Below are 230,686 nucleotides of genomic sequence, written 5' to 3' on the forward strand. Positions count from 1 at the left end.
CAAGGGGGTGACCGTTGAGCATACGGCGCTGGCGAACCTGCTCGTCTCCCTGGGCGAACGATGCGCCCTGACCCCGGGGGAGCGGCTGCTCGCGGTGACCACCGTCGGCTTTGACATCGCGGCGCTGGAGCTGTACGTGCCGTTGCTGGCGGGCGCGACCGTGGAGCTGGCCGACCGGGACACAGTGCGCGACCCGCGGGCCGTACTCGACCTGATCGTCCGGAGCGGCGCGTCGGTGATGCAGGCGACGCCCAGCCTGTGGCATGCGGTCATCGACGGCGCGGAGACGGCGGACGAGGCCGCATCGGTGCTGTCCGGCATGCGGGTCCTCGTCGGTGGCGAGGCGCTGCCCGCCGAACTGGCCGCTTCCCTGACCGCGTACGCGGCATCGGTCACCAATGTCTACGGGCCGACCGAGACGACCATCTGGTCGACGGCCGGCGCAGTCGACGGGGACCGAGCACGGCGTGGTGCGATCGGGCGGCCGATCGCCAACACGCGGGTGTACGTGCTGGACGCCTGGCTGCGGCCGGTGCCCGCCGGGGTCGCCGGTGAGCTGTACATCGCGGGGGCGGGCCTGGCCCGCGGCTATCTGCACCGTGCCGGGCTGACCGCGGAACGCCTCGTGGCTTGCCCGTACGGAGCGCCCGGCGAGCGCATGTACCGCACGGGCGACCTGGTGCGCTGGTCGGCCGACGGGGAGCTGGAGTATGTGGGCCGGACCGACCACCAGGTGAAGGTGCGGGGGCATCGCATCGAGCCCGGCGAGATCGAGGCCGTGCTGACCACCCATGACGCGGTCGCGCGGGCGGCCGTTGTGGTACGGGAGGACCGGCCGGGCGACCGGCGGCTGGTCGCCTACGTGGTCGGCGCGGCAGACGCGGCCGGCCTGCGGGAACACGTGGCGCGCTCGCTGCCGGAGTACATGGTGCCGTCGGCGTTCGTCACCCTGGATGCCCTGCCGCTGACCCCCAACGGCAAGCTCGACCGCAAGGCACTGCCCGCGCCCGACGCCGCGGCGCACCCGGAGGGCGGCAGGGGCCCGCGCTCGCCGCGCGAGGAGATCCTGTGCGGCCTGTTCGCCGAGGTCCTGGGCGTGGAGCGAGTGGGCATTGACGACGGCTTCTTCGACCTGGGCGGCCACTCGCTGCTCGCCACCCGCCTCGCAGCCCGTATCCGCGCCACGCTCGATGCCGAGCTGTCCGTGCGTCAGGTGTTCGAGCACCCGACGGTGGAACGGCTCGGTGCGGTCCTCGACCGGACAGCCGGCCGGTCCCGTGCGGCACTGACGAGAGTCGCCGCCCGCCCCGGGCGCATCCCGCTCTCCTTCGCCCAGCAGCGCCTGTGGTTCCTGCACCGGCTGGAGGGCCCGAGCCCCACATACAACATGCCGGTCGCGCTCCGCCTCACCGGCCCGTTCGACCGGGCGGCCCTGACGGCGGCGCTGGGCGACGTCGTGGCGCGGCACGAGTCGCTGCGCACGATCTTCGCCGAGGACGCACAGGGCGCCCACCAGGTCATCCTGCCGCCCGAAGCGGCCCACCCGGAGCTGCCGGTCGTCCGCACGGACGAGACCCGGCTGGCAGAGGAGCTGGCAGCGGCGGCGCGCTACGCCTTTGACCTGTCCGCCGAACCGCCGCTGCGCGCCTGCCTGCTGGAGCTCGACCCGCAGGACTGCGTGCTGCTGATCCTGGTGCACCACATCGCCGGTGACGGCTGGTCGACGGGCCTGCTGGCGCGCGACCTGTCGGCGGCGTACGCGGCGCGGTGCGCGGGGGACGCCCCGGCGTGGCCGCACGGACGACTGCCCATACAGTACGCGGACTACACGCTCTGGCAGCGCGAGGTGCTCGGCTCCGAGGACGACCCGGACAGCGTCATCGCCTGCCAACTCGCCTTCTGGCGGGAGGCGCTGGCCGGAGCCCCGGAGGAGCTGGAACTCCCGGTGGACCGGCGTCGCCCCGCCGTCGCCTCGCAGGTCGGAGGTCGCGTCGCCTTCACGGTTCCCGCGGAGCTCCACGAACGGGTGGTCGTGCTCGCACGGGAGAACCGGGCGAGCGTGTTCATGGTCGTTCAGGCGGCGCTGTCGGTGCTGCTGTCGCGGCTCGGAGCCGGCGACGACGTGCCGATCGGTACCCCCATAGCGGGCCGTACGGACGACGCGGTCGAGGACCTGGTCGGGTTCTTCGTGAACACACTCGTGCTGCGCACGGACCTGTCGGGCGACCCGAGCTTCGGCGAACTCCTCGGCCGCGTCCGGCAGTTCGACCTCGCGGCGTACGCGCACCAGGACGTGCCGTTCGAGCGCCTGGTCGAAGCGCTCAACCCCGAGCGCTCGATGGCCCGGCACCCGCTGTTCCAGACCATGCTCACCTGGAACAACGTCGACCACGAACGGGCCGCTGCGGCGGCCCAAGGGCTGCCGGGTATCACCGTGCGACCACAGCCCCTGCCGGTGGGCGCGGCCAAATTCGATCTGCTCTTCCGCATGGTGGAGCGAGTGAGTACGGAGCGCGCTCAGCCGGACGGGATCTCGGGCGTTCTGGACTACCGGACGGACCTGTTTGATCGGGTGTCTGCGGAGGCGTTGGTGGGTCGGTTGGTGCGGGTGTTGGAGGCGGTGGTTGCTGATCCGGGGGTGCGGGTCGGTGCGGTGGATGTGCTCTCCGAGGCCGAGCGTGGGTTGGTGTTGGGGGAGTGGATTGCTACGGCGCGGGATGTGCCGGTGGTGGCGTTGCCGCAGTTGGTCGAGGCGCAGGCGGCCCGGTCGCCGCGTGCTACGGCGGTGGTGTGCGGGGAGACGGTGCTGTCGTATGCGGAGCTGAATGCGCGGGCGAATCGTTTGGCCCGGCTGCTGGTGGCGCGGGGGGTGGGGCCGGAGGTGCGGGTGGCGGTGCTGTTGCCGCGCTCCGCAGACCTGATCGTCGTCCTGCTGGCGGTGGTGAAGGCGGGGGCGGCGTATGTGCCGGTGGATCCGGGGTATCCGGCGGAGCGGATCGCGTATGTGCTGGAGGATGCGGCGCCGGCGTTGGTGGTTGATGAGGCGTGGCTGGCCGGTGTGGGGATGGAGGCGGAGGCCTTCTCGGTGGATGATCTGAAGCCGGTGGGGCTGTCGTGGCCGGCGTATGTGATTTTCACGTCGGGGTCGACGGGGCGGCCGAAGAGTGTGGTGGTGGAGCACCGGTCGCTGGGGGCGTATCTGGTGCGGGCGCGTGAGGTGTATGGGGATGCGGCGGGGGTGTCGTTGCTGCATTCTTCGGTGTCGTTTGATTTGACGGTGACGGCGTTGTGGGGGCCGTTGGTCTCCGGTGGTGCGGTGCGGGTGGCGGATTTGGAGGAGGGGGTGGCGGAGTCGGGTCCGGTGGCGTCGCTGGTGAAGGTCACGCCGTCGCATTTGGGGTTGTTGGAGGCGTTGCCGGGGGCGGTGTCGTCGTCGGGGACGTTGTTGGTGGCGGGTGAGGCGTTGCGGGGGGAGGTGCTGCGGGATTGGCGGTCGGCGCATCCGGGGGTGCGGGTGATCAATGCGTATGGGCCGACGGAGACGACGGTGACGTGTGTGGAGCATCATTTGGAGCCGGGGGTGGCGGTGCCGTCGGGTGTGGTGCCGATCGGGCGGCCGTTTTGGAATACCCGGACCTATGTGCTGGATGGGGCGTTGCGGCCGGTGCCGCCGGGGGTGCCGGGGGAGTTGTATGTGGCGGGGGTGGTGTTGGCCCGGGGGTATCTGGATCGTCCGGGGCTGACCGCGGAGCGCTTTGTGGCCGATCCCTATGGGGCGTCGGGGAGTCGGATGTATCGCACCGGGGACCTTGTGCGCTGGACCGGTGCGGGGTTGTTGGAGTATGTGGGCCGGGCCGATGACCAGGTCAAGGTGCGGGGGTATCGCATCGAGCTGGGCGAGGTGGAGGCGGCGCTGCTGGCTGCCGGTGGGGTGTCGCGGACGGCGGTGGTGGTGCGGGAGGACCGCCCCGGTGATCGGCGTCTGGTGGGGTATGTGGTGGGCACGGCCGATACCGCCGGGCTGCGGGAGCGGCTGGCGCGGGTGCTGCCGGAGTACATGGTGCCCTCGGCGGTTGTGGCCCTGGAGGCGCTGCCGCTGACCCCCAACGGCAAACTCGACCGCGCCGCCCTCCCCGCCCCCACCTACACCCAGGAGCATGCCCAGGCGGATACTCCTGACATCGCCACCGTCCCGCTCCCCGCGCAGGACCCACGGGAGGAGATCCTGCGCGGGCTCTTCGCCGAACTGCTCGGCGTGCCTCATGTCACGGCGGACGACGACTTCTTCGATAGGGGTGGGCATTCCCTGCTCGCCATCCGCCTCGTCAGCCGGGTGCAGAGCGTGTTCCGGGCCAAGCTCACCATCCGACAGATGTTCGAGGCCCGTACGGTGTCGGGACTGTTGAAGGTGCTGGACGGAGCGGAGGAGGCGCGGCCGGGGGTGACACCGGTGCCCCGCCCCGAGCGCCCACCGCTGTCCTTCGCACAGCAGCGGCTGTGGTTCCTCAACCGGCTCGAAGGGAGAAGCCCGGCGTACAACATCTCCGTGGCCCGGCGCTTCCACGGCACCTTGGACCGCGACGCACTGCGGGCGGCGCTGGACGATGTCGTGGCGCGGCACGAGAGCCTGCGTACGGTGTTCGCCGAGGACGCCGACGGCCCGTACCAGCGGATCCTGCCCGCCGACCGGGCGCGGGCCGAGCTGCAGATCGTGGCTGCGGACGAAGCGGGGCTCGACGAGCGGTTGCGGGCCGCGGCCGCCCACCGGTTCGACCTGAGCAGTGACCTCCCGATCCGGGCCTGGCTCTTCACGCTCGGGCCGCAGGAGCACGTCCTGCTGCTCCTGGTCCACCACATCAGCGCCGACGGCTGGTCCATGGGGCCGCTTGCGCGGGACTTCGCCGTCGCCTACTCCGCGCGGTGCGCTGGCCGAGCCCCCGAGTGGCCGCAGCTGCCGGTCCAGTACACTGACTACACCCTCTGGCAGCGCGACCAGCTCGGTTCCGAGAACGACCCGGACAGCCAGATAAGCCGCCAACTCGCCTACTGGACGCGCACGTTGGACGGGCTGCCAGCCGAACTGCGGCTGCCGGCCGACCGGCCGCGTCCCTCGGCCACCTCGTACACCGGAGGGCGCGTCGCCTTCGAGGTCCCCCCGGAGCTGTACGCACGGCTGGTGACGGTGGCACGGGAGAACCAGGCCAGCGTCTTCATGGTGGTGCAGGCGGCACTGGCCACGCTGCTGTCCCGGCTGGGGGCGGGGGTGGACATCCCCATCGGCACCCCGATCGCCGGCCGCACCGGCGAGGAGGTGGCGGACCTGGTCGGATTCTTCGTCAACACGCTCGTGCTGCGGACGGACCTCTCCGGCGACCCCACCTTCAAGGAACTGATCGGTAAGGTGCGGGAAACCGCCCTGGACGCCTACGCGCACCAGGACGTTCCCTTCGAGCGCCTGGTCGAGGTCATCAACCCGGAACGCTCGATGGCCCGGCACCCGCTCTTCCAGGTGATGCTCGCCTTCAACAACACCGACCAGCAGGTCGCCCGCGCGTCCGTCCAGCGGCTCCCCGGAGTGACGGTCACCGGCCAGGGCGTGGGTTCGGCCATCGCCAAGTTCGACCTGATGTTCGCCTTCGCCGATGCGTACGGCGACGAGGGCACGGTCACCGGGCTGAACGCGGTCCTGGAATACAGCGCGGACCTGTTCGACCGGAGCACCGCGGAATCCCTCACCGAGCGCTTCCTGCGGGTGCTGCGCACCTTGGCGGACGCGCCCGGCACCCCGGTCGGACGGGTCGACGTACTGGACGGCGCCGAGCGGGGCCGGATGCTGGACCAGTGGAACGACACCGCGTGCGAGGTCCCTGCCGCCACCGTGCCGGAGCTGTTCCAGGCGCAGGCGGCACGGACGCCGGATGCCGTCGCGGTGGAATTCGAGGACACCCGACTGACGTACGCCGAGCTCGACGAGAGGTCCAACCGGCTGGCCCATCTGCTGCACGACCAGGGGGTCGGGCCGGAGAGCCTGGTGGGGGTCTGCCTGCCGCGCTCGGCGGAGATGGTCGCCGCACTGCTGGCGATCCTCAAGGCGGGCGGCGCCTATGTACCGCTCGACCCCGACTACCCGCTGGACCGCATCCGTTACATGGTCCAGGAGTCGCGGGCAACGGCCCTGCTGGCCACTGCCGCCTCGGCTGACCTGGCGGCGGAGGCGGGGGGCGCACTGGGGCTGGAGCCGCTCGTGCTCGACGCGCCGGACCTGGCGCCGGCCCTCGCTCACTGCCCGGGAGGTCGGCCGCCTGCGGCCGGGGTACACGGCGCGCCGGCCGCGGAGAACACCGCCTACGTCATCTTCACCTCCGGCTCCACCGGACGCCCCAAGGGCGTCGTGGTGACCCACAGGAACGTCGTCAACCTGCTGCAGGCGATGCAGAGCCGGCTGCACCTCGGCACGGCCGACCGCCTGCTCGCCGTGACCACCATCGGCTTCGACATCTCCAACCTCGAGCTCTACGCGCCGCTGCTCAGCGGCGCGCGGGTGGTCCTGGCCGGTCAGCAGGCGGCCAAGGACCCGGCGGCACTGGCCCGGCTGATCGAGCAGCGCCGGATCACCGTCATGCAGGCCACCCCCACGGCTTGGCAGATGCTGGCCGCTGACCATGCCCCGTCGCTCGCCGCGGTGCGCAAGCTCGTCGGCGGCGAGGCCCTGACCGGCGCGCTGGCACGGCAGTTGTACGCCACGGGCAGCGAAGTGACCAATGTGTACGGCCCTACGGAGACCACGATCTGGTCGACGGCCGCACTGCTGGACGGGGCGCCCCAAGACGCGGCGGCCGGGGAGGTGCCCGGCAGCCAGGCACCTCCCATCGGCCGGCCTCTGGACAACACCCGCGTCTATGTGCTGGACCGGTCGCTGCGCCCGGTGCCCGCCGGTGTCGCCGGCGAGCTGTACATCGCAGGATCCGGTGTGGCCCGGGGATACCTCAACCGCCCCGGCCTGACCGCCGAACGATTCGCGGCCGACCCGTTCGGCGCCCCGGGCACCCGCATGTACCGCACGGGCGACCTCGTACGGTGGCGGGCGGACGGCGAGCTTGAGTTCGTCGGCCGGGTGGACCACCAGGTGAAGATGCGCGGTCACCGTATCGAACTCGGTGAGGTGGAAGAGGCGTTCTCGTCCCACCGGGCCGTCCGCCAGGCCGCCGTGGTACTCCGCGAGGACCGCCCCGGCGACCACCGGCTGGTGGGCTACGTGGTGCCCGACACCCACGCGCTGGAGCCGGCCGGTGCAGAGGAAGAGCAGGTCGCAGCTTGGGAGGCGACGTACGAGTCCTTCTACCGGGAACCCGGATCCGCCGTCTTCGGCGAGGACTTCGGCATCTGGCGGAGCAGCTACACCGGCGAGCCCATTTCCCTCGCGGAGATGGCGGAGTGGCGGTCGGACGCCGTCGAGGACATCCTGGCACTACGCCCGCGCCGGGTCCTGGAGATCGGTGTCGGCACCGGATTGATCCTTTCCAAGGTCGCACCGTATTGCCAGTCGTACTGGGGGACGGACGTCTCGTCGTCGGTGATCGGGAGATTGCACGGCCAGGTGACGCAGGTCCCGGAACTCGCCGGCCGGGTGCAGCTGCGGACCCGGGCGGCGCACGTCGTCGACGGGCTCCCGGCCGGCTTCGACACCATCGTGCTCAACTCGGTCGTCCAGTACTTCCCGAGCGCGGACTACCTCTCCGACGTGCTGCGCAAGGCCGTCGGCCTGCTCGCCCCTGGTGGCCGGATCTACGTCGGTGACGTGCGCAATCTGCATCTGCTGCGCTGCTTCCGCGGTTCGGTGGAACTGTCCCGGGGCGGCGCGCGGCCCGACCCGGAGGAGCTGGAACGAGCCATCGACCGCAGCGTCGCGCAGGAGGAAGAGCTCCTGATCGCCCCGGAGTTCTTCACCGCCCTACACACCGCTGGCATCCCCGCGTACTGCTCGGACATGCAGGTCAAGCGCGGCCGGTACGACAACGAACTGTCCCGCTACCGTTACGACGTGGTGCTGTCCATGTCCCCGGCCGAGCCGTACTCACTGCGGACGGCACCGCGGCTGAACTGGGACCGGGAGATCGCCGGCCTGGACGAGCTGACGACGCACCTGAGGGAGCGGTGCCCCGCCGCGCTGAGGGTCGTCGGTGTGCCCAATGGCCGGGTGGCCGGACAGTTGGCCGAGCTGGCAGCGGCACTGGCCGGGCAGGATGGTACCGGGACGCACCGGTCCGGCGGCGGTGGGGGCCCGACGGACGCACCGTCCCCGGCGGCCTTCCGCGAGGCCGGCCGCGCCCTCGGCTACCGGACCTTCGTGACCTGGTCGGGCACCGGCGGCGAGGGCGACCTGGACGTCGTCCTCGTCGAGGAGAGCCGGCTCACCGCGGAAGCGCTGACCGGCATCTACGCACCGGCCGACGCGCCCGGTCCCGCGCCGGAGCAGGCCCGGAACCACTCGCTGCGCCGCTGGACCAACGAACCGGGCCGCCGGCGCGCGGGCCACGCCCTCGGCACCGCGCTCCGTACCCACCTCCAGGAGACCCTGCCCGACTACATGGTGCCGTCGGCGTTCGTGACCCTGGACACGCTGCCGCTCACCCCGAACGGCAAGCTCGACCGCAAGGCCCTGCCGGCACCGGAGTACGCGGCCACGGCGGGCCGGGAGCCGCGCGGCCCGCGCGAAGAGATCCTGCAACGGCTCTTCAGTGAGGTCCTGGACGTCGCCCACGTGGGGGTCGACGACGACTTCTTCGCACTGGGCGGCCACTCGATGCTGGCCGCCCGGCTGCTGTCCCGGATCGGCGCCGTGCTCGGGGTGGAGCTCAGCGTGCGGAACCTGTTCGAGGCACCGACGGTCGCCTCGCTGGCGGCGGACATCGACCGGAGGAACGAGGACCGCGACGCGTTCACCGGCCTGCTGCCGCTGCGGCGACGCGGTGGCAGGGCCCCGCTGTTCTGTGTGCATCCGGCGGCCGGACTCGGCTGGTGCTACGCGGCTCTGCTCACGCACATCGATCCGGACGTGCCCGTGTACGCGCTCCAGGCGCCGGGGGTACGCCGGGGCAGCGGCATTGTGCTGCCGTCGGTGGACGCGATGGCCGACGAGTACGTACGCCGTATCCAGGAAGCGCAGCCGGAGGGGCCGTATCGGCTCCTGGGCTGGTCGTTCGGCGGTCATATCGCCCACGCCATGGCCGTACGGCTGCAGCGGTCCGGCGTGAAGGTGGAGCTCCTCGCGCTGCTCGACGCCTTCCCGCCCGCCCGGCAGCCGGGTGTCGGACAGGGTGGCGCCGAGGAGAGCGAAGTGGAGATCGTGGCCAGGAATCTCCGGGCCATAGGCTTCGAGTTCAGCATGGCGGAGCTGACCGAGGGAGATTTCCCGATCGAGCGCTACCGGGAATTCCTGCGTCATGAGAACAGGTCCCTGGCGCAGCTTGAAGCGGACGAGATCCTTGCCGTGAAGGACGTTTACGTGAATAACGTCCGGGTCATGCGCCGGTACGTCCCCGGACGCTTCGACGGCGACGTGCTGTTCTTTTCCGCGCGTGCTTCGGAGGAGGCCCGCCGGCGGCGGGGCGCGAGTCCCTGGAAGCCCTATACAGCGGGAGAGTTCGAAAACTATTATGTCGACGTCGAGCACGAGGAAATGCTGACAGATCCCTCCTCGGTTGCCCGCATCGGCAGGATCCTCGGCGAACGACTGTGAGCGCCGAACAACTGTGAAGTGTGTCTGTCCATCTCGGTCAGTAAGGCAAGTAAGGGAGTTGTAGGGTGACGAACCCGTTTGAGGACGCCGACGGCACGTACCTGGTTCTCGTCAACGACGAAGGTCAGTACTCGCTTTGGCCGTCGTTCGCCGAGGTGCCGGCCGGCTGGCAGGTCAAGGTCCAGGAAACCGACCGCCAGACCTGCATGGACTACATCAACGAGCACTGGACCGATATGCGTCCGAACAGCCTGATTGCCGCAATGGACGGGAAGGCCTCCTAGTCCGGCACGTCGGCCGCTCCTGGTGTGCCGATTCACCCTGACTTTCGTCAGGGTGAATCGGACACTTTCGTCCGATGCCCTTGCCGCCGATTTCCCTTAGATTTCCTCCGACTACCGGGAGAGATCGACAGGCGTGGCGGCGCCGTTTGCGCGGCGGCCGTGCGCCCAGAGGGGGTTGAAGCGCAGCGTGAAGACATGGTCTGTGCGGATCGTTGTCGGCGGACTGGTTCTGCTGACGGTCGGCTGGCTGCTGAGCATGCGGGTGACGCCGGGATCGGGCGAGGAGAATCCCGGCGCCGGCGCGTACCGCGACATCACGTCGTTCGCGGCGGAGTCGCCCGCCTGGCTCCAGAAGCTCGCGGAAATCGGCACCGAGGCAGGCATCCTGGTGTGTCTCGCGCTGGCCGTCATCGCCTGCTGGCGGGCCCGGAGCGAGCACCACCGGAAGATGGCGGCGGCGCTGCTCGTCCCGGTCGCCACCGGGGTCGCCTATGTGCTGAGCGAGCTCGTCAAGAGCGGGATCGAGGAGGAGCGCCCCTGCCGGGCCGTCGCCCGGGCACACCCGATCGCCGAATGCCCGGAGCTGGGCGACTGGTCCTTTCCCAGCAACCACTCGGTGATCGTCGCGGGCCTCATGGCAGCGCTGTTCCTGGTCTGGCGGGCCGGGGCCTGGCTGGCGCTGCCGATCGCCGTCCTGACCGCATTCTCCCGGGTCTACCTGGGAGTGCACTACCTGCACGACGTGGTGGCGGGCTTCCTCGTCGGCGCGGTCGTCGCGCCCGTCGTGCTCCGGCTGCTCATCCGGCCGGGGGAGTTGATTGTCGCGCGGCTGCGGGCCGTCGATGTGCTGCGGCCGGTCCTGACGGCGTCCGGCCCGGCCGGCGCTTCCACGGCGGCGCACGCCGCGGACACGCGCACCGTACGTGCGCCCGCCCACAGCACGCACACGGAAAACACGCACACGGAAGACACGCACACCGGAAACACCCGCGCCGAAGGCACGCGCCCATGAACGTGCCACCTCATTGATCACCATTACGGGAGGGGATGCACCGTGACCGCATCGGCCTGGAAACCGCTGGAAATACGACCCGAGGGCATTGCCCCCAGCGCACAGGGGCTGGTCGAGTACCTGCGGGACCGGACGGACTTCGCCGACGTGCTGACCCGCGAGAAGGCCGTCGTCTTCCGCGGTTTCCACGTGGCCGAGCAGGAGCTGGAAGCGGTGATGGACCTGCTCCTGCCGAACCGCCTCTCGTACCTGCACGGCACCTCTCCGCGTACCAAAGTGGGCGCCAATGTCTACACCTCCACGGAATACCCGCCGGAGGAGACGATCTCCATGCACAACGAGCTGTCGTACAGCCACGAATGGCCGTCCCGGCTGTTCTTCTACTGCGCCACGGCCCCGGCCACGGGCGGCGCCACCCCGGTGGTTGATGGCGGGCTGTGGCTCGACTCGCTCGACCCGGAGGTGCGGGAGGCGTACGCGGGCGGCCTGCGCTACATCCAGAACCTCCACGACGGTCTGGGTCTGGGCCGCAGCTGGAAGGAGGCCTTCGAGACCGAGGACCGGGAGGCCGTGGAGTCCTTCCTCGATGCGGGGCAGGCGGACTGGAAGTGGCTTCCGGACGGAACCCTGCGGATCATCTCGCAGGTACAGCCGGCCACGATCAAGCACCCGGTCACCGGTACGGAAGTCTGGTTCAACCAGTCCGACCAGTTCCACCCCGCGGCCCTCGGGGACGAGGTGGCGGCCGAGCTGGCCCAGATCATGCCGCCCGAGGAACTGCCGCAGTCCGTCTCCTTCGCGGACGGCAGCCCCATCCCCGACGAGTACGTGCTCCAGGTGCGCGACCGCGGCCTGGCTGCGGCCGTGAACGTCGACTGGTACGAAGGCGACCTGATGGTGATCGACAACGTGGCGGTCGGCCACGGGCGTCGGCCCTTCACCGGTGACCGGCGGGTGCTGGTCGCGATGTCCGGCTGACCCGAGGAGACGACCAGCCATGTTCCGCACCATGCTCAAGTCGAAGATCCACCGGGCCACGGTGACCCAGGCGGACCTGCACTACGTCGGTTCGCTCACCCTCGACCCGCTGCTGATGGAAGCCGCTGACCTGCTCCCGAACGAGCTGGTCCACATCGTCGACATCAACAACGGCTCCCGCCTGGAGACCTATGTCATCGAGGGGGAGCGGGGCTCCGGCACCGTGAAGATCAACGGAGCCGCCGCTCGTCTCGTCCACGAGGGCGACCTCGTCATCGTCATCGGGTACGGCCTGGTGGCGGAGGAGCGGGCCCGCGAGGTGAAGCCGCGGGTGGTGTTCGTCGACGAGCACAACCGCATCCTCGAAGAGGGCGACGATCCCGGGTGGCCGGAGCGGCTTTGAGCCCGCTGCACGACGCCCGGTGCCCGCCCCCGTCCGGGGCGGGCACCGGGCGTCGGTGTCACCGCCTGGGCGGTACCTTCCGGAGCCAGCCGTCCGGTGCCGGCGAGCGGCCCGTCTGGACACCGGTCAGCGCGTTGTGCAGGGCGAGCGTCACCGGGCCGGCCCCGCCGTCGCCGATCCGCCACTCGGCGTCGCCGTGCCGTACCGAACCCACCGGCGTGACCGCCGCCGCCGTACCCGAGGCGAAGGTCTCGGTGATGGTCCCCGCGGCGCACTCCGCCCGCCACTGGTCCACCGCAACGCGCTCCTCTCGTGTCTCGTACCCGAGCCGTGTCGCGAGGTGGAGCAGGGAATCGCGGGTGACCCCCGGCAGCAGCGTGCCGCCGAGCGGCGGCGTCACCACCTGGGCGCCGGCGCCGCGGCCCCGTACGAAGAAGAGGTTCATCCCGCCCAGCTCCTCCACCCAGCGCCGTTCCGCCGCGTCCAGCCAGACCACCTGCCGGCAGCCCGCGCGGGCCGCCTCCTCCTGGGCGAGATAGGTGGGGGCGTAGTTGCCCGCGAACTTCACGGCCCCCGTGCCGCCCGGCGCCGCCCGGTGGTGCCGCGTACTGACCCATACGGGCACCGGTTCGGGGCCGTCGGCGAAGAAGCCGCCGGTGACGAAAGCGATGAGCAGGAACGCGTACTCGCGCGCGGGCCGCAGCCCCAGGTGCGCCTCGCTGGCGTAGAGCAGCGGGCGGAGATACAGGCTGAGTGCGGGGGCGTTCGGCCCGACGTGCTGCAGCTCGTCCTGGTCGGCGGCCACCAGGAGGTCGACGGCGTCGAGGAACAGGCGCTCCGGCAGCGGAGGAATGGCCAGCCGGCGGGCCGACTCGGCGAGCCGTGCGGCATGGCGGTCGGGGCGGAAGACGCTCACCGTTCCGTCGGTCCGGCGATGGGCCTTGAGCCCTTCGAAGACGACCTGCCCGTAGTGCAGCCCGACCATGGCGGGCGACATGGGAAGAGGACCGTGCGGCTGCAGTACCAGCGGGGACCACCCGCCGTCGGCGGTCCAGGACGCCGTCACCATGTGCGCGGTGAAGGACGCGCCGAACTCTGGGCTCTTCGGAGCCTGCGCCGCGACCGTGGTACGGGCCGTGCGATCAGTCACGATGTCGGTCATGATGGACACTCCCGAACCCCTCAGACCAGCGGGGCGTAGAAGAAGGTCTGCCGCTTCGCGAAGGTGCCCGACTCGGTCAGCGTGAAGAAGTCGGCGAATTCGAGGGAGGCTTCCCGCCCGTCCCGCAGGATCCCGTGGAACTCGCCGCGCACCGCCACATCCAGGTCCGCAGCGATCAGGGAGCCGATGGTGTGCCGACCGCTTTCTATAATCCGTTCGTCGCGGTAAAAGCGTTCCAGTTCGACGTGCCCGGTCAGCTTCTCATAGCCCGGACGGAGATATTCCGCTGTGGGCTCGAAGAGCTGGATCACACCGGATATGTCGCCGTCGTCGACGAGCTGGTAGTACCGGCGGACGGTATTGGCTGGCGCAATTCCCTGCGGCCTCTGTGCAGTGCTCGAAATCTGAGGCATGAACCCTGTGCCTTCCCCCTGCGTCGAGTGGCGGGACCGGAAGCCCGCCGCGGGTTTCCCGGGACACACTGCAAGAAGTCGTGTGCCGTTGTCGAAGGACAGGGGGAAATTCCTTACTAAAGTAAGGGTCGATTGCTCTCCTTGGTGCACTGCGCCGCACGGTCCCAGCCTCGTACCTTCTTCAGTGACGAAGGACGCCGAAGAGGCCGGGAGCCAAGAATGATCACCCTGCAGGGGCTGACCAAGCGATACGGTGACGTATCCGCGGTGGATGGCCTTTCCCTGACGATTCCTGCGGGGCGCGTCACCGGTTTCCTCGGCCCCAACGGCGCGGGCAAGTCCACCACCATGCGCATGATCACGGGGTTGGACCGCCCTTCCGCCGGTGCTGCGCTCGTCCATGGCCGGCCGTACGCCGAACTCCGCCACCCGTTGCGGGAGATCGGTGCCCTGCTCGACGCCAAGGCGCTGCACCCCGGACGTAGCGCCCGTGCGCACCTGAAGGCACTTGCGCGCAGCAACGGCATCCCCGTACACCGGGTCGACGAGGTCCTCGATGTGGTGGGACTGACCTCGGTCGCGGGGCGCCGGGCGGGGGCCTTCTCGCTGGGGATGGGCCAGCGCCTCGGAATCGCCGGCGCGCTGCTCGGAGACCCCGCCATCGTCATGTTCGACGAACCGGTCAACGGACTCGACCCAGACGGGGTGCGGTGGATCCGAGGACTAATGCAGCAGCTTGCCGCCGAAGGGCGCACGGTCTTCGTCTCGAGCCATCTCATGAGCGAGATGCAGCTCACTGCCGACCGGCTGGTCGTCATTGGCAAGGGACGGCTCATCGCCGAGACAACGGTCCAGGAACTCATCGAGCGCAGCTCTCTCAACGCCGTGCGCGCCCGCGGGCCGGAGACCGCAGCCCTTCAGAGGCTGCAGGCTCGGCTGACGGAACAGCGGGTTCCGGTCCGCTGGGAAGGCACCCACGAGCTGCACATCACCGGCCTGGCGGTCGAGGCGGTCGCCGATCTCGCCTACGAGATGGACGTCAGGTTGCACGAAGTGCGCTCCGTCGAAGCCTCGTTGGAACAGGCCTATATGGAACTCACCGCCGACACTGTCGAATACGGGGCCCCCGCCGTGCAGGCCACGCGAACCACCTACGGAGAATGACACTGCTCATGAACACAGCCCTTGTGCAACTCGCCGAGGCCGGACCCCACTACGGCGTCGGTGTGTACCGGGACATCACCGAGTGGGCCGCAGGTTCGCCGGCGTGGCTACAGAAACTCGGCGAAGTCGGCACTGAAGCCGGCATCCTCGTTTTCGTGGCCCTGTTCGTTCTACAGTGGTGGCGCGCCAGAAGACGGGAGGACCGCTCCATGGCCCTGGCCCTGCTCGGCCCGGTCGCGGTCGCGGTCGCGGTCGCGGTCGCCGCAACCTACATGCTGAGTGAAGGCATCAAGAGCTGGCTGCATGAGGAACGTCCCTGCCGGGCCATTCCCCACGTCACCACGATCGCCGAATGCCCCGAACCGGGCGACTGGGCCTTCCCCAGCAACCACTCGGTCATCGCCGCCGCCTCCGCCGCCGCGCTCGTCATCAGCTGGCGTCTGATCGGCATGCTCGCCCTGCCGCTCGCCGCCCTCGTCGCGCTGTCCCGCGTCTACGTCGGTGTGCACTACCTGCACGATGTCGCGGCGGGTGCCCTGCTCGGCGTGGTCGTGACCCCGGTGATCATGCTCGCCCTGATGATCCCAGGCACCTGGGCCGTCAACAGACTGCGACAGACCCCGCTAGCCTCCGTCCTGGGCACCGCTCCGCAGACGTACGCCGGAGCACGTGCGCAGTACGCTCACGCCTCGCCGAACAGGAACCAGGGATGACGGCCGCGCCGCACGCCGCTCCGGTCCGGGCGTCCCACCGGGCGCGCGGCGCTTCCGGAGGCCTGACCGGCGCCATGGCGGCGGAGTGGACCAAGCTGTGGTCGGTCAGGTCCACCTGGTGGAGCCTGCTCGCCACGGCCGGGCTGATGCTTCTGGCCGCGCCGATCATCGGCTCGACGATGGTGAACAACAGGCGGGGCGGCCCGCTCGTCTCCGCCACGGAGGTCACCATCTCGACCGTGTACATCGCGCAGTTCGGCCTGATCGCGCTGGCCATGCTGGCGATCACCGCCGAGTACACCTCGGGCAGCATCCGCACCACGCTGCAGGCGGTGCCGCGCCGCGGTACCCTGCTGCTCGCCAAGACCCTCGTCGTCGGTGCCGTGTGCCTCGTCGCGGGAACTGCCACCGGCCTCCTCGGCATTGCGGCCGCCTCCCTGATGCTCGGCGACCTGACGACCGTGGACAGCGGCGAGGCGGTGGCCACGGCCTTGCGCATCGGCGTCCACCTCGCGCTGATCAGCGCCCTCACCGTCGGCGTCGCCGTGGCGGTACGCAGTGCCGCGGGCACCCTCACCATCGTCTTCGTAGGGCTGACCATGGTCTCGCTCATCCTGTCCGCCACCGACATGGCGCCGCTGGAGTACGTGGCGGACCGGCTGCCGGACGCGGCCGGCACGCATTTCATGAACGCCGACGGCACCCCGTACGGACCGATGACCGCCCTGCTCTTCGTCGTGGGCTGGGCCGTGCTCGTCCAGGCGGTCGGCTATCTGGTGCTGCGCAAGCGCGATGCGTGAGCGGCACCCCTCGTACGCGTTCCGGTACCGCCGGAATGCGCGGGCGTTGCATGCCGGGAACCCCCGCTCGGCGTGCAACGCCCTTTTGCGCCCCGGGCCGGCTGGCGCTGGCCGGATGCCCGCTTGCACGACCTTCGTCAGTACCCCCGCCCGGGGGCGCTGGCTACTCTGGCCTGTGTGACCTTCAAGACCGCTGACATGGCCCGGATCGTGGGGTGGATTCAACCCTCGGAACGCCATCAATGGCCCCGCCACTGGCCGCTCTTCGCGGTGGGCGCGTGGGTGGCACTCAACGCCCCGGCTCTGCTGATCGTCCCGGAAACCCGAGCGGAGGACTACCGGCCGTGGCAGACAGCGGCCGGCGCCGTCGCCATCGCCGTCGCCGTGGCGCTGTACCGCGCGCTTCCCGCGGTCTCGTGCGCCGTCTGCCTGGCGTTGTGGTGGGCCTCCGGGACCCTGCACAACGATGTCGGCGCCATCCTGGTCTCGCCCTATGTGCCGGCGGTGTTCGTCACGAGCTTCGCGGTGGGTCGGCAGTCGGTGAACCCTCCGACGGTGCTGGGCCTGCTGGGCCTAGTGGTGGTCGGTGGTTCGGCCGCTTCGGTCCTCGGCGGGCTCACCACCCCTATGTGGTTCGTGCTGCTGACTGCGTTGATCTTCGTCTGCTTGCTGCCCTGGCTCATGGGCAGGTACGCAATGCAGCGGCGCGAACTGCAGCACGCGGGCTGGCAGCACGCCCGTCAACTGGAGGCACAGCAGCGTATCAGCGTGGAGCAGGCCAGGCTGCGGGAACGGGCCCGCATTGCCGAGGACATGCACGACTCGCTCGGCCACGAACTAAGCCTGATTGCGTTGCGCGCCGGTGCGCTGCAGGTCGCCCCAGGAGTGGAAGAGCGCTTCCGTCGATCGGCGGGGGAACTGCGCGCCAATGTCGCAGATGTCATGGACCGTCTGCGGGACATCATCGGTGTGCTGCGCGAAGACGATGCTCCACTCCCGATGGACCCTTCACACGCCGACATAGGCCTGCTCATCGACCGAGCGCGCACGTCCGGCGTACTCGTAGAACTGAAGCGCACGGGCGACTTCGGTGAGCTGCCGAGTATGGCGGACAAGGCCCTGTATCGCGTGGTGCAGGAATCGCTGACCAATGCGATGAAACATGCCCCAAAGGCAGAGGTCTCGGTCCATCTCGCCTACACGCCGGCCGACGTCACGGTGATCGTACGCAACTGCCCGCCGACGGAGCCGCCGGGTGACCGACCGCAAGGAGGCCGTGGCCTGGTCGGGTTGGAGGAGCGGACACGGTTAGCCGGCGGTGAGTTCCGCGCCGGGCCGTTGCCCGACGGCGGCTTCGAGGTGACCGCCCGCCTGCCGCGGACCTCCGCTGCGATCCGATCGGCGGGCAGCCCCTGGCACGCGGACCCGAAGACGGACACCCCGCGGGACGACCTGGCGCGTGCGACGACTCGTCTCCGCCGACGCTTCCTCACCGTAGTGTCCGTCCCCATCGCGTTGTCCGCCTGTCTCGTTGCGACCATGCTCGGGTACTACGCCTATCTGTCGGCTTCCTCCACGCTCGCCCCTGTACGCTACGATCGACTCGTGGTCGGCGAGACCGAGGCAAGGGTCAAGGCTCTGCTCCCTGACAACGAGATGAGTGACCCACCGTCCGAGTACCTTCCCGTGCCACCGGGAGCCACCTGCCGCTACTACCGGGCAAGCGAGGCCCTGTTCGTGCGGGTCGACGTGTACCGCCTGTGCTTCGCCGAAGGCCGACTGATGGACAAGCGTGTGATTTCCGCTAAATCCAGGGCGCCTGTGGACCACGACCGGTAGCTCCGCGAACATGGGGAACAAGCCGCCAGTTCCGAACCACCAGAACTCACCACGAGTTCACGACAGAAACGGTGACTGCCATTACCGTCCGACTTCTTCTAGCAGACGACGAGACTATGATCCGTGCCGGCGTGCGAGCGATTCTGGCCGCAGACTCGGAGATCGACGTAATCGCCGAAGCGGAGAACGGGTCCGAAGCTGTTGCTCTCGCCCTGCAGCACCGCCCGGACGTCGTACTGATGGACATCCGGATGCCGGTGATGGACGGTCTCGTCGCCACGGCAGAGATCAAGCGGCAAGCACCAGATGTCTCGGTGCTGATCCTGACGACCTTCTCCGAACACGAATACGTGGCCCAGGCTCTCGGAGATGGAGCCAGCGGCTTCATGCTCAAATCCGGTGACCCGTGCGAACTGCTAAGTGGAGTGCACGCAGCAGCCAGGGGAGCCGCTTACCTCTCTGCCAAGGTCGCGACCCGCATCATCGCTGAGCTAAACCGCGGCTCTTCCGGACAGCGCATGGAGAGGCGTGCGGCCTCACGTGAGCGCGTTGAGGGCCTGACGGAACGGGAACGGCAGGTGCTTGCCTTCGTCGGCAGAGGGATGTCCAATGCCGAAATCGCGAAGCGTCTGTACGTAGTGGAGGGGACCGTGAAGAGCTATGTGAGCTCCATCCTAACCGAGCTGGGCGTACGTAATCGCGTTCAGGCGGCCATCATTGCGTATGAAACCGGCCTCGTGGATGAGGGCCAGTGAATCGTCCCTGTTGGCACCGTAACGCTTCACAATGGCTTCACCCCCGTGAAGGGTGTCTCTATTGCCGTACGGCGACTGACCAGGGGCTTTGGGATCGTTTGAGTATGGGCATGATCAGTAGTTGTGGGCCTGCGACTGCTCTACCTGATCTTCTGCCGCTTACTGAGCTGCTTCCTCCAGCTGTGCCGGTCGCTTGCCGCGAACAACGTCGAGATCCTGGCGCTGCTTCATGAGGTCGCCGTCCTGCGGCGAGAGGTCGAGCGGCCGCGATTGTCGTGGGCCGATCGTGCCGTGCTCTCCGCCCTCGCCAGGCTGTGCCGTTCAGAAATCTGTCGCTGCAGGTCAGGCCGCGTGTCTGTACTCGTTGATCAGGCCGCCGAGGACGCGAGTCTGGAGCAGTCGTCGCGGAGTGCTCGAGTCGGTCAATGGTGCGGTCCGGCTGTCGGTAAGGGGCGGACGTTGCTCTCGAGCCTGATGGGGGCGATGGCCGTTGTAGTGCCGGGCGTAGACATCGAGGACGTGGCGAGCGTGGGTCTCGTTCCAGATCAGCACGTGATCGAGGAGTTCACGCCGCAGTGTCCCGATGACTCTCTCGCAGTGCGCGTTCATCCACGGGGCCCGCGGGGCGATCCTGACGGTTTCGATGCCCTCAGCTTCGAAGACCGCGTCGAAGGATTCTGTGTACTTGCTGTCCCGGTCGCGGATCAAGAAGCGCAACGACTCGAGGCGCACGTCCACCTCAAGAGCAAGGTTGCGGGCCTGCTGGGCCGTCCACTGCGCAGTCGGATGAGCGGTGACGCCGGCGATGTGGAGGCGGCGCGTGCCATGCTCAAGGAAGACCAGCGCGTAGACCCGGCGAAGGCTTGCCAGGTCGATGTGCAGGAAGTCGCAGGCGATGATGGCCTCGGCCTGGGATGTCAGGAACTCGCGCCATGTCGGCCCGCCGCGGCGGGGAGCCGGATCGAAACCAGCTGCCGTCAAGATCTTCCAGACGGTGGAGGCGCCGATCCTGTGGCCCAGCCGGGCGAGTTCCCCCTGGATCCTGCGGCATCCCCAGCGCGGGTTCTCCCGCGCCAGCCGCAGCACCAACTCCTTCACAACTTCCACTGTCGCCGGCCGGCCCGGCCTGGTCCGGCACTCGCTGTAGTCCCACCTGCGTGCAACGAGACGCCGATGCCAACGGAGCAACGTCCCTGGCGTAACAGGGAACACTTGCGCCCAGCGACGCCGGGGTATCAGCGAGGACAATGCCGCGAACCACAACCGGTCCGCCCACTGATACCGCACCGGACTCGCAAGTTGCCTGCGCAGCACCGCGTTCTCGTGCTGGAGCACGAGCAATTCAGCATCTCTGGACGTCCGCCGACGCAGCAACACCGCAGGAACCGAGAGCAGCTTCCGTGTGACCTGATACACCAGTGACACGATCACCTGGACATGGTCCCAGCACGCGCGCTGATCCCGCCAGACCGCCTACGACCTGCAACGACGCATTCCTGAACGGCACAGGCTATGGTGCCGACGGTTTGATTACTGCGTCGTGATGCTCAGGGTCCAGGGGACCATAGGGCCGATCTCCGGTGAGGCAGCGGCAGTGATGACGAAAGGCGTGTTGGAAATGGGAGCGTCGACGATCTGGCTGAGGAGTGCACCAGCTCGATGGGATGGCGGTTCCTTGGACAGCACGATCTGCGGTGCGCGAGATCGGCTGGAGGTGTGGTTTTGGTTGGCTTGGACGAGCGCGGAGTGCAAGGAACGATGTTGGTGAATCTTGGCCGTGATGTTTTGGTCCCGCGCTGGCAGGTCGACTTGGACGAGGTGGAGATGGAGTTCGTCGGCAAAGGGGCTGTGGGCGAGATCACGGGCGAGGTTATGAATTGTGGAACTGCTATGGCCCGCGGGGGATTGGAGGTAGATAAGCCGCATGGCTTCCAGGTTGACCAGCATGCTGCCGCCCTGCGGGGCGTGGCCGAAGGGCACCAGCGCGGGGTAAGGGGAGGGAACCCCTGCTGCTTCGGTGGCTGTGAGCAAGGCGGTGGTCCGGCCTGGGCACTGCCACAAGGCAGATTCGGTGCCCTGAAATGGGGCGATCGGGGCAGCGGAGGCGGCTAGGCGGAGTTCCATGTCTCCGGCCGTGGTGATGAGGGCGGTCACGAGGTCCGGGAGAGGGGTGCCAGCGCGGATGGCGTTGTGGGCCAAGGTCCGCAGGGCCTGATCGAAGCGCCGCAAGGTAGAGATGTTGTGAGGCTCTCCGATGATGCTGTGGAATTCCTCGGGCCCGGTTTCGGCTGACGAGTTGGCCTCAGCCGGTGCCGGGAGCTCCGGAGGTGGCGGAGCCTCCGGAGTGAGTTGGATGCGCTCTACGGCGGCGTCCAATTGCTGGATCTCGGTGGTCAGGCTCCTGGTCTGGGATTGGGCGGTGAGCATGGAACGGATGCCGTTGAGCCAGACCAGGGCGTCGTTTTGGGTCAACGCCTCGGCGGTGCTGATGGCATCGGGCAGCAGCGTCTGGGGAGCTCTCAGGAAGGCTCGTGCTGTGGACGCGACCAGCGTGTGTTGCGTGGCGCTGGCGCGGGCGAGGATGGTCAACCCGTGTCGACGCTGTTCGGGTGAGAGTTTGTCGTTGGGCAGGAGGTGGGCCACCAGTTCGTGGTCCGATTCCTCGTCGGCCTGAGCGATGAGTTCGGCGGCCAGAGTGTCCGGGCTCATCGCACCCCATCGCACGCCGCCGGTCGACGGGTACAGGTCCGCCAGCATTCGTTCGATCCGGGTGCGGGTGTCAGGGGCCAGGGGCTGCGGTTCATCGATGTCGCGGTTGTGAGCCTCGAAGGCAGCCGCGACGGCAGCCAGGGCTTCCCTGCGGCTGGTCGCCCCGACGATTCGTTGAGACGCCACCAGCTGTCGTAGTAGTTCTGGACGTGATTTGAATGTAGCTTCCAGGCCCGCCGCGCGGACGCTGCGGCTCCAGTAGCGATGCTCATGCCCGATCAGCACATCGACGGGTCGGCCCGCCTGAGGGTATTGCCTGTCGTTGTCTGCCAGGACGGCTGCCAGTGCTGTCATGTGTGCCGACACGATGTCGTGCGCAGTGGTCTCTTGCCTTTCGATGGTTTTTCGGGGACGGGCCGCGGTGACGGCGGGGTCGTCATCCGCAGCGGTGGGTACACCGTGTCGCAGGACGTCGATTCGTGAGCGGAAGGCATCCGCGGCGTCCTGAATGGCCTGGTCCGGAAGGAGATTGTGCCAGGCGGCGGTTGGGCTGAGGTGCACAGTGACGCCGTCACCCATCACCTCGGTGTGCTGACGCTCCACGCTTAAGGAGGTCCACCAGCCGCGGATGGAGCGGGCCAGTAGCAGCACCCGTACCCGTTCGGTGTGCCGTGCGTTACCCAGCGCGTCGAGGACCTGCTCGACCTGGCCGATGCGGGTTTCGGCATAGTCGATCGCCAGTAGCAGCGGACGGGTGTTAGCGGTGAGCATTCGGTAGGGGCTGCTGGGCTCGTGGGCTCTGGAATCTACGAGGAAGCCGGTTGTCCAGCTTTGGGTTCCCCGGTGCGCCAGGCGGCGCATGAGTTCTGCGGCTAGCCGGGTCTTGCCGACTCCGCCCGGTCCCGTCACCACGGCGACATCTGCTGGCTGGCCGCTGACGCACCAGGCGAGCAGCTGGTCGATCTCGTAGTGCATGCCTGAAAAGGGGACGACCTCGGCTCGCGGAGACAGCAGATATGAGGGAGATAGCCGCGGGCGGGGCGGGTGCTCGAACAACAGGCCCTGGTCGGCCGATTCCAACCAGGGAGCCGCGCCGACGGCAGCGGTCACCGCTTGGACGAAGCCGTCGCTGGCCAGCAGTCGACGTGCCGGAGTCGCCCACAGCACCCGCGCGCCCCAACCGTCCGGTACAGCATTCACGATGCCGATTAAGAGGTCATGGCAGAACAATCCGGCTCCGGACAGGCCGCTCCACCCTGAAGCCTCCTGGGCCGTAGCGTTGGTCACGTCTAGTTCGTACTTCGCGGCTCGCAGCCCGCTGATCGCACTGACCTGCCCGATCACCTCGCGGCAATCTCGCAGGTCGCCCCTTTTCATAGCTCGTGGGAAGCCCACCGCCCGACACTCCGGCCGGTCCGTCGGGGCTTCACATGTCAGTTCCCCCCAACGCAAGGGTTCCAACTGGCGCCCCAGCAGATCGGGCTCGCCGCGTAGCAGCACGACATCCAGCTCCCGGCCGCCGTCCCATACCACAGCCACCGGCACTGCCCGCCCGCCGCCGTGGCGCAGTAATCGCACCAGCACCTGGCAGCCCTCGGGCAGTGTCCCGGACGAGTCGGCCACGACGTGACGCGCCGTAATCACCAATCCAGGGGCGATGACACTGCCGGATCCGAATCGGCCGTTATCGGGACGCAGCACCTCCGCCGCACGCGCCGACACCGAAGCCACTTGGCTGCCCTCCCGCTACGACGGTAGCTCGGTGCTCGTCGGGCCGAAGCCAGACTGGTAATCGTTGATCAGCGTGTCCTCGCCTCCGTGGACCAGCAGGCTCACTGTCAGCCGATGGGCGCGGCTCGCCGACCGCTCTCCTTTCGTATCGGCGGACACGACGAATGCCTTCACTCCGCCGGCAGCTGACCCGCTGTGCCGAATCTCGATCCCAAAGTCCAATGTGATCTCCTTGACGGAGAACCGGATCGGTAGCCCGTCTCCGGCCTGCTGCGCAGCGGCGAGGCCGACCCGCACGGCTCTAATCGCATCAGAGAGTTCGGTTCCCTCGTCCATGGCCATTGCCTCCCGCACTTCATCCCGAGTCAGCTACTGGTTGGATCATCTCTTCGCCTTGATCCGGCTGGGCGGGGCGGTCGTCGATGAGGATCACCAACCGGCCGGTGATACCAGGCCCTTCCTCATCTATCCCTGTGAGGGGGTTGTGGTGCCGGGGAGACACTCTGTCGATCGCATCTGCAATGCGCTGGTAGAACGTCCCGGCCAATGCCCAGTTGCCGCTGTCCCTACCGCGTTCGCCCTCCCTCGCGGTGTACAGGGCAGTGAGGATGGCGATGAGGCTGCGGCCAGACACCGTCACCCGCACCTGACCGGTCGCGTCGGCCGCCACCTCGCCAGGAACTCTGAAGTGCTCACTGCGTGCGGACTGCTCCACGATGAACGCCCACGTGTCGCGGTGACAGACCAGATCCACGGCACTGACGCCTGCGGCCCGCACCAGCCTTTCCTCGTGTGCGAACTCGTCTTCAGCCGGGGCTTGAGTCGCTGAGTTCGCCTCGACGTCCGCGACGCTTCCGGGACCGGACAGGGGCCGCTCAAAGCTCGGCCGTCGCGTCGGTGCGATGCCGCGCTCAGCCGCTTCCCGACGCGTGGCCGCCACCTCCAGGCGCAGCGCTTCCACCTCTCGGCGGGATTCCGCAATGTCGCTGTGCGCCTCACCCAGAGCACGACGCAAATCCCTTAAGTCGGCCGAAAGTGACTCTAGTCGTTGATTGATGATGTTCGCCGTGTCACGCCGTAGCTGATCCGTAACCTTGCGGTTCTCGGCCAGCCCCTCGTGTAACGTCCGCACCAATTCCTCAAGCAAGCCTGTGACGGCGGTTCGGAACTCCGGTTCATTCCTCTTCGCGCCTAAACCAAACACAGCCCCCTCCTCCCCTCGGCGGCATCCCTGCCCACTGCATTCCTCCCCGAGCGGCAGCCACGTAACGCGTGGCCTTCGTGCCATGGCCGAAAGTTCCCACTCTCGGAGACTCATCGGCCTTATACGACGGAGGGACGGTTGGTCCTGGTGGCCGGTGTCAGCAACTGGCCGGGACCGGAAGCGAATACCAGCCCGGGTCGGCTGTTCTGCCACACATACGGTCGGGGCGGAGGCTCGTAGCTGGGCTGGAGCCAGGGCGGACGTCGGGGACTACCTTGCTGGATGTGCTCCCGCTGTGTCCATGGGCGACGAGATCGTCGTCACAGCCGTCCAGGTCCGGGGAAGTGTTCCAGCGGCTGTATGCGGCGGGCCGGTGACAGATCGGGGCCCCGCCCGCCCTGGTCGTTGTTGATGCCGGCGATGGCGTAACCCGACTGAGCTTCCTGCTTGCGGGCTTGCCCGTTGACCTGCTGGGCCGGATATGTTCGGACCGCGTCCTGTACTTCCCGCCCCCACCCCCGCCGCAGCCAGCCCGGCACGGGCGGAAGCCCAAGCGTGGGGCGGAGCTTAAGTTCGAGGATCCGGCCAGTCTGACCCATCCAATCACTACGACGACCGACACCACCCACTACGGCAAGGCCGCCGCCACCGCCTGGGACCGTCTGCCCGGCTGCTCGTCCGGTGCTCGGCCTGGGCCGACTACCCCGAAGCACCACTGTCGGTTATCGAAGGCACCGTCATCCGACTCCAAGTCGACCATCTCCGTGGCGACCGCGCCCCAGGCGAGTGTGGCTGTGGTGGTCGCTCGCCGGTCCACAGCCGGGGATGTGGACCGTGTGCCGTTCGGAAACTCGTCGTTCCCGGTCAGGCGGCGTATCTGTACTCGTTGATCACGCCGCCGAGTATTCGGGTGCGCAGAACCCGGTGAGCGGAGGGGGCGAGCATGGACGTCGGGTGCTCCTGGAGGAGGGGAGGGAGGTGCCCACGAGCCTGGTGGGGGCGATGACCGTTGTAATGCCGGGCGTAAGCATCGAGGACCTGCCGAGCGTGCGTCTCGTTCCAGATCAAGAGGTGGTCGAGGGCCTCGCGGCGCATGGTGCCGATGACACGTTCGCAGTGCGCGTTCATCCGTGGGGACCGTGGCGCGGTCCTCACGACCTGGGTGTCGTCGGCTTTGAAGACCGCGTCGAAGGACTCGGTGTACTTCGCATCCCGGTCGCGGAGCAGGAAACGCAGCGAGTCCACCCGAATACCCAACTCGACGGCGAGGTTTCTTACCTGCTGCACCGTCCAGGGTCCGGTGAGATGGGCGGTCACTCCCGCGATGTGCAGCCGGCGTGTGCCGTGCTCGAGGAACACCAGCGCGTACACCCGGCGCAGATCGACCAAGTCGATGTGGAAGAAGTCGCAGGCGATGATGGCTTGGGCCTGAGCGGTCAGGATATCGCGCCATGTCGGACGGCTGCGGCGTGGGGCTGGATCGATGCCCGCCGCGGTGAGGATCTCCCAGATCGTCGTCGAGCCGACTGGGTGTCCGAGCCGGACCAGCTCGCCCTGAATTCTTCGACAGCCCCAACGCGGATTCTCCCTGGCGAGCCGCAGCACCAGAGCTTTCACCGCACCCGCCGTCGAAGGTCTCCCGGGCCTGCGTCTGCGCTTGCTGTAGTCCCACTTCCGGGCGATCAGCCTGCGGTGCCACGCCAACAGCGTCGCGGGGCGTCACCGGGAACACCTGCGCCCACCGGCGCCGGGGGATCAGCGAGGACAGCGCTGCGAACCACAGCCGGTCCGCATGCTCGTAGCGCACCGGCCTCGTGAGCTGCCTGCGCAGCACTGCGTTCTCGTGCCGCAGCACGAGCAATTCCGCGTTCTTGGCTGTGTCCCGGCGTAGCAGCACCGTCGGGACTGTGAGCAACTTCCGAGTCGCCTGGTATAGGAGCGAAACGATCACCCGGACAGGGTTCCAGCAGACCGTGATGGCGCGCCAGACCACCCCAGCGGCCGGGTCCGGACGCCGCCCGCGAGCAGGAGAGATGAGTTTCTGAACGGCACAGGCATGGGCACAAGCCGCGGCCGTACCGAAGAACGAAGTGGCGCTGCTCAGCGCACCGGGTGCGCAGCAGAATGCCTTCGCTGTGCGATATGTGCCCAGTACCACGCCGGACACAGATCCGGGCCGATGGCGGATCTCCATGGCGAGTGCCGACGGTAAGGACGCCATTGTCAAGCAGGTGGAGAACGGTCAGTTCTCCAGCTCGGCTGAATGGACACATCTGGCGTTGGTCTACGACGGGTTCGCCAAGCAGCTCAAGCTCTACGTGAATGGTGAGCTCGAAGAGATCGCCTGTGCGGACACCGACGGGGACGGCGTCTCCGATGAGACCTCATGCGCCGACCGGATCGCGCAGGTGGACGACGTGCTGTCGTTCAAGGGAACGCAGCCGCTGCAACTTGGCCGGGCGAAGACCGGAACCACCTGGGGCCAGTACTGGCCGGGCGCGGTCTCCGATGTGTGGGCGTTCCAGGGGACACTGACCGACGCCCAGGTCGCGCGACTCGCGATCGGCATACCCGGCATGGCCACAGACGTACCCAGCGGCGACTGATTCACCGTGGTGAGCCAGGAACTGCCCGGTTCACTACGCCACAGCCCAGTTCAGACAAGCGCGAGCTTTCGTTCCACCGCCGGACGCGTGCGTCCGTGGTGCACACAGTGAGGGATGAGAACAGGGATGAACGGCAGACCTCGGAAGCGGTTACGCTCGCTGCGCCCTCGCGTTGCGATGGCCTCGGCTGTGGTCATGGTCGCCACCTTGCTGCAGGGGATGACGCAGCCTGCTCTCGCCGCCGATGACGGAAAGGGCCGTCCTGACCTTCCGCGCGCCGAGAAGCCCGTCCGCGGCACGGTTGGCAAGGTCAAACCACGCACCATGATGAAGGGACCGCGAACCCCGCAGGCGGCCCCGCGCGTCGCTTGGCCCAAGGCCGCCTCAGCGGTGGTGAAGCTGCCGGGAGCAGGTGCGAAGGCGTCAGCGTCGGCGATACCGGCCCAGGGTCTGCCGCTGGCACTGGATACAGATGGTAAAACGGGCGCGGCACGTGGCGAGGTCGCTGCCCGCGTACTGGACCACAAGGCCGCCGCGAAGTCCGGCGTCGACGGTCTCCTGTTCTCTCTTCAACCCAAAACGGGTGAGAAGGCCACGAAGGACACCGCGTCAGGGCGGGTGCGGGCCAGAGTCGACTACTCGTCCTTCGCGCAAGCCTACGGTGGTGGCTACGCCTCCCGGTTGACGCTGGTCAAGTTACCCGCCTGTGCCCTCACCGCCCCCGACCGACCGGGATGCCGCACGCTCACCCCCCTCGCGGCGATCAACGATGCAGAGAAGCACACCCTCCTCGCGCCGAACGTGGTCTTGCGCGCGGACACGCCGACGGTACTGGCGGCGGTGGCGGAGGAACAGGGCGAGAAGGGGGACTACAAAGCCACTTCTCTCTCCCCCTCAGCCGCATGGAACACCAACCTGAACACCGGGGACTTCACCTGGTCGTACGCCATGCCCGTACCGGACGTACCAGGGGACCTGACACCGACTGTGGGTTTGTCGTACTCCTCGGGCGGGATCGACGGCCGCACCACGAACACCAACAACCAGGCCTCGTGGGTCGGCGACGGCTTCGACCTCTGGCCGGGGTTCATCGAGCGCCGCTACAAGCCGTGTGCGGACGACGGAGTGAAGAACGCAGACGGCAACAAGCCCGGCGACCTGTGCTGGGCCTATGACAACGCGTACATGTCCTTCAACGGCAAGGGCGGGGAACTGGTCCCGAACGGGACGGATTCCTGGAAACTCAAGAGCGACGACGGCACGAAGATCGACCGGCTCTACGGTTCGGACACCAACGTACGCGGCAACGGTGCGCGGAAAGACGAGTACTGGCGAGTCACCACGCCCGACGGCATCCGTTACTACTTCGGCTACAACCGCCTGCCCGGATGGGCCGACGGCAAGGAAACGACCGACTCCACCTGGACAGCCCCGGTGTTCGGGGACGACGCGGACGAGCCCTGCCACGGTGCGGCGTTCGCCGACTCCTGGTGCCAGCAGGCATGGCGGTGGAACCTCGACTACGTCGTGGACCCGCACGGCAACGCCATCGCGTACTACTACGACAAGGAGACGAACTCCTACGGCCGCAACCTGGAGGCCAAGGACAACACCCGCTACGTCCGCGGCGGCAACCTGGACCGAATCGAATACGGGCTGCGATCCTCCTCCATGTACGGCACCAAGCCGCTGGCGAAGGTCGACTTCACCAGCGGCGAGCGCTGCCTGCCCGACACACAGAGCGACTGCGCCTCCATCGACAAGGACGCGTTCGCCTGGTACGACACCCCCTGGGACCTGAACTGCACAGCAGACGAGGACTGCGACGAGGGCCGCTTGGCCCCGGTCTTCTTCACCCGTAAGCGGTTGACAAAGGTCACCACTCAGGTTCTTGAGGGCGGTGCCCCCAAGGCCGTCGACTCATGGAGCCTGGTCCACCGGTGGGGCAAGGCTGACACCGACTACCAGCTGGAACTGGAGTCCATTCAGCACACTGGCCACACGGCTGAGCCGGCCATCACGTTGCCGAAGACGACCTTCGCCTACACCCAGCTGGCCAACCGACTGGACAAGACCGGCGACGGCTACGCGCCCTTCATCAAAGACCGCCTGTCCACGGTCGCCGACGAGTCCGGCGGCCAGATAGACGTCAACTATTCTGCCGAGGCCTGTGACTGGGGCTCTCTGCCGACCCCGCAGACGAACACCACCCGCTGCTTCCCGCAGTACATCGGCGGCAGCACCAGCGATGCCCCTGAACGGCAGTGGTTCAACAAGTACGTGGTCACTTCGACGACCACCACCGACCGTACCGGCGGCGCACCGGACCAGGTCACCGCCTACGACTACAAGGGCGGCGCTGCCTGGCACTTCGACGATGACGACGGGCTGACCAAGGAGAAGTTCAAGACCTGGTCGCAGTGGCGCGGCTACGGACAGGTCCGTGTGCAGACCGGTGGCCAGGGTGGCTCGAAGGCGATGAAGTCGCAGGAAGACACGTACTTCCTGCGTGGCATGGACGGTGACCGCAAGGACACCGGAGGCGGCACGAAGAGCGTGTCGGTCAGCCTGGAAGACGGCGAGGGCGACCCCATCACCGACCACGAGTCGGCCAACGGCTTCGCCTACAAGACCGTCAGCTACTCGGGACCCGACGGAAAGGTCCTGGCCAAGAAGGTCAACCGTCCCTGGCACCACGAGACCGCCAAGAAGACGCGAGACTGGGGCACGGTCACCGCCAACTTCGCCGGAACAGCGCACACCAAGACATTCACCTCCCTGGATGACGGCGCCGGCGCCAAGTGGCGAACGGTCTCGACGGCCACCAGCTACGACACCGTCGCAGGCAGGGTCACCCAGGTTGACGACTTCGGCGACATCACCACCGCTGCTGACAACACATGCACCCGCACCACCTACGCCACCAACACCGACAAGAACATCCTCACCCTTCCCTCCCGGGTCGAGACCGTTGCCAAGGCCTGCGACGCTGCGGTCAGCCGACCCGGTGATGTCAATTCCGACACCCGGACCGCCTACGACGGCGGTGCCTACGACGCGGCACCCACCAAGGGAGACGCCACCGGGGAAGCGGTGCTGAAGGCGTACGACGGATCCACGGCCGTCTACCTGGAATCCGGCTCCACCTACGACTCCTACGGCCGAGCCCTGACCAGCACCGATCTGACCGCCAACGTCACGGTTACCGCGGCAGGCACACTCACCCGGACACCCCGTAGCGACGGCCGCATCACCACCACGGCCTACATCCCTGCGACGGGCATGCCCACCAGCATGGAAGAGACCTCGCCGCCCGCCAAGAGCGGCGACGCGAGTACCGCGCAGACGACCACTACCACCCGCGATGCGCTACGCGGGCTGCCACTGAAGCAAAGCGACACCAACGAGAAGACCACCAGCTACGCGTATGACGCACTGGGCCGCTCCACCAAGGTGTGGCTGGCCGACCGGCTCACAAGCCAGACCCCGACCTACGAGTTCACCTACCACGTCACCGAGAACCAGCCCGTCGTCGTCGGCACGAAGACCCTGGGCAACAACGGCGCGCAGCGCACCTCCTACACCCTCTACGACGGCCTCCTGCGCGAGCGGCAGACACAAGCACCCGGCCCGAAGGGTGGCCGACTGCTCACAGACGTCTTCTATGACGAACGCGGTCTGAAGTCGAAGGACTTCGCCACCTACTACACGGACGGCAAACCGGCCACCACACTCTTCAAGCCCGAGGACGCGCTGAGCGTCGAGACACAGAACCGCTATGCCTACGACGGCCTGGGCCGACAGACCGAGGCACGGCAGATCGCCGGAAACGGCGACGGCGGGACCGTGCTGGGCGTCACCAAGACCATATTCGGCGGCGACCGCACCACGGTCATCCCACCGGTCGGGGGCACCGCGACCACCACCCTCACCGACGCCCGCGGCCGCACCACCGAACTGCGGCAGCACCATCAGCGCAGCGTCGACGCCGCTTACGACACCACCGCCTACACCTATACCTCCCGGGGTGAGCTCCAGGAGGTCTCCGACCCCGCGAAGAACACCTGGCGCTACACCTACGACCTCCTCGGCCACCAGACCCAGGCAAACGACCCGGACAAAGGCACCACCCACAGCACCTACGACGACCGTGGCCAACTGACCTCCACCACCGACGCACGCAACACCACCCTCGCCTATGTCTACGACGGCCTCGGCCGCAAGACCGAATTGCACAAGGACTCACCCAGCGGCGAGCTGAGAGCAAAATGGGTCTACGACACCGTCAAAGACGCGAAGGGATACCTGGCGGAATCCACCCGCTACGACGACGGCCGGGCCTACACCTCCAAGGTCGTGGCCTACGACCGCCTCTACCGAGCGCTGCGCACGTCCGTCACCATCCCCGCCGAAGAGGGCGAGCTCCAGGGCACCTATCTGTCCGCGACCACGTACAAAGCCTCCGGACTCGTGGAAGGAAAGGGCTACCCCAAGGCCGGATCCCATCCGGCAGCCACCGTCGTCTACACCTACGAGGACGAGACCTTGCGTCCCGTCGCCATCGACGGCGGCCAGGGAGTGAAGTCCACCACGCTCTACAGCCTGACCGGGAAGCCCAGCCAGTACGAACTCTCCAGCAGCGGAAGCAAGAAGACCTGGCTCACCAACACCTACGAGTGGGGTACCCAGCGGCTGGCCACCGCTCGTGTGGACCGGCAGGACGTGGCAGGCGTCGACCAGTACAGCACGTACGGCTATGACGAGTCGGGCAATGTGCTGTCAGTGTCGGACGTCTCCCGCTCCGGCACGGACAACCAGTGCTTCACCTACGACTACCTGCGGCGCCTGACCGAGGCATGGACCCAGGACCAGAAAAGCTGCGCCACCACACCGAGCGGCAGCGTCGTGGGTGGTCCGGCGGCGTACTGGAACTCCTACACCTACGACCAGATCGGCAACCGCCGCACCGAAACCCTGCACGACACCAGCGGCGACAGCACCAAGGACACCAAGCGCACCTACACATACCCCGATCCAGGTCCCAGGAGTGCACGGCCGCACGCCATGACCTCCGTCACCGCCACCGGCCCCACCGGCACCGCCAAGGACGACTACGGGTACGACGAAACCGGCAACACCACCACCCGCACGACTGGCGGTGACACCCAGACCCTTCGCTGGGACGCCGAAGGACACCTGGCGAAAGTCACCGAACCGGTCGAGGGCGGAAGTGACAAGGTCACCGAATACCTCTACGACGCCGACGGCAACCGCCTGATCGCACGTACCCCCACCGAGACCACCCTCTACCTCGGCACCACCGAAATCACCCTGCCCAAGGGCTCCACCACCCCCAAGGTCACCCGCTACTTCGACCTCGGCGGCGGCCACCAGGCAGTCGAGGAAGACGACGGCACCGTGTCCTTCACGGTGGCCGACCACCACGGGACCGCCCAACTCGCCATCGATGCCGCCACACAGAAGCTCACGCAGCGCCGCACTCTGCCCTTCGGCGGCGTGCGAGGCCAGCAGCCCACCACCTGGCCCGGCACCAAGGGCTTCGTAGGCGGCACCGACGACACCAAAACCACCGGCCTCACCCACCTTGGCGCCCGCGAATACGACCCCACGACCGGACGCTTCCTCTCCGTCGATCCGGTCATGGACCTGACCGATCCCCAGCAGATCCATGGCTACAGCTACGGCAACAACAACCCTGCGACCTACAGCGACCCCAACGGTTTGCGCCCTGACGGCCCGGCCGGCGGAGCCGGCTACAACGATGACGCGGCAAACCGTGAGCAGGGTAGGCAAGGCAGCGGATGGGTCCTGGACAACTCCGGCGGATGGACCTACCGGCACGAACGGTACTGGCCGAACCCCGGAGGATCACGCAAGAGCGCTCGCACGCTCGACTACACGTGGTCCTGGAGGGCGCAGTCCAAAGGTGCCAAGAGCCGCGGGCCTTGGATCACCGTCCTGGGGGAAGACGAGAAGCCTGGGTTCTTCGAACGGCTCTTCACCTCTGCCGCCACCTTCTACGGCGAGGTCACCAATGTTGCGCCCGCGATCGACTGCGCAACTGGGGACGTGTCGCGGTGCACGGATTTCGGAAGCGGAAAGGTGCAGGCGCTCAAAGCCCTGGGGAGAGCAATCAAGGGCACGAGCAAAGGGCCTGAATGTCACAGCTTCCTGCCCGGGACAGATGTCCTCCTCGCAGACGGATCGACCAAGAATATCGAGGAGGTCAAAACCGGTGACCAGGTGACCGTCACCGACCCCGCCACGGGCCGTACCACTGTACGCAAGGTCGCAGGCACCATCGTCACGGAAGAAGACAAGAAGTTCGTCGATCTCTCAATCACCACTGGTGATGCTGAGAAGAGCGCGGCCCTCATCTCCACAGTTACACATCCCTTCTGGGTAGAGAGCGAGGATCGCTGGGTCGACGCCGGAGACCTGAAGCCCGGCATGACCCTCCGGACCTCGAACGGTGACACCGCAAAGGTTCAGAGTGTTCGCTACTTCGAACGCCGCCAACGCACCCATGACCTCACCATAAGCGGCATCCACACGTACTATGTGCTGGCGGGTGAGGCGTCCGTCCTCGTTCACAACACCGGTCCGGGATGCGGTCCTAATATTTCGACGCGTTACGAGAAAGCTGGTGATCTCGGCAAATACACCGAGGGGCAAAAGACTCGGGACCCGGCATCGCAGTGGTATCACGAGTACCTGAGCGAGGAAGAACTCTTGGACGGGGTCAATAAGGCCCCCAAGGGAGACGGAATTCTTGTGTCACGTGACGGAACAATTCTTGGCGGTCATCATCGCTGGGATGAAATTCAAACGAGGGTCAACGACGGGCGTCTCGACCCCGATAAGCCAATCCGTATCGATGTCTACGGTGGAGAGTAGCGCTCTGATGTCCATGATTTATTCGACCGACCCCGACTTCCGGGTGTGCCGGATCGATTTCAATACGCTACTCGAGATCCAGTTGGAGGCGGAGGACCAAGGCTGGGCTACGCGGTGGAGCTCTGTGGATGCACTCCGCAGTCAAGTCAAGGAAGAGACCGTGTTCCTTCAGTCGCTGATGCGTGAGGAAAGAGCAGGGGCTGTGCGGGCCTACCGGTGTCTCTTGCTGTTCTCGACCGCGGGTGGCGAGAATGCGGGCGGAATTGCCACCATCGATCTTGATCCGGCGAGGTTTGAATCGCTGGAACGTCTCGATCGAGACTCGGATGTCCGGAAGGCGCTTGTCCGGATATTCTCCCTGGCGTTGGGTGGCATTTCGGCAGTCTCAAAGAAATAGCGAGATCTGTCAATGGTCAACCATTGGCGGAGCGGTTGCAGGTCGTGTTGGCGAACTTCCCGTCTCTCCAAGTCGAAAACTGATCTCTGACGCGAAGCTTGGCCGCCCGGCGGGGGATTCCCTGTCGATAACGGCCAGCGATAACCCCAGAGGGCCCACCGGAATGATGTCCCGGTGTGGCCTCTGGGATGTCTGACGGCAGTAGTTGACGGCAACGTCAGCGGACGGGGGTTGCGCAGAGGGGGGTTCGTCGCCGCCGCCGGGCTTGCCGGTGATCTCGGCGGGGTTGCGGAGAGCGTGGCCGAGAAGGTCGATGGCGTCGCGCTGGAGGCGGAGCCGGACGTGGGCGTACACGGTGGCGGTGACGCCGATGTGGGTGTGCCCCAAACAACTCCTTGATCACCACGAGTTCGACCCACTGCTCCAGGAGGAGCGTCGCTGGCGAGTGTCGGAGGTCGTGGAATCGGATGCGGTGGAGCTTGGCCTGACGGAGCAGGGTGTTGAAGTGCCGGGTGAGGGTGGCTCCCTCGATCGGGGCTCAGTCGGATCGGGTGAAGACGTAGCCGCTGTCCTTCCAGCCCGTCCCGGCCGCTTCGCGATCCTGGCGTTGGCGGTTGTGGTGCTGCTCGAGAGAGTGCAGGCATGGCGTCGGCAGGGCGATGCGCTGTTCGGAGCTCTGGGTCTGCCCGGCGACGAGTCCGGCGCCGCCACCTGGGGACGGCTCTCGGCCGCCGGGATACAGCGCGCTCGGCCCCGCCCGACCAACGACATGTGGATCGCCGCCTGCGCTCTCACCTACGACCTGCCGCTGGCCACCCTCAACCTCAAGGACTACGAGGACTTCCGCCTCCACCACGGCCATCCTCGGCGCCGAGTAACGGTCGCGTCTGACGGCAACGCTGACGGCAACAGGACCCGACACCGCCGCACTTCCACGAACCTCAGCGGACAAGCAAACGTTGCCCTACCTGCGAAGACCCAGGTAGGGCGGGGTAGGCCCGCACACGTACTATGTGCTGGCGGGCGAGACGCCGGTACTCATTCACAATTCGAGTGGAATCTGCGGAACCGCGGGGCTGGAGAACAGGGACTGGCAGCATATTCTGGACCGCCACCGGCCCGGTGGTGCGCTGGTGAGCGTGTCTGAAAGATCGTGTAAGTCCGTGATGTGACAGGCTGGCCGAGGCCCGGCCTCGGGCCTTGGCCAGCCGGGACGGACAGAACATGGCGGACAACGACACCTCGACCGCCGTATCGGTCGAGGACAAGCTGGTGAACGAGGTCGTCGAGCGGCTGATGGACCGCGCCGACGCATCAGGAGCTGCGCTGCTGGGTGAGGGCGGGCTTTCGGCCGAGGTCACCCGTGCGGTGCTGGAGCGGGCTCTGGATGCCGAAATGAGCGAGCACCTCGGCTATGAGAAGCACGATCCGGCCGGCCGGGGGTCGGGCAACAGCCGCAGTGGGACCTCGCCGAAGGCCGTGCTGACCGATGCGGGTGCGGTCACGGTGGCCGTTCCGCGGGACCGCAACGGCTCTTTCACGCCGAGGCTGGTGCCCAAGCACGCCAGGCGGCTGGCTGGGTTCAACGAGCAGATCCTGTCGCTGTATGCCCGCGGCATGAGCGTGCGCGACATCCGCTCCCACCTGGCCGCCATGTACGACGTGGAGGTTTTACCGGACCTGATCAGCAAGGTCACCGATGCCGTCGCCGACGAACTGGCCACATGGCAGAACCGGCCGCTGGACGCGATCTGGCCGATCATCTACATCGACGCCCTATGGATCAAGATCCGCTCCGGATCAGTGGTCTCCAAGCCGGTCTACCTCGCCGTCGGCGTCGACATGGACGGCCGCAAAGACGTCCTGGGCCTATGGGCCGGCGACGGAGGTGAAGGCGCTACGACATGGATGACCGTGCTCACCGAACTGCGCAACCGCGGGGTGGAGGACGTGTGCATTGTCGCCTGCGACGGCCTGAAAGGCCTCCCGGAGGCGGTTACCGCGACCTGGCCCAGAACCACGGTGCAAACGTGCGTGATCCATCTGATCCGGGCCTCGCTGCGACTCTCCTCCAGCCGTGACCACCCCAAGCTCGTCCCCGCGCTCAAAGCGATCTACACGGCGCCGACCGAACAGGCCGCCGAACAGGCGCTGGAGGAGTTCACCGCCTCGGAACTGGGCCAACGCTATCCGGCGGTCGTGCGGACCTGGCAGGCCGCCTGGAGCGAGTTCACCCCCTACCTGGCGTTCCCACCGGAGATAAGGAAGGTCGTCTACTCGACGAACCTGATCGAGTCGATCAACGCCCGGTTGCGGAAGACCACCCGCAACCGCGGCCATTTCCCCTCCGAGCAGGCCGCACTGAAGGTGCTCTACCTCGCAGTGCGCGAGCTGATCACCCCCAAGGCCAGCGATATCAACCACGTCGCGGCACACTGGAAGAAGGCGCTGAACCAGTTCTCGCTGTTCTTCGAGGACCGGCTCAACACCACATGAGTTCCAAGGACTTACACAAAGACACTGACACGTCCGCGCTGGTCGACGACGAGGCGGGTATCTCCATCGGCAAGGAGAAGAAGGTCCGTCATGATGCTAGGCAATCATCGGATGGCTGAATTGATCGGTTCCGGCGCTCGATACGCACCTCAAATCCTCGGATATCCGCTGCATCTTGGTGCTGCTGGACCGCAGCAATCGGGCAGTCTGGATGACCTTGGATGTCAGTCCATGGATGGTGCTTGGGCTGCCGAAGTTGCGAGGGCTTGATCTTCCACTTCCCCCGGGGCGTTTCACTCTTTGGGCTGGCTTTCCTGTTGCTGTCGGGTCCGGATACGGACGACCGGGCAGGCTGGTGGTTGTGGCGGACGATCGTGATGCGATGGTGGACCGGGGCGGTTCGGGTGGCGATGCGAGTGGTGCCGGTCGCCGTCGGGCTGTGTGTTTCGAGTTCCGTATCGATACGGTTCAGGGGCCGGGAGCGGAAGCTCTGGCTCGGCAGCAGGTGACCGTATTGCGTGATGTGGTGAGCTGGGTCGCGCAGCAGAGAGAGCAGAGCCGTGCTTCCGCGCCGACCGCGCATGACAGGGGCGGGCCGGTGGGCCAGGAACCGGACCTCACGTCATCGCCATCCGAGGGGTAGTCCCCGGCCCCTTCTGACCTGTGCGCCTTGCGGTGGGTGACCGGCTGCTTGCTGGAGTTACCCCCTCTGGTTCGAACCTGCGACGCCGAGGGCCGATGCTGACGTTCCTCGTCCAGCTTCGTTGACCTGCGGAGACGTGAGGTGAAGACGGGTTGTGCGGCTGGGCCGGGTCTGTGCGCGGCCAGCTGTGTCCTGGTGCCGCAGGTAGCCCCACGGGTAGTCGTGTGACGTCTCTGACCTGCGGCAACGCAGGGTGTAACCAAGTGCCCCCGGCGGGACTCGAACCTGCGGCGCGGCTCGTGGGCTGAGCCGGTGTTGTCCGGGATGACGGTCGGTGGGTCTCAAGATGGTGGGTTGTTCGACTGCGGCGGGATCGACGTCGCTCAGCTTGATTATCAGGCGCGTGTGTGTGGTGTGGACCCGATGGACTCGAAGAGGCTGATCGAATTGGCCTCGGTCGGCGTTGCGGCCCTGGCGTGGCGGGAGGGTCCGGTTGAGGACTGGCACGCGGCCCAGGACGGCATCGGAGAGGCCGAGATGATGCGTTTGAATGCCGCTGCTACTCGTACCGCCCATGATCATTTGAGGGCGGAAGCCCGGGTTGACCTTCCACTGGAAGATGCCCGCTTGCCAAGTGGAGGCGCTGCCTCGATATTCGCCCCACTGCCCCGGGTGCTGGCTGATCCGCAGCGCAGTCTTCCCGATGGCCGTGTGCTGCGTGACCTGGCGCCCGACCCTGGCGCGTGGGAAGAATTCGCAGGGCATGTCTGCGCGCACTGCGGCCGGTGGGCTGGCCTGGAGACCGCATACGGACCTCGGTCTGTGCTGATCCTGCTGGCCTGTCACGCCGTAGGTCGCGTCAGGAAGTGGTGGCTGCTGCCGGACTGGTCGGCCCGCGTACAAGAGTTCCTTCGACGACTGGATGATCCGGAGGCTTGGGACGACAGGCAGGTGGCTCACTATCTGCGGCAGCAGCCGCCCCCACGCACCGCGGATCGGTATGCCTTGAGGCAGCGGTTGCTCGACGGACCGGACCGGTGCACTGCCGCGGCCGCCGACTACTGCCTACGAACCGGTCTTGGGCTGCTCGCGCCTTCGGACTACGGGTGGCCCGGCTACTCCCGACACGCGATGCCAGCGGCCTGCCGCGCCCTCGTCGTTCCTCCAAACCCTCCAGACGTGACACGGCGGTAGAGAATCGCTCACCGCTGTCGGCCAGTACCACGGCCGCCGTCCCGCCCGAGCACATTCCGGCTTGTGAAAACAGATGGTCCGGAAGTCATGTGTCCAAGAATGCGCTGAATCTCGGTCTTTTAGTGTGCAGGAGGAGACCGACTGAGGAGAGCCGATGCAGCTCTTGGATCTGGACAAGATCACATTGGGTATGTCGGGCGCGTGGGCGGGGTTTCTGCGGGATTGGGATCGGACGCTGCGGGCGGGGAACTATCCCGAAACCACCCGCTACAACTACCTGCTGGCCGTAGCCCAGCTGGCCCGATACCTCGGTGGTCGTGGCTCAGGAGGCGAAGAGGGAACGCATGATCCGCTAAACGTCACGAAGCCGCAGATCGAGGCATTCCAGGCGTGGATGATCAGCAGTCGGTCAGCCTCGACCGCAGTGAACAAGCACAAGGCGCTGCAGCAGTTCTTCAAGTGGCTGGCGGTCGACGAGGGGGAGATCGACCGTTCGCCGATGGAGCACGTCAAGCAGCCCAGGACCTCCCAGAAGCTCATCCCGATTGTGCAGGCTGAGGACACCTCCAAGATCCTGGCCGCTTGCCGAGGGAAAACGTTCCTACAGGTCCGTGACGAGGCGATCATCCGGCTGCTGTGCAATACGGGCGCGCGTCTGTCCGAGGTTGGCTTCCTCAAGGTGGAGGACATCGACCTGAACACTGACTCGGTCCACTATCACGGGAAGGGCAGTAAAGACCGCCGCGTACGCTTCGGCCACCGGACCGCCCGGGCACTCAGCCGCTACCTGCGGGCTCGGGCACAGCACAATGGCGCGCCGTTGCCCGACTTGTGGCTTGCCGACCGCGGTGGCCGGCCACTGGCCCCCAACGGCATCAAGATCATGGTCAGGCGACGCGGATTGGCCGCTGGACTGACCGGTATCCATGCTCACCGCTGGCGACACGCCTTTGCCCACGCATGGAAACGTGCTGGTGGAGATAGTGGTGACCTGATGCTGCTCATGGGATGGACTTCCGATGACATGCCCCGCCACTACGGTGCCAGCGCAGCAGCGGAACGTGCCCAGGAGACCCACCTCAGGATGGGAATCGGGGATGATGTCTGAACCCTCTCAAAGGCGAGTTCGCAAGCCGGGTCAGACTGCCCAGCAGCGGAGGTACCGCGCGAGGTTGGCCGCGCACGCGTCCTGGGCGAATACCAGTGACCGGACGGCTCGCACCGCGGCGGGCACGGCGGCGTTCCTCGAGCGGTTCGAACGCCAGGTGGACCCAGAGGGGGCCCTCCCGCCCAATGTCCGCCAGCAGATGGCGGTACACGCCCGAACGGCTTACATGCTGCAACTCGCGAAGCGTTCCGCTGAGGCGCGACGTCGAAAGCGGAGCGAAGGATGATCCTGGGGGCGCATCCTGGGCGGCGCGGGGGCACTGCCCTTGCCGAGAATGTCATCCATGCAGGTCACGCGGCATGTCGGTACTCGTGAAGGATCCCGCCGAGTCGATCGCTTCGTCGTATGTCGAGACGGCTGAGTTGCTCAGGATCGTCGATCGGCGTGGGTAAGGCGTGCAGCGGTCTGGCGTTCGCGATGCCCTGGTGCGGCCGGTGTGCGTTGTAGAACTGCTTGAACTCGCGCAAGATGTGGAGCAGGTGCCGATGGTTCCAAACCAGGGTGCGGTGCGGTCCAGGAGTTCCCGTCTGTAGGTCTGTACCCACCGTTCCATGATCGAGTTCATTCTCGGCATCTGAACGGCGCCGAGCACGACCTCGATCCCTGCATCCGCCAGGATGGCATCGAACAGGTCGGAGAACTTTCCGTCCCGGTCCCTGATCATGTAACGCGCTCGGCAGCCCGCGTCCTCAAGATCCATGGCGAGGGTCTTCGCGGTCTGCGCCACCCATGAAGAGGTTGGGTGCGCGGTGGCACCCAGGACCCGGATCCGTCGGCTGGCATGCTCGATGACGGCAAGCACGTACATCCGAGCCCCGGACAGGGTGACCGTTTCGAAGAAGTCACAGGCCAGTAGGGCGTCGGCCTGGGAGCGCAGGAAGTTCGCCCAGGTGCTGGCGGACCGCTCGGATGCTGGATCGATACCGGCCTCTTGCAGGATCTCCCAGACGGTTGAAGCGGCCACTTTCACGCCCAGGACGAGCAGTTCGCCGTGCAGGCGGCGATATCCCCAGCCGGGGTTCTTCCGCACTAGGCGCAGCACCAGGGCCCGCACGGAGTGCACGGTCCGCGGCCGTCCCGAACGCTTGGGCCGGGAGGCGGGCAGCATGGCGGCGGGTGAGAAGGTCGAGGTGCCGGCGGAGCACTGTGTCCCGACGCACCAGCAGCCGCACTCCGCGGAGCACGTCCATGGGGAGCCGGTGCAGCAGCGCCGCCGGAAATGCTCGGTCGCTCGGAGTGAACCGTGCCCGGTCCTTACCGAGTTGGCGTTCCAGCACCGTGATCTGGTGCGCAAGGCGAGTATCTCAACAGCTTTGTCTCGATCGCCCATCGGTAGCAGGCGCAGCATGGCGAACGCATTCGTCACGCCCAAGTAGGCCAGTCGCAGCAGCACGGTCGATCATCTTGTCGCGGCGAGCACCAACCTCGCGAGAGCGCCCGTTCAGGCGACTTCTCCGGTCGACCTCCCGTACACGGCGCGCACCTCCTCCCACCAGGGCGGATGAGGTTTTCGGCAAGAGCACGCGCCCACTTTCACCCCCAGCACGAGCAACTCGCCGTGCAGGCGCCTGTACCCCCAGCTCGGGTTCTCCTTCGCCAGCCGCAGCACCAGGATGCGGACGGAGCGCGCGGTGCAGGGTCGTCCCGGGCGTTTGGGCCGGCAGGAGGCGGCATGACGGCGTTTGACGAGGGTGCGGTACCAACGCAGCACCGTGTCGGGGCGGACGAGTAGCCGTAGTCTTCGCAGGACGTGAAGTGGCAGCCGGTGCAGCAGCGCCGCCAGGAACGCCCGATTGCCGGGCGTGAACAGGACCTTGCCCTTGTCGAGTTGACGTTCCAAAACGGTGACTTGGTGGCGCAGCGCGAGGATCTCCGCGCACTTGTCCCGGTCGGACATCGGCAGCAGGCGCAGCATCGCGAACGCGTTCGTCACGCCGAGGTAAGCCAGTCGCAGCAGCAGCACGGCCGATCATCTTGCCGCGGTGAGCGTCGGCCTCGCGAGAGCGCCTGTTCTGGCGACTTCGCCGGTCGACCTCCGGTACACCGCGCACACCCCCTTCCACCAGGGCTGACGACATTTTCGGCAAGCGCAATCGCGGTGCTGTTGTAACGATCCCCTTGCTCTGTTATTCCGTAATAACGTAACCTCGACCCATGGCCGATGAGTCCCTCGATGAGCGGGTCGCCGCGCTCGAAGAGCGGGTGACGCGACTGGAGTCCGCGCCGCCGGAGGCAGACCGGGACGAGGTGTTCTGGGCGCTCGAGGGGCTGCGCCGACGGCTCACGGGGCAGGGGCAGGTGCTGTTCACCGGCGCGGTCGACCTGCCCAACGGCGAGCACTACGAATGGCAGCAGGGCGCGGCGGCGCACGGGCTGCTCGACGCGGACTGGTCCCAACACGCCGCGCCGTACGCCGCGCTGGGCCACCCGGTGCGGCTCACCCTGCTGCGGGCGGTGCTGCGCGGCACCCGCTCCGCGGCCGAACTGCAGGAGACCGCCGGGCTGAACACCACCGGCCAGCTCTACCACCACCTCAAGCAGCTCACGGCGGCCGGCTGGCTCCAGGCCGAGGGACGCGGCCACTACCAGGTGCCTCCGGGCAGGGTGGTGCCGCTGCTCGTGCTGCTGTCCACCGTGGTGCCGACAGGAAACCGAACGACGGGGGAGTGACCCATGGACCGACGGAAATTTCTTACCGTGGCGACGGCGGCGACGGGCGTATCGCTGTTGCCCGGGACCGCCGCCGCGGCCGACGGGACCCTGCCCGCGCGGGTACGGCGTCAACTGGACCGGGCGCTCGCCGCCGGCAGTCCGAGCGCGGTCTGCGGGGTTATCCACGGCGGACGTCCCTACGTGGCGGGCGCGGCCAAGGACGGGGAGGCACCGGCACCGGACGGCCGGACCGTGTTCCAGCTCGGCTCGATCGGCAAGACACTCACCGCCACCGCCCTGGCCCGCGCCGTCTGCGCGGGCGAGACCCGCCTCGACGCACCGCTCGTCCTGCCCGCCCGCTTCCCCGTCCCGCGCAAGGGCCCCCGGCGGATCACCCTGGCCGATCTGGCGACCCACACCTCCGGTCTGCCCTCGCTGCCGCCCAACCTCCTCGCCGGAGCGGATCCCCACGATCCGTACGCCCGCTACACGCTGGACGACCTGGCCGCCGGGCTCGGCGAGACAACCCTGAACAGCGAGCCGGGCAGCACATACGCCTACGCGAACCTCGGCTTCGGACTGCTGGGCCAGGCGCTGGCCTTCGACGCCGTGGACGCGATGCTGTGGCGCCGGGTGGCCGCGCCGCTCCGTCTGTCGGACACCACGACGACCCTGCGGCCGGATATGGCCTCCCGCAAGGCCGTCGGGCATCTCGACGGGGAGGCCGTTCCCGACTGGCACGACCGGGTGCTCAGCGCGGCGGGTACCTCGATCTACAGCACCGCCGATGACATGCTGCGCTTCCTGGGCGCCCAACTCCGCCCGGAGCGCTCGCCCTTGCGGGCCGCCATCGAGCTGACCCAGCGGCCTCACTTCACCGTCGACCGCGACCTGCGGCTCGGCCTCGGCTGGCATCTCAGCCCGCTGCCCAGCGGCCGGACCATGACCTGGCACAACGGCGGCACCGGCGGATTCAGCACCTGCACGGCGTTCAGCCGGGAGAGCGGGACGGCGGTGGTGATGATGGTGAACACCTTCAGCCAGGAGACCGGCTCCGGGGCCCGCCCGGTCGACGAGCTCACCATCGCCCTGCTCGGCGAGCTCGACGCGGACTGAGCCGGATCCCCGCCCCCGACGCCGTGACGCCGGGGGCGGTGGATGCGGGAAGGTGGCCCCACTCGCCGAGTGAACACGTCGTACCGCTTCTCGCTCCGCCCCGGGGCCCGGCGCCGTACCTGAAGGGTGTCCTTATTGCCGTACTGTGGTTGACCTGGGGCTTTGCGATTGTCCGAGTATGGGCATGACCAGTGATCGTGGGTCTGCGACTGCTCTACCTGATCTTCTGCCGACTACTTAGCTGCCTCCTCTTGTTGAGCCGATCGACCGTCGCGAACAACGCCGAGATCCTCGTGCTTCGCCATGAAGTCGCCGTGCTTCGCCGACAGGTCGAGCGGCCGCGGTTCTCGTGGGCTGATCGTGCCATGCTCTCCGCTCTCGCCCGGCATCTGCCACCTGTCTTGCGCTGCCATCGGGTGGTCACACCGGGCACATTGCTGACGTGGCACCGTCGTCTGGTGCGCTGGAAATGGCGCCAAACTCCAACCGCGCCCGGTCGGCCACCGCTTGCGGATGAGATTGCGGCGTTCATCCAGCGCCTGGCGCGAGAGAACCCCACCTGGGGATACGTGAGAATCCAAGGTGAGCTTCGACGGCTCGGCTATCGGGTTGCCGCCGCCACGATCCGGCGCGTTCTGCGCCGCTCCGGTCTACCCCCCCCGCACCGCAGCGATCCAACGTCTCTATGTCTTCTTCGTCATGGAGATCGCCACCCGGCGCGTCCATGTCCCGGGCGTCACCGCCCACCCGACCAGCACATGGGTCACCCAACTCGCCGGCAACCTGCTCATGGACCTCGACGACAGAGCGGGGCGCTTCCGGTTCCTCATCCGCGACCGAGACAGCAAGTTCACCGCCCCTCTCGACGCCGTCTTCGTCGGCAACGGCACAGCCGTCATCCCGACTCCACCACAAAGCCCACGGTCCAACGCCTACGCGGAACGATGGATACGCACAACCCACGCCGAGTGCACCGACCGACTCCTCATCACCGGTGAACGACACCTGCGAACGGTCCTCAACCAGTACGCCGAGCACTACAACGCCGGACGAGCCCACCGCGGCCTGGACCTACGTGCCCCAGACGATGCCCCGAACGTCTTCCCCCTGCCGGCAGCCACGGTCAGGCGCCGCCAGGTGCTCGGTGGACTGCTCAACGAGTATTACCCAAGGCCACCCTGGCTGCCTCATCGTTCGCAGGAAACACCCAGCTCAGCAACCTGATCGGAATATTGACACCCTTCAGGCGTAAGACGGGTGGCAGGTGCCGTGCGAGAGCGGAGAGCACGGCACGATCAGCCCATGAGAGCCGCGGGCGCTCGATCTGCCGGCGAAGCACGGCGACCTCATGGCGAAGCGCGAGGATCTTGGCGTTGTTCGCGGCGGTCGAGCAGCCCAGCAAAAGGAAGCAGCCCAACAGACGGCAGAAGATCAGGTAGAGCAGTCGCAGACCCACGATCAGTGATCATGCCCATACTTGGACGATCGCAAAGCCCAGGTCACCCACCATACGGCAATAAAGACACCCTTCAGGTACGTCAGGATTCAAGGTGAGCTGCGGCGGCTCGGCCATCGGGCCGCGGCCGCCACGATCCGGCGAGTCCTGCGCCGGATCGGTCTACCGCCCGCACCGCAGCGAGTCTCCCAGCAGACCTGGCGTTCCTTCCTGCGCTCCCAGGCCCACACGCTGCTCGCCTACGATTTCATGCACGTGGAGACCGTCTTCCTCAAGCGTCTCTATGTCTTTTTCGTCATGGAGATTGCCACTCGGCGCGTCCATGTCCTTGGCGTCACCGCTCACCCGACCGGCACATGGGTCACCCAACTCGCCCGCAACCTGCTCATGGACCTCGACGACAGAGCCGGGCGCTTCCGGTTCCTCATCCGTGACCGAGACAGTAAGTTCACCGCCGCATTCGATGCCGTCTTGGCTGACAACGGCACACCCGTCGTCCTGACTCCGCCGCAAAGTCCCCGGTCAAACGCGTTCGCCGAACGATGGATACGCACAGTCCGTACCGAGTGCACCGACCGACTCCTGAGCACCGGTGAACGGCACCTGCGTACTGTCCTCAACCAGTACGCCGAGCATTACAACGCGGGGCGGGCTCACCGCAGCCTCGGCCTACGTGCCCCTGACGACGACCCGAACGTCATTCCTCTTCCGGCTGCCATGGTCAGGCGCCGCCAGGAACTCGGCGGGCTGCTCAACGAGTACCGCACCATGTCACCCCGGTTGCCTCATCATCCGCAGGGAAAGCCCAGCTCAGCAGCCTGATCGGAACATTGACACCCTTCAGGGGTATTTGACCAGCGGCGATAAATAACAGAGCCCCACACCCACTCCTCTCGGCGGCACGGCACCGTCCGGCACCGCCGCGTCAGCGGCCCTGCCCCTCGGAGCGACCGAGCAACGTACGTCCCCTTCAGGCTCCGATCCGACGTCAGAGCCGTTGTAGCACTGCCGGCGATATTCGGTACGCCACGCGGTGGCGGGAAGGGGCCGCACCGCCTGCCGCACGTTCACGTGCCGGACCCGGCAGTGTCAGGCGTATTCATCCGCGGTGACCAGGCCGTCCCCATCGACGTCGTAGCGGTCGAAGACCTTCCGCGCCGCCGTCTCCACGATGTCCGCCATGTGCTCCGTCCTTCTGCGATCTTCGCTTACGGGCGCCCATGACTCCAAGATCGTCAGCGCGTACCTCTCAGCCCGTCGGGGGACCCCGTCCCGGCCACTTGTCGGCGGGCTGGGGGTGACTGGGCGGTGCCTTTGGCCGCGTCGAGCGCGTAGACGCAGCGGTCCTTGCTGCACGCGTACACCACGCCCCCGGCGGCCACCGGGGATCCGGTGATCTCGCCGCCGGTCGCCAGCTTCCAGCGCAGCTGTCCGCCCGCCGCGTCCACGGTGTAGAGGCAACTGTCGGCTGAGCCGAAGTGGACGCGGCCGTCCGCGACGACGGGCGAGCCGATGACCTCGCCGCCCGCCCTGAAGCGCCACTTGGGCGTGCCGGTGACGGCGTCGAGCGTGTAGAGCGCGGTGCCGCTGCCCAGATGGACCGAGCCGTCGGCCACCAGCACCGGCTCGATGGACTGCCGGGCCTCGGTGGCGATGCGCCAGCGGTCGCGGCCGTTGGCGGCGTCGATCGCGTAGACCGTGCCGAGGCAGTCGGCGATGTAGATACCGCCGCCGGTGACCGCGGGCCCCGGCGCGTACGCGGGGGCGCACAGGAAGACGGCGGGCGCCTCGAAACGCCACCGCACATCCCCGCGGGCGATGTCGAGCGCGAGCACCCGCGTCCCCGCCGAGACGTAGACCACCCCGTCGGGCGCCGCCAGCAGACGCAGCGGCACCCCGCCGCACGACGCCGCGTCGCCCACCGGGTACGACCAGCGCTCCGCGCCGGTGCGCGCCTCGAGGGCGCGCAGCCGCGCGTCCGCCCGCACATAGACCGTGCCGTCGTGGACGGCCGGGCCGGACTCGGGCGTCTCGAAGTCGGTCTGGAGCCCCTGCATCTCCCACAGCAGCTCACCGTTGGCCGCCTCCCACGCCTGGACGCCACCGCCGCGCGTACCGGTGACGACCGTGCCGCGGTCGACCTTCAGGGAGTAGACCCAGCCGTCGGTCGACAGCCGCCAGCGCTCGGCGCCGTCCTCCGCGTCCAGCGCGTACAGAGTCGGGCCGTCGGAGGCGTGGATACGGCCGTCCGCGACCGCCATGGCCCACGCCACGTTACGCGTCTTGAACTGCCGCCGCCCGGTGGCCACATCGAGCGCGTGTACCTCGAACGACGTGACGTAGAGCAGGTTCCCGGCGACCGTCGGCGTGCCCGAGATGTCGTCGGACATACGGAACCGCCACGGCCGTCGGCGGTCCTGGCCGCTTCCCGGCGACGTCCCGGCCTCCGCCATGTCTCCCGGGCCGAGGGTCGTCGGCGGAGGCACGGCCGCTGTCGCCGCATGGATCGGTCCGGCCAGCCGTTCGTCGGCTTGCAGGATGCGTTGCTGGAGTTCGGCGAGGTCCGGACCAGGATCGACGCCCAGTTCGTCCGCGAGAAGGAGCCGGAAGTGGGCGTACACCGCGAGGGCCTCGGCCTGACGCCCGCTGCGGTACAACGCGAGCATGAGCAGCTCGCACAACCGCTCGCGCAAGGGGTGTTCGGCAGTCAGCGCGATCAGTTCGGGGACTGCTTCGGCATGGCGTCCGACCTCCAGTTCCAGGCTGAGACGCTGCTCCAGGAGCTCTAGTCGCCACTCCTGGAGGCGTATGCGCTGGGCAGCGGCGTATGGACCGGGAACGCCGGCCAGCGGCTCGCCGTCCCACATGTCGAGGGCACGGCCGAGGAGGGCGATGGCGTGCGGCAGATTGTCCACTGCCTCGGCAGCCCGCGCCTCCTCCGCCAGCTCGCGTGCCACGGTGAGGTCCAGCTCATGCGGTTTGAGCCGTATCGTGTAGCCCTCTGTATCGCTTGTGGGAAAGTCTTGGAGGGCTTTGCGCAGCCGGGACGCGTACGTCCGAATCGCCGCGTGGGCGGCGTCGGGCGGCTCTGCGCCCCACAGGCCGTCGATCAACTCGGCGGCCGTCACCGAGCGGTCCTCATACAGCAGGAGGGCAGCGAGCACAGCCCGCTGTTGGGGCGAGCCGACACTGCGCTTGCGGCCGTCGTGCTGGGCCCGCACAGGCCCGAGCACGGTGAAATGCCAGCCTTTCGTCTCGCGCCATGCCAGCAATGTCCGTGGTGTCGGCCCTGACTGCTGCGCGGGCGGCGCGGAGAACCGTGGTGTGTCACCCTGGCCCAGCACGAACCGGTGTGCCGCGACGAGTTCGGGACCTGGATCGATCCCCAAGTCCTCGTTGAGCATGCGGCGTGTCTCGTCGTAGACGGCGAGTGCCTCCGCCGGCCGCCCGCTGTGGTGCAGGGCCAGCATGAGCAGAGCTCTGAGGCGCTCACGCAGTGGATGATCCGCGGAGAGGACGCCGAGTTCTTCGAGGACATCCGTGTGCCGCCCCCGTTCCAGCTCAACGGCGAACAGCCTTTCCTGGAGATTGAGCCGCCACTCCATGAATTGGGCGCGCTGTCCCTCCGCGAAGGGCCCCGGTACCCCGGCGAGTGGTTCGCCGCTGAAGTGCGAGAGGGCATCCGCTAGGTGGTCGCGTTCCGCGGTGAGGTCCCCGGCCTGCCGGGCGCGGGATGCCTCGCTTTCCAGCTGCTCGACGGTTGTCAGATCGAGATCGAGTTCGACGGGGTCGCCAGTGGGGTTCCGCAGCCGGTAGCCCTCGAACTCGTGGGATACGAATACGTCAGGGGCGAGCAACTCGCGCAGCTGCGCGATGTAGCCGCGCAGGGTCCGTGGCGCGGACATCGGAGGCTCGTCGCCCCACACACCGTCGATCAGCTCGGCAGCGGTGACAACTCGCCCGGTGCGCAGCAGCAAGGCGGCGAGCACCGCGCGCTGCCGCGAGGGGCCGGCGTCCGCCGCGGTGCTGCCGCGCCACGCCAGCTGTGGGCCGAGAATGGTGAATCGGAGCGGGGCCACGGGCGCGTATGGGGTCACCGTCTCCGCGCGGGGCTCGGCCGGGGGCGCGGAGCGTACCATGGGCGGAGCGGTCTCAGGGGTGGTCGCGGGCTCCTGGACGTGGTACAGCCGCTCCAGGACGGGACCCACCAGCATGGCGAACGCTGATGTCCCCTCCGAGATGGTGCTCTGGCCATGGGGGTCGGCGATCAGTGCCGCGAAGGCGGGGAGCCTGCCGACGTAAGGCTCCAAGGCACGTCCGACGGTCTCGGCGAGATCGATGCACTGTTCGGTGCTGAGACCGGCCGACAGCAGCTCCCTGACACCAGGCTTGAACTCATAACTGGATTCTTCCGCCCACAGGAGCCGCGACACCGGCGGTTGCCACTGTCGGCGCTCTTCCGCTTCCTCTTCCGAGCGCTCTTCTGATTCCTCTTCCGAGGGCATGACCAGACCGCCGAGCAGCAGCTCCGCTACATGGGCCGGTGTGCTCGCCGGCAGTGCGGCGGCCCGTACCAACTGCATGAGAGGCACGTTCAGCGGCCGGATCGCGGACAGGCGCACGGCGAGTTGATATGCCTCGGGTGAGAAGGAGCTGCGGAACCGCCGGATGAGCTGTTCGGCGGAGGCCCCGTCCGCGGGCTCCTCGTTCCCCCATCGGCCTCGCTCGTCGCTGGACTGCCCAGGCCACGCTGTCTCGATGAGCCGAGGCACACCGGGCGCGGCGACGAAGCGGGCCCATGTGGCCAGTGACGAGGCGGAGAGCGTCACCACCGGCAGCGCGGGCGGACCCACGGGCTCCACCGGGACATGGGACAGGGGATCCCGCGCCACCACATCTCCGTTCCCCGGGAATGGGCGAGCGGCCGTGAGCAGATAGGGCTCGGTGGCGAGGCCGGTGCCGCGCCACATGCGGCGGGGCAGGGGAGACAGCGCGACCACCGGTCCGGTCCGGGCCCACGCTGCGATGACGGTGCCGATCGCCGCGTTCCGCCAGGCCGCGTGCACACCGTCGCTGAACACGAAGACCACAGAGCGGTCTGAGTGTGGCGCGGCGACGGAAGGCTCCCGTCCCCCGGGCGTGAACCGGCGCACCCGAACGTTGCGGAAGACGCCGCTGCGCTCGAGAAGACGCTTCACTTCCCGCGCCGTCGCGCGCCAGACCCGCATGGACGGGCTGTCGTCCACGAGCAGTACGGCGGTGTACCGCAGTTCCTGGAGGGGGCGCGGCACCACGTCGAGGACCCCGGACTCCGCTGTCTGCCGTACCGTCGCCTCGATGTCGGTGACGACCCTGTACGGGTGGTCGCTGTGGCCGCGGAGCGGGCGGATCGCTCCTGCCAGGCTGTGCATGCCGGGCAGGGCTCGCGGGCCCGGGACGCGTACGGCGCGTGCGGGCGTGCCGGATGCGCTTTCGGCGCTCCCGGTGCCGAACACTTCCCGGCCGCCTGTGGCGTGGGGGCCGGCGGCCGTTTCGGAGGGGCACGCTGGCCGGGGCGACGCAGGTGGAAGACCCACGAGGTCGGCATCGGCTGCGGTGTGCGGCGCGGCTGGGGGCGGAGCCGCGGTGTGGGTGCCGTCGCCCAGGTCGTGCCCGGCTTTCATGGCCCGCGCCAGCCACAGGACGTCGAGGAGTTCGGTGGCTCCCACGTCATAGCCGACGCCGTCCAGGATGCGTCGCAGCCGTTCGATCATGTCGAGAGCGCTTCGTCCAAGCGGTGCATCACTGCGTTGACGAGCTCCTCGTGGCTCAGATCGGCGCCGGTGAGCCGCAGGTGGATGGCGGCGAGAAGCTGGTCCGTCGCGAGCGTCTGGGTGGCGGTGCGGTGGAGAAAGGTCTCGATGAGGTCATTGGCCTCCGAGAGGGCTGCCTCTCCGAAGTTGTGGCGGACGATGTCCCGAAGCTTGGACTCGTCCGGGTCCGGGAGGTCGAGCCGGACACAGCGACGCAGAAACGCGGGCGGGAAGTCCCGTTCCCCGTTGCTGGTCATGATCACTACCGGGAAGTGTTCGCAGGACACGACTCCCCGCTCGACGTGGGCGCGTTTCCTGCTGCCGGTGGTGAGCACGTCGGCCGATTGCTGGTGCTCGGGCAGCCGCGCCAGTTCGGGGATTTCGAACTCGCCCTCTTCCAGGACCACCAGCAGGTCGTTGGGCAGATCGATATTTGCTTTGTCCAGTTCGTCGACGAGCAGTACGCGCGGAGCGCCCGTGGCCGCGAGGGCGGTGCCCAGTGGGCCGAGCCGCAGGTAGTCGTCGATGTCGGATGCCCGGGAGCCGCGCTGCCGGAGCCTGTGCCGTGCGTGTCCGGCCCTCTCGCGCTCCCGGCGCAGTGACGCCTCGCGGAGTCTGCCCACCGCGTCGTACCGGTAGAGGGCGTCTGCCAGGGTGGAGCGGCTGTTGATCGGCCAGCGCAGCACCTCGCCGAGGCCGAGGTCCTCCGCCACGGCATGTGCCAGAGACGTCTTGCCCGTCCCGGGGCGTCCAGTGACGAGCAAGGGGCGGCGCAGGTGCAAGGCCGCGTTGACCACCGCCACCTGATCGCGGTTGAGCAGATACGTTCGCGGCCGGTCGGAGCGCCGGGACGTCGGCACGCGCCGCCAGGGCGGTGGAGCGGGCAGTTCGGCCGGGCCGCGGAACACCCACCATTCCGCGGGCCGATCGCCGTGGTCGTCCGGCGGTGCGGGCGGTTGCTGCGACACGGTCACGGTCTCCTCGGTGGTCCAGCGGTCACGGTTCTCGTCACGGTCGTGGTTCCGGTGTGTCGTGGTTCCGGTCAGGGTGGGTCAGCGTCCATGCGTCGGGAGCGAGCGGTGGGGGTCTGTGATCCGGCCCGTCGTGGAGGAGCGAGAGCTGTCGGCCGTGGTGAACGGGGGATTCCGGACACGCGAGCGCTTTGGCACGCTCCATGCGCACGGCTTCCGGAAGGCCGTGGTGGTCGACACCTTCGACGAGATTCACCAGCTCGGCCGCGATGTCCTCACCGTCGCCGTGGCGGTGCCAGAGCACCGTGTGCACTCCGGCCTGGATGCATTGCTGGAGGAGGGAACTCTGACGCTGCCGGTCGCAGCACACGATCACGACTCCGGCGTCCGGATTGATCTCCAGTACCGCCTGGGCGACCGCCGGGTCCGCGCTCCGCCCGTCGAGCACCAGGTGGCGTGAGGCGGCGAGCGCCTTCGTGCGCCGCTTCCAGCCGGCGTATGTCTCGCGCGTCCGTTGCGAACTGCGCAGCACGACCCGGCGCGTGATCCCTGGCAGGAAGGCTCCGTCGGGACCGTTTTCGCCGCACTGCCAGGTGTCCACTTCCAGCCGCAGCCACGCCGACGCCACGAAGTACTCCACCAGCGCTGTCTCCGGGTGCTCTTCCACCTCGGTGCGCAGCACATGCCGGATGGACTCCACCACGTGATGGCTGGAGACCTCGGTGTCCTGGGTGAGGACGACGTCGTGTCTGCCCCCGTCGGTCCAGACCCAGATCTGATAGGTGAACCGGTTACCCGGAGCCACCGGAAGAAGCTCAATCTGAACCCGGGGTGCGTGTGGCCCGTGGCCCGCGTCGGCGCGATGGGGCAGCCGTGCCTCGGCGGCTACGTCCGCGCGGAACTGCTCGACCCCCGCGAGCGGGATCCCGAAACGGGCGGCGGCCATGTCCACCCAGGCGTCCAGGTCGTCCGAGGGGTGGGCCCCGCTTTCGCGCTCCTCCAGGCTGACGCGGACGGCACCCTGCAGCAGGGGCGGCATCGGTTGTCCGGCGGGCGCTTCGTATCCCTCGAGGACTTCCATCGCGTGTGCGGGTGAGGACACTGCCGGAAGCCCGTCGGCGTATGGCAGAACCTTTCGCAGCAGAGAGGTGGGGTCGGTCGTGCGGCAGTGAGCGAGCAGTCCGGTGAGATCGCGCTGCTGACGGAGGGTGAGTATTTCGCGGGGGCTCACCACCCGGGCCACCCGGAGCAGATGTGCCCAGCCCGGCGTTCCATACGGGTCGGGGGAGGGGGCGCGTCCGGAAAGGTGGGTGCGGACGACGTCCAGCAGCTCCGGGATGCCGCGCCGTACACCCATGGCCAAGCCGACGAGGCGGGCCGGGTCCGTGACCGCGATGTCACCGGTTGCCCGGCCCAGGCGCGTCGACAGCCATCGAGTGCACTCCGCCAGCGACTGAGGGTTGGGAAGCAACTGCTCCAGCGCGGCGAGCAATTGCTGTCGTCCGCGCGCCGCCATCGGAACCGCGACCGGCGGAAGCTCGGGGAGCTCCGACTCGATGGTGGGCAATCCGATGGCGTACATCGCCTGGAGAACCGCCGACGTGTTCAGGTGGCCATCGTGGTCCGCCCGCGTCGCGCCCGTCGTGCGGGCGTTGCCAACCCCGTGCTCGGCGACCACCACACCCACCACGGCCTGGCGTTCCCGATCCCATAGCGGGCTTCCGCTGAATCCCTTCGCGACCCGGCCTCCGACGACATCCAGGGCGATCCATTGCCCGGAGGAAACGCGGGGCACCGCGCGCACGGTGGGCAATTCATGACCGCTGGTCCAGAGCGCCACGACCTCGCCGCCGTCCCGGTGGGCGAGAAAGGGGGCGGGCTCCGCGCCCGAGGGCGCGGGTATGTCGAGTTCCAGCACTGCCAGATCGCCGTAGTAGGGGAGCATGTCCGGTGCGGGCGGCTGGGCCGGCCCGCTCCGCCTGGCCCTCGGCGGCCGCCACATCTCCGGGACGACGCGACCATGGAACTCCTGTCCGGCCGACACATGCGGCATGCGCAGTCTGACCACCTGGTTCCGGTCGGGCACTGCCTGTGTGAAACGATCTCGGCCCAGTGCGCTGTTGACCACATGCGCACAGGTGAGTACCAGATTCTGGGTGATGAGGACGCCGGCGCCGACGGGCTGAACCTGGCTTCGCACCGATACGAAAGCCTGGTGCAACGCCGCGTCGGATGGTGCCCCGCTCACGCTCGGCCTCCGCCCGTCACGACGTCACGGAACTCGATGCTCCGGTGGAGGAACCGCCGGACTGCGAGGGGGGAGCGGCAGTCGGCTGCTCGGAGAGGTTCCACGTGGCGCTCACCGTGAAGCTCGTCTCGCCTTTGCCCGAGAAGACGCCCAGGCTCAGGTCGCTGCCCAGCGTGGCGCCGAATTCCACGGTGACCTCGTCAGGGCGCACGGGGAACTGGGAGAAGGATTGGTGGATACTGCTGAGGACACCGCCCAGCGGGTTCAAAGCCTGGGTCAGAGCCTCGCCCCCGCGGGTGAGTGCCTGCGCGGCGCGGCTGCCGACGCTCACTGGCTGGGCGCTGCCGAAATCCTCCGGCAGTTCCAGATCAGAGGGCTCGCCTGTCCTGCTCCCGTGCTGCGAACCATCCGCCGGGACCTGAGTGGAACCGGTCCTGGGCGCGAGATGAAGGCGCACGGTGGAGCCGTCGTCGAAAGTCAGATGCACGTCCCCCATGCGGGAGATTTTGCCACGGCGGGCAGCTGCCGTCGCGCGATTGCGCAGATCCAGTGGGCGCGGGGCTGAGCGCCTGGGCCGAAAAGACTCCGTTCCGGGGCCTGTCGTGGGGCTGCTGCCGTAGGAATTCGCGGTAGTACGGCTATCGCTAAACGGTATCGCGCCCTGGAAGGCCGGGGACGTTGGGATGCGCTGCGGGCGGCGGGGCCGCGTACCGGTGTCGTGGGCGGGCCGATGGGGTGAGGTCGGTGACCTGGTTCGCCGATGAGCTGGAAAGAACGGCGAAGGAAGGACCCCTCCGGCATACTTGCGAGCGCGGACCACCCTGCTCGCCAGTGACGGCCATGTGGCAGAGCGGGTGCAGATGACGCTGATGTGTGTTCGGGATGACGCGCAGGACGTGCAGCGGGTCCCCGGTGTCCGTCACCCGGGGAAGGGCCGATGTGCCGTTGGTCCACACGCAGATTGCTTGGAAGACGGCATCGAAGCTGTCGGCGAAGCAGGCGCTGCGATCGCGGATGACGACCTGGCCGACTTGGCATGGTCGCCGAAGTCCATGAGGTAGTGGCCTGCCTGCAGCGGGTGTGGTGGAGAGAGTTTGGGTCTGTGCTGGGCGTGGCTTCGGGCGTATGCTGTACATATGCGACGCCCGGTCACGATGCCAGCTTCCAGGCAACTCGGGACGCAGAAGCCGAAAAGGGTGGACTCCTTTACTCGGCTGATTGTGCGTCAGCACGACCTGGGAGAACGGACCGGAGCACGCCGCTCGGATTCGACGCAACTGGGGGTCAAGGGGTCGCAGGTTCAAATCCTGTCGTCCCGACCAGCGTTTTCGCAGGTCGGAGGCCGTTTCTGCGGGTAGCGGAGGCGGCCTTAACCATTTCCGGGCTGGGAGCAAGTGGGAGCGCTCTGGGAGCCCTCGTGGTCCCAACTCGCAGACGTGTCAACGCCGCCCGGTTTGTCCGTCACCCAATCCGGTAGACGTGCGGTGCCGTACCGCGCCCCTGTGCGCCGTCGTCAACCGCGGGCCCGCGAGGTCACCCCATCGATTCGGATGCTCTGTGCATCGAGAGGCATAAGGACCCTTGTCGGCTCCCGACCCGCTTTCGAGGTGGGAGCACGGAGGCGCGCTCCCCATGCGACAGGGGGAACTGGAGCTACCGACGATCTCGCTGGCTGGTTTCCGCAGGCAGGCTGTGTGCGGGCAACCTGGTCGTCGTGGGCGGCCTGCGCCAAGCGGCGGTAAAGCCTGTGGGTGCCGATTATTACATCCGAGCTGGTCAGGCGGCATGTTCATAGGTGTGGAGAGTGCCGCCGAGTTGGTCCTTCCGCCGGATATCGAGGCGGTTGAGCTGTTCGGGATTGGTGAGGGGACGGGGGAGTGGGCGCAGGGGTGCTGCGGCGCGGAGGGTGCGGTGGGGTCGGTGCTGGTTGTAGAAGGTTTCGTATTCGCGGAGTGCGTGCAGGAGGTGCGCTTGGTTCCAGATGAGGGTGCGGTCGAGTAGTTCGGTTCTGCAGGAGCGGATCCAGCGTTCCATTACTGCGTTCATGCGGGGTACGCGGATACCGGTCTTGATGATGGCGACGCCTTCGTCCTCGAGTACGGCGTCGAAGGCATCCGTGTATCTGCGGTCGCGGTCACGGATCAGATACTTCACCGTCGCGCCGGCCCCGTGGAGGTCCATGGCGAGGTTCCGGGCAAGTTGGGTGGTCCACGCTGCGGTGGGGTGGGCGGTTGCGCCGAGAACGCGTATACGCCGCGTGGCGTGCTCGATGGCGGCGAAGACGTACAGGCGTGCTCCGGTCAGCGTCCGGGTTTCGAAGAAGTCGGCGGCAAGAATTGCGTGTGCTTGGCCGCGGAGGAAGGTGGTCCAGGTCTGGCGGTCGCGCTGGGGTGCGGGATCGATGCCGTTGTGCTGGAGGATCTCCCATACCGTGGAGGGGGCTACCTTGATCTCGAGGGTGGCGAGTTCGCCGTGGATTCTTCTCTATCCCCAGCTCGGGTTTTCTCGGACCATGCGCAGGATGAGGGTTTGGATGCTGCGGTGGGTGGGTGGTCGTCCTGGCCGTTTGCGGCGGGAGGCGTTGGCGTGGCGGCGGTGTAGGAGGTCGCGGTGCCAGCGGAGGACCGTGTCGGGGGAGACGATCAGATGAAGTCGCCGGAGTGTGGTGCGGGGGAGCCGGTGCAGCAGGGCGGCGAGGAATATGCGGTCGGGCGGAGTGAGCCGGGGTTTGGCGACCTGGCGTTGAAGGACGGCCAGTTGTGGCGCAGGGTGAGAATCTCGACGTTCTTGTCGGTGTCGCTCATCGGCAGCAGCCGCAGGAGAGCGAACACGTTGGTAAGCGTGAGGTAGAGGAGTCGCAGCAGCACGATGGATCATCCTGGCGTACCAGCCCGGTGACTCTCAGCCGCATCCTTAATCCTGCAGGTCACAGCCTACGGATGAGGTTTTCGGCACCCACAGCGACGCTGATCGATCCGATCCACATGCTGACCGAGTGGGCGAGGGCGAACGGCGACGCAGTGCTCGATGCGCTCGACGCCGATCCCGAACCGGTTACCCACAGCGACTGAGACCCCCGCTAGGGCACTGAGTATCCTCTCGGCCGCTACTCGGTATCGGCCCGGCCGCGCTCGGTCTACAGGCTCTCGACGCGTTGGACGATCTGCTACATCGGGGTGGTGGTCCTGGCCACGACCACGAGCGTCTCACCGGCCTCACCCCAAGTGCGGTGCACGAGGTCAAGCGCGTGGTCCACGGCGGACGCGACATCCCCGTCGGCGGGGGCCGGTCGTAGGTGCAGCCGAACCCGGCATCCCGTCGAAGCCAGACCTGCCCGATGATCTACGCCATGGTCATCGGCCGATGACCGGCACGAGTACCCAACTCGCCTTTCACACCAGGCCCGTGACCTGCGACTTCACGATGCACACCGCTGATTGGGAAGTCCGGCACGCCCCATGCCACATCAACGACCCAGACACGAGGCAGTCACGTGATCGACCGGACAAGGACTAGTACTGCAACGGTGCTTGTCGTGACTGGTGGGCAGGTCAGGGGCTGTGTCCGCGTCGTTTGTAGTGGCTGGTGCGGGCCTGGTGTTGTCGTCGTCGGCGCCAGGTCGACCAGTGCAGGATGTGCTCGACGGGTGTGGGTCGGCGGTCGGTGAGTCGGGTGATCAGCCGTCGTATCTCGGCGAGGCTGAGGTGGATGAGCTGGGAGGATCCGTTTCTGCTTTCCCGGCATCCAGCTCACGGGCTCGCAGGACGCTCAGGCAGGCATGGGCGGCCATGGCGAGGGTCATGTGGCGGTGCCACCCGGGATAGCGACGCACCTGGTAGTCGTCCAGGCCGCACTCCTGCTTCGCGCTCTGGAAGCATTCCTCGATGGCCCACCGGCTGCCCGCAATGCGGATCAGATCATCGAGCGTGGTCTCGGTGGGGCAGTAGGCGATGTAGTAGGAGATCTCTTGCGGGCGGGCAACGCTGCGGCGGGCGACCACCCAGTGGCGGCGGTCGGGCCGGTGCCAGGGCCGCACCTCGACACGGGCCCAGTCGTAGATCCGCAGGCCGTGGGCCCCGGTGCCGCAGGAACGGCGCTTCCATTTCTGCCGGGCAAGACCGGGAAACAGGTCGTGGACGGGATGGTCGATCGCCCAGCGGGTGACCACGGTGTCGTGCCGGGTGGTGGCCATGACGTGGAAGACGTCCGCCCGCTCCAGCTCCGACCGCCAGCCTTTGCTGAACCCGTAAGCGGCATCCGCGGTCACCCAGCGAAACGGGATCTTGTCCGCGAGCGCGCGGCGGACCATCGCCTTGGCCATGGCCACCTTGGTCTCGAAGGCGACCTCGTCCTCGATGCCGGCCCGGCGGCACCTTTCGCGGTCGTCGGTCCAGGAGGCGGGCAGATACAGACGCCGGTCGATCAGCGTCCGCCCACGGTCGGTGGCATAGGCGAGGAAGACGCCGACCTGGCAATTTTCCGTGCGCCCGGCGGTGCCGGAGTACTGCCGCTGCACCCCGGCCGACCGCGTCCCCTTCTTCAAGAAGCCCGTGTCGTCCACGACCAGGACGGCATCGGGGTCGCCGAGGTTGTCGACCACGTACTGACGCACGTCGTCGAGCACCTCGTCGGCGTCCCACTCGATCCGGTTCAGCATCCGGTGGATACGGTCCGGGCCCGTATGGCCGGCTTCTTCCGCCAGCGTCCAGCCGTTCTTCCGTTGCAGCGGAGCGATCAGGCCCCGCATATAAGCAAGTGCCGACTCCCGGGGCTCCGATCTGCTGAAACGGTGCACGAATCGCTCGTGCACAGCGTCCAGTTCAGCCGCCCACAACCTGACATCAGCGAGGTCCCCACCCATAACCACACCAACGACCGACCTGGTCAGCAGTCACGGCAAGCACCGTTGCAGTACTAGGTCAAGACACTGCACGGCCGCCAGCGGCATGACCAACTCGTGGCCCTGCGCTCGTTGTTCGCCTGGGCCAAGCGGAATGGGTGATCTTCCGCGACCCGACCAGCCGGATCAAGGTCGGACAGTACTAATACTCCGTGCCGCAACCACTGGTCCCCGACCAGGTCGACCGCTCCGTTGACGTGGCCACCACCCCGGCGACGCGGCTCGTCCTCGCCTTCGCGGCGGTCCATGCCGCCCGGGTCGCTCAGCTCCCCGCTCAAGCACAAGAACCTCAACTCCCTGGGCCGCTACAGCTTCACGGCCTCCCAGCCGGTTAAGGGGCTGCGGCCCTTGCGCGACCCGGACGCCGTCGACCTCGACGATGACGACGACGGTCAGGAGGAGTGAGCACCGCATCCGTCGTTCGGGGCGGGTCGTTGTACGCCGGGAAGACCACCGCCGACCGGCGGCTACGGCTGGGCCGCGGATACCGCTGTTGGCGATTCCCCGAGTCAACACAGAGGTGCGGCTCGTCCGGTGCGGCACGCGCCAACGCAGGTTCGAGTCAGCCGATGGAGGAGATGCCGCCCTCGCGGGCGTCGAGCAGCTCGTCCCAGTGCTCGGTCGCCCATCGGCACGCGGCGGCCAGCGGCTCCAGCGTGCTGCGGCCCAGCGGTGTCAGCGCGTATTCCACCCGCAGTTTCGGGTCGGCGTGCACCGTGCGTGACACGAACCCGTTCCGCTCCAAGCCGCGGAGCGACTGGGTGAGCGCCTTCGGGGTGACGCGGCCCAGTGGCACGCGGAGTTCGGAGTATCTGCGCGGGCCGTCTTCCAGGCAGCGGAGGACCAGGGGTGCCCATTTGTCACCGAAGCGGAAGGGCAGCAGCGAGGACGGGCACAGCTCGTCGAACAAGTCGGGTGGCAGCGGTGGCCGTTGCGTCATCGAGGGTCTCCCGTCTCCGGTCTTGGTATCCAGATGGTGACCGACCTTCTGGATATCTTCTGGAGCATCGACTCAACGGGAGATATTCCGACGACGGGCAGGATCGTGGTTTTCGGGGCGGGTGGCCGCCTGCCTGCTCGACAATCTCACCGATCCGCACCCGGCCTCCTCTGGCCGGAAGGCAGCCGGCGTGCCGATTTGCACCTCATCAGAGTAACGGGCGTCGAATGAACACCATCATTTCGACCTATAAAGGTAAGGCAGGATATTATGCGTGCAGCCCGCTTCCATGAATACGGCGGAGCGGAGAGCCTGGTGATCGAGCAGGCCCCCGACCCCCACCCCGGACTTGGTGAGATCCGTGTCCGCGTCGCGGCGGCCAGCGTCAATCCCATCGACTGGAAGCTGCGCGCCGGCGCCCTGCACCAGCTGATTCCCCTGGAGCTGCCCGCCATTCCCGGGCGCGACGCCGCCGGCGTGGTCGACGAAGTCGGTGACGGAGTACAGGGGGTGAGCATCGGCGACCGCGTCTTCGGGCTGGGCGGTGTCACCGGCTCAACCGCAGAGCTGGTCATCCTCTCGGCCTGGGCCCACGCCCCCGCCACGTGGAACGATGAGCAGGCTGCGGGCGTCGGACTCGCGTCCGTGACCGCGATGCGTGGCCTGAACGCGCTCGGCTCCCTCGCGGGGCGCACCCTTCTCGTCGAGGGCGCCGCCGGAGGCGTGGGCAGCGCGGCAGTCGAGATCGCTGTGGCACAAGGCGCCACCGTGATCGGGACAGCCAGCGAACGCAACCACGAGTTCCTCACCTCTCTCGGCGCCGTTCCCACCACCTACGGCCCCGGCCTCGCGCAGCGCCTCTCCGCTCTCGCTCCGCACGGCGTCGACATCGCGCTCGATACCGCGGCCTCCGGATCCCTGGTCGACCTCGTCACTATCACGGGCGACCCGACGCGCGTCGCGACGGTCGCCGACCACGCAGGCGGACAGCGTCTGGGCACACATGTGGTCAACGCGGAGAACGACTCCACCCTCCTGTCCGCGGCCGCGGAACTGGGTCGGCAAGGCCGCTACACACCCCGTATCGAACAGACCTACCCCCTGGAGCGGATCGTCGACGCCCACGCGCACGCCGAGCGCGGACGCACACGCGGAAAGATCGTGATCCGCATCTGAAGCAGGGGCATGGCACAGATGCGCCAACCCGCCAAGCGACGATCTTGGCGGGCTGGCGCTGACTGCTCGGCGCTGGACGTCTGCCACTGACGGATGCGCGGGTCCGACTGGAACGCGACACGGGATGCCCCGGATCAGCAGTCGAGGCCGGGCCCGAAAGCGTCGGCAAACGACGGCGAACTCAAGCGGTCAGCGCATCACCGCTGTTCAGGGGGCCAGCGTAGACCTCTGCCGGAGAGCGATAGTCATGGGTCTTACGCGGGCGATGGTTGAGTTCGTGGGCGATCGCGTCCAGGTCGGCCTGGCTGAACGTGCGGAGGTCCGCGCCCTTGGGTGCCTCTGTGTTTGTCAAGCGGCCTGGTGCGATCGCGTAGGCTCGGGTTTGGCGGGCCCGGGAAGTGACTTGTCCGAAGAGCCGGCTGTCGGGGTTGGGCCGGCCGCGCTGGATGCTGTAGTCGCCCCCAGTTGTCCTCCTGGGCCCGTCGTCCTGGTGCGTCGGCGTTCGTCGCCGATCATCGTGCGCCAGACGTGATCAGCGAGGCGACGTTTCAGGCAACGTTGTGCTTCCCGGGGCGTCTTTCCTTCCGCGAGTTTGGCCTGGTAGTAAATGTGGCCCCGGGTTCCCGGCATGCGGATCTGCGTGATGGCGACGGTGTGAAGTGCCGCGTTGAGCTGGCGGTCGCCGCGCCTGGACAGGCGATGGCGTGCCCGGTCGGCGCTGGCGATCTCGATGGGAGCCGTGCCGGCGTACTGGGCGAAGGCGCTGGCAGTCGCGAAGCGGGTGGGGTTCCCGGTCCGGCCCAGGAGGCGGGCGGCGGTCACGGCTCCGATGCCAGGAGTATCAGTCAGCCGGCTTTCGGACTCTGCGACCAGCGCGGCCATGGCTTTGGTGTTGTCCTTCAGCTTCACATCCCAAGTCCGGATCTCGGCGATCAGGTCAGCGGCGAGGGTGTGGCGGGTGAGCTCGGCCGAACCCGCGGGGACCACCGTGTCCAGCAGCTGTTCGGCCTTGGCCGCGGACAGATCGCGCGGCGCCCCGCCGGGCAGGAGTGCCCGCAGCAGCGCGTGGAGCTGGTTCACCGCGCGGACGGTCTGATCTGGAAGAACGCCGGACGCGAGAAGCGGAGCCCCGGTAGAACTGGCTGGTCCGCCAAGACAAGCCGTTCACAGCACCGGAGGCTCCGCTGTCAGGTCAGTGTGTCATCCCCCGCAAGCTCGCGGTAGCTGACGGTGTTTTCGCTCCGGGGCATCTGGGCGAGTTGACGCAGATCGTGCCGTTCGAGATGGTCGACGAGGTCGTCGCCGAGTGCGGCGCCACCCAGCAGCGGTTGCGGAAACTGCCCGCCCGGGTGGTGGTCTACCTGCTGCTGGCCGCCGCACTGTTCGAGGAGTGCGGCTACCCGGCCGTGTGGTCCAAGCTCACCGGTGCGCTGGGCAGCCTGCCTCTACCGAAGATCACCGCGACCGGACTGTGACACGCCCGGTGCCGGCTGGGCGTGCGCCCGCTGCAGGCCCTGTTCGACCTGCTCCGCGGTCCGGCCAGTGCGATCCGCACCGCCGGCGCCCGCTGGGCCGGACTGCTGGTCGTCGCCATCGACGGCACGCACTTGGACGTGCCAGACGACCCGGACGTGCGGGCTCGGCTGGGCAAAGGAGCCAATCAATACACCGCCGCCTCCGGCTACCCGCAGGTCCTGCTGGTCGCCCTGGTGGCCTGCGGCACCCGCGCGGTCATCGACGCGGTCTTCGGCCCCCGCAAGCCGGGCGAACCCGTCCTCGGACGCCGCCTGCTGCGCTCCCTGCATGCGGGCATGGTCGTGCTGCTGGACCGGGGATTCGCCACCAACGCCTTCCTTCAAGCCGTGGATGGCACCAGTGCCGCCTTCCTGGCCCGGCTCTCGACCGCGCGCAAGCCGCCGGTCCTTGGCCGGTTTGACGACGGCTCTTTCCTGTCCAGGATCGGCACCGTGGAGGTCCGCATCATCGAGTGCGAGATCACCATCACCACCACCGCCGGGCGGCACACCGGTGTCTACCGCCTGGCCACGACCCTGCTCGATCACCGCCGCTGCCCCGCGTTCGAGCTGGTCAGGTTGTATCACGAGCGATGGGAAGTCGAGTCTGCCTATTTCGCCATCAAGCAGTCCATGCTCAGCCGCCGCGTGCTGCGGGCCCGTACCCTGCCGGGCATCGCGCAGGAGATCTACGCGCTGCTGACCGCGTACCAAGTGATCAGGATCGCCATCGCCGACACCACCGGCACCGTCCCTGGAGCCGACCCGGACCGGGCCAGCTTCAGCGTCGCCCTTCAGACCGCCCGTGACCAGGTCATCCAGGCCGCGAACGTGATCACCGACACCACCATCGACCTCGTCGGCGCCATCGGACGAGCGGTCCTGGAGCACCTCATGCCCGCACGCCGCCTGCGCCTCAGCCCCCGCGCCGTCAAACTGCCCTTGCCGGAAACTTCATCCGTGCAGGTCACGCTGCATGTCGGTACTCATGAAGGATGCCGCCGAGGCGATCGCGTCGACGTATGGCGAGGCGGGCTAACGTGTCCGGATCGTCGATCGGCGGGGGCAAGGAGTACAGCGGTCTGGCGTTGGCGATGCCCTGGTGTGGTCGGTGTCCGTTGTAGAACTGCTCGAACTCGCGCAGGGTGTGCAGAAGGTGTCGCTGGTTCCAGATCAACGTCCGGTCCAGGAGCTCGCGGCGACAGGTCTGTATCCAGCGCTCCATGATCGAGTTCATTCGTGGCATCTGGATGCCGCTGAGGACGATGTCGATCCCCGCGTCCTTGAGAACGGCATCGAACAGTACGGGGAACTTTCCGTCCCGGTCCCGGATCATGAACCGTGCCCGGCAGCGGAGGTCTTCGAGGTCCATGACGAGGTTCTTCGCCGCTTGCGCTACCCAGGAGGCGATCGGATGCGTCGTGGCGCCCAGGACGCGGATCCGGCGACTGCCGTGTTCGATCACCACGAGCACGTATATCCGTACGCCCGACAGGGTGACTGTTTCCATGAAGTCGCAGGCCAGAAGCGCCTCAGCCTGGGAACGCAGAAAACTGGCCCAGGTACTGGAGTTCCGCTCGGGCGCAGGATCGATGCCGGCCTCCTTCAGGATTTCCCAGACGGTGGACGCGCCCACTCTCAGCCCCAGCACGAGCAACTCGCCGTGCAGGCGCCTGTACCCCCAGCTCGGGTTCTCCTCCGCCAGCCGCAGCACCAGGATACGGATCGAGCGCACGGTACGCGGTCGTCCCGGGCGGTTGGGCCGGCAAGAGACGGCATGGCGGCGTGCGACGAGGTCGCGGTGCCAACGCAGCACCGTGTCGGGGCGTACGAGCAGCCGTAACTGTCGCAGAACGTGCAGCGGCAGCCGGTGCAGCAGCGCCGCCAGGAACGCTCGATCGCTCGGCGTGAACCGGACTTTTTGCTCGCCGAGTTGACGTTCCAGCACGGTGATCTGGTGGCGCAGGGCGAGGATCTCCGCGTCCTTGTCCCGGTCGGTCATCGGCAGCAGGCGCAGCATCGCGAACGCGTTCGTCACACCCAGGTAAGCCAGTCGCAGCAGCACGATCGATCATCATGACGCGCTGACGGCAACTGCGCGAGAGCGCGAGCTCGGGCGACCGCGGCCAGATTTCGGGAAACCCGAAGAACCGCCCCCACCAGGGTGGATGAGGTTTCCGGCAAGGGCAATGCTCGTAGCGCACTGGCCTCGTGAGCTGCCTGCGCAGCACCGCACTCTCGTGCCGGAGCACGAGCAATTCCGCGTTCTTGGCTGTGTCCCGGCGTAGCAGCACCGCCGGGACCCTGAGCAGCTTCCGAGTTGCCTGGTATACGAGCGAAACGATCACCCGGACAGGGTTCCAGCAGACGGTGATGGCGCGCCAGACCACCCGCGAGCAGGAGGGATGAGTTTCCGAACGGCACAGGGTGCAGACCTGCCGACGGGAACTCCTGGACCGCACCTTGATCTGGAACCACCGGCACCTGCTCCACGCCCTACGAGAGTTCGAGCGGTTCTACAACGCACACCGACCACACCAGGGCATCGCCAACGGCCGCCCACTGCACCTATTACCTGCGCCGATCGACGACCCGGACACATTAGCCCGCCTCGACATACGACGACGTGATCGCCTCGGCGGCCTCCTCCACGAATACCAGCATGCCGCATGACCTGCACGGATGAAGTTATCGGCAAGCACACCGCCGCATCACCGGTGAGAACACCATCTCCTGGCGTGACCCAGCAAAGACTCACCAATCACAGAATCCGGGATGAAACAACGGGAGAAAACGACCTCTCAGGCAATGCGCCTACCGTCAGCTGACGATCAATCGGGCTGGCGTATACCCAGCTCGAAGTCATAGATGTACAGGCCGTGCTCGCCCACTACAGCCAAGCCCCGCCCGTCGGGCAGCCAACTGCACGCATTCAAACCCCCGTCGACCCGCATCGTCGCCACAAGGTTCTCCGAGCCGGGCTCCCAGACCCGCACTGTCTCATCAGTGCCAGTGGTGGCGAGCCACTTGCCGTCCGGAGAGGCCGCCACCGCATTCACCCTGCCGGTGTGGCCGGTGAGAGCACGGACGCTGCGGGCGGTACGAAAGGTGGACGCATCCCAGACCCACACAGCTGTGCCTCCGGCGGCGGCAAGCCACGTGCCGTCCGGGGAGATCACCATCGCCGTCACCCTGCCGCTGTGGCCGGTGAGGCGAGTAGTACGGCCGGTGGCCAGGTCCCATACCGTCTCGTGTCCACCGACAACGACGGTGACAAGCCAGGTGCCGTCCGGGGAGACGGCGACCGTCTCCACCGCGCCGGGGGCCTCATCGTTGCTGGCGAGAGTGTTGATGCTGCGGCCGGTGATTATGTCCCACACCCGCACCGCCCCGTCGGCGCCAGCAGTGACAAGCCGGGTGACGTCGCGGGAGACCGCCATCGCATTCACTGCGCCGCGGTGGCCGGTAAGCGTGCGGATGCTGCGGCCGGTAGCCACGTCCCAGATCCGCACCAACCCGTCGTCGCCGGTGGTAGCGAGCCAGGTACCGTCCGGGGAGACCGCCATCGCATTCACTGCGCCGCGGTGGCCGGTAAGCGTGCGGATGCTGCGGCCGGTAGCCACGTCCCAGATCCGCACCAACCCGTCGTCGCTGGCGGTGGCGAGCCAGGTACCGTCCGGGGAGACCGCCACGGTGCTGATGCCGCTCCTAGTGCTGGCACCGTGTGTGCTGGCGTTTCGGCCAGCGTCCCAGAGTCGAGCCGTCTCGTCCCAGCTGGCGGTGGCGAGCCAGGTACCGTCCGGGGAGACCGCCACCGCATTCACCACACCGGTGTGACCGGTAAGAACGCGCGTACTGCGGCCGGTAGCCACGTCCCAAAGCCGCACCGTCTCATCCCAGCTGGCGGTGGCGAGCCAGGTGCCATCGGGGGAGACCGCCACCGCATTCAGCGGGCCGCGGTGGCCGGTGAGCGTGCGGACGCTGCGGCCAGTGGCCACGTTCCATACCCGCACCGACCCGTCATCGCTGGCGGTGGCAAGCCAGGTACCGTCGGGGGAGACCGCCACCGCATTCACCGCACCGGTATGGCCGGTGAGCGTGCGGACGGTGCGGCCAGTGGCCACGTCCCATACCCACACCTTCCTATCGTGGCCGGCGGTGGCAAGCCAGGTACCGTCGAACGAGAATGCCACCGCGAACATGGTGTGGCCAGTGAGCGTGTGGATGCTGCGGCCAGTGTCCGCGTCCCAAAGCCGCACCGTCTCGTCCCAGCTGGCGGTGGCGAGCCAGGAGCGGTCCGGGGAGACCGCCACCGCATTCACTGGGCCGCGGTGGCCGGTGAGCGTGCGGACGCTGCGGCCAGTGGCCACGTCCCATACCCACACCTTCCTATCGTGGCCGGCGGTGGCAAGCCAGGTACCGTCGAACGAGAATGCCACCGCATATACCCCGCCGGGGTAGGTGGTGGGCCTGGTGAGGGTGCGGATGCTGCGGCCGGTGGCCACGTCCCACACCCGCACCGACCCGTCGTCGCCGGTGGTAGCGAGCCACGTGCCGTCCGGAGATATCGCCACCGCATTCACCTTGCCGGTGTGGCCAGTGAGAGTGCGGCGCATGGCCGGGTCAGGTTGGTCGGGCAGGGGCCACCGGTTGTACAGCGCAGGGTAGGGGGAGCGCCAGGCGGTGGCCTGGGCGCGCCAGGTGTCGTAGCCGCTCAGGCGGCTGTGGAGCACGGCGGCCTGGGCGTGGGCGGGGGTGGTGGGCGTGAGTAAGTGTGCGGTGCGGGCAAGGTCGCGGGCCGCCTGCTGCGCGGCCGGGGTGGGGATCTGTTCAAGGTCGGCGATAGGCGCGGTCGCTGCGCGCTGGTCGAGGCGCCAGGCGATCCAGCGCAGGTCCAAGGCCAGCGCTTCCACTTCGGTCGTACGTCCGGCGGCCAGGAGGTGGGTGACGAGGTGGTCAGCAAGGTATCCGTCGGGCATCTTCCACCAGGCCAGCTGGGGACCGGCGCGGTCACCCGGCTGCGGTCCTGCGGGCGGAATGTCGGCGGCAGCGCCATCGACCAGCATTTGGTGCAGGTCTTGGAGGCGTTGGTCGCCGAGCCGTGAGCGCAGGAAGTCGCGGATGACATCGTGGAGTTGCACGCGTCCGCCGTCGGTCGGGTCCAGGTCGAGCAGGGACAGGCCGCTCAGCATGGCGCACAACTCCCGGGCTTGTTCCTCGTTCAATGCTGCGGTGGCACGCCACAAGGTGATGATGAGTTGGATCGGGATGGCCTCGTCCTCGGCGAAGACTCCGAGTTCGGTGAAGCGGATGTAGCCTTCGGGGGGCAACAGCGTTGTGCCGGCCTCGACGGCAGCACGCACGGCGGTCTGACGTGCGCGCGGGTCATTCAGGTCGACGGTGTCGGCTGGGTCCAGGCCGGCCGGTCCCTGGCGGCGCAGTTGTGCCAGTACGGCAGCTCCGGCGTCGGCCGGGGTGACCCCGGTGGCCATCCGCCGGTGGATGAGGCGGTTCGCCAGGCGCAGGAGCAGTGGCCAGCGCCCGGTCACCTTCAACAAGCCGCGCATGGTCTCCTCCGGCAATGTGCCGGAGAGGCTAAAGGTGAGAACCTGTCTGGCCTGGGCTGTGGACATCTCGTCCACCTTCACCTGGTGCGCGCTGGTGGGCAGCAGCTCTGGCAGCCGGGTGGTGATCAGTCTTCGACAGCGGGCGCCGCCGATCAGGAATGGCTGGAGTTGTTCTGATGTCCACACGTCGTCCAGGATCAGCAGCAGGGGCCTGCGGGTATCCAGTAGCCGGCCTAGGTGGGCGCCGGCAAGGTCCGCGTCCTCGAAGACGGTGGTGTCACCTGTGATGAACCGGTTGGCCTCCGCTACTTTGGCGGCGATCGCTGCTCGGCTTCGCACGTCCAGACCGAGGGTGATGCGGTAGATTCTGCCTTTGAACCGGCGCTGCACCCTGTCGTCTGCCCACACCATCTCCGCGAGGGTGGTCTTACCGAAGCCGCCGGCGCCGTGCAGCCCGGCTGTGGCTGTGATGCCGACTGACCGCTGCCCTCTGCGGTGGCATAGGGCCGCGGCTACCTGGTCGGCCTGGTCCCGGTCGACCACCCATTGCGGTATCTGTGGGGGAGCAGGCGGGGGTGGGGACCCGGTGCCTTCATCTGCACCGCCGTCTCTGCGCAGGGCGTACACGGCCAGTATCAGCGCGGCCACCAGGCCGGCACCGAGCACAAACCAGGCGTGCTGCCGGATCGCGTCCAGCGGCCCTGGCCACTGGTCCTGTCCCGTCGCGGCGTTCTCCGCCAACGACGTAACCGCACTCACAAGCACGGTCACCACCGCCGAGGCCACTAATCCCGGCCAGCGATTACCCCTCACGAGCGCCCCCACTCAACTCGCGCACTGTCACCCGAGGCTACCCCCGCGCTCAACCAAACAGGGACCCCTTCAGCGCGATCCACTGCAGGGACGGCCAACCATGGCAGGGTGCACTGCGGCCCCACATTCGTGCCTGGTCAAGGGGCGCCTTTGTGCGTGTCAGCTTTCTGTGGGGTGTTGTTCGGGCCATGTGGTCTGGGTGACGTGGTCGTGGAAGTCGGCTCGCAGGGTCAGCTCGCCGCCGAGGGCGGTGATGTAAGCGGCCATGGTGTCGATCTGCGGGGTACTGGCTCCGTTTTCGATCTGTGCGATCCGGGCCTGGCTGACGCCCAGTTCCCGGGCCAGCGCGCGCTGGCTCATCCCGCGGCTGCGCCGGGCTCTTTTCAGGAATGCCCCCCAGGCGTGGGTGGTGGTTTTGTCAGGCGGTGCCGCGTCGGTGTGCTTGGCCGGGTGTGTGGTGTAGTCCATGGTGGCCGTTGTCCTTGTCAGTCGACGCTGCCGCGTGGGGCGATCCACTGGTGGGGTTGTCCGGTCACTTTGGCGATGGTTTCGAAGTCCGCGTCGTAGTGCAGCAAGGTCAGCCCGCATAGTTCTGCGGTGGCGGCGGTCATCAGGTCGACTGCTCCTGGTCCCTGGTGCCAGCTTGTGGCGACGAGGAGATCTTGCACCTGCCGGGCCCGGGTGAGTGCACGGTCGGGTACGGGGGTCCAGCCGAAGGCGTCGTGGAGGTAGCGCTCCAGTACGGCCCGCTCGTCGCGGCCGCCGGTGGCGCGGACCAGTTCGAGTTCGGTGATCTCGCACACGGCCACTCGGCCCTCGTCCAGGATGCCTGCCCAGTGTCGTTCCACGGCGGGGCTGCGGAACAGGCGGTTGCAGGCGCTGGTGTCGATCAGATAAGACTCGCTCACGCCGGGCGGGCCTCGCCGAAGGCGCCGCCCTCACCCGCGAGCTCGCTCAGCCGCTGCCGGGCCGCGCGACGCTGGTAGATCGCACCAACCGCAATATCCACCGCCTTGGCCACGACCTCGGTGTCATCCTCGGTGTGCAGGAGTTGCTTGGCCTCGGCGAGGCGCTCCTCGTCGATCTCAATGGTGATCTTGGCCATCATGTCCTCCCTGAATGTCTGGGCACCTTACCAATGATAACAAATCCCTTATCGGCAGTGCTGGCGCAGGTGTCGCGCGGCCGACGTCAAGGCGCCTCGGCTGGGATGCCCCGCGTCGGCTCCCATGGGCGGGGAGGGGGCTCGGGCCCACGCGGTCGACGTCGCCGGACCGTGGTCCGCGTCATTTGAAGGAGAGAAGCGTCGCCCGACTGCGCCCCGGGCGACGCCGACTGGCGCGTAGTGTGTGGGGTGCGTACTTCTCGGGCTTCGTGCGGCGGCGTATGGCCCTGAACGAACTGCTACAGAGTGGTACGGATGGTTGCGGAGAGTTGCCGCGCCGCTGGGGGTCAAGGGGTCGCAGGTTCAAATCCTGTCGTCCCGACCAGCGTTTTCGCAGGTCGGAGGCCGTTTTTCCAGAGATGGGAGAGCGGCCTTTTCCGTGTTGTGCGGCGTGGTGGTCGCATGGTGGTCGCACGCGTTCCCTGGGGTGTGGAGGCGCTGGGTGAACTGGCGGCCGGGGCGGCGAAGTAGGGCAGCGTGAGGCGTGCCCGGTGTCCGTTCGGGTGGTCGCGGCGTGGTCGCACCCAGTCTGGCCAGTGCGGGTGACTACCGGCGGCCGGGTCGGCTTGGGCGAGTGCGGTGTCGATGGCGTCTACGGCGTCGTGGGCGGCTTGGTGGGTGAGGTGGCTGTAGAGGTTGGCGGTGGTGGAGAGGGTGGAGTGCCGCAGGGTTTTGGAGACGACGGTGAGTGGGGTGCCCGCGGTGATGGAGAGGGTGGCGGCGAGGTGTCGCAGGTCGTGAAGGGTGATGCGGGGGACCTCTGCTTCCTTGGCGCGTCGGCGGAATCGGTCCAGGACGGTCTGAGGTCGCAGTGGGCGTCCGTCGGGTCGGCAGAAGACCAGTCCGGTGAAGGGATCCGAGGAGCGGTCAAACAGTACTGAATCCGGGGCCTCGGCTGCGCGGCGTGTGAGAGCGGCTGCCACGCGCGGTGAGATGGCGACCCAGTTCTTGCTGCTGCGGGTCTTGGGCGAGGTGATGACCAGGCGGGCGTTGTTGATGGCCGAGAGGGTGTAACGGACGTAGAGCACCCCTTCGTCGAGGTGGACATCGTGCCAGTGGAGGGCGAGCGCTTCCCCTTTGCGCATGCCAGTGCCGATGAGAAGTTCACACAGATCCGCGATGAGTGGGTCGGCTTGGTGGCAGTAGCGCAGGAAGCGGGCTGCTTCCTCGGCCGTCCAGATCCGACGCTCGGCCGCCGCCGGGCGGGGCAGGACGGCCGGGCGTGCGGGGTTGTGGGTGAGGCGGTGCTGGCGGACGGCGTCGCCCAGGGCGCTGGAGAGCGTAGCCAGGCACCGGTAGACGGTCACTCTGCCACGGCCTGCGGCCAGCTGGGTGTGAACGAATCCGGCGATGTGGCGGTGGCCGAGCTCATCCAGCTTGAGCGCGCCCACGGCGGGGATCAGGTCGCCGGTGACGTAGTCGCGATACCGGGCCAGCGTGGTCGGCTTGAGCACGTACGCCTTCGTCTCCACCCAGGCAGAGAGGTAATCGGCAACGGTCTGGTTCGGGTCGCCGTTGAACCCGCCGGCCTCGCCCTCGAGGATCCGTTGCAGCGCGGCCTGGGCGGCGTCCTGAGTGGGGAAGCCGCTGCGGCGGATGGTGGTGCGGTGGTGGTCGGGGGAGGGGAGGTCGACGGCGAAGGTCCAGCTGCCGTGGTCACCGTCGGTTGCAAGTCGCGGGCAGCGGGTTCCGAGCTGGTGGCGGTGTGCGTCGCGGCATCCGCAGCGCCGGTAGACCCGACCACGGTCAGTGATGGAGCGCATGGTGATCGCCTCCTGGGTTGGTGCGACGTGCCGACGATCCCAGTCTCCGCCGACCGGGCACACCACGCGATCACCTCAGACTCCATAGGCCTCTGAGCTGAGTGTTCCCCTTGTCGTGGCCACAAGTGAGGGGCGGTGGCAGTCGGTGTTTCGATGATCGATGTTGCTGCTCGCAAATAGTGTGCCAAGCAGTGCATGTCGAGGAAACTTATTGTCAATGTGACAGCAATCCGATACGGTCGGCACCATGCGTGATGATTCCTGGGCGCCGCCGTCCGTTCTGCTCACAGTTGACCTTGTAATCCTGACGTTGCGTGAGGGGCGGCTGTGTGTCCTGCTCGTGGAGCGGGGCAAGGAACCCTTCGCTGGCATGCAGGCGCTGCCCGGCGGTTTCCTCAACCACGCCGGTGAGGCGATCCCGGAGGCCGCTCGCCGCGAGCTGGGCGAGGAGACCGCTGTTGATGCCCGGCAGTTTCATCTGGAGCAGTTGGCCACCTATGGGGATCCAGGGCGTGATCCGCGTGGGCGGGTCGTCTCGGTTGCGCATCTGGCGATCGCACCGCGCCTTCCTGAGCCGGTCGCGGGAACGGATGCCGCGAATGCCTCATGGATTCCGACGGACACGGTCCTTTCCGGGCAGGTGAAGCTTGCTTTCGACCACGATCGGATAGTGGCGGACGGAATTGAACGCGCCCGTACAAAACTCGAGTTCTCCGCACTGGCCACGGCGTTCTGTGGAGACCTTTTCACCATTGCCGAGTTGCGGCAGGTGTACGAGGCGGTGTGGGGCGTCACCCTCGACACCCGGAATTTCTACCGGAAGATCCAGGCCGTGGACGGGTTCATCGTTCCGGCCGGGACGGGACGCAGGACCACGGTGGGGCGCCCCGCACGCCTGTTCCGCGCGGGACCGACCACGGTGCTCTCACCTCCGCTGGTCCGGCCCGTACCGGCGCCGGCGGAACAGCAGGTGGAAGAACAAACAGAGCAAAACGCGAAGGAATGAGAATACATGTCAAATGACCTGGTGGTGATTCTCACCGCCCTCAATCTCGAATACGAGGCCGTGCACAGGGAACTGGCCGATCCGCAGGTGACCGTACACAAGAGCGGAACGCGGTTCGAGGTCGGGACCGTGCCGGGCACGTCGTGCCGTGTGGCACTCGGTCTGACGAGCAAGGGGAACCATTCGGCCGCAGTGCTGGCGGAGCGCGCTATCGAGCACTTCTCTCCGGCAGCCGTGCTGTTCGTCGGTGTCGCCGGCCGCATGCGGAGCTCGATCGCGCTGGGCGACGTGGTGATGGCCACCCTTGTGTACGCCTACCACGGCGCGACCAGCGAGGACGACGGACTCAAGGCGCGGCCCCGGTCGTGGGAGGCGCCGCACCCCCTCATCCAGCTCGGCCAGCATCTGGCCCGGACGACGGACCGGGCCGGCCACGCACCGGAGAACGGGCGAGTGCCGCGGGTGCACTTCGGCCCGATCGCCGCCGGTGAGGTCCTGCAGAACTCGCGGAACTCCGCCGAGGCCGCATGGCTCCGGCAGCACTACAACGACGCGTTCGCGATCGACATGGAAGCCGCCGGCGTGGCACAGGCCGGCCATCTCAGTGGCCTGCCGGTCGGCGTCATCCGCGGCATCAGTGACCGGGCGGACGGCACGAAGAACGGAGCGGAGGACCGCGAGCGGCAACCGCGCGCCGCGGCGAACGCGGCGGCTTTCGCGGTACGGCTGGCTGCGGAACTGATCAAGGAAGCAGAACTGGCAGTGGAAGCAGAGGAAGAGGAGCAGATTGTCATGGCCCAGAAAGGCAGAACTGGCAGGGGCGGCGGAAGCGTCGTCAACACGGCCTTTTCCAGCACGGTGGGAATCATGGCCGGAGAGGTCACCGGCAGCACCGTCCATGTCAGCGGGGCAGTTCCGAAGGCATCCACCCCGGCGGAACTGGTCGCGGAGCTGGACCGCTTCCGGGAGCACCTGGCACGACACCACGCCGATGGGACCCTCGACGCGGACATTCACCATGAGGCACAGGTCGAGCTGAGCATCGCGAGGCGCGCAGCGGAGAAGTGCACCGCGAACGCCCCGGCGCCTCCGAAGAAGGCAGCTCTGGCGCTCAGGAAGTTACGCGGCCTGCTCGCCGACCACCCGGAACTGGCCGCCGGTCTTGCGTCCTTGATCGCGGCGGCGGGTGACCCGGCATGACCGAGGGCTTCCCCTCCACGCACAACGAGGCGCATGACTCTTTTGTCGCCGTCCAGGCCTCGGTGGTACGCGACTCCACCATCAACATCGTCCCGCCGGATGCTTCGCCTCAGAAGAAGTACGAGGTCGGGGTCCGCTGTCTGGAAGAAGGTTTACCCGGCCGGGCGCGGGAACTGATCTGGGACGCGATTACCCACAACCACGACGGCCCGCAGATCCGCTTCCACTGGGCGCTCGCCATGCTCAGTAAACGCGCCCACCACGACCTCAGTGCCGAGGAGCGCCGTCAGCTGGACCGGACGCGGGACGTCATGCAGGGCTACGCCGAGGACAAGGACTGGAAGCCCGGTCTGCAGGTCGTCTTCGATCTGCTGGCACTGCCCGGCAAAGCTGACAGTGAGACCGCCGCCGTGCTGAAGCGGCTGAGGGATCTGGCACCGCCCCAGCGTGACCTGATCGTCCACCACCTCGACCTCGTGCTCACCAGCCGGACAAAAGCCACCCTGTGGGCCGAGATCTGCGAGCTCGCCAAGGCCGGGCAGTTCCGTGGTGACCGCTCCCGGCGGGTCCGGTACTACTTTGAGCCCGATCCTATCGGGGCACGGACCCGGCCTCCCGAGGAGAGCACCGCCTTCCGTCACCGTCCTCGCCTGGCGGCCTGGACCGGTCTGTTCGTCGTCACCGCGGGATTCCTCGGGATCTCGGCAGTGATCGCGGAGCCGCTGACCGCGATCGTCGAGCTGCTGATCGCGCTCGGCACCGGATTCCTCGCCGCCCGGTTCGGCCAGCGATGGTGGCACAACAAGCACCGGCTCCAGGCCAAGGAGCAGGAGCTGGGCCAAGCGTCGAACCAGGAGCCGGTACCGGATCCGGCCCACTCCCCGGCCGTTCCCTCCCCCGCGTCCGCGGGCGGCGGGACCCTCGCGGCGGACGGGTTCACCAGCGGCGTCCGCAAGTCCTTCGAGCACTACTTCGGCATGTACGTGCCGCACGGGTTCGACCGGCCCGAGTGGCTCGCCCACACCGCTGGCATCCGCGCCGTTCTGGCCGCCGAGGTCGCGTTCCTCTACCGGGAGAGCAGAATCAGCGTCGACCGGGTCAACTGGCTGATCCGCTACCTGGCCCGGGACGCCAAGGACCGCCATGACAACGGCACGCTGTTCGCCCACCGGCAGCAGTACCGGACTCCGGTGACGATGAAACTCGCCTGCGTGCCCGCCCTCGCCGTCCTGGGCCTCACGTCCCTGGCCGTCACCGTCACCGCCGCGACAGGTTCGGCGAGTGCGCTCCACGGCCTCCTGACCTGCGCCGTGTTCATCGGCGCCATCGGGAGCGGGCGCCGGGCAGCGTCGGTGTGGCTGTACATACGTAGCGAGGAACAGCGGTTCGCCGAGGAGACGCAGGAGTACCACCGGCGGATGTACGCGCGTGAGGAGGAGTTCCAGCGCTGGAAGGAGCAACTGGAAGCCGTCCGGCCCTCCGACGCCGAGATGGAGGCGTGGCTCAGCCACGACAAGGTCCTGTTCACCGCCGATGTGCTCCGTCACCACCAGCTGACCTGGTACGACATCATCGCCCACACGATCCTGACGACACCGGCACGCCCCTACAGACGAGCGCGGCGCCGAGGCGGCCCCTGGCGCTACTCCCGATACACCCTCCGGCTGTTCCTGGCCACACGGAACGGTATCCGCGAGATCAGCACCGTAGTCGACTTCGCCCGCGCCACTCGCCCGGGCGAACAACGCACCAACTACCGCTTCGACGCGTTCTCCTCCGTGCAGGTCACCGAGGACGACCGCATCGGCTATGAGATGGCGCTGCTCCTCTCCAACGGCCCGGCCAGAACCATCCGGATCAAGGACGCCGACAGCCACCAGCTCGAACCGTACGAGAACGCCCGGGACCTCTCGCAGATCAACCTCGACGCGGCCGGCTTCGCCCATACTTTTCGTCTCCTGGAGGGCATCGCGGCCGACGGGAAGGCGTGGGTCGAGCGGAACAACGCCGACAGTCCACCGCCCGCGGACAGCACCGACTGAGTCCTCCCGGACCGGATCCGGAGGCCGACCGGCCAGGGAGCTGCCGAGAGCACGGCAGCTCCCTGAAGGTCCAGGTACCACGGGCCGAGTATGGATACCACCGAGCCACCCCCCCCTGCCAAGGTGTCGCGAAAACGAGGGTGACAGCCAGTCATGACGGACAGAGAACGGAGCACCAGCGCCCTACTCCTTGCCGAGTACGCGCAGATCAAGGACGAGCAGCGTGCACGTATCGGCTTTCGGGACAACCTGCTGTACGTGACGCTCGCGGCGGTGACCGCCGTCGCGGCTGTCGCCGCGCAGACGGACGACCCGCAGCTGATCCTGGCCCTGGCCCTTCCAGTGGTGTGTCTTGTGCTCGGATGGACGCACCTGGTCAACGACGAAAAGATCTCAGCCATCGGACGCTACGTCCGCACCGAACTCGCGTCCCGGCTCGCCGAGGTCACAAACGTGGAGGAACCGCTGTTCGGCTGGGAGACCTACCATCGCAGCGACGACAGACGGATCTCGCGCAAGACCACACAGACAGTTGTCGATCTGCTGGCCTTCCTCGTCACTCCCTTTGCCGCGCTTATCACCTTCTGGTGCCACAGCATGGACAGCGCCCTTCTGGTCGCGGTCTCAATCCTGGAAGCCGCCGGACTCATCGTCCTGGGTGTGCTGTTCCTGCAATACGCCGAGAGGTGAGATGCTGCCCGACGCTACGGACTGAAAGTACTTTCTGAGGCGTTCCGGGGTTGATGGAGGCTCGGCACTGGTCTTGATCACTTATATGCGCCTGCTGGCTCGACAAGGCTGCGGCCAGGCGCTTCTTCCGCAGGCCGTTCAAGAGAACCGGCACGGTGCCCAGGATGATCGTCACGGACAAGCTCCGCTCTTACGGTGCCGCGCACCGCGAGGTCATGCCCTCCGTCGAGCACCGCGCGCACAACAGCCCGAACAACCGGGCCGAGAACAGTCACCAGCCCACCCGCCAGCGCGAACGCGCAATGAAAGGCTTCCGCTCCACCAGCGCAGCACAGTGGTTCCTGTCCGCATTCAGCGGCATCTCACCTCACCTCCGACCCCGCCGCCACCGGATGACCGCACCCGACTACCGAGCCGAAATGACCCTCCGCTTCACCATCTGGAACCACATCACCGAGAGCATTGGCCCGGCCTGCCCGCCACAGCCTGACCCCGCAGCGCACCCGGGTACCGCCGCACCCCAAACACACCGTCAGGCGACTATCTGTCCAACAACGGGACAGTGCCGGTGTCAGCCAGCGCACCCCCTTCAGTGAGTCCGCCTCAGTCCTCGGTTCCGAGAGCTTCGCGTGCTGCGGCTTGGAAGGCTCGGTCTGGTATCCGCTTGTCCGTGGCTGCTTTGTTGAAGCGGGAGTTGAAGAGGTCGAGGCGACCGTGGCCCTCGTGCCGCGCTGCCTCATACCATTGCAAGCCGGCCATGTCCAATTCGTACATAGCTGTCCGGAGAGCGTCGGCGGCGTCCGCAACCTGTCGTGGCCCGGCGACCGTCACACTGGCGACAGCAGTGCTGAACCGCGTCCAGGCGTCATGGGCCTCGACGAACCTAGCCTGCCACTGGTCCGGTGTACTGCCCTCTTCCCACAGCCGATCGGACATCTTCCACCAGGCTGCGGACAGCTCCTTTGCGCTGGCGAGGCAGGCGTTGTAGGCGTTGCGTCGCACTTCATCGCGCCAGCGTCTGTGCTCAGCCTGTTGTTGTCGTCGCTGCTGACGGCTCTGCCCGTGGACGGTGAGCCAGCCACCGCCCACCGCTCCGAGGGCTCCGATTGCGGCTCCGGCGACCGCGGCCACGCCTGCGTCCACAACGACGTATTAGACCGTGGCGAGATCCCGTGCACCAGACCATCGACAGCCATCCACGGCCGATGCTCTGGGAGGCAGTGATGGCCGTCAGCGCAGGACGATCACGCGCCGGTCTGGGTTCTTGACATAACTCGCTGGCCTGTGCGGATGATCTAGCCTGGCATGGAGCTGCACAGGTTAAGCACAGATACCAGCACAGCGCTTCGTCGCATTTGCCTCATGTTTCATGACCGACAGAGGGTTGCTGGGTGCCGTCGAGGCGGCTTGGTGACGAAAGCCAAGTCCTCCAGGCCCCGCGGCGGCGAGGTTGGCGGCGGGAGGAGGCAGAGCATCTCACGGGATGTGCACGGTGCACGCCTGTGCTCATGGATCTTCGCGTGCCGCACCTCGACAAGATCGAAGCCAAGCGGCGCATCTGCGCTGACGTCAAATCGTAGGCGTCAGCGTGTTGTGCTGACCACGTTGGACGGCAAGGGGAACCGTCGTACTCGCCCAAGCAGCCGAAACCGGCGGATTGTTGCGCAAAGACGTCTTGCCGGCCGCTTTGTGCACAGCGATCCAGGTTGATGCCGACAGCGGGCGATGCCCTGCTGTCCTCTTTCGTCCCCGCGCTCTGATCGACCACTTCCTCAACCATCTCAGCCCCACTTTCCGGGCTTGCTGGGTGATCCAGGGGCCGGTCGGGTTTGGAGTGGTACCGGCGATGTGCACCCGGTGGGTGTTGTGATCGATAAAGAACAGCACGAGCCAGGGCGGGACGCCGCCATGGCCGAATTGATCAACCACCGCAGACTCCATGGTGAGATAGGTCCTGCTCCGCCGTCGATTATGAGGGAACTCGCTACCCGAAACTCACGAAGTCCCAGGCCACAAAAACAACCTGCTACCGAACTCAGAGCGGTTCAATCCCGGAGATGCCAATCGTTGTTGTATCTGCCGGGCCAGTATCGTTCATTTCTCTTCAGCCCGTGTCTTGCGCACCCACAGCCCTCGGTCATTACCGCAGACGAGGATCCGTCCGTCTGAACTGAGGGCAACGACCCTGGCGGCGTCACCCTGAAGGGTGAATGAGTTAACTTGCTTGCCGGTATCAGTGCGCCATAGTTCAACGCGGCCCGAGTCGCCAGCAACAGCAAGGAGGCTGCGCCCACCCCATGAGGTACTCGTAACCTCTCCGGCATCAGTCAGAACGGACCGCAGTCGGGCGCCGGAGCTTGCGTCATGTAGGTCCAACGTGCCATCAGTCTTGGTAATGGCCCAGGGATGCGCGAAATGACCGGTGCCGGTCCTGGCGCTATGGCCCGTGGCGACATTCCACTCATGGACGACGCCGTTGCCATCAATCCCGCTGAGGATCTTGCCGTCTGTGCTGAAGGTGACCGCGGTGACGCTCTTGGTATTCTCTTTGATCGTCATGACGCTTCGGTGTCTCTTGACATCCCAAAGGGTGATTGTGCGCACGTGCCCGTCGTAGCTGTCTTCATCGTTCACGCTGGCCATAGTCGAACTGTCAGGGCTGAATGCCACCGAAGTCACATCTGGAATATGGTCGACATAGTCACGTGAGCTGAACTCGAGATCGGTAGCCGTAGCCCTGGGTTTCGCGACATCCCACAGCGTGATTCCATAGTCGGAGAACCCGGCCTTGTTATTGATGCTGGCCAAGGTGGCACTGTCCGGGCTGAACTGTAGTGACCTAACTTTCGACTTGGGGCCATCCAGTACGGCGATCGAAGTTCGACTGTCAGCGTCCCAAAGTGCAGTCGAATGCTCTTCATCGACGTCGTATTTGTCGGTGAACTGACCGGCCAGCAACTTCCCATCGGGGCTCAACGCCAACGCCCCACTAAAATCGCTGCTGTCCTCAATCAGTACGGGAGCGTCCTGGCGCCGTTGTTGGGAAGAGAAGTACACGCCCAGGCAGACGACAAGGGCGACGAGTACCACCAACGAGATGCCGACTAAGCCGAAACGGGGCTTCCGCTGGGCACTGCGGTCGGAGTCGTCGGCTTCCTCCCGGGTGACCGTCGGCCTGACGGTGGTGGGGAAGGACTCCCAGGCGGCCCGTCCGGAGTCGGCAGCCTTTTTGGCGATCAGCGCTCTCAGTGCAACGTCGATGTCGGAATACGCCTGCCGTAGGTCGCCGCGCGGCGCTGTCCGCTGTTGCCGCGATTGGGGTGCTCCGGAGCCGACTCTGGTGGGGTGTCCCTCCCAGCCGGTGAGTCCGGAAGCAGGCGCACTGTGGACGGAGTTCGCCGATAGGTTTGCGTCGGGGGCTGCCTGCACTCGTGAAGTGGCGGCGGTTCGGAGAAGGGAGGCTGCGTGCTCACTGGTGATGCGGCGGGACACGTCGCGGGTGAGTAGTCCGGCGATTGCCGCGGACATGGGGGAGCTGTTGTCCAGCGGGGGTAGGTCGTCCTGGAGGATTGCGCGCATCGTTGCCGCAGTGGAGGAGCGGTCGAACGGCCCGCTGCCCTGCAGTGCCTGGAACAAGGTCACGCCCAGCGACCACAAGTCTGCTGCGGGTGTGAGTGGTTGGCCCTCGAAGAGCTCAGGGGCCATGTATCCGGTTGAGCCCGCCACCCCGTGCCGGGTTAGGCGTGTGTCGTTGACGGCGTGGGCGATACCGAAGTCGACCAGCTTCACCTGCTCGTCGGGCAGCACCAGAATGTTGCTGGGCTTGACGTCCCGGTGCACCAGCCCGATCGCGTGCGCGGCGTCCAGCGCGCCGAGCACCCGCGCGCCGATACGAGCCACCCGCCGCTCGGATAGTGCGCCCTCCCGCTGAAGGACGTCAGCAAGTGAGGGCGCCTCCACCAACTCCATAACGATGTAAACGGCGTCCTCCGCGCCTTCGGCCAGAAGAACGTCATGGATGCTGACCACCGCTGGATGACTGATCTGGCCGGCTGCGCGAGCCTCGCGCAGCGCCCGTTCTCCGAACACCGCCCGCTCTTGAGACGAGAGCCCCTGCGGTGTGCGTAACTCCTTGACCGCCACCGCGCGCCCGAGGAGTTCGTCCATGGCGTACCAGACGACCCCCATACCGCCCTGTCCGAGCAGCCTCGCCAGTCTGTACCGCCCCGCTACCAGCGGTTGTGCTCCCTGGGCATCCGTCCCCGTCAAAACTGCGCTCCTGTTCGGAATCGCTTCTCACGCCAGGTCGTCAGCTTTGCAGGATCTCCCCTGCGGCGCCAACAGGTGGGTAGAAGGCATGACCTACGCGCTCCGCGATGCGCGGATGGAGGACCGTCAGAAATGAAGGTCGGGTACTGCCAGTTGGAGCAGGGTCGGTGTCCGGCCTGTGGCGAGGTAGCCGCGGCCGGGTGGTGTGGTGAAGTACTGGTCGGGTTCCAGGTTGAAGGTGTGGGCGACGGCGGTGGGGCGTCCGGCGGGGGTGAGCAGGATCCGGTTTCCGGTGGCCACGATGGTGTTGATCAGGCGGGCCAGCGGGCCGGGGAATCCGGTGAGGACGGGGGTGGCGTCGGCGCTGAGGATGAGGGCTTGGCGGCCGCGGGCTGCGGGGCGGGCGATGTCGTCCAGCAGGGTGGGTGAGTCGGCGAAGCCTTGCTGGGTGGCCAGCAGGGTGATGTGGTCGGCGTCGTCCAGGATCAGGGCGTAGGGGCCGTCGCCGAACATTTTAGCGGCCTCGCGGAGGTCGGTGTCCTTGTGCGAGACGCCGGTGAGGACGCGCACGCCCGGGTCGTCGGGGAGCAGGGCGGGCAGGGGTGAGCGGGGTGGGGCGAGGGCGAGCACGCCGATCCCGGCGCGGTGCAGGGAGTGGGCGAGGGCGGCGGTGGAGGTGGTGCGGCCGGAGCCGGGCGGTCCGGAGAGCAGCAGCAGGTGGGCGCCCTCGATAAGGTCGACGCCGATCGTGTCGTGGTCGGGGCCGCCGATACCGAGGGGAGTCCAGGTGGGCGAGGGCGGTGGTTCGGGCAGACGCAGCTCGTTGACCGCGATCCGGTCGGGCAGGGCCGGAAATGTCCGGGGCAGGCGGGCCGGATCAAGATCAGTGAAGTGGGACGGCAGGTCGGCGGGGAGCACACTGGGTTGGCAGATGTGGACGTGGCGGCCGGTGGCGGCGTCGATGGCGCGGCCGGGCAGTGCGGGCGGGCTGGTCATGCGAGAGGTCAGGTGTGCCTTACGGGTCTCTTCTTTGGGGAAGGGGAGTAGCAGGCGACGGGTGTAGTAGGTGGGGAGTTTGTGGTTCAGCATGTCGTGGCCGCCGAGGGGGACGATGTGTACGCCCAGCGGGGCGCTGGCGGCGATGATGCCGCGCAGCGTGGTCAGCAGTGAGGTCTCGGCGAAGGTGGGGTCGCTGTGGTCCTCGAAGTACTCCCACCCGTCGATGATGACCACGATCCGCGGTTGCCCGGCAGCAGAGGTTGGGGTGGCGGAGCGGCGTTGGACTTCCTGGTCGAGCCAGGTGATCAGGCGCCGGATGCGGTCGGGCTGGGCAGCGGAGAAGACGCCGCCGCAGTGCGGCAGAGCGGCGTAGTCGGACAGCCCGGCCGGGCGGTGCTCGATGACATACAGGTGGGCCTGGTCGGGGCGGAACCGGGTGACGAGACTGGTGATCAGGGTGTGGGCGAAGGTGGTGCGGCCGGACTGGGGGCCGCCGGCGACCATCAGCCGGTCTCTGCCGGCGAGGTCGAGGTATTCGACGGGCTGTGCCTGGAGGTCCGGTTCGTCGGACAGACCGAACGGCACCCCGGTGGGGGCAGGGGCTGTGGTCTGGCGGTCGGCGAGGCCGTCCAGGGTCATGGTGGCGGGCAGCGGAGGCAGCAGCGGTCGGAACGGGGCGGAGAGCCCGGCGCGGTGTGCGGCTTCTTCGACGGCGGCGATGGCCAGATCCTGGTCAGTTGACGTCCCGGCCAGGGTGATGTGTTCGGAGGGCCTGGGTTTGCCGACGTCAGCCCAGCGCAGGGCGCGGACGGTGACAGGCTGGGCCGCGCCGGTCGGCGGCGGAGCGCCGAGGTAGCCGGACTGGAACACATGCGGGAGACGTGTTTCGGCGGTGGTGCACAGGATCATGCCGCGCCCCCGCAGGGCACCGGGAATGGAGGCGGCGTCGGGCACACCGAGGACCTCGGTGCTGGCAGCGGGCTCGTTCTGCCGCAGGCTGATGCGCAGCGAGATGTTGTTCTTCAACTCGGGCGATAGCTTGCCCTGCAGGTCCTGGGTGGCCAGCAGCAGGTGGATGCCGAGCGAGCGGCCCTTGGCGGCGACGTTGACCAGTTCCTTGGGGAAGTCCGGCGAGGCATCCAGCACGCGGCCGAACTCGTCGAAGACCATCACCAGGCGCGGCAGCGGCGGCAGATCGGGCTGGGTACGGCGTTTGCTCCAGTACCGGTCGATCTCCCCGTCGTACCGGGCCAGCAGGGACTCGCGGCGACTGACCTCCGCGCGCACCGAGGCCAGCACCCGGGCCGCCGCGGCGTCGTCGAACGTCTCGCCCGGTGTGTCACCGACGGAACGGATCAGGCTCACCACGTGGGGGCAGTGCTCGAAGGGCAGGAACGCGCTGCCGCCCTTGAAATCGACCAGAACAAGGTTGAGCTCGTCGGGTCGGTTGGCCAACAGCAGGGAAGTGACCAGGGTCTGCAGCAGAATGCTCTTGCCCGCCCCGATGGCCCCACCGAGCATCGTGTGGGGGCCCTGGCTGGCCAGATCGACCGTCACCGGACCGCCGGCGTCGGCGCCTAGCACCACGCGCGTGCGGGGGCCCTGCCCGCCGCCCCACAGGGTGAGGACATCCTCGGCGGCCGGGGTGCTGATGCCGAGCAGGTCGAGGAATCGCACGTAGCCGGGAACGGCGTTGCTCGCCGAGCCGAGGGTGACCCGGTCGCGCATCGGGGCCAGCGACCGGGCCAGTGGCTCAATCGCGGTTTCCTCGAGCATGTGGGGCGTGACGGTCACCGCGTGCTCGTCGGGCGTGCGGGTAAGCCGCAGCGTGTCGCCGCGCATCTCGCACATGCCGCGGCATTCGTTCATCCCGCGCTCATCGGCGCAGACCACATAGACCCCGACGGACGGGCCCTCGCGGAGCACCTCCCCCATGCCGGGCAACTCCCGGAGCGTCAGCGCACCATCGAGGACGACCACGACCTCTTCGCCGAACCGGACACTGGAATCCTTGCCGCGCTCGGCCCGCCGCGTGCCGACGAGATCCTTCAGCTCCTGCACCCGGGCGGCGCGTGTGCTGTTGGTGTTGCCGATCGCACACGGGGCCGCTGCCGACATGCCGGCGTCCACGTGCGGCAGCCACCGCGTCCACGCCAGCCCGTCATGCCCGTCGGCAGTGATCACCACGATCTGCAGGTCGTCCGGCCCGCGCAAGGCGGCCAGCTGAACCAGCAGCCAGCCGAGCATTGACTGGACCAAGGCGCGCGGACCTGCCACTCCCAGCACCCCGGTGGCCCGCAGATCCACCATGACAGGGGCCTTGTGCAGCATCGGCGTCGTGAAGCCTGCCCAGGGTTCGCCACGCACCTCTATGTGCGCCGGCTGGTCTGCGACGCCCACCTGCAGCACCAGGCCGTGTGGGGAGTCCGCTCTGCGGGACCACAGGTCCGGCCGGGCTCCCGTAGCCATCTCGGCGATCTCGGCCGGATCGGGCGCGAGCAGCAGCCGCACGCGCCGCTCTTCGGCGATGTGGGCGTCGATCTTCTTCTGCGCGGCCTTCTTCGCCGCGGCGAAGGCATCCTCCCGCTCCCGGCGTTGTCTGTCCTGGCCACCCTGCATGACGATGAAGCCCACAAGACCGAGAAAGCCGAGCAGCAGCATGGCCGGCCGCCCCATCGCCACAGCCAGCACCACCGACCCGACCACCGGCAGGATGCCGGCCAGCGCCATCACCCCGGACCTCGCCGCTGCGGCCTGCTGCACCGGCAACGTCACCTCGGTCCGCGGGATCGCCGGCGCCGCAGCGAACGCCCGGTCGAAGTCCAGCCGCCCGTCCGCACTGCGCCTGGCCCGCTGGGCCCCTGTACGAAGAGGAGTCCACCGCAGCTCGTCGGACCCCACCTGCAGCGTGCCCTCCGGCGTGAGCGCGGCCCGGCTCGTGACCTGGATCCCGTCGATGAAGGTGCCATTGGTCGACCCTAGGTCCACCACCATCGCCTGACCGTCCGCGGAGATCTCCAGACGGGCGTGCTCCCGGCGCGAGATGTCCAGATCCCGCAGACACACCGGCGCCGCCGAGTTCCTGGCCACCGTATGGGACCCGGGACCCAACGTCACCGTCAAGCCGCGATCCGGTCCGTCCACCACCCGCAGCACACCCACCGCGTCGCCCGACGGCGACCGGTACACCGGCCCGGGCGCCCCCACGCTGATCACCACCCCCGGCATCAGAGGGCTGTCAGCCAGACTCGCGTGAGGATCCAGCTGGACCGTCCCGACGAAACACCTCCTGCCGCCCACAGGCACCGGCAGCGATTCCAGCAGCGACGCCACGCTGCTGTTCGGCCCGGCAATCATCTCGACGTCCTGGCGTGCTGCCGTGCCAGTGTCCTGAACGGTCAATCGGAGAATCATGCCCCGCCCCCGAGTATGGTGTCCTGTCTGCCCCGCCTGTTTGCAGGGCAAGGACGCGCTGGCGTCCTGTCGTGGGTCATACGATGCTGAGCCGTGCCGTGAGCCGGCCATTGGTGAGTCTGCTCGCCCGTCTCGTTGCGGTGAGACGGCGGCGAACACGTGGTGCTGGCCTGCTGATGTGAGGAATCACGTGCCAAGCCCGGTCTTCCACAGCAACAACCCCTGGATACTGCCACAGATGAGAAAGCGCCCATCAGAACTCAGTGCGATGTCCTCAGCTGGGTCGTCCAGGTCGAATTCCCGCACCCGTTTTCCTGTGTCGGTACGCCAGATCTCGATATCACCGCGATCGCCACCGACGGCGAGAAAGGAACGCCCGCCCCAGGCGACGGCGAGAGAGGAACGTCCGGCCCAGTCGTCTATACCCGTAATCCCTCCAGCGACATCGGTATGGAGTGTCTTGAGGATCGCACCTGAACCGGGGTCACGCAGTTGCAACGCATAGTCATCGTTCGCGGATTTCACCACCCACGGGTGCACAAACTGGCTTGTTGCCCGGGTGACGGAACGCCCGCTTGGATCGCTCCATAGATGGACATTGCCATCCTTGTCCACACCGCTCAACGTCTTACCGTCCGCGCTGAAAGTCACCGCAGTGACGTCCTTGGCATTCTCCTTGATTGTTACAACACTGCGACGACTCTTGACATTCCAAAGCGTAATCGTGTGCCAATGCTTACCGTAATCGTCTTCAACTTCGTTTACGCTGGCCAGGGTTGAACCGTCAGGGCTGAATTCCACCGACGTAATATGGGGGGTACTGTCATTGTAATCAGCGGCCCTGAATGCAAGATCGGCTCCCTTGTGGGTGGCAACGTCCCACAGAGTGACAGCGCTGTACCTGGATTCGTTGGCGCTGGCCAGTGTGGTGCCGTCCGGGCTGAACTGGAGGTCCCTCACCCATGAGCCGTGGTCATCGGGGCCGGGTAGGGCTGCGATTTCCTTCTGGGTGCCGACGTCCCAAAGGTCGGTATAGCTTTCATCGTCCCCATCGTCGGGATCGCGCTCGCTGGCCAGTATTTTTCCGTCGGGGCTCATTGCCAGTGCATTGCCGAAGGATTTCGCGTCGCCCAAATGCTCGGGATCGTCGCGATGGCTCTGGTAGTACGCATGCACTGAGACGGAGACGATGGCCACAGCCAGGGTGAGCGCCAGAGCCACTGCGGCGAGTCGCCGTCGGGGCCGTTTTGCCGCCCCATCGAGGTCGGCCGAACCCGTAACCCCTGTCTCTTGCGTCAGTGAATCTGCTGACCTGACATTGGTGGCTTCGTGCTCCCAATCTTCCTTCACGCCCCCCGCGGTGGTCGGTTGTTCCTCCCACGTGGCGTGCCCGTCAGTGTCCTGAGTTGTCGTGGCGCTCTTGGTTGAGGAGGTGCCTGCTGTGCCAGGTGTGGCGGTAGCGGCGGCTTCAAGGAGCGTGGCAGCTTGCCGGCTGGTGATGCGGTGGGCGGTGTCGCGCGTGAGGAGTCCGGCGATCAGCTCGGACAGCTGAGAGCCGCTGTCCAGCGGCGGCAGATCGTCCTGGAGGATCGCCCGGAGGGTTGCCGCGGTCGAAGGGCGATCGAACGGGCCGCTGCCCTTGAGGGCGTGGAACAGCGTCGCGCCCAGCGACCACAGGTCGCTCGCGGGCGAAGGTGGGTCACCTTCGAAGAGTTCGGGTGCCATGTATCCGGTCGAACCGGCGACGCCATGACGGGTGAGGCGAGTGTCGTCGGCTGCGTGGGCGATGCCGAAGTCGACCAGTTTCACCTCGTCTCCCGGCAGGGTGAGGATGTTGCTGGGTTTGACGTCCCGGTGCACCAGGCCGATGGCATGGGCGGCGTCCAGTGCCTCCAGCGTCCGGGCCCCCAGTACGGCAACCCGCTGCTCCGGTAACGCTCCCTGCCGCTGAAGGACGTCCGCGAGCGAAGCCCCCTTCACCAGTTCCATGACGATATAGACAGCATCGTCCTCAGCCGTCGCCGGAACGACGTCGTGGATGGCCACCACGCCGGGGTGGTTGATGCGACCGGCGCTGCGGGCCTCGCGCAGCGCCCGCTCCGCGACCACTGCCCGTTCCTGAGTGGACAGCCCTTCAGGGGCACGTAACTCTTTGACCGCCACCGATCGGCCGATGAGCTCGTCCACCGCCCTCCATACAACCCCCATCCCTCCGCGGCCGAGCACTCCTTCCAGCCGGTAGCGCCCTGCCACCAGCCGGTGTGCCGCCTGGGAATCCGTCCCCGCCACGATCGCGCTCCTGTCGGATCACTCACCGGCCGACGCCCCGTACGCTAGCCTGACATTAGGTTAGTCAGCGAAGCCGCGCAGTGCAGGTCTCACGGGGGAGATCACGATCCGATGGCTGAGAGATTCGTCTGCGATCCGCAGGAAGCGGACTTAGTCGCACGAGAATTGAGCCGCACGGGCTCCGACATCCAGCTGTCGGTGCCGCACCCCTTGGACGGAGCGATGAGCGGGGTGGCCAGCGTGCCGATCGCCGAGACCCTCGGCGAATTCTTCAATGCCGTAACGGAAACCCGAATCCGCTTGATCGAATCGGTCGGTACGGTCGCCGGACTGTTCGCGGCCCTTTCGGAGGGCGCGGTCGACCTCGACCAGGCGTTCGCCGACCGCGCCATGGAGATGTGAGGAGAACCGATGGCGGATGTGAGCGTCGGCTACGACGGCGTACAGCACGCGGCGACGCAGCTGATGAACGGCCAGACTGATATGAGCGAGAAGCTCCAGTCCCTGAAGACCATGGTCGACCAGTTGGTAGCAGGTGAGTTCCGCACGCAAATGGCCTCGCCCAAGTTCCAGGATTCCTACCAGCAGTGGACGACCGGCGCCCAGAACATGATCCAGGGCCTGGAAGGCATGGCGACCTTCCTCGGCGACGTCGTACGCGGGCACCAGGAACTCGACCAGCGACTGGCAGGCGGCGCGGGCAGCTGACCACACGGGGTCTTGGGACATGTCGGACCTGAACTGGAGCGTTCTGGACCTGGTGCAAGACCCGGTCCCCGGCGATCCTGTGCAGATCCGGGCCCTGGCGGCACGGCTGCTGCGCGAGGCCGAGTACGCCGAGCAGCACGCCAATCGCCTTCGCCAGGTCGCCGCCAACCACGCCAACCTGCGCATGGAGGGCGACTATGCGGCACGGTTCCAGACGGTCCTGGCCGAACTGCCCCAGCCTGCCGCTCCCTTGGGGCCTGCCCATGAGGCATGCGGTAAGGCGCTCACCGCATACGCGGAAACCCTGGAAGAGGCCAAAACTCAGTCCCGGATCGCACTGAGCCGGGGCATTGAGGCTGACGCCCAGTACACGGCCGCGTTACGGCAGTTCTACTCGGTGGTGCCGGTCAGCTCTACGGGAAGCGGCCTCTGGCGTGGCCTGAACGGGGCGACCGCAGGCTACCTCAGCCAGTACCAACCGCCCGAGATCCGCCAGATGGCTGTCCAGATCGGCAGCTATGCGGGGCAAGCCGAGCAGGAGCGGCAGGCTGCGGCACTGATGGCCCGCGAAGCGGCCCAGGTCGCAGCCGAAGCCGAGGTCCAGTGCGCGGAGGTCATACGCGCTGCGATACCCACCCCCGGTTCAGCTGCCGAACAGCCGTCCGCAAGGCCGGTACGCGTGGAAGTAGCCCGGACCCGGGCATTGCAAGCTGCTCGCGGAGCACTCTCCGGTACCGGCCCGGCCGGTGGGGCTGCTCGACGTGGCATCAGGTACGCCTTCCGCGACCTCGGCAGGAGCGTCAAGTGCAAACTGTTCTGTGGCGACCCCGTAGACCTCGCCACAGGTCGCATGGCCCTCCCGCAGACGGACATCACCCTGCCCGCCCGGCTCCCCCTGGCCTTTTCCCGCCACTTCGAGTCCTCCTACCGGGCAGGACGCTGGTTCGGCCCCTCCTGGGCCTCGACCGCAGATCAGCGACTGGAGATCGACCCCGAAGGCGTCATCTTCATCCGCGAAGACGGCTCCCTGCTGTCCTACCCCCACCCCGCTCTAGGGACCCCCGCCCTCCCCATCGAGGGCGACCCCCACCCGCTGACCATCGACGACCACGGCGACTACACCATCACCGATCCCGAGACCGGCCGCAGATGGGACTTCGCGAACCCAGGCGGCGGCCACGGCATCGCGCTCCTGGCGCACATCACCGACCGCTCCGGCAGCCAATGGCTCACCTTCGACTACGACAGCGACGGCGCGCCCACGGCGATCCGGCACTCGGGCGGCTATCACCTGAAGATCACCACCGAGGGTGAGCGCATCACCGCCCTCCACCTCGCCAGTGCGGCCGCGGACGGCAGCGACCAGGAACTGCTCCGCTTCGGCTACGACGAACACGGCCACCTGGCAGCGGTGTCGAACTCCTGCGGCATCCCGACCCGCTTCACCAACGACCCACGGGGTCGGATCACCGCCTGGACGGACACCAACGGCTCGTCGTACCGGTATGTGTACGACGACCAAGACCGCTGTACGTTTCAGACCGGCGAAGCCGGACACACGCGCAACACCTACACCTACGACGACACAGACCCGACGACGGGCCTCAAGGTCACGACAGCGACCAACTCGCTCGGACACACCAGTCGCTACCTGATCAACGACAAGCTGCAGGTCGTCACCGAGATCCGCACGGACGGCGCCACCACCCACACCACCTACGATCCCGTCCACCGGCCCCTCACCATCACGGACCCCCTCGGCCGCACCGTCGCCTACACCTATGATCAGGCAGGCCGCCTGCGTCAGATCTTGCGCCCCGACGGCCGCGCGGTCAGCATCGCCTACAACCACCAGGGCCTGCCCATAACGGTGACCGAACCAGACGGAACGCAGGTCCACCGGGAGCTCGACGAGAGCGGCAACCTCACGTCAGTCACCGATGCAGCGGGGGCGACCACCCGCTACACCTACGACAACCGCGGCAACCTCGCATCCGCCACGGACGCCCTGGGCAACACGACCCACATCGAGTGCGACACCGCCGGCCTGCCCCTCGCGGTCACCGACCCGCTGGGAGCGGTTACCCGATACGAGCGTGACGCCTTCGGCCGAATCGTCACGATCACCGACCCCCTGGGAGCCACAACACGTCTGTCGTGGACAGTCGAAGGCAAGCTGGAGCGCCGGATTGATCCGAACGGGACCGAAGAATTCTGGACCTACGACGGCGAAGGCAACTGCACCAGCCACACCGACGCAATCGGCGGCACGGCCCACTTCGAGTACACCCACTTCGACCGGCTCACCGCCCGCACCGGCCCCAACGGCGTGCGATACGAGTTCGAGCACGACACCGAGTTGCAACTGCGCAAGGTCACCAACCCGCAAGGGCTGACCTGGGCGTACGAGTACGACCCAGCAGGCCGTCTCACCTCGGAAACCGACTTCGATGGCCGGACGCTGACCTACTCCTATGACGCAGCGGGCCAACTCACCGCCCGCACCAACGCGCTCGGTCAGACCATCTCGTACGCGTATGACACGCTCGGCCAGGTACTCACCAAAAACGCCGATGGAGCCTTAACGACCTACGCCTACAACCCCGCAGGCCGCCTTCTGCAAGCCACTGGTCCTGACGCGACCATCACCTACAGGCGAGACCGACTGGGGCGCGTCGAATCCGAGACATGCAATGGGCGGTCCATCAGCTTCACATACGACTCCGTGGGCAACCGCACAAGCCGCACCATGCCCAGCGGCGCCACCAGCACCTGGACCTACGACGCAACAGGCCGCCCAACGGCGCTCACCACCGCAGAACGCACTTTCACCTTCGAGCACGACCCCACCGGCCGAGAGATCACACGCCGCCTCGGGGAGACACTCACCCTGAAGCACGCATGGAATCCCACCGGCCGACTCACCGCACAGACCCTCACCGGCCCCGACGCCCGCACCCTCCAGCACCGCGCGTACGCCTACCGCGCCGACGGCTACCTCACCGCCATCGACGACCACCTCAACGGCCCACGTAGCTTCGACTTGGACACCACAGGCAGAGTGATCGCCGTTCACGCCCAGGACTGGACCGAGCACTACGCTTACGATGAAGCTGGCAACCAGACCAGCGCCCAGTGGCCGTCGACGCACCCCGGATCGGAAGCCCTCGGCATCCGCACGTACACCGGCACCCGCATCACTCATGCCGGCTCCATCCGCTACGAATACGACGCCCAGGACCGCATCGTCCTTCGCCAAAAGAGCCGACAGTCACGGAAACCCGACACCTGGCGCTACGAGTGGGACGCCGAAGACCGACTCACAGCAGTAACTACCCCCGACGGCACAGTCTGGCGCTACCTCTACGACCCCTTCGGCCGCCGCATCGCAAAAAGACGCCTCGCCGACGACGAAACCGTCCTCGAACAAACCGACTTCACATGGGACGGCGTCACCCTTGCAGAGCAAGCCACCACCACGGCCGAACTCTCCAAATCAGTCACCATGACCTGGGACCACGCTGGCCTGCACCCGATCGCCCAGACAGAGCGGATATCCGCCGACGCCTGCCAGGAGGATATCGACCGACGCTTCTTTGTCATTGTGACTGACCTGGTCGGTACTCCCACCGAACTCGTCGACGAGGAAGGCGAAGCCGCCTGGCGAATGAGGTCGACGCTGTGGGGAGCCACAACCTCGGCAGCGAACAGTTCCACATACACCCCCCTGCGATTCCCAGGCCAGTACTTCGACCCGGAATCCGGACTTCACTACAACCTGCACCGCTACTACGACCCAGAGGCAGCCCGGTACATCAGTGCGGACCCGCTCGGCCTGGATCCAGCGGACAATCACCACGGCTATGTGCGCACTCCGCTCACCTGGATCGACCCGCTCGGTCTCTCCCCCTGCAACTATGGCCCCGACGACTTGTACCAGGCGGCCACCACTATCAAGAAGGGCCAGCTGTCGCCAGCTGGTAGGGCACTGCAGAAACACGGTGACCCAAGTCCAGGCAATCTGGCTAAACGGGGTCAAGCCCATGTTGATCTTTATAATTTCGGCAAGCTCACCAATAGTGAGCGGACCGAGATTGCCGATGAGATGATCCAGGAAATACTCACTGACCCGAACGTGGTCGAGAAGGTCAACACCTCGGCGTCAGCTCAATACGGCGGTATCACCCGGGACTTCCGAGTTCCCGGAGGCTGGGGCGCCCGATGGAGTTGGCGTGGCAACCAGCTCACTTTCGAAGGATTCCTGTGATGGCGGGGCAACACGAGGCCGAACCGGCCTACCGGGAAGAGGACTTCGTCGCAGACGGAGCACTGCGGGATATCTGCATCCTCGACACCACGATCGACGACTGGCGGCGTATGTTCGACGGGCTGCACGCCGTCCCAGGGAACCACGTCCTAACCTGGACGCTCTCCGGCGCGACGGAGAGCGGCGTCTTGGACCCCTCTGCCGTATGGTCCCGACTAGAGCAGGATCCGGAGGAATCAGCGAGCCTGGCCATCGACGTCGACGGTGTGTGGTTTACCTGCTACTTTTTCGACATCGAAGAGATCGAGTTCACCTTCGATCCTTCCGACGTGGTCGACAAGGCGACCTTCGCACCTGTTCGCGCCTTCGTGACCTGGCTGGGAACGGCGACGGGTCGGGAAGTCATTGTGACGATGGAAGGCACCGACCACGCTGCTATGCCTGCCCTGATCCGGTGGCGACCGTGAAGTTCGTCAAGGCCGACTGGGATCCTGAGCTGCACGGCTTCCGTCTGGATTGTGGGCGTTTGTCTCGACGTGGCGTGCACGCTTGCGCGTTGAGGGGCTGACCGCGGGAGTCTCCTCGCCTTCATGTCCGTGAGGCCGCGACGGCCGACGAATTGATTGACGGGCCGGGCGACCCGGTACCGTGGCACCTGGTCGTCCGGCCGAAGAACGCCCGGTGTTGTGCCGGGACGTGAAGGGGCTCGGTCGCCACACGGGCGACCTGGACGTGCAATTGCGCTTCGAGCGGGATGTGAGGCTGGCTGTGAGCCTCTTCCGTGTGAGCTCCGCAGCTGAGTCGCTGGCCCGGGACGGGATTGCTCCCGCGGCCGGTTCCGGCCACCCACATACCCGGTATTGTGGCCTTCCTCTCAGCGCCGGACAAGGATAGCAACACGATGCGCTGCTGCAACGCGGCACGAACTACATCGCAAGCCATCGACGAAAGCGACACGACCTGCGAGGGACACGGCCTCTGCGGCAACAAACCTGTTACGTGGCCTGGAAATGAGCGCGACGGTCTTCGGCGTGGTCCTCGGTCTCGGCGCCCTGGGCGCGGCCACCGGGGCCCTGGCCGCCCCAGCCTTCGCACGCCGGTTCGGGCCCGGCCCGATGATGCTCGGCGCCCTCGCGATCACGCCACTGACCCAGATCCCGCCGCTGCTCACCTCCCCCGGCCTCGGTTGGGAGATCCCGATCGGCGCCGCGCTGTTCCTCCAACTGGCCTGCGCCGGGGCCGCGGGCACCACCCAGCGCTCGATTCGCCAGATCATCACTGTGGAGCGCATGCAGGCACGGATGCAGTCCGTGAGTACCTGGCTGACCTCCGGCGCCCGGCCGGTGGCCGTGCTTCTCGCCGGAGGACTCGGCATATGGGCCGGGGTGCGGCCCACCCTGATCGGCGGCACCTTCCTGCTCGTCGTGCCTTTCACGGTGCTGGCCTGTTCCCCGCTCAGCGGGCTGCGGCAGATGCCCGACCCGCTTCCCTCCCCTGCCGGGCCGGCAGAGCGGTACCAACCCAGCCTCGGATCGGCAGGTACCGGGGACTCCCGCCCGAACCCCTCCCTGGACGGAGGCCCCGCGTGATTCCCAATGCCACCGTGAAAAATCACCACGCCATCGCCGCCCAGGCCGATGGTCGCCCAGCTGGAGAAGAAGGGAGTGCTGGGATCGGGCCTGGTCCGCGACGCTCTGCTGGTGCTGCCCCGCGAGGTGCTGATGCCGCAGGCGTACGTGCGGCGCAGCGCCCTGGGCGAGAGGCCGCCGCGGTGGGACCTGCTGGACTGGGCGGCGCCCGCAGGACCGCCCAGAGCTGCTCGGGCTGCTGTACGGCGGGGACAGTGCGCTCGTCCAGCACGACGGGGAGCCGCTCCTCGGCCGGACGCGCGGAACGCGGTCGGGTGCGTCGATCACATCGATGTCCACTGTGATGGGCCTGACTGCTGCGCTGCTGGAGGAGCTGGATCTGCGCCCCGATCAGCGTGTGCTGGACGTCGGCACGGGCGCGGGAGTGACCGTCGCGGTGGCCTGCCAGGTCTGCGGCGATCAGCAGGTGGTCACCGTCGACTGGGACCGGCACCTCACCGAGGCGGCCGCGGTACGGCTCGCCGACCTCGGCTTCCGGCCGCAGGTGGTGCGGGGATCGGGCGAACAGGGCTGCCTGGACCGGGCGTTCGAACGGAACTTCGTTTCCTACACGGTGGAGCGCGTGCCGGCCGCCCTCGTCGAGCAGCTTGCACCCGGGGGCAAGCTGCTCGCCCACGTGACGACCGCATCCCCGTCGTGGTCTGCCCTCGCCTTCGTCGAGGGCACCGCCGACGGGCAGCTCCAAGCGGAGCTGCGGGCCGTGGAGTTTGCCCACCGGGCCGGGCACGGCATTGAGCGGATCTTCCTCACCGAGGAGTTCCGGCAGCGCATCGCCACCGGGCCGGGCGCTGGCGGTGGTCCAGCGGTGGATGGTGCCGGGGAGCATGGTTTCGACGACCCAGGCTTCGCCGGACCACAGCAGATGGGCGTGCTGGGCCTGCGGGACGCTCTTGCGCGCGGCGGGGCCGTCCGGCAGGGGTGGCGTTCGACGCGGGTGACCTGGTCCAGACGGCCGGGAACACCTCGGTCAGCGCCTTCCAGAAGTCCAGTGCCCCGTCACCGGCTGCCACGATGGGGGCGAGCGTGTCTCGACGGGCGCAATTACGCAGCGGGGTCGGCCCAGGGCTCGCCCGATTCGCGGTAGCCGTCTTTGGACGCCGGGCGGCTGTCCCGAGAGTGGTCAGGTGAGTGCGCCGACGCGGTGGGCGAAGCCGCGTACCCCGGTGAGGGTCCGGTCGTGGCGCAGCAGGTCGGTGGCCATGGTGCGTACGGTGCTGCGGCGGACTTCCTGGGGTGCTGCTTGCTCGGCGGCCAGGAGTGCGTGGTAGCAGCGGTCGGGTTTGCCCCACTGGTCGAAGGAGCGGGCGACGTCGATCCAGTAGCGGGCGCGGCGTTCGGGGGTGGGCAGGGTCTGGGTGTCGATGTGCCGGGCGTGGTCGATGGCCTGGCCTGCGTCGCCGAGGAGGTGGCTGATGGAGATCTGGTGGAGGATGACCTGGCTGGGGCCGAAGAACGCGGTGCCCTTGGGGGATTGGTCGCGGCCCAAGCGGGTGGCGGTGGCCTCGGCTTCGGCGATCAGGGTGTGGGCGGTCGCACGGTCGCCTTGTTTGGCCGCGGTGTAGGCGGCGGTGGCGTAGAGGTTGCCCTGGACGGAGAGGCGGTCGGCTTCGGGTGTGGTGCGGTCGGCGGCCAGTTGCTGGGCGGCGGTGACGGCGACGTCGGTGGCGCGGGCGTAGTGGCCCTGGCGGCGCCAGGAGCTGGAGATCATGCGGTGGGCTTCTGCCACGGTCAGGGGGCTGGCGCCGGAGAGGGCTGCTGTCAGGGCGCGGTCGGCGGTGACGGCGGCCAGGCCGTCCTCGCCGAGTTTGATGCACAGTCGGGTCGCGGTGCTGTAGAGCTCGGCCACCGCGGTTGCTGATTCCTCCGGCGCGCCTTCCCGTGCGAGGGCCTGGGCGAGGGCGATCCGCTGGGGGAGGGCGCGGGCGAGGGTGTCGTAGCGGCAGGTGCCGAAGTCCCGGCGGGATGCGGTGAGGGCTTCGGCGACTGACTGGCGGGTGGGTGCGGTGATGGGGGTGCCGCCGCGGTGGAGGAGGAGGTTTTCCAGTCCGGTCAGGGCGGCCGGGGCCGCTGGGGCGGCCGCAGCGGGTGCGGCGGCGCCCAGGACGCTGCCGGTGGCGGCGCTGGCCGCGAGGCCGGCCAGGAGATTGCGGCGTCGCACGTCCTCACCCTCTTCGCCGAACGGATCTGGTCCGGCAACCCTAATGCCGGTGGGCGCCGCGCGGGGCCTGTCGGCGGGCCCTGGTGGCGGGGTGTGTCGGGGGGCCAGGCCCAGTAGGTGGGGCGGGATGGTGAGGTGGTCGGCGATGCGGCGCAGGAGTTCCATGTCGCGCATCGGCTGTTTGCCGCGTTCCATCCGGGAGATCGAGGCGGCGGTGTAGCCGGTGGCCGCGCCGAGCTGGGCCTGGGTGAGCTCGGCGGCCCGGCGTGCCAGGCGCACGATCGCGCCCGGGTCGCCGTCGTGGATGGCCTGGCGCATCTCGGGGGTGTGCCAGACCGGATGGGTGTCGTAGAGGGCCACGGCGCGCCGCCTTCCGCCGGTGCTGCGGCAATCGCATGCCGCCAAGGGCGTCCAGACTAGGGGGTTTTGCACATCGCTTGCACCCGGTGCACATCCCTTACGCGGTCCGGGGATGCCCCTCACCGCGGGCGCAGTGCGGCGGTTTCCTTCCCTGACCGGCCCGATACCCGGGCCGGGCCAGATGGGAGGCGGAAGGCGATGCGTGTGCTGTATCTGATCAACCTCTCCACCCCGGGCCGTCCCGGGCCCGAGGCGACGGGAGCCACTGGGGTACCGGCCCTGCTGGCCGGGGACTGCTTGACGCGCCAGCTGTCCGCCGACGATGCGTTCCACGTCGGTGATTCCGGGCGCAAGTTAGCGTCCACCGCAGTCCTGTCTGCGGCCGCCACGGCGGCAGGCTCTGGGGAGGCGGGGGTCCGGTGAGGGTCTTCGACGCGGTGCTTGTCTCCGGTGACGAGGTCCTCGCTGATACCGCGCACGCCCGTTTGGAGCGGGTGCTTGGCGTCGCGGTGAAGCGTCTGCACGGTGTGGTGGGGACGCGACGGGCCTATCGGCTGTGTGCGGAGATGGTGGAACGGGAGCAGTTCTTCCTCGCGGACGGGGACTTCTTCATCGATCCGGCGTTCGATCCGGGCGCGGTTGAGCCGCTCAGGGAGGGGGTGTCGGTGCGGGTGTGGCGGTCGGTCAACCCCATCATCTCGCTCGCCTGTGGGTATGGCGGATTGAAGTTGGTCCGCCGCAGCGCCCTGCGGGAGATGGGCCAGGGGAATGGGATCGATGTTCTGGCGGCGCTGCCCGGCCGGGCAGAGTTCTGCGCTGGTGTGGCGGGGGTGACGCGGTTCGGCCGCAGCGCCTTCCATGTGTGGAAGGCCGGTTTCCGCGAGTGCGCGATGCTGGCAGTCGGCACCACGTTCGGCCTGAGCGCCGGCGCCGTCGGTGAGCGGCTCGAGGCGTGGAGGGCGGTGCGGGGCGGCGAGTATGCCCCGTACGCCGTCTCCGGTGCCCGGGACGGTGTCGCTTTCGCGCGCCAGGCCGCCCAGGCCCCGGAGCTGCTGGAGCGGCTGGACGATCTGGACTGGCTGCGCCGCCGGTTCACCGGAACCCACGGCACAGATCATGGCTCGGGCGCCGGGGAGGTGCCGGTATGAGCACCGCCCCTGGTCCTTTCGTGTTGATCGAGCCGTATGCCTACCGGCTGGACGGGCATCACCTGCGCACCCTGGTGGCCTTGGCCCGGGCCCGGCCCGGTGCCCTGGTCATCGCGCCGAACGGTATCGCCCGCGGGGCGGCCAGCGGTCTGCGCGAGGCGCGCGCCCGGCTTGTCACCGGGGCGGCCGGGCCCGGTGGGTGTCTGTTGCTGCGGGCTGCCGGTGTCCTGGCCCGGCTCTCCTGGGCTGGGCAGCGGATCGTCCGCCACCCCCGCTGGCCGCTGTATCAGCTCACGGTGCTGGCCCGGTGCCTGGTGGAGGCCGCTGCCCTGCGGACCGCCCGTCGGCTGGCGCCGGACGCGCAGACGGTGGTCATCCTCAGCGCCAACGAGGCTCTGCACGGCGCCGCCGCCATGCTGGGTGGGATGCCGCATCTGCGGTTCGTCCACCAGGCGGGCGCCGAGGACGGTCGGTTGGTGCGTGTGCTGGAGCGGCTGGCCCGCCATGCCAAGCCGCGGGTGGTCGCCTTGTGCCCGACGGAGGCGGTACGCGAGCAGACCGCATCCCGCTTCCCGGGGATAGCGGTCCAGGTGCGGGTGGCCATGGTCGACGACGGCCGTCGTCTGACCGAGGGCGAGCGTGAGGGCGGGCGGCTCGCCTTCTCCCTCCCGCCCGCCGCCGCGGCGGTATGCCTGGTCGGGGGCTGGTGGCCGCACCAGGACATCACCGTCATCGACCAGGCGCTGGCGCTGGTGACCGAGCCCCTGCATGTGATCGTCACCGGCCACCCGCTGGACGAGCAGATTCTCGCCCGCTGGCAGGCCCTCCCCTCCCTCGCTGTGCATATCGAGCCCGGGCCGCTGAGCCAACCCGTGCTCCGCCTGGTCTATGCCGCAGCGGACGCCACCCTCGTCGCCCGGCACCCAGGAACAGCAGTCGTGCCCGGTCTGGTCATGGACGCCGCCCGCTACGGCGTTCCCCTGATCCTGTCCGGTCACGACCCGTACCTCACCGCCCGCCTGCGGAGCGAGCCGTGGGTGCGGCTGTTCACCGCGGGCGATCCGCGCGCGCTCGCCGCCGCCTTGGAGGACCTGGCCCGCCGGCCCCTACCACTGCCCGGCCAGCAGGCCCCACGGCAGCTGGACATGCCGACCGCGGAGGAGCAGGCCGCCTTCCTCACCCGGGCCGCGGCTCTATTGGCCACCGGGGGCGCAGGATGCTGAGGACACCCACGCTGATCGCGGTCATCGGCCCCGTCGAACCGCCCCTGCTCACCGCATGGATCGGCCACTACCGGTGGCTGGGTATCGAACGGTTCCTCATCGCCTTCCACTTCCCCAGCCATGCCCCCGCCCCGCTGCGACGGGAGTTGCACGGCATCTGCCGGGAGATGGGCATCCTCCCGGCGGGAACCAGCAGCGGCCCCTGGCACGAACACCTCACCACCCGCATCCGGGACGCGCTGCGCCATCAGGCCGGGGACGGATGGCATCTGCTCGCCGGGGTGGAGGAGTTCCAGCAGTACCCCGCCCCCCTGGGCGAGGTGATCGCCCAGGCCGAACGGTCCCGCCGCGCGGTGGTGGGCGGGCTGCTGCTCGATCGGCTCTCGGCCAGCGGGCGGTTCACCGGCTGGAGCCCCAGCGGCGGACTGGATCTCGCTTATCCGCTCGGCGGGCACCTCACTCACCGGCTCCTGCACGGCGACCCGCGCAAAATCGTCCTCGCCCGCCACGACATCCCCCTCTCCCCGCACAGCCACCACGCCATGGGCTACCAGCCCGATCCGGACCGGCTCTGCGCCGTTCACCACTTCCGTTGGCGCGCCGGGCTCCTGGAAGACCTGCGCAACCACAACCACCTCTTCACCGCCGACCCGGGGCAGGAACACAGGACGGCCCACGGCGACGAAGTGAGCCGCCTGTTCACGCACCTCGGCCGGCATGGCGGCGTGGTCAACGTCACCGACCCCCGCCTGGCCTTCCGCCGCGCCAGCCTGGACCGGATGCCGCACAGCTGGCCCGGCGAGGCCCGGGGCATCCACACCGCATGGCGTCCACCTCGGGCCGCACGCCCGCACGACAGACACTGAGCCAAGCGCCGCGCGGCGCGGACCTTGACAGCGAGGCGGGATGCCGGGGACGAGGCGGTCCTGGACCACGGGCCGCGGCGACGTGCGGACCGCGATGTGCGGAACGAGATCGTCCGCTGCGACTTCTCGGGGTAGAAGACGCCACGGTGCGGGCTGAGCTGAGGCCCCTGTTTGAGTCTGTTCGCGCTACTCGACACCGGAAGGCCGTTCTCTGTTGCCACCTGCGCCTGTTTTCACCTGGAGGGGCCGGACCTCAGCTCTTGAGGGCCTCTGCGATCTGCAGGGCGGCCTGGGCGGGTGTGAGGTGCGTGGTGTCGACAACCTCGGCCTCGTCGTGTAGCCACGCGCGGGCCGCCTCGGCATACGGCTCAAGGTATTGGAGACGGAACGGAGAGTTGGGGCCAAGAACAGTGTCGCCCGCGATGCGTGCACGGAGGGTCTCCTGGTCGGCGTGGAGGACGAAATGCCGCACTGGGATGGCATGCTGGGCAAGTCCCGAGCTGATCTCGCGCCAGTACTGTTCGACCAGGACAGTCATGGGCATCACCAGGGTGCCGCCGGTGTAGTCGAGTACGCGGCGGGCAGTCTCGACAACGAGTGGCCGCCACGGCGGCCAGTGCTGGAAGTTGTCCGTCCTGGGCAGGCCCGGTGTGATGTCCATGAGTGTCTCGCCGACCTTCTCGGCGTCGAAGACCCGTGAATCCGGGATCAGCTGCTGCACGAGTGCACTGGTCGTCGTTTTGCCTGCGCCGTGGGTGCCGTTGAGCCATACGATCACGGGCCCAACGCTAGCGCTGTGCGGGCCGCGGGAACGGGCACGGCAGAAATCCCGGTACGGCTTCGGCGTTTCTCAGGGTGGTGTCAACCACCAAGTCCAGATGTCAATCAGCCGCCACATGTTGGTCCAGCTGCCACACCGCACGCGATCAGTGCGAAGATGCCAGCACCCTCCTCTCCTCGCTCGCGCCCCCCTTGGGCGGCTTCATCGTCCGCTTCGGATCACCGGCCGTCGGCGGAAAACTGTCGGTGCATGGCGGCACTCCATCGGTTCTGCGGGCGTGTGCCTTGCCCTTAACGGGACAGGAATGAAGACCGGCCTTGTTGGGCCAGGCGGGTGATCATTCCCGTGCGCGTTGGATAACCTCGCACGCGGCCCTTTAAGGTCTGCGATTGTGGCTTCCCTGACTTCGTGGGCCGATGCCCTGCGGCAGCATTCTCCCGATGAACTTCTCGTTCTTATAAAGGAGAAGAGAACCGAGGCGCACGCTACCGTGCGAGCGCTCGATCACATCATCACCACGCTGGAAGGCATCGTCACCAGCAATGCGCTGTGGGAGAAAGTGACCGTCCCCGGCCCCCGCGCCGCCGACCAGGCCGACGACGCGCCAGCGGAAGAGGCGCCCGCCGGGGCGGGGCGGGCGGAGGATCTGGCCTCCTGCGCCGAGGACGCCCTCGGTCCTGTTCAGGAGGACACTCCGCCCGCTCAGCGCAAGCGGAGGCAGGGCCGGGGAGGGGGTCCGACCCGGCGGGTCCAGATCCTTACCCTCCTGCGGGCCGACCCGTCCCGGTGGTGGCCGGCGCAGGAGTTGAGCACGGCGATCGGGGAGGGACACCACCGCCGCCTCCGTGGCGTCTTCAGTGAGATGGTCCACGACGGCGAAATCATCAAACGCAAGGAATCCACCGGGGGTCCCGCGTCGTACCGGCTCGCCCCCGAACCCTCATCCCCGCCCCAGGAGGAGAAGGCCATGAGCGGATAGGCCCCAAAAAGCAGGCACCTCCGGGATGACCCCCCGGAGGTGCCGCAGGACACGACTACTCACCAGAACCAATTTCGGATCGCGTCGCGCTGTCTGGGAGAGTAACAGCCCGCCCGGCACGCAATTTCCGTATGCCGTGATCCGTCACCCGATCGTGTGCTCCAGTCTGGAGTGTGGGGCGGTTGAAGACGGTTGCTGTCATTCCCCGGAACTTCTGCCGTGCTCGCGGCGCGGCCACAGGTCAACGCCGAGTTCGGTTTCCAGCCTTGCCACCGCGCCGAAATCGGGCAGCACCTGCCCCTTCAGGGTGCGCTCGACGGTACGGCGGCTGACCCCGGTGATCCGCTCCACCGCGAACGGGTTCAGGCCCATCTCCTCGAGCACCGCCCGCAGACGGCGGCTGAACGCCTGGGCGTAGACGGCACTGACCGGGGCGTCCTCGCGCAGCCGGCCGTCCGGCCAGGTGCCGTCGGCGAGGTAGCTGGCGGGGGCGGCATCTCCTTGGCTGCGCGGCACGCACCCACGGTAGCCGGGAAACCCCACCGAACCTGCTTCTCGAATGTGCGTACGAATCTGGGCTTGGCCTGCCAGAGTGGTCTTGTAAGACCACTCTGGTGGAGAGGGAGCCCGCGATGCCGCGTGTGCTGGTCATGGGCGGAACGGTGGTGACCGACGTGCCGACCGCAATCGCCCTGTACGCGCCGAAGAAGGTACCGGCCGCCACGTGGACGGTGATCTCGCACTTCGTGCGCGCCTGTGTGACCGACTCCGGACCCGTCTCGCCCTGGTCCGCCGTGGACCGTATGTCCACCGTCACCCGGTTCTGCGCCTGGTGCCTGGAGGAGTTCCTCCCCCTGGACCGCGAAACGCTGTTCACCCCCGACACGGTCGAACGCTATGTCGTGACCGGCATGCGGGACCTGCAGCCCTCATCCCGGCGCACGCACCGCTCCCAGCTGTCCACCATCGGCCGCACGATCACCCGCCGCGCACCCTGGCCACCCCTCAAAACCGGCCTGTCACGCAACCGGCTGGCCACCCCCTACACCCCCCACCAGGTCGCCGGATACCTGGAAGCCGCCGGACAGCAAACCACACGGGTGCGCACCAGGGCGGCATTCGGGCTCCTCGCCGCCGGGCTCGGCGCCGGACTCATGCCCGGCGAACACCTCACCATCACCGGCCACTCCCTCACCACCACCGAACGCGGCACCACCATGCTGACCGTCACCGGCACCCGGCCACGCGTCATCCCCGTGCTCGCCGCCTACGCACCCCTGCTGCGCACCCTCGCCGCCCGCCACCCCGCCGAGCCACTGATCGGCCCGACCCACGACACCGACAAGAACCGCCTCAACCACCTCCTCTCCCGAATCGAAGTTCCCTCCCGGCTGCCGCAGTTGTCCGCATCCTCGCTCCGCACCACCTGGCTGCTGACCCTCCTCCAAGCCCGGGTGCCGCTGCCGGAACTCCTGGCCGCCGCGGGACTGGCAAGCACCGGCAGCCTCATCGACCTCGTCCCCCACCTGCCCCGCCTCCCCGAAGACCAGGCTCACCACGCCATCGCCCAGGCCCTGTCCCAACCGCCGTCGGCGGGCACGTGAACGGCCCGGCCCGCGCGATCGTGCCGCTGCACCTGACCGGCCTCGCCCGGCGCTTCACCATCCCGCAGGCCCTGCGCCGCGCCACCCTATTGGTCGACCGCAGCGGCCTCCTGCCCGCCGTCGAAGCCACGCTCCACCACCACACCGGCGCACCCAGGGAGTTCACCGCCCGCGCCCTGCTCACCGGACTGGCCGTCCACGCCCTGCGCCTGGAGGAGATGCACCTCACCAAGGTCCTCGATACCCTCGCCGACCTGCCCCACACCGCCCGCCGCGACCTCGGCCTCACCGGCCAGGCGAGCTACCGGATGCTCTGGCACGCCTACACCCTCCTCATCGGCGCCCTCGAAACCGGCACTCTCGCCATCCCCCACAATCACCCCCACTCACCGGCCGTTCCCGGAGGTGCCCCGGCGGCGGACGGCAAGAACGCGCCATGCCCGCACCAGGACTGTCCCCACGAGCTGATCACCGTCAGCGCTTTCAGCGGCCGTCTCCTGGACGCCTCTCTCCCCGAGGCCTTTCCTCTCACCGGGGTGCTGGCAATCGACTCCACCGACTACGAGACCTGGGCGCGCCGCCGGGCCTGGACCCCTGAACCGGATGTCGACCCCGACCATCCGCCGGTCAAGGACACCGCCCCGCCCCGCCGCAAGCGCCCGCCGAACGAACCCGGCTGGCCGGCCACTGGGCACGATGGCCGCCTTCAGCACACGATCGATCCCGACGCACGCGAGGGTTACCGCTCCGGCACCAACGCCTCACCCGGCAACGTCTTCTGCGGCCACGACCTCCACCTCGCCGTCAACGCCCGCGCCCTCGGCGCCGCCGAGGTCCCGTTCGTGATCACCGCCATGCACCTGGCCCCGGCCGGATCCCACAAAGGCGATGCCGGCATCGCTCTGATCGACCAGCACATGGCCCGCCACACCGGCACCCGCGAGGTCATCGCCGACCGCGGCTACTCCTACTGCACCCCCACCCGCTGGGCCCTGCCCGCACGCGCCCGCGGTCTGGAAGCGGTCATCGACCTCCACCCGGCCCAACGCGGCCCCCACCCCGGCCCCCTCACCGGAACCCTCGCCATCGACGGCACCCTCTTCACCAGCGCTCTGCCACGCCAGTTGCGGGACCTGCCCGGCTTCCCCCTCGGCATGCGCACCGCCGAGAAGAACGCGCTCCGCGCCCGCTACGACCGTCGCGCCGCCTACGCCTTCACACCTCACAGCCGCCCCGACACCGACGGCTACCAGCGCTTCAAAGGCCCCGCTGTCGCCGGACGCCTGCGCTGTCCCAACCACCCCCGCTCCATGCGCCTGCCCCACACCCGCCCCACCAGCAACTGCCGCCCCGACAACTGCGCCTGCGGGAAAACCATCACCCTCAGCCCCGAGCAGATGGCCTGGACCCGCCAACGCCACATCTGGGGCACCACCACCTGGGCCGCCGATTACGGACGCCGTGCCGCCGTCGAATCCGGCAACGCCGAGATCAAGACCCACCGCCTCCACATCGACCGCGGCTTCACCCGCGTCCTGGGCACTACCAAGAACAGCGTCCTCCTCGCCTTCGCCCTCGCCGGCCTCAACCACACCCTGCTCCGCGCCTGGCACGCCAAACGCGACCTCCCCGACCCCTGGGCCGCTCTCACCGGCGAACCGCAAGAGACCGACCGCACCCTCCCCAGGCCCCGCACACGCGCCCGCCGCCGCACCACCACCCTCACCGACCTCATCAACGGCCCACCGCCCGGCTGACACACGACCCAACCCGCGTCACCCACACCCGCACCACGATGCGGCCCCGCCACGCCTTCACACATCGCACGCTCGCCATCCGCACCCCCGGGCAACCCGACCCTCTGATCAGCACCAGTGGGATAGGCCGGACACAACCACACTCCCAGCCACGTCAACGCCGCCACACCGCGCAAGATCCCGAACACCAAAAGAACTCCCAGCCCGGACCAACCCGAGCTGGGAGTTCTGTAAAGCCAACGAGGGCATTTGTGTGAAACGCCCGGTCTCGGGGGCGGGGAGCTTGCCGCTCATGACCACCTCTTGCCGGGCCATGTCCGCGAGCAGCGCGGCGACCCAGGCGTCCACCTTGCCTTTGCTCCCGCGACGGTCCCTTGTCGAAGGAGATGCCGTACTGGTTGGGGCGCCGCCGGGCGTTGAGCGCTTGGCGTCGCAACGTCACGTCCCACGCGTGCCGGATGGCGCCGTCCCTCACGGCCCACCAGGCGTTCGTTGGCCAGCGACTCCTGCCCTACGAGGTGCGCGCCGATATGGACGTCCTGCCCGAGGCCGAGCGCAGCACGCGGGGTTACAACCAGCGAGGCCACGAGTGCTCGCTTGACGACTCCGCGGCAGGCGGACGTGCGGTGATGAACTGTAGATTTTCCGCCGCTCCGGGACCAGGGGCCTGACCTCCCTGGTCCACAGCTCACGCGACGGGGCTGTGTGCCTCAGCCCGCGCCCGGAGAACTCCACCTGGAAGTCGTCCGCCGGGCCACCACGCCCCTCAGGTGGCGGCGCGAAGCACCGTGAGGTCGACCATCTCGACTGCCCTCTTGAAGCCGTTGGGTTGGGCAAGAAAACGAGAGAGGTATCACTCCGGGACTGTTACGGGGACAAGCTTGCCGTCGCCGAGATGCAGCCAGCCTCGGCCGGGTGTGATGGGCCGACCTGAGGCGGTGCCACGGGTCTGGACGCCGATAGCCTCGTCCCCTGCACGTAGTTCGTCTTGGGGAGACAGGAGAAGTCCCCGATGGGCCTTGCGCACCGCACCGGCCCAGCTGCTGAGCAGCCGGAACTTGTCTTCTCTGAGTCCTACGACCAGCGCCAAGCCCTCGTCGAAGCCGCGCTCTACGATGCTCTTCAGCCGCTTTTGGGCCTCGCACTTGTCCAGGACCTCCACGTCATCGATGACGACGGCGATCGGCTCCTCTGGTGAAGCTGACGACAGGGCTTCGACGAGTTCGTCGTGCCCGATGTCGTCTCCGGTCAGGCAGGTCACCACGCCATTCTGGTCAGCCAGTTTACGAAGGGGCGACGGCGCCGGTGCCGCCAGGACGACGCGGGTACCGGCAGCGAGCAGGGAGCGCGCGATGGCCGCCAGGGCCGTGGATCGTCCCGATCGCGGCGGTCCGACAACGGTGAACGCGGGAGCGGTACCGGTTGCCAGGTCGGCACCGTACGCGCGTTGCTCTTCCCCTCCGACTCCCGCGAGCACCCACAGTTTTGATGTGCCCGCGTCACGCCTCGACCAGGCCTCGTCGAAGCTGATCCGGTCCGGCAGGGCCTCGAAGCGGTTGTGCGCCTCCAACGCCTCGCTCGCCGCGTCCCAGAGCCCGAGCAGGAGGACATGCTCATCGAGTACCAGACGGGCCGCGCTGGAGAACGCCACCAGTGCCTCCCGGCGCGGCAGTTCGCTATGCGTGTACCAGCGGATCCAGTCATCTGCCGGGACGCCGGTCTGTTCCTCCATGACCGTGAAGGACCACTTCCTCTTGGTCCTGTATTTGTGCACGAGCTGTCGCAGCCTGACCAACTCGCTGTGCGCTACGGGAAAGTCCACCTCGAACTCGCGGCTCTCAACTCCGTAGAACGTAGCGTTGGCCGGCGGGCGTTCGGCGAGAGCATCAGCCATCCGGACGAACCCTTCGCTGCGGCGCACCACCCCGAGAAAGACCCTCAGCGCGTCCTTGTCGTCCCACAGAGCTTGGGCCGCATTGATGATCAATCCTTTGAGGGACTCTTGGGCGTAGTTGAAGCGAGCCGTATCTTGACCTGAGCCGGACGGTTCCTCGGCGCGGGGCGATGATCGGTGCCCGCGGTGCTGCCCCTCGTCGGTGTCGCCGACTTCCTCCGTGCCGTCGACTGCGGGGCCGTCCTGGGCTGCAGCGTCTCCAGGCGACTGAACGGACGACTGGGCGACGAGTTCGTTGTATGCCTGCTTCCACAGCTCCTTGAAGCGGTCGACCTCCTCCTCGGTGCCGGTGTTGCTGCGGTCCGCGCTCTCGGAGAGGGCAGCGACGATCAACTCGAGGCGGCCCAGCCGCGGCAGGTCCGGCTGCTGGAACGTGTCCAGTACGGCCTGGTGGTTCACGATCCAGTAGCCCTGGGAGTCCTTGCCGATCCCTTCGCGGATGGTCCGCGCTGACGGCAACCCCGCGTCGAGCCGCAGCTCGTGCAGTCCGTCGTTGAGCATCTTGAGGATCGGGCGGCCTTCCAGGTCAGGCTTCTTCCAGGACTGGACACTTGCCACGTGATCGCCTCCCGCTGACAGCTCTCGGATTCTGCCAGCCCGAGGGGACAACAGATACGGGTCCCGGGGCCTTGGCCAAGATCGTGTCCGGCGACTGGAAAATCCTGGCTGAAGCTGTCAGGGAGCGTCGCGGCTCGTCAGGCGCATAGCCACCCGGCAGAGGCTGGCTTTACAGCCCGTTCTCCACCACCCGGAAGGTGCATGTCCATGAAGCCCATGACTGCGCGTGCTGCAGGCCTCCTACTGGTCGGCGTCCTCGTCATTGCTCTGGCCCTGTACACGCCCGAAACCGGTGCCGCTTTAGCGGCTGCCTCCTCCGTCGTGGCCCTGCTGGTCGAGCTCACTCACAGGGGTAAGGGGTCTGTCTGACCCAGACAACAGGCCCTTGGTCGGGACGTATGTCCGGCCAGGGGCCTGCGGGTGCCGGTAAATCATCCACGCAGGTGAGAGCTTGATCAGATATCTTCGACTTTGGGCGATGCTCACCCCGGCGTCTTCACCTGTACAAGGCCCCGACGGCATCATGATCTGTCGTGCTGCTGCGCCTGGCCTATCTCGCCGCGACCAACACCCTGGCGTTCCTACGCCTTCTGCCGATGAGCGACAGAGACAAGGACATCGAGATCCTCGTGCTTCGGCACCAATTGCTTGTCCTGCAGCGCCAGGTCGGCAAGCCTGCCTTCACCGACAGTGATCGTGCTGTCCTCGCCGGCCTTCTGTACCACCTGCCCAAAGACAGACTGCGGCACCTTCTGCTGCTGGTCCGCCCCGAGACGGTCATGCGCTGGCATCGCGAGTTGCTCAGGCGGCGCCATGCCGCAACCTGCGTACCCAGGCGACGCGGACGCCCGCGCAACCTACGGTCAATCCGCGCCATGGTCCTGCGTCTGGCCAGGGAGAATGCCTCGTGGGGGTATCGCCGGATTCACGGCGAGCTCGCCGCGCTGGGGATCAAGGTCGCCGCCTCCACGGTCTGGGGGATACTCCGCGAGCACGGCATCCCACCCGCACCCGAACGGCAGAGCACCACCTGGGCCGACTTCCTGCGCAGCCAGGTCGAGGCCCTTCTCGCCTGCGATCTCTTCGAAGTCCGAGCGCTGACAGGGGCGCGCCTGTATGTCTTCGCCGTCATCGAGCACACCACCCGTCGCATCAGGATCCTCGGTGTCACCGCGCATCCGACCGGGGACTGGATCGTGCAGCTCGGACGCAACCTCCTCATGGACCTCGAGGACGCGGGCAGCAGGGCACGGTTCCTGATCCGAGACCGCGACTCGAAGTTCACAGCCGCCTTCGACACCCTGATGACCGATGCCGGTCTCAAGGTCGTCACGACCGGCATTCGGATACCACGGATGAACTCGTTCATGGAGCGCTGGATACAGACCTGCCGCAGCGAACTCCTGGACCGGACCCTGATCTGGAACCAGGGTCACCTCCTCCACGCCCTGCGCGGGTATGAATCCTTCTACAACGAGCACCGCCCGCACAGAGCCCTGGAACAAGCCGCTCCCTGCCGCCCGCTACTCGCCCCCCATCACGCAACAAGCCCAGCTTGCCCACCTGGAAGTCCGCAGACGAGACCGACTCGGCGGAACCCTCCACGAGTACCAGCGAGCGGCCTGAACTGCGCGGATGATTTGTTGGCACCCACAGAGGCAGTCGGCGCGCCTGCCAATTGCCGGTACCGACTCATTGCGTTCTCTGTTTGCGGCTTCCGGCTCGGTTCTTCGCGATGTTTCGGATCTTCTTTGTGCTGCCTGACTCGGCGACCAGGGCGAGTACCGTCGGCGATGTCGAATGCTCGGCGAGGAAGCGCTGCATCCAGTCCGTGACCTCGGCCAACTCGGCTGATGTCGGCATATGACCATCCTCGATGGACAGGTAGAACAGCCAGTCGTGGATGCGGCGGCGGATGAACTCGCGGTTCCCTTCCGTCTTGAGCTGGTCGATCTCTGGCAGTAGTTCGCCCGACCACTGCCGGAACTCGGCAGGACCGGTCACCTTCCTCGCAATCCTGTCCAAGAGGTCGACCACCGCCGTCTTGGACACCATCTCGATGGGGTCGCGCAGGATCGTGGCCACAATCGCGCGGTCTCGGTCGCGGCTCCGCGAGGAGGCGGTTACCGAGACGACGCGTTGGTACACGGACGATCGGACGTGCTCGTCCGCGACGGCATCGTCGACGTCCACGTCGACGATGCCGGCCCCCGCTAGCAACTCGGCCACATCGGAACGCAATGTCATCGCTTCATCCCTTGCCGCAAGTTTGGTTCTTGGCGGCCTCGCGCTGCTCCCGTTCAGCCCGCTCCTCCGCCTGATTTCGCCTGCCGAGCTTCCTGACAGCTTTCCTGATCTCCGTCTTGTAATGTTCCACTGCTTGTCGCTGCGTGCGCGTGAGCTCTGGTTGGCCGTCGATGGGGTGGCCGTTCGGCCCGATCCGCACCTCGCGGCCACCGCCACCGGTGACATGAGCGTGCGCTGGCTTGTCGACGTCGTACTCGTGCACGACGATGCGCACGCCGTTCTTGCTGACGTCGAGGAGGGACAGTCCGAGAGGGTCAAGCCACATGAACGGGTTGGGAACGTAACTGTGCGGTGCGTAGCCACCGGCGAGACCGATCGGATCTGAGGTGAGGTAGCGGGCGGTTTCGGGATCGTAGTAGCGGAAGTGGTTGTAGTTCAGGCCGGTTTCTGGATCGGCGTATTGGCCGGGGAAGCGTAGGGGGCAGTCGACGCTCCCATCACCGATGGGTGGGGTGGGGAGGGAGGTGCCCCAGAGGGTGGTGCGGTGTTGCCAGGCCAAACGACCGTCGGGGGTGAGGAGTTCAGTGGGGGTGCCGACAGTGTCGGTGATGATGGCGTAGTGGCGGGTGGCGTCCAGTTCGCGGTGAGTTTGGGCCAGAGGGCAGTGAGTGCCGGGACTGTAGTTCCAGGTCGTGGTAGCGCCGTCGCGGGTGGCTTGCTCGGCGAGGCGGGTGCCGTCCCAGGTGAAGGTCAGCGGTGTTCCGTCTGGGCTGGTCTTCGTGAGGCGGCGCCCCAGGGGGTCGTAGGCGTAGGTCCACTCCTCGCCGAGCGGAGTGGTGGTTTTGGTGAGCTGGTCTTGGGCGTTCCAGGTGTAGGTCCAAGAGCGAGTTTGACCGCTCGGGAGTTTGCGGGCTTTGCGGATGAGGCGGCCGGCGGCGTCATGTTCGTAGGTGGTGCGGCCCGCGCGACGGATGAGGGTGCCGCTGTATGCCCGGTCGCCTCCTGAGTCATGTGCTGGGGCTGTGGCGTGGGTTTGGTTGCCGGCTGTGTCGTAGGCGTAGGTCTCGGACCATCCATGAGCTTGTACGCCGGTGACGCGACCTGTCGGTCCCAGGGCGAAGTGCCGCGTGCCGGTCGTCAGTTCGCGAATCTGGGTGACGTAGCCGTCGGAACGGTAGGTGTAGGTGCGGTGTTGGAGAAGGTAATCCGGGGAGGAGAAGATCGACTGGGCCGCCAGGCGATCAGTTGAATCCCACGCCTGAGTGAGGGTGGCGGCCCCCATGGCTCGCTGAGTTTCGCGGCCCGCCGCGTCGTAGGTGAAGGTGAGGGTGTTGTCGGCGGTGGTGAGCGTTGCGGGGCGGCCTGTGGGGTCGTAGGTCCAAGTGGAGATCAGGCCCGAGGGCATAGAACGATGGGTCTGGTGGCCCGCCGCGTCGTAGCCGTAGGTCGTGGTGCGGCCGTTCACGGTCTCCGCGACCAAGCGGCCCAACCCGTCGCGTTCCAGTACCAGTTCGGCATCCCCGTTTGTGGCGCGGATGAGGGCGCCGTGGGCGTCGTAGGCGTAGGTCGTCTCTTCACCGGTGGTCTCGTCCCGCTGGGTGATGGGCTGTCCCGCTGGGTCGAGGGTATAGCGGAGAGTTTGACCGAGTGGGTTGGTCTGGGCGGTGAGGCGGCCGGCGGCGTCGTGTTCGTAGGTGCGGGTGCAACCGTTGAAGTCGGTTTCGGAGGTGAGCCGTCCGGCCCCGTCGTAGGTGTAGGTCCAGGTCAGGCCCTGAGGGTTGGTGACGGTGGTCAGCCGCAGTTCGGTGTCGTAGCCGAAGGCGTATTGCGCGCCGTCGGGATCGGTACGGGTGGCGGGCCGGTCGAAGTGGGTGTGGGTGTGGGTGGTGGTGTGTCCGGCTTGGTCGGTGTGGCGGGCGAGGTTGCCTTCGGCGTCCCACTGCCACACCTCACGGGCTCCGTCTGGTCCCTCGCGCCAGGCGGGCTCACCCTCGATGGTCCAGCCCTGCCGGGTGGTGTTACCCAGGGGGTCGGTGACGGCGGTGACCAGTCCGTGTGGGCCTCGGCGGACGCGGGTGGTGTTGCCCAGGGGGTCGGTGATGGCCATGGGGAGGCCGACCGCGTTGGTGGTGACCTGCGTGGTGTGGTCGAGAGCATCGGTGATGGTCGACAGGTGTCCAGATGCGTCGTACGTGTAGTGGGTGGTGGCGCCGGTGGGATCGGTAACGGAAGTGCGGTCCCCACGGTCGTTGTAGGTATAGCGCCACATCGCACCACCGGGCTCGTGGACCTCAAGTGGGAGGTCCTGGGCGTTGTAGGCCGCCTTCGTCACGCTTCCGTCAGGGCGTTCGATGGCGACCAGGCAGTCGAGATCGTCGTAGTGGTAGCGGGTGGTGTGACCCAGCGGGTCAGTGATTGCAACGGGATGGCGGTTGTTGTCGTCCCATTCGGTGTGGGTGGTGTTGCCCAGAGGGTCGGTCTCCGCGATGACCCGGTATGCCTCGTTGCAGAGGTAGGTGGTGGTATTGCCGAGGGAGTCGGTGTAGCGGTTGGTGCGTGTCTGGGCGTCGTAGTGCATGCGGCCGGAGAGGATGCCGTCCGGGCCGATGCCCCGCAGGACGCGGCCGCGATGGTCGTAGACATACGCGTAGGTCGTGCCGTTGCGGTCGGTCCAGGACGTGATGCGGTGTTCGTCGTCGTACTGGAAACGCAGCGGTAGTCCGGTGGAGTTGATGATCTCGCTCAGGTCTCCGGCTTCGTTGTAGCCGTATGAGATCAGGGGGGTGCTGTGCTGATGCTCTGCGCCGTGGAGCAGACGGAGGGTGGTGATGCGCAGCAGCTGCGGATCGGTGTCGATGGCGATGCGGTAGCCGCCGGAGTGGGTGATCTCCGTCGGTGCGCCCTGCTCGTCGTAGGTGATGGTGATGCGGTCGCCTTCGCCGGTGCGGTCGGTGATCGCGGTCAGGGCCAGCTCTCGGCCGCATGCCGGGAGGGGGGCGAAGTGGAGGGTGCGGTTGTGTTCGGGGGTGGCGATGGCGAAGGTGCCGTCCGGTTTGCCGTCCCAGCGCAGTGGCCAGCGAGGGCCGGAGGTGGGAAGTGTGGGGACGTCGGGTTCCGGTATCGGGTAGGCAAGGAGCATGCCGTCGTCGGTGATGTAGACGACGCCCTCGTCGTCGATCTCCAGGCGTTGGTCGAGGGTGCCGGCCCAGGTGCGGCCGAACCAGCCGCCGCACGGGTGCCCGGAGACGTAGTGCCGCTCCAGGATCAGTGGCAGCACTCCGGGCAGGGTGATGTCGGTGGCGGACATGACCATCTCGCCGGTGGCCACGTCGATCGGCTCACCGGTGGTGCACTTGTCCTTGCCGGGGGTGCAGTTCTTGTTCGGATGGTCGTCGGTGCGCTTGCGGGCGCTGCCGTCGCGGCGGAGTGCACGTTCGCGGTTGAGCAGGCGTTGTGCGGCGTTCTTGGTCACGCTGGCGCCGCGGCGTGCGGCGCCGGTGCCGCCGGTGGCCAGGGCCAGGAGGAGGTCGGGGGTGAGCTGGCCGGCGGCGCGGGCGGGGTTGCGCTGCCATTCGTCCCAGTTGGTGACGGCCTTGGCGAACTCCTTGGGATGTTCGGCGGCATAGGCCACGCCGTCTACGGTGCTTGCCAGCCGCAGGCCGAGACCATCGGGCCCGTCGTGGACGAGGTCATCGAAATCTTCGTACCAGCTGCCCAAGGTGTCGGCGGTACCGCCGGCGTAGTCTCCGAGGGTCTGTTTGAACTTGTCCCAGCCTTTGGGGGCTGGGGGTTTGTCCGGGGCCTTCTCGGCGGCTTTGTCGAGTTTGCGTTTGGCTGCGTCGATGACGAGTTGGAGCTCGCTCTCCAGCTTGTCCAGCCGGCCGTAGCAGCTCTCCAGTGCCGACAGGCCCGGGTCGTCCTCCGGTGGACGTTCCGGCAGCGGATCGTCCTTCCGGTCGACGGCGGCGTTGTAGTCCGTGACTTTGTTCCAGTAGCGCTTGGAGGCGGCCCGGGCGTCGTCCGCGTCCTCGATGATCGGCTTGACGCGGTTGTGGACCGAGCGCAGCTTTTCGGCGTAGTCGTCCAGGGCGTTCGCGGCTGCTTTGAAGTAGGTCTGAGCAGATTCCAGTTCCCTGGGGAGCTTCCGGGTCGCGTCCTGGAAGCCCTCCGCGCCGGCGCCGGTCCAGTCCATAAGGGACAGGACGTCGAGCTTGTCCTGCCCGTCCTTGAACGCGCCGGCGTACGCGCGCAGCTTGACCGCCAGGTCCTCGATATCCGACGGGCTGCCGTAAATCACCTCTGATGGCTTGGCATTCGGCGGTATCCGCTCGGTCGTGCCACCCTCTGTGGCATCGCGCTGGGTCATGCGATCGTTCCCTTCGACCCGCTGTCGACCTCCCAGCCGCCGTCGTAGCGCTTGCGGGGGTTGGTGGGCACGTCCTGGGTGCCGCCGGTCCCGCTGTCATCGAGCCACGGCTCCTGATAGATCTCAGGCGGCGGATCGAACTTCGGCCGGAACCCGGCCTGCCATGCCTTCAGTCCCGCTTCGCCGAAGGGCAGCTTGGCCATGTTGTCCGCGGTCGGAGAGAAGTCCTTGATGCGCAACAGGTCGGCCAGGATGTAGGCGGCGATGACCTGCCGGAGTGTCTCGACCACGGTCTTCGTATGCTCGGCCACCCGTCCCATGCCGAAACCCCAGGACGAGAGCATCTTCTCGGCTGAGTCGTAGATGTCGAAGTCGGCCGAGTTCTGGATGGTCTCGGCCAGCGTCTTCCAGTCGCCCTTGATCTTGCGGGCGGCGACGACGGACTCCTCCAGCGGCGTCAGCACCTTACGCACCGACGCGATCTCGATCCTGTAGCCATCACCCGGCTTCGGACCACCGGAACTCGATGCTCCCCCGTCATGCTCCGCCATCGTCCTCTCCCTGCCCGCCGGTGGCCTGATGCGCATCGGTATCCATTACGAACGCACTTGGGCCCCAGCGGGTCCACCAACGCGCGCACGCCCTCGGGCAGCAGCTCCGCCAGATCCTCCACGGTGGTCGACGCCCACCCGCATGGCCCGGCGAAGAGCGCGAGCCGTTCCAAGGAGGTGAAAACCGGCACCACCGGCCCGTGTTCCGTATCCGAGACCAGGAAGCCCGGCTCATCCGGCCGCTGAAGCGCCGCCAGCCGCTCCGAACGAGGCTTCGACGCGGTCATTTCGTCACGGATCAGCCCACGTAACGACAACGCTTCCCTCCCCGGCCCACTCGGGTCGTCACTGAATGAACACCCGCCGTGAATCCTCGCACAAAGCTCCCACGTTGCCTGTGAGTCCACGCCTGCGGCGGGCGCGCGGGGTTGCCACTTGACGACTGCAGCGTATGGCTACGTACGGAGCTTGACGGCGCGACAGGTCCTCGAGGGTCTTAAACTGGGGTATAAGGCGAGAATTGGCGCGCCGCTGGGGGTCAAGGGGTCGCAGGTTCAAATCCTGTCGTCCCGACCAGCGTTTTCGCAGGTCGGAGGCCTTTTCCGCGGCTAGCGGGGATGGCCTTAACCGTTTCCTGAATGGGATCGACGGGGAGCCCTCTGGGAGCCCTCGTGCTCCCAACTCGCAGTCGTGTCAACGGCGTCCGATTCGTCCGTCACCCGATCCGGTAGACCTGCGGCGCCGTACCGCGCTCCTATGCGCCGTTGTCAACCAAAGGGCACCAAGGTCACCCCACCGCTATGGATGTGCTCTCGGCATCGAGAGGCATAAGGACCCCTCGTCGGCTCTCGACCCCCTTTCGGGGTGGGAGCACGTCGTCGTGCTCCCCATGCGACAGGAGGGAGCTGTGGGCTGATGACCTTGGCCGACGTGTTTCCGCAGGCGGCCGACGCCCGGGCGTTGCGGCCACAAGGTGCCTGCCGGGTCAAGGCGAGGCAAAGCCCCTTGGCGTCTGCCGGCAGACGGGGCACTCCCAGAGTCCCCACATCATTGGCCACTGCGCCTGTACTTGGATTCTGCCGATGTGGTGCCTCATCGAGGCGGTGTCACCGTGATGAGTTCGGTCATGGCGTCGGTGCCGGCGAGCACGCCGCGGGATTCGGCTTCTGCCCACGTGAAGATGCCGTTCGACATGGTGCTGCGCTCCTGGGCGGCGCGCAGCGCGTAGACCTCGGCGCGGGCGGTGTGTACGGCGCGATCATCGGGCGCCGCGTCGCCAGCGAACTGGGCGAGGTGGCACGCCAGGCGGTGGGATCCCGCCTGGGCCAGTTCGAGCGCCCGGCCGGCCAGGACCTGGGCGCCGCCGCTCAGGGCCGCGAGTTCGGTCGCGAGCGCCTCGTCCGTGGCCGGCTTGAGGTGGGCGGGGTTGCCGTCGTACCAGCCGCCGAATTGGCGCCAGACGTTGCGGACGATGAACTCCGGCTCGTCGTAGAGCGGTTGCAGGTAGTGCAGGGTGGCAAGGTCGCCCGGCACCCGCACCCGGTGCAGGGTCTCGGCCAGAGTTGCGCCGTCGTTGAGGCAGGCAAGCGTCTGATCGACGAGGGTCTCCAGGTAGCGCGCGGTGTTCTGGAGGGCCTCGCGTACGTGGTCGGCGCCGACGACCGGGATGCCGTGGCTGCCGAGCAGCATCTCAGCGCCGAGGGAGGCCATCCAGCGCAGGGCGGCGGCCCAGTCGACCGGGTAGCGCTGCACCTTCTGCGGGTTGCCGGCGTTCGGGGCGACGCCGAGGAACAGGTCGCCGGGGAGGAGGATCTTCCGGTCGGGGAGCCAGCCGACCACGTGGTCGTCGGTCTCGCCGCGGTGGTGGGTGAGTTCGAGCCGCAGGCCGCCGGTCTCGATGACGTGGGTGTCGGCGAAGGTGACGTCCGGCTGCCTGAACTCGGTCGGCCAGACCAGGTCCGGGCGGCGGAACTGGCGGCGGTTGATGACCGTGTTGTAGCCCTGCGTATCGGCGTATCGCCTGAAGCGTGCGAGAACGTTCTCGTGCGCGACCACTTCCGGACGCGGCAGTCCGCGGGCCTCTGCATCCGAATCGAAGTGCTCCAGGCCCCCGACGTGGTCGAGGTGGCCGTGGGAGTAGACCGCGTGCGTGAGCGGGCCGGAGTGCCAGGCCGTGACCTGCTGGTGCAGCCCCTCGGCGAGCAGCTTGGCGCCGGTGTCGAAGAGCACGAGGCCGTGGGTGTGCCGGAGGGCGAAGGCGTGCCCGAAGCCGGGCACCATCAGTACCCCGTCGGCGACCTCCTCGGCTTTGGTCATGGTGGGTTCGACGAGGGAGGTCGGCTCGCGCTTGCCGGTCCACATCTCGGCGGCCAGGTGGAGGATCGAAGTGGTCACGACGGGTCCTTTCGGTGCGGTGCGGGAAGTCCGGGAAGCGCGGCGGTGGTCGCGCCCTGGTCCAGTGGAGCGTTCGAGGGCGCGGAGTGGGGCCGTACTGCGCGGCGGACGACCACAACGGTGAAGATGGCCATCGCCAGCAGCGTCGGCTTGGAGAACAGCGCGCTGAGCAGTGTGAGCCCGACGAGCGAGTCGATCGCGTACAAATAGCCGAGCGGTACGAGGTGGCTGGCCCACAGCAGGGCCCAGACCGCGGTCAGACGGCGATGGCGTATGCGGGCGGCCGGGTCGCCGGCCGTGCGCGTCGGCTCGACCCCGGCCTTGCGGCATACCGGCTCGGTGATCGGGCGACCTAACAGTAGCGAGCCGGCGCACACCAGTAGGCCGACACCGTTGACGATGAATTCGGGGAAGTAGAAGGCGCGCCCCTCACCGAAGCCGATGGCGCTCAGGCCGTGGAAGGCCACGATCGCCGTGGCCACCGTGACGACGGCCAGGGAGTCGCCGCGCCGGCGGCGGATGACCGCGATCACCAGCGCGACCACAAGCGCGACGACCGCTCCCCACTCCGGCCCGCGGCGGGACTCGGTGATCAGGAAGACCGCGGGTGCGGAGACTCCGTCGATGACGTGCCGCGCGATGTCGGCCGCGCGGCGCGGCGGGGCGGGAATCGGTGGGCGTTGTGTGGTGCCCGCGTCGTGATCGGTCATCGGGAGCCCGCTCTCGTGTGGACGATGCTTGATGTCTGCCTCATTAATGGTTGACACATCAGGGCTGATAAATCAATCATCTAGTGGAGATCAGGTCCGACGGACGGAGCCAACACATGACCACCACCGTGACGCTGACCGGTACCGGCGTCCCTTTCCCCAGCGCTGAGCGGGCCGGTCCCGGAGTGCTGGTGAGTCACGACGACGTCCACCTCCAGATCGATGCCGGCCGCTCGACGCTGATGCGGTTGACCCAGGCCGGGATCAGCCCGCACCAGCTGTCCGCGCTGCTGCTCACGCACCTGCACAGCGACCACGTCAGCGACGTCGCCGACCTGGCGCACACCCGGTGGGTGCAGGACCACATGCACGGCACCGGCCCGCTCCCGGTGGTCGCGGTCGACGGACACGCGCCCGGGTTCGTACGCCGGGTGCTGGCGGCGAACGCCTACGACGTGGACATACGGGTTCAGCACGTGCAGGACGGCCCGCCCGAGGTGATCGGCCACTGGTTCGCGCTCCCGCACACCCCGGCCGAAGTGTGGCGCAGCCCCTGCGGCCGGGTGTGCGTCGAGGCCGTCCGGGTGCGGCACGAGCCGGTTGAGCAGGCTGTCGGCTACCGGATCACCACCCCGGAGGGGGTGGTCGTCGTATCCGGCGATACGCGGGTCTGCGAAGAGGTCGCGGCGCTGTCCGCCGGCGCCGACATCCTGGTCCACGAGGCGTGCCGGAGCTCGGCGCTGGCCGAGTTCGTCAGGGGCACGCGCTTCGAGACGATCTTCAGCTACCACGCCGACACCGTCGCGCTGGGCGCAATGGCCAAGCGCCTCGGCGTGCCGCACCTGGTGCTGACCCACCTGATCCCCGAACCGGCCTCGCCCGGGCAGGCGGCCGAGTTCGAGGACGAGGTGCGCCAAGGCGGTTACGAGGGACATGTGTCGGTCGGCCACGACCTGCTGTCGGTCACGCTCGAGCAGGGAGTCCGCTGATGGGGGAGATCGAAATACCGGCCGGGACCGCGCCCGGCCCGGTCGACGTCGACGTCCACGACGGCCTGCACAGCGAGCTCGGCGCCCTGCGCGGCGAGCACCCGGGCCGCGCCCGCAACCCGGTGATCAAGGTGGTGGAGCTCGGCTGGCTGGAGTTCGTCAAGCCCGACCTCGACCGCGCCGAGCACTTCGCCCGCGACTTCGGCTTCGTCGTCCACGACCGCACCCCGGACCGGCTCAGCCTGCGCGGCACCTGGTCGGCGCTGCCGTGCCTGGTGATCCGCCGCGGTCGGCACGCCCGCTTCGTCGGGCCCACGTTCGTCGCCGAGTCGACCACCGACGTGCGGCGGCTGGCCCGCTGGGCCGGCGCCAACGCGCTCCCGCTCGGCAGCGGCCAGGCCGTCCAGCTCACCGATCCGAGTGGCTTCCCGGTGCGGGTCGCAGCCGGCCTGGACCGCCTGTCGGCACTGCCCGAGCGTGACCCGCTCGACTTCAATTTCGGTACGAAGCCGATCCGGCTGGGCACCACCCAGCGGCCCCCGCGAGGCGCGGCGGAGGTGCAGCGGCTCGGGCATGTCGTACTGGAGACGCCGCGGTTCAGGAACGCGCTGGAGTGGTACCTCGAAGCCCTCGGCCTGATCGTCAGTGACTTCCTGTACCTGGACGAACTCCGCGACCGCGGGCCCACGATGGCCTTTCTGCGCTGCGACCTCGGCCCGGTGCCGGCCGATCACCACACCCTCGCGATGCACCTCGGGCCGCGCGCGGGCTACGTGCATTCGGCCTACCAGGTCACCGACCTCGACGCCGTGGCGGCGGGCGGCGCGTACCTCGCCGACCAGGGCTACCACCGCGTGTGGGGCATCGGCCGGCACATCCAGGGCAGCCAGATCTTCGACTACTGGCACGACCCGGACCGGATGATGCTCGAGCACTACGCCGACGGGGATCTCTTCGACAGCTCCCTCGAACCCGGCTGGGCGCCGATGAGCGCCAGCGGCCTTTCCCAGTGGGGCCCGCCCGTATCCCGCGACTTCCTGGGGAGCAAACCCACTCCCGGCATGGTCACCGCCCTGCTCAAGGCGCTGGGCGACAAGACCAACGACATCGACAAAGACGTCCTGAAGGCACTGGCGAAAGCGATGGCGGCATAAGCATGAGTACGAACGTGGCACGCACGGAAGACGGCTGGTGGGTCGAGAACGATGGTCGGCTGACCCGGATCCGGACCGCAGCAACTACCACCCGCGAACTCCTCGCCGACCGGTCCGCGATCGACAAGGCCGCCGGCGCATCCGACCCCGAGGGTCCTCTGCTCGTAAACACTGGCCTGCTTTCACCGGTCACCACCCCTGCCCGGGTGGTCGCCCAGATGGTCAATTACCGCAGCCATGCGCACGACTCGGGTTTCGACCCGGACGCGGTGCCACCGGCGTTCTTCCGTAAAGCGTCGGGCTCGGTCTGCGGGCCCACGGACGACATCCGCTGCCCCGACCACGTCGGATTCCTCGACTACGAAGTGGAGTTGGGCCTCGTGATCGGCCGCCGGATCGAGGTCGGTTCGGCGGTGGCCGAGGACGACCTCGCCGAGGTGGTCGCGGGCATCGTCATCACCAACGACGTCAGCGCTCGCGACATCCAACTGACCCGCACTTAGTTCTACGAGTCCAAGTCATACCCGACCTTCACCCCGGTCGGCCCGTTCCTCACCCTGCTCGACGGGGCCGAGCTCAGCGCCCTCGAACGGCTGCGGCTCACCCTGAGTGTCAACGGCGAGGTGCGCCAGAACAGCACCGTCGCCGACATGATCGTCAAGCCCGCGCGCGCACTTACGTTGCTCGCCCGCTTCCAGGCGCTCGACCCCGGCGATCTGCTGCTCACCGGCACACCCGGCGGTACCGCCCTGAAGGCTCCGCGCCCGCTGGTCGAGAAGATCGGTGCCCTGCTGCCCCCAGCGGTGAAGTGGAGGGCGTTCTTCAAGCGGCAGGCCGGCGCCCCGCACTACCTCAAGGACGGCGACGTCGTCGCCACCACCATCACCGACCCCGTACGCGGCATCGACCTCGGCCGGCAGAGCAACATCGTGCGCAAGCATGTGCGGGCCGCGCTGTGATGCCGGCCGAACTGCCCCCGCTGTCATCAGCGGACGACCTCCGCGCCATCGAGCAGGTCCCGCTGGCCGAGCGCGACCTCGCGCTCACCACGTACGAGCTGCTCAGCCGTGCCGCGCAGCGATGGCACGACGAACCGTGCTCGCTGTGGATCCCGGACGCGGCCGCGTTCGAGGACAACGTGGCAGTGACGTACGGGGAGTTGCATGCCCGCGTGCGCAGGATCGCGCATGGACTGCATCGGCTGGGTGTCGGCCGCGAGGACGCGGTCACGCTGGCGGCGCCCAACTGCAGTGACCTCCTCGCCGCGACCCTGGCGGCGCAGGCCGTCGGGATCGCAGCGCCCGTCAACGCCGCGCTCGACGTGCGTCACCTCACGCACATCGTGCGCCTGACCGGCTCCCGCGTGCTGGTCACCGCCGGTCCCGAACTCGACGAGGCGTTGTGGAAACGGCTCTTGGACTCTGCCGGCGCCCTCGGGATCGAGGTTCTCGTCGCGCTCTCGCCCGACGGCGGCGAGAAGGGCACGGCGGCCGCGCTGGAGGCGCGCCCGGGGCTTCGCACCGTATGGCTCGACGACCTGGTGGAGGGCGCACCGCCCGCTCCTGCCGGACTCCCGAGCGCACCGCCGGCGCCCGATGACCTGGCCGCCTTCTTCCACACCGGCGGCACCACCGGCATGCCCAAGGTGGCCGCCCACACCCACCGCAATCAGGCGGTGATGGCATGGAGCGTCGCGCTCGCGGGCGGTGCGGGCACTGGCCAGAGCATCGTCGCCGGCCTGCCGCTCTTCCACGTCAACGCCCTTCTGGTGACCGCCCTGGCGCCGATGGTGACCGGCGCCCGGCCGATCTGGCCGAGCCCGCTCGGCTATCGCGACCCGAATCTTTACGCTGCGTTCTGGCGGCTCGTCGAGCACTACCGGCCCCGCGCCATGTCCGCGGTGCCGACTGTCTACGCCTATCTGTCGGCCATGCCGGTCGACGCCGACATCAGCTCGCTGGAGCTGCCCGTCGTCGGCGCCGCTCCGCTGCCCGACAGCGTGCGGCGTGCCTTCGTCGAGGCTACGGGCCTTGAGTTGCACGAGGGTTACGGCCTCACCGAGGGCACATGCGCGACGTCAGCGACCCTGCCCGGAGATGTCCGCCCGGGGTCGGTAGGGCAGCGACTGCCCTACCAGGAGGTGGTGGCGGCGGACGTCGACCGGACGAGCGGCCGGGTACGGGCGCTGTCCGCGGGTGAAGTCGGCGAGCTGCTGATCAGTGGCCCGACTGTGTTCGCGGGCTATCTGCGGCGCGACGGCGACCGCAGATCGGTGGATGACAGTGGCGTCGTCGTCGATGGCTGGTTGCGCACGGGTGATCTGGGCTTCGTACGCAACGAGCGGATCCATCTGCGCGGTCGGCAGAAGGACCTGATCATCCGTGGCGGGCACAACATCGACCCCGCTGTGATCGAGGACGTCCTGCTCGACCACCCCGCCGTGACCGCGGCCGGCGCCGTCGGCCGACCCGACCGCACGTCGGGCGAAATCCCCGTCGTCTTCGTCACGCTCACCACGTCGGAGGTCACCGTGGAGGAGCTGTCGGACTGGGCGGCGCGGCACATCGGCGAACCGGCCGCCCGGCCGAAATCGATCACGGTGCTCGACGCGATCCCGCTCACCGAGATCGGGAAGCCGTTCAAGCCCGCGCTGCGCGAGGCGGCGGCGGCCCAGCACTTCCGTCACGAGCTCGCCGAGCACGGCATCGACGACGTCAGGGTGCGTGCCGACCATGAAGGCGGCCGCCTGGTCGTGTTCCTGTCCGGCGACGCGGCCGTCCGGGCCGCCGCGGCGCTCAAGGGCTACGACGTGGCGTTCCGTACCGATGCCGAGGAGGCGGACCAGTGACGTCCACCGGACCCTGGGACGTGATCGTGATCGGTGCCGGACCGACCGGTCTGTCGGCGGCGACCCTGCTGGGGCAATGTGGCCTGCGCGTCACCGTCGTCGAGCGGCACCGCGAGGTGTACCCGCTGCCGCGGGGTGTCCATCTCGATGACGAGGTTTACCGGATCCTCCACCAGATGGGCGTCGGCGAGGAGTTCGCTTCCCACACCCGTCCTGCGGCGGGCCTGCGGCTGGTCGACGAACGTCACCGCGTGCTGGCCACTTTCACTCGCCATGGGGTGACGGCAGCGGGCCTTCCGCCGGCCAACATGTTCGACCAGCCCGACCTCGAGCGCCTGCTGCGCGACAATCTCAAAGGCCTCCCCGAGGTGTCGGTGCTCGGCGGCCATGAGCTGCGACGTCTCGATACCGCGGAAGCCGGATCGGTGACCGCGCACGTACGCGGCCCGGACGGTACGACGGTCAACCTGAGCGCGCCCTACGTGATTGCCTGCGACGGCGCCAACAGCACAGTCCGCGCCCAGTTGGAGATCGACAGCGACGACCTCGGCTTCGACCAGCGCTGGCTGGTCGTCGACGTCCGCTGCACGCTTGACCTCGACGCTTGGGACGGAGTGCACCAGGTGTGCGACACCCGCCGGGCCAGCACGTACATGCGGGTCGGAGAGGACCGCTACCGCTGGGAGTTCCAGCTGCTCGACGGCGAGACCGCCGGCGGCTTCGCGGGCATCCCGGCGCTGCGCCCGCTCATCGAACCCTGGGTCCGTGGCATTCCGGACGACCAGCTGGAGCTGGTGCGGTGCGCGGAGTACACCTTCCGTGCCCGAGTCGCACGGCACTGGCGGGCCGGCCGGGTCTTTCTCGCCGGCGACGCCGCCCACGTCACGCCGCCGTTCATCGGCCAGGGCCTGTGCGCCGGCCTGCGCGACGCGCACAACCTCGCGTGGAAGCTGGCCGCGGTTCTGGGCTGCCGCGCCGCGCCGGAGCTCCTGGACTCCTACGAAGCCGAGCGCCGCCCGCACGCGACCACGATGATCAAACGGGCGAAGGCCATGGGGCAGTTGATGACCGGCGGCGGCCGGGCCGCGTCCCTGATACGCCGCCGCCTCGTCCCCGCCCTGGCACGTTCCCAGACAATCAGGCGGAAGCTGCTGAACAGCCGCACTCCGGCACTCACGCCTGGACACCGCGTACAGCGCCACCCCCCGCGCACCGTACGCGGTGCGCTCCTCCCGCTCGTCCGCCTGCGCGGACCGGACGGCGAACCCGTACTGGTCGACCGGCTGCTCGGTGACCGCACCGCCGTCGTCGCCCTGCCCGGCACCGACCTGGCGGCCGTCCCCGACGCCCTGCCGTCGGCCTGGCTGACCGTCGACCCGGAGGGCAGCGAGGGCGAGCGCCTCCTCGCTCGCTGGCTGCGGGACGCCGGCGTCGAATGGGTCAGCGTCGACCCCGACCGCGTGGTCAGGGCCGCCGGGCGAACGAGGCTGCCGCGGTGAGTGACGGCGTGGCCCGCACCCTCCGAGCCGCGGACGGGCGTGGCGGTTCCGGAAGCCGGACGAGCGGGATGGGGGACGGCCCCGATACGATCCTGACCATGTCGGAACGGCCGCCAACACGCGTGGAGCGACGCAAGCTGCGCACCCGCACAGCTCTGATCGAAGCCGCGCAGGAGATCTACGCCCGGCGCGGAGACTTCGACGTCAGCATCCAGCAGATCACCGAGGCGGCCGACGTCGGCTTCGGGACCTTCTACAACCACTTCTCCTCCAAGGCCGAGCTGCTCGACACGGCCATCGGCCAAGCTCTCGAGGCGCACGCCGCCTGGCTGGAGGACCTGCTCGCCGACGTCGACGACCCGGCCGTGGTCTTCGCGACGTCCATGCGGCTGACCGGCCGGCTGGTACGCACCCGCCCCCGGCTGGCGAAGGTGATGATGAACAGCAGGGGTGCGCTGCTCAACGCGCCGTTCGGCCACGCGGCACACGCCCGCAGCGACATCGAGGCGGCGATGGCCGCCGGGCGGTTCGTGATCGAGGATGTGGATGTCGCCCTTGCCTGCACGGCCGGATGTCTGATCGCCACCATGCACCTGTGCACCGGCGCACCGCCGGACACGGTCGACTCCATCGCCGACCAGGCCGTGCGGAACGTGCTGCGGATGTTTGGTATGAACGATGCCGATGTGACCGAGATCGTGTCTCTGCCGCTCCCCACCGACGAGCCGCAGGACCCGTCGCTCTGACGTCGGCGATCACGCACCGAAGCGCGGCCGAACTGCCGGTAGCGGTCGGCCCACCGCTGGGCCGTCGTCGGCGAGACCTGGAAGCGTTCCGCGGCCCGGCGCAAGGGCCAGCCGTCGTCTACCACTCAGCGGGCCAGCCGCAGACGGCCTGTCTCAGTCAGGGGTGCATTACGGTGTGGCACGAGGGCCGCCGGCTCGCGTGCCGGGGTGGCTCCCATCCCGACGGAGGCGCTTCTCGACGCGGCCGCCGAGCTGCTCGACGAGGGCGGCCCTGACGCGGTAACCCTGCGGGATGTGGGCGCACGGGCCGGTGTGAGCCGCGGCGCCCCCTACGGGCACTTCGCCGACAAGGAGTGCCTGCTTGGCGCCGTCGCCGCAGAAGGCTGGGAGCGTTTCAGCGACGAGATCGCAGCCCTGCGCGGCACCCCGTCCGGCAGGCTCCGGGGCGCCCTCACCGCGCTCGTCTCCATCGGCCGCCGCCACCCTCACCTCTACCGGCAGATGTTCGGCCCCCCCCGTTATCTTTTTCGCGGTCCTGCAAGAGGGCCGCTGGCCTCCGGGCCCGGCATGACTGTTCCCCCCTGTCGAAGAGATGACCTGGGGGGTGGTGTCACCGGGTCCGAGAGGTGCCGTTGGAGACGCTGATGAGAGGTCCGACTACCGCCTGGCCTGGCGCAATGCCCGGCTGTTTGCGGGCGGCAGGTCTGCATAACGTGGATGCGCGCACACGGCGCCGATGCCCTGGCCAGCACCGCACGAACCCCGTTCGGGAGGATGGGTTGGATGACATCGACGACGTGGGCGTCTTCCTCGGCCTGGACGTCGGCAAGAGCGCCCATCACGGGCACGGCCTCACCCCGGCCGGCAAGAAGGTCCTCGACAAGCCCCTGCCCAACAGCGAACCGAAGCTGCGGGCCGTCTTCGACAAGCTGGCCGCGAAGTTCGGCACCGTCCTGGTCATCGTGGACCAGCCCGCCTCCATCGGAGCCCTGCCCCTGACGGTCGCCCGGGACGCCGGCTGCAAGGTCGCCTACCTGCCCGGACTCTCGATGCGGCGGATCGCCGACCTCTACCCGGGCGAGGCGAAGACCGACGCGAAGGACGCCGCGGTGATCGCGGACGCCGCCCGGACGATGCCACACACCCTGCGCTCGCTGGAACTGACCGACGAGATCACCGCCGAACTGACCGTGCTGGTGGGCTTCGACCAGGACCTCGCGGCCGAGGCCACCCGCACCTCCAACCGCATACGTGGTCTGCTCACCCAGTTCCACCCCAGCCTGGAGCGGGTCCTCGGCCCGCGCCTGGACCATCAGGCTGTGACCTGGCTGCTGGAACGCTACGGATCCCCGGCCGCCCTGCGGAAGGCCGGCCAGCACAGGCTGACTGAGGTGATTCGGCCCAAGGCCCCACGCATGGCCACCCGGCTGATCGACGAGATCTTCGACGCACTCGACGAACAGACCGTCGTGGTCCCCGGGACCGGCACCCTCGACGTCGTGATCCCGTCGCTGGCCCGCTCGCTCGCGGCCGTCCACGAACAGCGACGCGGCCTGGAAACACAGATCGGGCAGCTGCTGGAGGCTCACCCTCTTTCCCGGGTCCTGACCTCGATGCCGGGGGTCGCGGTCAGGACCGCAGCCACCTTGCTGGTCACCGTCGGCGACGGCACCAGCTTCCCCACCGCCGCCCACCTCGCCTCCTACGCCGGACTTGCCCCTACCACCAAGTCGTCCGGGACCTCGATCCACGGCGAACACGCTCCCAGAGGCGGCAACCGCCAGCTCAAACGCGCGATGTTCCTCTCCGCGTTCGCCGCCCTGCACGATCCCGCCTCCCGCACCTACTACGACCGCTGCCGGGCCCGGGGAAAGACCCACACACAAGCTCTTCTCCGCCTGGCCCGTCACCGCATCAGCGTGCTGTTCGCGATGCTCCGCGACGGCACCTTCTACGAACCCCGCACCCCCCGCCTCGCTTGACGAAAGACATAGGTGCGCCGTGAAGCGTGTGCTGTTCGAGTGGCGGTGAAAGGACGCCACCGCCGTCCTGTCGCAGCAGGGCGGTTGAAGCTGAGGGCAGCCCGACCCGGGAGGTGCCGGGGAGGGTGGCAAGCGGCCCTGACAAAGCCGGGACGTATCAGCACTGCCAGATGGTGCGGGTCCGGCAAGCGAGACGGAAAGGAGTACGCGAGGAACCGGCGTTGACGCCTCCTTACTCGTCACCAGCTCGAACCTGGCGGATCTGGGCTGGATGCGGTGCGTCCCTGTCTCCATGGAGATGGGGAACTTCCCGGGCGGTTGCTATGTGTCGTTCGGGGAGGCCACGGCGAAGTGCTGCGGGGTAGTCGTGGTGATGCCGCGGGGGTATAGCCGGGCTCCTACTCCGTCGATCGAACAGCATGTGAACACGGGAACCGTTCCGGCCCTGACCTGCAACAACGCATCCAGCGAGGATGCAGGCTTGGCCCACCGTCGGCCGAACGGGCCGGGACGGGGCGGAGCCGCCGTAGTACTCCGCGCCGGGGAGAGCCCGGCACATGGGGAAGGGCGGCAGCGGAATCGAGAAGGGAAGGAGGCTGCAATGCCGAAAGAAGCGCCGCTGAACAGTGGTGCACCGGAGACCCCGGTGGGGTCTCACCAGCGGGTATCGGGGATGCAGGCCAAACTTCACCGTTGGGCGGCGGCCGATCACGGTCGCAGGTTCGACGATCTGTTCAACCTCGTGTGCGACCCAGCGACGCTGCTCGTGGCGTTCGAACGGGTCGCGGGAAACAAAGGGGCCAAAACGCCCGGAGTGGACGGCCTCACCGCCGTCAACGTCGAGCACGAGATTGGCCCTCACGGGTTCCTGGAGGATCTTCGACACGTACTTAAATCGGGTGAGTTCCGCCCGCTGCCGGTACGCGAACGCAAGATCCCCAAGCTCGGCGGCAGCGGGAAGGTGCGCAAGCTCGGCGTCCCGACCATCGCCGACCGGGTGGTCCAGGCGGCCCTCAAGCTGGTGCTGGAGCCGATTTACGAGGCCGACTTCAAGCCGGTCTCCTACGGCTTCCGGCCCCTGCGGCGGGCACATGACGCGATCGCCGAGATCCACTTCTACGGCACCCACGGCTACCGCTGGGTCCTGGACGCGGACATCGAGGCGTGCTTCGACTCGATCGACCACACGGCCCTGATGGACCGGGTGCGAGGACGAGTCAAGGACAAGCGCGTGCTGCGGCTGGTCAAGGCGTTCCTCAAGGCCGGCGTCCTCACCGAGGACAACAACCGCGAGGACACCCTCACTGGCACCCCTCAGGGCGGCATCCTCTCCCCGCTCCTGGCGAACATCGCCCTGTCGGCGCTCGACGAGCACCTGACCAGGCCATGGGAACCGGACGGGGAGATGGCCACCAGCCACCTGCGCAGGCGTCGCCGCGCAACCGGACGTCCGAACTGGCGAATCGTCCGCTACGCGGACGATTTCGTCGTACTGACCGACGGTGAACGCGACGACGTCGAAACGCTACGCGAGGACATCGCCGAAGTGCTGCAACCACTCGGCCTTCGCCTCTCCGAGGCCAAGACTCGGGTGGTGCACATGTCGGACGGGTTCGACTTCCTTGGGTTCCGCATCCAGTGGCGCCGCAAGCGAGGAACGGACAAGTGGCACGTCTACACCTTCATCGCTGATCGGCCCATCCGGCAGCTGAAGGACAAGATCCGTGCTCTGACGAACAGAACGTCGCAGCAGAACCCCAGGGACGTGCTGATCAGGCTCAACCAGATCATGCGCGGCTGGGCCAACTACTTCAAGCACGCGGTCTGCAAAGCCACCCTGAGCTCCCTGGCCAGCTTCACATGGCACCGGGTGATCAGCTGGTGGATGGCGCTGCACCGCTGGAAGTGGAAGGAAGTCCGCCGACGCCTCACCGACCACACCGGACGGTGGCAAAGGCCCTCGGCTGATGGGATCGAACTGTTCGACCTCCAGGCGGTGACGGTCACCCGCTACCGCTACAGAGGCAACAGGATCCCCAACCCCTGGACACGTCTCAACCACGCCTGAACGGCAGAGTCTGTGGAGAGCCCGGTACTCGGAGACGGGTACGCCGGGTTCGGCGAGCGGCACGGAGAAACGGACCGGTGGCAACACCGGCACCGCGCTCCGTGCCGACTCAACAGGCACCCCCCCCGGCCGGCAGCGACCCCGCCACGATGATCAGTGCCTCCTGCCGCGCTCAGGAGGAATTCCTGGCCATCGTCTCCGAACTCGTCGACGAACACGATCAGCACCGATACGGAGGCCTGCTCCTCAGCAGCGTCAGCGGCATCATCAGCGCGGAACTGAGCGGCCACTTCACCACCGGGAATTGGCGCACCTCCGCCGACGAACTTGTCGATATCCTCGTCACGATCATCACCGACGGACGGCCCCGCGCCTGAGCTTGTTCTTGAGGATCTGACCTGGTGCTGACTGTCTGCCCGGCGGACACAGGATGCCGAGTGGTGCTGACGGCCCAGACGGCACCGTCGGCTGACCGGCCCGCGAGGGCACTGGCCGGTACCCGGTCGGCGCAGCTTTCGCTCACATCCGCTGGCATCGATCACGGGGATCGGTGTGAGGTTGCTTGCGCTCGAACTTGCCCGCGAGGGGTCCCACCGCCTGGCATGCCACCTCGCCCAGCTCGCAGGTGACGTCGCCCCCGACGACGAGGCCGGCTATCCACACCGTCCAGGCCGAGGTCTACTCACTCCGCGCGGCCCACGGGGTATGGCTCCTTTCGCCTGGATCAGCGTCGCTGGACGGCGGGGAGGACGTACTGCCCCTGGAGCATTTCCTTGCGCGGCTGGTAGCAGCGCAGGGTCAACTCGAAGTCGCCGGCCGGAGCGGGCAGCCAATTCGTGATGCCTTCGGCGGGTTCATGGTGCTGGACGAGGATGTCGAGAGATCCGTCGTTGCCGTAGGCGAGGCCGGCGGTGCGGTCTCCGAGCATGTAGCGGTCGATGGGGTTGTCGACCAGGAAGTTGTCCTGGTCGTAGGCGGTCAGCGACCAGAAGGCATCCACGGGCGGGAGCCGGTCGGCGGCGAAACGCAGCCGGTAGGCGTGGTCGCCGTGGAGCCGGTGGCCGGCGGCGTCCCTGCGGGTGGAGGCGTAGACGGCTTCCTCGGCGGTGAGGGCGCCGAGTCCGTGGCGGGCGATGATCGCACGGAGCAGGTAGTCCTGGCCGTAGGTGCCGAGGTCGAGTTCGTAGGTCCAGCCGGTGCCTGCCGTCCCGTTCTTCTTCGCCCGTGCCGACTTCCTGGCCCTGGCGTCCAGGAGGCCGGCGGCGAAAGTGACGGCCTGGTCCAGTGCCAGCCGGGTCATCGCGTCGGAGGTCTCGGAGGGCTGGAGACCGGGGCCGATGCCGACGGTGGCGAAGCGTTCCAGGAGACCTGTCTCCTCGGCGGGCGGCGGGTTGCGAGTGAGGGCGGCGCCCAGTTCGTCGTAGAAGGCGATGCCCGTGGCACCGATGTCGTGCGGGGCGGGCGCCGGGCCGGTGAACCACCCCGCGTCGCGGTCGCTCCGGGCGGCCGGGGTGAGGCGGTAGCGCGTGATGAGCCCGGATGCGGCCTCGAGGTCGGGTTCGCCGTCGACGAGGGTGCGGCCGAGGAGCCATACGGTGTTGGTGGGGGCTTTCACGACGGGGAGGCCGGGCTCGCCGGGCAGACCTGGGTGCCGCCCGTTCGGTCCGACGATGAGGTGACTGCCCGCGGCCGGGCCGGTGGTACGGCTGCCCACATAGGCGAAGGTGTTGGTGTAGGCGTCCAGGAACTGCAGGCTGTAGTAGCGGTCGCCGACATCGGGCACGTCAAGGGTCACCGGCCCGTGCGTCAGGTCCAGCCAGGCGCTGGAGTAGAGGGTGTCGTTGTTGGGCTTGACGACGTCGCGGGAGCGCGGTGTCTCCAGCCTGCTGCGGTGATGGAAGGTGTTGGCGGGCGTGGCGCCGTGGCGCTTGCGGTGGGTGAGCTGCTTCCTGGTGCGTTCCATGAGGACGAGCGGGTAGCCCCACAGGTAGGCGTCGACGGCGGTGGTGAAGGTGCTGGTCGCGCGCGGGGCGAACCGGGGCCGGTCGCGGGTCTCGGTCGGCCGGTGGTTCGTGGTGGCGTTCAAGGCGTTGTGCCCTTCTGTTCGCTGGCCTTACGGGTGGTCGTGTGCGGGGTCGGCGGTCAGCACCATGAGGGAGTCGACGGCCATGGGGGACCCGTCGGGGCGGATCAGCAGCGGATTGATGTCGAGTTCGGCCACACTGGGCGCCTGCATGAGGAACTCGGCGAGCAGCAGCAGAACGTCGGTCCACGCGGCGACCGCGAGTCCCGCGTGCTCGGCGGCGAGCTCGGTCGCCACCCTCCGCACGGTCTCCGGTGCCGCAGGCAACCGGAGGACGTGCCGGGTCGCCCTGGTGTCCTCCGCGCGGGCGCCGCCCGGGCCGATGACGAGGGACGGCCCGTACTGCGGATCCCGGACCGCGCCGATGGACAGCTCGCCGGTGTGTGCGAGCTGTGGCTGGACGACGGCCCGTGCGTCACACAGTCCCAGGTCCTCCGCCCGCTCCAGCAGCGCATCGACCACCTTGGGGATGTCCGCGGCCGGCACCGCCAGGCGTACGAGGCCGAGCCGGGCGCGATGCGGGGCGTCCGGCGAGTCGACCTTCACGACGAACACCCCTTGTGCCTCCGGGTGTTCCGGGCCATTCGCGGCCGACGCCCCATCGACCGATCGCACATACGGCACACCGAGTTCGCTCAGGATCCGGCCGGCGTGGATCTCCGTCACCACTCCCGGCTCGCGCGGCAGCCGGGAGGCCGCCCTGGCCGCCGCAGGCTTGGCGTCCGGCAGCGAGCCCTCGTCGACCGGTTCCGGGTCGGGTGCCCGGACGAGGCCGGGAAGCGCGCGCATCAAGCCCGCGATGCTGGAATGGACGACTCCGGCAGGGGTGCCGGCCAGTGCGCCGTCGGGCGGTGCGGCCCAGATCAGCCAACTGGGGGTTACCAGCCCGGCGAGCGTGCCGGCGAGTTGTCGATACAGCTCCGGGAAGTGGTCGCCGAAGGTGAAGTAGCAGACGATGCCGTCCAGCGACGGATCCGCATCCAGCGTAGCGAGCAGTTCCCCGAACGCGTCGGCGCTGCGGTAGAACTGGCCGCCCAGATCGATCGGGTTGTCCAACGCGGCCGCCCCGGTCAGGTCCAGCGCTGCCACGGCTGCCCGTGTCTCCGGCTCCAGCGCCGGCACCGCGGCACCGAGTGCCGCGAGCCGATCGGCGATCACCGCACCCGCGCCGCCGGAGACGGTGAGCACGGCGAACCGGGGCTCCGGAGGCAGTGACACAGGACGCTGCAGCGCCGTCATCAGGTCCGCGAACGACTCGTCGTCCTCGGCCAAGGTGATCCCCGCGTCCCGGCACAACGCACCGAAGAGCAGCGGGTCACCTGCCACGGCCGCGGTGTGCGAGAGCGTGGCCCGGCTGCCGGCCTCACTCGTACCCGCCTTGATAACCACGACCCGCTTGCCGAGCTCGGCGGCCCGCCGCCCGATCCGGGCCAGCGCTTCCGGGTCCCGGACCTGCTCCACGTACAGGCCCAGCACCTGCACGTCGGGGCGTTCCAGCAGGTAGGAGCCGACCTCGGTGAGCTGCAGGCACGCCTCGTTGCCGACGCTCGCGTAATAGGAGAAGGCGGTGCCGCGCCGGTTGAGCTGGTCGGCCAGGACGAAGCCCATCGCGCCGCTCTGGGTGACGACCGCCAGGGGGCCCGGCGCCGGAGCAGACCGTTCCGCATAGGGGCTCGCGGTCACCTGGGCCGAGGCGGGCCTGCTGACCACGCCGAGGCAGTTGGGACCGAGCAGAGGCATGTCGCCTGCGGCCGCGCGCAGTTGCTGCTGCCGACCGTGGCCGGCCGCTCCCTGTTCGGCGAACCCGGAGGAGAACAACACGACCGCGCCCACTCCCGCGCGCCGTGCCCGCGCGACGACATCGACGGCGACCGCGGCCGGTACGGCGACGACGAGAAGGTCCAGGCGATGCCCCTCGGCCACCAGGTCATCGATGACGGGAAACCCGGGGTCGGCATCCCTCGGCTCGACGGCGTACACCTCGCCTCCGTAACCCCCGGCCTGGAGCAGTTCGACGACGCGCCTTCCCCAACTGCCCAGCCGGGAGGACAGGCCGATGACCCCGATCCGGCGGGGGAAGAAGAGGGCGTCGAGCGGTTGGGACATCGCGTACCTCCGCGACTCGTAGCGGGAATCAGCTGGTCAGCCCGAGGCGGCGGGCCTCGCGCTCGGGGTTGACGGTGAGCAATCCGATCAGACCGCCGACGATCAGCAGTGCGGCGCTGAGGGTGAAGGCTGTCCGGAAGCCCTCGCTCGCCGAGTCCGCCGTGTCGATGATGCGGCCGGTGACGGCGGGGGCGGCGATCCCGACGAGGGTCACCAGGGCGGTACCTGTGGCCAGCACCGCGCCCCGACGGCCTACGGGGACGATCTGCGCCTGGACGAGGTAGTGCAACGGGAACATCGCGTTGGGCAGGCCGAACGCCAGGGTCAGCAGCAGCACGGCGAGCCCGCCACCGGTGTGCGGCAGCGCGAGCATGCACACTCCGGCGACGAGCACCAGCAGACCCCCGGTGACACCCCGGGCGGTCCGCCCGGTGGCCCCGTTGCGCATCCAGTGCCCGGTACCCCAGGGAACGCCCAGCAGCACGGCCGCACTGACCAGATGCGGGGCGATCACGATGTTTCCCGCCGCCGCGGCACTGTGGCCGAGCGCACGCTCCAGGTACGCCGGCAGCCAGGCCATGCCGAGTGCCAGCGACCAGTAGGCTCCGGCGCCCACGGCAAGCGCACCGAGCCAGGTCGGGTTGAGGAACAGACGGCGATAGGGGATGTGCGGCTCGGTGCCCGTTTCGCCCTTGCCCGCGGTGTGCAGCCCTGCGTTGAAGGTGTCCAGCGGGCCCTCACGGCCGACGAACGCCCACAGCACCGCCCACAGAAGTCCGGTCGCCGCGAGGACGGCGAAGGCAGCACGCCAGCCGTACTGGGCGATGACGTACACCAGCGTCGGAGTGGCGATCGCCAGGCCCAGCGCCCCGCCCATGTTGATCAGTGCGGTCGGGACCGAGCGGGCTTGTTCGGGAAACCACTTCTGCACCGCGTGGACAGCCAGCGGCGCGGTCGGCCCTTCTGCCGCCCCCAGCGCGATGCGGCTCGCGTACAGCGCCGGAACACCGGCGGCCAGCAGTACCGGCAGCGCGGTCAGCGACCACACCACTGCGATGACGGCCAGGATCCGGGTGGTCCGCACTCGGTTGGAGACGAACCCCACCACCACCGCGGACAGGCTGAAGAGCAGATAGAAGCTGCTGGCAATCGCACCGTACTCACCCGCGGTGAGGCCGAACTCCTCCATGATCGGATCGGCGGCCAGGCCGAGTACCGCCTTGTCCGCAAAGTTGATCAACATCAGGGCCACCACCATCGCGGTGACCGCCCACGCCCGGGCACTACGCGCAACGATCTCGCCGGAATCCCTCGCACCGGATCGTCCGGCAACTTGTGGAGCTGCCACCTATCCCGCCTCCTCCACGCCGAAGAGCGCCGGGCATACCAACTGGTATGCGGTCCAACGCCATTGATGAAACCCGGCGATTTAGCGTTACGTCAATGGGATGGACAGCGAAATTTAGCGAAGTGCTAATCGATGGCAGTCCGGGACGGGAGGCGGCAGGATACTCCTTGAGCTGCGGGAACTCTCCCTGCCGAAGGGTGCGATCAGTCGTCCGAAACGTCTGCCAACGGGCCGTCCACGGCGCTGAAGCAACGCTCCGCGAGCGCGATGAACCGCTCGTCGAGCTCGCGCACCCCCACCCCGAACTCCTTGGCCAGGTGCGAGCGCGACAGGACATAGCCGGCCACGAGGGAGTGGAGCACGGCATGCAGAGCGACCAGGTCGACATCCCGGCCGATCAGCTTCGCGTCCTGCTCCCGCCGGAACTGCTCCTGCGTACGCTCCAGATCGGGCATCACCCTGAGCTGCTTGTCGCCGTCCAGAACCAGAAGGGCTGCCAGGCGGATCGACGACGCGTAGCGGATGCCGCTCTTGACCGCCTCCCGGATTCGGGCTCCGGTACGCATCGGGCGGTTGTGGATGCGCATGGCGGAAACGCGTTCACGGACGTTGCGGCGCAGCGCCGAGCGCAGCAGGTCCCCGCGAGAGCCGAAATAGTGGTACACCAGCCCGCGATTGACTCCCGCCTGGTCGGCGACCTCACGCAGATTCAGCCCGCCGAGCACACCATCGCGCCGCAGCAGCTCCAGCGCCGCGCGCTCCAGGGTCTGCGCGGTGAGCTCGGCGTCCCCGGACGGGCCGCCGTTCGTCACCCTCGCCCTCTTGCCCACACCCTCACCCCGCGACTCGACGTCCTCGACCGCCCCATCGTAAGTTCGCGTCACTGGGGCGCGCAGGCCTCCGATGGACCGCTGCCGAGGGCCGGCTCCATCGCGGTCGGCACGGAGCCGTTGGCCCGGAGCGCGGCCAGAATGGAGTCGGCGAGGCGGCCGAAGCCCTCCATGTCCTCCTCAGGCAGCTGCTCGAAGACCAACTGACGCAAGGCGGCCCGGTAGACGGGAGCGGCCTCGGCAAGCAGCTGCCTGCCGATATCGGTCAGTTCGGCGAGGACGCAGCGCGCGTCGTCGGGGTCGGGCAGGCGCTTCAGTGCCCCGCGGCGCTCCAGGCGCGCGGCGAGCCGCGAGAGGTGGGAGGGCGTGACATGGGCCGCCTCCGCCAGCGCGGTCATGTGCTGGCGGCCGTCCTCGCTCACCGACAGCCACAGCAGCACCTGGTACTCGTGCAGCGAGTGTCCGGCCTCGCGCTGCAGCCGTGCGTCCAGTGCCCGTGGAAGCAGCATGACGACCCCGAGGAGCGGCACGGAGAGCGACTTCTCCTCGCGCGACAGCGGCCGTCCCGCCGCACCGCTGTCGTACGCGGCCTTCGGCGACGTCATGAGCACCAGCCTCCCTGCGGATCCATTACTTGCCACAGAAAGTGTATCGACGTAGGTTTACTTTCCGCGGAAAGTATCCGTGGAGAGAACGAGGAGGCCCAACCGTGGCCATAGCCAGCCGACAGTTCCTCGGAGCGGCAGCGTGGGTGGCCGGCGTCGCCGTCTGGCTCGTCCTGCAGCTCGCAGCCATCGCCCAGTGGGAGAACCCGTCGTACGACTGGGGGAAGAACTACATCAGCGACATCGGCAACACGACCTGCGGGCCCTTCACCGTCCCAGGCGGTGAGAGCTTTTACGTCTGCTCACCGGGCCACGACCTCATGAACATCGGATTCGTCGTCTCCGGCGCCCTCACCGCACTCGGCGCCGTCCTGCTCTGGCGGTACTGGCCGCAGAGCCGCCTCACACGGATCGCCGGGGTCCTCTTCGTCCTCACCGGCCTGGGCCGCGTCATCGTCGGCTTCGGGCCGGAGGACGTCAACATCACGATGCACATGATCGGCGCGCTGGCGCAGTCCCCCAGCAGCGTCGCGGTCCTCCTGAGCGCGATCGCGATCCGCGACACCTCCCCCGCCCTCGCCCGAACCGGCATGGCCCTCGGAGCCCTCGGCCTCGTCGGAGCGGTACTCGCCCTCGGCGGCCAGGCCGGCATCACGGCCTTCCACCTCGGCGTCGGCCCCGGCCTGACCGAACGGCTCTCGAGCCATCCGATACAGGTCTGGCTCGTGGTCATCGGCACGGCCGTCATGGCCTCGGCCTTCAAGGCCTCAAGGCGCAGCGAAATCCCGGCAACCGCCTGACCCGTCATTCCCGGCAAGGAGATTCTGATGAGCGATGTCATCGTGGTTACAGGCGCGACGGGGCGGCAGGGCGGCGCCGTGGCACGGGCTCTGGCCAAGGCGGGCGCACAGGTCCGCGCCCTGGTCCGCGACCCGAGCTCCCCGCGGGCTCGGCCCCTGACCCAGTTGGGAATACCGCTCTTCCAGGGCGATCTGGACGAACCGGAGTCACTCAAGGCCGCCCTGGACGGCGCGTACGGCATCTTCTCCGTCCAGACACCCGACCTCACGGGCCGAGAACCGCACGCCGAGGTCCGGCGCGCGCTAAGTCTCGCCGAGGCGGCGGCCATGGCGGGAGTGCGGCAGGTCGTGCACACGTCGGTTTCCGGGGTGTCCCGGCCAGTGGACGAGGACCGGTGGGGTGTGCAGATGGCGCACTACTGGAGGAGCAAGGCGGCGGCCGAGGCCGCCCTCCGTGACGTAGGCGCGCAGTTCACCACCATGGTGCGTCCGTCGACATTTCTGGAGAGCTTCCAACGGCCCTCCCCCTACTTCGCCGGCCGCACGTCCGACCGGCTGCTGGTGGCCTGCGATCCGGACGCACCCCGCGCGTTCGTGGCAGTGGACGACATCGGCGCTGCCGCGGCGGCGGCCTTCGCGAACCCGGCCCGCTTCGACGGCGTCGAACTCGAACTGGCCGGCGCCATGGCCAGCTTCCGCCAGATCGCCGCAATCCTGTCCACGGCGTGGGACGCCGACATCACCCTCACAGCCGGCCCAGCCGAAGCCCGCGCAGCAGGCCTTCCGGAACCGTTCGCTCTACTGCAGGAACACCTGGACACCCACCCCGCCCCGGCACGCCCCGAGTACGCACACGCCCTCGGACTGCACACGACAACCATCGAGGAATGGGCACGCGCCAGGCCCTAGTACTCCAGCAGCGTTTCGCTCCCGCAGACGAGAGGCAGAACTCATGAGTCACGACCCCCGCCCGACAGATGAGGACACGTCCGAGGAGGACGTCAGCGGCACCGGCACGGCGGAGTCGCGGACGGAGAGAGCCGAGGCGACGACGGCCTCGAAGGGCAGTACACGCCGCACTCTTCTCAAGAAGGTCGGGCTCGGGGCGGTCCTGATCGGCTCGGGCGCGTTCGGCCGGGAGGCGGTCGCGCGCGCGATGGCCCCCGACGTGCCGGCCAGGACGCTTGGGAGCGATGCCGTCGACATGCGCGTCGACAACGTCACGATCGTGGATCCGCTCGACGGCAGCCGGACCTCCGGCCGGTCGATCGTCCTGCGCAACGGACACATCGCGTCGGTCTTCTCCAGCAGGGATGCACCTGCGGAGACCTCGATGCGCGTCATTGACGGCGCCGGACGGTACGCGGTTCCGGGCTACAACGAGATGCACACCCATGCCCTTCAGAAGGCGGACACGCGGTTGGCGTACGCGACGATGCTCGCCCAGGGCGTGACGGGCATGCGGCAGATGCAGGGTTCGGAGGAGATGCTGACCTACCGCGCCGAGCAGCGCCTGGGCCTGACCGAGCACGCACCGAGGCCGCTGGGGATACCGGGGGGCCTCCTGCTGCCGTTCAACGCCGGTTCCGTCGACGACGTCCGGGAGGAGATCGCCCGGCAGTGGGACCAGGGCGCGGACTTCATCAAGATGATTCTGACGGAGCGGGATGTGTTCTTCGCCGCGATCGAGGCCGCGCACAAGCGCGGTATGCGCATCGCCGGGCACCTGCCGCCGGCCATCCGGATCGAGGAGGCATCTGAACGGGGCTTCGACTCGATCGAGCACCTCGGGACGGGCTCGAACGTCTTTCTGTCCCTCTCGGCCACTCCGGACAGGCTCTGGGAGCAGCAGGACACGGAGCTGCCGATACCGGGCTGGGTGGCCGGGCTGCCAGGCGCCGGTAAGGTGTTCGACCGCTTCTTCAAGGAAAAGCTGATCTCCTCCGTCGGCAGGGCCGAGCCGGACGATCCCAGCGTGGTGCTCCTCAAGAAGGCGCTGTCGACGTACTCGGAGGAGCGGGCGACCGAACTGGGCGACATGTTAGCCCGGAACAGGACATGGCAGTGCCCCACCCTGGCCAACCTGCGCTCGAAGTACCGGCTCGACGACCCGGAGTTCCGGTCCGACCCATGGCTGAAGAAAATGCCCGTCGAGGAGCGCAAGAAGAAGCTGGCCGACATCGACACCTACGAGGCCCTGCACCCCGAAGTGCGGGACATCAACCATCAGTACTACGACCGGGTCATCCAGACGATCGGCATCTGGTCCAAGGCCGGTGCCCCCCTCATGGCGGGCACCGACACATCAGGCCGCGCCGTGGCCAACACCATCCAGCACGAGTTCCGCGAACTCGCCAGAGCGGGGCTCACACCGCTCGAGGTCCTGCGCACGGCGACGACCGCTCCGGCCACCTACCTCGGACTCGCCCACCGCATGGGCCGGGTCGCGGAGGACATGGAAGCCGACTTCCTGCTCCTCGACGCGGATCCCCTCGACTCCGTCGACAACCTCGGCGCCATCTCGATGGTCGTGCGCGCGGGCCACGCCTTCACCTCCGAGGACCTCACGGCGACCGTCGACAAGCTGCTGGCCGAAGGGGAGAAGAAGAACGACTGAGCTCTTTCGCTGTGGCCACTGATCGGGTGACGGGTTCAGGGGGCGCAACGCATGAGGCTCCCGTGCCGTTGAGGGAGGTGTTCGAAGTCTCAACCCACACGCACAGGAGCCCCGTTGGTGTCCTGGTCGGCCCGGTGTGTAGACACGGCCCACTCGCGCAGATCGCCGTCGGGTTCGGCATATCCGTCGGCACCGCCCACGCCTACGTCACCGCCGTCGTGCCCCCGGGCACCCGGCCTGCTGCGTGTCCTGCCGGAGACCGCCCCTGAGTACGTCCTGCTCGACGGCACGCTCGCCGAGTGCGACCGGGTCGGCGACAGCCGGGCCGACTTCTCCCAGAAACACCGCCGCTACTGTGTGAACCTGCAGGTCGTCGCTGATCCCGCGGGCAAGCTGCTGTGGATCTCGCCCGCACTGCCCGGCCGCACTCACGATCTCACCGCTGCCCGCACCCACCGCTGTGCTTGCCGAGAATTCATCCTCCCTGGTCGGAGCCTGCACGGATGAAGTATTCGGCAGGGACAGGGGCAGATGACGCTCACGCGGGCGGCGTCGTGAGAGTTACCTGGGCGTACTGTGAGCGTCGGTCATCAGCCCGGCGAGGTCGTCGGGGGACAGGAAGGAGGGTGGTGGCGGCGGGCCCCAGCTGAACAGGCCCTTGGCGCCCTCCAGGACCTCCGGGGTCCACAGCTGGTCGTCAACGATGCAGTCCATGTCGGAGTAGTACTCCGAGAAGTTGCCGGCTGGGTCCTTGAGGTACCAGAAGAAGTTGGATCCGGCGTGGTGGCGGCCGAGGCCCCAGACGTGACGCTCCGAATGGTCTTCGAGCATGGCGGCGGCGCCCCGGCCGACGTCGTCGATGTCGTCGACCTGCCATGAGGTGTGGTGCAGGAAGGCGATCGGGGCGGCCAGTACGAGGACGTTGTGGTGGTCGGTGGAGCAGCGTAGGAAGGCGCCCTGGTCCTTGATGTAGTCGGACGCCTTGAAGCCAAGGCCGTCGCGGAAGAAGACGGTGGTGGCATCGAAGTCCAGGGTGCCGAGGACGACGTGGCCGAGCTTGCGGGGCCGTACGGGGTCGGTGCGCAGGACCCCCGGCGCGCGGGCGCCGGTGCGGTCGTGGCGGCCGGGCCCGTTATAGGCGCTGCCCCGGACCGGGGCCTGGACGAGCCCGGGGGTCACCTCCAGCACCGCGCGGACGCCGGTAGCCTTGTCATGGGCTGTCAGCCGGTTCTGCTCGGAGCGGCTGTCGATGCCGAGACGGTGCAGGCGCGAGGCGGCCGCGGCCAGGTCGTCGGGGGTGTCGGCGCCGATGCGTATCTCGACCAGGCGGCGGGTCGGGGTCTGGACGATGCGCAGCTGGCGGCCGCCGTCCTGGCTCGCGAACCAGCCGTTGTCGGCCGGTGTGAGGCCGAACTCCGTGTAGTACGCGGCTGTCTCGGCTGCGTTGGGGACTCCCATCGTGAGGGAGGTCAGACGGTGCAGTGCCATGTTGGACTCCTTTGTCCGTGGTGCGGCCCGGGGTTACTCCACGAAGGTCTGACGCAGCTCGCCGACGCCCTCGACGAAGCTGACGAGCTCGTCCCCGGGGGCCAGCCAGCGCTGGGGGCTGCGTCCGAAGCCGACGCCGGCGGGGGTGCCGGTGAAGATGACGTCGCCGGGGAGCAGCGGGAGGACCGCGGAGAGGCGGGCGATCAGGGTGGGAACGGGGAAGATCAGGTCGCGGGTACGGTCCTTCTGGACCTCCTCGCCGTTGACGGTGCAGCTCAGCTCGAGGTCGTCGGGGTTGTTGAACTCGTCGGGGGTGACCAGGCACGGTCCGAGGGGAGCGAAGCCGGGGTAGGACTTGCCCACGCTGAACTGCGGTGCCGGGCCGGACTGCTGCAGCAGCCGTTCAGAGATGTCCTGCCCGGCTGTCAGCCCGGCCACGTGATCCCAGGCGTCCGTTTCGGATACCGATTCGGTGCGGCGGCCGATCACGGCGACCAGCTCGACCTCCCAGTCGGTGTGGCCGCCCTCGGGGAGCCTCACCTGGCTGACGGGCCCGGATATGGCGGTGGCGTACTTGGTGAAGACCAGTGGCAGCCCCTCGGGCACGTCGAATCCCGACTCGGCGGCGTGGTCGCGGTAGTTCAGCCCGATAGCGAAAGTCTGCCGGGGCAGTGGTGTGGGCGGGCCGAGGTCGGTCGCGGCGAAGGGCTCCCCCTCAGGGAGATCCGCGGTGTCGGCCCAGGCCCGGAACTCCTCCCAGCGTTCGTAGACGGCCTGAGGGTCGGCCGCGAACCGGCCCGCGCCTGCCCGCTGCACGTCGACGGCGCGGCCGTCGCGGAGCAGTGCGAGACGGCCAGCGAGGTTGACAATCCGCACGGTGTGACTCCTGTAACTGGGTGTACTGAAAGAGGAAGGGGGCCGGCGGCTCGGCACGGTTGCGGTCCGAGGCGACGGCCCCGTTGGTGCTCAGCCCTCGGCGGGACGGAGCGGCTCGGCATCCAGCAGGGCGAACAGGACGGTGCAGGGCCGGCCGGAGCGGTTGTCCCAGGCGTGGCTGGTGCCGCGCTGGACCAGCGCGTCGCCGGCGCGCAGGAGGGTCTCGCCGTCGTCGAGGACGCTGTAGACCTCGCCGTCGATGACGTAGGCGTAGTCGAGGGAATCCGTGCGGTGGACGAACGCGGACCTGCCCGGCTCGCGCGGCGGGAACTCGACCACCCGCAGCACGCTGCCCCGGGCCGGGGGCGGCAGCGGCACCCCGGGGCCGACCGGGTCGCGGTAGTCGGCCGCGTTGCCGGGGCGTCCCTCGTGCAGCCAGAGATTCGTCACGGTGGCGTCGGCGGTGGTCTCTACGTGCGGGCACACGCGGTCCTCGACGACGGTGGACCGTCCTTCGCCGTCGTGGCCGGTGACGATCCTTCGGATCTCGCGCATCACTGGCCCTCCGTCCCTGTGCGCTGCCAGCGGATGTAGCTGCCGAGCCATTCGCCGCCCATCTCCATCGGAGGTGTGTCGAGCTTCAGGGTGTTCTCGTCCTCGAAGATGCACGTCCTGGTGAGGTCGGTGCCGACGAAGTTCGGGAACGTCGCGATCTCCACGTGGTGGACGACCGCCTCGGTCAGCTCGTCGACGTCGTAGGTGCCGGCGTACGCGATGACCGAGCGGTACGCGTCGGCCCGCTCCTGCTGCGTGCCGCCGTCGAGCGAGCCGTCCGCGAAGGGGGGCCGCTCGAGGAGCGTAAGGTTGGCGCTCATCGTCCCCTCGTTGGTGTAGATGAGCAGTCCGGCGCAGTCGGCCGCCGGGCCGAGGGGCGGGTCGAGCTCCTCCTCGCCGCGGAAGACCTTCCAGTCGGTCATCCGCCAGCTGCCGGAGAGCCGGGTACGCACCGAGGTCGTCATGTCGTCCCCTCCGCTCACATCGGGGGTGCGACGAACAGGCCGCGGTCGACGTCGTTCTGCGAGCGGGCTGCGACGAACTCGTTCATGTTGTTCGCGGTGCCCCACACGTCGGAGTTGGCGGGATCGCGCACGTCGTAGAGGTGCGGGTGCCAGGTGTCCTCGTCGATCGTCTCGACCTCGGTGGTGTACTCGACGGTGTTTCCCGCCTTGTCGAGGAAGTAGCTGAACGAGTTGTCCCCGGCGAGGTGCCGCCCAGGGCCCCAGAGCCGCTCGTAGCCCAGGCGGTGCAGGCGGCCAGTGCCGCGCATGAACTCGTCGATGCCGCGCATCTCGAACGAGGCGTGGTGGAAGGCGGCGTGCGGGCCGCGCACGAAGCCGAAGCTGTGGTGGAAGGTGTTGCACCGCAGGAACCACATGATCTCGCGGTCGCCGATGCACATCGTGTCGGTCAGCCGGAATCCGAGGTGGTCGGTGTACCAGCGGACGGTTGCCTCCGGCGTCGGCGTGTTCATCAGCACGTGCGAGAGTTTCACCGGGACGGGCTCGCGCGCCTCGATCTTCCGGTGCTTGCGCACCGCGACGTCCGCGGAGACTTCGACGACACGTCCCTCGTTGTCGAAGAACCGGACGCCGTAGCCGCCGCCCGGGGTGTCCATCACGCGGGGCTCGTGCACCAGCCGCACGCCCTGGGCGATCAGTCGCTCGGCGACGGCGTCCACGTCGGCGGGGCTGGCGGCGCCGAACGCGATGAGGTCGGTGCGCTTCTGGCCGTCCTGGCGGAGGCGGACGACGTACTGCTCGGGCGAGCCTTCAGCGGCGAGGAAGGAGACTCCCGAGTCGTGGGCCGTCTCTGTCAGCCCCCAGGTCTCCTGGTAGAACGCGCGCTGTTCGTCGAAGTTCGGCATCGCGATGTCGACGTGCCGCAGGTGGGTGATCAGGGGTGCGACGGTGTTGGTGGTCATGTCAGTTTCCTTCTTTCGCTGTCGGGCCGAGCCGGTCGGCCAGCCAGTCGGCGATGGTGGGCAGGACCGGGCCGGAGCCCATGTGTCCGCCGGGGAAGAGCCGGGCAGTCTTCGGGTCGCCGTGCTCGAGGGCGAGGTGGATGTCGGCGGCGGCGTTCTGCTGGTCGTCCTTGCCGTTGACCAGCAGCAGTGGGCACGACTCGCGGTCCAGGACCCCCTGGTCGAGCAGGGAGAGCTCGGGGCAGCGCGCGACGTAGTCGGCGAAGGTGCTGCCGCCGAAGATGCGGGCGCGGGCCGGCATGAGGTCCATCAGGTAGGACGAGGCGTGCCGGGACTTCTCCTGCCACTCGGGCTGGAACGTCAGGTGCACTCCGCCGCCCCAGTTGACCGCGGCGGCGAGGCGTTCGCGGTGCGTGTGTGCCAGCTTCATCGCCCAGTAGCCGCCGAAGGACAGGCCGAGGGCTGCGACCCGGTCACCGTCGAGGTCGTCCCTGCCCTGCAGCCAGTCGAAGACGGGGTCCCACTGGCGTTCCGCATCCGGCCCTGCCAGCACCGGGGACTGGCCGATGCCCGGCTTATCGAGGTGCACCGTGGCGAAGCCGCGCTCACGCAGCAGCCGGCCGCGGGCGTAGCTCTCCTCCTTCCACACGTCGATGCCGCCCCACATCAACACCACTGGCGGCCTGGCCGAGCCGCCGGGCGGCCGGGCGACCAGCAATGTGACGGAGTCGCCCTCGCCCTCGCGCCCTTCGAACGGGACGCTCACCCGCTCGACCGGGGTGTCCTCCAGCTCGCAGACCCGGGCGAAGTAGGTTCGGGCCTGCTCGTACGCGGCCAGCTTGGCGGGGTGGAGGGGGGAGGGGTACCGGCCGAGGAACGCGAACTGGTAGGCCTGCCACCAGTTCTCCAGCGCGGCGCGCCGGCCGCCGTCGGCCTCGGCACGCTCGGCGGCAGCCGCGAACTTGGTCGCGCCGCCGAGCCAGTGCTTGGCCCACCGAACCGGGTCGAGGCCGGGCAGCGTCTCAATGTATTGGGCGGCCGCAGCCTCGCCGATGGCGTTGAACGGGTTGCGCCGCTCCGCGAGATGCGTGCGTAGCCACGCCTTCGCTTCGGGCAGGGACGGGGCGTCCTGTGGGGAGTCTGCTGCGACATCGTGCTGCGTGACGTCGTGTTGTGCGTCTGTTGGGGACAACTCAACCTCCTGTGTCATACCGGCTCGTGTCACGTCGGCTGCGCCATCTGCCGATGGCAGGCGTCGATGAGCTGGTGCGAGTCGCGGTGCCGCTGTTCCTGCTCAAGGCGGGAGATCGCCACTGAGGTCTTCACCAGGACCGAGCACCGTTCCCAGCGGCGGTCGGTGAACGACTCGAGGGCCTTCGGCACGTCCTGCTGCCGGTCCAGCTCCTCGGCGAGGATCAGGCCGTCTTCGATGGCGAGGGCGGCGCCGCTGATCATCTGGGGCGAGGGCGCGTGCGCGGCGTCGCCGATCACGACGCTGCTGCCGTGGGACCACGGCGCATCGACGATCACGGTCTGCACCGGCCGCCGGACCACCGAACCGGAGCGTGCGACCAGCGGCCGGAACTCGGCCACCCGTACGGCGAACGACGCCAGCAGTTCGGCCATCCGCTCCGCGAGTTCGGAATCCGGCAGCACGTCGGGCCGCACCCCGTTCTCGGTGAGGAAGACGTAGGCCTGGGTCGCGGAGATCGGCACGAGTCCCGTCTGGTGGCCGGTGCTCGCGTAGGTGTGGATCCCGGTGGCCCAGTCGGGGCGCGGCACGAGCGCCCGCCACACCATCTGGCCGTGGTAGTCGACCGGGGCGGTGCACCCGGTGAGGTTGCGGACAGTCGAGCGGATACCGTCGGCACCCACCAGCAGGTCGACGGTGCGCGTCGTGCCGTCGGTCAGCTCGGCATGCACCTGTCCGGCCTGCTGTGCCAGTCGGGAGACGCTGAGCCCGTAGCGGATCCGCACCCCGAGCCGCAGCGCCGCCGTGTGCAGGATGCGGTGCAACTCCCCGCGCGCGATCCCCGCCATGGCGGGGCGGTCCTCGCCGAGCAGGCAGGGGAGCGCGACCGGGGTCACCGCGCCATGCGCGTCGGTGTTGGTGATCATGTGCATGCCGTATCCGGCGGTGAGGCACTGGTCGGCCAGCCCGAGCTGGTCGAGCGCGCGGAGCGAGGGGCCGGTCAGGCTCAGCCCCCAGCCGACGGTGGCTCCCTCGGTGCTCACCTCGGCGACCTCGACGAGCCATCCCCGCCCGGCCAGGGCGCTCGCCGCCGTCAGTCCCGCGATGCCGGCGCCGACGATCAGCGCCGACCGGACGTCGTCTGTGTTCCCCATGGGTCCAGTCCTCCTTGGCGAATTGCCCGGCCAAGGTAGGTAGGCGAGGGCGGGGACCAAGTCCGGTTCGGGCAGGTCTTGTCCGGTTCCGGCAACGGTTCCGGGATCGGATACCGGACGCCGGAATCGGACAGGGAGTCCGCGGCCGCCTGCCTAGCGTGTGCGGCACAACCTAGGGAGGGGACGATGCACGGAACGACCATCGATCCGACCGCACCGCCGGGTGACACCGACGCCCCGTACGACGTCGTGCTGATCGGGTACGGCCCGGTCGGCCAGACCCTGGCGGCGCTGCTCGGGCAGGCTGGCCACCGCGTCGCGGTCCTCGAACGCTGGCCCCGGCTGTACGGCAGGGCGCGCGCCGGGCACGTCGACCACGAGATCATGCGAATCTTCCAGTCTCTCGGCGTGGCCGAGCGGGTCGCGCGGGACATGTTCCGCGCCACCAAGTACGAGTTCCGTAACGCGGCGGGCGAGACCCTGCTGACCTTCGACTGGGACGCCGAGGGCATCTCCGGCTGGCCCTCCGACTACTTCATGTACCAGCCGTCGGTCGAGGACGAGCTCGACGTGGCGGTGCGGGCGCTGCCCAATGTCTCGGTACACCAGGGCTGGGAGGCCACCGAGTTCACCCAGCACGGGGACCACGTCGAGGTCACCGTGCGTGAGAGCGTCGGCTCCCGCGCCGGGAACAGTCTTCCCGGCGCGCGGACCCGGACGTTCCGGGGCCGGTACCTGGTGGGCGTCGACGGCGCGAACAGCTTCGTCCGCGCCCGGCTTGGCACTGCCCGGAGCGACGTCGGCTTTAAGGAGACCTGGTTCGTCTGCGACCTCAAGCCGAAGGTTCCGCTGCACCTGGGGTTCGACAATGGGCAGGTGTGCGACCCGACCCGCCCGCACTGCCTCTTCCAGCTCGGCACCCGGCACCGCCGGTTCGAGTTCGCGCTGCTGCCCGGTGAGGACCCGGGCCGGTTCGACGACCCGTGGGCGGCCTGGGAGCTCCTGGAGCCCTATGGCATCACCCCGGACCGGGCCGACCTCGTCCGGCACGCGGTCTACACCTTCGAGGCCGGGCTCGCCGAACAGTGGCGCAGCGGCCGGACCCTGCTGGCGGGCGACGCCGCGCATGTCATGCCGCCGTTCATGGGGCAGGGGATGTGCTCGGGGATCCGTGACGCCAAGGCCCTCGCCTGGCGACTGGACCTGGTACTGCGTGGCCTCGCCGCCGACACCCTACTCGACGGCTACCAGGCCGAGCGGGCGTCCCACGTCGAGACGCTGATCCGGCTCTCCGTCGAGGCGGGCCGGGTGTCCTGCACTTTCGACCCGGAGATCGCCGCGGCCAGGGACGACGCCTTCCGCCGCGGCCAGGTACCGCCCCTGCCTGTCTTCCCCCACCTGCACGGCGGGTTCCTCGACACCGCAGCCGAAGGAAAGGCGGCCGAGGTCGTCGGCAGGCTCGCCCCACAGGGCAGGGTGCGGTCCGCAGGCCGGACCGGGCGGTTCGACGACGTGGTCGGCCACGGCTGGACCTTGTTGTTCGCCCCCGGCGCTGCCTGCGAACTCACCGCGCCCCAGGTGGCCGTGCTCGACCGGATCGCGGCCCGGGTGGTGGCCCTCGGCGAGGACCCCGCCGACGTCGACGGCTACTACGCCGACTACTTCGCCCGCACCGGCCTCGCGGCGATCCTCTACCGCCCGGACTTCTACGTCTTCGGCGCCGCCGAGGACGCCGCAGCGGCGGGCCGGGCCGTCGAGGCTCTGGGCGGGGCGCTGGCGGGAACGGCGGTGGTTCCGTGACGGGCACTCAGGAGTGGCGGGCCGCGGCAAAGGCGCACAAGCGGGCGATGCCGATGCAGCGGCTCGTTGGCAACGGCATGGACCCCGCCGACGCCCACGAGCTCCACCGGCTCGCCGACGGCGGACGGCCGTGGGACGAGGCCGCCGAGGAGCTGGGTGAGCGGAACCTGGCCCGCGCAAGCGCCGCGCTCGCCGCAGGGCACACCGCGACTGCACACGGCTGGTACCTGTTCGCCTCGGCCTGCTTCCGGGCCGGGCAGGTCCCGCTCGCCGACGCCGAGCCGCGCAAGCGGAAGCTGTACCGCAGGCTGATCGACGCCTTCGGCGCGGCGGGCGCGCTGACCGAGCCCGCCGCCGAACACCTGGATCTGGACACCTCCGCCGGGATCGTGTCGGGCTGGCTGCTGCGCCCTGCCGGGGTCACCAGGCCGCCGGTCGTGGTGATCGTCGGCGGGTTCGACGGCTGGCGGGAGGAGTACCACGCCGGCGCCACATATCTGCTCGAGCGAGGAGTCGCCGCCTTCCTCGCCGACGTTCCCGGGCAGGGAGAAAGCAGGCTGTTCCACGGCAGCCACATGACCCTGGGCGTGGAGAAGGCTTTCGGCGCGGTCGCAACAGCCCTGCGGGCGGACGGCAGGCTCGACGATCGGGTCGGGATCTGGGGGAACAGCATGGGGGGATACCTCGCCGCGCTGGCCGCCAGCGCAGGACAGGGGTACGCAGCCTGCTGCATCAACGGCGGCACCGTCCGCCCCGCCGAAATCCTGGACCGCTACCCGAGGTTCATCGCGAAGGTACGGCCGCTGCTCGGGATCGACGACCCCGGGCAGGCCCATGCAGCGATGGAGCGCTACCGTCTCACCCCGGAGCGGCTGGCCCGGCTGCGGGTCCCGCTGCTCGTCCTGCACGGCAGCCCCGACCGGGTATTCCTGGCCGGCAACGCCCGCGCCCTGTACGACTCCGCGGCCTCGCCCGACAAGCGTTGGGCTGAGTGGCCTGACGGCGACCACTGCCTCTACAACCATTCGCACGAGAAGCACGTGATCGTCGCGGACTGGTTCGCCGACCGGCTCCGCGACTCCTTGGCCCGGGAGGGCGGCCGGTGAGACAGTGGCATCCTCGGACCAGGAGGTGAACCGTGTTGTCGGGTCCTCTGCGCGACTACATCCTCACGAAGTCCCGGAACCCGGTGACCCTGCTCAACTCCGCGGCCCGGCTCTTCGGCGGGGCGGTCACCCTCAGGCCCCTCGGTCCGCTCCACGAGGGTGACCACGAGCTGCGCGGCGTCGCGGCCCCGGGCTTCGCCGTCGGCTACTTCGCCTCCTCGCTGTCGGTGCAGGTCGGCGAGGCCCCTGGCAGAGACTCGTACTTCGTCAACCTGGGCTTGGCCGGCGAGATCGCCGCGCGCCGCGGCGACCGGCAGGCCGTCCTCGGCCAGGCCAGGGCCGGGGTCTACAACCCCGGCGACACCCAGGAACTCCGCCAGAACCGGCACGGGACGCGCTTCCTCGGCCTGCGGATCGACGCCGGGTTCGTCCGGCGCGAGCTCGCGGCGCTCACCGGGCGCCCGGATGCCCCCGCCGTCCGCTTCGACCTGCCGCTCGACCTGTCCCAACCGCGGGGCAGGGCGGTGAAGCTGCTGATCGAGTCCCTGATCGAGCAGCTCGACTCCGGTGACCCGCTGTTCCAGCGGCAGGAGCTGCAGCAGAGCCAGCTGCGCTGCATCGTGACCGCTCTACTGCTGGCCCAGCCGCACACCCACACCGTCACATTGCACGCCGCCCCCGCCACACCGCACCCCAAGGCGCTGCGGTCGGCCCTCGCCTTCGTCGAGGACAACCTGCCGGAGCCGCTCTCCCTGGGCCGGATCGCGGAGGCGGCCGGGTGCAGCGCACGGACGCTCAGCGGCATGTTCCGGGAAGAGCTCGACACGTCGCCCATGAGTTACGTTCGCGGCCTCCGCCTGGACCGCATACGCCACGACATCCTGACGACCGATGACCCAATCGGAGACATCGCGTATCGCTGGGGCGTCACCCATCTCGGCAGATTCGCGAGCGAGTACCGTTCGCGATTCGGTGAGCTTCCGTCGGCTACCGCCGCCCGAAGATAGCCTCCACACCGTCGCAGGGGTCACGTCCTCCGAAGTGGTGTTTCGATAGGACGGCGACTCCCGCCGCAGTAGGCCCTTTTTGAGGCTATTCGTCTAGCTAGACCGATGCCGGTCTCAATGTCGTCACGACCGGCATTCGGATACCACGGATGAACTCGCTCATGGAGCGCTGGATACAGACCTGCCGCAGCGAACTCCTGGACCGGACCCTGATCTGGAACCAGGGTCACCTCCTCCACGCCCTGCGCGAGTATGAATCCTTCTACAACGAGCACCGCCCGCACAGAGCCCTGCAACAAGCCGCCGCCTGCCGCCCGCTACCCACACCCATCACGCAACAAGCCCAGCTTGCCCACCTGGACGTCCACAGACGAGACCGACTCGGCGGAACCCTCCACGAGTACCAGCGAGCGGCCTGAACTGCGCGGATGATTTATCGGCACCCACAGGGGTAACGACCACATGAACCCGGCCATGCAGACCGAAGACCCCATGTGTTGGCAGGCCTTCCAGGCCAACCCCGACACCATGTGGAACTGGATGAGCGCGCTCCGCGACGGCCTCGGTGGCCAGTTCCAGTCGCAGACCCCCAACGGGACGCTCTGCAGCAACAACCTCTCGAGGAACGCCAGTCTGAACAAGCCCGGGCAGTGGAAGACGACCACCGTCGGCAACAACTTCTCGGTCCACGTGCACGACCAGGCGTCCCACGGTGCCGACTACTTCACGGCCTACGTGAGCAAGCAGGGCTTCGACCCCAAGACCCAGACCCTGGGCTGGGGCAACCTCGACTTCATCACGCAGACCGGCCGCTTCGGCCCGGCGACGGACTACATGTTCAACGTCAGCACCTCCGGCTACACCGGACACCACATCCTGTTCGTGATCTGGCAGGCCTCGCACCTCGACCAGGCCTACATGTGGTGCAGCGACGTGAACTTCGGCTGAGCAGGGGAGCGCCGCACACGGCACCGGTCTCTGCCGGGCGCCGGTAACCCGCCGCCCGGCCGACCGAGCTCCCTCGGGGCAGGGGGCCCATTTGGTCACCCTGCCCCGACGGGGCTCCCTTCGCTCCCGGTGTGAACGCGCCCGATCGCACGGCAGTCGCACGGTAGCCGGCTCCCCACTATCCCATCGTACGACTCCAGCACTCAACGGCCATTGAGACTCCCAGACCGTGGAGGCGGCGATCTTGATTCCCAGCGCTGTGAGTTCGCCGTGGATCCGTCGGTATCCCCATGAGGTGTTCTCCCTGGCCAGGCGCAGGACCAGGGGGCGTATCGATCGGATGGTGCGTGGGCGTCCGCGTCGCCTGGGTACGCAGGATGCGACATGGCGCCGCTTGAGCAGGTCGCGATGCCAGCGCAACACCGTGTCGGGGCGGACCAGCAGCAGAAGGTGCCGCAGTCTGCCTTTGGGGAGGTGGTGGAGCAGGCTGGCGAGGATGGCACGGTCGCTGTCGGTGAGGGTCGGCTTGCCGACCTGACGCTGTAGGACCAGCAGTTGGTGCCGGAGTACGAGGATCTCGATGTCCTTTTCTCTGTCGCTCATCGGCAGGAGGCGTAGGAATGCTAGGGCGTTGGTCGCGGCGAGGTAGTCCAGGCGCAGCAGCACGACAGACCATGATGCCGCCGGGGCCCTGCGCAGGTGAAGGCCCCGGGGCGAATGTCGAGGAGAACCGAAGATCCGTGATCAGGCTCCCGACCTGCGTGGATGATGTATCGGCACCCGCAGTGTCCCGCCAGCCCGGGTGGCCGAGTGGGCAGGCAATAGTGTCCAGGTGCTGCTCACCGTACGCGAGCTGCATCGATGGCGAGATCGGCGGAATCTTGAAGGCCCTCGAAGACGATGAAGATCGTCAACCGGCGGGCGCATGACGAGCGGCCTCGGCCCTGCGGAAGCGGGGGCGGGGCCGCTTCGTTGTGCCCACTGGAGAGGGTCGGAGGCGTGATTCCGTGGGACGTATGTGGGACGAACACCCGTAGGGGCCCGGATTTGGTCGGTGTCAGCCGGACATCGACGCCTGCGGAGCGCGGGCGTGGGGCTTTCGTTGGACCGTCACTCTAGGGGTTCTGACCAGCGTGTTAGTGCCCCCGCTGGCGGCATGGTGATGGCGCCCCCCGGCAGGACCCGAACCTGCGGCCAAGCGCTTAGAAGGCGCCTGCTCTATCCTCGCGTTTCCTGGCCGCCGGGGGGCAGGTATGGGTGGGTTCGGGCAGATTCGCCAACAGCAGACACATTGAATCTCATACGGACTGGATTAACTCGGCGAAGGAAGCAAACCTAGTGTCTCGTGATCCTGATTGTGTCACTTCGAGTTGCTATTGACGAGTTTCTTCACGCTGGTCTGGACGAGTCGGACCTTGGCGAGGATCTCGTCGGCGGTGGCGGTCCAGGTGAAGGGCTTCGCGTTCTCGTTCCAGGAGTTGATGTAGTCGCGGATCTGTTTGACCAGGATATTGACGCTGGAGAACGTGCTGCTGCGGATGGACTGTCGGGTGATGATCCCGAACCAGGTCTCGATCTGGTTCAGCCAGGAGGAGCCGACGGGGGTGAAGTGGAAGTGGACATTCGGGTTTTTCGCCAGCCATGCCTTCACATCCGGGGTGGTGTGCGTGGACAGGTTGTCCAGGACGATATGGATTTCCTTTCCCGCGTGCGGCTTGACAGCCTTCTTTAGGAACGCCAGGAAGTTCGCGCCGTTCCGGGTCGGCTTGCACTCGCCCAGCACTTCACTGGTCGTGACGTTCAGCGCGGCGAACAGGTTCGTGGTGCCGTGCCGGACGTAGTCGTGAGTGCGCTTCTCGGTGGCCGCGAACGTGACCGGCAGCACCGGCTGGGTCCGGTCCAGGGCCTGCACCTGTGTCTTCTCGTCGACCGACAGCACCACGGCGCCAACGGGCGGGGCCAGGTACAAACCGACGACGTCGGCGACCTTCTCCGCGAACGCCGGGTCTTTCGAGATCTTGAAGGTGCCCGAACGGTGCGGTTTCAGATTCTCCTCACGCCAGATGCGGGCAACGTAATGCCAGGACACCGAAATGCCCTCGCGCCGCTTCAAGTGGTCGGCCAGTGTTCGCGTCGACCAGCGCGAGAGCCCGGAATCCGCGGGCGGGGACATCCTCGTCAAGGCGATCACCCGGGCCCGCGCCCGAGGCGGCACCTGGGTTCGTGGCCCGCCCCGGCGCTTGTCCTCCAGACCGGCAACACCCCGCTCGCCATAACGCGCTTTGCAGCGGTCCACCGTCAGCGGTGCCACACCGGCGAGTTGGGCGATGTCCTTGCGCCGCCGCCCCTCGGCCGACCACAGCACGATCCGTGCGCGAAGCGCCACGACAGCCGGCACATCCCGCGAACCCGCCAACTCCCGCAGCTCAGCCATCTGTTCAGAGTAGAGATCCATACCAGACCTGTAAGGTCCCAAACCGCGTGACATGTCGATCTTCGTTGGCCTGGGGTTTCTCGGTTGTCTCATGACGGTGTCACCTGGATCGAGTCCCAGATTCATGGCATTTCTCCGCAGGCGCGGATCGGGGCCAGTGGCGCCGCGATGCCGGGATGAACCTGGGCCTGTCCCCGAGAGACCGTGGTCAGTCCGCCATCGGGGCCGCTTCCAGGACTTCGGCGGTCAGTTTGCCGCGTGGGCCGATGGCGTCGGCCACGCTCAGGCAGGTGCTGTCGTGGAAGACACCGAGTTCGTAGTGCACGGAGTCGGTGTCGACGGAGCGGACCGTGAGCCCGATCTCGTAGTCGCCCGGGTAGGTCACCTCACCGAGATACTGGATCTGGTACGACGAAGGGGGCAGATCTGGCACCGAGCCCGCACCACTTGTCCCAATCGAGTGCGAGGTGAAGGTGGCGACGGCCTCGTCGTACCAAGTGGCCAGTGCGATGAAGTTGACGTGCTGGTTGGAGTCGACGTCACCGATCCGGGAACGCAGCGTGGCCCAGTACGAGTAGTGGGCACGCTGCAGGCGCTCAGGGCGTGGACGGGCAGCTGCCGACGTTCCTGTCTCCGGTAGCTGCATCTCGTCGAGATCGGCGATCAGCTCATCCGGAAGCTGGAGCGGCCCCGAGCTGTCGGCCAGCACGACGGTGGCGTCGCCACCGCCCACATGCTTGCCGTCGACCATGATCACCTGTTCGAACGTGAATGAGGAGCGCCCGACCCGGCGAACCCCGGTGTGCACTTGCACGCGGGTACCGGTCGGGCCGACCGGAGCAAGCCGGTTGACCCGTTGGCCGACGAGCAATATCTGGTACGGCCCGAACCCACCCTTACCGATGAGGCGTTCGAAGCGGTGCAGCCGCAGCCGGATCCGGGCGTCTTCCAGCCAGCGGGCCATGTCGATCGTGCTTGCCGAGCCGTCTCGACCAAGATCGGCCTGCCGCACCCGGACATCGATCTGGATACCGAACCTCTGACCGTCAGGAGTGTTCATGCATGATGACCTTAGGGCAGCGTCAACTTCGCCACCAGGTCGGACAGGGCATACCACGCGACCAGGTCCAGTTACTCCAAGCCGCACCGCGACTGTGCGCAGCACCGACGGTCCAGACATGGGACACGAAGGATAGGAAATGGGACAGAAGAAACGGGAACCCACTCAACGGTCACAGACGCCTCAGGTTCCATAAACAGAATCACGAGACACTAGTAGATTGTCGCGGCTAATTTTTGGGATAGAGGTGGCGCAGTTTGATGCGTGCGTCGTGGGTGGTGAACTGCCAGTTCACTTGACGTTGGTCGGTGTTGGTGGCGTTCTGCCAGGCTGAGAGTTCGGTGTTGAGGATGCCGAGGTCGCTGATCCGGCGGTCGAGGCATTGCCGGGTCAGCGCGGAGAGTTCGATCTCGGCGATGTTGAGCCATGACCCGTGCCTGGGCGTGTGGTGGATCTCGAGGCGTTGGGCCAGGGCGAATGCCTCTTGTGGTTCGAATGCCTCGTACAGCGAGGCGATGCTGTGGGTGTTGAGGTTGTCCATCACCAGCACCACGGTCTCGGTGTCGGGGTAGTCCACGCTCAGTAACTGCTTGACCTGGCCGGCCCAGTCGGTCCGGGTCCGCTGGGACAGTGCCTGAACACGGCGCCACCCGCGCAGGGGTTCGGTCCACACGAAGATCGAGCACGTGCCGCAGCGGATGTACTCGCTGTCCTGGCGGGCGTCGTGACCGGGGCGGGCCGGGAGCGGGTCGCGGACATGATCGAGGAGCTGGTAGGGCTTCTCGTCCATGCACACCACCGGACGTGCCGGGTCGTAGGGCCGGGCATAGACGGCCAGCACGTCTTCCATCCGGGCCGCGAACTCCGCGTTCGCTCGTGGCGGGATGGTCCAGCACTTTCTCAGGTGAGGGCGCAGTTCCGTTTTTTTAAGACCCGCCCGATGGTGGAGTGGTCCAGATCGGGGATGTCCTCGGCCAGCGCGACGTGCTTCTCCAGCAGCCGCAGCGACCACCGGGTATGGCCCTGGGGTGGCTGTGAGCACGCCATCGCGATCAGCCTGGCTTCGACCTCGCCGGTCACCGGCGAGGGCACCGGCGGGAGGTCGCGCTTCTTCCGCGCGATCGTGGCGTGCACATCGCCACCGGTCTCGGCGAAACGCTTGGCGACCAGCCGTAACGTCTCACCGGAAACGCCGAGCCGGGCCGCGATCACCTCCTTGGAATCCACCTCACCCACCGAGGTGTCCAGCGCGAGCAGCACCCGGGCACGCATGATCATCGAAGCTGGGCGAACACCCGTCGTGGTCACCCGCACCAACCCCTCGCGATCCTGCGCGGTCAACCTCACCGGCCACTTCTTCTGCGAACCCATGACAACAGTCCCGTCTGACAGAGGGAAAGGAATCTGCCAGACACTAACCTCCCAACCAGACATGCCACAACTAAGCAGCGACAATCTACTAGTGTGATGCGCCGGAAATAGCAGCTCTAAGAGCTTGTCTTACGTGGTGAGTTTCGCGAGCTTTTTGTAGCAGGTCAGGGCGGCTGCGAGGCCGAGGAAGGCCAGGAAGTGTGTGCCCTTTCGTTCGTATCGGACGGTCAGGCGCCGGTAGCCGAAGAGCCACGAGATCGACCGTTCGATCTTCCAGCGGTGTCGGCCGAGGCGTTCGCTGGACTCGATTCCGGGACGGGCTATACGTGGGACGATGCCACGGTTGCGCAGCCACGTCAGGCGCTCGGTGGAGTGGTACGCCTTGTCCGCGCGGAGCCTGCCGGGCCGGCGTCGTCGCGGTCCGCGTCGGGACCGGATCGCGGGAATGCCCAGGATCAGCGGCAGAAGTGCCTGGCTGTCGTGAACGTTCGCGCCGGAGACGCCGAGGGCGAGGGGTAAGCCCTGGGCGTCGGACAGGACGTGCAGTTTGCTGCCCTTCTTGCCCTGGTCGACCGGATTGCGCCCGGTCAGCGATCCCCCTTTTTCGCACGGACCGAGGCCGCATCCACGATGGCCGAGGTCCAGTCCAGCTCACCTCGCGCCCCGAGCTCGTCCAGGACGGCCTGGTGCAGCCGCCGCCACAGACCGGCCTCGGTCCACGCGGAGAACCGGCGGTGCGCGGTGGCCGACGAGACGCCGAACGTCTCCGGCAAATGCCGCCAGGCACAGCCACTGGTCAGCACGTACACCACGGCCGTGAACACGGCCCGCTCGTCCACCGGAGCCGTTCCGCCACCCTGCGGACGGGACGCGAAGGATGGAAGCAACGGCACAACGAGCGACCAGGGTTCGTCAGGAACCAGCCGCTGCGACAGACCAACACCCATAGCGCAACATCATGCCGCATCAACCTGACACCACGTGAGACAAGCTCTAATACTGCAACGGTGCTTGCCGTGACTGCTGACCAGGTCGGTCGTTGGTGTGGTTATGGGTGGGGACCTCGCTGATGTCAGGTTGTGGTCGGGTGAACTGGACGCTGTGCACGAGCGATTCGTGCATCGTTTCAGCAGGTCGGAGCCCCGGGAGTCGGCACTTGCTTATATGCGGGGGCTGATCGCTCCGCTGCAGCGGAAGAACGGCTGGACGCTGGCGGAGGAAGCCGGCCATACGGGCCCGGACCGTATCCACCGGATGCTGAACCGGATCGAGTGGGACGCCGATGAAGTGCTCGACGACGTGCGTCAGTACGTGGTCGACAACCTCGGCGACCCCGATGCCGTCCTGGTCGTGGACGACACGGGCTTCTTGAAGAAGGGGACGCGGTCGGCCGGGGTGCAGCGGCAGTACTCCGGCACCGCCGGGCGCACGGAAAATTGCCAGGTCGGCGTCTTCCTCGCCTATGCCACCGACCGTGGGCGGACGCTGATCGACCGGCGTCTGTATCTGCCCGCCTCCTGGACCGACGACCGCGAAAGGTGCCGCCGGGCCGGCATCGAGGACGAGGTCGCCTTCGAGACCAAGGTGGCCATGGCCAAGGCGATGGTCCGCCGCGCGCTCGCGGACAAGATCCCGTTTCGGTGGGTGACCGCGGATGCCGCTTACGGGTTCAGCAAAGGCTGGCGGTCGGAGCTGGAGCGGGCGGACGTCTTCCACGTCATGGCCACCACCCGCCACGACACCGTGGTCACCCGCTGGGCGATCGACCATCCCGTCCACGACCTGTTTCCCGGTCTTGCCCGGCAGAAATGGAAGCGCCGTTCCTGTGGCAGCGGGGCTCACGGCCTGCGGATCTACGACTGGGCCCGTGTCGAGGTGCGGCCCTGGCACCGGCCTGACCGCCGCCACTGGGTGGTCGCCCGCCGCAGCGTCGCCCGCCCGCAAGAGATCTCCTACTACATCGCTTATTGCCCCGCTGAGACCACGCTGGACGAGCTGATCCGCGTCGCGGGCAGCCGATGGGCCATCGAGGAATGCTTCCAGAGCGCGAAACAGGAATGCGGCCTGGACGACTACCAGGTTCGCCGTTATCCCGGCTGGCACCGCCACATGACCCTGGCCATGGCCGCCCACGCCTGCCTGACCGTCCTGCGAGCCCGAGAGCTGGACACGGACAAAGCAGAAACGGATCCTCCCAGCTCATCCACCTCAGCCTCGCCGAAATACGACGGCTGATCACCCGACTCACCGACCGCCGACCCACACCCGTCGAGCACATCCTGCACTGGTCGACCTGGCGCCGACGACGACAACACCAGGCCCGCACCAGCCACTACAAACGACGCGGACACAGCCCCTGACCTGCCCACCAGTCACGACAAGCACCGTTGCAGTACTAAGTCTGTAGGCTGTTTTCATGGCGTCTCGGGGTCCTCGTGCTGTCGAAGTTGTGCTGTCCGTCGAGGAGCGTGCGGAGTTGTCGCGCTGGGCGGACGGCGCGGTCTCGGCTCGCGTGGCGGAGCGGGCCCGGATCATCCTGGCCTGTGCGGAGGGGGGCGTCAAACGCGAGTGTGGCAGTGGGTTTCGGGGTGAGTACGGAGACGGTGCGCAAGTGGCGCTCGCGATTCGTGGCCCGGCGGATGGCGGGCCTGGTGGACGAGCCGCGGTCGGGTCGGCGCAAGCCGGAGCTGGTGCTGTCCGAGGCCGAGCGGGCGGAGCTGACGCGCTGGGCGAGGCGGGCGAAGACTGCGCAGTTCCTGGCGCTACGGGCGAGGATCGTGCTGCGGTGCTCGGAAGGCGGGACTAACAAGGAGATCGCCGCTGACCTCGGTGTATCCCACGGAACGGTGAACCGCTGGCGGTCGAGGTTCGTCCGCTTGCGGCTGGACGGGCTGACCGATGAGCCGCGTCCTGGCCGACCGCCCTCGATCCTGCTCGACCAGGTCGAAGACGTGCTCACCGCGACCTTGGAGTCCACCCCGGGCAAAGACACCCACTGGTCGCGGGCCTCGATGGCCCAGCACTCCGGCCTGTCGAAGTCCACCATCGGGCGGATCTGGAAGAAGTTCGACCTCAAGCCGCACCTCCAGGACGCGTTCAAGCTCTCCACCGACCCGCAGTTCGTCGCCAAGGTCGTCGACGTCGTCGGCCTGTACCACCACCCGCCCGAGAAGGCGGTGGTCCTGTGCGTGGACGAGAAGGCCCAAATCCAGGCACTGGACCGCTCCCAGCCCGTACTCCCGATGATGCCGGGCATGCCCGAACGCCGCACCCACGACTACTACCGGCACGGCATCACCAGCCTGTTCGCCGCCTTCAACATCGCCGACGGCACCGTCATATCGGAACTCCACCGACGTCACCGGGCCATCGAGTTCAAGAAGTTCCTCACCCGGATCGACAAGGCCGTGCCCGCCGGACTCGATGTCCACCTGGTCTGCGACAACTACGCCACCCACAACACCCCCGAGATCAAGACGTGGCTGGGCAAACACCCCCGCTTCCACGTCCACTTCACCCCCACCGGCTCCTCCTGGATGAACCAGGTCGAGCGGTGGTTCGGTCTGCTGACCGACAAGCTCATCCGCCGCGGCATCCACACCTCCGTGAAGGCCCTCGAGCAGGACATCACCGCATGGATCGACACCTGGAACGAGAACCCACGGCCCTTCACGTGGACCAAGACCGCCGACGAGATCCTCAACTCGCTCGCCGACTACCTCACCAAAATCAACCCACCAGCCACCGATACCTGACAGCAACTTAGAGCTGCTATTTCCGGCGCATCACACTAGGTCAAGGCGGGGGAGGAGCCCAACAGAGAAACAAGGGCGCCACCAGTTGTGGCGGTCAGGCATGTGGCGGTATCCATCCCGCGTGACGAGCGGGGTATCGAGCAGGGCTGGCGTCCGCTGCCTTCCGATGCCCACTTCGCCCGCCACGTGCGCGCTGAGGCACTCAGGCGCGCGGCATGGCCGACCTCGCGTCCGCCGCGTTTCTCGCCCACCGGGAAACGGTGGGGCGCCGGCCGGGGAGCGCCTGACCGATGCCTCGACCGAGAGGCCGCTGACCTCGCTGCGTATGCGCTTCAGACAGTTCCGCAGCCTTTCGGTGTCCTACAGTACCCGCGCCGACGATCCCGTGAGCCTGATGATGGCCGGGCGGTCGGCCGAGGCGGAGCTCCTGACGGAGCGTCCCGCCGACGCGGGTGGCGCCCTCGCCTGGATCCTCCTGAGTAACGGAGCACTGTGCCAAGGGCATTTGGAGACTGCCGATAGGGCCGCACGGAAGGCGGTGCGACTGGCACCCGAGCTGGGCGAGGGCTGGCACGCGCTCGCCGAAGCGGAACTTGCCCGGAACCGTCCCGCCGACGCGCTCGCCGCAGCGGTCCGCGCCGCGGAACGGGCTCCGTCTTTCGTGCGCGCACACTGGGTGAAACTCGTCTGCGCCCGTGTGGTGGGCGACACCGGCAGAGCAGCAGAGGCCGAAGCGCACCTTGGCCACCTGGGCAGTACACCGGATGGTGCTGGTTCGAAGGGCCCTGATCACTGATCATGCGGCCTCACGAGACCAACATGCGCCGCTCGAGAAGTTATCGCTGCACTTCAGGCGGCACACGGGTACTCGTTGAGCATCCTCCGTCTCGCGCACACCATGCGACCGCGCAGGCGCCGCGGCCTGGCTGACCTGGACTTTCCCCTTGCGTGGCGAGTGCGGCGTGGGCCAGTCGGCGTGTGTGGGACAGGTTAAATGTGCCTGTCAGGAAATAGCGTGCCAAGCCGCTCGGCCGATCGAGATGGTGCGACGGCCCTCAGGCGCATCGCCGTGAACATGCTGGCCACGCGCAAATAGTCCAATCGTGCGGTGGACCGTCACGCCCCAGTGGCCACCAGTTCCGCGCGTGCTCCTACACGATCAAACACGTCGCCCGCACCAAGGGATGTGGTGGCCAGCCGAAGGCTTCTCGTATGGGCGCTGGGTAGCTTGAAATCGCTCCCAGGCGCCGCGAGGCGCACGGATCACTCTTGACGCTGTGTCTTTATGTTGGATCTACTTCGCCGTACATATGAAGATTCTGTGACTCCGGGGTGGGGACTGTGGGGTTGAGGTGGAGCTGTCGCGTGCGCGGCGGTGGGATGAGTGCGGCGCGTCGCGCCGTCGCGGGGGCGTCTGCCGCGGCGATCGTCGCCGTATCGCTGGTCTTGTTACCGGTTGCACCTGTGGGTGCGTTACCCGGGGCGCAGGCGATGAGTGCGTCGGAGCGGGCAGCTGCGTCGGGCGAGCCTGTGGAGGTGACTGCCCAGCGAGCCGAGTACTCGCAGACGTTCGCAAACCCGGATGGGACGTTCACGCTGGAGCAGTCCTCGGTCCCGCAGCGCGTGAGGGCGGACGACGGATCATGGCATAATGTCGACACCACGCTGGAGCGCCGCTCTGACGGCAGTGTCGGGCCCAGGAGCGTGGTGGTCGACCTGGCGTTCTCCGGGGGCGGTGAAGCCGAGCTCCTGCGTCTGGGAACGGCTGGTAAGACGATTCGCCTTTCATGGCCTGGGCGGCAGCTTCCTGCGCCGAGGCTGGACGGGTCCACTGCCACGTATCCGGATGTGCTGGACGGAGTGGACCTTCAGCTGACAGCGACGGCAGAGGGCTATCGACAGGTTCTCGTCGTGCGGACGGCTCAGGCGGCCACCAATCCCGACCTTGAGCAGATCAAGCTGTCGGTTTCCGGGGTCGGGCTTGAAGCCGCTCCCGGCGCGGGTGGCGGGCTGCGCGCGATGGATGATGACGGCAACGCGGTGTTCAAGGGCCCGGCCGGCCAGATGTGGGACTCGGCCGGAGACGCCGAGGGCCTCGCCGCGAACGGTCCGAAAGCCCCGAAAGCCCTGGCGGCACCGGAGGAGGGAGGTCCGCAAACACGGCCCGGCAACGGTGATGCCAGCGCAGTACTGCCCGTCACAGTGCGGGACGGTGCGGTGATCGTGAAGCCGGACCTCGGGTTGCTGCGCGGGGGCAAGACTGTCTACCCGGTCTACATCGATCCGCCAGTCGGCCTCGGCGCCTCGGAGCGCACCAAGCTCTCGTCCGACGGGGACAGGTTTTGGCAGTTCGACGGCAGCCTCGGGGTCGGCAAGTGCGGCAGCGCCAACGGCTACTACTGCGGGGCCGGCTACGTGGACCGCATGTACTTCGAGTTCGCGCCATCGAAGCTCGTCGGGAAGTACGTGCTGGACGCGACCTTCCGCGCTCACGAGACATGGTCATTCGATTGCGATCCGCACTGGGTGGACTTGGAACGCACCGACAACATCTCCGAGGGCACACGCTGGCCGGGACCCAGGCAACTCGATCAGATGGGCGACCGCTATGTCTCCGCCGGGCGGGGCAAAAATTGCAGTCCGGAACAGCCCGACGCATGGATCGAGTTCAACGACAACCCGGACGAGTCGGACGAGAACCTCGCGAGCACGGTCAGGTCCTTCGCCGACGGCAAGATCTCTCGGCTCACCCTGATGCTGCGTGCGAAGGACGAAACCGACGCTACCGCATGGAAGCGATTCGAGGACAACGCGACCCTGAAGGTCACCTACGTTCCCAGACCCGGTGTGCCCACCTCGGTGGGAGTGATTCCGGGGGACGGGACCTCCGGTTACTGCAAGACGTCCTCCTCGGATCCGCTGGTCGTCACCCGCAAGGATCCGATGGTCCAGGCTCGCGTCCAGACGAGAACGCAACCGAAGAGCGGCGAGGACAAGGGCTCGCTCCAGGCCGAGTTCTGGATGGAGCGGAAACAGGACGACGGGGCATGGGACAAGGTGTGGAGCGGCTACCGACCGGACAGCGGCTGGGACCCGGACGGCACCTTGGAGAAGATGCGCACAACGGACCGGGCCGACGGTGGTTTATACCGCTACAAGGCGCGGACGCAGTCGCACTGGGCTTACAGCGGCAAGTCGGGTGATCTGTTCTCGTCCTACTCCTCCTGGTGCTACCTGAAGATCGACTCCACCGCTCCGAAGGCACCGCAGATCACGGCGGGCAAGCCCTACACCGAGTGCCAGCCGAACCAGTGCGTGGGGATGGGCGGTCCCGGTGTGTCCGGCACCTTCTCCGTCAAGCCGAACGCCGCCGATACGGACATCACGGGCTATCGCTGGCGGTTGCTGACCACGACGGCCGCGAACACCAAACAGAGCGCCGGAGCACGGGTCACCTTGAATGTCACTCCGCCACTGTCCGGGACCCAGGTGCTGTCCGTGGAGGCCAAGGACGTACGCAATCGCTGGGGTACCCCCGCGGAGTTCACCTTCGCGGTGGCGCCGGCCGCGGGCCCTGTAGGCCGATGGCACTTCGCGGACGGGGCACCGGGTTCCGGTGTGACCAAGGCCGTCGACAGTGCCACGGAGGGGACCCGTCATGACGCCACCCTCTACGACGAGGCGGGAACGGGCTGGTCGACCTTCGGGCGGCGGGGCGACGCCGACTATTCGCTGTGGCTGAACGACTCCTCGGCCACCAGCGGATATGCCGCCACATCCACGGCGGCAGTGAACACCCAGGACTCATTCACCGTCTCGACCTGGGCGTACCTCACCGACTCCACCGAGAACAGGGTGGTGCTGACCGAGCCGGGAGAGGACGGCTCCGGCTTCACCCTGTACTACTCCTCCACGTACAAGAAGTGGATCTTCAACCGTACGGACAAGGACCGCGACGACCCCACATACATCCGCTCCTTCGCCAACGCGCAGAACCCTCCGCTCAAGGTCTGGACACATCTGGCCGGAGTCTTCGACACCAAGGGCGATACCGACAAGTCGAACGACACCATCCAGCTGTTCGTCAACGGGCGGCCACAAGGCGACCCCGTGGTGCTGTCGAAGGCGGCGGCCGGTTACGAGCCGTGGACCGCGAACCGTGGCCTACAGTTCGGCCGATCCAAGGTGGGCGGTACGTACGGTGAGTACTTCCACGGCCGCATCGACGAAACGGCCCTCTGGCAGCGCGTGCTGACCGCGGACGAGATCCGCACAGAGGCCCGGCTGATGGGAAGCGAGGCGCCGCCCAACGAACTGGTGGCCATGTGGGACGCCTCCGCCGCAAAGGGAACGGAGATCACCGAAGGCACTTCATACCCCGCCGCCGCGATGAAGCTGTCCTCTACCGGGGCCACACTGAACGAAGACGACAACGCGCTTCTCCTCGACGGAACCTCCGGCTACGCCTCCACGACCGGGCCGGTGCTCGACGAGAGCGGTTCCTTCACGGCCTCGGCTCGCGTACGCCTCGACAGCGCCAAGCTCTCCGGCAAGCCCATCGGCTATGAAGCCCAGGTGACCGGGCAGCGGACGGGCACCGAATCGTCCTGGGCGCTGTGGGTGACCAAGCCCGCGGAAGACACCTATCGATGGCGCTTCACCCGCACAAGCGTCGATGGCACCGGCAAGGCGACCCAGAGCGCTTCCGTACCCGGAGAGGAAAACGCCGAGTTGGACACCTGGGTGCAGGTGACGGGGACCTTCGACGCCCAGGAGGCATGGGAATGGACCGACCCGGATGACCCGGAGAAGACCGAGACCCGGTACGGGAAAGTGCACCTGTACGTCGGGGATTCCGACCAGGAGTCTTTGGACCGGGCCGGTTTCACGGCCGAACAGCAAGGCACCGGTGAACTGGCCCTGGGCCGGGGGACTGGGGGCGGCAGCACGGCCCACTATCTGCCCGGGGCCGTGGAGGAGCTGAGGATCTGGGCGGGAGCCATGAGCGCCGAACAGATTCGCTCGCAGGTCCTGGATGCCGGACCACTGGAGAACTCGTGATACCCGGCCGCCGTGACGGACGGCCGACGGAGTGGGACAACGAGCGCGGCGCGGACCGCACGCGATGGGGACGGGGAGTGAAACGGATCGTGTCGGCCCGTGGTGTCTTATTAGTCAGAAGCAGAGCGCGGAGAGGCCGCTGGCTGGGGCGCGTCGCCGCGGTGGCCGGCTTGTCGCTGGTGCCGGGACTGCTGTCACCGGTCACGTTCGAGTCAGAAGCCAAAGGGCTTGGCAGACCCAAGCTGGAGGCCCCGCGGGCGGACGAGGTCGTACCCCTCTCCCCGAAGACGGACCGCAGGACTGCCGCCCTGGTGAAGGAGAGCGAGGCGGCAGACCGCTCGGCCGCCGAGGCGGCGCGCCGCGACCAGGCCAGGAAGGTGACCTGGCCGAAGGCCGGTACCGCGCGCCTGGATGTATCCGGCAGCGGCTCGGCCACGGCCCGGCCGGGCGGTCTGCCGCTCACCCTGGGTACGGCGGGCAGGAAGGCCCAGGGTGGGAAGGCCCACGCCACTCCCAGTCTGAGCATCCAGGTGATGGACGAAGGCCGAGCTCGGAAGGCCGGGGTCAAGGGCGTGCTCCTCAAGGCCGTCGCCTCGGCCAAGGGGGGAAGCGCGAAGCTCGGCATCAGCTACGCGGACTTCGCCGCGGCATACGGCGGTGACTGGGCCGGACGCCTGACCCTCGTGCAGCTACCGGCGTGCGCGCTGACGACACCGCAGAAGGCCGGCTGTCGTACGCAGAGCCCTCTTCGGGCGGTCAACAAGCGGCACAAGGAGCAGCTCTCCGCACCGCTCACCTTCGCCGCGAAGCCGGGTGGCGAGGTGAAGGTCCTGGCGGTGGCCGCCGCTGCCAAGTCCGGCGGTGGCGACTACAAGGCGACGCCGCTTTCCGCCTCGTCCACGTGGGAGTCGGGTGGGTCCTCGGGCTCCTTCACATGGACGTATCCGCTGGGCATGCCTCCCGCAGCGGCTGGGCCCGCACCGGATCTGTCGATCTCGTACGACTCCGGCAGCGTCGACGGACGAACGGCGAACACCAACAACCAGGGTTCCTGGATCGGTGAGGGATTCGATCTCACCTCGTCGTACATCGAGCGCAAGTACGGCAGTTGCAACGACGACGGACAGGACGACAAGTTCGATCTGTGCTGGAAGTACGACAACGCCTCGCTCGTGCTCAACGGCAAGGCGACGGAACTGGTGAAGGACGACACCAGCGGCACGTGGCGGCTGAAGAACGACGATGCCTCCACCGTCCAGCACTCCACCGGTGCCGACAACGGAGACGACAACGGCGAGTACTGGACCGTCACCACGGGCGACGGCACCAAGTACGTCTTCGGACTCGACAAGCTGGACGGCGCGGCCGCGGACGACCGCACGGCGTCGGTCTGGACCGTGCCGGTCTTCGGCGACGACGAGGGAGAGCCTGGCTACTCCTCGGGCTCGTCCTTCGGTGAGCGCGACAAGAAGCAGGCATGGCGCTGGAACCTCGACTACGTCGAGGACACCCACAACAACGCCATGACGTACTGGTACAACGCCGAGCACAACAACTACGCCAAGAACGGCAAGGACGACCCCGGCACCGACTACATACGCGGCGGCTATCTCAAGGAGATCCGCTACGGGCAGCGCGCCGATGCTCTGTTCTCCGCGACCCCCTCTGCCTCGAACAAGGTCACATTCACCGTCGCGGAACGCTGCATGGCCTCCGGCACCGGCTGCGACTCGCTGAACGAGGATCACCGTGACAACTGGCCGGACGTGCCCTTCGACGCGGTGTGCAAGGACGGTGACAAGTGCTCCGGCAACGTCGGCCCTTCCTTCTTCACGCGCAAGCGCCTGACGGACATCACCACCTACTTCTGGAACGCGACCGCTGCCACACCCGGTTACGAACCCGTCGACTCCTGGGCGCTCAAGCAGACCTATCTCGACCCCGGTGACACGGGCGACTCGTCCGACCAGTCCTTGTGGCTGGACGAGATCAAGCGCACTGGAAAGCGCGGCAGTGACATCTCTCTGGATCCGGTGAAGTTCACTCACACCTGGCTCACGAACCGTGTGGACGGTGCGACGGACGACATTCTGTCCCTGGAAAAGCCACGGGTGAAGACCATCACCTCTGAGGCCGGCGCCCAGACCATCGTCGACTACGCGGAAGCCGACTGCGTCGCGGGCCGGACGATGCCGAAGGCGGATGAGAACACCAAGCGCTGCTTCCCGGTCTACTGGTCACCCAACGGTGCGGCCGACCCGCAGCTCGACTGGTTCCAGAAGTATCCGGTGACCGGTGTGCGGACCACCGACCCCAAGGGCGGCTCCGAAGCCGTTGCCCACTCCTACACGTACGAGGGAGGCGCGGCCTGGCACTACAACGACGATCCGATGACGCCGGCGAAGCAACGCACCTGGTCGGAGTGGCGGGGCTACGGCAAGGTCATCCACCGAACCGGCTCCGGCGACAGCACGAGGTCCAGGACCGTCACCGTCTACATGCGCGGCATGGACGGCGACCGCGTACTGACACCCGATGGCAAGGGCGTCGACCCGGACAAGCGGAAAACGGTCACGGTCAAGGGAATCACGGCCGCCGAGATCACCGACTCCGACCCGTACGCCGGTTTCACACGCGAGTCGGTGACCTACAACGGGGACGCCGAGGTGTCCGGCAGCATCAGCGACCCGTGGTCCAAGCGCACCGCCACCCAGCACAAGTCCTACGCGGACACCGAGGCATATTACGTTCGGACCAGGGCCACCCACGATCGCACCAGAATCACCAGCGGCATCAGCCCGGTGGACAGGGTTCGCACCCAGACCACCACCTATGACGACTTCGGCATGCCCGCCACCGTCGAGGACGACGGTGACGACGCGGTCAGCGGTGACGAGACCTGCACCCGCAACTGGTACGCACGCAACGACAAGGCGGGCATCAGCTCACTGATCGCGCGTGCCCAGACCGTGTCGCGTAGGTGCTCGGTCACGGCCGCTGACCTCGATCTTCCCGCTGACTCCTCGCGTCGCGGTGACGTCGTCTCTGATGTGGCCACCGCGTACGACAGCACCACTTGGTCGGAGGACCAGACTCCCACCCGGGGAGAAATCCGCTGGACCGGCCGCGCCAAGGGCTACGCCGACAGCAACGACCCCAGCTGGCAGAAGGTCGAGACCACGACCTACGACACGCTGGGTCGACCGAAGACTGTCAAGGACGCTCTCGACCGCACCACTGCCACCACCGCCTACACGCCCGAGACGGCCGGTCCGCTGACCTCCACCGTGACCGCCGATGCCAAGGGCTTCACGACCATCACCACGGTCGATCCGGCGCGGGGTTCGCCGCTCAAGGTCACCGACCCCAACAAGAAGATCACCGAGACCGAGTACGACAGCCTCGGCCGGGTGACCAAGGTGTGGCTGCCCAACCGGTCCAATGCCGTCAAGGAGAAGCCCAACTACGTATACGGCTACAAGGTCACCAACGCAGCCCTGCCGTGGATCTCCACGGGCACGCTCAAGGGCGACGGCTCCGGATACAACACCACCTACGAAATCTTCGACAGCCTGCTGCGCCCCCGTCAGATCCAGGAGCCCTCGCCGGTCGGCGGGCGGGTGATCTCGCAGACGTTGTACGACGACCGCGGTCTGGCCGTCTCTTCTCAAGCCGACATCTGGGACGAGAAGAACGGTCCGTCGGGCGAGGCGGTGGAAACCGACGGCGGTCAGGCGCCCACCCAGACCGACACGAAGTACGACGGCGCCGGCCGCCCGGTCCAGGCGGTCACCAAGGTCCGCGGCGCCGACCGCTGGACCACGACGACCACCTACACCGGCGACACCGCCGCGACCACTGCCCCGGCGGGCGGGTCAGCCGTCGCCGAGGTCACCAACGCCCTGGGGCGGGTCACCGAGCGCCGTGAGTACCCGGGCACCAGCCCGACCGGCACGAAGTACACGAGCACGAAGTTCACCTACACACCGGACGGTGACCAGAAGACCATCGTCGGCCCGGACAACGCCACATGGACGTACACCTACGATCTCTTCGGGCGACTGAGCACGGCTGACGACCCCGACAAGGGCAAGACGTCCACGCACTACGACGAGCTCGACCACATCAGCTCCACGGACGACGCGAACAAGAACACCCTGCTGTACGAGTACGACGAACTCGGCCGCAGAACCGGCATGTGGCAGTCCTCCAAGACGGCCGCCAACAAGTTGGCGTCCTGGACCTTCGACACCCTCGCGAAGGGGCAGCAGGACTCGGCGACCCGCTATGAAGGCGGCGTCGACGGCAAGGCGTACACCCGTAAAGTCACGAAATACAACAGTCTCTACCAGCCGACCGGGTCCCAGCTCCTCCTGCCGGGGAACGACCCGCTCGTACAGGCCGGCGTACCCTCCACACTGGCCTTCTCCACCGACTACGGGCTCGATGGCACGGTCAAGAAGACCGGAGAGCCGGCCGTGGGCGGGCTGTCGGGCGAGTCGGTCTCCTATACATACAACGCGACCGGCCAGCAGCTCACCACCTCGGGCGCGTCCAGCTATCTGCTGGACGCCGTCTATTCCCCGGTCGGGGACCTGCGCCAGCTGGAGCTGGGAACATCCCCCGCCTCGGACAGCAAGAAGCTGTACACGAGCTATGAGTACGAGGACGGGACTCGACGCCTGACACGCGGCTTCACACGGGATGAGACCTACGGATACCTGCTCCAGGACCTGAAGTACACGCAGGATGACGCCGGGAACGTGACGTCGATTTTCGACGGCACGAACCTCGGCGGCACCGGCAAGGCCGACTACCAGTGCTTCGGCTACGACGGCTATCGGCGCCTGGCCGAGGCATGGACGCCGAGGGCGGCGGACTGCGCGGATTCCGGCCGGACCACCGAGAACCTCGGCGGCGCCGCCCCGTACTGGACGTCCTACACCTACAACGTGGCGGGCCAGCGGGAATCCGAGACTCAGCACGCGGTGGCGGGCGATACGACGACAACCTATGCGTATGGCACGGCCAAGGGGCAGCCGCATCCCTTGGCCGGGACCCGCACGACCAAGCCGGGAAGCACACCGTCCGCCACTGCCGCGTACACGTACGACGCCGCAGGTAACACGACCACACGGCCGGGCACCCAGGCCGAACAGACCCTGGCCTGGAACACCGAAGGCAGACTCGCGGCCTCCTCGGAACCGGCGAAGGGCGGGAAGGCGGCCACGGGGACCGGCTACCTCTACGACGCCGACGGCGAGCTCCTCATCCGCCGTGCCACGACGGCTGACGGGGACACGGTCCTCTACCTGGGCGCCACCGAGGTCCGTCTCACTGCCCGGGGCTCGGCGAAGACCTTGACCGGCACCCGCTATTACACCGGCGCCGGGCAGACCATCGCGGAGCGCACCGGCACAAAGGGCCAGTCCACCACGAAGCTGACCTTCCTCGCCGCCGACAACCACGGCACCGGCACCCTGGCCGTCGATGTCGACACCCGCGCGGTCACCAAGCGCTACACCACCCCCTTCGGCGCTCCGCGTGGTACCAAGCCCACCACATGGCCGGACGACAAGGCGTTCCTCGGCAAGCCGGCCGACAGCGTCACCGGCCTCACCCACATCGGCGCCCGCGAATACGACCCCGTCACGGGCCAATTCATCAGCCTCGACCCGCTCCTCACTCCCGACCAGGGGCAGTCCCTCAACGGCTACAGCTATGCCAACCAGAATCCGGTCACTGACTCGGACCCCACCGGCCTCTGCGTAGACCCCGGCAACGGGCACTGCATGCCGACCAACGGCGGAGACGCCGGTAAAGACGCCCCACCGGAGAACCACTACCCCAGCGGTGGTGGTTGGCACCATGGCGGTGGTGGCGGAGGCGGAGGCGGCAGAGGTGGAGGTGGAGGTGGAGGTGGGGGCACTGCATCCACTTCGGCTTTCTACCCGACGCCCGCGCCGAGTCCCGGACCTCCACCTGTGCCCGGCCCTTATCACGATGAGAAAGCCGGCACGGGACTGTTCAGTGCCTTAAAACTGGCGGTGGACTTCTTCGGACCGGACACATCGGAATGGAAGAAGTGCGGAGACTTCAAACTCTCCGGGTGTCTTTGGGCCGCGGCTGATCTGCCGGGCCCGGGGAAGGCCCTCAAGGGCGTCAAGATCTGGAAGAAGGCACGGAAAGCCGAGAAGAAGGCCGACGATGCGGTCGACGCAGCCGAGAAGGCGGTCGAGAAGTGCCACAGCTTCACCAAAGAAACGCAAGTAGAACTCGCAGACGGCGGCCACAGCGACATCAAGAAAATCAAGGTCGGCGACAAGGTCCTCGCCACCGATCCCGAAACCGGGAAGAGCGAGGCCCGCCCGGTCGTTGCGACGATCGTCACCAACGATGACAAGGACTTCACCGACCTCACAGTGAAGACCGGTGACCGACCCGCGTCGATCATCGCCACCGACACCCACCCGTTCTGGGTAACGAGCGAGGCCCGCTGGGTGGACGCCGGCGACGTCATCACCGGCATGCAGCTCCGCACGGACAAGGGCAAGACCGTGACGGTCACCTCCGTGCGCCACTTCACGAAGCTGCAACGCACCTACGACCTCACAGTCAGTAGAACCCACACGTACTATGTGCTGGCGGGGGCTACGCCGGTCCTCGTTCACAACAGCAACTGCGGCATTCGCCAGCACGACAAAGCCCGCGGCGCTGCCGGTGTCGATGAAATGACAGAGACGTTTGAGAAGTTCTACAACAAGTCTGATATCTACAGCGAGAGCTACGGGAATGGACTTGATTTGTGGACCCCTTACGGCAGGCGTCAAGTGGATATCGCGGTCAGGAATCCAGACGGAAACCTTCACCTTTATGAGGTGAAGGTGAATAAATCGAATTACACCAGGGGTCAGCGAAGGAAGGACGAATGGCTAGCGAAGACGTATGGGTTTGAAACCTCGGTCGTCCGGCGCGGTACAGAGTGTCCAATCTGCAACCCCTAACCTGAGAGGATGGCCTGTGAGTAGCGACTTCGCCTTCTGGAAGCGCTCTGCCGGGGACCCTGAGGAAGTCTTCGACAACCTTGCTGAGGGCGACACCGGCGACCTTGTCGTGAGCCCTGACGTATTGCGGTTCCGGGAGGAGTTGCTGACTAGGTGGCCAGATGTGGACGACGTTCTGGAGCCGTCTCGATTCGACCTGGAAGAGGAACCGGATGACGCCGGAAAGTACGTCCTCCTGACCCTCTCGGTTCGCCAACTGGATTATCTCCCTGAGATTCTTGACATGGCGAAGAGGAACGGCCTCGTCGGATTCAGCGGAGTGGCGGGCGAGCCGATTTAGGCTTCCGATTCACTGCGCATCCAAGCGCAAAGATGCGGCCCCTGTCGGTGTCGCCGACAGGGGCCGTTCTGCGGCTTGACGGCAGTAGATGACGGCAACGGCGGCGGACACCAGGTGTCCGCCGCCGTTGCCGTGCGTGTGTCAGGGGTGGTCGAGGGTGCGGCCGAGGAGTTCCTTGGTGACGACGAGTTCGACGCCCTGCTCCAGAAGCAGGGTCGCGGTCGAGTGCCTGAGGTCGTGGAAGCGGACGCGGCGGAGGCCGGCCTTGCGGAGGAGCGTGGTGAAGGCGCGGGTGAGGTTGGTCGGGTCGATCGATCCGCCCTGCGCGGTGGTGAAGACGTGCCCGTTGGGTTGCCACGCGGTGCGTGCTGCCTCGCGCTCGTGCTGCTGCTGTTCGGGGTGGAGTTTCAGCGAGTGGACGCAGCGGGCGGGTAGCGCGATGCGGCGTTCGGAGGGCCGGGTCTTGGTGGGCAGCGTGGTGAGCCCGCCTGCGCTGGTGCGCTGAAGTGTGCGGCGGATGGCGGCGGTGCCCGCGTTCAGGTCGAGGTCTTCCCAGTGGAGGCCGAGGAGTTCGCCCTTGCGGAATCCGGTGTGGAGGGGGAGTTCGAACAGCGCGTGCAGCCGATGCCCCTAGGCTGTGGTGAGGAGTCGGCGGCCTTCGTCGGTGGTGAGAGGGGCGAGGCGTCGGGGCCGGGGCGTGCTGGTGCGGACGTTGCGGGCGACGTTGCGCGGGATCTCTTCCTCACGTACGGCGTGCTCCAGGGCTGACTTGAGCACCGAGTGGATGTAGGTGAGCGTCACGGGGAGAGCACCTTGTGGCAGCACTGGCCGATGCCACAGCAGCAGGGCTCATCACGCCGGGCATCGATACCGCGCAAGCAGCGCTGGCAGGTGGTGCGGAACTGGTTGAGCCAGGTGCGGACGTCCTTGGCGGTGAGCTTGGTGAGCTTCTTCTTACCCAGGCCGGGGATCAGGTACCGGTCGACGCAGGCGGCGTATCGCGTGTGGGTGTTCTCGAGGAGCTGGTAGACGACGACGTTCTCAAGCCAGTACGTCAGGTACGCGGCCACGCCGCCCTGCGCGGAATGGGAAGGCCGCGGTTGCTGGCGGCGATCTTCTCGGTGAGCTTGGCCAGGGCTTCCTTCCTGGTGGTGCCGTTGACGCGGACGCGGCGACGGGTGTTGCCCGGTGCGAGGACGTAGCCGGCGGCTTCCCAGCGGCCGTCCTTGCGCTGGTAGAGGGTTCCGTCACCGTTGGCGCGGGTACGGCGGGAGGGGCTGGTGTCGCGGGGCGTGGTCAACAGGCGGCTTCCTGGTCGAGGTGGGTGTGGATGAAGTCGGCCAGCGCATAGGCGGGGATGAGGCGGTTGAGGCCGAGGGTGATCGAGGCGAGCTGGCGGGTGCGGAGCAGGTCGTAGATGGCGGAGCGGTCGAGCTGGAGGCGCTGTGCCGCTCGAAAATACGATTCAGCTCTGTGAGCTGCGGCGATGCGGTGCGGTCAGGCAGCGTGACGGTATTCGTTTATCAGACCGTCGAGGACAGGTTGTCGCTGGATTCGATGGGCTTGGAGGTCGGCAACAGTGGTCGGGACGGGCGGTTCGGTGCTGTCTGGAGGTAGTTGCTGCCGAGATTGATGGGGGCGGTGTTGGTTGTAGTGCCTGATGTAAGCGGTGAGTACTGCGTGGGCGTGATTCGCGTTGTAGATGAGGATCAGGTCGAGGATCTCGCGGCGTAGGGTGCCGACGACTCTCTCGCAGACCGCGTTCGCTCTCGGTGCCTGGGGTGGGCTGAGTAGGACCTGCATGTCGTCTGCGTCGAAGATGGCGTCGAAGGACCTGGTGTACTTCGAGTCCCGGTCCCGGAGCAGGAAGCGCAGTGAGTCCATCCGGCACCCCAACGTCATGGCGAGGTTCCTCGCCTGCTGCGTGGTCCACTCGGCGGTGGGGTGGGCGGTGACGCCGGCGAGGTGAACGCGCCGGGTGCCGTGCTCGATGAAGACCAGAGCGTACAGATGCTTGAGCGAGACGGTATCGAGGTGCAGGAAGTCGGCGGCGATGATGCCGCGAGCCTGGGCAGAGAGGAACTGGCGCCAGGTCGGACCGGAGCGCTGGGGGGCCGGGTCGATGCCAGCCGCATGCAGGATCTCCCAGACCGTGGATGGGGCGATCGAGTAGCCGAGGCGGGCGAGTTCGCCCTGTATTCGGCGGTGGCCCCAGCTGCTGTTCTCGCGGGCCAGGCGCAAGATGAGCTGCTTGACGGTCGGCGCAGTGGAGGGGCGACCGGGGCGCCGGCGGTGCTGGGTGAACGTCCATTTGCGCGTGAGGAGCTCCCGGTGCCATCGCAGCAGCGTGGTCGGCGTGACTGCGAAGACCTCCCGCCATCGCCCGCGAGGCACCAACCGCGACAGCGCGGCCAGCCAGATCCGATCGGCCGGCTTGTAGCGGACCCGCGCGATCTGACGACGCAGCACCGAGTTCTCGTGCCGGAGCGCCAACACCTCCGCGTCCTTGGCCACGCGGCTGCGCAGCACGGCAGCGGGCACCATGACCAGGTTTCTGGCCAGCGCGGTGACAATCGACAGCACCATCGAAGGATCGTCCCAGATGCTGTGCGGGTTCTGGCGGAAAAGCTTGCAGGTCACGTCCAGAATCGTGTTTCCGAGCGGGACACGGTAAAGACGCCCCACCGGAGAACCACTACCCCAGCGGTGGTGGTTGGCACCATGGTGGCGGCGGCAGTGGCGGAGGTGGAGGTGGGGGTGGGGGCACGGCGTCCACTTCGGCTTCCTACCCGACGCCCGCGCCGAGTCCCGGACCTCCACCTGTGCCCGGCCCTTATCACGATGAGAAAGCCGGCACGGGACTGTTCAGTGCCTTAAAACTGGCGGTGGACTTCTTCGGACCGGACACATCGGAATGGAAGAAGTGCGGAGACTTCAAACTCTCCGGGTGTCTTTGGGCCGCGGCTGATCTGCCGGGCCCGGGGAAGGCCCTCAAGGGCGTCAAGATCTGGAAGAAGGCACGGAAAGCCGAGAAGAAGGCCGACGATGCGGTCGACGCAGCCGAGAAGGCGGTCGAGAAGTGCCACAGCTTCACCAAAGAAACGCAAGTAGAACTCGCAGACGGCGGCCACAGCGACATCAAGAAAATCAAGGTCGGCGACAAGGTCCTCGCCACCGATCCCGAAACCGGGAAGAGCGAGGCCCGCCCGGTCGTTGCGACGATCGTCACCAACGATGACAAGGACTTCACCGACCTCACAGTGAAGACCGGTGACCGACCCGCGTCGATCATCGCCACCGACACCCACCCGTTCTGGGTAACGAGCGAGGCCCGCTGGGTGGACGCCGGCGACGTCATCACCGGCATGCAGCTCCGCACGGACAAGGGCAAGACCGTGACGGTCACCTCCGTGCGCCACTTCACGAAGCCGCAACGCACCTACGACCTCACAGTCAGCAGAATCCACACGTACTATGTACTCGCGGGTGCGACGCCGGTCCTCGTTCACAATTCAGGGCCCAACTGTGGGGTTCCGCTTGGGGGGAAGAATGGTGACCACCTTGGCGGAGAGGACTTCCATGGAAGCGAATATTCCCTGGATGAGATCACTGAATTCGTGAATGGGCATACGGGGGACGGTAATCCGACGATGGGTAGGCCCTCGGCGGCTGAAGTGGAAACCACGTTGAGGCAAGCTGGACCACGTCAGCTTGAAGGGCAGAATTCATCCCGATTTGACCACAATGGGGTCCGCGTCATCGTGAACTGGGACATGCCGTGGAAATCGACAGCCTATTACCCGGGGAGATGATGTCATGGCGGAAGTTCAGGCGCGTGAGTGGCTTAGCCGTCACCTGGGAGCCGCTGAGGCAGACCAACTGGAGAGAACCGCGGTAAGCGTAGCCCCTGCTCGTTCGTTGGGCCTGGTCACGCTGCTGCTCGGCTGGTACGAGCATGTGGCGCGAATGGAAAGGGAACTTGACCTGCCTGACTCCGACAGGTCTGCCTGGGGTGCGCATGATCTGATTGCGGCTGACTCTCTGCGGGATTTCATCGCCAGAGGATTGGAGATGATTCCCGAGAGGGAGTCGAGGAAGTTCAGTGCCGCCCTTGGCGAGGTGGATTCAAGATTTCTCTCATATACGGAAGTCGATGAACTTGACATCCTTCCTCGGCTTGATGGCGATGAGGCTAGAGCGCGTGGATGGTGGTGGACGCGCATTCCGTGCTCTGGACCGATTCGTAGAGATCTAGACCGGTTTTCAACGTCGTTCTAGAAAGCACGTTTGGTCGCCTATGGGAGGCCGGAAAATGCCAGTGTGCCTCACCAGCGACTGTTCCTGGTGGGGCACACTGCCCTTGCTGGAAACCTCATCCGTGCAGGTCAGCCGGCCGCCATGCCACAGCCCATCGAAGTGATCGGCGGGATCGACACCCACACCGATGTCCACCAGGCCGCCGTCATCGACACCATCGGCCGGCACCTGGCCACCGAGGCGTTCCCCACCACGCCTGAAGGCTATCGGCGCCTGCTGGCCTGGCTGCGCTCGTACGGCCAGGTGCTGATGGTGGGCATGGAAGGCACCGGATCCTACGGAGCCGAACTGGCCCGGCACCTGCGTGCCAACGAGATCACCCTGGTCGAAGTGGACCGGCCCGATCGTCGAGCTCGCCGCGCCGCAGACAAATCCGACCCTGTCGACGCCTACGCCGCCGCCACCGCCGTGCTCTCCGGCCGAGCCAACGGCACCCCGAAGGATCGCGACGGCACGGTCGAGGCGATCCGCACGCTCCGCGTGGTACGTGCCAGCGCCGTCAAGGCCCGTACCCAGACCATCAACCAGCTCAAAGCGCTGATCATCACCGCGCCCGCGGCGACGCGCGATGCACTGCGCTCGCTGACCACCACCGAGCTGATACGGCGTCTGGTCGCCAGCCGGCCCGGCTCCGATCTGACCACCCCGGCCGCCGCCGTCAAACTCGCGCTCAAGCGTTTGGCCAAGCGATACCAGCACCTGAGCGAGGAGATCGCGGACGCGGACGCCGAGTTGCGCGCCCTGATCACCCACACCGCGCCCGGACTGCTCGCGCTACCGGGCGTCGGGACCGAAACCGCCGGGCAATTGCTGGTCACCGCCGGGGACAACCCCGACAGGCTCGCCTCGGAGGCATCCTTCGCCCACCTCTGCGCAGCCGCACCCGTGCCGGCCTCCTCGGGCCGCACTGATCGCCATCGGCTCAACCGCGGCGGCGACCGCCAGGCCAACCGCGCGTTGCACACCATCGTCCTGGTCCGCATGCGTCACGACCCACGTACCCGCGACTACGTCGCACGACGCACCCTCGAAGGGCTCAAGACGAAGGACATCTTCAGATGCCTCAAGCGCTTCATCGCACGAGAGGTCTATCGCCACCTCACCAGCGCACGATAGACATGCCCAGCCACTTGACGATCTATAGGAGCTTCAGAGTGACTGTTTCCAGGAAGTCGCAGGCCAGCAGGGCATCAGCCTGAGAGCGAAGAAAGGTGGACCAAGTACTGGAGTTCCGCTCAGGTGCTGGGTCGATGCCAGCCTCCTTCAAGATCTCCCAGCCCGTGGACGCGCCCACTCTCAGCCCCAGCACGAGCAGCTCGCCGTGCGGGCGCCTGTACCCCCAGCTCGGGTTCTCCTTCGCCAGCCGCAGCACCAGGACACGGATCGAGCGCACCGTGCGCGGCCGTCCCGGACGCTTGGGCTGGCAGGAGGCGGCATGGCGGCGCGCGACGAGGGTGCGGTGCCAACGCAGCACCGTGTCAGGGCGTACAAGCAGCCGTAATCTTCGCAGGACGTGCAATGGCAGCCGATGCAGCAGCGCCGCCAGGAACGCCCGATCGCTCGACGTGAACCGAACCTTGCCCTTGCCGAGTTGACGTTCCAAAACGGTGACCTGGTGGCGCAGCGCGAGGATCTCCGCGCACTTGTCTCGGTCGGGCATCGGCAGCAGGCGAAGCATCGCGAACGCGTTCGTCACACCCAGGTAAGCCAGTCGCAGCAGCACGATCGATCATCATGACTCGCTGACGGCAACTGCGCGAGAGCGCGAGCTCGAGCGACCGCGGCCAGATTTCGGGAAACCTGAAGAACCGCCCCCACCAGGGCGGATGAGGTTTCCGGCAAGGGCAGGGCTGTTGCGGTGTCGCGTACCCCCAGTCGCCGAGAGTCGGTCTCACGTTGAGAGGACGTTCTGGTTGAAGACGGGATAGTTCATGGGTTGTGCCAAGTGATGGACGTTTCGCCGGTTGCTCGTTTCGCGAGGTTGGAGATCATCGCAAGGCGGATCATGCTCTCGGAGTGCGCCGGTTTGGTCTCGTAGTCGCGGGCGAGGCGACGGTGCATCATGATCCATCCGAAACTTCGCTCGACGACCCAGCGCCGCGGGATCACGGAGAAGCCTTTGACCTGCTCGTTCACGGGACGACGTCGACGTCGATGCCGAGCAGGGCGCCGTGCTCGATCGCCTTCTTCTTGTAGCCGGTGTCGACCCATGCCTTGCTGATGGTGGGGTGGTCGGCGGCGACGCGGCTGAGGAGCTGGATACCGGCCTCGTTGTCCGAGACGCTGGCGGCAGTCACCATGACCAGCAGTAACAGGCCGAGGGTGTCGACGACGATGCTGCGTTTGCGGCCGACGGTCTTCTTGCCGGCGTCGGTGCCCTGGGTGTCGGTGGGCACGCTGGTAGCGGTCTTGACGCTCTGGGCATCAATGACGCAGGCGGTGGGTTCGGCGGCGCGTCCCACCTGCTCACGGACCATCCGGTGCAGGTGGAGGCCGAGTTTCTCGATGGTGCTGTCGGCGGTCCAGGCGCTGAAGTAGCCGAACACGGTGGTGTGCGGCGGGAAGTCGTGGGGCAGGTAGCGCCAGGGGACGCCGGTCCGGTTGAGAAAGAGGATCGCGTTCATGACTTCTCGCAGGTCAGTGATCTTTCCGTCACGGTTGAGCGAGGTCTTCTGTCGCTCGGTCCGCCAGGCCGTCAAGGTCGGTTCCATCAACGCCCAGCGGGCATCGGAGAGGTCGCTCGGGTACGGCTCACGCTGCTGCGAAGAGGTCATGGGACCACTCATGCACGAGGTTCCCAACCGGGCATATCGCTCGATCGAGCGAGGCAAAAGCCAGCTTCATGGACGTATTCGAACCGGACCGTAGCGCTTCAGAACGGCTTCACCGGTCGTGAGCTGGGGTTTCGTTGGGTGGTCAGCTTGCTCGGTGGTATTCGTTGATGAGGCCTGTGACAGCCTGTCTGCGTGCGATCTGAGGTGTCGGTAGCGGTATGACGTTCGGGTCGTCGAGGGGTGCGAGCTGGTTTCGGCCTTGGTGGGGCCGATGGCTGTTGAAGTGACGGGCGTAGTCGTGAAGGAGTTGCTCCGCGTGGCCTCTGCCAAAGATCAGTACTCGGTTGGTGCACTCCTCGTGGACGGAGTGTACGAACCGCTCGGCATGCGGATTGCAGTTGGGGCTCCGGGGCGGGATCTTGGCCACGTTTATGCCCTCGCTGGCGAACACGGCGTCCAAAGCCGCCGTGAACTTCCGGTCCCGGTCCCGGTCGCGGATGAGGTGGGTGAAGTTCGTGATGCGGTCGCCGAGCTGCCAGAGCAGCTGTCGGGCTTGCTGGGTGGTCCGAGCGCCGGTGGGGTGGGCGGTGACACCGATGATGTGGACGGTGCGAGTGCGGACCTCCATGGCGAACAGGGCGTACAGCCGCTGCAGTCCGATCGTGTCGATGTGAAAGAAGTCCGTGGCCAGGAGGCCGTTTGCCTGTGCCCTGAGGAATTCCGTCCACTCTCTGCGCGCCTTCTGCCGGCGTTGCCCAGCCCGAAGCCCAACTGGCCGGACCGGGCGCTGCTTGCCGCACTCGCCCGGCTCCTGCCCCGCGCCCTCCGCGGCGAGGCTGGCGGCAGGCAGGATACGGCGGACGGAGGTCAGCAGCGGTGAAGCTGTTTTGAAGCGCTACGGGGCGGCGTCGCCTTCCTGCCGCGCGACATCCCCACGCGTACCGCTTCACCTCTGACAACGTCGACATGCTCGTGATCGCCACCCCTCGGGCATGGATAACTTCTTCCGCGAAGCGGGCCGGGACCGGTCCCGGCCGAAGCCGGCCGACTGGGCCGCCACCCCCCGTGGCCCCTGGGCCGGGCCGCCGCCGCGAACGGGGAGATCGTGCTCGGTCCGCCACTTGCCACCGACGAGATGATCCCCGCCTAGCTCAACCGCACGTCACCGTGACCGGTGTGTGCATGCTGCGCGGCGGGAGCTTCACGGTCAGAGTGCGGGCCGCGCTGTCGAAGCGGTAGCGGTCGGGGGACAGCCGGACCTTCCCCACCCGAACTGTGCTCGGAGCGGTGACACCGCGGAGGGAGACGGTCCACTGCCGGGTGGTGACCTGGCCGTGGAAGGTGCCGGCCGTGGGGCTGATCGTCAGTGTGCGCCGAGGACCGTTCTCCCGGTACCGGATCTTCGTGACGGCGCTGTGGCCGCGCCGGGTGGTGGTCCCGTTGTCCTCGTAGAGGGCGTAGGAGCCGGACGCGCCCGCGGTGACGGCGAGCGTGACCTTGGTGAGTGGAGCCTTGTCGTTGCCGGTGACGTTGTCCGTACGGGTCGGGACGACGGCTCCGGCACGCACGAACACCGGCATGGTGTCGAGGCCGGAGGTGATGTTCTGGGTCGTGCCGCCCTCGTAGGTCCGTCCGGTGAAGTAGTCGGTCCACTGGCTGCCGGGCGGGAACCACACCGAGGTGGTGGCCGTGGCGCCGGGCGTGGTGACGGGGGCGACGAGCATGTCGGGGCCGTAGAAGTACTCGCTGCCGGACGTGGCGTACGCCTGGGGTTCATCGGGGTATTCCAGGTACGTCGGACGGGTGACGGGGACACCGGTGGCGTTTGCCGTCTGCGCGAGCCCATAGGTGTAGGGCACCAGATTCTCGCGCAGGTTGAGGAACGCGTCCGCGGAGGCCCGGGCCGCGGCGCCGTACTGCCAGGGCAGCCGATCGCTGTGGTTGCTGTGCAGCCGGTCGATGGGCTGGAAGGTGCCGAGCTGGACCCAGCGGGCGTACATGTCGTCGGGGAGTTTGTACGTGGTCCGGGTCGTGCCGCCGGAGGTGTAGCGCTCCGAACCGGTCAGCCCCGTGGTGTCGTTGTGGCCGCCGATGTCGTGGCTGATCGCCGACATGCCGGTGGCGGCCGCCTCGCCGGGTGTGTAGCCGACCTCGGCCTTCAGGGTGCCCCAGGTGGAGGCGGTGTCGCCGGTGAAGTGGACGGTGGTGCGCTTGTCGGCCCACGGCCCGGTGGGCAGCGCCTGCTGGCCGCTGTAGCCGCCCGCCTGCAGGGATCCGTAGGCCCGTGAGACGACGAATCCGCGGCCGATGGTCTTGTCGGCGTCGGCGGCGTACTGCTGGTTGATCCACGCGTCGGGGGTGACGCCGGGCAGCGATGACTGGGAGTTGTCGCAGCACCAGTCCGGCCACCAGAAGTCGTTGCCCTGCCCGCTCATGGTCCGGTGCAGATCCATGTACGCCTTCAGCTGGTCGGGGTCGCCCCAGTCGAAGGTGTAGCAGTCCCCGGGGCCGGCGTTCGCGGCGGAGGCGCAGCCGCCCTTGCGCAGCTTGCCCTTGGCCGTGGCCTGGGCCTGGGCGAACTGTGGGTCGCCGCTGAGGATGCTCGGATGGGTGTTGAGCGTGTTGTGCAGGCCCTGAGCGGCGGACCAGTCGAAGAACCCCTTCGGATCGGGGAACTTGGCCGTGTCCATCTCCCAGCCGCTCCAGGTGTTGGGCGACTTGAAGTCGGTGTCGGTCACCAGGACGTCCAGTGGCACGCCCTCGGCGCGGAAGGCGGGCAGGATCGTGTTCCGGTAGTCGGCGGCGGTGCGGTCGATGTACTCCGAGTACCACACGCCGTACGCCCACTGGGGAAGCAGTTTGGGCGGGCCGGTCAGGGTGGCGAGGTCGGACAGGGCCCGCTTGTAGGCGTGGCCGTAGCCGAAGACGTAGCCGTCCTGGTACGGCATACCGCCGCGCGAGGGGCGCTGGGTGACCTGGCGGGTGCCCGTGTCGTACAGCGCCGAGGAGGTGTCGTCGAGCAGGTACCAGCCGTCCTTGTAGAGCAGGCCGGGCGTGGTGGCCGGGGCGCCGTTGTCACCGTTGAGGCCGTCGAGGCTGCGGCGGTAGCCGCCGAGCGCCAGGTGGGGTTGCGGGGCGGCGGAGCCGGCCCCGGTGACGGAGACCGTGTCGAGGTTGACATGGCAGCTCACGGCGTCGGGACAGCCGATGGTGATGTCGTTGGCTCCGGCCTTGAGGCCGATCGGGACCGAGGCGGTCCGCCAGGTGTCCCAGTCGCCGGTCGTGGGCAGCGACAGCGTCCGCGTGGCGCCCCCGGAGGACACCGTGGCGGTGCGGGTCTGGTAACGGCCGTCTCCCCCGGTGGCGTTGGCGTAGCGCACCTGCAGCGCATAGCTGCCGTCGGCCGGTACGCCGACCACATGGGCCGCCACACCGGCCCCCTGGTTCAGTTCCGCGACGAAGCCGCCGCCGGAATAGCCGCCGTGGTCACCGGCCATGGTCGCCGTGCCCGAGACGCGGTCGGCTTCGGCCTCACAGCCCACGCCGAACCGGCAGTCCGTGATCGCGGTCGCGGACGTGGGCGGGAAGGCACCGCCCTGGTTCACCAGGGCGACGCTGTCGATGTTGACGTTGCCGGAGTTCGTGGCGGTCCTCCCCAGCGTGATGGTGTGGTGGCCCGCGCCGAGTCGCACCGCGCTGCTCACCCGGCTCCACGTATCCCAGTCCGCGGTGGCCGGCAGGCTCACCGTTCGGGGCGCGCCGCCGTCCACCGACAACGTCAGCGTGCGCGTCGTGGTCTGGCCGTCACTCCCACGGGAGTTGGCGTAGCGGGTGTCGAACTGATATGTCCCCGGTATGGCGACGTCGACCTCGGCGACCAGGGAGTTGCCCGTCCCCTCGAAACCGGCCAGGAAACCGGAGCCCGTGTAGCCGCCGTGGTCCGTGGCGACGCCGAGCCCGCTGTGAGAGAGCTGCTCGGCCTCGCACAGGGCGCCCAGGGCACAGGTGAGTCGCTGCCACGGGGTGGCGCCGACGGGTGATCCGCCGGCCGTCAGCCGCACGTCGAGGTTGCGGGCGTCGAACGGACCGGAACCCACCTGATACCGCAGGGTGAGCGCACCCGTCCTGATGGTCAGCCAGCCGTCCTCCGTGCTCGAGGTGTACGAGGCCGGCGCGAACGCCGTGCGGCCGATCGCGTTGAACGTCGCGCTGTCGGTGAACTTCCCGTCCTGCGCGTACTCCGTGCGGATCAGGGTCGGGGACAAGACCTGGAAGCGTGCGTTGCCGGACGTCACCGACGTGCCGAGGCGGCCGGTCGGTGAACCCGCCGACGCCTGCCCGGCACCGGTCACGGCCATGGCTGCCATACTGCTGACAAGAGCGACGACCGTGACACGTCGTCGCAGGAAGCGCAGGGCGTGTAACGCTGATCTTCTTCGCACGGACAGCTCCGTCCTCACGTGTGCCGACATCGTTGTCAGATGCGGCCCTTCGGGACCTGCGAACGATCGATCGTTGGAGAGTGCGCAGAGGAATGACAGCACATCCCCTCGCGACTGTCCATGACCTGTACCGCTCGAAAAGTCATCGTCGCAGGTGAGGGGGTGCAGTCAGTTCGCTGGGATGATGCCTTCCGCGATCGTGTCCTCGCTGTACAAGGTGACCCGGAAGCTGCGCACTGTTCCGTCGGTACTCCTCCTTCACGGGACGGCGAAGGACGCGGAACTGCTGGTGCTGCGGCACGCGAATGCTGTCCTGCGCCGCCAGTTGGCCGGGCCGGTCCGCTACGAACCTGCCGACCGGTTCTGGTTCGCCGCCCTGTCCGGGCTGATACTGTCCCTGCCGAATACTTCATCCGTGCAGGTCATGCTGCGTGTTGGTATTCGTGGAGGATGCTGCCGAGGTGGTCGTGGCGGCGTATGTCCAGGCGGCTCAACTTGTCCGGATCGTTGATCGGTGTGGGTAGTGGGTGCAGCGGTCGGGCGTTGGCGATGCCCTGGTGGGGTCGGTGGGCGTTGTGGAACTGCCCGTACTTGTGCTGGGCGTGCAGGAGGTGGTGCTGGTTCCAGATCAAGGTCCGGTCCAGGAGTTCACGTCTGCGGGTCTGTACCCACCGTTCGATGAGCGGAGTTCATTCTCGGCATCTGGATGCCGCTGAGAACGACTGTGATCGATGCCGGCATCCTTGAGGATCTTCCAGACGGTCGACGCGGCCACCTTCACATCCAGCACGAGCAGCTCACCGTGCAGACGCCTGTACCCCCACTGCGGATTTTCCCTCGCCAGACGCAGCACCAGAATCCGGATGGAGCGCACCGTACGAGGTCGACCAGGTCGCTTGGGCCGCGATAACGCGGCATGGTGGCGTGTGACGAGGTCGCGATGCCAGCGCAGCACCGTGTCAGGACGCACGAGCAGCCGCGTACGCCGCAGGGTGGGTAGCGGAAGCCGGTGCAGCAGCGCCGCCAGGAACGCCCGGTCGCTTGAGCCCGGATCCACCGGCTTGATTCCCGGTTGATCGTTTCGGGGTCGTGCAGGCCGTGTTGGGGCTGAGTTGCGGATTCGGCATGGGGTGGCCGATGGTCTGCCCAGCTCTTCCACTTTGTCCACAGGTCTCAAGGCGTCCTCGGCAAGCCGGCCGACGGCGTCACCGGCCTCACCCACATCGGTGCCCGCGAATACGACCCCGTCACGGGCCAATTCCTCAGCCTCGACCCGCTCCTCACTCCCGACCAGGGGCAGTCCCTCAACGGCTACAGCTATGCCAACCAGAATCCGGTCACTGACTCGGACCCCACGGGCCTGTGCGTAGACCCCGGCAACGGGCACTGCATGCCGACCAACGGCGGAGACGCCGGTAAAGACGCCCCACCGGAGAACCACTACCCCAGCGGTGGTGGTTGGCACCATGGTGGCGGCGGCAGTGGCGGCGGTGGTGGGGGTGGGGGCACGGCGTCCACTTCGGCTTCCTACCCGACGCCCGCGCCGAGTCCCGGACCTCCACCTGTGCCCGGCCCTTATCACGATGAGAAAGCCGGCACGGGACTGTTCAGTGCCTTAAAACTGGCGGTGGACTTCTTCGGGCCGGACACATCGGAATGGAAGAAGTGCGGAGACTTCAAACTCTCCGGGTGTCTTTGGGCTGCGGCTGATCTGCCGGGCCCGGGGAAGGCCCTCAAGGGCGTCAAGATCTGGAAGAAGGCGCGGAAGGCCGAGAAGAAGGCTGACGATGCGGTCGACGCAGCCGAGAAGGCGGTCGAGAAGTGCCACAGCTTCACCGAAGAAACGCAAGTAGAGCTCGCAGACGGCGGCCACAGTGACATCAAGGATGTCAAGGTCGGCGATAAGGTTCTCGCCACCGATCCCGAAACCGGGAAGAGCGAGGCCCGCCCGGTCGTTGCGGCGATCGTCACCAATGATGACAAGGACTTCACCGACCTCACAGTGAAGACCGGTGACCGCCCCGCGTCGATCATCGCCACCGGCACCCACCCGTTCTGGGTAACGAGCGAGGCCCGCTGGGTGGACGCCGGCGACGTCATCACCGGCATGCGGCTCCGCACGGACAAGGGCGAGGCCGTGACGGTCACCTCCGTGCGCCACTTCACGAAGCTGCAACGCACCTACGACCTCACAGTCAGCAGAATCCACACGTGCTCGCTGGCGCCACTCCGGTCCTCGTTCATAATTCGACTTGTCGGCGTGATGCGCAGGGAAGATTCACGTCGGGTGAGAACGCGGACGCGGCTCGGGGGCGGTTGACTCACAAGAATTACCGAACCGCACTGGGGGACGGATACGACTATGAAGTGACGCTTCCAAGCGGGCGCAGGCCTGACGCGATCGACTGGGAGAGCCGGGTGGTTCGCGAACTCAAATCCGACGCTCCTAGTAGCATGGCGACCGGACGTCGGCAGTTGAAGGGCTACGTCGAAGAACTTGAGGAGATGACTGGCCAGTCTTGGACCGGGCATCTGGACATCTACAAGAGGTTCGATTGACTGTGCAGAGTACAGTAGTCCGAGTCATCGGTGAAGCGGTCAAACCACTAGGATTCCAACGACATGGCCACAGTTGGTATCGAGTCACATCGAATCTGTATGCGGTGATCAATGTTCAAAAGTCCAGGTGGGATGAGTCGTGCTACGTCAACATCGCCTTCTCGCCCGCCAGCCAAGCCGAGAATTCGTGGCTGCCTGAATCAAAGTGTCAAGTTCGATTCAGGCTGGACTCTCTCAAATCCGTTACCCCCGAGGGGCTCCTTCTTCTGGGGGCGGATTCTGGGCGAGGGGTCACTGAGGTTGAATTCCGATCTTCCCTTGCGGAGAAGATCGGAGCACCTGTCGCTCTATTCATGAGCGGAATTACCGGGTTGGGTGATTTGAAGGATGCCTTGGGTTCTGCTGTGCCGGAGAGAGTATTCGTGCATCGGGAAATGCGCTCACTGCTGGACTCAACTGGTTAGCGTCCCTGATTAAGAGTATGTCTCACGTGGCGCCAGGTTGATGCGGCATGATGTTGCGTTATGGGTGTTGGTCTGTCGCGGGCCTTGACCCTTGATCCTGGACACACGAGACACTGGATCCTGAGGATCTGAGAACGGACATCTCGTGGTCATGAAGAACTATCCGCCGCAGTTCAAGGCGGACGCGGCCGCGCTGTACCAGTCGCGGCCCGAGGCGACGATCCGACAGGTCGCCGCCGATCTGGGGAGCAATCCCGAGACCCTGCGGAACTGGGTCCGGGCAGCCGGCGCGAGCCGGCCTCGGGGACGCCGGGCGGAGGTGCCGACCGAGCCACCGACGCCGTTGGAGGAGGAGAACGCAGCCCTGCGCAAGAAGGTCCGTGAGCTGGAGGAGGAACGCGAGATCCTGCGCAAGGCGGCGAAGTATTTCGCCGGAGAGACGCGCTGGTGAACCGCTTCCAGTTCGTTGCCGACCACCACCACCGCCGCTACGGCGTGAAGCGGCTGTGCACCATCCTCGGCATCGCCCGCTTCAGCTTCTACTACTGGCGCCGCACGGCCGCGGACCGGGCCGCCCGGCAGGCAGCCGACGCCCGCCTCGCCGCCCGGATACGGGCCGTGCACCGCGAGTCGGACGGCACCTACGGCGTCCCCAGGATCACCGCCGAACTGCGCGAAGCGGGCGAGCGCATCAACCACAAGCGGATCGCGCCTGTGATGCGGAGCATCGGCCTGGCAGGCGTGCGGCTGCGTCGCAGGCACCGCACCACCGTTGCGGGACCGGCCGCGGCGAAGGCCCCGGACCTCATCGGCCGCGACTTCACGGCAAGCGAGCCGAACACGAAGTACGTAGGCGACATTACCTATCTCCCGCTGGACGGCGGGAAGTTCCTCTACCTGGCCACCGTCATCGACCTCGCCTCACGCCGCCTGGCCGGCTGGGCCATCGCGGACCACATGCGCACCGACCTCGTCATCGACGCCCTGACCGCCGCCGAACGGACCCGCGGCAGCCTCGCCGGGGCGGTCATGCACACCGACCACGGGGCCCAGTACACCAGCCGGGCCTTCGCCGACGCCTGCCGCCAGGCCGGCGTCCGCCAGTCCATGAGCGCGATCGGCAGCTCGGCGGACAACGCGCTTGCCGAGTCCTTCAACGCGACGTTCAAACGCGAGACGCTTCAGTGCACCCCATTTCCCTGACTCGGGGTGGAATTAGTAGCTCTAATGGTTAACTGGTGCAGCGACTTGATTGTCGCTGCACCAGTTCCGGTTTGGGGACTAGACATGGCTGGCGAACTGCCGGTAGCGGGAAAGGTGGATTTTCCGCTGTACGTGGTATCGGATGAAGAGTCCGGAGGGGTGCTTGTTGCGGCTGAAGGAGTAGAGGGTTTTTTGTCGACCCGGAAGAAGGGTTACCGGAAGTGGCCTTCCTGAGGGCCCATGAGGTCGAGAAGGGTAGGCGGAGGGCCGAAGATACAGTGATGGCGGTCATGAATCGTCAACGAGAGAAGATTGGTGAGTACTTCATTGGTCGGGTTGTGCTCGGCGATACGGGCGTAGAGGAGCCAGGCGGAAATATTTCGAGAGTCGCTTACCGGTTCTTTGGTAATGGTTGCGAGTATCCCGAAGCTGAGAGAATTTGGCTGCGTTGGGCATCAGGGATCGCCCTGGAGAAGGGTGAATGGCTTCGGTGGCCGGCGAACTATCAGGGCGCATGGCTGCACGTCGTTCAGAATTCCTGGTTCGCTACGAACCGTAGGGCTGCTCGCTATGAGTGGAAGAGGTTGTCCACTTGGATGGTGGACAAATTTCGACGAAATCGGGGTTCTACTGCGCATTGGGTGAGGCGGTAAATGGCCCGGGCGGTTACTTTGGATCGAATCTTGACGCTCTCGCGGACTGTATTTCTTCGAGTTTCGGCGAGGGGCCCCCGGCGAGGATTGTTTGGCGGAACTTTCAGGCGTCTCAAGAATCTTTTGATCACGCCTTCCTGGATTCGATTGTGGGACTAATGCGCGAATTCCGCGTAGATCTCGCCACTTGCTGACTTTGGGGGCGTGTGCCCGAGTAAATATGACGCCCCGCCAGATGGCATCTGGCGGGGCGTCTGGGTGGGGTGACGGCAGTAGTTGACGGCAACGTCAGCGGACGGTGGCTCAAGGGGAAGCTTCAACCTCGACTTCCTCCGCAAGCGCGTACTCCTCACGCCCTGACCCGACTGCGTCACAAGATCAGCGCCAGAGCCGAATTACCTGACGTCGAACCCGCCCAAAGTGGGGAATTCCATGACCGTCGACACTACGAGTTGACCGGGCAATTCCTCAGCTGAATTCTTCACGTGACAGCAACGACCGGCGGCCCGGACCGCCGCTCTGGAACCGGTCGGCCGACGACGCCCTGTCCGGTGGACTGGCCCGCCACGACCACTCCTCGACAGCACCACCGTCGTCAAAGGCCGTTGCCTGTCGGCCTTGGCGGCGGTCCTCCGCTTGAGCGCCCCGCGCTGCCGCCCGCAGGGGGGCGTGGCGCGGGGCGCACCTTGGCGGGATCGCGGGTCAGAGGACGGAGACCAGGAGCGATACGGCCGACCCCTGGCGGCCGATGGATGCCTTGTCGAACGGTCCTGCCCAGCTCTGTCCGTACTGGTTCTGGCCGTTCCGGTCGTTGGCGTAAGCGGAGTCCGCCTGCGCCCGGAGGTAGCTCCGGTAGGGATGTCCGGGGAGGGCATTGTCGAGTTCGCCGAGGTTGCGCGCGAAGATGCCCTTGAAGGCCGTCCCGTCGAATTCGCAGTTCCCGGCCGCCTCGCAGGGTTCGGTCAGGATGCCCTTCGGCGACAGCAGCGGGCTGGCGATCACGGCGTCGGCGATCTGCCGGGCGGTGGTGAGCATGCTCTGCTGGCCGGTGGCCTTGTACAGCTCGACGAGGCCGCCCAGGACCACTCCCTGGTTGTAGGTCCAGGTGGTGCCGTTGTTGTTGGCACAGCCACCGCTCTGTGTGGTCAGGCCGTCGTTGACGAGGTGATCGTTATTGATCATCCCGCTGTTCTTGAACCAGTTCCACGCTTCCAGGGCGTGGTCCAGGTAGACCTTGTCGCCGGGGATCCGGTTGTGCAGGGATGCGGCGAGTTTGATGTACAGCTCGATGCTGATCGCGTTCTTGTAGGTCTTGCTCCGGATGTCCCACCAGATGCCGCCGCCACAGGTGTCGTCCCAGTAGTCGCGCATGTAGGTCTCGTCCACCTTGGCGATGCCCAGGTACTGCTTGTCGCGCGTCAGGTCGTACATGCGGGTCATGGCCAGTGCCCACCAGCCGGTGTCGTCGGTGGAATCGGCCCTGAACTCACCGCCGCCCTGCGGCCACCACTCCAGGGGCTTCCGCTGTTCGGCGATGGTGTTCTTGACCTCGGGCAGGTACTTCCGTGAGCCGGTCTTCGTCATGAAGTCCAGCAGCGCCTGGAGGGCGTTCCCCGACTGCCACCAGGGGGCCTCGGGATTCCAGCGGCCGGTCTCCTGGTCATAGAAGCCCATCATCGCGTCGACGGCCGCGGAGGCCTTGGCGCGTGCGGTGGGGGCGGCCTGAGGTGCCCCCTGGGCCGGTATGGCGGTCGCGAGTAGGGACAGGACCACACCGCAGGCGGCGACGACCGCGGTGATCCATATTCTTCGGGCCCGTCTGTGCATGTCGGGGACTCCTTGTGTGGTGAGGGACACTGCTCCTTGGCGGGGGTGGAGGTAGGACGGCGCGGGTGCGGTCTTCAGGGATGGCGGGCGGGTAACCCGTGCCCGGGCGGCTGGGACGGCCTCATGCGCTGATCACCTTTCCGCCCGCCTGCCGGAAGACCTCCAGCGTCTGGGGGTCGGCGCCGGCGGTGGTGACGAGGACGTCGACGTCGGAGAGTGAACACAGGCGCAAGCTGCCCGTACCGGGGAACTTGCTCTCGGTGGCCACCAGCACCACGCTGTCGGCGACCTCGATCATGGCCTGTTTGATGGGTGCCTCGACGGCCATGTTGTCCACGACGTGGCCGCTGGCGCGTACGCCCGTGCAGCTCAGGAACAGCAGGTCGGCGCTGATCTGCCGCAGGGCCGCCTCGGTGAGTGAGCCGACCATGGACTGGTAGTTGCGGCGTAGTACGCCGCCGAGCATGACCAGCCGTACGGTGTCGTCGTCCCGCAGCTCGTCCAGTACGGCCACATTGCTGGTGATCACGGTGACCGGGCGGCCGCGCAGCCGACGGGCGATCAACGCGGTGCTCGTGCCGATGTCCAGGACGACCACGCTGTCGTCCACCACGAGTTCGGCGGCGCGCGTGGCCATGGCTTCCTTCATCGCCATGTCGTGTGATGCCGAGACGTCGAACGGCTCCTCGTCTTCGGGTTTCTCCGCCGCGGCCTGCGCGTCGGCGCGCAGCGACAGGGCGGCACCGCCGTAGGTGCGTATGAGCTCGCCGTCGCGGTCGAGCAGCGTCAGGTCGCGGCGGATCGTCGACTCGCTGACCTGGAGCTGTTCGGCCAGCCCGCGGACGGAGGCCACGCCTCCCGTCATCCGGAGGGAATTCACGATCTTCGCGTGCCGTTTGCTCGAAGTCACGCGCCGAAAGTAGCACCTCTTGACTGACTTCGATCACTGAGAAAAGTAAACAATTGCGCTACTGCCTGTCTCTTGTCATAGGCGAATCTTCCTGCTCATAGTTGAGCACCTTCACGCGCGACGCACGGCGTGCCCGACGTGCCCCGCGTCGGCCCCCTGCCTTCGGCGGCACTCCGCGCCGGCCCAACCGCGCTGGAGGGGCCCCGACCGGCGCGGGCGGCGACTCCCCGGCATCCCGCCCCCGCTTCCCACACTGCGGGTGCCGACAAATCATCCGCGCAGCTCAGGCGGCGTGCTGGTACTGGTGGAGGACTCCGCCGAGTCGGTCTCGTCGGCTGACCTGCAGGTGGGTGAGTTGGGCTTGGTGGGTGATGGGGGCGGGTAGTGGGCGGCATGGGGCGGCTTGTGCGAGGGCCCTGTGCGGGCGGTGTTCGTTGTAGAAGGTCTCGTACTCGCGCAGTGTGTGGAGGAGGTGGCTCTGGTTCCAGATCATGGTCCGGTCCAGGAGTTCGGTGCGGCAGGTCTGTATCCAGCGCTCGATGAGGGAGTTCATCCGCGGTATGCGAATGCCGGTGGTGACGACCTTCATGCCGGCATCGGTCATCAGGGCGTCGAAGGCGGCTGTGAACTTGGAGTCGCGGTCGCGGATCAGGAACTTCGCCTTGCTGCCCGCGTCCTCGAGGTCCATGAGGAGGTTGCGTCCGAGCTGGACGATCCAGTCCGCGGTGGGGTGTGGGGCGGCGGTGAGGATCCGGATGCGACGGGTGGTGTGCTCGATGGCGGCGAAGACGTAGAGGGGCGCCCCGGTCAGCGTGTGGACTTCGAAGAGGTCGCAGGCGAGTAGAGCTTTGGCCTGGCTGCGGAGCAAGTTGGCCCAGGTGGTGCTCTGCTGTTCGGGTGCGGGTGGGATGCCGTGCTGGTGGAGGATTTCCCAGACGGTGGAGGCGGTGATCTTGATCCCCAGTGCTGCGAGTTCGCCGTGGATCCGGCGATATCCCCACGAGGCGTTCTCCCTGGCCAGGCGTAGGACCAGGGTGCGGATCGAGCGGATGGTGCGTGGGCGTCCACGCCGTCTGGGTACGCAGGTCGCGGCATGGCGTCGCCTGAGCAGGTCACGGTGCCGGCGCAGGACCGTGTCGGGCCGGACCAGTAGTAGAAGGTGCTGCAGTCTGTCTTTGGGGAGGTGGTGGAGCAGGCCGGCGAGGGTGGCACGGTCTGTGTCGGTGAAGGTCGGCTTGTCGACCCGGCGTTGGAGGACCAGCAGTTGGTGCCGGAGTACGAGGATCTCGACGTCCTTGTCTCTGTCGCTCATCGGCGGGAGCCGTAGGAACGCCAGGGCGTTGGTTGCGGTGAGGTAGGCCAGACGCAGCAGTACGACAGATCATGATGCCGCCGGGGCCCTGCGTAGGTGAAGACCCCGGGGTGAACGTCGAGGAGAACCGAAGATCCGTGATCAGTCCCCCGACCTGCGTGGATGATGTATCGGCACCCGCAAAGTCAGTCGCAGCAGCACGGTCGATCATCTTGCCGCGGTGAGCGCCAGCCTCGCGAGAGCGCCTGTTTTGGCGACTTCGCCGGTTGACCTCCGGTACACCACGCACACCACCTCCCACCAGGGCGGATGACATTTACGGCAAGCGCAGCGTTGTATGAGCGCGGGGTCTTGTTCCCTATCCTGTGGGTGCCGGAAACTGTGTCACCCGAGGTGACCTGCGGGTTCGGATCTGCCAGAGCACAGGAAGCCAGCGAGTGCTGTGCGGCATCATGCTGGGGCGTGGCGATACGTCTGATCTATCAGCTCGCGTGTCAGCTCTTCCGATGGCTTGCGCTGCTGGCCCGGTCGAGTGCGGCGAAAGATGTCGAGATCCTGATGCTCCGGCACCAGCTCACTGTCGCGCGACGCATCCGGCCACGACCTCAGTTTTCCTGGAGCGATCGGGCTGTCATGGCAGCGCTGCTCCGGATGGTGAACAAGCAGCAGCGTGCATGGCTGGTGTTGCTGGTCACTCCACGGTCGGTCCTGCGCTGGCACCCACGCCTGGTCGCCCGGAAGTGGACCTATGCACACCGCCGTCCGGGCCGACCACCGACGCCGGAAGCACTGCGGCAGCTGGTCCTGCGCCTCGCGCGGGAGAACCCGGGGTGGGGATATCGACGGATCCACGGCGAACTGCTCGGCCTGGGACGCAAGGTCGGCGCCTCGACCGTCTGGGAGATCTTGCAGAAGGCCGGGATCGACCCCGCACCCCAGCGCACCAACCAGTCCTGGCCCGCCTTCCTCAAAGCCCAGGCCTCCGCCATCGTGGCCACCGACCTCTTCCACATCGACACGGTCTTCCTGCGGCGCTGGTTCGTGCTGTTCTTCATCGACCACGGCACCCGCCGCGTGCACATCGCCGGCGTCACCCGGCACCCGACCGGCCCCTGGATCACCCAGCAAGCGCGGAACTACCTCATGGACCTCGGTGACCGCGCAGAGTCGATCAGCCTCCTCATCCGGGACCGCGGCACCTACTTCACCGACAGCTTCGACGCCGTCTTCCAGGCGGAAGGCATACGTGTGATACCCACACTGCCCGCTGTGCCACGGATGAACGCGACCACCGAACGCTGGATCGGATCATGCCGACGCGAGGCAACCGACCGCATCCTGATCACCGGAGAACGCCACCTGCGTCTCGTCGTCGGCGAGTACGCGGAGCACTACAACAGACACCGGCCGCACCGATCCCTCGGGCAACGGCCACCAGGCCAACTCACCAGCCCCGAGCCGCCCATCGCCAGGGGCAACACTCGCATTCGTCGACGCGATCGACTCGGCGGCCTCATCCACGAATACTCGCAGGTCGCATAGGGTGACACCGATTCCGGCACCCACAGGCGCCGGGCAGGGGAGTGCCCTCAGCCGCACGGCATACCGCACACCGGACCGCGCCGCCGGGACGGGCTCCCACCCGTCCGGCCCGGCGCGTTGTCCGGTTATCGTGGGGTACCGGCCGCGTCCGTGGCAGCCGCACCCGCAAAAGCTTGCCCGTCTGTACAACGATGCCGTGGGGCCTTCCTCTTGGAACGACCGTGGGCTCTCCTCACCTACCGATCGCGCCGGATTTCCCTCGACCGGCACGCCCTCGGACCGGTAGCGCGGATCTCCGCGTCCTAGGGATGGCAGCATCGGCGTCCTGGACCAAATGGACAATCCCAGAGGTGAGTTGGGGGAGGAAGCACACGCCTCAGGGTACTCAGCGCTTCGTCGCGCGAGAGCTCTACCACCACCTCACCAGCGCCTTCAGCGGCGCACGCGCACCATCGACATCTCCAACGGCTTGACGGTCTATCAGCGAGTACGTTCACCCGGCCGAGTCGAGACTCGACCTGCCGGCGCACTCGGTTCAGCGGCGTGTGCGACATTCCGGTAGCCGGTCTGTCCCGGTCCGCGGACCGGGACAGACCGGCTATGCCGTGTGCCGAGTCAGTCGTCCAGTGCTGCCAGGGCGTCGACCTCCACCAGTACTCCTGGCGGAAGCTGCATGTAGACGGTGGTGCGGGCCGGGAACGGCTTACCAACGGCGGCGGTGTACGCCTCGTTCATCTCGGCTAGGTCCAATGCCGTTGTTTTAGGCCTTGGGCGTGGGTTCTTGGGTAGTGGTCCCGGGGGGTGGTTCAGGTGTCTGCGCGTGTGTCTGAGTTATCGGGCCTGGGGCTGTTGACCTGGGTGTATCCGCCGGGGTTGGTGGATCGGGTGGTGGCGGCTTGCGGGTGCGGGGAGCAACGCAGACGGCTGCTTCCCGCGCGGCTGGTGGTGTACTTCGTGCTGGGGCTGGCGTTGTTCTCTCCGGCTCCGTATCTGGAAGTCATGCGGCACCTGGTGGAGGGACTGCGGGGCCAGGGGCTGCTGGGCGACTGGCACGTGCCGGCGAAGTCCTCGCTGTTCCGGGCCCGGCAGCGGCTGGGCTGTGAGCCCCTGCGGGTGCTGTTCGCCACGACCGCCAAGCCGATGGCTACCGAGACGACCCCCGGCGCGTTCTGGCGGGGCTTGCGGCTGCTGGCGGTGGACGGGACCTGCTGGGACGTCGCGGACAGCGAAGCCAACGAGGCCGCCTTCGGGCGTCCGGGCAACGGCCGCGGGCCGGGCAAGAGCGCGTTCCCGCAGGTGCGGATGGCTGCTTTGGTGGAGGTGGGCAGCCATGCGGTGCTGGACGCGGAACTCGCCGGCTGCCGCACCGGGGAAGTCACCCTGGTCGGCCGCCTGCCACGGTCGCTCGGCCCGGGCCAGCTCGTCCTGGCCGACCGTGAGTTCCTCGGTGTCCCGTTGTGGCAGGCCTTCACCGCCACCGGCGCCGATCTGCTGTGGCGAGTGCCCGCCAACCGCGTCCTGCCGGTCATCAAACAGTTCCGGGACGGGTCATGGCTGTCACAGATCCGGGCAAGCTGCGGCCCTGCCCGGTATGAGCCGGTCACCGTCCGGGTTCTGGCCTACCAGCTCAAGGGCCAGGGCGGTGAGGGTGCCGCTGACGGCTACCGGCTGGTCACCACCCTGCTGGATGCCCGACGCCATCCGGCCCGGCAGCTGGCCGCGCTCTACCGCGAACGCTGGGAGGTCGAGTCCGTCTTCGCCGAGATCAAGACCCATCAGCGCGGCGCCCGTGTCGTACTGAGCAGCAAGACCCCTGATGGTGTCCGTCAGCAGATCTGGGCACACCTGCTGGTCCACCACGCCCTGCGCGAGCTCATGCTGAGAACGGCCGCCACCCGTGGTCTGGACCCCGATCGGGTCTCCTTCACCGAGACCCTGCGCTCTGCCCGGCGCAGCGTGACCGTTACACCGGGCAGCTTTTCCCCCTGATCTGCTCGTCAGGGCCTTGGTGATGCTCGAGCAGGACCTTTTGGAACGACTCCTGCCCGCCAGACGCCTGCGCAGCCAGCCCCGAGCCGTGAAACGCAAGATGTCCAGTTACCAGCTCAAACGGGCTGAACACCGTCTCGGGCCGCAACCGACCCGCACCGGCACGCAAGCCATCCTCATCACAAGACCCCAACCCGCAGGCCCGTAATGCAACGGCATTGCGGCTAGGTCGTGTTTTAGAACTGGGGTCCGTGTCTCGCTTCGTGCCGTGATGATCTCTATGTGGGGCGAGGGGATCTTTCCGATGATCAGTGGGCGGTGCTGGGTCCGTTGCTGCCGGTCGCGGTGTTGGGCAGGCCGTCGGTGTGCCGACGGCGGCTGATCGACGGGATGCGATGGCGGGTTCGGACCGGTGCCCCGTGGCGGGATCTGCCGACGGAGTACGGTCCCTGGCAGACGGTTTACGGGCTCTTCCGTCGCTGGCAACGCGATGGTGTCTGGTCGACGGTCCTGACCGGGTTGCAGGCCCGGGCGGACGCAGCAGGGCTGATCACCTGGGACGTGAACGTCGACTCCACGATCTGCCGGGCTCATCAGCACGCTGCCGGTGCTCGGCGCGACGGCCAAGCCCAGAAGGAACCGCCGGGTGGCCGTCAGGACGAACCCGACGATCACAGCCTGGGCCGGTCGCGCGGGGGCTGGACCACGAAGATTCACCTGGCCTGCGAACAAGGACAGAAGCCGTTATCGCTGCTGGTCACAGCGGGGCAGCGGGGAGACAGCCCTCAGTTCACGACCGTACTGGAAGCCATCCGGGTCCCCCGCCTCGGTATGGGCCGGCCACGGGTTCGTCCGGTGCGGGTCCGTGGCGACAAGGCGTACTCATCACGCGCGAACCGTGCCTACCTGCGTCGGCGTGGGATCCGCTGCACGATTCCGGAACCCGCCGACCAGGCTGGCCACCGCAAGCGCCGGGGCACGGTCGGCGGACGGCCTCCGGCTTTCGACCGTGAGGACTACAAGGCCCGGCACGCGGTCGAGTGCGGCATCAACCGGCTGAAGCGGAACCGGGCGGTGGCCACCCGGTTCGACAAGCTCGCGGTCCGCTTCGAGGCGACCGTCCTCATCGCCGCGATCAACGAATGGCTGTGACCTGTGGGGTGAGGTATTTCGATCAAATGAGCGGCTCGGTGGCGGTGTTGGGTCTCGTGGCCTGCTGGGATGCCGCTGGACGATCTGTGGGCAGGTCTGGGAGTGAAATGCCCCCGCCGAGGCCGGCGGGGGTGGGTGATTCACGAGTCGGTGGGCAGGTGTTGGGCGCTCACTGGTGTTGGTGGCCGTAGGTCTTGGCGCGGTTCATCATGTCGCGCAGGTTCGCGGGTGCGTTGTAGCCGAAGGTTTGCTCGAAGGATTGGTAGCCCTCGGTCGAGGACGCGGCGCTGCGGGGCAGCATCTGTTCGGCGAAGGTGTTGAACGCCGTGTCGATGTCGGCTGGTGTGGCGGCGATGGCTTGTGCGAGCTGGGCGCCATCGTAGAGGGCCCAGTTTGCGCCGTCGCCGTCTGGCGGGGTGAGGTGGGCGGCGTCGCCGATGAGCGTGATGCCCGGGACGCGGTCCCAGGTGTGTTCCAGCGGCAGTCCCCAGATCGGGCGTGCGACCGGCGCGGTCTCGCCTCGGGTGACCAGTTCGAGCAGCTCAGGCGCCCAGCCCTGGCCCAGTTGCTCGGCGACGAGCGTCAGCGCGCGCTCGCGGTCGGAGAAGTCGACCGACTGTATCCACTCGAGCGGCTTCTTCAGTACGACGTAGGTGTGGATCACGTCGTTCGCCTCGCGGTGTCCGAAGATTCCCCTGCCCGGCTTCATCGCCAGCATCGCGCCGCTGCCGACCAGTGCGGCGCTCTGCGGGTGGTTCTTTTCGACGTCGTGGAGGAAGGTTTCGACCCACAGGGTTCCCAGGTACTCGGGCATGGCGCCGTTGAGGGAGGCCCGGACCCGCGACCAGGCCCCGTCGGCGCCGATCAGCACCTCGGTTGAGACCGACGAGCCGTTGGCGAAGTTGATCATGTGCGGTCGGTGGCCGTCTCCGGGGGTTACCGAGGCGATCTTGTGGCCCCACTGGATCGTGCCGTGGGGCAGTGACTCGATCAGGATCCTGCGCAGTTCGCCGCGCAGGACTTCGGGGTTGCTCAGTTCCCCGTCGTCGGGGATCTCGCCGACGAGTTCTCCGTCGGGGTTGAGGAATCGCATGGCCTCGGCGCCCATGTTGACGATCGAGTGGAACTCGTCCATGAGCTGGCACTGCTGGAGGGCGATCTGGCCATTGAAGTCGTGGATATCGAGCTGGCCGCCCTGGGTGCGTCCGCTGGGCGATGCCTCCGCCTCGTAGACGGTCGAGGCTATGCCGTGGACGTGCAGGACGCGGGCGAGGGCGAGTCCGGCCAGTCCGGCTCCGGCAATGGTGATCGATCCGTTCACTGTGATGACTCCTTGAGTTCCTTCGATGGGCCTCGGGCGACTGCTGGGCTGGGTGAGTCCGGTGGCCTGGTGGGCCCCGACTCCAGGTCCTTATGTCGCAAAATTATTATGCCGCATAACTATATTAGGTTGCCGTAAGGTACCGGGGGCGTCGAAAGGTAGGTCATGACAGAGGCTGAGCCGGGTGATGAGTACGAGCAGGTGCTGGGCAGTCTCACGGCCTTCACCGCCACGCAGAAGGAACTGGCACGGGCCTTCGCCCGCAGTGCGCGCCTGCACACCACCGACGCTGACGCCATCGTGCTGATCATCGAGGCGGAACAGCGTGGCCGGCCGCTGACGCCAGCACGCCTCGCCGAACGCGTGGGCCTCTCGCCGGGTGCGACCTCGATCCTTCTCGGACGCCTGGAGAAAGCAGGGCATGTCGAGCGCGTTCGGGAGGACTCCGACCGGCGGGTCGTGACCCTGCGCTCGACCACGACGATCAACGCCGCTGCCGACGCCTTCTTCGAACCGCTGCATCTGCAGCTCGGTCAGGCGCTGGGTGAGTTCACCACGGAACAGCTCGCCCTCATCATCCGTGCCGCCGACAATCTCCGCACCACCATGGAGACCTACCTCCGCGACTGCGAATCGACCCCGAACGACTAACCTCTGGGGCCGGCCGGCCGAGCGTAGCGGGGCCAACGGCACGTCCAGCGGACTGCGGGCTATGTGTCTGCGCCCCTAGCCTGCCGTCCTGCCGCGGGTGCCCGGCTGCCCCGCCGCCTGATCACGCGCCTCCGGTTCCGTGCGAGGAGCGCATGCCGCCGGGCGGCTCCGGAAACTGGGAGAAGTACCCGCCCAGCGCGTTGACATGGTGATGCACGATCGGGAAGAGGCGGGCCGCGTCCTGGCCGCGGACCTCGAAGCCCTCGGCGCGGAGCTGGGTTGCGGTTACCTCCATTGGTCATCTGAAAGATCCCCTCGTCCCACACCGAGATCATCACGGCACGAGGCGAGACACGGACCACGGTTCTAAAACACGGCCTAGTACCAATGCCGTTGTTTTAGGCCTTGGGCGTGGGTTCTTGGGTAGTGGTCCCGGGGGGTGGTTCGGGTGTCTGCGCGTGTGTCTGAGTTATCGGGCCTGGGGCTGTTGACCTGGGTGTATCCGCCGGGGTTGGTGGATCGGGTGGTGGCGGCTTGCGGGTGCGGGGAGCAACGCAGACGGCTGCTTCCCGCGCGGCTGGTGGTGTACTTCGTGCTGGGGCTGGCGTTGTTCTCTCCGGCTCCGTATCTGGAAGTGATGCGGCACCTGGTGGAAGGTCTGCGGGGCCAGGGCTTGCTGGGCGACTGGCATGTGCCGGCGAAGTCGTCGCTGTTCCGGGCACGGCAGCGGCTGGGCTGTGAGCCGTTGCGGGTGCTGTTCGCCACGACCGCCAAGCCGATGGCCACCGAGGCGACACCCGGTGCGTTCTGGCGGGGCTTGCGGCTGCCGGCGGTGGACGCAACCTACTGGGACGTCGCGGACAGCGAAGCCAACGAGGCCGCGTTCGGGCGTCCGGGTAACGGCCGCGGGTCGGCAGGAGCGCGTTCCCGCAGGTGCGGATGGCTGCGTTGGTGGAGGTGGGCAGCCATGCGGTGCTGGACGCGGAACTCGCCGGCTGCCGCACCGGCGAAGTCACCCTGGTCGGCCGCCTGCCACGGTCACTCGGCCCGGGCCGGCTCGTCCTGGCCGACCGTGAGTTCCTCGGTGTCCCGTTGTGGCAGGCCTTCACCGCCACCGGCGCCGATCTGCTGTGGCGAGTGCCCGCCAACCGCGTCCTGCCGGTCATCAGACAGTTCCGGGACGGGTCATGGCTGTCACATATCCGGGCGAGCAGCGGCCCTGCCAGGCATGAGCCGGTCACCGTCCGGGTTCTGACCTACCAGCTCAAGGGCCAGGTCGGGAAGGATGCGGCCGGTGGTTATCGCCTGGCCACCACCCTCCTGGACGCCCGACGCCATCCGGCCCGGCAGCTAGCCGCGCTCTACCGCGAACGCTGGGAGATCGAGTCAGTCTTCGCCGAGATCAAAACCCATCAGCGCGGCGCCCGCGTCGTACTCAGCAGCAAGACCCCCGATGGGGTCCGCCAGCAGATCTGGGCACACCTGCTGGTCCACCACGCCCTGCGCGAACTCATGCTGAGAACCGCCGCCACCCGTGGTCTGGACCCCGATCGGGTCTCCTTCACCGAAACCCTGCGCTCCGCCCGGCGCAGCGTGACCGTTACACCGGGCAGCTTTTCCCCCTGACCTCCTGGTCAAGGCCTTGGTGATGCTCGAGCAGGACCTTTTGGAACGACTCCTGCCCGCCAGACGCCTGCGCAGCCAGCCCCGAGCCGTGAAACGCAAGATGTCCAATTACCAGCTCAGGCGAGCTGAACACCGTCTCTGGCCGCAACCGACCCGCACCGGCACGCAAGCCATCCTCATCACAAGACCCCAACCCGCAGACCCATAACGCAACGGCATTGGGCCTAGGTGGGCGGGATCCGTGAGGTAGACACGGAGCATCACGACGTCCTCCAGGTCCGCGTCGGCCGCCTTGAGTACGGCGGAGACGTTACGCAGGGCCTGCGTGGTTTGCTCGGCGACCGTGGTGCCTACGATCTCGCCCGTGTCCGGGGCGAGCGGGAGCTGCCCGGAGACCTGCAGGATGGGGCCCTTGCGGGCGCCCTGGGACAGCGGGGCCACCAGTGCGGGCGCGTTGTCGGTGGTGATGACGGTTCTGGTCATGGTGTGTCCTTGAAGAGGGTGCGGAGTGATGTGTACGGCATGTCAGTTCCAGGCCTGGCGTTCCTGGCCACGGGGGTCGTCGACCTGGGTCCACTGTGCGTCGATGTGCATCGTGGCCCGGCGCTCGCTGTCGTACGGGTCCCAGCCGGGGTTACCGGTCCTGGCGAACCGGACCCACGTCTCGTGCACTCGGGCGGCGAGATTCGCGGGGGGCTTGTCGGGGCCGAGCAGGCCGTTGGGTCCGTGCAGTTGGGGGAGATGCGTGACGCCGAAGACGAAGGGGAGCTCCATCGCGTGGGTGGCGCCGAGTTCTCCCGTCAGGGCATGGGAGCGCCACGCGAACTCGTAGCCGAAGGTCTCGGACTGGGGGTGGGCGGCGTGGGCACTGGCCAGTGCCCAGCTGCCCGCGCCGAACGCGGCGTCGCCCATGATGGCGGACCGCAGCTCACCGAAGGACGCCTTGGGGCGTGCCTTCCGGTACGTCTCGACGAGCCGTGCTGGATTCGGGTGAGAGCGGGCCGCCGCCGCGTGGACGTCGGCCGCGGTCGAGGTGGAGTAGTTGCCCATGGGAGCCAGGTAGAGGTTGGCCTCCTCGGTGTTGATCCCGATGAGCAGGTCGACGTCGGCGCTGAGGCCGGTGGAGACGGATTCGGCGGGCTGCGTGTCGAGGGCCAGGCTGAAGGGGCTGAGTCCGATCAGCGGGTCGCTGTGCGTCTCGGTCCGCAGGTCGATGCCCGCGACCCGGTTGGCGGCCTCGACCAGGCGCTCGTCGGAGACGTCCGCGAAGCCGTCGACATGGGGATCGACGCCCAGCGCCTCGGTCGCGGCCTTGGTGACGCGGGCGGCCTGCTCGATCGTGAACGCCCCCCGGCCGCTGCCGCTCTGGACGATCGCCCGGCGGAAGAGGCCCGTGGCCTCGGGGGTGGCGAGCACGCCGCCGACGATGGTTGCCCCGGCCGACTGGCCGAAGAGTGTGACGTTGCTCGGGTCACCGCCGAAGGCGGCGATGTTCTCCCGCACCCAGCGCAGCGCGGCGACGACGTCGAGCAGGCCGCGGTTGGCGGGCGCTCCGGGGATGTCGAGGAATCCCGGGATGCCGAGCCGGTAGTTCAGGGTGACGAGGATGACGCCGTCGCGGGCGAAGCCGGAGCCGTCGTACAGCGCGGACCGCGTCGATCCGGCGACGAATCCGCCGCCGTGGACGAACACCATGACGGGCAGAGCGCTGTCCATGGCGGCGGGCGTCCAGATGTTGGCGGTGAGGTAGTCCTCCCCCTGGCTCCAACCGGGGCCGAAGTAGGGGGACATGTCCACGGTGCCGAGCTTGCGCTCGGATTGCGGCGCATTGGGTCCCGGCACGGTGGCGTCCCGTACGCCGTCCCAGGACTCATGCGGCTGCGGCGGCGCGAATCGGCCGGCGCCGAGGGGAGGGGCGGCGTAGGGGATGTTCAGGAAGGCGGTGGTGTCGTCCTGTCGTAGGCCGCGGACCGCCCCTTGCGGGGTGGCAACAACGGGGTCGGGGTGGTGGTTCACAGTGGTGCCCTTCTGCGGGCCTCAGCCCTGTTCGGTGTACGCGAAGGGGACCCAGCCCTTGATCGGCATCTCATTGTCTTTGTCTACGGTTGGGTCGTCGACGGCCCGTGGCCCGGGGCATGGCCCCGGGGCCATGGTTGTGGACCGACCAGATGTCAGAGTCGGTCGAGCGAGGCCCACCGCTTGATGCCGAACGAGCCCCCGCTGCGTTCCACTTCCAGCGCGCCGTGTCCCGCGAAGTGAGCAGGCAGGACAAGCGCGTTGGCGTCGGCGGCCCAGCCGAGAATCTCGTGCCGGGTCTTGCGGGAAGCCTGTGCGTCCTCGCAGAAGCAGCTGTTGTGGTCCGGCTGCATGACCTGGAAGGGGGAGTGCATCAGATCGCCGGCGAAGACCGCGCGCTCGGAGCCGGAGTCCAGCATCAGGACACTCGATCCCGGTGTATGGCCGGGTGCGGCCTGTAGACGGAGGTTGGCGTCGATCTGGTGGCTCGACTCCCAGAGCTGGACCTGGCCCGCGGCGTGTACGGGCGCGACGCTGTCCTCGAAGACGTTCTCGTTGACTCCGCCGGCGATCTTGGGGTTGTTGGCCGGGTTCCAGAACTCGAAGTCGGCCTTGGGCATCACGTAGGTGGCGTTGCGGAAGGTCGGAACCCAGGACTGGCCTTCCAGATGGGTGTTCCATCCCACGTGGTCGACGTGCAGGTGGGTGTTGACCACGATGTCGACGTCGTCGGGGTGCACGCCGGCCCGCTGGAGGTTGTCGAGGAAGTCCAGCTCCAGGTGGTCCCAGGCCGGTGTGTGGGGGCGTTCCTTGTGATTGCCGATCCCGGTGTCTATGAGGACGGTCTTGCCCTCGCTGCGCAGCACCCAGGTCTGCACGGCCACCTGACAGATACCGGTCTCGTCGCTGAGGAAGTCCGGGACGAGCACGGACCGGTGTTCGTCCCAGTGCTGCTTCGGCGAGCCGGGGAAGAATGTCCCCGGGTCCATGCCGACCGGTCCGTGCATCTCCTCGACCCGGGTCACCTCGACGTCGCCGAGAGTAATGTCACTCATGATATGTGGTCCTCTATTCGTATCGTCCGGGCGAGTTCCTACCGGTCGCCGTGCAGGCGTGCGCGCAGCAGATTGGGGTCAGTGGCCGTGGTGTAGGCAGCGCTGAGCACGTACACGTCATTGCCGCGCAGGGCGATGGAGGTGGGGTTCTGAAGTCCGTTTGTGGCATCCAGCACGGTGGTGCTGGTGCCGTTGGACCGGATGCGCACGACCGTGTTGGGGGCGTTGAGTGCGGCGAGCACGTCGTCGCCGCGGCCGGTGAACGCGAAATCGTCGATTCCGGCCAGGCCTGATGCCTTGACCTGCGGGGTGCCCGCACGGTTTCCGGAGCGGATCGGAATGCGCAGCAGGGTGCCCCGGTCGAGGTTGGTCACCCACAGTGCGCCGTCGTGTACTTTCGCGCCGTTGGCTCCAAGGAAGCCGGTCGAGGCGAGCTCGGGGGCGGCGGACCAGGCGGTGGGTGTTCCGCCGCCGATGGGAACGGTCCACACAGTGCCGAGCGCCGAGTCGGTGATGTAGAGCTGCCGGCTGTGCTCATCCAGTGCCAGCCCGTTGGGCAGGCCGTTGGCGGGCAGCGCGGCGATGCGCTCCGGGTCCTGCCCGGGGCGTATCCGCCACAGCCCTGTCAGGTCGGCCGTGCCGGTCGCGTAGAGCATGTAAACGGTGCCGTCCGAGGTATGGACGATGCCGGTGGTCAGGGGGAAGCCGAGGACCGGTGTCTTGACTCCGCCGTCGGCGGGTGCGGGCAGCGTCGCCAGGATGCGCGTCGCGCCGCCAGGGCTGACCTGAGCCACCTGGCGGCTGGCGGCGAAGGTGACGTCTGCCGTGCCGTCGGGCAGCAGGGTGACGTTCTCCGGCATCTGGCCTGCTGACAGGTCGAAGTGGGCGGCGACCCGCACATCTGTCAGTGGCCCTGTGGCGGACAGCGTGTTGGCCGGCGTAGCCGCCGTAAGGGTGGCTACAGCCACCGATACGGCCGACATGGCGATCTTGATACTTCGCTTGGACATGGTTCCTCACTGCTTTCGGGCATGCGGTAGCCGCGGTGCGGCGACGTGGTCGAGAGGGGCCTCGGGGGAGGCCGCAGGTCGCGATCTGCCGGAGGTCGCGTGCTGCCGACCGGCGGGCGTGGGCGTGTCCGGCGACCGGGGCAGTCCGGTGGCGGGGCGCCGCGGCGGTCAGGCAGGCCGCGGGCGACCTCGGGCGACGGAGGGGCGCGGGGTCAGATGCGGTTTTCGGCGCCGTGGCGCGGCCGGGTCGCTTCCTCCGATGCGGTGGCGTGGGCAAGCAGGTTCAGGGCTGTCGCGGAGGAGGAGCCGGGGTCGGCTGTGGCCACCACCAGGGCCGGGCCGTTCCCTTGCGGGCTCTGCAGCGTCTGCTGGGTGACCGTCAGGGTCCCGACCAGCGGGTGGCGCATCTCATAGTCGGCGACATCGCAGGCCACGATCCGGTGATCGGCCCACATCGTGGCGAACTCCGGACTACCCATGGTCAGCTCGCCGATCAGTCCGGCCAGCAGTGGATCATCGGGGTATCGGCCAGCCGTCAGACGCAGGTTGCCCACCACGGCCCGGGCCTTCGCGGGCCAGTCTGTGTACAGGTCACGGGTGTGCGCGTCGAGGAACACCAGCCTGGCCATGTTCGGCCGTCGGCCCGGAGTGTCGGGGCTGCCCAGATCGAGATGGCCGGCGAACAGCCCGTGACCTTGACGGTTCCAGGCCAGGACGTCGCTGCGGCGGCCCATGACGATGGCGGGTGTGCCCTCGATGGCTGCCAGCAAAGCGCTGGTTGCTGGGGATATGCGTTCGGCACGCGGCCGACCCGCGGGCCTGCCGCGTCTCGGTGCATTGGCCAGGGCGTGCAGATGGGCACGCTCGGAGTCATCCAGTCGCAGGGCCTTCGCGATGGCGTCGAGCACCTCGCGCGAGGCGTTGTGCGACTGGCCCTGCTCCAGGCGGGTGTAGTAGGGCGCGCTGATTCCCGCGAGCATCGCGAGCTCCTCCCGGCGCAGCCCCGGTACCCGGCGCCGCTCGCCGTAGGTCTGCAGCCCGACGTCTTCCGGCCGCAGCTGGCCGCGGCGTGCCTGAAGGAAGTCGGCGAGGTGCCCGTGGTTATTCATGTATCCGAGTGTGCATCCCGCCGACGATTCGTGCCTGACCCCGCTGGGGTAGTGATCCGCAGGGTCTGGCTCGCTTCTGTCCCGGTCTCCAGGATGGCCGCATTCCTCTTCATCGCCTCCGGGAGAATCCATGAGCATCACCACCCCCGACCCACAGCATCCGCTTGCCGGGCTCGACCTCACTCCCTTCGCCTTCACCCGGCGGTGCTGGGTCGACGGAACGCCGGACTCCGTCTACCGCCTCATCAGCGACGTATCACTGATCGAGACGTGGAGCCCGAGCGCCAGCGAGGTGAGCTACGCGCCGGGCGACGGTCCCTGGGTCGGCGCCCGGTTCAGCGGCCTCAACCGCCGGGACCAGCGCGAATGGGTCACCCACTCCGAGGTGGTGCAGGCCGATCCAGGCCGCGCCTTCGCCTTCGTCGTCGGCGGAGCCGATCACGGCATCGTGCGCTGGAGTTGGCACTTCCGCGAGCAGGGCACCGGCAGCATCGTCGAGCAGTCCTGGCAACTGCTGCGCACCGATCCGGTCCTGGGCGCCACACGCGAGGACGTCATCGCGCTGCGCGACCACATGGCCGACAGCGCGGAGGCCACGTTGGTCGCCCTGGCGGAATGGATCGTCGCCGACCGTGCCCGCTGATCCCACTGCACAAGCTCTACGAGGACGACGGCGCCCCGACCGACATCGAGATCTCCACCGTCCGCCCCCGACAGGTTCTGGTGATCGGTAGCCTCAGCGAGTTCACCGACCGCGGCTCGGCGAACCCGGAGAAGATCACCTCCATGGGGATGCCCGGCGGGCTGGACCGCTCGCCCTACAGCACCTTCACCCGGGCGTTCTCCTCCCAGCGGTCCCCCTCCTCCAGCGCCCAGGTCGCCCGCGAAGCCCTCGCCGGACGCCTGGTACACCTGGTGCGGGACGCCGGAATCACCGGGCGTGAGCTGTCCGCCCGGTGCGGCTGACACCCGGCCAAGGCCTCCCGCGTCCTGCGCGCCAAGGCCGCCCCCTCCGAAACCGACATCCGCGCCTGGTGCGCCGCCTGCTCCGCCCAGGACCAGACCGCGGACCTCATCGCCACCGCCCGCGCCGTGGACTCGATGTACCTGGAATGGCGCCGCCAGCACCGCGACGGGATGCGGGTCCGTTCGATCGAGGTCACAACCCACCCCGGGCCCCAGACGACGGTCAACATCACCACCAACGACACTAAGTCGAATGGGTGACGGGCCGGAGCTCTCAGGGCTTCAAGATCATCCCATGGCCCCTTTTGGGCTCACCTCGGCGATACCCCCTGCCGGTCTTCACGTTGGCGGTCTTCTATCGGCCATCCAAGACCACCGAGTACGTGCACATCGACGCCCTGTTCGGCGAGCCGGGCAAGAACGTCATCGACCTGACCTGATCGAGTCCCAGTTCCGGCACCTGATGCGGGTGGCCGTCTCCGTCCGCGAGGGCGTCAGTGGGTCGGCTTCGGCAACCGCGGTGTCATCGCCGACAACGACCCCGTCGAGCAGGAGAAGGCGATGAAGTTCAACGGCTTGTTGACCAACGCGGTGATCTTCCACAACGCCCTGGACATCGCGGAGATCGTCCGCCAACTGCTGGAGGAGGGATGGGAGATCGACCCGGAGGACCTGGCGCGCATTTCGCCGTACCTGACCGAGCACATCAAACGGTTCGGCGAGTACTCCACCCACGAACTCGGCATCCAGCCCGAGGTATACGACCCCAAGCTCGACGTCGACTTCACCCAGCTCCGAGACCAGGACCTGCGTGCCGAGGGCTTCGGCACAGCAGCCTGATACGCCCGACACCAGCACCGGACGCGTCCAAGGGGGCTGACCTAAGAAGCTGTCTTTCCGGGCTTGAGGGCTGCGTTTTCGCTGGTCGGGCGCGGGGCCGGAGGTTCCGTGGGAGTAGTGGCCCGTCGTGCTGCAGCTCCCGGTGAGGTCGTGGATGCCGTCGGTGGTTGGCCTGCTCGAACAGCGTGAGCTGGGTGCTCGCCGTCGCGTGGACGAACTATGAGAGGAGGCCGGCCGTGTCCAGGCCGAGTCGGCCGTGGCCGAGCAGAGCGGAATCCCAGCGTGGATCTTCCTTGCCGGGTGCGGCGTTATGGCGCCGCGCGAAGCTGTGCGGCCTCCTGGCGCAGCGCCCCCACGGTGGCCGTCACCTCGGGAGAGCGGTCGCGGACCGTGACGGCGACGATGGCTCGGCCGAGCCAGGCGGGGTCGTCGACTTGGACGATGCGGACGCCGGTGGGGACCGCGGCGGCCGCTACTTCGGGGAGTACGGCGATGCCGAGACCGGCGGCGACAAGGCCGAGGCGAGTGGGCCATTCGCGGGCGGCATAGGCGATCCGCGGGTGGTCGAGGGTTGGCCAGGCGCCGAACTGGGGGTCGTCGCGGAGGCCCTTGCCGACGATCCAGGGTTCGTCCCCCAGCTCGGTCACCGGAATGGGTTGGCGGCCGGCGAGCCGGTGGTTCGCGGGGACGGCGAGCAGGAGACGGCCGTCGAGGAGCAAGTCGCGGCGCAGTCCCTCGAAATCGTAGGCGGGCAGGTCCGCTCCCACACCGATCACTGCGACGTCGATGCGGTGAGCGCGGAGTTGGCGAAGCTGCGTGGGCGAGGACGCCTCGCCGAACTCGGCGATCAAACCCGGGTGGTCGTTCCGCAGGCGGGCCATTGCCCTGGGGACGAGCACGGCGGCAGCCGAGGGGAACGCCGCGATGGCGACGCGTCCGGTGAGGTGGTCCTGCAACCCGGCGAGGTCTGTGCTGACGGCGTCGATCTCGTTGAGGGCTGTTGCGGCCCGGCGGGCGAGCATCATGCCCGCGGGAGACGGGGTCACCCCGCGGGCGCCCCGGACGAACAGCGGTACGCCTGCGGCGGCTTCCATCGCCGCCATCTGACGGGACACCGCTGACTGGGTGTATCCGAGTGCGTCGGCCGCGGCGGTGAACGAGCCGGTGTCGATCACGGCCTGGACGACGCGGAGACCGGTGAGGGTGAAGTCGGCCACGCCGTCATCCTGACACATTCTGAAACCGCATGTCTTCTATGCAAGACCTTCGCTGGTGGAATGTCTCGATCAACAGCACGATGGAACAGCAACAGCAAGCAATCCATCCACCTGCAGGGAGCACCAGCCATGGCCAAGACCTGGTTCATCACAGGCAGCTCGAGGGGGTTCGGCCGCGAGTGGGCGGAGGCGGCGCTCGAACGCGGCGATCATGTCGCGGCGACGGCCCGGGACGACAGCCAGTTGACCCCTTTGGTCGAGCGGCACGGAGATGCGGTATTGCCGGTCCGGCTCGACGTTACCGACCGCGCCGCGGTGCATGAGGCGGTGCAGCGTGCCCACGCGCATTTCGGTTCGCTGGACATCGCGATCAACAACGCCGGCTACGGGCATTTCGGCATGGTCGAGGAGGTGAACGAGGACGACCTCCGTGCTCAGATGGAGACCAACTTCTTCGGTGCGGTGTGGGTCACACAGGCCGTGCTGCCTCTCATGCGGTCGCAGCGATCGGGGAGGATCCTGCAAGTGACCAGCGAGGGCGGCGTACGTGCATTCCCCGGCATCGGTGCGTACCACGCCTCCAAATGGGCCCTTGAGGGGTTGTCGGAGTCCCTGGCGCAAGAAGTTGCAGCCTTCGGCATCCACATCACCAACGTCGAGCCCGGCCCCTACGCCACCGACTGGCTGGCCCGCGGGGCACGGCACAGCGAGCTGTACCCGGACTACGCCGAAGTCCGCGCGGCTACTGCACCGGATTTCGAGGTAGGCGACCCGCGCGCGACCCGTGACGCGATTCTTCAGATCGTCGATGCGGACCAGCCCCCGCTGAGGATCTTCCTCGGCAAGTCCTTCACCGATGTCGCTGGTCTCTACGAGGAGCGTCTGAGCACCTGGCGTCAGTGGCAGCCGGTCTCCCTGGCTGCGTTCGGCTAAAGCGGCAACGCTGGGTATCAGTGGTGTGCGAGTCGGGAGCGAAGGCGCCGTCGATTCCGTCAGCGTCCCCCTCGGCCGCTTCGACGAGCGGGGAATGAGGATCTTCTCGTAGGCGGTGACGGCATCGCCGACGGTGGTGTGTCCGGTGAGGGCCTGGGTCAGGCCAGCGCCGTCGCGCATGGCGAGGTTGGCGCCCATGCCCGAGAAGGGGGGTGCCCCTGTCTGTTTCGTCAACCCTGGCGGGGTTGGTTCGTGGCGGTTCATGCCGGTTTTCGGGAACGTCCCGCGAAGCGCGACGTTCTTGGCGGATCGGGTGCGGTTCACGCGCCGGCGGGCCAGGCGGAGGATGGCCTGGGTGTGTGTCTTGCCGCGTGCGCGCTGCCGCGTGGAGTGTACAGTTCTGTTCATGAGTGACACGTTGCCGATTACAGAGGCTCGGGCCCGGTTCGGGTCGCTGGTGCGTCGCGCGTCCCATGCCCGTGAGCGGATCACCATCACCGACCATGGCCAGCCCGCGGCGGTCCTGATCAATCCGCAGGAACTGGCCGACCTCGAGGACGCCCTGGCCCTGGCGCAGTACCGGGCGCGGCAGGCGTCCGGCGAGGCCACGGGTGTGCCGCATGAGCAGGTGCGTGCCCAGCTCGGGCTGGGGCACGCTTCTTGACCTACACGATCATCTGGGACGAGGGCGCGGTGAACGCGGCCGCCCGGTTCCTCAAGGACGACCCAGACGGCCTACGGCAGCTGATGGACGCCGTCGACCTGCTCGCCGACACCCCGCGGCCGGCGGGCACCGCGGAGTATGGCTCCCCGGACCTGCGCCGCATGCACGTCGGCCGTTACCGCGTCCTGTACGAGATCACAGAAACCACTGTGACCATCGTGGTGATCCACATCGGCCGCATCGGCTGAACCAAGCGGGCCCGGCAGCGGACGCGGACTGCGGAGCAGCTGCTGCCAAGCACCCATGGCAAGCCAAACCCCGCCTCCAACGTCGCCGCCAGGCTGTGGTCACCGAGGCCGCCCCTTTGTGCCGGGCCCGTTCCGAGCCGGGGCTTACCTTGTGATCCGTGCGGGCCGGGCGCTCTACAGCAGCCCTCTCAGCGGCAGGATGCGCTCGGTGAGCTGTCCGCGCAGCTTTCCTTCGGCGGTGTTGGTTTCGGCGAGCCAGTCGGCAGTGATCAGCAGTCCGGCGTGCTCGGCGACTTCCTCGGGTGGCAGGGCGGTGAACGCGGCGGCCTGGTCCAGGTTCAGCCCGCCGTCCTCGGAGTGTCCGAGGCGGCCGTCGGGGCGGGCGTGGGCGGCGGTGTACAGGACCAGGAGCCGGGTGGCGGCGCCCAGTTTCTTTTTGCGGAGCTTCCGGTCACCGACGACTTTCTGGGCCCAGCCGGAGATCCTGGCGCGGGTGGTCTTGCCGAAAGTGAACGGGCGGGGCTGGGGGGGCAGCAGGGTGGGGACGGTGACCGCGGTGGGGTCCTCGGAGCGGGAGGCCATCACCTCGGAGACGGTGCCGGGCGGGCACAGCCAGCCGCCGGTGACCAGCCGCTGAAGCACCCGCTCGGCATCGTCCGGAAGCCAGCCGGTCAGGTCCTGGCCGGTGACGTTCCCGGTGCCGGCGCGCGCGGCCCGCAGGGTGAGCCTGAGTACCTTCAGGCGCACCTCGGCCTCCGGGTGTGGGGAGTGGGCGGCGACGTAGTCCAGCACGGCACGGGCGTGCACGGCCTGTGGCCCGGTCAGCAGCCGTTCCACCAGCTGGTTGCCGACCGCCCTGTCGCCGACCGCCAGCTGGTCGTTGCCCGCTGGGTCACCGGCCATCTGGCCGCCACGGTTGGCGTGCATCTCGCGGGTGGTCTGCGCGACCTTCTCGGCACGCTTCGCCTCGTGGCGCAGGGCGCCGTCGCCACTGACGTCGGCCCACCAGGCGAAGGCGCGGGCCTTGCGTTCGTGGAGCCCGGCGAGGAGGGCGAGGTCGGGCTCGGTGCGCTGTAGGTGGCACGGAACGCGTCCCCGAGCTCGATGAACTCCAACCGCAGAGCGCCGGGTTCAAGGTCGTGCGGCACGATCCGCTGCGCGATCTTCCCCCACCGCTTCGCCCTGAAGGGTGTCAATATTCCGATCAGGCTGCTGAGCTGGGCGTTCCCTGTCGATGGTGAGGCAATCGGAGTGGCGTGGTGTGGTACTCGTTGAGCAGTCCACCGAGTACCTGGCGGCGCCTGATTGTGCCAGCAGGTAGGGGGTTGATGTTCGGGTCGTCGTCCGGGGCTCGTAGGTCCAGGCTGCGGTGGGGCCGTCCCGCGTTGTAGTGCTCGGCATACGTGGTGAGGACGGTGCGCAGGTGTCGTTCGCCGGTGATGAGGAGGCGGTCGGTGCACTCGGTGCGGGCTGTGCGTATCCATCGTTCGGCGAACGCGTTTGACCGGGGGCTCTGAGGCGGTGCTGGGATGGCGGCTGTGCCGTTGCCGGCGAAGACGGTGTCGAAGGCGGCGGTGAACTTGCTGTCCCGGTCTCGGATGAGGAATCGGAAGCACCCGGCCCTGTCGCCGAGGTCCATGAGCAGGTTGCGGGCGAGTTGGGTGACCCATGCGCCGGTAGGGCGTGCGCTGACGCCCAGGACATGGACGCGCCGGGTGGCGATCTCCATGACGAAGAAGACGTAGAGACGCCTGAGGAAGACCGTCTCCACGTGCATGAAGTCGCAGGCAAGCAGCGTGTGGGCCTGGGTGTGGAGGAAGGAGCGCCAGGTTTGCTGGGAGGCTCGCTGCGGTGCGGGCGGTAGACCAGAACGGCGCAGGACGCGCCGGACCGTAGCTGCGGCAATCCGATGCCCGAGCCGGCGCAGCTCGCCTTGGATCCTGACGTACCCCCAGGTCGGGTTCTCTCTTGCCAGGCGTTGGATGAGCGCAACTGTCTCTTCCGGCAATGGTGGGCGACCGGGTCCGACCGCCGTCTGGCGCCACTTCCAGCGCACCAGACGCCGGTGCCAGGCCAGCAGCGTGCCTGGAGTGACCAGCCGATGGCGGCGTAATGCGGGTGGCAGGTGCCGTGCGAGAGCGGAGAGCACGGCACGATCAGCCCATGAGGGCCGCGGGCGCTCGATCTGCCGGCGCAGCACAGCGACCTCATGGCGGAGAGCGAGGATCTCGGCGTTGTTCGCGGGGGCGGACCGGCCCAGTAAGAGGAGGCAGCCAAGCAGTCGGCAGAAGATCAGGTAGAGCAGTCGCATACCCACGATCACCGATCATGCCCATACTTGGACGATCGCAAAGCCCCAGGTCAACCACCGTACGCCAATAAAGACACCCTTCACCCGTGGACCGCGCGCAGGACCGCCACGGTGGTGGCCCGGCCCAACGGGGCACCGAACCAGTGTTGGGGAGCCCCCGTTGTCATGGAAATTGCTCCGACCTCTTGACGCCGCACCCACCGAGTGTCAGCATCTTAACGCATCCGAAATATTAAAGCAATCTTCATTATTAATGAACTCCCGGATCTCGGTCCGGAACTCGCAGGCCGGCGCCGGTGCGCGGCGCGTCGACTCCGCTGAGGAAGACGGCAGACCTCATGACCCAACCCCGTGCCGCGTCGTCCTGGCTGGCGGACGCAGTGCTGTACCAGGCGTATCCGGCGACGTTCGCCGACGGCGTCGGCGTCGGCGTCGGCGTCGGCGTCGGCGTCGGCGTTGGTGTTGGTGACCTGGCCGGGGTCATCGAGCACCTGGACTGCCCGGCCTGGTTGAACGTGGACACGGTGTGGCTGAGCTCGTTCTTCGCCTCGGAGTTCGGCGACGGCGGGTACGACGTGGTCGATCACCCTGCGCGTTGCCCCGCGGTACGGCTCGAACGAGGACATGGCGGTGTTGGTCGACGTGGCGCGCCGCCGCGGTATCCGCGTCATCCTCGACCCGGTGCCGGGGCACACTTCGCACCGGCACCCATGGTTCCAGGAGTCGGCGAACACGCCGGGCGACGACCGTTACATGCGCGAGTGGATCCCCAACCAAGGCCCGCGGGGCGGCTTCTACCGGGCCAACTTCTTCCCGATCCAGCCCGCCCTGAATTTTGGACATGTCGTGAAGGGCCCCACCGGAGGTGCAGTCAAGAAATGACCATCGTGCGCCAGACGTTCGCCAACCTCCGCGAGCACCCCGGTCGTCCTCTCGGCGGCCCGCTCCGCCTTGCCGTGGCCGGTGCCGGGGCGCGCGGCACCGGATACGCGGCTCTGGCCGCGGCGGGGGAGACACCCGTCGCGTTCACCGCCGTCGCCGAGCCGCGCGATGCTCGCCGAGCGGCCTTCGCCGAGCAGTACGGGGTGCCGCTCGACCACCGGTACGCCGACTGGCGCGAGTTGGCCGAAGCGCCCCGCCTTGCGGACGCCGTACTCATTACGCTGCAGGACGCCCAACACATCGGGGCGGTGGAGGCGTTCGCCGCACGCGGCTACGACATCCTGCTGGAAAAGCCGATGGCGACCGGCATGGAGGAGTGCGACCGCATCACTGAGGCGGCCACGTCGGCGGGGGTGTCGCTGACCGTCTGTCACGTCATGCGTTACTCGCCCTATACACGCCGTCTCAAAGAGCTCCTCGACAGCGGCCGCATCGGCGACCTGGTCAGCGTCCAACACCTGGAGCCCATCGGCTATTGGCACTTCGCCCACTCGTATGTACGTGGGAATTGGCGCCGCGAAGACTTGTCGTCCTTCTTGCTTCTCACTAAGTCGTGCCACGACATCGACTGGCTCGGCCACCTCGTCGGGCAGCCCGTGGCCGCGGTGTCTTCCTTCGGTTCCCTCAGCCATTTCCGTGCCGAGAACGCCCCGGCCGGGGCGAGCGGGCGCTGCGTCAGCTGCGCCGTCGAGCCCGACTGTCCGTACTCGGCCGGCAAGCTCTACCCGGTCGGTCTGCGCGAGGGCGGCGTGAAGCGCTACTTCACCCGGATCGTCGCCGACGAGATGACCGCGGAGGCGGTGGAGACGGCTCTGGCCGAGGGCCCGTACGGGCGCTGTGTTTACGCCTGCGACAACGACATTGTCGACCACCAAGTCGTCAACCTCCAGTACGAGGGCGGCGTCACCGCCTCCTTCACCCTCACCGCCTTCACTCCGCAGGAGAACCGCCACACCAAGCTCTTCGGCACTCACGGCCAGATCACCGGCGACGGCCGGACGATCGAGATCTACGACTTCCGCACTGATGAGCGCACCGTCATCGACACCGACAACGGCGGCGCCTCGGCCGCCGAAGGCCACGGCGGCGGAGATGCCGGCCTGATCGAGGCATTCGTCCGCGCTCACCATGAGGGCCGCCCGGACCTGCTGCTCACCGGCCCGGAGGCCAGTCGCGACAGTCATCGCGTCGTCTTCTCGGCCGAGAGGTCCCGCCGCACCGGCCAGGTCGTCCGACTCTGATCTGCCACGGATTCCGTCCGGCCGGTGGAGGGACCGCCTCCGGCCTACGGCGTCCACGCGCATTGCCGCACCTGAAATAACGCCTCAACCCCGAGGCGCCCAAGAGCCGGGCCGCCCACCGCACTGGGCGGTCGCGCATGCACACCACATGAAGGAGTGGAGCACGTGCATACGCGTATGGCCGTGACCTTCAACCCGTTACCCCACCTGGGAAGGGATCAGTGATGTTCCGTACCAAACGCCCGGGGCCGCTGATCGCGATCGCCGCGATCGGCGCGCTGGCGGCCGCCGGGCTGCCGTCGGCCACCCGACCCGACCTCGCCGCGGTCACCGTCGCCTCCTCGGCCGACCGCGACTCGGACTGGGCCGCGATCCAGGGATTCCTGCCGGGCCTCAACCCCACCTGGAGCACTCCGCCGACGAGATCGGTCACCGACATGGAGCCCGACGGGCCGTTGCTGGGCAACGGTGACCTTACTGTCTCCAGCGGCGGCGACACGCACACCCAAACCCTCTATCTGTCGAAGAACGACTTCTGGACCAGCACCACTGGTCCCGACGGCGTCCACCCGATCACCCTGGGCAGCATCACGTTCCGCAGACCAGCGTCCGGCTCGGACAGCGGCACGACCTACAACCAGACCCAAGATCTGCTCAATGCGGAGGTTCGGTCAGATCTGACGATCAACGGGGCCCCGATCCACACCCGGAGCTATACCTCTGACACGCACGGGGACATGCTGGTCACTGAGATCTCCACGACCGGTTCCAGTCCGGTGGTGCTGGACATGGATGTGTCGGCGAAGTCTGACAACGCCACCTTCCCGGCTTCTTCGGGGGTCAGCGGATCGACGTTGTGGGCGTCACGGTCCACGGACTCCTCCAAGGGAACCCAGTGGGTTTCCCGGGCGGCGGTCGCCACACGGGTGCTGGGCGCGGATCCGGCGGTGAGCACGAATTCCTCGGGTACCTCGACGGCGGAGTTCACCGTCCACCCGGGGCAGCCGGTGACGGTGGTGTCGGGTGTGCGGGGCGGGAAGAACGCCACCACTCAAGTCGCCGACGCGCAGCGTGCCGTCCGGGACATGAACACCACTGCGGTGGCGTCCATGTCAGCTGCCCACCGTGCGTGGTGGAAGGCGTACTGGCTCAAGTCCTATGTGCGGCTCTATGACGACACCATCGAGAAGTACTACTACGGCTCGCAGTACCTGATGGGCAGCTCGGCTAGGGCCGGTTCGGAGGCCCCCAACATGTGGGGCTGGGTCACGACCGACGACCCGATGTGGCGAGGAGCAATTTTCCTCAACTACAACGCAGAATCCGCCTACTACGGGGTGTTCTCCAGCAATCGCCCGGAGACCGCCGATCCGTACATCAAGGCGATCACCGACTACCAGGGCCAGGGCGCGGCAAACATCCAGAACCTCGCGTCGATCCCGGCCGACGGGCAGTACATCTCGACGCAATTCAAGGCCGCCGTCCCGCCGTCCACCCGCGGGTATCTGTATCCGCTGGGGATCGGGCCCTGGGGCTCAACCGCATATAAGGGCTTCTGGAACCAGCCGGGCGAAGCTAGCTATGCCGCGGTCCCGCTGATCTACCGGTACGAGTACTCGCCGGACAAAACATACTTGAGCCAGAAGCTATACCCTCTCGTCAACAAGCTGGCCCAGTTCTGGCAGGACTACCTCGGCGCCAAGCAAGCCGACGGGAAGTATCACCTGATGGGCGCCGCTTACGAGGGGGACTGGAAGCACGACGACTCGCTCGATCTCGCAGAGGTCGGCTTGATCCTGAAGGCTGCGCTGAAGTACAGCGAAGTCCTCGACGTCGACGCGTCGAAGCGCCCGGCGTGGCAGGACATCATCGACCACCTACCCCCGTACGCCACCGACACCTACAACGGGAAGACCGTCTACACCAGTGACTACGACACCTCGTTCACGTCGCTCTTGGGGCGGACCATTTGCAACCTGGAGTGGATCCACCCGTTCGATCAGTTGAACCTCGATTCGCCGGCCGCGCAGCGGCAGGCCGCGATCGACACCCTGGACGCCATGAACTCCTGGGGTGAAGACAACAACTTCGCCAAGAGCTTCGGGATCGCCGCCCGTGTCGGCTATCCGGCCTCACCCCTGCTGGCGCAGCTCAAGAGCCGCATCAACGCGGAAATTCAGACCAACCAAACCGGCAGTGTCCAGGTTGGTGGCCTGGAGTCGATCAGCGCTATCGACGCGATCAACTCGATGATGCTGCAATCGGACAACGGCACGATCCGCTTGTTCCCGGACTACCCGTCAGGCCGACGTGGGCACTTCAGCAACCTGCGTGCTCAGGGCGGGTACCTGGTCAGCGCGGACTATGACGGCACCACCGTCTCCAACGTGTCAGTGGTCGCGGACAACCAGGGTGGTGTCGCGACCGTACTCAATCCCTGGCCTGGCCAGTCTCTCAAGGTCACCGACGCCAGGGGCAACATCGTGGCCACCACGCAGAACGGCGACCGCTACACCTTCACCAGCCGCGCGGGCGGGCGGTACACGCTTGCACCGCAGGGCGGGGGTACGGACGTCGCGCACCGGCACGGTTGACCGGACCAAACCCATCCTCTGGGCCTGCAATGGCGGCGTCTATCAGCAGCGGCGCCCACTGTCCTGATCCGGAACCCCCCGTCGCCTTCTAGGAGGACGGACACGAAACCCATACGACGCCTAGCGCGGCCTGCCACGGCCTTGGCACCCGGGGAGTGCCGCGCCGGCGTTGAGGTTCAGAACGGCACGCCTCCGAAGTGCTCACGGACCTGATGTCCCTTCGCGTGCCCCCACCCGACCAGCACACCCCCACGATCCAGGAGCTGCACGATGTCACCTACGCCTATGAGTCGACGCTCCCTCATGAAGGCTGCTGCGCTAGCCGGAGGCGCCGTGGCCTTCGGGCTCCCACAGGTCCCGTCGCCTGCCACCGCCGAGGCATACCCCGTCCCGCAGAAGATGGACTGGTGGTATCAGGCCCGGTTCGGGATGTTCATCCACTTCGGGTCCTACTCCTACCTCGGCCGCGGAGAACAGCTGTTCAACGCCGAGAACTGGTCCAAGGCCGACTACCAGACCCAGGTGTCCGCGCACTTCAACCCCACGGCGTTCAACGCGGCCGAAATTGCCCAACTGGCAGCGGACGCCGGCATGAGATACCTCGTGATCACCGCCAAGCATCACGAGGGCTTCGCCATGTGGGACTCCCATGTCCCCAGCTTCACCGACACCACCGGCACCAAGCGCTACAACCTGCACGACTACGCAGGTTTCCAGGGCGACCTGCTGGCAGCGCTCAAGCGTGAGTGCGAGGCGCGCGGCGTCAAGTTCGGGGTCTACTACTCGATCATGGACTGGAACCACCCCTCCCAGACCAACCGAGGGGGGCCCACCACGATGGCCTCGATGGCGGCCCGTACCAGCTACATCGCGGACATGAAAGCCCAGCTGCAGGAGTTGCTGGACCGCTATGACCCGGCGATCCTCTGGTTCGACGGCGACATGCCCAACGACGTTGCCAGCCCCACCCTGGAGGACTGGTGGAACCGATCGGACGGCCTCGAACTCTACAACTGGTTGATCGCCCGTAAGCCCAACCTCGTCATCAATGAACGCGTCAAGCACAACTGCGGGCTGGGCGACTACACAGTCGCGGAGTCCAGTCTCCCCAGCACGCAGCCGGATCGACTGTGGGAGACATGCGACACCATGAACGGCGCCTGGGGCTATAACTCGGGCGCCGAGAACTCCTACCGTTCCACCAGCGACTTCGTCAAAGAGCTCGCCACATGTGTGTCCCGGGACGGCAACTTCCTGCTGAACATCGGCCCCAAGGGCGACGGCTCGGTCACCGCCGGATCCATGACCATTCTGCGCGGCCTCGCCTCCTGGATGCCGACGTACGGCAAGAGCATCCACGGCGCGACGGCAAGTCCCTTCGCTATCGATCCGGCCTGGGGCAGGGTCACCAAGAAGGACGGCAAGCTGTTCGCCCACGTCTTCGACTGGCCCGGCAACGGCGTGCTCAAGATTCCGGCGATCACCAACAGGATCGGCCGCGTCTACCTGATGAACAACCCCACGACCTCACTCACCTACTCCGTCAGCGGCGGCCAGATCAACGTCACCGTCCCGGCCACCGCCCCGGACGCCAATGACTCCGTGGTCTGCGTCGAGGTCAGCGGCGTCCCCACGCCGGCCGGGGTCACGGTGTTCCAGGACGTGGGCTACTCCGGAGCGAGCGCCATCCTGTCGCCGGGCAGCTACACCTCCTCACAGCTGTCGGCTGCCGGGGTGAAGCCCTCGGTCATCTCCTCGATGAAGGTGCCACAGGGCTACTCGCTGACGGGCTACTCCGGCGACAACTCCACCGGCACGGCCTGGACGTTCACCGCGGACAATCCTGACCTGCGGGTGACCGGCAACAACGACGCCATTGTCTCGCTGAAGGTCGCGTCAACGTCCGGTTGATCAACGTCACGGGAAGGTGCTGGCCGTCGGGCCGATGCGGCTGCCAGTCACCGACGCCAGTGGCACGACCGTAGCCACCACGCAGAACTGCAAACGCCATACCTTCACCAGCAGCGCGCCTGGGCGCTACACGCTTGCACCGCAGGGCGCAACCATGAAGCTCCCCGGCTGACAGCCCGTCTGGGACCACGCCGGGCCACGCCGCAGGCGGGCGTCCTCCTGGACATCCGATCTCCACGCTCTGTGCAGCCACCTGCGACATCAATCGAGAGGAAGCAGCATGCCCGCATCATCCGACCCGCTCCGTCGCCGAACACTGCTCGGCGCCCTCGCCGCCGTGCCTGCCGTCATTGCCACCGGCCCGGCGGCAAGGGCGCTAGGAGGTGCCCCACAGAGTGGAAGCCAAGGGGCCGATGTGCGTGTGAACGACCCCGGCGGCGTTCTCGCCTCTCTTCGGTTCGGAATGTTCGTGCACTTCAACCCGTCGTCCGTGGTGGGACGAGAGATCGGTTGGGGCCGTAACGCGTACCGTCCGGGCGAGGGGCCTGGCAACCAGTACGCTGACCCGTCGGTGAAGTCCGACCCTGTCTACGACACCGCCTACCGCAGCTTCCAACCCGAGACGGACTGGGCGACGAAGCTGGCGGCCACGGCCAAAGCAGCCGGAATGAACTACCTGGTCTTCACGACCAAGCATCACGACGGCTATCCCAACTTCCGTGCCGGCAACGTCCAGCGATCCTTCTACGCTGACTACGCGGACACTCCCATGGGAAGGTCAGGACGGGACCTCACCCGGGAAATGGCCGAAGCCGCCAGGGGCGCCGGGCTCAAGCTCGGCTTCTACTACTCGGCCCGCGACTGGACCCAACCCGACTACGGCAAGGGCGACTACACCACGTACTACGGCTACATGATGGAGCACCTCAAGCAGCTCCTCACCCGGTACGGCAAGGTCGACTTCCTCTGGTACGACAGCATCCCGTACGCTGACCGGCAGCCCTTCCAGCCACCCCAACTCATCGATGTCCCACGGAAGTTGCAGCCGGGCATCCTCGTCAACGACCGTGCCTACTCCAACATGGGCTTCCAGGACGTACCGAAGGACCTGACCGGGGACTACGACACCCCCGAGCAGCAGATCGGCGGGTTCAACCTGACCCGGCCGTGGGAGTCCTGCCTCACCATCACACCACCGCACTGGTCCTGGCAGCCGGACGTGCCCGCTTCCGACTTCCCCACCGTGCTCCAGGGTCTCGCCTCCGCCGCCGTCGGAGACGGCAACCTTCTGCTCAACGTGCCGCCGATGAAGAGCGGCTACCTGGAGGACAGGATCACCTCCACCCTGCACCAAGTCGGACAGTGGATGCGCCAGTACGGGTACACGATCGTCGGAACGCGCGGCGGACCGTACCGCTCCAGCGGCATCGGCGGGTCGACGTACCGGAACAGCAAGATCTATCTGCACATCACTGACGAAAGCCGCCCGGGCAGGCTGCGCCTGCCGCGCCTCAACGCCACCGTGAAATCGATCAGCACTCTCAACGACGTGCCGATTCCGTACTCCGTGGACGCGCAGGGCGACCTGCTCCTCGACATGAGCAAGTTCACGGCTCATTTCCCGGAATACAACCTCAAGCTCGACGTCGACCGGCCCATGAGCCCCGCGTTCGTGACGGACAGGGCCATCTCCTGGGACGTCTGACTGCGAGCTGCTCAAGGTCCGCACTCGAGCCGCATCTCGCTCATCGGGCAGCAAGTTCCCAGCGGCTTGGGAAGCGGATGACCGTTGTTCGAGCAGGTTGCCTGCCCCAGTTGCACCACATGGCCTAGCCGCAATGCCGTTGTTTTAGGCCTTGGGTGTGGGTTCTTGGGTAGTGGTCCTGGGGGGTGGTTCGGGTGTCTGTGCGTGTGTCTGAGTTATCGGGTCCGGGGCTGTTGGCCTGGGTGTATCCGCCGTCTATTGGACACTCCCGCGCGACGCAGGACCAGCTGCCGTAATGCTCCCGGTTTCGGTGGTCGGCCTGGATCGCGGCGTGGATAGGTCCATTTCCGAGCGACGAGGCGTGTGTGCCAGCGCAGGACTGACCGTGGTGTAACCAGCAGCGCCGGCTGTGAGCGCTGCTGCTTGTTCGCCACCCGGAGCAGTGCTGCCATGACGGCCCTGTCGCTCCAGGAGAACCGGGGCCGTGGGTGGATGCGCTGTGCGACGGTGAGTTGGTGGCGGAGCATCAAGATCGCAATGTCTTTCGCCGCGCTCGACCGGGCCAGCAGCGCGAGCCATCGGAAGGTCTGGCACCCGAGCAGATAGATCAGACGTATTGCCACGACCCAGCATCATGCCCGCACGGGTTTGTGTCGCGCTGCCCGCTGCTGGCCCCGGGGTGGGGAATGGCCGGGGCAGGCCGAGCCGCCCCTGGCAGTTGGCTCGGTCGGCATGACCTTGTGGCCGACCGTATGGGAACGGGGCGGCAAAGCGGGGCTTACGGCTACTTCGCACCCGGGGTCATTGACAGGTCCTGGCACGAAGCGACGCGCAGCCGCTCCGTCAAGAGTCAGCCCGCGGCTCTGCTTGCGGTGTGATACGAGCTAGGACGTCGTCGAGCATGCCCAGCGCTTGCCTGGCCTCATCGAGTGTGACCGTCATCGGTGGTGTCACGCGGAGGACGTTGCCCAACAACCCGCCCTTCCCGATGAGTAACCCCAATCAACGAGTAGCGGGTAGCGAGTCCTCGCTGTCCGTCAAATAGAAAGCGGCCGATCTCGACGGCGTTGGCTTGCAACTCGTGCGCATCGAAGAAGTCAAGTACGGCGTTGCCTGTGGCCATCGCGATCGGGTTGCCACGAGAGGTCGATACCGAGTTCGCGGTGAGACAGTTCATCAGGTCGTCCACCCGTCCGGCGGTGTCGCGAATCCACCCGCGCCTGACCAATGGCCAGGGCCGTCTACAGCTGTCTAGAGCGGAAGCGGCGGCCACGCACCCCAGGGCTGGGACCACGTGTACGTGCGTTCCGCGTTGCCCGTCCGCCAGCGGCGCGGGGCCGTGGTCCCGAGCCAGTCCAGTGGTTCGACGCCGCCGGGCGACCCGCCGTCCAGCGCGAGCCGGACGGCCGCGCCGAGGTCGGCATCGGTCTGCGGGTACGGGCGGCCGGGGCGACGGAGACGAACAGCGCGGTGCCGGAACGGGCCACCAGGTCCAGGAACTGACGGTTCAGCCGCCACTCGGTGGCCGGGGTACAGGGCACGCAGTCGGCATCCACCGCGTAGAAGCGGCTGTGCTGGGCCAGCCGGAAGGCGAGGGTGTTGATGCCCATCCGTCGGGTGCGCTCCCAGTGACGGCCCGAGGTGTCGTCACCGGTTCGCTGCACCTGCACCAGACCCGCCGCCAGATGTCCGACGGTGTTGCAGCCGAGCACCACGGCGTCCCCGGCCGCCTCGGCGATGGTCCGGTAGAGGCCCACCAGCACTTCGGCGGTGGTGCGGGTGCGGTCGGCGAGCCGCCATCCGGCACCGGCCATTTCGTGCGGTGTGTCCGGGTGGAAGCGGCCGAAGACGTCGTACGTGCTGAAGTCGTGCTTGATCAGCTCGAAACCCCAGGAGCGGAAGCGGGCGACATCGGCGGCGACGGTCGCCAGCGTCGCGTCCAGCGACGGGTCCAGGGGGATCCGGCCGGGAGCGCCGGTGTCCGTGCGCATCCCCTCCGTCGGCACCCGGGACAGCAGCGGCCGGAACCACAGGCCTGGCCGGGCGCCACGGTCGGCGATGCCCGCGGCCAGGCCCGCCATGTCGTCGAACAGCCCGGGCAGGCCGGTGTCCCACGGCCCTCCCGGGGCGCTTCCCCCGCCCTCCGTCCAGCCGTCGTCGACGACACAGAACGGCCGCACTGGATGGTCCCCGGCGAACTCGGCGATGGTGGCCGCGTCGCGCAGTACGGCGTCCGGGCCGAAGTCCTGGCCGTAGGCGTAGTACCAGTTGTTGCAGCCGACCACCGGCTGCGCGGGCACCAGCGGATCGGGGGACATGGCGGCGCACAGCTCCTGGAGCGCCGCGTACGGGGGTGGTGTCCGCACCCGTCGTCACCCCGACCACCGTGGCGGCGGCGATTTCCCGGTCGCCCGGCAGCACAGGCAGGCCGCCGGAGCGTACGTCCAGCCACAGCGTGTGTACCAGGACGGGGTGGTGACCGCCGGGGTGGTGGCGCCAGCGCAGCGCCACCGTCGACAGGCCCTCCGGACCCGGCGCGGCGAGCACCAGCCGCAGGGCGCCGTATGGATCGTGTCGGCGCCGTCACCTCGGCGCCGGGCACGGTCCAGCGGCCCGCCCCCGCCGGTGCGGCGGTGCGCGGGTCCCCGGACGGACCGGTGATCACATGGACGGAGTCGGGCAGCGGAACGTCGATCGCGGCCATCGGCCTCACCCCTTCACGGCGCCGGAGGTGAGCCCCTGCACGATGTGGCGGCTCGCGAAGGCGAAGAGCACCATGGTTGGCAGGATCGTGAACACGGCCGCTGCGGACATCGAGCCCCAGTCGATGTTGAAGCTGGAGATGAATCCGTTGAGGGCCGTGGGGGTCGTCTTGTTGGCGTCGCTGTTCATCAGGGTCACCGACAGGAACAGCTCGTTCCAGCAGTTGACGAAGTTGAAGATGAACGCCGCCACGATCCCCGGACGCATCACCGGGAGCAGCACCCGGAACAGCGCCGCGAACCGGGAGAGGCCGTCGATCATCGCGGCCTCCTCCAGTGCGTCGGGGATGTTCTCGAAGAAGCCGCGGAGCATCACCGTGCAGAAGGGGATACACACGGCGATGTAGACGAGGATGAGCCCGAGCCGGTTGTCGACCAGTTTCAGGTCGGTCATCAGCAGATACAGCGGGCCCAGCGCGATGAAGGCCGGGATCATCTGGGTGACCAGGGCGGCCGTCAGCAACGCGGACTTGGTGCGGAACTCGAAGCGCGCCAGCACATACGCCGACAGCATCGAGATGGCGGTGGCGACCGCGCCCGCGACGGTCGCGACGATGAGGCTGTTGGTGAGATAGGTCCCGAAGTCGGCCTTGTTGAACAGCTCACTGTAGTTCTCCAGCGAGAAGTGCTCGGGCCAGTAGGCGAGGGGGAAGGAGAAGATGTCGCCCGGCGCCTTTAGCGAGGTGATGGCGATCCAGTACAGCGGGAACACGGTGAAGGCCAGCCACAGCACCAGGAAGATGATTCGGACGGCCCGGCCGACCGCGGTCTCTTTGCCGATCACGACCTCACCTCTCGCTTCTCACGCGTGGCCAGCAGGAAGAACACCGTGAAAAGCAGCAGCCCCGCGACCACGAGGAGACCGAGCGCCGAGGCCTTGCCGTAGTCGCCCTGCTGAGTGATCTTGATCATCCAGGTGGTCACGATGTGTGTCTGGTTGTTCGGCCCGCCACCGGTCATCCCGAAGATCAGATCGGGGAAGTTGAAGATCCAGATGACCCGCAGCAGCACCGTGAGCACCAGCGTGACCCGGATATAGGGGATGGTGATCTGGAAGAGCGTGCGTGCCTTCCCGGCCCCGTCCAGCGCCGCGGCCTCGTACAGCTCGTCGGGGACCGACTGGAGCGCGGCCAGGATCATGATGGCGAAGAAGGTGACGCCGTACCAGATGTTGGCGATCAGTACGGCGATCATCGCCTTGTGCGGATCGGCCAGCCACGCCACGGGCTCGTCGATCAGCCCCGCCTTCTGGAGCAGATCGTTCACGACGCCGAACTCGCTGTTGAACATCCAGCGGAACAGGATGCCGATGAGGAACCCGGAGATCGCCCAGGGGAAGAAGATCAGCGCCTGGTAGACGCCGCGGAAGCGGAACCGGCGGCGCAGCCACAGGGCGAGCGCGAAACCGATCACGAGCTGGGGCACGATCGATCCGATGACCCAGACGCCCGTATTGCCCAGCACGGTGCCCCAGTTGGGGTCGGAGAAGACACGGTGGAAGTTGTCCAGGCCCACCCAGGAGGTGTCGGTGAGATCGTTCAGATCCCAGTGGCGGAAGGCCATCTGGCTGCCCGCGATCATGGGGTAGTACGTGAACACCGCCACGAAGATCGCGGCAGGCGCCATGAAGGCGGCGATGAGCAGGCCCCGGCGGGTCGTGAACTCCCGCTTCCGGCCGCCCCGCGGCCCGTTCCGGACCCGCGGGGCGGCTTGCTTCCGGACGGGGCGCGAAGTCTTCGGCCCGGTCGTCGTTGCGGACGTGGCGGGCATCCCTACTTCTCCTGCTCCCACTTCTTGGTCCAGTACGCGTCCCAGCCCGTCAGCAGCTCCTTGGGCGACATCTTGCCGGTCACCATCTTCTGCACGTCGGCGTCGGACTTCTGCTCCCACTCGCTCCACCAGGTCACGCCGCGCGGCTGGCTGACGTTGAGATAGGTGTCGGGGTGCTTGGTCATGGTGACGTAGGACGACCATGGGCCGGTCTTGTAGAACGGGTCCTCGGTCGCCGACTTGAGGATCGGCACCAGGCTGTTCTTCTTGGTGAAGTCCGTCGACGCCTTGCCCTGGGACAGGAACTTGATCAGCTTGACGGTCTCGGCCTTGTGTTTGCTGCCCTTCGCGATGCCCCACCCGGCGGTGGCCAGCGGCTGGACGGTCTTCCCGCTGGGTCCGGCCACCAGTGGAGCGGTGTCCCACTGCTCCTTCGAGATCGACTTGGACTCGGAGACCGTGGCGATGACTTCCGGATCCTGGAGCAGGAAGGCCGTGGAGCCGTTGGAGAACGCCTCGACCATCTCCGGATAGCCCCAGGACACGGATGACTTGGGCGACGCCTTCTTGAAGAGTGTGAGGTAGGTCTTGAGGGCGTCCAGGGCCTCGGGCGCGGAGAAGATCGTGCGCCCGTTCTTCAGCTTGTAGCCGTTGGCGAGGTCGACCTTGTCGGCCACGTACGCCTCGATGATGGCGGTGGCGTTGCTGTTGGCGTTGGCCCCGCCGCGGAACGCGTAGCCGTAACGGCGCTTCGCCGGGTCGTTGATGGCGGATGCCTGCTTCAGCAGCTGGTCCCAGGAGGCCGGGGGCTTGCTGAACCCGGCGTCCTTGATCAGGTCCTTGCGGTAGAAGAGGCTCAGCCCGTAGAAGCCGTAGGGGACGAAGAAGGTACGGCCCTTGGCGTCCTCGGACGCCTTGACGGCGTTCTCCGTCATGGCATTCCAGCCCTGCCAGCCCTTGAGGTCCTTCGCCATGTCGTACAGCCAGCCGTTGTTCGACCACGGGCCGACCGTGATGTCCCGTACCTCGAGTGCGTCCACCCCGCTGCCGGACTGGAGCATCTGCTGGATCTTCTGATCGGCCTGTTCGGTGGGCGGCGAGATCAGGTTGACCTTGATCTTGGGGTTCTGCTTCTCGAAGTCGGCTATGAGCCCCTTGAGCAGATCGGTGCGGGAGGGGTTGGTCAGGCTCTCGACCATGTTGAGCGTGACCGTGCCGTTCGCGTTCGGACTCATGGCGGAACAGCCGGTCAGGACCATCGCTGCGGCGGTGCCGAGGGCGAGGGCTGCCGTCCTTCTCCTCATCGTGCTGACCTCTTTCTTGGGTGCGGGCCGCGCTCGGAGCGGCTTGGGGAGTCGGGGGTGGGGAGGGGAGTACGGTGTCGCGCCGCTATGGCGCGCCGTGCTGCCCGCGAGCCGCGCGGGCCCACTCAGCGAGGACGGGGACGCAGGTCTCGGCGAAGTGCTCGTAGTCGGCGGCGGTGTTGTAGACGTGGGCGGACACCCGCAGATAGCCGATGCCGCCGAAGCTGGTGAAGGCCGCCTCGACACCCAGCTCGCCGGCGACCCGGTCGCGCAGCGCGTCGGCCTCGACGCGGGTGGCCCCGAGCCCCTCGGGCAGCCGCACCAGACGCATCCCGGGGACCGGCATGCCGACGTCGACGCTGCTGTCGGCGCCGGTCAGCTCGGTGAACGCGGCACCGATGACCTGCGCGGCGTAACCGGCCAGGTGGTCCATATAGCGGCGGGCGTGCCTCCAGCCCCAGGTGTGCTCGATGAAGCCGAGCGCCGTCGGTGCCGCCAGATAGCAGGTGGCATCCACCGTGCCCTGCTGGTCGAAGCGGTCGGGGTACGGGTCCTCTGCACCCCATGAGTCGATCGGTGGGTAGAGCCGCTCACGCAGTGGACCGCGGGCGACGAGCGCTGCGGTGCCCCGGGGCGCGCATCCCCACTTGTGCAGGTTCCCGACCCAGAAATCACAGGTCAGCCCCGAGAGCGGGGCGGGAAGCAGACCAGGTGCGTGCGCACCGTCCACGAGCAGCGGGATCCCGCGCCGCCGAGCCTCCGCGCCGATCCGCTCCACCGGCAGCCGGCGGGCGGTCGCCGAGGTGATCTGGTCCACCACGATGAGGTCCGTCGCCTCGGACAGTTCGGCGAACACGGCCTCGCACGCTTGCTCCTCATCTGCGTCGAGGGGTACCCGCGCGGTGCGGACCCCGCCATCCCAGCGGTCGCGCGCCAGCCGCTCGGCGCCCATGGTCACGGCGCCGTAACCGTGGTCGGTGACGACGATCTCCCCGCCGCGGCGACGGTCGAGGGCGGCGTACACGGTGCTGATGCCCGCGCTCGCGTTCGGCACCAGGGCCAGGTCGTCGGCGGCCACCGCCAAGAAGTCGGCGATCTCGACCCTGGTGTCGGCGATCCGCTGAGGCAGCGCCGGGAACCACACCACCGGGGAGCACTCCATCTCCACCCGCAGTTGCTTCTGCCGCTCCTGTGCCACCAGGGGAACCGCGCCGAAGGAACCGTGGTTCAGGTGTCTCATGGCGGGGTCCAGCGTCCACGCCCGGTCGGCGGGACGGCCGTCGGCCAGCAACAGGGGGCGTGGCGCCGCGATGACATCGGTCTCGCTCACATGAGTCCCGATCTGCCGGGGTCCGGGTGTTCCGAGGGGCGTCGGAAACGAGAGAGATCTGATCGCAACCGGAACACGTATGATGACTCGGCATCCTGCATGACGGATTCCATGCAATCAAGGGGTGTAGCAGCATGGATCATCAGATGACTTCCGATCGATACCTCTGACATATCTGATGAATCGGTACAGTGCGACGAAGGGCGCGGGACCGCGCCCCGCCCGTTCGGGAGGAATCGGATGTCCGCAGTCGACAAGGCGTTCCACGGCCTACGCCACATGATCGCCACCGGGCGCCTCAGCGCCGGAGGGCGCATTCCGCCCGAGGGCGAGCTGTGCGAGGAACTCGGCGTGTCCCGGGGGTCGTTGCGCGAGGCCGTACGGATGCTCGCGGCCCTGGGGGTGGTCGAGCCGCGGCACGGCTCCGGTACTTATGTCTCCCAGCTCAGGCCGGAGGACATCATAGGTAGCCTGTCGCTCACCCTGGAACTGCTGCCGCTCTCCGGTCTGCTGGAGGTGTACGAGATCCGGCGTGTCCTGGAGTCCCACGTCGCGGCGCAGGCTGCGGCCCGCAGCACCCCGGAGACGGTGCGGGAACTCTTCGCGCTCATCGAGGCCATGGACGCCACCGACGACCCCACCGAGGCATCGGACCTCGACCACCGCTTCCATGCCGAGATCGCCACCGCGGCTGGAAACCCCGCCCTCGGCTCCCTGCTCTCGGTCTTCCGCGCCCGCTCCCGCAAGTACCAGATCTTCACCCTCCCCGAGGGCGAGCAGATGCGGCGCAAGAGCGACGAGGATCACCGCGCGCTGGCCACCGCGATCGCCGACCGCGATCCGCGCGCCGCCGCCGGAGCGGCCGAGGCACATGTCGCCCAGACGGAGCGATGGCTGCGCGCCTTCATGCCGCCCATGGAGGAGGACTCCCCGGCCTGACGCGTTGCGTTGCGTTTGACGCGTCAGACCATTGCGCGTTGGCAATGCGCCTGTGGGTGCCGGAATCGGTGTCACCCTATGCGACCTGCGAGTGTTCGTGGATGAGGCCGCCGAGTCGATCGTGTCGACCGATGCGAGTGTGGTCCTTGGCGATGGGCGGCTCGGGGTCGGTGAGTCGGTCTGGTGCCTGTTGTCCGAGGAATCGATGCGGTCGGTGTCTGTTGTAGTGCTCCGC

At 67.6% G+C, this 230,686-nt stretch carries 154 protein-coding genes, 1 tRNA gene and 32 pseudogenes (2 of these 187 only partly in view); 97 read left to right on the forward strand and 90 right to left on the reverse strand.

Features of this window, described 5'->3' with window-relative positions; translation table 11 throughout:
- From KHP12_RS39560 to panD, 5 genes and pseudogenes are all read left to right on the forward strand, one after another.
- Positions 1–9,739, forward strand: a pseudogene (locus KHP12_RS39560) (amino acid adenylation domain-containing protein) (its annotated part extends 5,735 nt beyond the left edge of the window); the annotation flags it as partial.
- A 65-nt stretch (positions 9,740–9,804) separates the two neighbouring features.
- Positions 9,805–10,023, forward strand: a complete 219-nt coding sequence (locus tag KHP12_RS39565) for an MbtH family protein (protein ID WP_086879371.1) — start codon at positions 9,805–9,807, stop codon at positions 10,021–10,023.
- A gap of 187 nt (positions 10,024–10,210) precedes the next feature.
- Complete coding sequence (locus KHP12_RS39570) at positions 10,211–11,035, forward strand: phosphatase PAP2 family protein (protein ID WP_244202466.1); 825 nt, start codon at positions 10,211–10,213, stop codon at positions 11,033–11,035.
- Between the two features lie 42 nt (positions 11,036–11,077).
- Positions 11,078–12,013 carry a TauD/TfdA family dioxygenase gene (locus tag KHP12_RS39575; protein WP_086879372.1) on the forward strand — a complete coding sequence of 312 codons (936 nt, stop codon included), beginning with the start codon at positions 11,078–11,080 and terminating at the stop codon, positions 12,011–12,013.
- A 19-nt stretch (positions 12,014–12,032) separates the two neighbouring features.
- Positions 12,033–12,416, forward strand: a complete 384-nt coding sequence (gene panD, locus KHP12_RS39580; protein ID WP_086879373.1) for an aspartate 1-decarboxylase — start codon at positions 12,033–12,035, stop codon at positions 12,414–12,416.
- 58 nt (positions 12,417–12,474) lie between these two features.
- On the opposite strand, the gene KHP12_RS39585 is transcribed toward panD, so the two are convergent.
- Together KHP12_RS39585 and KHP12_RS39590 are read right to left on the reverse strand one after the other, a co-directional pair.
- Positions 12,475–13,578, reverse strand: a complete 1,104-nt coding sequence (locus KHP12_RS39585) for a branched-chain amino acid aminotransferase (RefSeq protein WP_086879374.1) — start codon at positions 13,576–13,578, stop codon at positions 12,475–12,477.
- Between the two features lie 20 nt (positions 13,579–13,598).
- A complete protein-coding gene (locus KHP12_RS39590; protein ID WP_086879375.1) occupies positions 13,599–13,991 on the reverse strand; it encodes a nuclear transport factor 2 family protein in 393 nt (130 codons plus the stop codon).
- A gap of 219 nt (positions 13,992–14,210) precedes the next feature.
- On the opposite strand from KHP12_RS39590, the gene KHP12_RS39595 reads away from it, so the two are divergent.
- From KHP12_RS39595 to KHP12_RS39615, 5 genes are all read left to right on the forward strand, one after another.
- The gene (locus tag KHP12_RS39595; RefSeq protein WP_086879376.1) at positions 14,211–15,155 is read left to right on the forward strand and encodes an ABC transporter ATP-binding protein; all 945 of its coding nucleotides are present in this window, start codon (positions 14,211–14,213) and stop codon (positions 15,153–15,155) included.
- Positions 15,156–15,163: 8 nt separating this feature from the next.
- Positions 15,164–15,868, forward strand: a complete 705-nt coding sequence (locus tag KHP12_RS39600) for a phosphatase PAP2 family protein (protein WP_211834256.1) — start codon at positions 15,164–15,166, stop codon at positions 15,866–15,868.
- Positions 15,865–16,668 carry an ABC-2 transporter permease gene (locus tag KHP12_RS39605; protein WP_086879377.1) on the forward strand — a complete coding sequence of 268 codons (804 nt, stop codon included), beginning with the start codon at positions 15,865–15,867 and terminating at the stop codon, positions 16,666–16,668. The genes KHP12_RS39600 and KHP12_RS39605 overlap by 4 nt, the downstream gene beginning before the upstream one ends.
- 177 nt (positions 16,669–16,845) lie before the next feature.
- Positions 16,846–18,507, forward strand: coding sequence for a sensor histidine kinase (locus KHP12_RS51625; RefSeq protein WP_143677726.1), 1,662 nt, complete (start codon positions 16,846–16,848; stop codon positions 18,505–18,507).
- 116 nt (positions 18,508–18,623) lie between these two features.
- The gene (locus KHP12_RS39615; protein WP_208652817.1) at positions 18,624–19,262 is read left to right on the forward strand and encodes a response regulator; all 639 of its coding nucleotides are present in this window, start codon (positions 18,624–18,626) and stop codon (positions 19,260–19,262) included.
- Between the two features lie 342 nt (positions 19,263–19,604).
- On the opposite strand, the gene KHP12_RS39620 is transcribed toward KHP12_RS39615, so the two are convergent.
- The 4 genes from KHP12_RS39620 to KHP12_RS39635 all read right to left on the reverse strand — a co-directional run bounded on the left by KHP12_RS39620 (position 19,605) and on the right by KHP12_RS39635 (position 24,906).
- The gene (locus tag KHP12_RS39620; RefSeq protein ID WP_086879379.1) at positions 19,605–20,693 is read right to left on the reverse strand and encodes an integrase core domain-containing protein; all 1,089 of its coding nucleotides are present in this window, start codon (positions 20,691–20,693) and stop codon (positions 19,605–19,607) included.
- Between the two features lie 99 nt (positions 20,694–20,792).
- On the reverse strand, positions 20,793–23,702 hold the full coding sequence (locus KHP12_RS39625) for a S1 family peptidase (RefSeq protein WP_086879380.1): 2,910 nt from the start codon (positions 23,700–23,702) through the stop codon (positions 20,793–20,795).
- Between the two features lie 15 nt (positions 23,703–23,717).
- Positions 23,718–24,038, reverse strand: a complete 321-nt coding sequence (locus KHP12_RS39630) for a trypco2 family protein (protein ID WP_143677728.1) — start codon at positions 24,036–24,038, stop codon at positions 23,718–23,720.
- A 19-nt stretch (positions 24,039–24,057) separates the two neighbouring features.
- On the reverse strand, positions 24,058–24,906 hold the full coding sequence (locus tag KHP12_RS39635; RefSeq protein ID WP_211834257.1) for a Dor-1 like family protein: 849 nt from the start codon (positions 24,904–24,906) through the stop codon (positions 24,058–24,060).
- A 380-nt stretch (positions 24,907–25,286) separates the two neighbouring features.
- Between KHP12_RS39635 and KHP12_RS53560 the strand changes: the two genes are divergently transcribed.
- Positions 25,287–25,796 carry a transposase gene (locus KHP12_RS53560; protein ID WP_086879383.1) on the forward strand — a complete coding sequence of 170 codons (510 nt, stop codon included), beginning with the start codon at positions 25,287–25,289 and terminating at the stop codon, positions 25,794–25,796.
- On the opposite strand, the pseudogene KHP12_RS39645 reads toward KHP12_RS53560, so the two are convergent.
- Positions 25,771–26,857, reverse strand: a pseudogene (locus KHP12_RS39645) (integrase core domain-containing protein). The gene KHP12_RS53560 and the pseudogene KHP12_RS39645 overlap by 26 nt on opposite strands.
- A gap of 139 nt (positions 26,858–26,996) precedes the next feature.
- On the opposite strand from KHP12_RS39645, the gene KHP12_RS39650 reads away from it, so the two are divergent.
- The 3 genes from KHP12_RS39650 (at position 26,997) to KHP12_RS39660 (ending at position 34,827) form a co-directional block, all read left to right on the forward strand.
- Positions 26,997–27,512, forward strand: coding sequence for a LamG-like jellyroll fold domain-containing protein (locus tag KHP12_RS39650; protein ID WP_211834258.1), 516 nt, complete (start codon positions 26,997–26,999; stop codon positions 27,510–27,512).
- A 219-nt stretch (positions 27,513–27,731) separates the two neighbouring features.
- Positions 27,732–34,430: a polymorphic toxin-type HINT domain-containing protein gene (locus KHP12_RS39655; protein WP_246648823.1), complete on the forward strand. Its 6,699-nt coding sequence runs from the start codon at positions 27,732–27,734 to the stop codon at positions 34,428–34,430.
- A gap of 7 nt (positions 34,431–34,437) precedes the next feature.
- The gene (locus tag KHP12_RS39660; protein WP_086879384.1) at positions 34,438–34,827 is read left to right on the forward strand and encodes a hypothetical protein; all 390 of its coding nucleotides are present in this window, start codon (positions 34,438–34,440) and stop codon (positions 34,825–34,827) included.
- A 240-nt stretch (positions 34,828–35,067) separates the two neighbouring features.
- Here KHP12_RS39660 and KHP12_RS53915 read toward each other — a convergent pair.
- Positions 35,068–35,512 (reverse strand): annotated as a pseudogene (locus KHP12_RS53915) (tyrosine-type recombinase/integrase); the annotation flags it as partial.
- Positions 35,513–36,051: 539 nt separating this feature from the next.
- On the opposite strand from KHP12_RS53915, the gene KHP12_RS39670 reads away from it, so the two are divergent.
- The gene (locus tag KHP12_RS39670; RefSeq protein ID WP_086879385.1) at positions 36,052–37,323 is read left to right on the forward strand and encodes an IS256 family transposase; all 1,272 of its coding nucleotides are present in this window, start codon (positions 36,052–36,054) and stop codon (positions 37,321–37,323) included.
- 1,991 nt (positions 37,324–39,314) lie between these two features.
- Entirely contained in the window at positions 39,315–40,268 is a 954-nt protein-coding gene (locus KHP12_RS39675) for a tyrosine-type recombinase/integrase (RefSeq protein WP_086879387.1), read from the forward strand.
- A 350-nt stretch (positions 40,269–40,618) separates the two neighbouring features.
- On the opposite strand, the pseudogene KHP12_RS39680 reads toward KHP12_RS39675, so the two are convergent.
- Together KHP12_RS39680 and KHP12_RS39685 are read right to left on the reverse strand one after the other, a co-directional pair.
- Positions 40,619–41,721, reverse strand: a pseudogene (locus KHP12_RS39680) (integrase core domain-containing protein).
- A 129-nt stretch (positions 41,722–41,850) separates the two neighbouring features.
- Positions 41,851–42,288, reverse strand: a pseudogene (locus tag KHP12_RS39685) (integrase); the annotation flags it as partial.
- A gap of 194 nt (positions 42,289–42,482) precedes the next feature.
- Here KHP12_RS39685 and KHP12_RS39690 point away from each other — a divergent pair.
- The 5 genes and pseudogenes from KHP12_RS39690 to KHP12_RS39710 all read left to right on the forward strand — a co-directional run bounded on the left by KHP12_RS39690 (position 42,483) and on the right by KHP12_RS39710 (position 46,374).
- A complete protein-coding gene (locus KHP12_RS39690) occupies positions 42,483–42,998 on the forward strand; it encodes an ArsR/SmtB family transcription factor (protein WP_086885955.1) in 516 nt (171 codons plus the stop codon).
- A 3-nt stretch (positions 42,999–43,001) separates the two neighbouring features.
- A complete protein-coding gene (locus KHP12_RS39695; RefSeq protein WP_086885956.1) occupies positions 43,002–44,096 on the forward strand; it encodes a serine hydrolase domain-containing protein in 1,095 nt (364 codons plus the stop codon).
- A gap of 365 nt (positions 44,097–44,461) precedes the next feature.
- A pseudogene (locus KHP12_RS53855) lies at positions 44,462–44,689 on the forward strand (integrase); the annotation flags it as partial.
- Positions 44,679–45,320 (forward strand): integrase core domain-containing protein, encoded by a 642-nt coding sequence (locus tag KHP12_RS53015; RefSeq protein WP_425574618.1) that lies wholly within the window; start codon positions 44,679–44,681, stop codon positions 45,318–45,320. The pseudogene KHP12_RS53855 and the gene KHP12_RS53015, both read left to right, overlap by 11 nt.
- Positions 45,321–45,573: 253 nt before the next feature.
- Positions 45,574–46,374 carry an integrase core domain-containing protein gene (locus tag KHP12_RS39710; protein ID WP_208653261.1) on the forward strand — a complete coding sequence of 267 codons (801 nt, stop codon included), beginning with the start codon at positions 45,574–45,576 and terminating at the stop codon, positions 46,372–46,374.
- Between the two features lie 273 nt (positions 46,375–46,647).
- Here the strand turns inward: KHP12_RS39710 and KHP12_RS39715 are convergent.
- The 6 genes and pseudogenes from KHP12_RS39715 to KHP12_RS39750 form a co-directional block, all read right to left on the reverse strand.
- Positions 46,648–46,734: pseudogene (locus KHP12_RS39715) on the reverse strand (EF-hand domain-containing protein); the annotation flags it as partial.
- Between the two features lie 53 nt (positions 46,735–46,787).
- A complete protein-coding gene (locus tag KHP12_RS52555) occupies positions 46,788–51,305 on the reverse strand; it encodes an SAV_2336 N-terminal domain-related protein (RefSeq protein ID WP_281429937.1) in 4,518 nt (1,505 codons plus the stop codon).
- The gene (locus tag KHP12_RS39735) at positions 51,302–52,312 is read right to left on the reverse strand and encodes an AAA family ATPase (RefSeq protein WP_086882723.1); all 1,011 of its coding nucleotides are present in this window, start codon (positions 52,310–52,312) and stop codon (positions 51,302–51,304) included. Before KHP12_RS39735 ends, KHP12_RS52555 begins: the two co-directional genes overlap by 4 nt.
- A 40-nt stretch (positions 52,313–52,352) precedes the next feature.
- Entirely contained in the window at positions 52,353–54,563 is a 2,211-nt protein-coding gene (locus KHP12_RS39740) for a VMAP-C domain-containing protein (RefSeq protein WP_086882721.1), read from the reverse strand.
- A 16-nt stretch (positions 54,564–54,579) separates the two neighbouring features.
- A complete protein-coding gene (locus KHP12_RS39745) occupies positions 54,580–55,059 on the reverse strand; it encodes a CU044_2847 family protein (RefSeq protein WP_086882722.1) in 480 nt (159 codons plus the stop codon).
- Positions 55,060–56,339: 1,280 nt separating this feature from the next.
- Positions 56,340–57,430: pseudogene (locus tag KHP12_RS39750) on the reverse strand (integrase core domain-containing protein).
- A 93-nt stretch (positions 57,431–57,523) separates the two neighbouring features.
- Here KHP12_RS39750 and KHP12_RS39755 point away from each other — a divergent pair.
- Positions 57,524–57,634 (forward strand): annotated as a pseudogene (locus KHP12_RS39755) (winged helix-turn-helix transcriptional regulator); the annotation flags it as partial.
- Between the two features lie 605 nt (positions 57,635–58,239).
- Here KHP12_RS39755 and KHP12_RS39760 read toward each other — a convergent pair.
- Positions 58,240–59,424 carry an IS701 family transposase gene (locus KHP12_RS39760; RefSeq protein WP_210609097.1) on the reverse strand — a complete coding sequence of 395 codons (1,185 nt, stop codon included), beginning with the start codon at positions 59,422–59,424 and terminating at the stop codon, positions 58,240–58,242.
- A gap of 285 nt (positions 59,425–59,709) precedes the next feature.
- Between KHP12_RS39760 and KHP12_RS39765 the strand changes: the two genes are divergently transcribed.
- Positions 59,710–59,868, forward strand: coding sequence for a hypothetical protein (locus KHP12_RS39765; RefSeq protein WP_167442496.1), 159 nt, complete (start codon positions 59,710–59,712; stop codon positions 59,866–59,868).
- A gap of 157 nt (positions 59,869–60,025) precedes the next feature.
- Here the strand turns inward: KHP12_RS39765 and KHP12_RS39770 are convergent, their stop codons facing one another.
- The gene (locus tag KHP12_RS39770; protein ID WP_086881851.1) at positions 60,026–60,403 is read right to left on the reverse strand and encodes a winged helix-turn-helix transcriptional regulator; all 378 of its coding nucleotides are present in this window, start codon (positions 60,401–60,403) and stop codon (positions 60,026–60,028) included.
- A gap of 270 nt (positions 60,404–60,673) precedes the next feature.
- On the opposite strand from KHP12_RS39770, the gene KHP12_RS39775 reads away from it, so the two are divergent.
- A complete protein-coding gene (locus KHP12_RS39775; protein ID WP_086881850.1) occupies positions 60,674–61,579 on the forward strand; it encodes an NADP-dependent oxidoreductase in 906 nt (301 codons plus the stop codon).
- Between the two features lie 181 nt (positions 61,580–61,760).
- On the opposite strand, the pseudogene KHP12_RS53860 reads toward KHP12_RS39775, so the two are convergent.
- Both KHP12_RS53860 and KHP12_RS39780 read right to left on the reverse strand, forming a co-directional pair.
- Positions 61,761–61,916, reverse strand: a pseudogene (locus KHP12_RS53860) (IS30 family transposase); the annotation flags it as partial.
- A gap of 11 nt (positions 61,917–61,927) precedes the next feature.
- Complete coding sequence (locus KHP12_RS39780) at positions 61,928–62,659, reverse strand: transposase (RefSeq protein WP_244202794.1); 732 nt, start codon at positions 62,657–62,659, stop codon at positions 61,928–61,930.
- Positions 62,660–62,829: 170 nt separating this feature from the next.
- Between KHP12_RS39780 and KHP12_RS39785 the strand changes: the two genes are divergently transcribed.
- Complete coding sequence (locus tag KHP12_RS39785) at positions 62,830–63,054, forward strand: transposase domain-containing protein (RefSeq protein ID WP_276328636.1); 225 nt, start codon at positions 62,830–62,832, stop codon at positions 63,052–63,054.
- A 21-nt stretch (positions 63,055–63,075) separates the two neighbouring features.
- Positions 63,076–63,759 (forward strand): annotated as a pseudogene (locus tag KHP12_RS53575) (transposase); the annotation flags it as partial.
- Positions 63,760–64,060: 301 nt separating this feature from the next.
- Here the strand turns inward: KHP12_RS53575 and KHP12_RS39795 are convergent.
- The 6 genes from KHP12_RS39795 to KHP12_RS39820 all read right to left on the reverse strand — a co-directional run bounded on the left by KHP12_RS39795 (position 64,061) and on the right by KHP12_RS39820 (position 72,401).
- Positions 64,061–65,158 (reverse strand): integrase core domain-containing protein, encoded by a 1,098-nt coding sequence (locus tag KHP12_RS39795; protein WP_086881847.1) that lies wholly within the window; start codon positions 65,156–65,158, stop codon positions 64,061–64,063.
- A gap of 766 nt (positions 65,159–65,924) precedes the next feature.
- Positions 65,925–69,401: an NB-ARC domain-containing protein gene (locus tag KHP12_RS39800; protein WP_211834260.1), complete on the reverse strand. Its 3,477-nt coding sequence runs from the start codon at positions 69,399–69,401 to the stop codon at positions 65,925–65,927.
- A gap of 231 nt (positions 69,402–69,632) precedes the next feature.
- Positions 69,633–69,941: a helix-turn-helix domain-containing protein gene (locus KHP12_RS39805; protein WP_086881844.1), complete on the reverse strand. Its 309-nt coding sequence runs from the start codon at positions 69,939–69,941 to the stop codon at positions 69,633–69,635.
- Positions 69,942–69,958: 17 nt separating this feature from the next.
- Positions 69,959–70,381 (reverse strand): PIN domain nuclease, encoded by a 423-nt coding sequence (locus KHP12_RS39810; RefSeq protein ID WP_078640465.1) that lies wholly within the window; start codon positions 70,379–70,381, stop codon positions 69,959–69,961.
- Positions 70,378–70,581 (reverse strand): hypothetical protein, encoded by a 204-nt coding sequence (locus tag KHP12_RS39815; RefSeq protein ID WP_009719339.1) that lies wholly within the window; start codon positions 70,579–70,581, stop codon positions 70,378–70,380. The genes KHP12_RS39810 and KHP12_RS39815 overlap by 4 nt, the downstream gene beginning before the upstream one ends.
- A gap of 344 nt (positions 70,582–70,925) precedes the next feature.
- Positions 70,926–72,401: a tyrosine-type recombinase/integrase gene (locus KHP12_RS39820; protein WP_107471755.1), complete on the reverse strand. Its 1,476-nt coding sequence runs from the start codon at positions 72,399–72,401 to the stop codon at positions 70,926–70,928.
- A gap of 247 nt (positions 72,402–72,648) precedes the next feature.
- On the opposite strand from KHP12_RS39820, the gene KHP12_RS39825 reads away from it, so the two are divergent.
- The 5 genes and pseudogenes from KHP12_RS39825 to KHP12_RS52560 form a co-directional block, all read left to right on the forward strand.
- Entirely contained in the window at positions 72,649–73,407 is a 759-nt protein-coding gene (locus KHP12_RS39825; protein ID WP_086881843.1) for an NUDIX hydrolase, read from the forward strand.
- Between the two features lie 6 nt (positions 73,408–73,413).
- Positions 73,414–74,607, forward strand: coding sequence for a 5'-methylthioadenosine/S-adenosylhomocysteine nucleosidase family protein (locus KHP12_RS39830; protein ID WP_086881842.1), 1,194 nt, complete (start codon positions 73,414–73,416; stop codon positions 74,605–74,607).
- Positions 74,604–76,649: a hypothetical protein gene (locus KHP12_RS39835; protein WP_208652992.1), complete on the forward strand. Its 2,046-nt coding sequence runs from the start codon at positions 74,604–74,606 to the stop codon at positions 76,647–76,649. The genes KHP12_RS39830 and KHP12_RS39835 overlap by 4 nt, the downstream gene beginning before the upstream one ends.
- 153 nt (positions 76,650–76,802) lie before the next feature.
- Positions 76,803–77,339 carry a hypothetical protein gene (locus tag KHP12_RS39840; protein ID WP_086881841.1) on the forward strand — a complete coding sequence of 179 codons (537 nt, stop codon included), beginning with the start codon at positions 76,803–76,805 and terminating at the stop codon, positions 77,337–77,339.
- A 101-nt stretch (positions 77,340–77,440) separates the two neighbouring features.
- Positions 77,441–77,794, forward strand: a pseudogene (locus KHP12_RS52560) (DDE-type integrase/transposase/recombinase); the annotation flags it as partial.
- A gap of 148 nt (positions 77,795–77,942) precedes the next feature.
- Here the strand turns inward: KHP12_RS52560 and KHP12_RS39850 are convergent.
- The 5 genes from KHP12_RS39850 to KHP12_RS39870 all read right to left on the reverse strand — a co-directional run bounded on the left by KHP12_RS39850 (position 77,943) and on the right by KHP12_RS39870 (position 88,310).
- Positions 77,943–78,470: a hypothetical protein gene (locus tag KHP12_RS39850; RefSeq protein ID WP_143677996.1), complete on the reverse strand. Its 528-nt coding sequence runs from the start codon at positions 78,468–78,470 to the stop codon at positions 77,943–77,945.
- A 438-nt stretch (positions 78,471–78,908) separates the two neighbouring features.
- Positions 78,909–79,280 carry a hypothetical protein gene (locus KHP12_RS39855; protein WP_086881839.1) on the reverse strand — a complete coding sequence of 124 codons (372 nt, stop codon included), beginning with the start codon at positions 79,278–79,280 and terminating at the stop codon, positions 78,909–78,911.
- Positions 79,281–79,433: 153 nt separating this feature from the next.
- The gene (locus KHP12_RS39860) at positions 79,434–81,608 is read right to left on the reverse strand and encodes a WD40 repeat domain-containing serine/threonine protein kinase (protein WP_107471754.1); all 2,175 of its coding nucleotides are present in this window, start codon (positions 81,606–81,608) and stop codon (positions 79,434–79,436) included.
- A gap of 126 nt (positions 81,609–81,734) precedes the next feature.
- Entirely contained in the window at positions 81,735–85,826 is a 4,092-nt protein-coding gene (locus tag KHP12_RS39865; RefSeq protein WP_210609095.1) for an FtsK/SpoIIIE domain-containing protein, read from the reverse strand.
- A gap of 381 nt (positions 85,827–86,207) precedes the next feature.
- Complete coding sequence (locus KHP12_RS39870) at positions 86,208–88,310, reverse strand: WD40 repeat domain-containing serine/threonine protein kinase (RefSeq protein ID WP_143678449.1); 2,103 nt, start codon at positions 88,308–88,310, stop codon at positions 86,208–86,210.
- Positions 88,311–88,421: 111 nt separating this feature from the next.
- Between KHP12_RS39870 and KHP12_RS39875 the strand changes: the two genes are divergently transcribed.
- From KHP12_RS39875 to KHP12_RS51660, 6 genes and pseudogenes are all read left to right on the forward strand, one after another.
- Positions 88,422–88,712: a hypothetical protein gene (locus KHP12_RS39875; RefSeq protein WP_086885885.1), complete on the forward strand. Its 291-nt coding sequence runs from the start codon at positions 88,422–88,424 to the stop codon at positions 88,710–88,712.
- Positions 88,713–88,721: 9 nt separating this feature from the next.
- A complete protein-coding gene (locus tag KHP12_RS39880; protein ID WP_037963390.1) occupies positions 88,722–89,018 on the forward strand; it encodes a WXG100 family type VII secretion target in 297 nt (98 codons plus the stop codon).
- A 19-nt stretch (positions 89,019–89,037) separates the two neighbouring features.
- Positions 89,038–93,285 carry a DUF6531 domain-containing protein gene (locus KHP12_RS39885; protein ID WP_210609094.1) on the forward strand — a complete coding sequence of 1,416 codons (4,248 nt, stop codon included), beginning with the start codon at positions 89,038–89,040 and terminating at the stop codon, positions 93,283–93,285.
- Positions 93,285–93,752: a hypothetical protein gene (locus tag KHP12_RS39890; RefSeq protein WP_037966296.1), complete on the forward strand. Its 468-nt coding sequence runs from the start codon at positions 93,285–93,287 to the stop codon at positions 93,750–93,752. Before KHP12_RS39885 ends, KHP12_RS39890 begins: the two co-directional genes overlap by 1 nt.
- Positions 93,753–94,295: 543 nt before the next feature.
- Positions 94,296–94,874, forward strand: coding sequence for an MFS transporter (locus KHP12_RS39895; RefSeq protein WP_086885439.1), 579 nt, complete (start codon positions 94,296–94,298; stop codon positions 94,872–94,874).
- A 343-nt stretch (positions 94,875–95,217) separates the two neighbouring features.
- Positions 95,218–95,499 (forward strand): annotated as a pseudogene (locus tag KHP12_RS51660) (methyltransferase); the annotation flags it as partial.
- 385 nt (positions 95,500–95,884) lie between these two features.
- On the opposite strand, the pseudogene KHP12_RS51665 reads toward KHP12_RS51660, so the two are convergent.
- A pseudogene (locus KHP12_RS51665) lies at positions 95,885–96,032 on the reverse strand (IS256 family transposase); the annotation flags it as partial.
- Between the two features lie 22 nt (positions 96,033–96,054).
- Positions 96,055–97,452 carry an NsdA family TPR-like regulatory protein gene (locus tag KHP12_RS52565; protein WP_308289527.1) on the reverse strand — a complete coding sequence of 466 codons (1,398 nt, stop codon included), beginning with the start codon at positions 97,450–97,452 and terminating at the stop codon, positions 96,055–96,057.
- Positions 97,453–97,871: 419 nt separating this feature from the next.
- Between KHP12_RS52565 and KHP12_RS39910 the strand changes: the two genes are divergently transcribed.
- From KHP12_RS39910 to KHP12_RS39920, 3 genes are read left to right on the forward strand one after another with little or no spacing between them, the layout of a single operon-like run.
- Positions 97,872–98,600 carry a hypothetical protein gene (locus tag KHP12_RS39910; RefSeq protein WP_086885750.1) on the forward strand — a complete coding sequence of 243 codons (729 nt, stop codon included), beginning with the start codon at positions 97,872–97,874 and terminating at the stop codon, positions 98,598–98,600.
- On the forward strand, positions 98,597–99,823 hold the full coding sequence (locus KHP12_RS39915; protein WP_086885749.1) for a hypothetical protein: 1,227 nt from the start codon (positions 98,597–98,599) through the stop codon (positions 99,821–99,823). The genes KHP12_RS39910 and KHP12_RS39915 overlap by 4 nt, the downstream gene beginning before the upstream one ends.
- The gene (locus KHP12_RS39920; RefSeq protein WP_086885748.1) at positions 99,817–100,689 is read left to right on the forward strand and encodes a hypothetical protein; all 873 of its coding nucleotides are present in this window, start codon (positions 99,817–99,819) and stop codon (positions 100,687–100,689) included. The genes KHP12_RS39915 and KHP12_RS39920 overlap by 7 nt, the downstream gene beginning before the upstream one ends.
- Positions 100,690–100,942: 253 nt before the next feature.
- Here the strand turns inward: KHP12_RS39920 and KHP12_RS39925 are convergent, their stop codons facing one another.
- The gene (locus KHP12_RS39925) at positions 100,943–101,467 is read right to left on the reverse strand and encodes an AAA family ATPase (protein ID WP_086885747.1); all 525 of its coding nucleotides are present in this window, start codon (positions 101,465–101,467) and stop codon (positions 100,943–100,945) included.
- Positions 101,468–101,960: 493 nt separating this feature from the next.
- On the opposite strand from KHP12_RS39925, the gene KHP12_RS39930 reads away from it, so the two are divergent.
- A complete protein-coding gene (locus KHP12_RS39930; protein ID WP_086885746.1) occupies positions 101,961–102,449 on the forward strand; it encodes a hypothetical protein in 489 nt (162 codons plus the stop codon).
- Positions 102,450–102,647: 198 nt separating this feature from the next.
- On the opposite strand, the gene KHP12_RS39935 is transcribed toward KHP12_RS39930, so the two are convergent.
- Positions 102,648–102,965 (reverse strand): helix-turn-helix domain-containing protein, encoded by a 318-nt coding sequence (locus tag KHP12_RS39935; protein ID WP_244203378.1) that lies wholly within the window; start codon positions 102,963–102,965, stop codon positions 102,648–102,650.
- Positions 102,966–103,081: 116 nt separating this feature from the next.
- On the opposite strand from KHP12_RS39935, the gene KHP12_RS39940 reads away from it, so the two are divergent.
- Positions 103,082–104,053 (forward strand): hypothetical protein, encoded by a 972-nt coding sequence (locus tag KHP12_RS39940; RefSeq protein ID WP_086885744.1) that lies wholly within the window; start codon positions 103,082–103,084, stop codon positions 104,051–104,053.
- Positions 104,050–105,810: a hypothetical protein gene (locus tag KHP12_RS39945; RefSeq protein ID WP_210609092.1), complete on the forward strand. Its 1,761-nt coding sequence runs from the start codon at positions 104,050–104,052 to the stop codon at positions 105,808–105,810. The genes KHP12_RS39940 and KHP12_RS39945 overlap by 4 nt, the downstream gene beginning before the upstream one ends.
- 853 nt (positions 105,811–106,663) lie before the next feature.
- Here KHP12_RS39945 and KHP12_RS39950 read toward each other — a convergent pair.
- Entirely contained in the window at positions 106,664–108,322 is a 1,659-nt protein-coding gene (locus tag KHP12_RS39950; RefSeq protein ID WP_086885229.1) for an ATP-binding protein, read from the reverse strand.
- Between the two features lie 533 nt (positions 108,323–108,855).
- On the opposite strand from KHP12_RS39950, the pseudogene KHP12_RS39955 reads away from it, so the two are divergent.
- Positions 108,856–109,948, forward strand: a pseudogene (locus KHP12_RS39955) (integrase core domain-containing protein).
- A 66-nt stretch (positions 109,949–110,014) separates the two neighbouring features.
- On the opposite strand, the gene KHP12_RS39960 reads toward KHP12_RS39955, so the two are convergent.
- From KHP12_RS39960 to KHP12_RS39980, 5 genes are all read right to left on the reverse strand, one after another.
- On the reverse strand, positions 110,015–110,569 hold the full coding sequence (locus KHP12_RS39960; RefSeq protein ID WP_086885228.1) for a hypothetical protein: 555 nt from the start codon (positions 110,567–110,569) through the stop codon (positions 110,015–110,017).
- A 4-nt stretch (positions 110,570–110,573) separates the two neighbouring features.
- Positions 110,574–114,935 carry a DUF6531 domain-containing protein gene (locus KHP12_RS52570; RefSeq protein ID WP_210609090.1) on the reverse strand — a complete coding sequence of 1,454 codons (4,362 nt, stop codon included), beginning with the start codon at positions 114,933–114,935 and terminating at the stop codon, positions 110,574–110,576.
- Positions 114,932–115,486 carry a hypothetical protein gene (locus KHP12_RS39970; protein WP_037964970.1) on the reverse strand — a complete coding sequence of 185 codons (555 nt, stop codon included), beginning with the start codon at positions 115,484–115,486 and terminating at the stop codon, positions 114,932–114,934. Before KHP12_RS39970 ends, KHP12_RS52570 begins: the two co-directional genes overlap by 4 nt.
- A gap of 1,092 nt (positions 115,487–116,578) precedes the next feature.
- A complete protein-coding gene (locus KHP12_RS39975) occupies positions 116,579–117,880 on the reverse strand; it encodes an alkyl sulfatase dimerization domain-containing protein (protein WP_211834261.1) in 1,302 nt (433 codons plus the stop codon).
- Entirely contained in the window at positions 117,877–118,590 is a 714-nt protein-coding gene (locus tag KHP12_RS39980; RefSeq protein WP_086884206.1) for a DUF3159 domain-containing protein, read from the reverse strand. Before KHP12_RS39980 ends, KHP12_RS39975 begins: the two co-directional genes overlap by 4 nt.
- A gap of 116 nt (positions 118,591–118,706) precedes the next feature.
- On the opposite strand from KHP12_RS39980, the gene KHP12_RS39985 reads away from it, so the two are divergent.
- From KHP12_RS39985 to KHP12_RS40010, 6 genes and pseudogenes are all read left to right on the forward strand, one after another.
- Positions 118,707–119,579, forward strand: coding sequence for an MBL fold metallo-hydrolase (locus KHP12_RS39985; RefSeq protein WP_086884205.1), 873 nt, complete (start codon positions 118,707–118,709; stop codon positions 119,577–119,579).
- Positions 119,579–120,733, forward strand: a complete 1,155-nt coding sequence (locus KHP12_RS39990; RefSeq protein WP_086884204.1) for a VOC family protein — start codon at positions 119,579–119,581, stop codon at positions 120,731–120,733. The genes KHP12_RS39985 and KHP12_RS39990 overlap by 1 nt, the downstream gene beginning before the upstream one ends.
- A gap of 2 nt (positions 120,734–120,735) precedes the next feature.
- A pseudogene (locus KHP12_RS39995) lies at positions 120,736–121,692 on the forward strand (fumarylacetoacetate hydrolase family protein).
- Positions 121,692–123,581, forward strand: a complete 1,890-nt coding sequence (locus tag KHP12_RS40000) for an acyl-CoA synthetase (protein ID WP_086884208.1) — start codon at positions 121,692–121,694, stop codon at positions 123,579–123,581. Before KHP12_RS39995 ends, KHP12_RS40000 begins: the two are co-directional and overlap by 1 nt.
- A complete protein-coding gene (gene mhpA / locus KHP12_RS40005; protein ID WP_086884202.1) occupies positions 123,578–125,080 on the forward strand; it encodes a bifunctional 3-(3-hydroxy-phenyl)propionate/3-hydroxycinnamic acid hydroxylase MhpA in 1,503 nt (500 codons plus the stop codon). Before KHP12_RS40000 ends, mhpA (KHP12_RS40005) begins: the two co-directional genes overlap by 4 nt.
- 98 nt (positions 125,081–125,178) lie before the next feature.
- Positions 125,179–125,826 carry a TetR/AcrR family transcriptional regulator gene (locus KHP12_RS40010; protein ID WP_211834262.1) on the forward strand — a complete coding sequence of 216 codons (648 nt, stop codon included), beginning with the start codon at positions 125,179–125,181 and terminating at the stop codon, positions 125,824–125,826.
- Positions 125,827–125,831: 5 nt separating this feature from the next.
- Here KHP12_RS40010 and KHP12_RS40015 read toward each other — a convergent pair.
- Positions 125,832–125,951 (reverse strand): annotated as a pseudogene (locus KHP12_RS40015) (helix-turn-helix domain-containing protein); the annotation flags it as partial.
- Positions 125,952–126,033: 82 nt separating this feature from the next.
- Between KHP12_RS40015 and KHP12_RS40020 the strand changes: the two are divergent.
- The 4 genes from KHP12_RS40020 to KHP12_RS40035 all read left to right on the forward strand — a co-directional run bounded on the left by KHP12_RS40020 (position 126,034) and on the right by KHP12_RS40035 (position 130,253).
- Positions 126,034–126,471, forward strand: coding sequence for a TetR/AcrR family transcriptional regulator (locus KHP12_RS40020; RefSeq protein WP_086884200.1), 438 nt, complete (start codon positions 126,034–126,036; stop codon positions 126,469–126,471).
- A 134-nt stretch (positions 126,472–126,605) separates the two neighbouring features.
- Complete coding sequence (locus KHP12_RS40025; RefSeq protein ID WP_211834263.1) at positions 126,606–127,808, forward strand: IS110 family RNA-guided transposase; 1,203 nt, start codon at positions 126,606–126,608, stop codon at positions 127,806–127,808.
- Positions 127,809–128,409: 601 nt separating this feature from the next.
- Positions 128,410–129,876: a group II intron reverse transcriptase/maturase gene (gene ltrA / locus KHP12_RS40030; RefSeq protein WP_210609088.1), complete on the forward strand. Its 1,467-nt coding sequence runs from the start codon at positions 128,410–128,412 to the stop codon at positions 129,874–129,876.
- Between the two features lie 149 nt (positions 129,877–130,025).
- A complete protein-coding gene (locus tag KHP12_RS40035; RefSeq protein WP_245010053.1) occupies positions 130,026–130,253 on the forward strand; it encodes a hypothetical protein in 228 nt (75 codons plus the stop codon).
- A 347-nt stretch (positions 130,254–130,600) separates the two neighbouring features.
- Here KHP12_RS40035 and KHP12_RS40040 read toward each other — a convergent pair whose 3' ends face one another.
- The 5 genes from KHP12_RS40040 to KHP12_RS40060 all read right to left on the reverse strand — a co-directional run bounded on the left by KHP12_RS40040 (position 130,601) and on the right by KHP12_RS40060 (position 136,848).
- Positions 130,601–131,962 (reverse strand): DUF1254 domain-containing protein, encoded by a 1,362-nt coding sequence (locus KHP12_RS40040; RefSeq protein ID WP_208653064.1) that lies wholly within the window; start codon positions 131,960–131,962, stop codon positions 130,601–130,603.
- 27 nt (positions 131,963–131,989) lie between these two features.
- Positions 131,990–134,065 carry an acetate--CoA ligase family protein gene (locus KHP12_RS40045; protein WP_211834264.1) on the reverse strand — a complete coding sequence of 692 codons (2,076 nt, stop codon included), beginning with the start codon at positions 134,063–134,065 and terminating at the stop codon, positions 131,990–131,992.
- A gap of 28 nt (positions 134,066–134,093) precedes the next feature.
- Positions 134,094–135,308: an MFS transporter gene (locus KHP12_RS40050; RefSeq protein ID WP_211834265.1), complete on the reverse strand. Its 1,215-nt coding sequence runs from the start codon at positions 135,306–135,308 to the stop codon at positions 134,094–134,096.
- A gap of 308 nt (positions 135,309–135,616) precedes the next feature.
- Positions 135,617–136,225: a TetR/AcrR family transcriptional regulator gene (locus KHP12_RS40055; protein ID WP_211834266.1), complete on the reverse strand. Its 609-nt coding sequence runs from the start codon at positions 136,223–136,225 to the stop codon at positions 135,617–135,619.
- A gap of 68 nt (positions 136,226–136,293) precedes the next feature.
- Positions 136,294–136,848: a MarR family winged helix-turn-helix transcriptional regulator gene (locus tag KHP12_RS40060; protein ID WP_086882701.1), complete on the reverse strand. Its 555-nt coding sequence runs from the start codon at positions 136,846–136,848 to the stop codon at positions 136,294–136,296.
- A gap of 104 nt (positions 136,849–136,952) precedes the next feature.
- Here KHP12_RS40060 and KHP12_RS40065 point away from each other — a divergent pair, with 104 nt between their 5' ends.
- The 4 genes and pseudogenes from KHP12_RS40065 to KHP12_RS40080 all read left to right on the forward strand — a co-directional run.
- Entirely contained in the window at positions 136,953–137,648 is a 696-nt protein-coding gene (locus tag KHP12_RS40065; protein WP_167442568.1) for a DUF998 domain-containing protein, read from the forward strand.
- 27 nt (positions 137,649–137,675) lie between these two features.
- Complete coding sequence (locus tag KHP12_RS40070; RefSeq protein WP_086882699.1) at positions 137,676–138,557, forward strand: NmrA family NAD(P)-binding protein; 882 nt, start codon at positions 137,676–137,678, stop codon at positions 138,555–138,557.
- A 43-nt stretch (positions 138,558–138,600) separates the two neighbouring features.
- Positions 138,601–140,265: an amidohydrolase family protein gene (locus tag KHP12_RS40075; RefSeq protein WP_211834267.1), complete on the forward strand. Its 1,665-nt coding sequence runs from the start codon at positions 138,601–138,603 to the stop codon at positions 140,263–140,265.
- Positions 140,266–140,405: 140 nt separating this feature from the next.
- Positions 140,406–140,724 (forward strand): annotated as a pseudogene (locus KHP12_RS40080) (transposase family protein); the annotation flags it as partial.
- A gap of 102 nt (positions 140,725–140,826) precedes the next feature.
- Here the strand turns inward: KHP12_RS40080 and KHP12_RS40085 are convergent.
- The 7 genes from KHP12_RS40085 to KHP12_RS40115 form a co-directional block, all read right to left on the reverse strand.
- On the reverse strand, positions 140,827–141,753 hold the full coding sequence (locus KHP12_RS40085) for a VOC family protein (RefSeq protein WP_086882697.1): 927 nt from the start codon (positions 141,751–141,753) through the stop codon (positions 140,827–140,829).
- A 33-nt stretch (positions 141,754–141,786) separates the two neighbouring features.
- On the reverse strand, positions 141,787–142,629 hold the full coding sequence (locus tag KHP12_RS40090) for a fumarylacetoacetate hydrolase family protein (RefSeq protein WP_086882696.1): 843 nt from the start codon (positions 142,627–142,629) through the stop codon (positions 141,787–141,789).
- A 90-nt stretch (positions 142,630–142,719) separates the two neighbouring features.
- Positions 142,720–143,184: a cupin domain-containing protein gene (locus KHP12_RS40095; RefSeq protein WP_167442567.1), complete on the reverse strand. Its 465-nt coding sequence runs from the start codon at positions 143,182–143,184 to the stop codon at positions 142,720–142,722.
- Positions 143,184–143,648: a lipocalin-like domain-containing protein gene (locus tag KHP12_RS40100; RefSeq protein ID WP_086882694.1), complete on the reverse strand. Its 465-nt coding sequence runs from the start codon at positions 143,646–143,648 to the stop codon at positions 143,184–143,186. Before KHP12_RS40100 ends, KHP12_RS40095 begins: the two co-directional genes overlap by 1 nt.
- 14 nt (positions 143,649–143,662) lie before the next feature.
- Entirely contained in the window at positions 143,663–144,610 is a 948-nt protein-coding gene (locus tag KHP12_RS40105) for a VOC family protein (protein WP_086882693.1), read from the reverse strand.
- 1 nt (position 144,611) lies between these two features.
- Positions 144,612–145,802 (reverse strand): alpha/beta hydrolase family protein, encoded by a 1,191-nt coding sequence (locus KHP12_RS40110; protein WP_208653063.1) that lies wholly within the window; start codon positions 145,800–145,802, stop codon positions 144,612–144,614.
- 29 nt (positions 145,803–145,831) lie between these two features.
- Positions 145,832–146,956 carry an FAD-dependent monooxygenase gene (locus tag KHP12_RS40115; RefSeq protein ID WP_246648827.1) on the reverse strand — a complete coding sequence of 375 codons (1,125 nt, stop codon included), beginning with the start codon at positions 146,954–146,956 and terminating at the stop codon, positions 145,832–145,834.
- Between the two features lie 186 nt (positions 146,957–147,142).
- Here KHP12_RS40115 and mhpA (KHP12_RS40120) point away from each other — a divergent pair, with 186 nt between their 5' ends.
- From mhpA (KHP12_RS40120) to KHP12_RS40140, 5 genes and pseudogenes are all read left to right on the forward strand, one after another.
- Positions 147,143–148,756, forward strand: coding sequence for a bifunctional 3-(3-hydroxy-phenyl)propionate/3-hydroxycinnamic acid hydroxylase MhpA (gene mhpA / locus KHP12_RS40120; protein ID WP_086882866.1), 1,614 nt, complete (start codon positions 147,143–147,145; stop codon positions 148,754–148,756).
- Entirely contained in the window at positions 148,753–149,862 is a 1,110-nt protein-coding gene (locus KHP12_RS40125; RefSeq protein ID WP_143678093.1) for an alpha/beta hydrolase family protein, read from the forward strand. Before mhpA (KHP12_RS40120) ends, KHP12_RS40125 begins: the two co-directional genes overlap by 4 nt.
- 32 nt (positions 149,863–149,894) lie before the next feature.
- Positions 149,895–150,869: an AraC family transcriptional regulator gene (locus tag KHP12_RS40130; RefSeq protein WP_308016992.1), complete on the forward strand. Its 975-nt coding sequence runs from the start codon at positions 149,895–149,897 to the stop codon at positions 150,867–150,869.
- 104 nt (positions 150,870–150,973) lie between these two features.
- Positions 150,974–151,288 (forward strand): annotated as a pseudogene (locus KHP12_RS40135) (integrase core domain-containing protein); the annotation flags it as partial.
- A 55-nt stretch (positions 151,289–151,343) separates the two neighbouring features.
- Complete coding sequence (locus KHP12_RS40140) at positions 151,344–151,817, forward strand: lytic polysaccharide monooxygenase (RefSeq protein WP_472911742.1); 474 nt, start codon at positions 151,344–151,346, stop codon at positions 151,815–151,817.
- A 219-nt stretch (positions 151,818–152,036) separates the two neighbouring features.
- Here the strand turns inward: KHP12_RS40140 and KHP12_RS51690 are convergent.
- From KHP12_RS51690 to KHP12_RS40175, 7 genes and pseudogenes are all read right to left on the reverse strand, one after another.
- Positions 152,037–152,483 (reverse strand): annotated as a pseudogene (locus KHP12_RS51690) (integrase); the annotation flags it as partial.
- Between the two features lie 497 nt (positions 152,484–152,980).
- Positions 152,981–153,066: transfer RNA gene (locus KHP12_RS40150), tRNA-Arg, on the reverse strand.
- A gap of 111 nt (positions 153,067–153,177) precedes the next feature.
- Positions 153,178–154,251 (reverse strand): IS630 family transposase, encoded by a 1,074-nt coding sequence (locus tag KHP12_RS40155; protein ID WP_244202730.1) that lies wholly within the window; start codon positions 154,249–154,251, stop codon positions 153,178–153,180.
- A 208-nt stretch (positions 154,252–154,459) separates the two neighbouring features.
- Complete coding sequence (locus KHP12_RS40160) at positions 154,460–155,263, reverse strand: acyl-CoA thioesterase (RefSeq protein WP_308289528.1); 804 nt, start codon at positions 155,261–155,263, stop codon at positions 154,460–154,462.
- Between the two features lie 277 nt (positions 155,264–155,540).
- Entirely contained in the window at positions 155,541–156,323 is a 783-nt protein-coding gene (locus KHP12_RS40165; RefSeq protein ID WP_210608874.1) for an IS630 family transposase, read from the reverse strand.
- Positions 156,212–156,658: a helix-turn-helix domain-containing protein gene (locus tag KHP12_RS40170; protein WP_208652908.1), complete on the reverse strand. Its 447-nt coding sequence runs from the start codon at positions 156,656–156,658 to the stop codon at positions 156,212–156,214. The genes KHP12_RS40165 and KHP12_RS40170 overlap by 112 nt, the downstream gene beginning before the upstream one ends.
- A 153-nt stretch (positions 156,659–156,811) precedes the next feature.
- Positions 156,812–157,629 (reverse strand): IS5 family transposase gene (locus tag KHP12_RS40175; protein WP_372455262.1). Its coding sequence is split into 2 segments (ribosomal slippage): positions 156,812–157,279 and positions 157,282–157,629, totalling 816 coding nucleotides; the frame shifts between segments, so codons are not numbered across the junction.
- Between the two features lie 103 nt (positions 157,630–157,732).
- Here KHP12_RS40175 and KHP12_RS40180 point away from each other — a divergent pair.
- The 6 genes from KHP12_RS40180 to KHP12_RS40205 all read left to right on the forward strand — a co-directional run bounded on the left by KHP12_RS40180 (position 157,733) and on the right by KHP12_RS40205 (position 172,842).
- Positions 157,733–158,917: an IS701 family transposase gene (locus KHP12_RS40180; protein WP_211834269.1), complete on the forward strand. Its 1,185-nt coding sequence runs from the start codon at positions 157,733–157,735 to the stop codon at positions 158,915–158,917.
- 404 nt (positions 158,918–159,321) lie between these two features.
- Positions 159,322–160,437 carry an IS630 family transposase gene (locus KHP12_RS40185; protein ID WP_211834974.1) on the forward strand — a complete coding sequence of 372 codons (1,116 nt, stop codon included), beginning with the start codon at positions 159,322–159,324 and terminating at the stop codon, positions 160,435–160,437.
- A 325-nt stretch (positions 160,438–160,762) separates the two neighbouring features.
- Positions 160,763–161,233 (forward strand): hypothetical protein, encoded by a 471-nt coding sequence (locus KHP12_RS40190; RefSeq protein WP_211834270.1) that lies wholly within the window; start codon positions 160,763–160,765, stop codon positions 161,231–161,233.
- A 695-nt stretch (positions 161,234–161,928) separates the two neighbouring features.
- Complete coding sequence (locus KHP12_RS40195; RefSeq protein WP_211834271.1) at positions 161,929–165,498, forward strand: laminin G domain-containing protein; 3,570 nt, start codon at positions 161,929–161,931, stop codon at positions 165,496–165,498.
- A 533-nt stretch (positions 165,499–166,031) separates the two neighbouring features.
- On the forward strand, positions 166,032–172,502 hold the full coding sequence (locus KHP12_RS40200; protein WP_246643996.1) for a polymorphic toxin-type HINT domain-containing protein: 6,471 nt from the start codon (positions 166,032–166,034) through the stop codon (positions 172,500–172,502).
- Between the two features lie 16 nt (positions 172,503–172,518).
- Positions 172,519–172,842, forward strand: coding sequence for a hypothetical protein (locus tag KHP12_RS40205; RefSeq protein WP_211834272.1), 324 nt, complete (start codon positions 172,519–172,521; stop codon positions 172,840–172,842).
- A 162-nt stretch (positions 172,843–173,004) separates the two neighbouring features.
- Here KHP12_RS40205 and KHP12_RS40210 read toward each other — a convergent pair.
- The 3 genes and pseudogenes from KHP12_RS40210 to KHP12_RS40215 all read right to left on the reverse strand — a co-directional run.
- Positions 173,005–174,142, reverse strand: a pseudogene (locus tag KHP12_RS40210) (tyrosine-type recombinase/integrase); the annotation flags it as partial.
- Positions 174,139–174,330 (reverse strand): DNA-binding protein, encoded by a 192-nt coding sequence (locus tag KHP12_RS51695; protein WP_308289557.1) that lies wholly within the window; start codon positions 174,328–174,330, stop codon positions 174,139–174,141. The gene KHP12_RS51695 and the pseudogene KHP12_RS40210, both read right to left, overlap by 4 nt.
- A gap of 9 nt (positions 174,331–174,339) precedes the next feature.
- Entirely contained in the window at positions 174,340–175,428 is a 1,089-nt protein-coding gene (locus KHP12_RS40215) for an integrase core domain-containing protein (RefSeq protein ID WP_086881367.1), read from the reverse strand.
- A gap of 299 nt (positions 175,429–175,727) precedes the next feature.
- Here KHP12_RS40215 and KHP12_RS40220 point away from each other — a divergent pair, with 299 nt between their 5' ends.
- The gene (locus KHP12_RS40220) at positions 175,728–176,654 is read left to right on the forward strand and encodes a polymorphic toxin-type HINT domain-containing protein (RefSeq protein ID WP_211834273.1); all 927 of its coding nucleotides are present in this window, start codon (positions 175,728–175,730) and stop codon (positions 176,652–176,654) included.
- Between the two features lie 586 nt (positions 176,655–177,240).
- Complete coding sequence (locus KHP12_RS40225) at positions 177,241–178,275, forward strand: IS110 family RNA-guided transposase (RefSeq protein ID WP_086881207.1); 1,035 nt, start codon at positions 177,241–177,243, stop codon at positions 178,273–178,275.
- 34 nt (positions 178,276–178,309) lie between these two features.
- Here the strand turns inward: KHP12_RS40225 and KHP12_RS40230 are convergent.
- The 4 genes and pseudogenes from KHP12_RS40230 to KHP12_RS40245 form a co-directional block, all read right to left on the reverse strand.
- Positions 178,310–178,882: pseudogene (locus KHP12_RS40230) on the reverse strand (integrase); the annotation flags it as partial.
- 206 nt (positions 178,883–179,088) lie between these two features.
- Positions 179,089–179,945: pseudogene (locus tag KHP12_RS40235) on the reverse strand (IS5 family transposase).
- A 130-nt stretch (positions 179,946–180,075) separates the two neighbouring features.
- Positions 180,076–180,561 (reverse strand): integrase core domain-containing protein, encoded by a 486-nt coding sequence (locus KHP12_RS40240; RefSeq protein WP_244202710.1) that lies wholly within the window; start codon positions 180,559–180,561, stop codon positions 180,076–180,078.
- 523 nt (positions 180,562–181,084) lie between these two features.
- Positions 181,085–184,291: a TIM-barrel domain-containing protein gene (locus KHP12_RS40245; protein WP_211834274.1), complete on the reverse strand. Its 3,207-nt coding sequence runs from the start codon at positions 184,289–184,291 to the stop codon at positions 181,085–181,087.
- A gap of 268 nt (positions 184,292–184,559) precedes the next feature.
- Here KHP12_RS40245 and KHP12_RS51705 point away from each other — a divergent pair.
- Positions 184,560–184,766: pseudogene (locus KHP12_RS51705) on the forward strand (integrase); the annotation flags it as partial.
- Between the two features lie 31 nt (positions 184,767–184,797).
- Here KHP12_RS51705 and KHP12_RS40250 read toward each other — a convergent pair.
- A pseudogene (locus KHP12_RS40250) lies at positions 184,798–185,441 on the reverse strand (helix-turn-helix domain-containing protein).
- 117 nt (positions 185,442–185,558) lie between these two features.
- On the opposite strand from KHP12_RS40250, the pseudogene KHP12_RS53580 reads away from it, so the two are divergent.
- The 6 genes and pseudogenes from KHP12_RS53580 to KHP12_RS40285 all read left to right on the forward strand — a co-directional run.
- Positions 185,559–185,678: pseudogene (locus tag KHP12_RS53580) on the forward strand (RHS repeat-associated core domain-containing protein); the annotation flags it as partial.
- A gap of 324 nt (positions 185,679–186,002) precedes the next feature.
- The gene (locus KHP12_RS40260) at positions 186,003–186,695 is read left to right on the forward strand and encodes a Hint domain-containing protein (protein ID WP_211834275.1); all 693 of its coding nucleotides are present in this window, start codon (positions 186,003–186,005) and stop codon (positions 186,693–186,695) included.
- Complete coding sequence (locus tag KHP12_RS53585) at positions 186,587–186,934, forward strand: hypothetical protein (protein ID WP_086881210.1); 348 nt, start codon at positions 186,587–186,589, stop codon at positions 186,932–186,934. Before KHP12_RS40260 ends, KHP12_RS53585 begins: the two co-directional genes overlap by 109 nt.
- A gap of 2 nt (positions 186,935–186,936) precedes the next feature.
- On the forward strand, positions 186,937–187,398 hold the full coding sequence (locus KHP12_RS53590) for a DUF4304 domain-containing protein (RefSeq protein ID WP_167442447.1): 462 nt from the start codon (positions 186,937–186,939) through the stop codon (positions 187,396–187,398).
- A gap of 145 nt (positions 187,399–187,543) precedes the next feature.
- Positions 187,544–188,583, forward strand: a pseudogene (locus KHP12_RS40280) (IS3 family transposase); the annotation flags it as partial.
- Between the two features lie 592 nt (positions 188,584–189,175).
- Entirely contained in the window at positions 189,176–189,448 is a 273-nt protein-coding gene (locus tag KHP12_RS40285) for a barstar family protein (protein WP_211834278.1), read from the forward strand.
- Between the two features lie 508 nt (positions 189,449–189,956).
- Here the strand turns inward: KHP12_RS40285 and KHP12_RS40290 are convergent.
- From KHP12_RS40290 to KHP12_RS40300, 3 genes are all read right to left on the reverse strand, one after another.
- The gene (locus KHP12_RS40290; protein ID WP_211834279.1) at positions 189,957–191,081 is read right to left on the reverse strand and encodes a glycoside hydrolase family 76 protein; all 1,125 of its coding nucleotides are present in this window, start codon (positions 191,079–191,081) and stop codon (positions 189,957–189,959) included.
- Positions 191,082–191,202: 121 nt separating this feature from the next.
- Positions 191,203–191,991 carry a DeoR/GlpR family DNA-binding transcription regulator gene (locus KHP12_RS40295; protein ID WP_086881214.1) on the reverse strand — a complete coding sequence of 263 codons (789 nt, stop codon included), beginning with the start codon at positions 191,989–191,991 and terminating at the stop codon, positions 191,203–191,205.
- A 283-nt stretch (positions 191,992–192,274) separates the two neighbouring features.
- Positions 192,275–193,303: an integrase core domain-containing protein gene (locus KHP12_RS40300; protein WP_244202711.1), complete on the reverse strand. Its 1,029-nt coding sequence runs from the start codon at positions 193,301–193,303 to the stop codon at positions 192,275–192,277.
- Positions 193,304–193,936: 633 nt separating this feature from the next.
- On the opposite strand from KHP12_RS40300, the gene KHP12_RS40305 reads away from it, so the two are divergent.
- Positions 193,937–194,845, forward strand: coding sequence for an integrase core domain-containing protein (locus tag KHP12_RS40305; RefSeq protein WP_246643252.1), 909 nt, complete (start codon positions 193,937–193,939; stop codon positions 194,843–194,845).
- A 615-nt stretch (positions 194,846–195,460) separates the two neighbouring features.
- Here KHP12_RS40305 and KHP12_RS40310 read toward each other — a convergent pair.
- A complete protein-coding gene (locus tag KHP12_RS40310) occupies positions 195,461–195,595 on the reverse strand; it encodes a RidA family protein (RefSeq protein ID WP_246643253.1) in 135 nt (44 codons plus the stop codon).
- A 72-nt stretch (positions 195,596–195,667) separates the two neighbouring features.
- On the opposite strand from KHP12_RS40310, the gene KHP12_RS40315 reads away from it, so the two are divergent.
- The gene (locus KHP12_RS40315; RefSeq protein WP_244202714.1) at positions 195,668–196,834 is read left to right on the forward strand and encodes an IS4 family transposase; all 1,167 of its coding nucleotides are present in this window, start codon (positions 195,668–195,670) and stop codon (positions 196,832–196,834) included.
- A gap of 282 nt (positions 196,835–197,116) precedes the next feature.
- Entirely contained in the window at positions 197,117–197,986 is an 870-nt protein-coding gene (locus KHP12_RS40320; protein ID WP_086881217.1) for an IS5 family transposase, read from the forward strand.
- A 169-nt stretch (positions 197,987–198,155) separates the two neighbouring features.
- On the opposite strand, the gene KHP12_RS40325 is transcribed toward KHP12_RS40320, so the two are convergent.
- Positions 198,156–199,307, reverse strand: coding sequence for an FAD-dependent oxidoreductase (locus KHP12_RS40325; RefSeq protein ID WP_211834281.1), 1,152 nt, complete (start codon positions 199,305–199,307; stop codon positions 198,156–198,158).
- A gap of 165 nt (positions 199,308–199,472) precedes the next feature.
- Here KHP12_RS40325 and KHP12_RS40330 point away from each other — a divergent pair, with 165 nt between their 5' ends.
- Positions 199,473–199,958: a MarR family winged helix-turn-helix transcriptional regulator gene (locus KHP12_RS40330; protein WP_167442448.1), complete on the forward strand. Its 486-nt coding sequence runs from the start codon at positions 199,473–199,475 to the stop codon at positions 199,956–199,958.
- 121 nt (positions 199,959–200,079) lie between these two features.
- Here the strand turns inward: KHP12_RS40330 and KHP12_RS40335 are convergent, their stop codons facing one another.
- Positions 200,080–200,253, reverse strand: a complete 174-nt coding sequence (locus tag KHP12_RS40335) for a transposase (protein WP_167442449.1) — start codon at positions 200,251–200,253, stop codon at positions 200,080–200,082.
- Positions 200,254–200,484: 231 nt separating this feature from the next.
- Between KHP12_RS40335 and KHP12_RS51710 the strand changes: the two are divergent.
- Positions 200,485–200,661, forward strand: a pseudogene (locus KHP12_RS51710) (transposase domain-containing protein); the annotation flags it as partial.
- 236 nt (positions 200,662–200,897) lie between these two features.
- The gene (locus tag KHP12_RS51715) at positions 200,898–201,584 is read left to right on the forward strand and encodes an IS4 family transposase (RefSeq protein ID WP_246648832.1); all 687 of its coding nucleotides are present in this window, start codon (positions 200,898–200,900) and stop codon (positions 201,582–201,584) included.
- Between the two features lie 108 nt (positions 201,585–201,692).
- On the opposite strand, the gene KHP12_RS40345 is transcribed toward KHP12_RS51715, so the two are convergent.
- The 5 genes from KHP12_RS40345 to KHP12_RS40365 all read right to left on the reverse strand — a co-directional run bounded on the left by KHP12_RS40345 (position 201,693) and on the right by KHP12_RS40365 (position 206,774).
- Positions 201,693–202,067, reverse strand: a complete 375-nt coding sequence (locus KHP12_RS40345; RefSeq protein WP_086881224.1) for a Rid family hydrolase — start codon at positions 202,065–202,067, stop codon at positions 201,693–201,695.
- 42 nt (positions 202,068–202,109) lie between these two features.
- On the reverse strand, positions 202,110–203,600 hold the full coding sequence (locus tag KHP12_RS40350) for a carboxylesterase/lipase family protein (RefSeq protein ID WP_211834282.1): 1,491 nt from the start codon (positions 203,598–203,600) through the stop codon (positions 202,110–202,112).
- A 155-nt stretch (positions 203,601–203,755) separates the two neighbouring features.
- The gene (locus KHP12_RS40355; RefSeq protein ID WP_086881225.1) at positions 203,756–204,655 is read right to left on the reverse strand and encodes an MBL fold metallo-hydrolase; all 900 of its coding nucleotides are present in this window, start codon (positions 204,653–204,655) and stop codon (positions 203,756–203,758) included.
- A 38-nt stretch (positions 204,656–204,693) separates the two neighbouring features.
- A complete protein-coding gene (locus tag KHP12_RS40360; RefSeq protein ID WP_211834283.1) occupies positions 204,694–205,665 on the reverse strand; it encodes a hypothetical protein in 972 nt (323 codons plus the stop codon).
- A gap of 212 nt (positions 205,666–205,877) precedes the next feature.
- A complete protein-coding gene (locus KHP12_RS40365; protein ID WP_086881227.1) occupies positions 205,878–206,774 on the reverse strand; it encodes a helix-turn-helix domain-containing protein in 897 nt (298 codons plus the stop codon).
- A gap of 130 nt (positions 206,775–206,904) precedes the next feature.
- Here KHP12_RS40365 and KHP12_RS40370 point away from each other — a divergent pair, with 130 nt between their 5' ends.
- From KHP12_RS40370 to KHP12_RS40380, 3 genes and pseudogenes are all read left to right on the forward strand, one after another.
- Entirely contained in the window at positions 206,905–207,417 is a 513-nt protein-coding gene (locus KHP12_RS40370; protein WP_086881228.1) for an SRPBCC family protein, read from the forward strand.
- A 260-nt stretch (positions 207,418–207,677) separates the two neighbouring features.
- Positions 207,678–207,917 (forward strand): annotated as a pseudogene (locus KHP12_RS40375) (helix-turn-helix domain-containing protein); the annotation flags it as partial.
- A gap of 327 nt (positions 207,918–208,244) precedes the next feature.
- Positions 208,245–208,580, forward strand: a pseudogene (locus KHP12_RS40380) (Tn3 family transposase); the annotation flags it as partial.
- A 308-nt stretch (positions 208,581–208,888) separates the two neighbouring features.
- Here KHP12_RS40380 and KHP12_RS40385 read toward each other — a convergent pair.
- Entirely contained in the window at positions 208,889–209,797 is a 909-nt protein-coding gene (locus KHP12_RS40385) for a LysR family transcriptional regulator (protein ID WP_211834284.1), read from the reverse strand.
- 129 nt (positions 209,798–209,926) lie between these two features.
- Here KHP12_RS40385 and KHP12_RS40390 point away from each other — a divergent pair, with 129 nt between their 5' ends.
- The 3 genes from KHP12_RS40390 (at position 209,927) to KHP12_RS40400 (ending at position 211,642) form a co-directional block, all read left to right on the forward strand.
- Positions 209,927–210,730 (forward strand): SDR family NAD(P)-dependent oxidoreductase, encoded by an 804-nt coding sequence (locus KHP12_RS40390; RefSeq protein WP_211834285.1) that lies wholly within the window; start codon positions 209,927–209,929, stop codon positions 210,728–210,730.
- Between the two features lie 406 nt (positions 210,731–211,136).
- The gene (locus KHP12_RS40395; RefSeq protein ID WP_014043545.1) at positions 211,137–211,394 is read left to right on the forward strand and encodes a type II toxin-antitoxin system Phd/YefM family antitoxin; all 258 of its coding nucleotides are present in this window, start codon (positions 211,137–211,139) and stop codon (positions 211,392–211,394) included.
- Entirely contained in the window at positions 211,391–211,642 is a 252-nt protein-coding gene (locus KHP12_RS40400) for a type II toxin-antitoxin system RelE family toxin (RefSeq protein ID WP_086881232.1), read from the forward strand. Before KHP12_RS40395 ends, KHP12_RS40400 begins: the two co-directional genes overlap by 4 nt.
- 174 nt (positions 211,643–211,816) lie before the next feature.
- On the opposite strand, the gene KHP12_RS40405 is transcribed toward KHP12_RS40400, so the two are convergent.
- Together KHP12_RS40405 and KHP12_RS40410 are read right to left on the reverse strand one after the other, a co-directional pair.
- The gene (locus KHP12_RS40405) at positions 211,817–212,569 is read right to left on the reverse strand and encodes a hypothetical protein (RefSeq protein WP_211834286.1); all 753 of its coding nucleotides are present in this window, start codon (positions 212,567–212,569) and stop codon (positions 211,817–211,819) included.
- A 277-nt stretch (positions 212,570–212,846) separates the two neighbouring features.
- The gene (locus KHP12_RS40410) at positions 212,847–213,959 is read right to left on the reverse strand and encodes an integrase core domain-containing protein (protein WP_086881243.1); all 1,113 of its coding nucleotides are present in this window, start codon (positions 213,957–213,959) and stop codon (positions 212,847–212,849) included.
- Positions 213,960–214,291: 332 nt separating this feature from the next.
- Here KHP12_RS40410 and KHP12_RS52575 point away from each other — a divergent pair.
- The 6 genes and pseudogenes from KHP12_RS52575 to KHP12_RS40435 form a co-directional block, all read left to right on the forward strand.
- A pseudogene (locus KHP12_RS52575) lies at positions 214,292–214,480 on the forward strand (hypothetical protein); the annotation flags it as partial.
- A 103-nt stretch (positions 214,481–214,583) separates the two neighbouring features.
- Positions 214,584–214,835: an alpha-amylase family glycosyl hydrolase gene (locus KHP12_RS40415; protein WP_276328625.1), complete on the forward strand. Its 252-nt coding sequence runs from the start codon at positions 214,584–214,586 to the stop codon at positions 214,833–214,835.
- Positions 214,832–216,136: a Gfo/Idh/MocA family protein gene (locus KHP12_RS40420; protein WP_086881233.1), complete on the forward strand. Its 1,305-nt coding sequence runs from the start codon at positions 214,832–214,834 to the stop codon at positions 216,134–216,136. Before KHP12_RS40415 ends, KHP12_RS40420 begins: the two co-directional genes overlap by 4 nt.
- 224 nt (positions 216,137–216,360) lie before the next feature.
- Entirely contained in the window at positions 216,361–218,730 is a 2,370-nt protein-coding gene (locus KHP12_RS40425; protein ID WP_086881234.1) for a glycosyl hydrolase family 95 catalytic domain-containing protein, read from the forward strand.
- Between the two features lie 270 nt (positions 218,731–219,000).
- Positions 219,001–220,623 (forward strand): annotated as a pseudogene (locus KHP12_RS40430) (alpha-L-fucosidase); the annotation flags it as partial.
- 481 nt (positions 220,624–221,104) lie between these two features.
- Positions 221,105–222,346: an alpha-L-fucosidase gene (locus KHP12_RS40435; RefSeq protein WP_244202718.1), complete on the forward strand. Its 1,242-nt coding sequence runs from the start codon at positions 221,105–221,107 to the stop codon at positions 222,344–222,346.
- Positions 222,347–223,268: 922 nt separating this feature from the next.
- Here the strand turns inward: KHP12_RS40435 and KHP12_RS40440 are convergent.
- From KHP12_RS40440 to KHP12_RS40465, 6 genes are all read right to left on the reverse strand, one after another.
- On the reverse strand, positions 223,269–223,535 hold the full coding sequence (locus KHP12_RS40440) for a hypothetical protein (RefSeq protein ID WP_167442451.1): 267 nt from the start codon (positions 223,533–223,535) through the stop codon (positions 223,269–223,271).
- A 52-nt stretch (positions 223,536–223,587) separates the two neighbouring features.
- A complete protein-coding gene (locus KHP12_RS40445) occupies positions 223,588–224,712 on the reverse strand; it encodes an alpha-amylase family protein (protein WP_143677952.1) in 1,125 nt (374 codons plus the stop codon).
- A 343-nt stretch (positions 224,713–225,055) separates the two neighbouring features.
- Positions 225,056–225,892, reverse strand: coding sequence for a carbohydrate ABC transporter permease (locus tag KHP12_RS40450; RefSeq protein ID WP_086881237.1), 837 nt, complete (start codon positions 225,890–225,892; stop codon positions 225,056–225,058).
- A complete protein-coding gene (locus KHP12_RS40455; protein ID WP_086881238.1) occupies positions 225,889–226,878 on the reverse strand; it encodes a carbohydrate ABC transporter permease in 990 nt (329 codons plus the stop codon). Before KHP12_RS40455 ends, KHP12_RS40450 begins: the two co-directional genes overlap by 4 nt.
- Positions 226,879–226,880: 2 nt before the next feature.
- Complete coding sequence (locus tag KHP12_RS40460) at positions 226,881–228,182, reverse strand: ABC transporter substrate-binding protein (RefSeq protein WP_086881239.1); 1,302 nt, start codon at positions 228,180–228,182, stop codon at positions 226,881–226,883.
- Positions 228,183–228,267: 85 nt separating this feature from the next.
- Positions 228,268–229,512 carry an aminotransferase class V-fold PLP-dependent enzyme gene (locus KHP12_RS40465; protein WP_086881240.1) on the reverse strand — a complete coding sequence of 415 codons (1,245 nt, stop codon included), beginning with the start codon at positions 229,510–229,512 and terminating at the stop codon, positions 228,268–228,270.
- A 240-nt stretch (positions 229,513–229,752) separates the two neighbouring features.
- Here KHP12_RS40465 and KHP12_RS40470 point away from each other — a divergent pair, with 240 nt between their 5' ends.
- On the forward strand, positions 229,753–230,451 hold the full coding sequence (locus KHP12_RS40470; protein WP_086881241.1) for a FadR/GntR family transcriptional regulator: 699 nt from the start codon (positions 229,753–229,755) through the stop codon (positions 230,449–230,451).
- Positions 230,452–230,527: 76 nt separating this feature from the next.
- On the opposite strand, the gene KHP12_RS40475 is transcribed toward KHP12_RS40470, so the two are convergent.
- Positions 230,528–230,686: the end of an integrase core domain-containing protein gene (locus KHP12_RS40475; RefSeq protein ID WP_244202715.1), read on the reverse strand. 750 nt of this gene lie beyond the right edge of the window; 159 of the gene's 909 nt are visible here — the last part of the coding sequence; the start codon falls outside the window, past its right edge; its stop codon occupies positions 230,528–230,530.

Origin of the sequence: Streptomyces asiaticus, from assembly GCF_018138715.1 — a bacterium.
Taxonomy (GTDB): domain Bacteria; phylum Actinomycetota; class Actinomycetes; order Streptomycetales; family Streptomycetaceae; genus Streptomyces; species Streptomyces asiaticus.

Coding starts and splice junctions, on each gene's coding strand:
- KHP12_RS40105 (WP_086882693.1), bottom strand. CDS start 144,610: ATGACCACCAACACCGTCGCACCCCTGATCACCCACCTGCGGCACGTC.
- KHP12_RS39890 (WP_037966296.1), top strand. CDS start 93,285: ATGGCGGGGCAACACGAGGCCGAACCGGCCTACCGGGAAGAGGACTTC.
- KHP12_RS40000 (WP_086884208.1), top strand. CDS start 121,692: ATGCCGGCCGAACTGCCCCCGCTGTCATCAGCGGACGACCTCCGCGCC.
- KHP12_RS40085 (WP_086882697.1), bottom strand. CDS start 141,753: ATGGCACTGCACCGTCTGACCTCCCTCACGATGGGAGTCCCCAACGCA.
- KHP12_RS39615 (WP_208652817.1), top strand. CDS start 18,624: ATGATCCGTGCCGGCGTGCGAGCGATTCTGGCCGCAGACTCGGAGATC.
- KHP12_RS40425 (WP_086881234.1), top strand. CDS start 216,361: ATGTTCCGTACCAAACGCCCGGGGCCGCTGATCGCGATCGCCGCGATC.
- KHP12_RS39775 (WP_086881850.1), top strand. CDS start 60,674: ATGCGTGCAGCCCGCTTCCATGAATACGGCGGAGCGGAGAGCCTGGTG.
- KHP12_RS40095 (WP_167442567.1), bottom strand. CDS start 143,184: ATGCGCGAGATCCGAAGGATCGTCACCGGCCACGACGGCGAAGGACGG.
- KHP12_RS40070 (WP_086882699.1), top strand. CDS start 137,676: ATGAGCGATGTCATCGTGGTTACAGGCGCGACGGGGCGGCAGGGCGGC.
- KHP12_RS39920 (WP_086885748.1), top strand. CDS start 99,817: ATGCTGAGGACACCCACGCTGATCGCGGTCATCGGCCCCGTCGAACCG.
- KHP12_RS40240 (WP_244202710.1), bottom strand. CDS start 180,561: ATGGAGGTCCGCACTCGCACCGTCCACATCATCGGTGTCACCGCCCAC.
- KHP12_RS40100 (WP_086882694.1), bottom strand. CDS start 143,648: ATGACGACCTCGGTGCGTACCCGGCTCTCCGGCAGCTGGCGGATGACC.
- KHP12_RS39600 (WP_211834256.1), top strand. CDS start 15,164: ATGAACACAGCCCTTGTGCAACTCGCCGAGGCCGGACCCCACTACGGC.
- KHP12_RS39820 (WP_107471755.1), bottom strand. CDS start 72,401: ATGCGCTCCATCACTGACCGTGGTCGGGTCTACCGGCGCTGCGGATGC.
- KHP12_RS39915 (WP_086885749.1), top strand. CDS start 98,597: ATGAGCACCGCCCCTGGTCCTTTCGTGTTGATCGAGCCGTATGCCTAC.
- KHP12_RS51715 (WP_246648832.1), top strand. CDS start 200,898: ATGGCTGCGTTGGTGGAGGTGGGCAGCCATGCGGTGCTGGACGCGGAA.
- KHP12_RS39675 (WP_086879387.1), top strand. CDS start 39,315: ATGCAGCTCTTGGATCTGGACAAGATCACATTGGGTATGTCGGGCGCG.
- KHP12_RS40290 (WP_211834279.1), bottom strand. CDS start 191,081: ATGCACAGACGGGCCCGAAGAATATGGATCACCGCGGTCGTCGCCGCC.
- KHP12_RS39990 (WP_086884204.1), top strand. CDS start 119,579: ATGGGGGAGATCGAAATACCGGCCGGGACCGCGCCCGGCCCGGTCGAC.
- KHP12_RS40190 (WP_211834270.1), top strand. CDS start 160,763: ATGCGCTTCAGACAGTTCCGCAGCCTTTCGGTGTCCTACAGTACCCGC.
- KHP12_RS40200 (WP_246643996.1), top strand. CDS start 166,032: ATGGACGAAGGCCGAGCTCGGAAGGCCGGGGTCAAGGGCGTGCTCCTC.
- KHP12_RS52570 (WP_210609090.1), bottom strand. CDS start 114,935: ATGACCCAGCGCGATGCCACAGAGGGTGGCACGACCGAGCGGATACCG.
- KHP12_RS40035 (WP_245010053.1), top strand. CDS start 130,026: ATGATCAGTGCCTCCTGCCGCGCTCAGGAGGAATTCCTGGCCATCGTC.
- KHP12_RS39655 (WP_246648823.1), top strand. CDS start 27,732: ATGACGCAGCCTGCTCTCGCCGCCGATGACGGAAAGGGCCGTCCTGAC.
- KHP12_RS39760 (WP_210609097.1), bottom strand. CDS start 59,424: ATGGGTGGGGACCTCGCTGATGTCAGGTTGTGGGCGGCTGAACTGGAC.
- KHP12_RS40075 (WP_211834267.1), top strand. CDS start 138,601: ATGAGTCACGACCCCCGCCCGACAGATGAGGACACGTCCGAGGAGGAC.
- KHP12_RS39885 (WP_210609094.1), top strand. CDS start 89,038: ATGTCGGACCTGAACTGGAGCGTTCTGGACCTGGTGCAAGACCCGGTC.
- KHP12_RS39805 (WP_086881844.1), bottom strand. CDS start 69,941: ATGGACTACACCACACACCCGGCCAAGCACACCGACGCGGCACCGCCT.
- panD (WP_086879373.1), top strand. CDS start 12,033: ATGTTCCGCACCATGCTCAAGTCGAAGATCCACCGGGCCACGGTGACC.
- KHP12_RS40245 (WP_211834274.1), bottom strand. CDS start 184,291: ATGGCCGTGACCGGTGCCGGGCAGGCGTCGGCGGGTTCACCGACCGGC.
- KHP12_RS40355 (WP_086881225.1), bottom strand. CDS start 204,655: ATGAGTGACATTACTCTCGGCGACGTCGAGGTGACCCGGGTCGAGGAG.
- KHP12_RS40140 (WP_472911742.1), top strand. CDS start 151,344: ATGCAGACCGAAGACCCCATGTGTTGGCAGGCCTTCCAGGCCAACCCC.
- KHP12_RS40060 (WP_086882701.1), bottom strand. CDS start 136,848: ATGACGTCGCCGAAGGCCGCGTACGACAGCGGTGCGGCGGGACGGCCG.
- KHP12_RS40335 (WP_167442449.1), bottom strand. CDS start 200,253: ATGGAGGTAACCGCAACCCAGCTCCGCGCCGAGGGCTTCGAGGTCCGC.
- KHP12_RS40195 (WP_211834271.1), top strand. CDS start 161,929: ATGAGTGCGTCGGAGCGGGCAGCTGCGTCGGGCGAGCCTGTGGAGGTG.
- KHP12_RS40435 (WP_244202718.1), top strand. CDS start 221,105: ATGTTCGTGCACTTCAACCCGTCGTCCGTGGTGGGACGAGAGATCGGT.
- KHP12_RS40360 (WP_211834283.1), bottom strand. CDS start 205,665: ATGTCCAAGCGAAGTATCAAGATCGCCATGTCGGCCGTATCGGTGGCT.
- KHP12_RS40455 (WP_086881238.1), bottom strand. CDS start 226,878: ATGCCCGCCACGTCCGCAACGACGACCGGGCCGAAGACTTCGCGCCCC.
- KHP12_RS39980 (WP_086884206.1), bottom strand. CDS start 118,590: ATGACCGATCACGACGCGGGCACCACACAACGCCCACCGATTCCCGCC.
- KHP12_RS39960 (WP_086885228.1), bottom strand. CDS start 110,569: ATGACATTGCGTTCCGATGTGGCCGAGTTGCTAGCGGGGGCCGGCATC.
- KHP12_RS39830 (WP_086881842.1), top strand. CDS start 73,414: ATGTCAAATGACCTGGTGGTGATTCTCACCGCCCTCAATCTCGAATAC.
- KHP12_RS39895 (WP_086885439.1), top strand. CDS start 94,296: ATGAGCGCGACGGTCTTCGGCGTGGTCCTCGGTCTCGGCGCCCTGGGC.
- KHP12_RS39660 (WP_086879384.1), top strand. CDS start 34,438: ATGTCCATGATTTATTCGACCGACCCCGACTTCCGGGTGTGCCGGATC.
- KHP12_RS39770 (WP_086881851.1), bottom strand. CDS start 60,403: ATGACGCAACGGCCACCGCTGCCACCCGACTTGTTCGACGAGCTGTGC.
- KHP12_RS40390 (WP_211834285.1), top strand. CDS start 209,927: ATGGCCAAGACCTGGTTCATCACAGGCAGCTCGAGGGGGTTCGGCCGC.
- KHP12_RS39855 (WP_086881839.1), bottom strand. CDS start 79,280: ATGGAGTCTGCGGTGGTTGATCAATTCGGCCATGGCGGCGTCCCGCCC.
- KHP12_RS40180 (WP_211834269.1), top strand. CDS start 157,733: ATGGGTGGGGACCTCGCTGATGTCAGGTTGTGGTCGGGTGAACTGGAC.
- KHP12_RS40420 (WP_086881233.1), top strand. CDS start 214,832: ATGACCATCGTGCGCCAGACGTTCGCCAACCTCCGCGAGCACCCCGGT.
- KHP12_RS39745 (WP_086882722.1), bottom strand. CDS start 55,059: ATGGGGGACGTGCATCTGACTTTCGACGACGGCTCCACCGTGCGCCTT.
- KHP12_RS40395 (WP_014043545.1), top strand. CDS start 211,137: ATGAGTGACACGTTGCCGATTACAGAGGCTCGGGCCCGGTTCGGGTCG.
- KHP12_RS40155 (WP_244202730.1), bottom strand. CDS start 154,251: ATGGCTGAGCTGCGGGAGTTGGCGGGTTCGCGGGATGTGCCGGCTGTC.
- KHP12_RS40330 (WP_167442448.1), top strand. CDS start 199,473: ATGACAGAGGCTGAGCCGGGTGATGAGTACGAGCAGGTGCTGGGCAGT.
- KHP12_RS39985 (WP_086884205.1), top strand. CDS start 118,707: ATGACCACCACCGTGACGCTGACCGGTACCGGCGTCCCTTTCCCCAGC.
- KHP12_RS39840 (WP_086881841.1), top strand. CDS start 76,803: ATGACGGACAGAGAACGGAGCACCAGCGCCCTACTCCTTGCCGAGTAC.
- KHP12_RS39765 (WP_167442496.1), top strand. CDS start 59,710: ATGCCGCCCGGGTCGCTCAGCTCCCCGCTCAAGCACAAGAACCTCAAC.
- KHP12_RS39970 (WP_037964970.1), bottom strand. CDS start 115,486: ATGGCGGAGCATGACGGGGGAGCATCGAGTTCCGGTGGTCCGAAGCCG.
- KHP12_RS52555 (WP_281429937.1), bottom strand. CDS start 51,305: ATGATCGAACGGCTGCGACGCATCCTGGACGGCGTCGGCTATGACGTG.
- KHP12_RS40050 (WP_211834265.1), bottom strand. CDS start 135,308: ATGTTGATCAACTTTGCGGACAAGGCGGTACTCGGCCTGGCCGCCGAT.
- KHP12_RS39880 (WP_037963390.1), top strand. CDS start 88,722: ATGGCGGATGTGAGCGTCGGCTACGACGGCGTACAGCACGCGGCGACG.
- KHP12_RS40305 (WP_246643252.1), top strand. CDS start 193,937: ATGGCAGCGCTGCTCCGGATGGTGAACAAGCAGCAGCGTGCATGGCTG.
- KHP12_RS40045 (WP_211834264.1), bottom strand. CDS start 134,065: ATGTCCCAACCGCTCGACGCCCTCTTCTTCCCCCGCCGGATCGGGGTC.
- ltrA (WP_210609088.1), top strand. CDS start 128,410: ATGCCGAAAGAAGCGCCGCTGAACAGTGGTGCACCGGAGACCCCGGTG.
- mhpA (WP_086882866.1), top strand. CDS start 147,143: ATGCACGGAACGACCATCGATCCGACCGCACCGCCGGGTGACACCGAC.
- KHP12_RS39835 (WP_208652992.1), top strand. CDS start 74,604: ATGACCGAGGGCTTCCCCTCCACGCACAACGAGGCGCATGACTCTTTT.
- KHP12_RS40370 (WP_086881228.1), top strand. CDS start 206,905: ATGAGCATCACCACCCCCGACCCACAGCATCCGCTTGCCGGGCTCGAC.
- KHP12_RS39825 (WP_086881843.1), top strand. CDS start 72,649: ATGCGTGATGATTCCTGGGCGCCGCCGTCCGTTCTGCTCACAGTTGAC.
- KHP12_RS40345 (WP_086881224.1), bottom strand. CDS start 202,067: ATGACCAGAACCGTCATCACCACCGACAACGCGCCCGCACTGGTGGCC.
- KHP12_RS39585 (WP_086879374.1), bottom strand. CDS start 13,578: ATGACCGACATCGTGACTGATCGCACGGCCCGTACCACGGTCGCGGCG.
- KHP12_RS40115 (WP_246648827.1), bottom strand. CDS start 146,956: ATGGGGAACACAGACGACGTCCGGTCGGCGCTGATCGTCGGCGCCGGC.
- KHP12_RS39590 (WP_086879375.1), bottom strand. CDS start 13,991: ATGCCTCAGATTTCGAGCACTGCACAGAGGCCGCAGGGAATTGCGCCA.
- KHP12_RS40460 (WP_086881239.1), bottom strand. CDS start 228,182: ATGAGGAGAAGGACGGCAGCCCTCGCCCTCGGCACCGCCGCAGCGATG.
- KHP12_RS39605 (WP_086879377.1), top strand. CDS start 15,865: ATGACGGCCGCGCCGCACGCCGCTCCGGTCCGGGCGTCCCACCGGGCG.
- KHP12_RS39670 (WP_086879385.1), top strand. CDS start 36,052: ATGGCGGACAACGACACCTCGACCGCCGTATCGGTCGAGGACAAGCTG.
- KHP12_RS40215 (WP_086881367.1), bottom strand. CDS start 175,428: ATGGTGCTGTCGATTGTCACCGCGCTGGCCAGAAACCTGGTCATGGTG.
- KHP12_RS39595 (WP_086879376.1), top strand. CDS start 14,211: ATGATCACCCTGCAGGGGCTGACCAAGCGATACGGTGACGTATCCGCG.
- KHP12_RS39695 (WP_086885956.1), top strand. CDS start 43,002: ATGGACCGACGGAAATTTCTTACCGTGGCGACGGCGGCGACGGGCGTA.
- KHP12_RS39875 (WP_086885885.1), top strand. CDS start 88,422: ATGGCTGAGAGATTCGTCTGCGATCCGCAGGAAGCGGACTTAGTCGCA.
- KHP12_RS40010 (WP_211834262.1), top strand. CDS start 125,179: ATGTCGGAACGGCCGCCAACACGCGTGGAGCGACGCAAGCTGCGCACC.
- KHP12_RS40185 (WP_211834974.1), top strand. CDS start 159,322: ATGGCGGGCCTGGTGGACGAGCCGCGGTCGGGTCGGCGCAAGCCGGAG.
- KHP12_RS40405 (WP_211834286.1), bottom strand. CDS start 212,569: ATGCACGCCAACCGTGGCGGCCAGATGGCCGGTGACCCAGCGGGCAAC.
- KHP12_RS39940 (WP_086885744.1), top strand. CDS start 103,082: ATGCCGCGTGTGCTGGTCATGGGCGGAACGGTGGTGACCGACGTGCCG.
- KHP12_RS39815 (WP_009719339.1), bottom strand. CDS start 70,581: ATGATGGCCAAGATCACCATTGAGATCGACGAGGAGCGCCTCGCCGAG.
- KHP12_RS39630 (WP_143677728.1), bottom strand. CDS start 24,038: ATGGACGAGGGAACCGAACTCTCTGATGCGATTAGAGCCGTGCGGGTC.
- KHP12_RS40300 (WP_244202711.1), bottom strand. CDS start 193,303: ATGAGCGACAGAGACAAGGACGTCGAGATCCTCGTACTCCGGCACCAA.
- KHP12_RS39690 (WP_086885955.1), top strand. CDS start 42,483: ATGGCCGATGAGTCCCTCGATGAGCGGGTCGCCGCGCTCGAAGAGCGG.
- KHP12_RS40470 (WP_086881241.1), top strand. CDS start 229,753: ATGTCCGCAGTCGACAAGGCGTTCCACGGCCTACGCCACATGATCGCC.
- KHP12_RS40225 (WP_086881207.1), top strand. CDS start 177,241: ATGCCACAGCCCATCGAAGTGATCGGCGGGATCGACACCCACACCGAT.
- KHP12_RS40365 (WP_086881227.1), bottom strand. CDS start 206,774: ATGAATAACCACGGGCACCTCGCCGACTTCCTTCAGGCACGCCGCGGC.